Annotated in this window: 201 protein-coding genes, 3 tRNA genes and 1 pseudogene (2 of these 205 running past the window's edge); 118 read left to right on the top strand and 87 right to left on the bottom strand. The window is 67.9% G+C overall.

Features of this window, described 5'->3' with window-relative positions; all coding sequences use genetic code 11:
- Positions 1 to 1,322, bottom strand: the beginning of a protein-coding gene (locus ACFYO1_RS28840; protein ID WP_387237289.1) for a family 78 glycoside hydrolase catalytic domain. 1,399 nt of this gene lie to the left of the window's left edge; only the first 1,322 of its 2,721 coding nucleotides appear in the window; it begins with the start codon at positions 1,320 to 1,322; its stop codon lies beyond the left edge, outside the window.
- 144 nt (positions 1,323 to 1,466) lie between these two features.
- Between ACFYO1_RS28840 and ACFYO1_RS28835 the strand changes: the two genes are divergently transcribed.
- Complete coding sequence (locus ACFYO1_RS28835; protein WP_387237286.1) at positions 1,467 to 2,687, top strand: methyltransferase domain-containing protein; 1,221 nt, start codon at positions 1,467 to 1,469, stop codon at positions 2,685 to 2,687.
- Between the two features lie 25 nt (positions 2,688 to 2,712).
- Here ACFYO1_RS28835 and ACFYO1_RS28830 read toward each other — a convergent pair whose 3' ends face one another.
- The gene (locus ACFYO1_RS28830) at positions 2,713 to 3,639 is read right to left on the bottom strand and encodes an NAD-dependent epimerase/dehydratase family protein (protein WP_387237283.1); all 927 of its coding nucleotides are present in this window, start codon (positions 3,637 to 3,639) and stop codon (positions 2,713 to 2,715) included.
- A 145-nt stretch (positions 3,640 to 3,784) separates the two neighbouring features.
- Here ACFYO1_RS28830 and ACFYO1_RS28825 point away from each other — a divergent pair, with 145 nt between their 5' ends.
- Positions 3,785 to 4,894 carry a DegT/DnrJ/EryC1/StrS family aminotransferase gene (locus ACFYO1_RS28825; RefSeq protein ID WP_387237280.1) on the top strand — a complete coding sequence of 370 codons (1,110 nt, stop codon included), beginning with the start codon at positions 3,785 to 3,787 and terminating at the stop codon, positions 4,892 to 4,894.
- A 50-nt stretch (positions 4,895 to 4,944) separates the two neighbouring features.
- Here the strand turns inward: ACFYO1_RS28825 and ACFYO1_RS28820 are convergent, their stop codons facing one another.
- On the bottom strand, positions 4,945 to 6,396 hold the full coding sequence (locus tag ACFYO1_RS28820) for an MFS transporter (protein WP_387237277.1): 1,452 nt from the start codon (positions 6,394 to 6,396) through the stop codon (positions 4,945 to 4,947).
- 334 nt (positions 6,397 to 6,730) lie between these two features.
- Between ACFYO1_RS28820 and ACFYO1_RS28815 the strand changes: the two genes are divergently transcribed.
- Genes ACFYO1_RS28815 through ACFYO1_RS28805 form a run of 3 tightly spaced genes read left to right on the top strand, consistent with a single transcriptional unit; the run spans position 6,731 to position 9,813 of the window.
- Positions 6,731 to 7,765 (top strand): hypothetical protein, encoded by a 1,035-nt coding sequence (locus tag ACFYO1_RS28815; RefSeq protein WP_387237274.1) that lies wholly within the window; start codon positions 6,731 to 6,733, stop codon positions 7,763 to 7,765.
- 40 nt (positions 7,766 to 7,805) lie between these two features.
- On the top strand, positions 7,806 to 9,092 hold the full coding sequence (locus ACFYO1_RS28810) for an activator-dependent family glycosyltransferase (RefSeq protein WP_387237271.1): 1,287 nt from the start codon (positions 7,806 to 7,808) through the stop codon (positions 9,090 to 9,092).
- A gap of 1 nt (position 9,093) precedes the next feature.
- On the top strand, positions 9,094 to 9,813 hold the full coding sequence (locus ACFYO1_RS28805; protein ID WP_387237268.1) for a class I SAM-dependent methyltransferase: 720 nt from the start codon (positions 9,094 to 9,096) through the stop codon (positions 9,811 to 9,813).
- On the opposite strand, the gene ACFYO1_RS28800 is transcribed toward ACFYO1_RS28805, so the two are convergent.
- The 3 genes from ACFYO1_RS28800 to ACFYO1_RS28790 form a co-directional block, all read right to left on the bottom strand.
- Complete coding sequence (locus ACFYO1_RS28800; RefSeq protein WP_387237265.1) at positions 9,797 to 10,381, bottom strand: dTDP-4-dehydrorhamnose 3,5-epimerase family protein; 585 nt, start codon at positions 10,379 to 10,381, stop codon at positions 9,797 to 9,799. The genes ACFYO1_RS28805 and ACFYO1_RS28800 overlap by 17 nt on opposite strands.
- Positions 10,381 to 11,856 (bottom strand): NDP-hexose 2,3-dehydratase family protein, encoded by a 1,476-nt coding sequence (locus tag ACFYO1_RS28795; protein ID WP_387237262.1) that lies wholly within the window; start codon positions 11,854 to 11,856, stop codon positions 10,381 to 10,383. Before ACFYO1_RS28795 ends, ACFYO1_RS28800 begins: the two co-directional genes overlap by 1 nt.
- 317 nt (positions 11,857 to 12,173) lie before the next feature.
- On the bottom strand, positions 12,174 to 13,316 hold the full coding sequence (locus ACFYO1_RS28790; RefSeq protein ID WP_387237259.1) for a hypothetical protein: 1,143 nt from the start codon (positions 13,314 to 13,316) through the stop codon (positions 12,174 to 12,176).
- Between the two features lie 365 nt (positions 13,317 to 13,681).
- Between ACFYO1_RS28790 and ACFYO1_RS28785 the strand changes: the two genes are divergently transcribed.
- The 5 genes from ACFYO1_RS28785 to ACFYO1_RS28765 all read left to right on the top strand — a co-directional run bounded on the left by ACFYO1_RS28785 (position 13,682) and on the right by ACFYO1_RS28765 (position 18,492).
- On the top strand, positions 13,682 to 14,701 hold the full coding sequence (locus ACFYO1_RS28785) for a helix-turn-helix domain-containing protein (protein WP_387237256.1): 1,020 nt from the start codon (positions 13,682 to 13,684) through the stop codon (positions 14,699 to 14,701).
- 246 nt (positions 14,702 to 14,947) lie between these two features.
- Entirely contained in the window at positions 14,948 to 15,514 is a 567-nt protein-coding gene (locus ACFYO1_RS28780; RefSeq protein ID WP_387237253.1) for an NADPH-dependent FMN reductase, read from the top strand.
- A gap of 20 nt (positions 15,515 to 15,534) precedes the next feature.
- On the top strand, positions 15,535 to 16,689 hold the full coding sequence (locus ACFYO1_RS28775; protein WP_387237250.1) for an MFS transporter: 1,155 nt from the start codon (positions 15,535 to 15,537) through the stop codon (positions 16,687 to 16,689).
- A 44-nt stretch (positions 16,690 to 16,733) separates the two neighbouring features.
- Entirely contained in the window at positions 16,734 to 17,597 is an 864-nt protein-coding gene (locus ACFYO1_RS28770; protein WP_387237247.1) for an alpha/beta fold hydrolase, read from the top strand.
- An 88-nt stretch (positions 17,598 to 17,685) separates the two neighbouring features.
- Positions 17,686 to 18,492, top strand: a complete 807-nt coding sequence (locus ACFYO1_RS28765) for an MBL fold metallo-hydrolase (protein ID WP_387237245.1) — start codon at positions 17,686 to 17,688, stop codon at positions 18,490 to 18,492.
- A 42-nt stretch (positions 18,493 to 18,534) separates the two neighbouring features.
- On the opposite strand, the gene ACFYO1_RS28760 is transcribed toward ACFYO1_RS28765, so the two are convergent.
- A complete protein-coding gene (locus ACFYO1_RS28760; protein WP_387237242.1) occupies positions 18,535 to 19,119 on the bottom strand; it encodes a TetR/AcrR family transcriptional regulator in 585 nt (194 codons plus the stop codon).
- A 195-nt stretch (positions 19,120 to 19,314) separates the two neighbouring features.
- Here ACFYO1_RS28760 and ACFYO1_RS28755 point away from each other — a divergent pair, with 195 nt between their 5' ends.
- Together ACFYO1_RS28755 and ACFYO1_RS28750 are read left to right on the top strand one after the other, a co-directional pair.
- On the top strand, positions 19,315 to 20,154 hold the full coding sequence (locus ACFYO1_RS28755; RefSeq protein WP_387237239.1) for a CoA transferase: 840 nt from the start codon (positions 19,315 to 19,317) through the stop codon (positions 20,152 to 20,154).
- A 7-nt stretch (positions 20,155 to 20,161) separates the two neighbouring features.
- Positions 20,162 to 21,322 carry an acyl-CoA dehydrogenase family protein gene (locus ACFYO1_RS28750; RefSeq protein WP_387237236.1) on the top strand — a complete coding sequence of 387 codons (1,161 nt, stop codon included), beginning with the start codon at positions 20,162 to 20,164 and terminating at the stop codon, positions 21,320 to 21,322.
- 294 nt (positions 21,323 to 21,616) lie between these two features.
- Here ACFYO1_RS28750 and ACFYO1_RS28745 read toward each other — a convergent pair whose 3' ends face one another.
- Together ACFYO1_RS28745 and ACFYO1_RS28740 are read right to left on the bottom strand one after the other, a co-directional pair.
- Positions 21,617 to 22,801 carry an MFS transporter gene (locus ACFYO1_RS28745; protein ID WP_387237233.1) on the bottom strand — a complete coding sequence of 395 codons (1,185 nt, stop codon included), beginning with the start codon at positions 22,799 to 22,801 and terminating at the stop codon, positions 21,617 to 21,619.
- 38 nt (positions 22,802 to 22,839) lie between these two features.
- Positions 22,840 to 23,610, bottom strand: a complete 771-nt coding sequence (locus ACFYO1_RS28740) for an SDR family oxidoreductase (RefSeq protein ID WP_387237230.1) — start codon at positions 23,608 to 23,610, stop codon at positions 22,840 to 22,842.
- 127 nt (positions 23,611 to 23,737) lie between these two features.
- Here ACFYO1_RS28740 and ACFYO1_RS28735 point away from each other — a divergent pair, with 127 nt between their 5' ends.
- Both ACFYO1_RS28735 and ACFYO1_RS28730 read left to right on the top strand, forming a co-directional pair.
- Complete coding sequence (locus ACFYO1_RS28735; RefSeq protein WP_387237227.1) at positions 23,738 to 24,652, top strand: LysR substrate-binding domain-containing protein; 915 nt, start codon at positions 23,738 to 23,740, stop codon at positions 24,650 to 24,652.
- A 415-nt stretch (positions 24,653 to 25,067) separates the two neighbouring features.
- Positions 25,068 to 25,628 (top strand): dihydrofolate reductase family protein, encoded by a 561-nt coding sequence (locus ACFYO1_RS28730; protein ID WP_387237224.1) that lies wholly within the window; start codon positions 25,068 to 25,070, stop codon positions 25,626 to 25,628.
- A 291-nt stretch (positions 25,629 to 25,919) separates the two neighbouring features.
- Here ACFYO1_RS28730 and ACFYO1_RS28725 read toward each other — a convergent pair.
- A tRNA-Arg gene (locus tag ACFYO1_RS28725) sits at positions 25,920 to 25,993 on the bottom strand.
- 69 nt (positions 25,994 to 26,062) lie between these two features.
- Entirely contained in the window at positions 26,063 to 26,449 is a 387-nt protein-coding gene (locus ACFYO1_RS28720; protein ID WP_387237221.1) for a DUF4345 family protein, read from the bottom strand.
- Between the two features lie 81 nt (positions 26,450 to 26,530).
- On the opposite strand from ACFYO1_RS28720, the gene ACFYO1_RS28715 reads away from it, so the two are divergent.
- From ACFYO1_RS28715 to ACFYO1_RS28685, 7 genes are all read left to right on the top strand, one after another.
- Positions 26,531 to 28,564: a cytochrome c oxidase assembly protein gene (locus ACFYO1_RS28715; protein WP_387237218.1), complete on the top strand. Its 2,034-nt coding sequence runs from the start codon at positions 26,531 to 26,533 to the stop codon at positions 28,562 to 28,564.
- A gap of 67 nt (positions 28,565 to 28,631) precedes the next feature.
- Positions 28,632 to 29,597, top strand: coding sequence for a serine/threonine dehydratase (locus tag ACFYO1_RS28710; protein ID WP_387237215.1), 966 nt, complete (start codon positions 28,632 to 28,634; stop codon positions 29,595 to 29,597).
- Positions 29,598 to 29,784: 187 nt separating this feature from the next.
- Positions 29,785 to 30,276, top strand: coding sequence for a single-stranded DNA-binding protein (locus ACFYO1_RS28705; protein ID WP_387237212.1), 492 nt, complete (start codon positions 29,785 to 29,787; stop codon positions 30,274 to 30,276).
- An 86-nt stretch (positions 30,277 to 30,362) separates the two neighbouring features.
- Positions 30,363 to 32,039: an energy-dependent translational throttle protein EttA gene (gene ettA, locus ACFYO1_RS28700; protein WP_387237209.1), complete on the top strand. Its 1,677-nt coding sequence runs from the start codon at positions 30,363 to 30,365 to the stop codon at positions 32,037 to 32,039.
- A 462-nt stretch (positions 32,040 to 32,501) separates the two neighbouring features.
- Positions 32,502 to 37,454: an NAD-glutamate dehydrogenase gene (locus ACFYO1_RS28695; RefSeq protein WP_387237206.1), complete on the top strand. Its 4,953-nt coding sequence runs from the start codon at positions 32,502 to 32,504 to the stop codon at positions 37,452 to 37,454.
- A gap of 35 nt (positions 37,455 to 37,489) precedes the next feature.
- Entirely contained in the window at positions 37,490 to 37,936 is a 447-nt protein-coding gene (locus ACFYO1_RS28690; protein WP_387237203.1) for an acyl-CoA thioesterase, read from the top strand.
- A 61-nt stretch (positions 37,937 to 37,997) separates the two neighbouring features.
- Positions 37,998 to 38,645 carry a hypothetical protein gene (locus tag ACFYO1_RS28685; protein WP_387238641.1) on the top strand — a complete coding sequence of 216 codons (648 nt, stop codon included), beginning with the start codon at positions 37,998 to 38,000 and terminating at the stop codon, positions 38,643 to 38,645.
- A 248-nt stretch (positions 38,646 to 38,893) separates the two neighbouring features.
- Here ACFYO1_RS28685 and ACFYO1_RS28680 read toward each other — a convergent pair whose 3' ends face one another.
- Positions 38,894 to 39,187: an AzlD domain-containing protein gene (locus ACFYO1_RS28680; RefSeq protein ID WP_387237200.1), complete on the bottom strand. Its 294-nt coding sequence runs from the start codon at positions 39,185 to 39,187 to the stop codon at positions 38,894 to 38,896.
- Positions 39,188 to 39,201: 14 nt separating this feature from the next.
- Complete coding sequence (locus ACFYO1_RS28675; protein WP_387237197.1) at positions 39,202 to 39,951, bottom strand: AzlC family ABC transporter permease; 750 nt, start codon at positions 39,949 to 39,951, stop codon at positions 39,202 to 39,204.
- 78 nt (positions 39,952 to 40,029) lie between these two features.
- Between ACFYO1_RS28675 and ACFYO1_RS28670 the strand changes: the two genes are divergently transcribed.
- Positions 40,030 to 40,599 (top strand): helix-turn-helix domain-containing protein, encoded by a 570-nt coding sequence (locus ACFYO1_RS28670; RefSeq protein ID WP_387237194.1) that lies wholly within the window; start codon positions 40,030 to 40,032, stop codon positions 40,597 to 40,599.
- 6 nt (positions 40,600 to 40,605) lie between these two features.
- Here the strand turns inward: ACFYO1_RS28670 and ACFYO1_RS28665 are convergent, their stop codons facing one another.
- Positions 40,606 to 41,310 carry an HNH endonuclease gene (locus ACFYO1_RS28665; RefSeq protein ID WP_387237191.1) on the bottom strand — a complete coding sequence of 235 codons (705 nt, stop codon included), beginning with the start codon at positions 41,308 to 41,310 and terminating at the stop codon, positions 40,606 to 40,608.
- Positions 41,311 to 41,542: 232 nt separating this feature from the next.
- Between ACFYO1_RS28665 and ACFYO1_RS28660 the strand changes: the two genes are divergently transcribed.
- The 7 genes from ACFYO1_RS28660 to ACFYO1_RS28630 all read left to right on the top strand — a co-directional run bounded on the left by ACFYO1_RS28660 (position 41,543) and on the right by ACFYO1_RS28630 (position 50,488).
- Positions 41,543 to 41,971, top strand: a complete 429-nt coding sequence (locus tag ACFYO1_RS28660; protein ID WP_387237188.1) for a globin — start codon at positions 41,543 to 41,545, stop codon at positions 41,969 to 41,971.
- A gap of 134 nt (positions 41,972 to 42,105) precedes the next feature.
- Complete coding sequence (locus ACFYO1_RS28655) at positions 42,106 to 43,707, top strand: alpha-amylase family glycosyl hydrolase (RefSeq protein WP_387237185.1); 1,602 nt, start codon at positions 42,106 to 42,108, stop codon at positions 43,705 to 43,707.
- Between the two features lie 1,246 nt (positions 43,708 to 44,953).
- A complete protein-coding gene (locus tag ACFYO1_RS28650; protein ID WP_387237182.1) occupies positions 44,954 to 47,542 on the top strand; it encodes a hypothetical protein in 2,589 nt (862 codons plus the stop codon).
- An 807-nt stretch (positions 47,543 to 48,349) separates the two neighbouring features.
- Positions 48,350 to 48,721 (top strand): hypothetical protein, encoded by a 372-nt coding sequence (locus tag ACFYO1_RS28645; RefSeq protein WP_387237179.1) that lies wholly within the window; start codon positions 48,350 to 48,352, stop codon positions 48,719 to 48,721.
- An 81-nt stretch (positions 48,722 to 48,802) separates the two neighbouring features.
- Entirely contained in the window at positions 48,803 to 49,108 is a 306-nt protein-coding gene (locus ACFYO1_RS28640) for a hypothetical protein (protein ID WP_378723613.1), read from the top strand.
- A complete protein-coding gene (locus ACFYO1_RS28635) occupies positions 49,095 to 49,559 on the top strand; it encodes a DUF5130 domain-containing protein (RefSeq protein ID WP_387237176.1) in 465 nt (154 codons plus the stop codon). The genes ACFYO1_RS28640 and ACFYO1_RS28635 overlap by 14 nt, the downstream gene beginning before the upstream one ends.
- A 134-nt stretch (positions 49,560 to 49,693) precedes the next feature.
- Positions 49,694 to 50,488, top strand: a complete 795-nt coding sequence (locus tag ACFYO1_RS28630; RefSeq protein ID WP_387237173.1) for an NAD(P)H-binding protein — start codon at positions 49,694 to 49,696, stop codon at positions 50,486 to 50,488.
- A gap of 61 nt (positions 50,489 to 50,549) precedes the next feature.
- Here the strand turns inward: ACFYO1_RS28630 and pepN are convergent, their stop codons facing one another.
- The gene (gene pepN, locus ACFYO1_RS28625; protein ID WP_387237170.1) at positions 50,550 to 53,129 is read right to left on the bottom strand and encodes an aminopeptidase N; all 2,580 of its coding nucleotides are present in this window, start codon (positions 53,127 to 53,129) and stop codon (positions 50,550 to 50,552) included.
- A gap of 94 nt (positions 53,130 to 53,223) precedes the next feature.
- Between pepN and ACFYO1_RS28620 the strand changes: the two genes are divergently transcribed.
- Positions 53,224 to 54,090 carry a phosphoribosylaminoimidazolesuccinocarboxamide synthase gene (locus ACFYO1_RS28620; RefSeq protein WP_387237167.1) on the top strand — a complete coding sequence of 289 codons (867 nt, stop codon included), beginning with the start codon at positions 53,224 to 53,226 and terminating at the stop codon, positions 54,088 to 54,090.
- Between the two features lie 3 nt (positions 54,091 to 54,093).
- On the opposite strand, the gene ACFYO1_RS28615 is transcribed toward ACFYO1_RS28620, so the two are convergent.
- From ACFYO1_RS28615 to ACFYO1_RS28600, 4 genes are read right to left on the bottom strand one after another with little or no spacing between them, the layout of a single operon-like run.
- Positions 54,094 to 54,579: an NUDIX domain-containing protein gene (locus ACFYO1_RS28615; protein ID WP_387237165.1), complete on the bottom strand. Its 486-nt coding sequence runs from the start codon at positions 54,577 to 54,579 to the stop codon at positions 54,094 to 54,096.
- Positions 54,580 to 54,627: 48 nt separating this feature from the next.
- Positions 54,628 to 55,854 carry an RNA polymerase sigma factor gene (locus tag ACFYO1_RS28610; RefSeq protein WP_387237162.1) on the bottom strand — a complete coding sequence of 409 codons (1,227 nt, stop codon included), beginning with the start codon at positions 55,852 to 55,854 and terminating at the stop codon, positions 54,628 to 54,630.
- Between the two features lie 14 nt (positions 55,855 to 55,868).
- Positions 55,869 to 56,270, bottom strand: a complete 402-nt coding sequence (locus ACFYO1_RS28605; RefSeq protein WP_387237160.1) for a YciI family protein — start codon at positions 56,268 to 56,270, stop codon at positions 55,869 to 55,871.
- A 6-nt stretch (positions 56,271 to 56,276) separates the two neighbouring features.
- On the bottom strand, positions 56,277 to 57,512 hold the full coding sequence (locus tag ACFYO1_RS28600; RefSeq protein WP_387237157.1) for an NAD(P)/FAD-dependent oxidoreductase: 1,236 nt from the start codon (positions 57,510 to 57,512) through the stop codon (positions 56,277 to 56,279).
- Positions 57,513 to 57,692: 180 nt separating this feature from the next.
- Between ACFYO1_RS28600 and ACFYO1_RS28595 the strand changes: the two genes are divergently transcribed.
- On the top strand, positions 57,693 to 58,340 hold the full coding sequence (locus ACFYO1_RS28595; protein WP_387237154.1) for a DsbA family protein: 648 nt from the start codon (positions 57,693 to 57,695) through the stop codon (positions 58,338 to 58,340).
- 48 nt (positions 58,341 to 58,388) lie between these two features.
- Here the strand turns inward: ACFYO1_RS28595 and ACFYO1_RS28590 are convergent, their stop codons facing one another.
- Positions 58,389 to 59,453 (bottom strand): M48 family metallopeptidase, encoded by a 1,065-nt coding sequence (locus ACFYO1_RS28590; RefSeq protein ID WP_387237151.1) that lies wholly within the window; start codon positions 59,451 to 59,453, stop codon positions 58,389 to 58,391.
- A 178-nt stretch (positions 59,454 to 59,631) separates the two neighbouring features.
- On the opposite strand from ACFYO1_RS28590, the gene ACFYO1_RS28585 reads away from it, so the two are divergent.
- Positions 59,632 to 60,105 (top strand): ribose-5-phosphate isomerase, encoded by a 474-nt coding sequence (locus ACFYO1_RS28585; protein ID WP_387237148.1) that lies wholly within the window; start codon positions 59,632 to 59,634, stop codon positions 60,103 to 60,105.
- Between the two features lie 13 nt (positions 60,106 to 60,118).
- Complete coding sequence (locus tag ACFYO1_RS28580; protein ID WP_387237145.1) at positions 60,119 to 60,931, top strand: Fpg/Nei family DNA glycosylase; 813 nt, start codon at positions 60,119 to 60,121, stop codon at positions 60,929 to 60,931.
- A gap of 13 nt (positions 60,932 to 60,944) precedes the next feature.
- On the opposite strand, the gene ACFYO1_RS28575 is transcribed toward ACFYO1_RS28580, so the two are convergent.
- Complete coding sequence (locus ACFYO1_RS28575; RefSeq protein WP_150403145.1) at positions 60,945 to 61,895, bottom strand: GGDEF domain-containing protein; 951 nt, start codon at positions 61,893 to 61,895, stop codon at positions 60,945 to 60,947.
- A 914-nt stretch (positions 61,896 to 62,809) separates the two neighbouring features.
- Between ACFYO1_RS28575 and ACFYO1_RS28570 the strand changes: the two genes are divergently transcribed.
- The 5 genes from ACFYO1_RS28570 to ACFYO1_RS28550 all read left to right on the top strand — a co-directional run bounded on the left by ACFYO1_RS28570 (position 62,810) and on the right by ACFYO1_RS28550 (position 64,949).
- Positions 62,810 to 62,883: transfer RNA gene (locus tag ACFYO1_RS28570), tRNA-Gly, on the top strand.
- A gap of 47 nt (positions 62,884 to 62,930) precedes the next feature.
- Positions 62,931 to 63,004, top strand: a tRNA-Pro gene (locus ACFYO1_RS28565).
- Between the two features lie 219 nt (positions 63,005 to 63,223).
- Positions 63,224 to 63,415 carry a hypothetical protein gene (locus tag ACFYO1_RS28560; protein ID WP_387237141.1) on the top strand — a complete coding sequence of 64 codons (192 nt, stop codon included), beginning with the start codon at positions 63,224 to 63,226 and terminating at the stop codon, positions 63,413 to 63,415.
- A 58-nt stretch (positions 63,416 to 63,473) separates the two neighbouring features.
- Positions 63,474 to 64,379, top strand: a complete 906-nt coding sequence (locus ACFYO1_RS28555; protein ID WP_387237138.1) for an RNA polymerase sigma-70 factor — start codon at positions 63,474 to 63,476, stop codon at positions 64,377 to 64,379.
- A gap of 102 nt (positions 64,380 to 64,481) precedes the next feature.
- Positions 64,482 to 64,949, top strand: coding sequence for a flavodoxin family protein (locus ACFYO1_RS28550; protein ID WP_387237135.1), 468 nt, complete (start codon positions 64,482 to 64,484; stop codon positions 64,947 to 64,949).
- A gap of 6 nt (positions 64,950 to 64,955) precedes the next feature.
- Here ACFYO1_RS28550 and ACFYO1_RS28545 read toward each other — a convergent pair whose 3' ends face one another.
- Entirely contained in the window at positions 64,956 to 66,020 is a 1,065-nt protein-coding gene (locus ACFYO1_RS28545) for a serine hydrolase domain-containing protein (RefSeq protein ID WP_387237132.1), read from the bottom strand.
- A 136-nt stretch (positions 66,021 to 66,156) separates the two neighbouring features.
- On the opposite strand from ACFYO1_RS28545, the gene ACFYO1_RS28540 reads away from it, so the two are divergent.
- Positions 66,157 to 66,585, top strand: coding sequence for an ester cyclase (locus ACFYO1_RS28540; protein ID WP_387237129.1), 429 nt, complete (start codon positions 66,157 to 66,159; stop codon positions 66,583 to 66,585).
- A 6-nt stretch (positions 66,586 to 66,591) separates the two neighbouring features.
- Here the strand turns inward: ACFYO1_RS28540 and hspQ are convergent, their stop codons facing one another.
- Positions 66,592 to 66,819 carry a heat shock protein HspQ gene (gene hspQ / locus ACFYO1_RS28535; protein ID WP_387237126.1) on the bottom strand — a complete coding sequence of 76 codons (228 nt, stop codon included), beginning with the start codon at positions 66,817 to 66,819 and terminating at the stop codon, positions 66,592 to 66,594.
- Between the two features lie 274 nt (positions 66,820 to 67,093).
- Here hspQ and ACFYO1_RS28530 point away from each other — a divergent pair, with 274 nt between their 5' ends.
- Positions 67,094 to 67,864 carry a trans-aconitate 2-methyltransferase gene (locus ACFYO1_RS28530; protein WP_387237123.1) on the top strand — a complete coding sequence of 257 codons (771 nt, stop codon included), beginning with the start codon at positions 67,094 to 67,096 and terminating at the stop codon, positions 67,862 to 67,864.
- Between the two features lie 63 nt (positions 67,865 to 67,927).
- Positions 67,928 to 69,364, top strand: coding sequence for an MFS transporter (locus ACFYO1_RS28525; protein ID WP_387237120.1), 1,437 nt, complete (start codon positions 67,928 to 67,930; stop codon positions 69,362 to 69,364).
- Here ACFYO1_RS28525 and ACFYO1_RS28520 read toward each other — a convergent pair.
- Complete coding sequence (locus tag ACFYO1_RS28520; protein WP_387237117.1) at positions 69,351 to 69,995, bottom strand: TetR/AcrR family transcriptional regulator; 645 nt, start codon at positions 69,993 to 69,995, stop codon at positions 69,351 to 69,353. The genes ACFYO1_RS28525 and ACFYO1_RS28520 overlap by 14 nt on opposite strands.
- Before the next feature lie 69 nt (positions 69,996 to 70,064).
- Here ACFYO1_RS28520 and ACFYO1_RS28515 point away from each other — a divergent pair, with 69 nt between their 5' ends.
- Positions 70,065 to 70,460: a DUF1801 domain-containing protein gene (locus ACFYO1_RS28515; protein ID WP_387237114.1), complete on the top strand. Its 396-nt coding sequence runs from the start codon at positions 70,065 to 70,067 to the stop codon at positions 70,458 to 70,460.
- 3 nt (positions 70,461 to 70,463) lie between these two features.
- On the opposite strand, the gene ACFYO1_RS28510 is transcribed toward ACFYO1_RS28515, so the two are convergent.
- From ACFYO1_RS28510 to ACFYO1_RS28495, 4 genes are all read right to left on the bottom strand, one after another.
- A complete protein-coding gene (locus ACFYO1_RS28510) occupies positions 70,464 to 71,699 on the bottom strand; it encodes a serine hydrolase domain-containing protein (RefSeq protein ID WP_387237111.1) in 1,236 nt (411 codons plus the stop codon).
- Positions 71,700 to 71,840: 141 nt separating this feature from the next.
- The gene (locus tag ACFYO1_RS28505; protein ID WP_387237108.1) at positions 71,841 to 74,435 is read right to left on the bottom strand and encodes a polynucleotide kinase-phosphatase; all 2,595 of its coding nucleotides are present in this window, start codon (positions 74,433 to 74,435) and stop codon (positions 71,841 to 71,843) included.
- Positions 74,435 to 76,309, bottom strand: coding sequence for a 3' terminal RNA ribose 2'-O-methyltransferase Hen1 (locus ACFYO1_RS28500; protein WP_387237105.1), 1,875 nt, complete (start codon positions 76,307 to 76,309; stop codon positions 74,435 to 74,437). The genes ACFYO1_RS28505 and ACFYO1_RS28500 overlap by 1 nt, the downstream gene beginning before the upstream one ends.
- A gap of 71 nt (positions 76,310 to 76,380) precedes the next feature.
- Positions 76,381 to 78,849 carry a phosphoketolase gene (locus ACFYO1_RS28495; RefSeq protein WP_387237102.1) on the bottom strand — a complete coding sequence of 823 codons (2,469 nt, stop codon included), beginning with the start codon at positions 78,847 to 78,849 and terminating at the stop codon, positions 76,381 to 76,383.
- Between the two features lie 190 nt (positions 78,850 to 79,039).
- On the opposite strand from ACFYO1_RS28495, the gene ACFYO1_RS28490 reads away from it, so the two are divergent.
- The 7 genes from ACFYO1_RS28490 (at position 79,040) to ACFYO1_RS28460 (ending at position 85,405) form a co-directional block, all read left to right on the top strand.
- Positions 79,040 to 79,618, top strand: coding sequence for an FKBP-type peptidyl-prolyl cis-trans isomerase (locus tag ACFYO1_RS28490; RefSeq protein ID WP_387237099.1), 579 nt, complete (start codon positions 79,040 to 79,042; stop codon positions 79,616 to 79,618).
- A 168-nt stretch (positions 79,619 to 79,786) separates the two neighbouring features.
- Positions 79,787 to 81,199, top strand: a complete 1,413-nt coding sequence (gene tig / locus ACFYO1_RS28485) for a trigger factor (protein ID WP_387237096.1) — start codon at positions 79,787 to 79,789, stop codon at positions 81,197 to 81,199.
- A 184-nt stretch (positions 81,200 to 81,383) separates the two neighbouring features.
- The gene (locus tag ACFYO1_RS28480; protein WP_387237093.1) at positions 81,384 to 81,971 is read left to right on the top strand and encodes an ATP-dependent Clp protease proteolytic subunit; all 588 of its coding nucleotides are present in this window, start codon (positions 81,384 to 81,386) and stop codon (positions 81,969 to 81,971) included.
- Between the two features lie 67 nt (positions 81,972 to 82,038).
- Positions 82,039 to 82,710, top strand: a complete 672-nt coding sequence (locus ACFYO1_RS28475; protein WP_387237090.1) for an ATP-dependent Clp protease proteolytic subunit — start codon at positions 82,039 to 82,041, stop codon at positions 82,708 to 82,710.
- Between the two features lie 448 nt (positions 82,711 to 83,158).
- Entirely contained in the window at positions 83,159 to 84,439 is a 1,281-nt protein-coding gene (clpX, locus tag ACFYO1_RS28470; RefSeq protein WP_150403131.1) for an ATP-dependent Clp protease ATP-binding subunit ClpX, read from the top strand.
- 296 nt (positions 84,440 to 84,735) lie between these two features.
- Positions 84,736 to 85,095, top strand: coding sequence for an STAS domain-containing protein (locus ACFYO1_RS28465; protein WP_387237087.1), 360 nt, complete (start codon positions 84,736 to 84,738; stop codon positions 85,093 to 85,095).
- 34 nt (positions 85,096 to 85,129) lie between these two features.
- Positions 85,130 to 85,405: a ribosomal protein L7/L12 gene (locus ACFYO1_RS28460; protein ID WP_387237084.1), complete on the top strand. Its 276-nt coding sequence runs from the start codon at positions 85,130 to 85,132 to the stop codon at positions 85,403 to 85,405.
- Between the two features lie 4 nt (positions 85,406 to 85,409).
- Here ACFYO1_RS28460 and ACFYO1_RS28455 read toward each other — a convergent pair whose 3' ends face one another.
- Positions 85,410 to 85,862: an Lrp/AsnC family transcriptional regulator gene (locus ACFYO1_RS28455; RefSeq protein ID WP_387238638.1), complete on the bottom strand. Its 453-nt coding sequence runs from the start codon at positions 85,860 to 85,862 to the stop codon at positions 85,410 to 85,412.
- Positions 85,863 to 85,972: 110 nt separating this feature from the next.
- Here ACFYO1_RS28455 and ACFYO1_RS28450 point away from each other — a divergent pair, with 110 nt between their 5' ends.
- Positions 85,973 to 86,590: a LysE family translocator gene (locus ACFYO1_RS28450; RefSeq protein ID WP_387237081.1), complete on the top strand. Its 618-nt coding sequence runs from the start codon at positions 85,973 to 85,975 to the stop codon at positions 86,588 to 86,590.
- 287 nt (positions 86,591 to 86,877) lie between these two features.
- On the opposite strand, the gene ACFYO1_RS28445 is transcribed toward ACFYO1_RS28450, so the two are convergent.
- Positions 86,878 to 88,566, bottom strand: a complete 1,689-nt coding sequence (locus ACFYO1_RS28445) for an alpha/beta fold hydrolase (RefSeq protein WP_387238635.1) — start codon at positions 88,564 to 88,566, stop codon at positions 86,878 to 86,880.
- 124 nt (positions 88,567 to 88,690) lie between these two features.
- Between ACFYO1_RS28445 and ACFYO1_RS28440 the strand changes: the two genes are divergently transcribed.
- On the top strand, positions 88,691 to 89,410 hold the full coding sequence (locus tag ACFYO1_RS28440; protein ID WP_387237079.1) for a GNAT family N-acetyltransferase: 720 nt from the start codon (positions 88,691 to 88,693) through the stop codon (positions 89,408 to 89,410).
- Here the strand turns inward: ACFYO1_RS28440 and ACFYO1_RS28435 are convergent.
- On the bottom strand, positions 89,397 to 89,603 hold the full coding sequence (locus ACFYO1_RS28435) for a DUF397 domain-containing protein (RefSeq protein ID WP_387237076.1): 207 nt from the start codon (positions 89,601 to 89,603) through the stop codon (positions 89,397 to 89,399). The genes ACFYO1_RS28440 and ACFYO1_RS28435 overlap by 14 nt on opposite strands.
- Positions 89,600 to 90,478, bottom strand: coding sequence for a helix-turn-helix domain-containing protein (locus tag ACFYO1_RS28430; protein WP_387237073.1), 879 nt, complete (start codon positions 90,476 to 90,478; stop codon positions 89,600 to 89,602). Before ACFYO1_RS28430 ends, ACFYO1_RS28435 begins: the two co-directional genes overlap by 4 nt.
- Before the next feature lie 358 nt (positions 90,479 to 90,836).
- On the opposite strand from ACFYO1_RS28430, the gene ACFYO1_RS28425 reads away from it, so the two are divergent.
- Positions 90,837 to 91,283, top strand: a complete 447-nt coding sequence (locus ACFYO1_RS28425; RefSeq protein ID WP_387237070.1) for a DUF4254 domain-containing protein — start codon at positions 90,837 to 90,839, stop codon at positions 91,281 to 91,283.
- A gap of 12 nt (positions 91,284 to 91,295) precedes the next feature.
- Here the strand turns inward: ACFYO1_RS28425 and ACFYO1_RS28420 are convergent, their stop codons facing one another.
- The 6 genes from ACFYO1_RS28420 to ACFYO1_RS28395 form a co-directional block, all read right to left on the bottom strand.
- Positions 91,296 to 92,075 (bottom strand): ESX secretion-associated protein EspG, encoded by a 780-nt coding sequence (locus ACFYO1_RS28420; protein ID WP_387237067.1) that lies wholly within the window; start codon positions 92,073 to 92,075, stop codon positions 91,296 to 91,298.
- 2 nt (positions 92,076 to 92,077) lie between these two features.
- Positions 92,078 to 93,397: a hypothetical protein gene (locus ACFYO1_RS28415; RefSeq protein ID WP_387237064.1), complete on the bottom strand. Its 1,320-nt coding sequence runs from the start codon at positions 93,395 to 93,397 to the stop codon at positions 92,078 to 92,080.
- Positions 93,394 to 93,786, bottom strand: a complete 393-nt coding sequence (locus ACFYO1_RS28410; RefSeq protein WP_387237061.1) for a hypothetical protein — start codon at positions 93,784 to 93,786, stop codon at positions 93,394 to 93,396. The genes ACFYO1_RS28415 and ACFYO1_RS28410 overlap by 4 nt, the downstream gene beginning before the upstream one ends.
- 3 nt (positions 93,787 to 93,789) lie before the next feature.
- Complete coding sequence (locus ACFYO1_RS28405) at positions 93,790 to 94,395, bottom strand: DUF3558 domain-containing protein (RefSeq protein ID WP_387237058.1); 606 nt, start codon at positions 94,393 to 94,395, stop codon at positions 93,790 to 93,792.
- Between the two features lie 239 nt (positions 94,396 to 94,634).
- Positions 94,635 to 95,450 (bottom strand): hypothetical protein, encoded by an 816-nt coding sequence (locus tag ACFYO1_RS28400; protein ID WP_387237055.1) that lies wholly within the window; start codon positions 95,448 to 95,450, stop codon positions 94,635 to 94,637.
- A 191-nt stretch (positions 95,451 to 95,641) separates the two neighbouring features.
- Positions 95,642 to 96,019, bottom strand: coding sequence for a nuclear transport factor 2 family protein (locus ACFYO1_RS28395; protein WP_387237052.1), 378 nt, complete (start codon positions 96,017 to 96,019; stop codon positions 95,642 to 95,644).
- 530 nt (positions 96,020 to 96,549) lie between these two features.
- Between ACFYO1_RS28395 and mihF the strand changes: the two genes are divergently transcribed.
- On the top strand, positions 96,550 to 96,864 hold the full coding sequence (mihF, locus tag ACFYO1_RS28390) for an integration host factor, actinobacterial type (protein ID WP_029895202.1): 315 nt from the start codon (positions 96,550 to 96,552) through the stop codon (positions 96,862 to 96,864).
- Between the two features lie 170 nt (positions 96,865 to 97,034).
- On the opposite strand, the gene ACFYO1_RS28385 is transcribed toward mihF, so the two are convergent.
- The 4 genes from ACFYO1_RS28385 to ACFYO1_RS28370 form a co-directional block, all read right to left on the bottom strand.
- Complete coding sequence (locus ACFYO1_RS28385; protein WP_387237047.1) at positions 97,035 to 97,574, bottom strand: hypothetical protein; 540 nt, start codon at positions 97,572 to 97,574, stop codon at positions 97,035 to 97,037.
- Positions 97,575 to 97,652: 78 nt separating this feature from the next.
- On the bottom strand, positions 97,653 to 98,492 hold the full coding sequence (gene fdhD, locus ACFYO1_RS28380; protein ID WP_387237044.1) for a formate dehydrogenase accessory sulfurtransferase FdhD: 840 nt from the start codon (positions 98,490 to 98,492) through the stop codon (positions 97,653 to 97,655).
- A complete protein-coding gene (locus ACFYO1_RS28375) occupies positions 98,485 to 100,782 on the bottom strand; it encodes an FdhF/YdeP family oxidoreductase (RefSeq protein WP_387237041.1) in 2,298 nt (765 codons plus the stop codon). Before ACFYO1_RS28375 ends, fdhD begins: the two co-directional genes overlap by 8 nt.
- A 1,057-nt stretch (positions 100,783 to 101,839) precedes the next feature.
- Complete coding sequence (locus ACFYO1_RS28370) at positions 101,840 to 102,004, bottom strand: hypothetical protein (RefSeq protein WP_387237038.1); 165 nt, start codon at positions 102,002 to 102,004, stop codon at positions 101,840 to 101,842.
- A gap of 29 nt (positions 102,005 to 102,033) precedes the next feature.
- Here ACFYO1_RS28370 and ACFYO1_RS28365 point away from each other — a divergent pair, with 29 nt between their 5' ends.
- The 5 genes from ACFYO1_RS28365 to ACFYO1_RS28345 are packed head-to-tail and all read left to right on the top strand — an operon-like array spanning position 102,034 to position 103,954.
- Complete coding sequence (locus ACFYO1_RS28365; protein WP_387237035.1) at positions 102,034 to 102,390, top strand: hypothetical protein; 357 nt, start codon at positions 102,034 to 102,036, stop codon at positions 102,388 to 102,390.
- Positions 102,387 to 103,220: a hypothetical protein gene (locus ACFYO1_RS28360; protein ID WP_387237032.1), complete on the top strand. Its 834-nt coding sequence runs from the start codon at positions 102,387 to 102,389 to the stop codon at positions 103,218 to 103,220. The genes ACFYO1_RS28365 and ACFYO1_RS28360 overlap by 4 nt, the downstream gene beginning before the upstream one ends.
- Positions 103,217 to 103,354 carry a hypothetical protein gene (locus tag ACFYO1_RS28355; protein ID WP_387237029.1) on the top strand — a complete coding sequence of 46 codons (138 nt, stop codon included), beginning with the start codon at positions 103,217 to 103,219 and terminating at the stop codon, positions 103,352 to 103,354. The genes ACFYO1_RS28360 and ACFYO1_RS28355 overlap by 4 nt, the downstream gene beginning before the upstream one ends.
- Positions 103,355 to 103,370: 16 nt before the next feature.
- Positions 103,371 to 103,763: a protein kinase gene (locus ACFYO1_RS28350; RefSeq protein WP_387237026.1), complete on the top strand. Its 393-nt coding sequence runs from the start codon at positions 103,371 to 103,373 to the stop codon at positions 103,761 to 103,763.
- Entirely contained in the window at positions 103,763 to 103,954 is a 192-nt protein-coding gene (locus ACFYO1_RS28345) for a hypothetical protein (protein WP_387237023.1), read from the top strand. Before ACFYO1_RS28350 ends, ACFYO1_RS28345 begins: the two co-directional genes overlap by 1 nt.
- A 17-nt stretch (positions 103,955 to 103,971) precedes the next feature.
- On the opposite strand, the gene ACFYO1_RS28340 is transcribed toward ACFYO1_RS28345, so the two are convergent.
- The 3 genes from ACFYO1_RS28340 to ACFYO1_RS28330 all read right to left on the bottom strand — a co-directional run bounded on the left by ACFYO1_RS28340 (position 103,972) and on the right by ACFYO1_RS28330 (position 108,242).
- Positions 103,972 to 105,243: an FHA domain-containing protein gene (locus tag ACFYO1_RS28340; protein WP_387237021.1), complete on the bottom strand. Its 1,272-nt coding sequence runs from the start codon at positions 105,241 to 105,243 to the stop codon at positions 103,972 to 103,974.
- 690 nt (positions 105,244 to 105,933) lie between these two features.
- Complete coding sequence (locus tag ACFYO1_RS28335; RefSeq protein WP_387237019.1) at positions 105,934 to 106,770, bottom strand: NAD(P)H-binding protein; 837 nt, start codon at positions 106,768 to 106,770, stop codon at positions 105,934 to 105,936.
- A 56-nt stretch (positions 106,771 to 106,826) separates the two neighbouring features.
- Positions 106,827 to 108,242, bottom strand: coding sequence for an MFS transporter (locus ACFYO1_RS28330; RefSeq protein WP_387237017.1), 1,416 nt, complete (start codon positions 108,240 to 108,242; stop codon positions 106,827 to 106,829).
- 132 nt (positions 108,243 to 108,374) lie between these two features.
- On the opposite strand from ACFYO1_RS28330, the gene ACFYO1_RS28325 reads away from it, so the two are divergent.
- Positions 108,375 to 109,043, top strand: coding sequence for a TetR/AcrR family transcriptional regulator (locus ACFYO1_RS28325; protein ID WP_387237015.1), 669 nt, complete (start codon positions 108,375 to 108,377; stop codon positions 109,041 to 109,043).
- Between the two features lie 17 nt (positions 109,044 to 109,060).
- A complete protein-coding gene (locus ACFYO1_RS28320) occupies positions 109,061 to 109,606 on the top strand; it encodes a GNAT family N-acetyltransferase (protein WP_387237013.1) in 546 nt (181 codons plus the stop codon).
- On the opposite strand, the gene ACFYO1_RS28315 is transcribed toward ACFYO1_RS28320, so the two are convergent.
- Together ACFYO1_RS28315 and ACFYO1_RS28310 are read right to left on the bottom strand one after the other, a co-directional pair.
- Positions 109,603 to 111,147, bottom strand: a complete 1,545-nt coding sequence (locus ACFYO1_RS28315; protein ID WP_387237011.1) for a glycerol-3-phosphate dehydrogenase/oxidase — start codon at positions 111,145 to 111,147, stop codon at positions 109,603 to 109,605. The two genes, ACFYO1_RS28320 and ACFYO1_RS28315, sit on opposite strands and share 4 nt — an antisense overlap.
- Before the next feature lie 37 nt (positions 111,148 to 111,184).
- Complete coding sequence (locus ACFYO1_RS28310; protein WP_387237009.1) at positions 111,185 to 111,796, bottom strand: TetR/AcrR family transcriptional regulator; 612 nt, start codon at positions 111,794 to 111,796, stop codon at positions 111,185 to 111,187.
- A gap of 139 nt (positions 111,797 to 111,935) precedes the next feature.
- Here ACFYO1_RS28310 and ACFYO1_RS28305 point away from each other — a divergent pair, with 139 nt between their 5' ends.
- Both ACFYO1_RS28305 and ACFYO1_RS28300 read left to right on the top strand, forming a co-directional pair.
- Positions 111,936 to 113,513 carry an FAD-binding oxidoreductase gene (locus ACFYO1_RS28305; RefSeq protein ID WP_387238632.1) on the top strand — a complete coding sequence of 526 codons (1,578 nt, stop codon included), beginning with the start codon at positions 111,936 to 111,938 and terminating at the stop codon, positions 113,511 to 113,513.
- On the top strand, positions 113,510 to 114,466 hold the full coding sequence (locus ACFYO1_RS28300; protein WP_387237006.1) for a diacylglycerol kinase: 957 nt from the start codon (positions 113,510 to 113,512) through the stop codon (positions 114,464 to 114,466). The genes ACFYO1_RS28305 and ACFYO1_RS28300 overlap by 4 nt, the downstream gene beginning before the upstream one ends.
- Before the next feature lie 5 nt (positions 114,467 to 114,471).
- Here ACFYO1_RS28300 and ACFYO1_RS28295 read toward each other — a convergent pair whose 3' ends face one another.
- Both ACFYO1_RS28295 and ACFYO1_RS28290 read right to left on the bottom strand, forming a co-directional pair.
- Positions 114,472 to 115,182, bottom strand: a complete 711-nt coding sequence (locus tag ACFYO1_RS28295) for an AAA family ATPase (protein ID WP_387237004.1) — start codon at positions 115,180 to 115,182, stop codon at positions 114,472 to 114,474.
- A gap of 279 nt (positions 115,183 to 115,461) precedes the next feature.
- On the bottom strand, positions 115,462 to 115,824 hold the full coding sequence (locus ACFYO1_RS28290) for a helix-turn-helix domain-containing protein (protein ID WP_387237002.1): 363 nt from the start codon (positions 115,822 to 115,824) through the stop codon (positions 115,462 to 115,464).
- 79 nt (positions 115,825 to 115,903) lie between these two features.
- On the opposite strand from ACFYO1_RS28290, the gene ACFYO1_RS28285 reads away from it, so the two are divergent.
- The 10 genes from ACFYO1_RS28285 to proB all read left to right on the top strand — a co-directional run bounded on the left by ACFYO1_RS28285 (position 115,904) and on the right by proB (position 128,726).
- Positions 115,904 to 118,582: a valine--tRNA ligase gene (locus ACFYO1_RS28285; protein WP_387237000.1), complete on the top strand. Its 2,679-nt coding sequence runs from the start codon at positions 115,904 to 115,906 to the stop codon at positions 118,580 to 118,582.
- Between the two features lie 95 nt (positions 118,583 to 118,677).
- The gene (locus tag ACFYO1_RS28280) at positions 118,678 to 120,048 is read left to right on the top strand and encodes a bifunctional folylpolyglutamate synthase/dihydrofolate synthase (RefSeq protein WP_387238629.1); all 1,371 of its coding nucleotides are present in this window, start codon (positions 118,678 to 118,680) and stop codon (positions 120,046 to 120,048) included.
- Positions 120,045 to 120,461, top strand: coding sequence for a DUF4233 domain-containing protein (locus ACFYO1_RS28275; protein WP_387236998.1), 417 nt, complete (start codon positions 120,045 to 120,047; stop codon positions 120,459 to 120,461). Before ACFYO1_RS28280 ends, ACFYO1_RS28275 begins: the two co-directional genes overlap by 4 nt.
- Before the next feature lie 123 nt (positions 120,462 to 120,584).
- Positions 120,585 to 120,836, top strand: a complete 252-nt coding sequence (locus tag ACFYO1_RS28270) for a hypothetical protein (protein WP_387236996.1) — start codon at positions 120,585 to 120,587, stop codon at positions 120,834 to 120,836.
- Positions 120,837 to 120,961: 125 nt separating this feature from the next.
- Positions 120,962 to 121,378: a nucleoside-diphosphate kinase gene (ndk, locus tag ACFYO1_RS28265; RefSeq protein ID WP_378720321.1), complete on the top strand. Its 417-nt coding sequence runs from the start codon at positions 120,962 to 120,964 to the stop codon at positions 121,376 to 121,378.
- A 507-nt stretch (positions 121,379 to 121,885) separates the two neighbouring features.
- Complete coding sequence (locus ACFYO1_RS28260; protein WP_387236994.1) at positions 121,886 to 124,960, top strand: translation initiation factor IF-2 N-terminal domain-containing protein; 3,075 nt, start codon at positions 121,886 to 121,888, stop codon at positions 124,958 to 124,960.
- 340 nt (positions 124,961 to 125,300) lie between these two features.
- On the top strand, positions 125,301 to 125,612 hold the full coding sequence (rplU, locus tag ACFYO1_RS28255; protein WP_040732804.1) for a 50S ribosomal protein L21: 312 nt from the start codon (positions 125,301 to 125,303) through the stop codon (positions 125,610 to 125,612).
- Between the two features lie 22 nt (positions 125,613 to 125,634).
- On the top strand, positions 125,635 to 125,901 hold the full coding sequence (gene rpmA / locus ACFYO1_RS28250; RefSeq protein ID WP_040732806.1) for a 50S ribosomal protein L27: 267 nt from the start codon (positions 125,635 to 125,637) through the stop codon (positions 125,899 to 125,901).
- Positions 125,902 to 126,050: 149 nt separating this feature from the next.
- On the top strand, positions 126,051 to 127,505 hold the full coding sequence (obgE, locus tag ACFYO1_RS28245) for a GTPase ObgE (RefSeq protein WP_387236990.1): 1,455 nt from the start codon (positions 126,051 to 126,053) through the stop codon (positions 127,503 to 127,505).
- Between the two features lie 84 nt (positions 127,506 to 127,589).
- On the top strand, positions 127,590 to 128,726 hold the full coding sequence (gene proB, locus ACFYO1_RS28240; RefSeq protein WP_387236988.1) for a glutamate 5-kinase: 1,137 nt from the start codon (positions 127,590 to 127,592) through the stop codon (positions 128,724 to 128,726).
- Between the two features lie 331 nt (positions 128,727 to 129,057).
- Here proB and ACFYO1_RS28235 read toward each other — a convergent pair whose 3' ends face one another.
- The 3 genes from ACFYO1_RS28235 to ACFYO1_RS28225 all read right to left on the bottom strand — a co-directional run bounded on the left by ACFYO1_RS28235 (position 129,058) and on the right by ACFYO1_RS28225 (position 131,359).
- Positions 129,058 to 130,191, bottom strand: coding sequence for a hypothetical protein (locus ACFYO1_RS28235; protein WP_387236986.1), 1,134 nt, complete (start codon positions 130,189 to 130,191; stop codon positions 129,058 to 129,060).
- Entirely contained in the window at positions 130,188 to 130,562 is a 375-nt protein-coding gene (locus tag ACFYO1_RS28230) for a hypothetical protein (protein ID WP_387236984.1), read from the bottom strand. The genes ACFYO1_RS28235 and ACFYO1_RS28230 overlap by 4 nt, the downstream gene beginning before the upstream one ends.
- Positions 130,563 to 130,654: 92 nt before the next feature.
- Complete coding sequence (locus tag ACFYO1_RS28225) at positions 130,655 to 131,359, bottom strand: ESX secretion-associated protein EspG (RefSeq protein WP_387236982.1); 705 nt, start codon at positions 131,357 to 131,359, stop codon at positions 130,655 to 130,657.
- Between the two features lie 218 nt (positions 131,360 to 131,577).
- Between ACFYO1_RS28225 and ACFYO1_RS28220 the strand changes: the two genes are divergently transcribed.
- The 7 genes from ACFYO1_RS28220 to ACFYO1_RS28190 all read left to right on the top strand — a co-directional run bounded on the left by ACFYO1_RS28220 (position 131,578) and on the right by ACFYO1_RS28190 (position 142,489).
- The gene (locus ACFYO1_RS28220; protein ID WP_387236980.1) at positions 131,578 to 134,274 is read left to right on the top strand and encodes a phosphoenolpyruvate synthase; all 2,697 of its coding nucleotides are present in this window, start codon (positions 131,578 to 131,580) and stop codon (positions 134,272 to 134,274) included.
- The gene (locus ACFYO1_RS28215; RefSeq protein WP_387236978.1) at positions 134,264 to 137,752 is read left to right on the top strand and encodes an AMP-binding protein; all 3,489 of its coding nucleotides are present in this window, start codon (positions 134,264 to 134,266) and stop codon (positions 137,750 to 137,752) included. Before ACFYO1_RS28220 ends, ACFYO1_RS28215 begins: the two co-directional genes overlap by 11 nt.
- The gene (locus ACFYO1_RS28210; protein WP_387236977.1) at positions 137,749 to 139,185 is read left to right on the top strand and encodes an SDR family oxidoreductase; all 1,437 of its coding nucleotides are present in this window, start codon (positions 137,749 to 137,751) and stop codon (positions 139,183 to 139,185) included. The genes ACFYO1_RS28215 and ACFYO1_RS28210 overlap by 4 nt, the downstream gene beginning before the upstream one ends.
- Positions 139,182 to 140,096, top strand: a complete 915-nt coding sequence (locus tag ACFYO1_RS28205; protein WP_387236975.1) for a nucleoside-diphosphate kinase — start codon at positions 139,182 to 139,184, stop codon at positions 140,094 to 140,096. The genes ACFYO1_RS28210 and ACFYO1_RS28205 overlap by 4 nt, the downstream gene beginning before the upstream one ends.
- The gene (locus ACFYO1_RS28200) at positions 140,093 to 141,082 is read left to right on the top strand and encodes a ScbA/BarX family gamma-butyrolactone biosynthesis protein (RefSeq protein WP_387236972.1); all 990 of its coding nucleotides are present in this window, start codon (positions 140,093 to 140,095) and stop codon (positions 141,080 to 141,082) included. Before ACFYO1_RS28205 ends, ACFYO1_RS28200 begins: the two co-directional genes overlap by 4 nt.
- On the top strand, positions 141,079 to 141,993 hold the full coding sequence (locus ACFYO1_RS28195) for a hypothetical protein (RefSeq protein WP_387236970.1): 915 nt from the start codon (positions 141,079 to 141,081) through the stop codon (positions 141,991 to 141,993). The genes ACFYO1_RS28200 and ACFYO1_RS28195 overlap by 4 nt, the downstream gene beginning before the upstream one ends.
- 154 nt (positions 141,994 to 142,147) lie before the next feature.
- Entirely contained in the window at positions 142,148 to 142,489 is a 342-nt protein-coding gene (locus tag ACFYO1_RS28190) for a hypothetical protein (protein ID WP_387236968.1), read from the top strand.
- Positions 142,490 to 142,582: 93 nt separating this feature from the next.
- Here ACFYO1_RS28190 and ACFYO1_RS28185 read toward each other — a convergent pair whose 3' ends face one another.
- Entirely contained in the window at positions 142,583 to 143,407 is an 825-nt protein-coding gene (locus tag ACFYO1_RS28185) for a class I SAM-dependent methyltransferase (protein WP_387236966.1), read from the bottom strand.
- Positions 143,408 to 143,469: 62 nt separating this feature from the next.
- Between ACFYO1_RS28185 and ACFYO1_RS28180 the strand changes: the two genes are divergently transcribed.
- Positions 143,470 to 144,060, top strand: coding sequence for a TetR/AcrR family transcriptional regulator (locus ACFYO1_RS28180; protein ID WP_387236964.1), 591 nt, complete (start codon positions 143,470 to 143,472; stop codon positions 144,058 to 144,060).
- Here ACFYO1_RS28180 and ACFYO1_RS28175 read toward each other — a convergent pair.
- The 3 genes from ACFYO1_RS28175 to ACFYO1_RS28165 all read right to left on the bottom strand — a co-directional run bounded on the left by ACFYO1_RS28175 (position 144,057) and on the right by ACFYO1_RS28165 (position 148,396).
- Positions 144,057 to 145,151 (bottom strand): methyltransferase, encoded by a 1,095-nt coding sequence (locus ACFYO1_RS28175; RefSeq protein WP_387236961.1) that lies wholly within the window; start codon positions 145,149 to 145,151, stop codon positions 144,057 to 144,059. The genes ACFYO1_RS28180 and ACFYO1_RS28175 overlap by 4 nt on opposite strands.
- Positions 145,152 to 145,257: 106 nt before the next feature.
- Positions 145,258 to 145,788 (bottom strand): pyridoxamine 5'-phosphate oxidase family protein, encoded by a 531-nt coding sequence (locus tag ACFYO1_RS28170; protein WP_387236959.1) that lies wholly within the window; start codon positions 145,786 to 145,788, stop codon positions 145,258 to 145,260.
- A 52-nt stretch (positions 145,789 to 145,840) separates the two neighbouring features.
- On the bottom strand, positions 145,841 to 148,396 hold the full coding sequence (locus ACFYO1_RS28165; RefSeq protein WP_387236957.1) for a cytochrome P450: 2,556 nt from the start codon (positions 148,394 to 148,396) through the stop codon (positions 145,841 to 145,843).
- 106 nt (positions 148,397 to 148,502) lie between these two features.
- Between ACFYO1_RS28165 and ACFYO1_RS28160 the strand changes: the two genes are divergently transcribed.
- Positions 148,503 to 149,783, top strand: a complete 1,281-nt coding sequence (locus ACFYO1_RS28160) for a glycosyltransferase (RefSeq protein ID WP_387236955.1) — start codon at positions 148,503 to 148,505, stop codon at positions 149,781 to 149,783.
- 19 nt (positions 149,784 to 149,802) lie between these two features.
- Positions 149,803 to 150,567 carry an ABC transporter permease gene (locus ACFYO1_RS28155; protein WP_387236953.1) on the top strand — a complete coding sequence of 255 codons (765 nt, stop codon included), beginning with the start codon at positions 149,803 to 149,805 and terminating at the stop codon, positions 150,565 to 150,567.
- 5 nt (positions 150,568 to 150,572) lie between these two features.
- On the opposite strand, the gene ACFYO1_RS28150 is transcribed toward ACFYO1_RS28155, so the two are convergent.
- The 9 genes from ACFYO1_RS28150 to ligD form a co-directional block, all read right to left on the bottom strand.
- On the bottom strand, positions 150,573 to 151,343 hold the full coding sequence (locus ACFYO1_RS28150) for a MerR family transcriptional regulator (protein WP_387236951.1): 771 nt from the start codon (positions 151,341 to 151,343) through the stop codon (positions 150,573 to 150,575).
- A 176-nt stretch (positions 151,344 to 151,519) separates the two neighbouring features.
- Entirely contained in the window at positions 151,520 to 153,022 is a 1,503-nt protein-coding gene (locus tag ACFYO1_RS28145; protein WP_387236949.1) for a flavin-containing monooxygenase, read from the bottom strand.
- A gap of 5 nt (positions 153,023 to 153,027) precedes the next feature.
- Complete coding sequence (locus ACFYO1_RS28140) at positions 153,028 to 153,948, bottom strand: ferritin-like domain-containing protein (protein WP_387238626.1); 921 nt, start codon at positions 153,946 to 153,948, stop codon at positions 153,028 to 153,030.
- A gap of 7 nt (positions 153,949 to 153,955) precedes the next feature.
- Entirely contained in the window at positions 153,956 to 154,861 is a 906-nt protein-coding gene (locus tag ACFYO1_RS28135) for an SDR family NAD(P)-dependent oxidoreductase (protein WP_387236947.1), read from the bottom strand.
- Between the two features lie 2 nt (positions 154,862 to 154,863).
- The gene (locus ACFYO1_RS28130) at positions 154,864 to 155,850 is read right to left on the bottom strand and encodes an alpha/beta hydrolase (RefSeq protein WP_387236945.1); all 987 of its coding nucleotides are present in this window, start codon (positions 155,848 to 155,850) and stop codon (positions 154,864 to 154,866) included.
- A 138-nt stretch (positions 155,851 to 155,988) separates the two neighbouring features.
- Entirely contained in the window at positions 155,989 to 156,408 is a 420-nt protein-coding gene (locus ACFYO1_RS28125) for a hypothetical protein (RefSeq protein ID WP_387236943.1), read from the bottom strand.
- Between the two features lie 42 nt (positions 156,409 to 156,450).
- A complete protein-coding gene (locus tag ACFYO1_RS28120; protein ID WP_387236941.1) occupies positions 156,451 to 156,807 on the bottom strand; it encodes a nuclear transport factor 2 family protein in 357 nt (118 codons plus the stop codon).
- Between the two features lie 141 nt (positions 156,808 to 156,948).
- On the bottom strand, positions 156,949 to 157,899 hold the full coding sequence (locus ACFYO1_RS28115) for a D-isomer specific 2-hydroxyacid dehydrogenase family protein (protein ID WP_387236939.1): 951 nt from the start codon (positions 157,897 to 157,899) through the stop codon (positions 156,949 to 156,951).
- A gap of 355 nt (positions 157,900 to 158,254) precedes the next feature.
- Positions 158,255 to 159,226, bottom strand: a complete 972-nt coding sequence (ligD, locus tag ACFYO1_RS28110; protein ID WP_387236937.1) for a non-homologous end-joining DNA ligase — start codon at positions 159,224 to 159,226, stop codon at positions 158,255 to 158,257.
- Between the two features lie 553 nt (positions 159,227 to 159,779).
- Between ligD and ACFYO1_RS28105 the strand changes: the two genes are divergently transcribed.
- A complete protein-coding gene (locus ACFYO1_RS28105; RefSeq protein ID WP_387236935.1) occupies positions 159,780 to 160,019 on the top strand; it encodes a DUF6364 family protein in 240 nt (79 codons plus the stop codon).
- A 32-nt stretch (positions 160,020 to 160,051) separates the two neighbouring features.
- A complete protein-coding gene (locus tag ACFYO1_RS28100) occupies positions 160,052 to 160,324 on the top strand; it encodes a hypothetical protein (RefSeq protein ID WP_387236933.1) in 273 nt (90 codons plus the stop codon).
- Between the two features lie 545 nt (positions 160,325 to 160,869).
- On the opposite strand, the gene ACFYO1_RS28095 is transcribed toward ACFYO1_RS28100, so the two are convergent.
- The gene (locus ACFYO1_RS28095; protein WP_387236931.1) at positions 160,870 to 162,159 is read right to left on the bottom strand and encodes an IS256 family transposase; all 1,290 of its coding nucleotides are present in this window, start codon (positions 162,157 to 162,159) and stop codon (positions 160,870 to 160,872) included.
- 898 nt (positions 162,160 to 163,057) lie between these two features.
- Complete coding sequence (locus ACFYO1_RS28090; RefSeq protein WP_387236929.1) at positions 163,058 to 165,181, bottom strand: RecQ family ATP-dependent DNA helicase; 2,124 nt, start codon at positions 165,179 to 165,181, stop codon at positions 163,058 to 163,060.
- 301 nt (positions 165,182 to 165,482) lie between these two features.
- On the opposite strand from ACFYO1_RS28090, the gene ACFYO1_RS28085 reads away from it, so the two are divergent.
- Complete coding sequence (locus tag ACFYO1_RS28085) at positions 165,483 to 166,601, top strand: GGDEF domain-containing protein (protein ID WP_387236927.1); 1,119 nt, start codon at positions 165,483 to 165,485, stop codon at positions 166,599 to 166,601.
- A 36-nt stretch (positions 166,602 to 166,637) separates the two neighbouring features.
- On the opposite strand, the gene ACFYO1_RS28080 is transcribed toward ACFYO1_RS28085, so the two are convergent.
- Complete coding sequence (locus tag ACFYO1_RS28080; RefSeq protein WP_387236925.1) at positions 166,638 to 167,561, bottom strand: alpha/beta fold hydrolase; 924 nt, start codon at positions 167,559 to 167,561, stop codon at positions 166,638 to 166,640.
- A gap of 114 nt (positions 167,562 to 167,675) precedes the next feature.
- Here ACFYO1_RS28080 and ACFYO1_RS28075 point away from each other — a divergent pair, with 114 nt between their 5' ends.
- On the top strand, positions 167,676 to 168,158 hold the full coding sequence (locus ACFYO1_RS28075) for a hypothetical protein (RefSeq protein WP_387236923.1): 483 nt from the start codon (positions 167,676 to 167,678) through the stop codon (positions 168,156 to 168,158).
- A gap of 39 nt (positions 168,159 to 168,197) precedes the next feature.
- Here the strand turns inward: ACFYO1_RS28075 and ACFYO1_RS28070 are convergent, their stop codons facing one another.
- The 4 genes from ACFYO1_RS28070 to ACFYO1_RS28055 all read right to left on the bottom strand — a co-directional run bounded on the left by ACFYO1_RS28070 (position 168,198) and on the right by ACFYO1_RS28055 (position 173,000).
- Positions 168,198 to 169,421 carry an RtcB family protein gene (locus ACFYO1_RS28070; RefSeq protein WP_387236921.1) on the bottom strand — a complete coding sequence of 408 codons (1,224 nt, stop codon included), beginning with the start codon at positions 169,419 to 169,421 and terminating at the stop codon, positions 168,198 to 168,200.
- A gap of 102 nt (positions 169,422 to 169,523) precedes the next feature.
- The gene (locus ACFYO1_RS28065; protein WP_387236919.1) at positions 169,524 to 170,588 is read right to left on the bottom strand and encodes an amidohydrolase family protein; all 1,065 of its coding nucleotides are present in this window, start codon (positions 170,586 to 170,588) and stop codon (positions 169,524 to 169,526) included.
- Between the two features lies 1 nt (position 170,589).
- A complete protein-coding gene (locus ACFYO1_RS28060; RefSeq protein WP_387236917.1) occupies positions 170,590 to 171,960 on the bottom strand; it encodes a glutamine synthetase in 1,371 nt (456 codons plus the stop codon).
- A 161-nt stretch (positions 171,961 to 172,121) separates the two neighbouring features.
- The gene (locus ACFYO1_RS28055; protein ID WP_387236915.1) at positions 172,122 to 173,000 is read right to left on the bottom strand and encodes a ribokinase; all 879 of its coding nucleotides are present in this window, start codon (positions 172,998 to 173,000) and stop codon (positions 172,122 to 172,124) included.
- A gap of 70 nt (positions 173,001 to 173,070) precedes the next feature.
- Here ACFYO1_RS28055 and ACFYO1_RS28050 point away from each other — a divergent pair, with 70 nt between their 5' ends.
- From ACFYO1_RS28050 to ACFYO1_RS28005, 10 genes are all read left to right on the top strand, one after another.
- A complete protein-coding gene (locus tag ACFYO1_RS28050) occupies positions 173,071 to 174,336 on the top strand; it encodes a glutamate-5-semialdehyde dehydrogenase (protein ID WP_387236913.1) in 1,266 nt (421 codons plus the stop codon).
- A gap of 44 nt (positions 174,337 to 174,380) precedes the next feature.
- Positions 174,381 to 175,265: an AAA family ATPase gene (locus ACFYO1_RS28045; protein WP_387236911.1), complete on the top strand. Its 885-nt coding sequence runs from the start codon at positions 174,381 to 174,383 to the stop codon at positions 175,263 to 175,265.
- Positions 175,266 to 175,269: 4 nt separating this feature from the next.
- Positions 175,270 to 176,697 (top strand): VWA domain-containing protein, encoded by a 1,428-nt coding sequence (locus ACFYO1_RS28040; protein WP_387236909.1) that lies wholly within the window; start codon positions 175,270 to 175,272, stop codon positions 176,695 to 176,697.
- A gap of 87 nt (positions 176,698 to 176,784) precedes the next feature.
- A complete protein-coding gene (locus ACFYO1_RS28035; RefSeq protein WP_387236907.1) occupies positions 176,785 to 178,635 on the top strand; it encodes an HSP90 family protein in 1,851 nt (616 codons plus the stop codon).
- Entirely contained in the window at positions 178,632 to 181,241 is a 2,610-nt protein-coding gene (locus ACFYO1_RS28030) for a hypothetical protein (protein ID WP_387236904.1), read from the top strand. Before ACFYO1_RS28035 ends, ACFYO1_RS28030 begins: the two co-directional genes overlap by 4 nt.
- Positions 181,242 to 181,355: 114 nt before the next feature.
- The gene (gene nadD, locus ACFYO1_RS28025) at positions 181,356 to 181,997 is read left to right on the top strand and encodes a nicotinate-nucleotide adenylyltransferase (protein WP_150403063.1); all 642 of its coding nucleotides are present in this window, start codon (positions 181,356 to 181,358) and stop codon (positions 181,995 to 181,997) included.
- A 26-nt stretch (positions 181,998 to 182,023) separates the two neighbouring features.
- Entirely contained in the window at positions 182,024 to 182,440 is a 417-nt protein-coding gene (rsfS, locus tag ACFYO1_RS28020) for a ribosome silencing factor (RefSeq protein WP_387236902.1), read from the top strand.
- Between the two features lie 43 nt (positions 182,441 to 182,483).
- On the top strand, positions 182,484 to 183,143 hold the full coding sequence (locus ACFYO1_RS28015) for a histidine phosphatase family protein (RefSeq protein WP_387236900.1): 660 nt from the start codon (positions 182,484 to 182,486) through the stop codon (positions 183,141 to 183,143).
- A gap of 439 nt (positions 183,144 to 183,582) precedes the next feature.
- Complete coding sequence (gene octT / locus ACFYO1_RS28010; RefSeq protein WP_387238623.1) at positions 183,583 to 184,275, top strand: diglucosylglycerate octanoyltransferase; 693 nt, start codon at positions 183,583 to 183,585, stop codon at positions 184,273 to 184,275.
- Between the two features lie 3 nt (positions 184,276 to 184,278).
- On the top strand, positions 184,279 to 185,121 hold the full coding sequence (locus ACFYO1_RS28005) for a DegV family protein (RefSeq protein WP_387236898.1): 843 nt from the start codon (positions 184,279 to 184,281) through the stop codon (positions 185,119 to 185,121).
- Positions 185,122 to 185,296: 175 nt separating this feature from the next.
- On the opposite strand, the gene ACFYO1_RS28000 is transcribed toward ACFYO1_RS28005, so the two are convergent.
- The gene (locus tag ACFYO1_RS28000; RefSeq protein WP_387236896.1) at positions 185,297 to 186,079 is read right to left on the bottom strand and encodes a DUF5984 family protein; all 783 of its coding nucleotides are present in this window, start codon (positions 186,077 to 186,079) and stop codon (positions 185,297 to 185,299) included.
- Positions 186,080 to 186,579: 500 nt separating this feature from the next.
- On the opposite strand from ACFYO1_RS28000, the gene ACFYO1_RS27995 reads away from it, so the two are divergent.
- The 4 genes and pseudogenes from ACFYO1_RS27995 to ACFYO1_RS27980 form a co-directional block, all read left to right on the top strand.
- On the top strand, positions 186,580 to 187,641 hold the full coding sequence (locus ACFYO1_RS27995) for a helix-hairpin-helix domain-containing protein (protein WP_387236894.1): 1,062 nt from the start codon (positions 186,580 to 186,582) through the stop codon (positions 187,639 to 187,641).
- Between the two features lie 661 nt (positions 187,642 to 188,302).
- Positions 188,303 to 190,900, top strand: a complete 2,598-nt coding sequence (locus ACFYO1_RS27990) for a ComEC/Rec2 family competence protein (RefSeq protein ID WP_387236892.1) — start codon at positions 188,303 to 188,305, stop codon at positions 190,898 to 190,900.
- A 218-nt stretch (positions 190,901 to 191,118) separates the two neighbouring features.
- Positions 191,119 to 192,087, top strand: a complete 969-nt coding sequence (gene holA, locus ACFYO1_RS27985; protein ID WP_387236890.1) for a DNA polymerase III subunit delta — start codon at positions 191,119 to 191,121, stop codon at positions 192,085 to 192,087.
- Between the two features lie 1,153 nt (positions 192,088 to 193,240).
- Positions 193,241 to 194,506 (top strand): annotated as a pseudogene (locus ACFYO1_RS27980) (LCP family protein); the annotation flags it as partial.
- Between the two features lie 107 nt (positions 194,507 to 194,613).
- Here the strand turns inward: ACFYO1_RS27980 and ACFYO1_RS27975 are convergent.
- From ACFYO1_RS27975 to ACFYO1_RS27960, 4 genes are all read right to left on the bottom strand, one after another.
- On the bottom strand, positions 194,614 to 195,093 hold the full coding sequence (locus ACFYO1_RS27975; protein WP_387236888.1) for an SRPBCC domain-containing protein: 480 nt from the start codon (positions 195,091 to 195,093) through the stop codon (positions 194,614 to 194,616).
- A gap of 139 nt (positions 195,094 to 195,232) precedes the next feature.
- A complete protein-coding gene (locus tag ACFYO1_RS27970) occupies positions 195,233 to 195,706 on the bottom strand; it encodes a GNAT family N-acetyltransferase (protein WP_387236886.1) in 474 nt (157 codons plus the stop codon).
- 41 nt (positions 195,707 to 195,747) lie between these two features.
- Positions 195,748 to 196,380, bottom strand: a complete 633-nt coding sequence (locus ACFYO1_RS27965; protein ID WP_387236884.1) for a maleylpyruvate isomerase family mycothiol-dependent enzyme — start codon at positions 196,378 to 196,380, stop codon at positions 195,748 to 195,750.
- A gap of 115 nt (positions 196,381 to 196,495) precedes the next feature.
- A complete protein-coding gene (locus ACFYO1_RS27960; protein ID WP_387236882.1) occupies positions 196,496 to 197,566 on the bottom strand; it encodes an aldo/keto reductase in 1,071 nt (356 codons plus the stop codon).
- A 125-nt stretch (positions 197,567 to 197,691) separates the two neighbouring features.
- On the opposite strand from ACFYO1_RS27960, the gene ACFYO1_RS27955 reads away from it, so the two are divergent.
- Positions 197,692 to 198,627, top strand: coding sequence for a helix-turn-helix domain-containing protein (locus ACFYO1_RS27955; protein ID WP_387236880.1), 936 nt, complete (start codon positions 197,692 to 197,694; stop codon positions 198,625 to 198,627).
- Here the strand turns inward: ACFYO1_RS27955 and ACFYO1_RS27950 are convergent.
- The gene (locus tag ACFYO1_RS27950; RefSeq protein WP_150403050.1) at positions 198,611 to 198,862 is read right to left on the bottom strand and encodes a hypothetical protein; all 252 of its coding nucleotides are present in this window, start codon (positions 198,860 to 198,862) and stop codon (positions 198,611 to 198,613) included. The genes ACFYO1_RS27955 and ACFYO1_RS27950 overlap by 17 nt on opposite strands.
- 163 nt (positions 198,863 to 199,025) lie before the next feature.
- On the bottom strand, positions 199,026 to 199,286 hold the full coding sequence (rpsT, locus tag ACFYO1_RS27945; RefSeq protein ID WP_378718861.1) for a 30S ribosomal protein S20: 261 nt from the start codon (positions 199,284 to 199,286) through the stop codon (positions 199,026 to 199,028).
- Between the two features lie 419 nt (positions 199,287 to 199,705).
- On the opposite strand from rpsT, the gene ACFYO1_RS27940 reads away from it, so the two are divergent.
- From ACFYO1_RS27940 to ACFYO1_RS27925, 4 genes are all read left to right on the top strand, one after another.
- The gene (locus ACFYO1_RS27940; RefSeq protein WP_387238620.1) at positions 199,706 to 201,355 is read left to right on the top strand and encodes a circularly permuted type 2 ATP-grasp protein; all 1,650 of its coding nucleotides are present in this window, start codon (positions 199,706 to 199,708) and stop codon (positions 201,353 to 201,355) included.
- Positions 201,356 to 201,362: 7 nt separating this feature from the next.
- Positions 201,363 to 202,334: an alpha-E domain-containing protein gene (locus ACFYO1_RS27935; protein ID WP_387238617.1), complete on the top strand. Its 972-nt coding sequence runs from the start codon at positions 201,363 to 201,365 to the stop codon at positions 202,332 to 202,334.
- Complete coding sequence (locus ACFYO1_RS27930; protein ID WP_387236877.1) at positions 202,331 to 203,173, top strand: transglutaminase domain-containing protein; 843 nt, start codon at positions 202,331 to 202,333, stop codon at positions 203,171 to 203,173. The genes ACFYO1_RS27935 and ACFYO1_RS27930 overlap by 4 nt, the downstream gene beginning before the upstream one ends.
- Positions 203,174 to 203,366: 193 nt before the next feature.
- Complete coding sequence (locus ACFYO1_RS27925; RefSeq protein WP_387236875.1) at positions 203,367 to 204,152, top strand: aquaporin; 786 nt, start codon at positions 203,367 to 203,369, stop codon at positions 204,150 to 204,152.
- 62 nt (positions 204,153 to 204,214) lie between these two features.
- Here the strand turns inward: ACFYO1_RS27925 and ACFYO1_RS27920 are convergent, their stop codons facing one another.
- From ACFYO1_RS27920 to ACFYO1_RS27910, 3 genes are all read right to left on the bottom strand, one after another.
- A complete protein-coding gene (locus tag ACFYO1_RS27920) occupies positions 204,215 to 204,766 on the bottom strand; it encodes a type II toxin-antitoxin system PemK/MazF family toxin (protein ID WP_387236873.1) in 552 nt (183 codons plus the stop codon).
- A gap of 218 nt (positions 204,767 to 204,984) precedes the next feature.
- Positions 204,985 to 205,656: a DUF4276 family protein gene (locus tag ACFYO1_RS27915; RefSeq protein ID WP_387236871.1), complete on the bottom strand. Its 672-nt coding sequence runs from the start codon at positions 205,654 to 205,656 to the stop codon at positions 204,985 to 204,987.
- The gene (locus ACFYO1_RS27910; protein WP_387236869.1) at positions 205,653 to 206,774 is read right to left on the bottom strand and encodes an AAA family ATPase; all 1,122 of its coding nucleotides are present in this window, start codon (positions 206,772 to 206,774) and stop codon (positions 205,653 to 205,655) included. The genes ACFYO1_RS27915 and ACFYO1_RS27910 overlap by 4 nt, the downstream gene beginning before the upstream one ends.
- Positions 206,775 to 206,965: 191 nt before the next feature.
- Here ACFYO1_RS27910 and lepA point away from each other — a divergent pair, with 191 nt between their 5' ends.
- Positions 206,966 to 208,813: a translation elongation factor 4 gene (gene lepA, locus ACFYO1_RS27905; protein ID WP_387236866.1), complete on the top strand. Its 1,848-nt coding sequence runs from the start codon at positions 206,966 to 206,968 to the stop codon at positions 208,811 to 208,813.
- Between the two features lie 115 nt (positions 208,814 to 208,928).
- Complete coding sequence (locus ACFYO1_RS27900; protein WP_387236864.1) at positions 208,929 to 209,513, top strand: Uma2 family endonuclease; 585 nt, start codon at positions 208,929 to 208,931, stop codon at positions 209,511 to 209,513.
- Here ACFYO1_RS27900 and ACFYO1_RS27895 read toward each other — a convergent pair.
- The 3 genes from ACFYO1_RS27895 to ACFYO1_RS27885 are packed head-to-tail and all read right to left on the bottom strand — an operon-like array spanning position 209,487 to position 211,968.
- On the bottom strand, positions 209,487 to 210,881 hold the full coding sequence (locus ACFYO1_RS27895) for an ATP-binding protein (RefSeq protein WP_387236862.1): 1,395 nt from the start codon (positions 210,879 to 210,881) through the stop codon (positions 209,487 to 209,489). The genes ACFYO1_RS27900 and ACFYO1_RS27895 overlap by 27 nt on opposite strands.
- A complete protein-coding gene (locus ACFYO1_RS27890) occupies positions 210,878 to 211,567 on the bottom strand; it encodes a response regulator transcription factor (RefSeq protein ID WP_387236860.1) in 690 nt (229 codons plus the stop codon). The genes ACFYO1_RS27895 and ACFYO1_RS27890 overlap by 4 nt, the downstream gene beginning before the upstream one ends.
- 23 nt (positions 211,568 to 211,590) lie before the next feature.
- Complete coding sequence (locus ACFYO1_RS27885; protein WP_387236858.1) at positions 211,591 to 211,968, bottom strand: hypothetical protein; 378 nt, start codon at positions 211,966 to 211,968, stop codon at positions 211,591 to 211,593.
- Between the two features lie 383 nt (positions 211,969 to 212,351).
- On the opposite strand from ACFYO1_RS27885, the gene ACFYO1_RS27880 reads away from it, so the two are divergent.
- Together ACFYO1_RS27880 and ACFYO1_RS27875 are read left to right on the top strand one after the other, a co-directional pair.
- Positions 212,352 to 214,574, top strand: a complete 2,223-nt coding sequence (locus tag ACFYO1_RS27880) for a hypothetical protein (protein ID WP_387236856.1) — start codon at positions 212,352 to 212,354, stop codon at positions 214,572 to 214,574.
- A 74-nt stretch (positions 214,575 to 214,648) separates the two neighbouring features.
- Positions 214,649 to 216,448: a dynamin family protein gene (locus tag ACFYO1_RS27875; protein ID WP_387236854.1), complete on the top strand. Its 1,800-nt coding sequence runs from the start codon at positions 214,649 to 214,651 to the stop codon at positions 216,446 to 216,448.
- 12 nt (positions 216,449 to 216,460) lie between these two features.
- On the opposite strand, the gene ACFYO1_RS27870 is transcribed toward ACFYO1_RS27875, so the two are convergent.
- Positions 216,461 to 218,458, bottom strand: coding sequence for a glycoside hydrolase family 15 protein (locus ACFYO1_RS27870; protein WP_387236852.1), 1,998 nt, complete (start codon positions 218,456 to 218,458; stop codon positions 216,461 to 216,463).
- Positions 218,459 to 218,585: 127 nt separating this feature from the next.
- On the opposite strand from ACFYO1_RS27870, the gene ACFYO1_RS27865 reads away from it, so the two are divergent.
- Entirely contained in the window at positions 218,586 to 218,852 is a 267-nt protein-coding gene (locus tag ACFYO1_RS27865) for a hypothetical protein (RefSeq protein WP_387236850.1), read from the top strand.
- 73 nt (positions 218,853 to 218,925) lie between these two features.
- Here ACFYO1_RS27865 and ACFYO1_RS27860 read toward each other — a convergent pair whose 3' ends face one another.
- Positions 218,926 to 219,984, bottom strand: a complete 1,059-nt coding sequence (locus tag ACFYO1_RS27860) for a M48 family metallopeptidase (protein WP_387236848.1) — start codon at positions 219,982 to 219,984, stop codon at positions 218,926 to 218,928.
- 71 nt (positions 219,985 to 220,055) lie between these two features.
- Between ACFYO1_RS27860 and ACFYO1_RS27855 the strand changes: the two genes are divergently transcribed.
- From ACFYO1_RS27855 to ACFYO1_RS27820, 8 genes are all read left to right on the top strand, one after another.
- Positions 220,056 to 220,145: an Ms4533A family Cys-rich leader peptide gene (locus ACFYO1_RS27855; protein ID WP_317983926.1), complete on the top strand. Its 90-nt coding sequence runs from the start codon at positions 220,056 to 220,058 to the stop codon at positions 220,143 to 220,145.
- Between the two features lie 202 nt (positions 220,146 to 220,347).
- Positions 220,348 to 221,394 carry a sulfate ABC transporter substrate-binding protein gene (locus ACFYO1_RS27850; RefSeq protein WP_387236846.1) on the top strand — a complete coding sequence of 349 codons (1,047 nt, stop codon included), beginning with the start codon at positions 220,348 to 220,350 and terminating at the stop codon, positions 221,392 to 221,394.
- A 31-nt stretch (positions 221,395 to 221,425) separates the two neighbouring features.
- A complete protein-coding gene (gene cysT / locus ACFYO1_RS27845) occupies positions 221,426 to 222,301 on the top strand; it encodes a sulfate ABC transporter permease subunit CysT (protein ID WP_387236844.1) in 876 nt (291 codons plus the stop codon).
- Positions 222,298 to 223,104: a sulfate ABC transporter permease subunit CysW gene (cysW, locus tag ACFYO1_RS27840; RefSeq protein ID WP_387236842.1), complete on the top strand. Its 807-nt coding sequence runs from the start codon at positions 222,298 to 222,300 to the stop codon at positions 223,102 to 223,104. Before cysT ends, cysW begins: the two co-directional genes overlap by 4 nt.
- Positions 223,101 to 224,096 (top strand): sulfate/molybdate ABC transporter ATP-binding protein, encoded by a 996-nt coding sequence (locus tag ACFYO1_RS27835; RefSeq protein ID WP_387236840.1) that lies wholly within the window; start codon positions 223,101 to 223,103, stop codon positions 224,094 to 224,096. The genes cysW and ACFYO1_RS27835 overlap by 4 nt, the downstream gene beginning before the upstream one ends.
- Before the next feature lie 744 nt (positions 224,097 to 224,840).
- Positions 224,841 to 225,977 (top strand): Hsp70 family protein, encoded by a 1,137-nt coding sequence (locus ACFYO1_RS27830; protein ID WP_387236838.1) that lies wholly within the window; start codon positions 224,841 to 224,843, stop codon positions 225,975 to 225,977.
- Positions 225,978 to 226,144: 167 nt separating this feature from the next.
- Positions 226,145 to 227,149, top strand: coding sequence for a diiron oxygenase (locus ACFYO1_RS27825; RefSeq protein ID WP_387236836.1), 1,005 nt, complete (start codon positions 226,145 to 226,147; stop codon positions 227,147 to 227,149).
- 1 nt (position 227,150) lies between these two features.
- A protein-coding gene (locus ACFYO1_RS27820) for an FAD-dependent oxidoreductase (protein WP_387236834.1) crosses the window boundary here: on the top strand, positions 227,151 to 228,460 show its 5' portion. 274 nt of this gene lie beyond the right edge of the window; 1,310 of the gene's 1,584 nt are visible here — the first part of the coding sequence; its start codon is at positions 227,151 to 227,153; its stop codon lies beyond the right edge, outside the window.

Below are 228,460 nucleotides of genomic sequence, written 5' to 3'. Positions count from 1 at the left end.
GGCCGGGCCGGTAATCCACGCACCTCCAGATACCGGAAGCCGTGATAGGTGAAGCGCGGCTGCCACGTCTCCGGTCCGTTGCCCGCCGCCGTGTAGTGGTCGGCGACAACGACATTCGGCACCCACCCGACCATGCCGCGCTGGCTGACCCGGCCGTCGTCGAGGTACCAGCCCGGAACGAGCGCGATCCGTGTCCCGGCGGGCGCGGTCACGTCGATCCGCGGCCAGCCGACGAAGGAGGTGCCGAAATCGAAGACGTAGACGCCGGGTTCGGGTTCGGTCAGCGCGACCGCGCTCAGCCGTTCTGCCTCGGTGACCGCGGGTTCGAATTGCGCGCTGAGCGTTGGCGGAATGTCGGTGGCGATCGCGGCGGATCGCCATGCGGAATGGTCACCCTCGGGCCGGTCCCAACCGGATGGCCAGCGGCGCGCGTCGTAGTCCTCGCCCCCGTAGTAGCCCGAGAAGTCGAGGGGCCCGTCGGCGACCTGCCAGGTGGAGTCGCTGGATACGTGCTGGGTGGTCCCGTCGTCGTAGCGAATCTCCAACTGCACGATGACTTTCGGCTCGCCGGACAGCCGGACCGTCTCCCCGCTGCCGCCTAGGCCGCTCTTCCAGGTCACCGACTCCCAGTAGCGGCCTTCGCGTTCGGGCACATTGAAGAAGCCGTTGCCGGCCAGCAGTCCCACCACGTTGTCGCCGGTTCGCAGGTGTTCGGTGACGTCATATGTCTTGTACAGCGCCCGCTTTCGGTAGTCGGTGACGCTCGGCAGCAGCACATCCGCGCCGACCTTACGGCCGTTGAGCCGCGCCTCGTACAGGCCGAGCCCCGAAACATAAAGGCGCGCTTGCTCGATCCGGCGCTGCGCCGCGGCGGTGAAACGCTTGGCGAAGATCGGCAACGGCCCGTCCGACCGCGTCGGCGCCGAGTCGGTGATCCATTCGGCCGTCCAATCGGCCGGCTCGAGCAGGCCGATCTCCCACTGCGCGACCGGACTCCAGGCCGACTCGCGACCGCCGTCGGTCCACACCCGGACCTGCCAGAACACCTGATCGCGCGCGGACAGCGGCCGGCCGCCGTAGCCGATGTCCACCTGCCGATCCGACGCGGTCCGGCCGGAATCCCACAGGTCCGGCCGGTCCAGCTCGAGGAGCTGCGGCGTCGAGGCGGCGCGGATCCGGTAGGCCGTTTGCGCGACGGACCGTCCGGTCGAGACCATTCGCCAACCCAGCGCGGGTGTGCGGTCATCGATCCCGCGCGGGTCGACCAGATAGTTCGCCGTGAGGCCGACGACCAGGACTTCGGCGGAACCGCTGGGTGGCATGGATTCTCCCCAATTCGAACGACCTCGGGATGGGCCGAAAAGTAATTGCGTCGGTGCCGATGCTAGTGCGCGGAACTGTTTCGCGCAGCCGGGTTCGAGCCGGATTCGAGCGTTCTTCGCGCGGGCGTGGATACAGTTCGGGACATGGTCGAATGTCGAGTCTGTGGCGATGTGGTTATCGAGTTCATCGACTTCGGGCGGCAGCCGTTGTCGGATGCCTTCCGGGCCCCGGAGCAGGGAGATGAGGAGTTCTTCTACCGCCTCGCGGTCGGTCGATGTGCGTCGTGCTCGATGGTGCAATTGCTGGAGGAAGTGCCTCGGGCAAAAATGTTCCACACCGATTATCCGTATTTCTCCTCGGGTTCCTCGGTAATGCGTGAGCATTTCGAGAATACCGCGAACACATTCCTGGAAAAGGAACTCACCGGCGCCGATCCGTTCATTGTCGAACTCGGCAGCAACGACGGCATCATGCTGCGCACTATCGCGAAGGCGGGGGTGCGCCATCTCGGCGTCGAGCCCTCGGCGGGGGTCGCCGACCACGCCCGCACCCAGGGCGTGAACGTGCTCACCGAGTTCTTCGAGGCCGCCACCGCGACCGCGGTGCGTGCCGAATACGGCCCGGCCGACGTCGTTTTCGCGGCCAACACGTTCTGCCACATCCCGTACGTCGACTCGATCTTCGCGGGTCTCGACGCGCTGCTCACCCCGGGCGGGGTGTTCGTGTTCGAGGACCCGTACCTGGGCGAGATCGTCGAACGCACCTCGTTCGACCAGATCTACGACGAACACTTCTACTTCTTCAGCGCCACCTCCGTGCGCGCGATGGCCCAGCGGTTCGGGTTCGAACTGGTGGACGTCGAACGGCTGCCGGTGCACGGCGGCGAGGTGCGCTACACCCTGGCCCGCGCGGGCGCCCGCGTGCCGGCCCCGGCCGTGGCCGACCTGCTGGCGAAGGAGTCGGCGCGGCGCCTGCACGATCCGGCCACCCTCGCCGAGTTCGCCACCGCGGTCGGCGTGATCCGCACCGAGCTGATCGCGCTGCTGCACGAGTTGAAGGCCGCGGGCGCCAGCGTCGTCGGGTACGGTGCCACGGCCAAGAGCGCTACGGTCACCAACTACTGCGGCATCACCCCGGACCTGGTGAGCTACGTCTGCGACACCACTCCGGCCAAGCAGCACAAGCTGACTCCCGGCGCGCACCTGCCGGTGCGGCCCGCGGCGGCGTTCGCCGAGTCCTACCCCGACTACGCGCTGCTGTTCGCGTGGAATCACGCGCAGGAGATCATGGCCAAGGAGACCGCCTTCAGCGCGGCCGGCGGCAAGTGGATCCTCTACACGCCGAACGTCCGCGTGGTCGGCTGACCGGGTTCACCGGCGGGGCGGCCCGTCAGCGGGCCGCCCACATGTCCCGCAACGAATCCCGCAGAGACCACCGGGGTTTCCAGTCCAGCACGTCGCCGGCCTTGCGGATATCGGCTTGCAGCCACGATCCGCCGTAGCTCTGTACCTCGGTCGAGGTGTCTTCCACCACGGACAGCGGGTAACCCGCTTCCTGGACGAAGGTCTCGACGAATTCGCGCATCGGCACCGCCCGGCCACTGCCGATGTTGACCACTCCGGTCACGCCCGGCCGTCGCGCGGCGCCCACCGCCGCGCGCGCCAGATCGCGCACATCCAGCCAATCCCGGTGCGCCGCGGCGATCGGCAGCCGCACCGTGCCCGCGGCGAGCAGCGCCACCAGCTTGCCCGGCAGGCTGGCCGGCGACGGGTGCGGCCCGCACACATTCACCGCCCGCAGCACGATCCCGTCCACCGCGCCGGACCGCGCCGCGTTCAGCACCGCCTGCGATCCCGCGAGTTTCGTTCGCGCATAGGCGGATTCGGGTTCGCACGGCATCGTCTCGCCGACCGGTGTGCCGAACGCGACGGGTGAGTACTCGTGCATCGTGCCGATGTGCACCACTCGCACCGGCCGCCGCTGCGCCCGCACCGCGTGCAGGACTTGCTCGACCAGGGAAACGTTGGCCCGCACCAGTTCCGGTTCGGTGCGGTCCCACCCGTCGGTCGCGTTCGCGGCGTCGGTCGCGTTGATCACGAGGTCGGCCGCCTCCGCCCGCAACAGCTCCGCCGTGGTTGCCGCGGGCGCGGTGGCCAGGTCGAGCGCGGCGAACCGGTCGCACCGCAATCCCGCGCCGCGGCTGCGGGCCACCGCGACCACGCGCGTGCCGCGCTCGGCCAGCGCCGTGCACAGATGCCTGCCCACCCAGCCTGTGCCGCCCAATACCACTGCCGTCTTTATCTCGTTGTGCGCCAACAGTTTTCTCCTCCCGACAGTCTCAGGCTAGGGGCGCTGTCAAGCGTCCGGTATCGCGATCGGGATCCAGTGCAAGCTCCAGTGAGGTTCGAGTCGGCGTTGGTAGACCGGAGAGCGAAACGACCCGACTGCAGAGGACTGATCCTTGGCTACCTTGGTGTGGGACTATCTCTCGGAATACGACCGCGAGCGCGACGACATTCTCGCCGCCGTGGACAAGGTCTTCCGCTCCGGCCAGCTCGTGTTCGGCGAGAGCACCCGCTCGTTCGAGCACGAATTCGCCGCGTACCACGGACTTCGGCACGCGGTGGGCGTGGACAACGGCACCAACGCGATCAAACTGGGCCTGCAGGCCCTCGGCGTCGGCGCGGGCGACGAGGTGATCACGGTGTCCAACACCGCCGCGCCGACCGTCGTGGCCATCGACGCCCTCGGCGCGATCCCCGTGTTCGTGGACATCCGCGCCGAGGACTACCTCATGGACACCACGCAGGTGGCCGCGGCGATCACCGATCGCACCACATGCATTGTGCCGGTGCATCTCTACGGGCAGTGCGTCGACATGGAGCCGCTGCACCGGCTGGCGACCGAGCACGGCCTGCGGATCCTGGAGGACTGCGCGCAGTCGCACGGCGCCCGGCAGCGCGGGCGGATCGCGGGCACCATGAGCGACGCGAGCGCGTTCTCCTTCTATCCCACCAAGGTGCTCGGCGCGTACGGCGACGGCGGCGCGGTCGTCACCGCGACCGAGGACATCGATCAGCGGCTGCGCAGGCTGCGGTACTACGGCATGGCCGAGCGGTACTACGTGGTCGAGACCCCGGGCCACAACAGCAGACTCGACGAGGTGCACGCGGAGATCCTGCGCCGCAAGCTCGGCCGGCTCGACGAGTACATCGCGGGCCGCCGCGCCGTCGCCGCCCGCTATGCCGAGGGCCTGGCCGGCACCGAGCTCGGACTCCCTGCGCTGGCCGACGGCAACGATCACGTGTACTACCTGTACGTGGTCCGTCACCCGCGGCGCGACGAGATCCTGGAAGCCCTGCGGGACTACGACATTCAGTTGAACGTCAGTTACCGCTGGCCGGTGCACACCATGTCCGGCTTCGCGAAACTCGGCTACGCCAAGGGCTCGCTGCCGGTCACCGAGGCGCTGGCGGACGAGATCTTCTCGCTGCCGATGTACCCGTCGCTGCCATTGGACGTGCAGGACAAGGTGATCCGCGCGCTGCGCGAGATCCTGGCCCGGTTCTGAACGAACAAGCCCGGCACCACGCCCACCGCGGGCGTGGTGCCGGGCTTTGTTCACGCCGGAACCGGAACGGCGGCAGGGGCGCTCCGCCGGATGAACAGGCTGGTCACGGCCACCCCGGCCGCCAGGATCGTCGCCGTCCAGAACCCGGGGCCCATGCTCGCGGTGAGCACGTAGTGGGCGGTCTGATCGGCGGGCACCTCGGCGGGCACCGTGATCCCCTTGGCGGCGCTGGTCAGCACCGTCACGAAAATGGCCAGGACCAGCGGTCCGCCCAGTTGCAGCATGGTGTTGTAGGTGCTCGACGCGGACCCGTAGTTGTCCGACTCGACGCCCGCGCCCGCCATCTCGGTGGCCGGGATCAGGGTGGCCGCCATGCCGATGCCGGTCAGCGCCAGCGGGCCGAAAATCGTTCCCCAGTAACCACTGTCGAGCGAGAGCGTGGTCAGCCACAGGTTGCCCGCGACGAGCAGCAGCGCGCCCAGGAACGTCATCCACCGCTCACCGATCCCGCGCATCAGCCCGATCACCAGGGTCGAGCTGATCACCAGCGCGAAACCCGTGGTCAGGAACGCGAATCCGGTGAGTAGCGCGCTGAAGCCCAGCGGCCCTTGCAGATACATGGTCAGGAAGAACGCCTGACCGATCATCGTGCCCGTCACCAGTACCGCCGAGATGTAGGCGGTGACCCGGTTGCGGTCGCGGAACAGCGACAGCGGCATGATCGGTTGCGCCGCTTGCCGTTCCACCATGGTGAACGCGACGAACAGGGCCGCGCCCAGCAGGATCGGCAGCCATACCGACGCGGTCGACCAGCCCGACTCTCCGGCGTGCGAGAGCCCGTACACCAGCAGCGCCACCCCGAGCGCCGAGGTCAGCGCGCCCGCGATGTCGAACCTGCCGCGGATGCGCGCCTGCTCCCGGATGTAGAGCGGCGCGAGGACGAACACGGCGATGCCGACCGGCACATTGACGAACATGACCCAGCGCCAAGACAATCCGGTGGACAGTACGCCGCCGAGGAGCAGCCCGACGACCGCGCCGGAGCTGGACGCCGCCGCCGAGGTGGCGATCGCCTTGGTGCGCTCGGGCCCCGCCGGGAACAGGCTGAGAATCAGCGCCAGGCAGTTCGGCATGACCAGCGCCGCGCCGAAGCCCTGCAGGCCGCGGCAGGCCAGGAACCACCAGCCGGTCACCGCGAATCCGCCGATCAGCGAGGCGGCGGTGAACAACACGATGCCGCCCAGGAAGATCCGGCGCCGGCCGAAGGTGTCACCGAGCCTGCCGCCCAGCAGCATCAATCCGCCCAGCGCCAAGCCATAAGCGTTGACCACCCAGGCGAGTCCGTTCTCGCTGTACCCCAGGTCTCGCCCGATCGAGGGCAGCGCCACCGTCACGATCATCAGGTCGATGGTGAGCATCAGCTGCACCACGACGATGATCGCCAGCGCGGTGCCCGTGCGCCCGGAGGGTTGTGCTGCGCCGGGCTCCTTCCTCAGCGTCACCGGAGTAGCGTCCAACGACATTATTTCCCCATTTCTCTGCGCGGAGTGCGACCTTGCAGAGAGTACGAGGATTTTTGCGCAGCCGCACATAGGAAAGCGAATTGACAATTCCGGAAAGGTGCATCTCGGAATGTGATAAAGCATATGGTTACATCGATTGTATGTCATTTTATGCCCAGGTAGAAGATGTTTTTGAGAGATTGTATTTCGTGCGCCAACGGGTGCAACACACGAAATACCTGCCTGCGCTCTTCGGCGCATCGTGCACCGCAGTCGGGCGCGGCATATCCGCCATTGTGGCTAACGCATTCGCTATATCTCCGAGCGTCTCTCGATGTGCTTTCCAGCGGATCTGGAGGCCGCCGCGTTAGCGTCCGAGCAGACCGAAAGCGGACGCTCGGGAAGTGAGGTCGGAGTGGACAGTGGGCTACGGCGGCGGCTGCAACTCGTGCGCGGGTTGCAATGGGTACGTGCCGCGGAAGGAGACCCGCTGGCGACGCTGCTACGCGGCTACCCCGGCGACGCGCCGCCGGTGAGCACGGAGCCGATCTCGCGCAGCGCGACCGGAACGATGCTGGTCGACGGTGCGCAGGCGCCCGAATTGCGCACCGCGGGAGGTGGACTCGCCGACTGGCGTCCGACCGGCACCCGGGTGATGGCGGTCGTCGCCGAGGACATCGAACCCGCCGACCCGGCGGACGTCGCCGCACTGGCCGCCGCGTCGCCGCCGCCGGTGACCGAGGTCCCCGACGAGCTGACCGACCTGGTACCCGTCGCGGAGCTGTTGTGCGCCAGGGTCTTTGCCGACCTGCTCGGTGCCGGAGTGGACAGCCTGCTCGGCGCGACCCCGGTGCTGGACAACCTGCTGTGCCCGCAGGAGACGGCCGTCACCGAACGGATGCTCGCCGCCGTCGATGATCTGCGGGCCGCGCTGTGCGCCCGCACCCCCGCGTTCTTCCTCGCGGTGGTCGCCCCCCGGCTGGCCGCCGACCTGGTCACGCGCACGGCCGCCACGCTGCTCGCCGACGGTCGGTGGCCGGATGCCGAAGGAGCGGTCGAGCGGACGCGTGCGGTGTATGCGCCTGTGCGACTGTATATTACGAACATCAGCGCGGACCTGACGGTGGCCGGAGAGCCGGTGTCCGGAGGTAGTCAGGTAGCCGTGGTCACCAGCCCCGCCGCGCTGCCCCAGCTGCTGGACCTGCCGCTGGTGTACGCCACCGCCGACGCGGTGCTCACCGCGATCGCCCGTCGCCATCCGCGGCTGGTGTCCTCGGGCGCCGCACTGGAGCGCCCGCTCGCACCGGCCACCCGCGGCCTCGCCCACCTGCCGGTCGCCTCCTTGCGCACCGAGCTGGTGGGTTCGTGACCCGGCGACTCGAACGCCTCGCAGAGAGTTGGTATTTCGCATGAAGGTCGTGCTGACCTGTTTCGCCGCGCCCACGCACTTCTACTCCATGGTTCCGCTGGCCTGGGCGCTGCGCGCGGCCGGGCACGAGGTCCGGGTCGTCAGCCAGGCGTCGATGGCGCCGACCATCACCGGCGCGGGGCTCACCGCCGTCCCGGCGGGTCCGGTCGAGTGGTTCAGCGACGAGCACGCGCCGGACCTGCTCAACGAGATTTTCCCCGGCTGCCTCAACCACGTTCGCGACTTCGACTACGCGGGCACCGGCACCTGGACCCACACCGGCCTGCTCGCGCTCGAGCACATGGCCGGTTCGGCCATGTTCGCCACCATGAACGACGACCGGATGGTGGACGACATGGTCGCGTTCGTCCGGGACTGGCGGCCCGATCTGGTCATCTCCGAGACCTTCACCTTCGCCGGCAGCATCGCCGCCCGCGTGGCCGGCGCCGCGTACGCCCGTTTCACCTGGGGGCCGGACGGCGCCCTGCGCGCCAGGCAAACCCTGCTGCGCATGTCGGCCGACCTGCCGGCGAGCCACCGCGCGGATCCGACCGCCGAGTGGCTCTCGGCCACCCTCGCCCGGCACGGATCGTCGTTCGACGAGCGGGTGATCACCGGCCAGTTCACCGTCGACATCACCCCGCCCGGCATGCGGCTCGATACCGGGCTGCACTACGAATCCCTGCGCTACATCCCGTACAACGGCCCGACGGTGGTGCCGGACTGGCTGCGCACGCTGCCCGAACGTCCGCGCGTCTGCCTGACGCTCGGCGTGACCGACAACGTGCACGGCCAGATCGGCCACCTCGACGCCGTGCTCGGCGAGCTGAGCCCGGTCGAGCTGTTCGACGCGGTGTCCGGCCTGGACTGCGAGGTGATCGCCACCCTGGACCCGGATCGGCTGGCCGTGCCGGTGCCCGACAATGTGCGCGCGGTCGGCTTCGTCCCGCTCAACGATCTGCTGCCGACCTGTTCGGCCGTCGTCCACCGTGGCGGCAGCGGTACCCGCTCCACCGCCGAGGTGCACGGGGTGCCGCAGCTGATGGTCGCGGAAGGCTGGGATGTGCTGCGCGGCAACGGCATCGAGGCGGCGGGCGCGGGTCTGTGCGTGCCGGTGGAGAAACTCACCGGGCAATGGCTCGGTGACGGTCTGCGCGCGTTGCTCGAGGATCCGTCCTTCGCCGCGGGCGCGCACCGGCTGCGCGACGAGATCCACGCCCTGCCGACGCCCGCCGCGCTGGTGCCCAGGCTGGAAGCGCTGGTCGACGCCTATCGAGAGGAACGCTGAGATGTACGAGGGCGAGTTCGCCGACATCTACGATCGCGTCCACGCCCATCGCGGCAAGGACTACGCGGGGGAGGCCCGGCTGGTCGCCGAGCTGGTCCGGGCCCGCAACCCCGCGGCCGCGTCCGTGCTGGACGTGGCCTCGGGAACCGGCAGCCACCTGCGGCACCTGCGCGCGGACTTCCCGGACGCGGCCGGCCTGGAGCAGTCGCCGGAGATGATCGCGGTGGCCAAGCGGCGCATCCCCGAAATCACCATGCACCAGGGTGATATGCGGGACTTCGATCTCGGGCGCACGTTCGACGTCGTCACGCTGATGTTCAGCAGCATCGGCTACGTCGACGACTATCCCGATCTGCTGCGCGCGCTGGGCGCGCTCGGCCGGCATCTCACCCCCGGCGGCGTGCTGGTGATCGAGCCCTGGGTCTTCCCGGATTCCTTCGCCGACAACTACGTGGCCACCGATCTGGTCCGGGACGACGAAGGCGCGGTGACCCGCTTCTCGCACTCCGTGCGGGACGGCGACGCGGTCGTGATGAGCGTGCAGTACCTGGTCGCGACGCCCGAGCGGGGAATCCGCCACCTCACCGACCGGCACCGGCTGGCGCTGTTCACGCGCGAGCAGTACCTCGCGGCGTTCGCGGCGGCGGGATGCCCGGCGGAGTTCGTTCAGCCGGCGCCGTTCGGCCGGGGTTTGTTCGTCGGGGTCAAGGCTCCAGCGTGAGGCAGTCCGCGTAACGGGGGAGCAGGCCGCGTTCCATCGCCTCCGCCAAAGTCGGTGCGGCGGTGTCGCGTTCGGACAGGATCCAGTCGCCGCGCAGATTCAGCCCGAGCGCCGGGTCGCGCGGGTCGAGCGCGTACTCGTTGTCCGGGATATAACCGCCGGAGAGCAGATACGTCATCACCGTGTCGTCTTCCAGAGCGAGGAACGCGTGCGCGACCCCGATTGGCAGATACAGCCCGCGCTCGGCGCTTCCGTCCAACTCCAGCACCTCGTGGGCGCCGAACGTGGGCGAGCCGACCCGGACATCCAGCACGATGTCGAGACACCGGCCGTGCGCACACCACACGAATTTCGCCCGGCCGGGCGGCGGCAGCGTGTAATGCACGCCGCGGAACACCCCGCGCCGGGACCGGCTCATCGCGCCCTGCGCCACCGGGAACAGCGGCCGGCCCAACGCCGCGGCCAGCGTCTGCGCATCCAGCGGCGTGGTGAAGCTGCCCCGGTCGTCGGCGAAGGCCGGGGCATCGAATGCCAGTGCCCCGGCGACCGCGAGCTCGCGTACCCGCATCAGTGCGACCGGGCGGTCAGGCTGTGCAGGCAGGCCACCAACGTGCGCGCCTGCACGTTCACATAGTGGCTGTGCCGCAACAGATCCACCAGCTGATGCACCGGCATCCAGCGGAAGTTCGGCTGTTCGTGCCTGCCGGCGCGCTCGACCTCGATCACCGCATAGGTGTTGCGCGACTGGTAGAACCGGCCGCCCTCCTCCGACAGCAGCGTGCGATAGCGGACCTGTTCGGGCCGGGCGGACAGCACCTCGTCCACGAATCTCGGCCGGGCGGCGGGCGGCAGGTGCCGGTAGTTGTCCGGGGTGCACTGCACGGTCGGGGCCAGCTCCACCACGTCGAGGTAGCCGGGTTCGGCGCGGGCGTGCACCAGCGCGTGCAGCACGCCATGCACGCGCGCTACCAGAAACGCCACCAGCCCAGTGCCTTTCGCCGCGATCATCGGCTGACTCCAGCCGGACACCTCCCGCACCCGCGTCTGCACCTGGACCCCGATCACGTCGAAGAACTGCCCGCTCCGATGCGAGATCGTTCCGTCGACCCGATGCCAATCGGGCACCGCGGCCAGCGGCAGCTCCCGGGTGGCGACTTCGGTGCGGGTGCGTACGTCGGTGATCCAGCTGAGCACCTCGGCCATGCTGTGCAGGCTGCCCCGGTCGGGGTCGCAGGAGGCCAGCAGCGCCGCGTGGAACTCGTCGCGCGGCGCCGGCACCGTCTCGGCCAGCGCGGACCCGGCGAAAGAGAGACAGGCCAGCACGGTGCGCGCGTCCATGTTGATCAGGTCCTCGACGGCCAGCAGCCGGTGCACCTGGCCCAGCGTCAGCCAGTGGAATCCGGGCAGCACCGGCACGTCCTCGGTCACCTCGACGACCATGTTGCGGTTGCGCTTCTGCCGGAACCACGCACCCTGTTCGGACTGCCGGACATCCGCGAGCACCCGGTGTCGCGCGGTGTCCCGGAAGACGTCGAGGTAGGGGACCGCCGAACCGCCGTGCACCCTCGTGTAGTTCGATCGGGTCGCCTGCACCGTCGGCGAAAGTTGCAGTCCCAGAGCGTTTCCCGGTTCGACCTTGCCCTGCATCAGCAGGTGCGGCACGCCGTCGAACTCCTTGACCAGGATGCCCAGCACGCCCACCTCGGGCTGGTTGATGATCGGCTGGCTCCAGCTCGGCACCGCCGCCCCGCTCAGATGGACCTCCAGGCCGCCGACGGTGAAGAACCGGCCGCTGTCGTGGGTGATGTCGCCGGTGTCCGGGTCCGTGTGCCAGCCGTCCAGGTCGTCCAGCGACACTCGGCGCACCGCGATCGTCGCCCGCGCCTGGCACTGTTCGAACCACCGCCGGAAGGCGCCGAGATCCCCGAGCGGCCCCGCCGGATCGGAGCCCGCCACGGCCGACACCGCGAACCGGCGCGGCGTGTCCGCGTCCGGACCCACGGACAGTGGTGAGGTCTGTTCCACGGTCGTGTGGTGCGCCACATCAAACTCCCTGCTCGGTCCGCCCGGTCAGCGGCCCGGCCCGGTGCGGGCGGGCCCCGATCCCACCCTGACCCACCTGGCTAGAGGGTCGGCGCGCAAGACGCTCGAACTTCGCTAAGGCTCAGCCCAACCGGGCGCCGCCGGTGGCGTCGAGCACCGTCGGTCTGGATTGTCGTCGCCGCGCACCGAAACGCGCTGCCGCCGGCTCCGCGCATAAGTGATTGCCCTGCAAGCGATTCAGGTCGCAGGGTCATCGAAGGTTTGTCGGTCAGGTCGGAGAAGTGCCGGCTACGACCGGAATCGGGGGTCTGCTCGATTCAGGGTCGCGTCGTGTCCGCGGCGGTCAGCAGCAGTCCGGTCAGTTGGGTGATGATCGCGTCGCGGTTGGCGTCGAACTCCGGGCTGGTCGATCCGGTCTCGGGCAGGCCCTCGATCACCGGTGTGTGGATGTGACCGCCGGGCAGCCCGGGTCCCGCGACATCGCGCAATAGCGTTGCACGGTAGGCGCTTTCGTTGGAGAGGTAACTTCCGCCGCCACCGGCCCACGCGGTCGAGTCCGGCGGCGGGCCGTCCGGCATCGGGACGCCGGGAATGGGGGGAACGCGGCAGTCGGTGATCACCGGCAGCGCGGGAGAGAAGGGCAGCAGTGCGGTATCCACCGACGTGCGCACCTTCACCGCGAACGGGCCGGGAACAGCCGCCATTTCCGCCAACGGCAGGGTCGATCGAGTCCATTGCGGCTGCGCGCCCGCAGCCGTCGTATTCGGCACGCTGCCCAGGTAGCAGACGGATTCGTTATCGGCCTTCCCGCCGCGCCAGGCCCCGTTGTTCTGTTCGAGGTCGAATTCGCCCGGACTCCCGACGCTGAGCGTGGCGAACAGGTCCACCTGATCCGCGCCGTCGCTCAGGAACGGCCGCAGGGTTTGTTCGACGACGCCGTCGCCGAAGTCGCGCCAGCGCACCGGCAACATCGCGGCAGCGAATTCGACCCGGCCCCGGTCGGTTTCGAGAATCTTGCCATCCAGCGCCAACGCCGTTGCGCCGGAGGAGTTTCCATTTCGGATCTCGGCGTCCAGCTTGTACGGGTCGAAGCCGGTGATCAAGGCATGCCTGGTGGTCGAACGAGGCGTCGAGTAGGCGATCGCATCCTGCCCGCGCCCGGTCCGGTCGATCGCCGCGACGAGCTCGGAGCGTTGCCGAGGCGACAATTCGAACGACGGCCGCCACTGCCGCACCGCGGCTACCTCGGCCAGCCGGGCCCAATACAGCGGCCGATCGTCACTCGCGGCCAGCGAGCCGCTCGGCCGCCGCCCCTGGGCGCGATCCACCGCATGCCGCCACAGCTGTCGCGCGTCGGCGGTGGCGAGCCTAAGTGCCGCTTCATAATCCGGCGCCGAACACAGCTCGTCGACGAATGACCGCACCAGGCCGCTGAAACCACCACCCTCGATCAACCCCACCGGCTCCGCCCTGACCGACCGCGCCTCCTCCGCCCCGAGCGGAACCGACGAATCGATACATTCGGAGGAAATCCGCTCCGCACCATCGCCCGGCGCCGCGGTCGCAGGAACCCCGACGACAGTCATCGCGGTCAGCACCACCCCAACCACCGCCGGCCCAACTACCAACCGCGACCTCTTCATCCAAGTTCCTTCCGACTGGTAATAACGCCGAGTGCCAGTCAGGTTATGGCATCACCTCGCCCCCGAGTAGCCGATGTGCGCACTGGGGACCTGTGAAGCGGGACGACTCCTCGGCAAGCGACCGGGGCGCTGCCGCGCGCAGAGCAAACTGATCGGTTCGATTGTTCGCTATGCTACCGCCGGTGATCGAAGGCACCATCCCGCTGCGCACCGCATTGGCACTGCGTGAAACGGCATTGCGAGTCGGGGCGACGCCCGGGCAGCTCCTCGGCCTCCCGGGTGCGGAGGCGGCCGTGGTCGACGATGAACGGCTCCGCGTTCCCATCGAATCCGCCTGGCAGATGTGGGAATTGATCGGCGCCGTCGGTGGACAGGGAGCCGGTCTGTGCGCGTCCGCCACGGCCGAGCGTGGTGTGCTGGGGGTTTGGGACTATCTGTTCTCCAGCGGGGCGACGTTGGCCGAGAGCCTGCGCGCGGTCATGGAGTTGCGGTCGGCGGTGACCGATCCGGCCGTGGTGTGGGAGGTTATCGAGGACGGTGGCCTGCTGACCGTGCGGGTCGGGGTCGCCGTGGAATCCGATCCGGTCTTCGTGCCGGTCGAGGAATTCGTGCTCTCGCTCATCGTGCGGCGGGTGCGCGAGGCGACGGGGCACGAGGTCATACCCGTCCGGGTCGCGTTCACTCATCGCTGCGCGCAGCGCTATTCGGCGATGATCGCCGAGTTCGGCACCGGGGCCATCGATTTCGGCGCCCCGTATTCCGAGATCACCTTCCTCGACGCGGGCTCGTTGCCGACCGGCGGAGACCCTGGTCTGGGTGATGTGTTGTGCGGCTACGCCCGGCTGCTGAGCGCGTCATCCCGGCGTGTTCCGGACTGGAGGGAGAAACTGCGCGCCGCGATGACCGACGCACTGGCGCGCGACGAGCTCCGGCTCGAGGGCGTCGCGCATCGGCTCGCGCTCAGCCCGCGCACGCTGCAGCGCCGCCTGCACGAGCTGAACACCACCTGGCGTGCCGAAGTGGAGCACGTCCGGCAGCAGCACGCCCTGCACCTGTTGCGCGACACCGGGCTTCCGGTGCAGTCTGTCGCCGCCCGCGTGGGCTACTCGGATGCCCGCGCCCTGCGCCGTGCCTTCCAGCGCTGGACCGGCCACAGCCCCGACGCCTTCCGCAGGCAGGAGTCGGAGCAGCGCGCCGGCTGATCCGGGCCGGGGCCGGCCGGTAGTTCCATCCGGGCGGTTTGGCGCGTGCGGTCCCCTGCGCGGCATGTCCGGTCCCCGGGTCTGTGTGGTGGCCGCCCTTAGATTCATGGACGCGAGCGAACCGGTAGCGATCGCGGAGAACGAATTCCGCGCGCCGGGAATCAATTCGAGGGGTCTAACCGTTGTAACGGCTATTAACGGTTAGAAGCTCGCACGTTCCATCCACCAGACCGATAGGCCCACACCATGACCAGCCCCAAGAAGATCCTCGGCATCTCCGGCAGCCTCCGCGCGGAGTCGCACAACACCGCCCTGCTGCGCGCGGCCCAGAAGTTCAGCAGCGGCCTGGAGATCGAGATCTACGACGGCCTGCGCGAGATCCCGCCCTACGATCTCGATCTCGACACTCCGGAGCGTCGTCCGGCAGCGGTCACCGACCTGCGTGCGCGCATCACCGCCGCCGACGGCCTGCTCATCGCCACCCCCGAGTTCAACTATTCGATTCCGGGTGTACTCAAGAACGCCATCGACTGGGTCTCCACCGACTGGACCAAGACCGAGGGTCTGCCGTTGCATCGCAAGCCGATCGCCATCATGGGCGCGGCGCCCACTCAATTCGGTTCCGTGCGAGCGCAATTGGCTTTGCGGCAGGTGTTCGTGTGGACCGAGAGCGATGTCGTGGTCAAGCCCGAGGTGATCGCCTTCCGCTCGCACGAGCGGTTCGACGAAGCGGGCCAGCTCGTCGACGAGACCACCATCGACCTGCTCACCGGCCTACTCGCCGCGCTGACCGCCAAGATCGACGCCCGCTAGCCGGCCCTGGAGGCAATGTCATGCGACCTGAACGGATCGCCTGGGCGGGGCTCATGGCCATGACCGTGTCCTTCGGCCTGAACTTCACCATGGGGGTGTTCTTCGCCCCGACCGCCGCCGATTACGGCATCAGCACCACCGCCATGGCGGTGGCCGCCGCCCTCGGCACCACGGTCACCGGCCTGGCTCAACATCCGATCGGGCGGCTGCTCGACAGCATCGGCGCCAAAGCTGTGCTCGTCGGTGGCCTCGCGCTGATCTCGAGCAGCTACCTGGTGCTGTCGGTGGTCACCCGGACCTGGGAATTCGTCGCCGCCTACATGGTGCTCGGCGGGCTGGGCTTCGCGTCCTCGTCCACCTTGACCGTCACCACCCTGATCAGCCGGGTGTTCCGCGATCAGGCCGGACCGGCGCTCGCCCGCGCGGCGCTCGGTATCAACCTCGGCCAGCTGATCACGCCGTGGGCCGCCACCGCCCTTTTCGACCCGATCGGGGTGCGCGCAACCTACGCGATACTCGGCGCGGCCGGGCTCGTGGTGACGATCTACCTGGGGTTGCGCCTTCCCGCCTGCCCCGGCGCGGAGCGGCCCGCCGGAGGTGGGGAATCGCTGCGCGGCCGGGCAAAGTTGCTGGTCGCCTTCGGATTACACGCGGCCACGCTGTACGTGGTGATCCTCATGCTGCCCAAGCACGCGACCGAGCTGGGCTGGAACGTCGCCGACGCGGGTCGCCTGGTCGCCCTCGCCGCGCTGTCGGCGGGCCTGACCTCGGCCGCCATGGTTCGGCTGTTGCGCACCTACCGTCCCGAAATGCTGTTGCGGGCTTTGTATCTCGTCCGCATCGTCGCGTTGATCCTCGCGGTCTTCGTGCCCGGCCCCGGCGTCCTGATCGCCGTGGCGATCCTGTTCGGCGCGGCGTCGTTCCCGATCGTCCCGCTCACCATGGCCGTCATGTCCCGCGGGCTGGATCCGGCCCGCATGGGCCGCACCCTCGCCCCGGCCTGGATCACCCACCAATTGTCTGCCGCCGTGGGGCTGGGCATCGCCGGCCTCATTCACGCCCAAACCGACAGCTACCGAGGCTATTTCGCGCTCGGACTGGTCTTCAGCATCGCCTGCGTCGCGCTGGTGACTCCGGCCCGCGCACCCCGCCCCGAACTCGCACCGGCCGGTTGACCGTCCATTGTCGTCGACCCGAAACCCGCACAAGGAGAACAACAATGACAAACGCAGTCCAGCACCACACCGCGAACATCCAGGGCATGGACGTCTTCTACCGCGAGGCCGGTGACCCCGCGAACCCGACAATCGTGCTGCTGCACGGCTTCCCGAGCAGCTCGGCCATGTTCCGCAACCTGATGCCCGCACTCAGCGACAGCTACCACCTGATCGCCCCCGACCACATCGGCTTCGGCCAGTCCGCCATGCCGCGGGTCGAGGAATTCGGCTACAGCTTCGACAAGCTCACCGAGATCACCCAGCAGCTGCTCGACAGCCTCGGCATCGACCGGTTCGCGCTCTACATCCAGGATTACGGCGCTCCGATCGGTCTGCGCATCGCCTCCCGGAATCCGGAGCGAATCACCGCGCTCATCTCGCAGAGCGGCAACGCCTATCTCGAAGGGTTCACCCCGTTCTGGGATGTCCTGTTCGCCCACGCCGAGGACCGCGCCGCCAACGAGGCCGAAGTCCGCAAGCTGCTCGAGCTCGACGCCACCAAATGGCAGTACCTGCACGGGGTTCCGGAAGACCGCAAGCCGCTCGTCAGCCCGGACACCTGGACCCTGGATCAGGCCTACCTGGATCGCCCCGGCAACAAGGAGATCCAGCTCCAGCTGTTCTGGGACTACCAGTTCAATCTCGACGGCTATCCCGCCTTCCAGAAGTACTTCGCCGAGCACCGCCCGCCTACGCTGATCGCCTGGGGCGAGCACGACGAGATCTTCGGCGCCGACGGCGCCCGCGCCTACCTGCGCGACCTCCCCGACGCCGAACTCCATTTGTTGAACGCCGGCCACTTCGCCCTGGAAACCCATGGCACCGAAATCGCCTCTCTGATCCGCGATTTCCTCGGCCGGATCTGAATCGATCGACGCGCTGCCGACCGCCCCGAGTCGGTGAAAGCCGCGCCCGAACCCACAGTACGCATCTCGATATCTAGGCAGGACAGACATGAACAGCCCCGTCGGCATCGACAACGTGACCACCCTCGAACTGCTCCACATCGGCGGCCCCACAATCCGTTTCGGCTATGGCGACCTCGTCTGGCTGACCGACCCCACCTTCGACGAGCCCGGTGACTATGTGGGCGGAGGCGGCATCACCCTCGCCAAACTGACCGGTCCCGCCGTGGCCGCCGCCGATCTCGGACGGGTCGACGTGGTGCTGCTCTCGCACGACCAGCACCCCGACAACCTCGACCGTTCCGGCCGGGAGTTCCTGGCCGGAGTCGAGACCGTGCTGTCCACACCCGATGCCGCCGGTCGCGTCGAAGGCGTTCGGGGACTGGCGAATTGGGAGTCGATCCGGCTCGGCGCGGTCACCGTCACCGCCGTGCCCGCCCTGCACGGGCCGGACGGCTGCGAGCCGCTGACCGGCGTGGTCACCGGATTCGTGCTGCAGGCCGACGGCCTGCCGACCGTCTACGTCTCCGGCGACAACGCCTCGGTGGACTACGTGCAGCGGATCGCCGATCGCGTCGGCCGCCTCGATCTGGCCATCCTCAACGTCGGCGCGGCCAATGCCGATCGGTTCGGCGACAGCGATATGACCCTCAACGGCCGCACCGCCGTCCGCGCCTCCCACGCGCTCGGCGACGCCCTTGTCGTGCCCGTCCACGCCGAGGGCTGGGCGCACTTCTCAGAACACCTGGACTATCTCACCCACCGCTTCACCCTCGCCGACCGCGCCCATCTGCTGCGCATTCCGACACCCGGCGTGCCATTGACGGTCGATTTCACCACCGTGACCACCCCCTGAGCGCTGCCGGGGAAACGGGCCGTATGCGCGTGAAAGCTCTTGTCAGTCCTCGAGTTTGATCGCGAGCCGGGGCTTGGCCTGGTCCGGTTCGGCCACTCGCTCCCAGACCGCGTCCACCAGCGGTGCGAGCAGGAGTTCGCCGAGCTGGCGGACCAGGACGGACACGATCTGATCGGATTCGCGGCGCTCGGTGGAGGCGATCCCGGCCTCGCGCAGTCCGGCCACCTCGCGGCGGGTGAGGGCGATCAAGGTGTCCAGCAAGCGAATTCGGGTCTCGGACGGCTCCAGGACCGCACGGCGCACGTAGTTCACCACGGCTGGGTCGCTGTGCAGCATGGTGCGCACGGCCTCGTCGCGGGCGGCGGCCACCTCGGCGGCGGTGCCGCTGGGCGGTACCGAGCCCACGGCGGCGGCGAAGTAGTCGACCACGAGCTGATCGACGGCGTCGACGAGTCCGGCCTTGGTCTTGAAATGGTGCTGGACCAGACCCAGCGTGACCCCGGCCTCGGCGGCGACCGCGCGCAGTGACACCCGTTCCGCGCCGTACTGTGCGTACAGGTCCATGGCGGCGTTGCGGATCCGCGCCTTGGCGGTCAGGTCGTCATTCGTGGCCCGCGGATTCAGCATCAGTCCTCGCTCGTCGAATGCGCTTCCCATCGTGCGGTGTCAGGCAAGCGCACGTGACGCATCGTAATCGATACATCTGTATTCCTACTGGTTCGCCGCTCGAGCTTCCGTGCTGAAGTTGTGCGCGCTGACAGTTGTCTAGACGAAAGACCCATGTACGATACAAGCGTATTGTTCATGAGTATGGAGGCACAGATGACTCAACCCCTCGACGGCGTTCGGGTGGTCTCGCTGGCGGTGAACCTGCCCGGACCGCTCGCGGCGGCCCGGCTGGCGGAACTCGGGGCGCGGGTCACCAAGGTCGAGCCGCCCAACGGCGACCCGCTCGCCGCCGCCGCGCCCGACTGGTATCGGATGCTCGTCGAGCGGCAAGAGCTCGTGGCCCTCGACGTCAAGCAGGCCGCCGACCGCGCGAAACTCGATGAACTGCTCACCGACGCCGATCTGCTCATCACCTCCATGCGTCCCTCCGCGCTGGCCCGGCTCGGCCTGGCGCAGCCGCAAGAGCGGTTCCCCCGGCTCTCGCTCATCGAGATCGTCGGCCACGCCGATGAGCCCGAGACGCCCGGCCACGACCTGAACTACCAGGCGGTGCACGCCACACTCACCCCGCCGGCCATGCCGACCGTGCCGATCGCCGACATGCTCGGGGCCGAACGCGCCGTGTCCACCGCGCTGGCCGCCCTGGTGCGCCGCGCGAACACCGGTGTGGCACAGCCGTATCGGGTCGCGCTGGAAGACGCGGCGGCTCGTGCGGGCGATGCCGTGCGCTATCGGCTCATGGGTCCGGGCGCGGTGCTCGGCGGCGCGTTCCCCGGCTACGGCATCTACCCCTGCAAGGACGGTTTCGTGGCGCTCGGTGCGGTCGAACCGCACTTCTTCATGCGCACCATCGAAACCTTCGGTGCCAGCGGCAGTCACGAAAGCCTGCGGGATGCCTTCGCCGACAAGACCATCGACGAACTGGAGACGATCGCCGCCCGAGTCGACATTCCCCTCAACGGGATTCGTATCCCTGCCCCCGCCGGAGAGTAGAACAACGATGTCCGAACTTTTCCCCGACTACCACGCCTCCTGGGAGACCGAGCAGCACCGCGAGCTGCGTAAGCACGCGGCGGAGTTCTTCCGCAAGGAGTCCACGCCCAACCAGGAGCGGTGGGCCAAGCAGCACATGGTCGACCGCGAGTTCTGGAACAAGCTCGGTGCCGCCGGGCTGCTCGGGGTGGACCTGCCGGAGGAATACGGCGGTCTGGCAGGCGATTTCGGGCTCTCCGCGGTCATCGCCGAGGAGCTCGCGCTCGCCCACGACGCCTCCTCGGGCTGGATCGTGCACTCGCCGATCGCGGCCCACTACGTCAACACCTACGCCGACGACGAGCAGCGGGCCCGCTGGATGCCCGGCGTCATCTCCGGCGAGCTGGTGCTGGCCATCGCGATGACCGAGCCGGGAACCGGCTCGGACCTGCAGGCGGTCAAGACCACCGCCGTTCGCGAGGGCGACCACTACGTCATCAACGGCTCGAAGACCTTTATTTCCAACGGAACTCACTGCGATCTGCTGGTTGTCGTGGCCAAGACCGACCCGTCCAAGGGGGCGGCCGGCGTCTCGCTGATCGTGGCCGAGACCAAGGATCTGCCGGGCTTCGAGCGTGGCCGGGTGCTCGAGAAGGTCGGCCAGCACGGGCAGGACACCAGGGAACTGTTCTTCTCCGACATGCGGGTGCCGGTGACGAATCTGCTTGGCGCACAAGAGGGGTTGGGTTTCTATCAACTCATGGAGCAGCTGGCGCGCGAGCGGCTGATCATCGCGTCGGTGTGCGCGGGCATGGCCGAGGCCGCGGTGCTCGAGGCCTTGAAGTACACCAGGGAGCGCGAGGCGTTCGGCCGTCCACTGGTCAAGTTCCAGCACACCAGGTTCGAGCTGGCCGAGCTCAAGGCCGAGGTGCTGTCCATCAAAACCACGGTGGACTACTGCATTCAGCAGTACATCGACGGCAAGAACGATCCAGCCACCGCGTCGATGGCCAAGCTGATCGCCGCCGACAAGTCCTGCGACGTGGTCGACCGCTGCGTGCAGTTCTTCGGCGGCTACGGCTACATGATGGAGTACCCGATCGCCCGCGCCTACGCGGCCGCCCGCGTGAACAAGATCTACGGCGGCACCAGCGAAATCATGAAGGAAATCATCTCGCGCTCGCTGTGAGCGACGACGGGATCAGGTCTGCTTGCGGAGCGTCGGATCGATACGCTGTGGTCGTCCGGAGGCCCCGATGACGCGCCGTTCGTCTTCATGCGTGCCGTCAGGGCTCGAACCCCGAACCCGCTGTTCGGGGTTCGGGGTTCCTCGGTTTGTTTCTGGTCAGGCGGGGCGGGGCGTAGACGGGGGTTGCGGGGCGGTGCAGGGGGCGGTTCGCCAGGTGGGGCGGCGGCAATACGGAGGTGGGGGCGGCGTAGTCGGGCGCTTGTTGGCGGGCACGAGTTTGCTCCTTCGGGGTGTTCAGTTGGCGGTGGGGCGGGTGGCCAGGACTGCGGCGGTGGCCAGCAGGCTCAGGACTGCGGCGAACCAGAGGACGGTGGTGAGGGGGAAGGCGTTGGTGAGGAGGCCGCCGACGAGGGCGCCCAAGGCGATGGCGAGGTTGAAGACGGCTGTGTTGAGGGCGGTGGCGGGTTCGGCGGAATTGGGGGCGGCGCGGAGGATCCAGGTTTGGACACCGACGGGGATGCCGCCGAAGGACAAGCCCCACAGGAGGATCAGGAGAATGCCGGTGAGGGGGAGGGTGCCCGCGAGAGCGATCAGGACCAGCACCGCGGCGAGGGAGACACTGATGGCGATGATGGTGGCACGTACGTTGCGGCCGGTGGCCGCGCCGGTGGCGAAATTGCCGATGATGCCCGCTACGCCGAAGGCCAGCAGGACCGGGCCGAGGAGAGACTTGTCGATTCCCATGTGGGACTCGACGATCGGGGCCGCGAAGGTGAAGGCGGCGAAGTGACCGCTCACCAGGAGGAACGTAATGAGGACGCCGGTGCGGACCACGGGGTTGCGAAACTGATCCGCGAGGGTGCGCAGATGGACGGGGGTGTCGGCGGGCAGCGCGGGCAGGAGCCAGAGCAGGGCGGCAACCACCAGCAGGCCGAGACCGCCGAGTAGGCCGAAAGCGATGCGCCAGTCGGTGAGTTCACCGATCAGGGTCCCCGCGGGGATACCGAGGACATTGGCCGCGGTGGCGCCGCCGAAGGCGATCGCGGTGGCCTTGGGCACGTATTCGCCGGGGACCATGCGGACCGCGATACCGGCTGCCAGGGACCAGAATCCGCCGATGGCGATGCCGATCAGCAGGCGGGAGACCAGCAGGACCGCGAAGTTCGGGGCGAAAGCCGACAGCAGGTTCGCGCCGACCATGAGGGAGATCAGGCCGAGCAGAACGTGTCGGCGATCGAGGCGGCCGATGGCGACCGGCAGGATCGGTGCGGTGGCGGAGGCGACCAGGCCGGGCACCGTAACCATCAGGCCCGCAGTGCCTTCGGAGATGTCGAGGGCGCTGCTGACCGAGGTGAGCAGCCCGACGGGGAGTTGTTCGGAGGTGACGACGGCGAAGGTGCCGACGGCTACGGCGCCGATACCGAGCCAGCGGGTGAGCGATACCCGCTCATCGGTGGCCGCGGGGTCGATGGTGGTCATGGTTTTGCTCCTTGATGGTGAGTGAGTTGCGGTCGCGCTCAGGCGGTTCCGCCGTCGACGCGGATGACCTGCCCCGATATCCAGGCGGCGGCTTCGCTCGTCAGCCATGAGACGACAGAGGCGACGTCTTCCGGTTGACCGAGACGACTGCGCGCCGAGGACGGAAAGGGGATGTCCGTCGCGGGATATATGGAATCCGAAACAGGACCTGGCGCAACGGCATTGACGGTGATGTCCCGGCCCGAGAGTTCTCGGGCGGTGGCCGAGACGAGGTGCTCCACCGCGGCCTTGGCCGCCGCGGACATTGCCGACACGTAGGGTCCGGCGCCTGCGAGCGCACCGGTGATGACGACGTAGCGGCCGTTGTCCGCGAGATGCCGCGTCGCGGCCCGCAGGGTATTGAAGGCGCTGCGCGTGTTGTGGTCGATCAGCAGATCGAAGTCCGCGTCGGTGTGCTCGGCCAGCGGCTTGTGCACGACCGCCCCGACCGCGTGTACCACGATGTCGAGGCGGCCGTGGCGGGCGGTCACACCCTCGAAAAGGCTGGTGACGTCACCGGACTGGATGGCGTCGGATCGGATGGCCTCCGCCCGCGTCCCGTACCCGTCCAACGTGGCCAGGGTCCGCGCGGCGGCGTGCTCGCCGTGGGCATAGCTGATCACCGTGGTCGCGCCGCGAGCGGCGAGCAACTCGGCGCAGGCGGCCCCCTGATCATGGGTGCCGCCCGCGACCAGTGCGACCTTGCCGAGCAGATCCTTTGCACCGGTTGGTCTTTGACTCCGCACCGGGTCGGTCGTACTGAGTCGCACCGGAGGTCCTTTCGTAGCAATCGGGGTTGCCACAAGCCTGCTGTGTCGGCGAAGAAAGCGGAAACAAAAGAACCCGGTGCCCGCCACCGGGAAAGCCGGTAGCCGAGCGAACGATAGGGTGGCTGCTGTGATCGACCTGGATATCCGGCAGTTGCAGTCGTTTCTCGCCGTCGCGGACGAACTCAATATCACGCGTGCGTCCGCTCGCCTGCACCTGAGCCAGCAGACCGTCTCCACCCAGATTCAGCAGCTCGAACGGGCAATCGGCGTGACTCTGCTGGTCCGGACCTCGCGGGGAGTCCTGCTCACGCCCGCCGGCGAGGAACTCGCGCGCGGCGGCAACGCCGTGGTGGCCGACCTGGGTGAGCTCACCGATCGAGTCCGTGCCGCCGACCGCGGCCGCCTCGGCCGGCTGCGCCTGGCCTGCTGCCCCTACGCCACGGCGCTGTTCGCCACCGAGGTCGCCGATGCCATGGAGGCCGCGGTCCCCGGACTCGAGGTCGAATTGACCACTGTGCACACCCCGCCGGAGGAACGCGCGCTCCTGCTGTCCGGCGAAGTCGACGCCGCATTCATCTGGCTCCCGCTCGGCGACGACCGATTCCAGCACGCCGCCGTCCGCAGCGACTCGCGCATGGTCGCCCTGTCACCGAAACACCCGCTGGCACAGCAGGAATCGGTGACACTCGCCGAACTGGCCGACGAGCCGGTGCTGCGTCCGGACATCTACCTGTCCGAACAGAACCTCTGCCACTGGCTCGCCGACCCACGCCCCGACGGCACTCCGGCCCTGCGCGGCTCGGTCGTCGACAAGGTCGAGGACGCCCTGCTGATGGTCGCGCGCGGCAAGGGTGTCTGGCTCGCCCCCGAACCGTTGACGCGCTGGATCCCCGGCACCGCCGTGGTGTGGCGCCCGGTCACCGACGCTCCCGCGTCCGACCTCGCCATAGTCTGGACCGACACCGCCCCGCAACACCTCATCGCCCGCATGGTCGCCGAGGTCCGCACGATCATTGGCAGCACCGAAGTCGCCCTCGTCTGATCCAGGGGCAGCGGACTGCGGGATCACGTGGGCATGCGCGTTGAAACCCCTTGTGTGCCAACTTTTCTCCGTGGCTGACTACGATGTGCGCCCTTGGCGAGGTTTGACCTGAGAGGCGCCAGTTGAGGTTGCTCGAAACCTCGGCGTCGCGGTCGCCGGGATTCACCGCCTGACTTTGGAAACCGTCGGCTGGGGCGGAACTCGAGGCAGCGCAAGCGATCTCGTCGTCGCTCCGCCGATTTCCGCACAGCCTTGCATCGGGGTGTTTCGAAGTTCTCGTGATGGGGTGCCTATGCGTGTGCCGATGGTTCGGCGGTACCTATTCGGCGAAGCTGATCACGAACCCGTCGGTCTCCCAGCAATACGGGGGAGTTGCGTGAGTTCGCAGAAAGTGTTTTCAGCTCAGGAGGTTGCAGTGTCCGCATCGGTGCTCGACATGTCGATGTCGCTCGACGGCTATATCGCCGACCCCGACGATTTCCTCGGTGGCGAGGACGGCGAACGGCTGCACCGATGGGCCGATTCCGCCGACGAGTCGGGGCCGACCCGGGGATTCGAGGACGAATGGAACGCCGCCGGCGCAGTGCTGTCCGGGCGGCGCACGGCCGAGCTCATGGACCACTGGGGCGGCTCGCACAACGGCCTGCCGATCTTCGTGCCCAGCCACCGCCCGCCGAGCCCGGCCGCGCGATGGGGCTACCCATTGGTGACCTACGTCAACGACGGCATCGAGAGCGCCATGGCCCAGGCAAAAGCCGCCGCGGGCGAGCGCGATGTACAGGTGCGTGGCGCCTACACCGCGCAACGCGCGATCGAGGCAGGCGTCCTGGACGAGGTGCAAATCCATTTGATCCCAGTGCTTCTCGGCCGCGGCCACCGAATGTTCGACGTGTTACCGGCAGAGATCGAGTTGGACGTCGTACGGGTGATAGACACACCGCAGGCGACTCACATCCGCTACCGCGTCCGGCGCTGACGCGCCCGGCAAGGGCAAACCGGCTCGATCAAGCCGCCCCTGCGCAGTCGGCCAGCAACGTGCGTAAGGCGTCGATGGTCGGCACTGGGTCGGCTTGTCCGGCACGGTCGGCGGATCCAGCGATCCGGATGTCGTCGCCAGCCGCAACTCGCTGGTGAAATCCTCCAGCAGCTCGTCTGGATCTTGCCCTATGGACGAAGTCCACTCGCGGCAATCCCTAGCTGTTTAAGCGTTGTGCTGTTTGGGTAATCCCGCTCTGACCCGGAATATATCCAGGTCAGAGCGGGAAGGCGCCCCCGGCAGGAATCGAACCTGCGACCTAGGGATTAGAAGGCCCTTGCTCTATCCAACTGAGCTACGGAGGCAGTGGGTTCCACCATGGCCGACATTGGCCGTGCTGTCCAGCGCGCCAATTATAGCGACCGACCAGATGGCTAGGGGTCTACCGTGACCGCGAGTATGAGCATTGCGGCCATGATCACCTCGAGCACCAGGTAGAACCAGACGGGGAAGAAGGCGGACGGGCTCTCGACGATGCCCGACCAGACGCGGCCGACGGCCATGCCGCCGAGCGCTGCGGCGACCGTCACACAGGCCCCGAATCTCAGGTCGCCGACATCGGCGGCGGCCAACCCGAGGATCACCGCGATCGCTATACCGAATCCGCCGTAGACGGCTCGGACCTCGGCGCGAGCGTCCGGGCGGTCGGCGAGCAGGCCGAGCGGGTCGGCGAGTTGGCTGGGCCGCAGTAGCCCGTAAACACCCATGGCAGCGAAGAACAACGCCACCAAGGCAATCAACACGATCGAAACGATCGACATTGCACCTCCGTGATCTGCGACCACCCTATCGGCCCAAACCCGGCGCGGCCACGCGATAACAATCGAACTACGCTCAGTCGTATGTCGTCAGCGCAGGACCCGTCCGCTTCATCTGATCTGGAGGTCACTCGCTCGGCGGCGACATACGCGGTTGTGATCGCGCTCACCGGCGCGATCGCGGCGGTGGTAGCGGCGCTGGTGGTGGGTCTGTCCGCGGCGCAGGCGCTGAGCCTGCTCGGTATCCCGGATCCCGGCGCGCTGACCACCTACGGCTTGCCCGCGATGCGTGCGCTCGCGGATCTGTCGGCGGCGTTGACGGTCGGTTCGCTGCTGTTCGCCGCGTTCCTGGTGCCGCCGCAGGCGAGCGGGCTGCTCGACGTGGGCGGGTATCGCGCGGTGCGCCGCGCCTCGAACTTCGCGCTGATCTGGGCTTGCTGTGCGGCGCTGCTGATTCCGCTGACGGTGTCCGACACCACCGGGCAGCCGGTGCGCGACACGCTGCGCCCGGAGGCGCTCTGGCGCGCCATCGATCAGATCGAGTTGGCCGGCGCGTGGCGCACCACGGTGCTGTTCGCGCTGATCGTCGCGGTCGGCGCGCGGATCGCGCTGCGCTGGGGCTGGACCCCGGTGCTGTTCGCCGCGTCCATCGTGACCATGATGCCGCTGGCGCTGACCGGGCACTCGTCCTCCGGCGGCGCGCACGACCTGGCGACCAACAGCCTGATCCTGCACCTGGTTTCGGCCGCGGTGTGGGTGGGCGGCCTGTTCGCGCTGCTGGCGCACGCACGCCGCGGCGGCGCGCACACCGACCTCGCCGCGCGACGCTTCTCGTTCACCGCGAGCATCGCGTTCGTCACCATCGGGGTCAGCGGGGTGATCAACTCCTGGATCCGGGTGCCGTGGGACGACCTGTTCACCACCACCTACGGCCGGCTGGTGCTGGCCAAGGCCGCCGCGCTGGTGGTGCTCGGCCTGATCGGTTTCGCGCAGCGGCGCGCCGCACTGCCCGCGCTCGCGGCGAACCCGCGCGATCGAGGCGCGCTGGTCCGCTTCGCCGGGGTCGAGGTGCTGGTGTTCGCGGCGACCATGGGTCTTGCGGTCGGCCTCGGCCGCACGCCGCCGCCCCCGCCGACCAGCAGGCCGACCGTGGCTGAGGTCGAACTCGGCTACGACCTGGCCGGGCCGCCGAATGTCGCACGGCTGCTGTTCGACTGGCGGTTCGATCTGATCTTCGGCACCTTGGCGATCGTGCTCGCGGTGGTGTATCTGCTCGGCGTGCGCAGGCTCCGGGCGCGCGGCGACGCGTGGCCGATCGGGCGGACCATCGCCTGGCTGTCCGGCTGCCTGGTGTTGTTGATCGCCACCTCCTCCGGCGTCGGGCGATACGCGCCGGCCATGTTCAGCGTGCACATGGGCGCGCACATGGCGTTGTCCATGCTGGCGCCGATCCTGTTCGCGCTCGGCGGCGCGGTGACGCTGGCGTTGCGTGCGCTGCCGCCGGCCGGACGCACGGGAGCGCCGGGACCACGCGAGTGGATTTTGGCCGCCGTGCACAATCCGGTGTCGCGCTTCCTGACCCATCCGATCGTGGCGTCGGTCATCTTCGTCGGCGGGTTCTACGCGCTGTACCTTGGCGGGATCTTCGACACGTACGCGGACTCGCACGCCGCGCACCTGATGATGAACCTGCACTTCCTGCTCAGCGGCTACCTGTTCTACTGGGTCGTGATCGGCATCGATCCCAAGCCGCGGCGGGTGGAACCGCTGACCAAGCTCGGCATGGTGTTCGGCTCGCTGCCGTTCCACGCCTTTTTCGGCATCGCGCTGATGAGCATGAACACGGTGCTCGGCGGCTGGTTCTATCGCGGCCTCGGTCTGGGCTGGAACGGCGACCTGCTCGGCGATCAGCGCACCGGCGGTAGCCTGGCCTGGGCGAGCGGTGAGGTGCCGCTGGTCGTTGTGATGCTGGCGCTGCTCATCCAATGGTCGCGCAGCGATCGGCGGCTGGCGCAGCGCACCGATCGGGCCGCCGACCGCGACCACGACGCCGCCCTCTCCGCGCACAACGCGATGTTCGCGGAGCTGGCAAAACGTGACCGAGGGGTACACAAGTAGGTGAGCCCAATGCTTTTGGGCATGAAGTCTCAGGTCATGGTGGAGTCGAGTTGGTCAAGGTGTGGTTGTGAACGAGCGGTCCGTAGTCTTCTCCGAACACAGACCGGTCGAGCGGATCTACCGATCCGACGTACGGGCCGCGCGTAGGCGACTGGCCGGGCGGATCCGAAAGACGCCGGTCTTCCACACCTCCGTCGCCGGGCCGAACGGGCCGGTGCCGGTCACGATGAAACTCGAATACCTGCAGTATGGCGGCACTTTCAAGGTGCGCGGGAGCTTCAACGCGCTGCTCGAGTCGCCGGCGGGCACCGAGGTGGTCATCGCCTCGGGGGGCAACGCGGGGATCGCCGCCGCGCTGGCCGCCGCGCATCTCGGAAAGTCCTGCACCGTGGTGGTTCCCGAGTCGGCGCCGCACACCAAGGTCGCGGCCATGTGGTCGCACGGTGCCGAGGTGCTCTGGCACGGAACGACTTACGCGGAGGCGCTCGGCTACGCGAACGAACTCGCCGCGGAGCGCAAGGCGGTGCAGTTGCACGCCTACGACCTGCCCGCCATCGTCGCGGGCGCGGGCGTGGTCGGGCTGGAGATCGAGGAGCAGGTGCGCGGGCGGCCGCCGGTGCTGGCCGCGGTGGGCGGCGGCGGGCTGGTCGCGGGCATCGCGGCGGCGATCGGCCGGCGCCAGCAGGTGGTCGGGGTCGAGCCGGAGGGCATTCCGACCCTGCACGCGGCGTTGTCGGCGAACCGGCCGGTCGAGGTCGCGGTGTCGAGTATCGCGGCGGAATCCCTGGGCGCCACCAGGATCGGCGACATCGCCATGGACATCGCGCGCCGCTATCAGGTGCGTTCGCTGCTGGTCACCGACGATGCGATCGCGACGGCCAGGGACTATCTGTGGCGCGAGTTCCGCATCGTGGTGGAGTTCGCCGGTGCGGCCGCGCTGGCTGCGGTGCAGAGCGGTGTCTACGTCCCCGCGCCGGACGAGCGCCCGGTGATCGTGCTCTGCGGCGCCAACACCGATCTCTCGGTGCTGTAACCACTTTCGCCCGCATCCCGCCGGTGGCAAGGAACGAAGCACCGGATATCCACATTCGGAAAAGTTGTCCACATTCACGGATCGAGGCGACCGCTCGCCCCGCGCATCGATGAGGCTGGAGGGGTCCTCCCGGACGAGCGGAACTTCCCGGGCACCCGCCGCGGGCCGAATGCGAAGGGGCGTAATCATGTACGAGGCGCACGCGACCGTGATCGGCAATATCGTCAACAATCCGATCAAGCGGGAACTGCCGAACGGCGAGCAGCTGCTGAGTTTCCGGATGGCGAGCAATTCGCGCCGATTGGACCACAGCACGGGGGAGTGGGTGGAGAGCGGCACCCTGTTCCTCACCGTCAACTGCTGGCGCAGGCTGGTGGCCGGGGTCGAGGCCTCGCTGCGACGCGGCGATCCGGTCATCGCATACGGTCAGCTGCGCTCGCACGAATTCCGCGGCCGGGACGGGATAGAGCGGCGTGACCTGGAGATGCGGGCCAGCGCCGTCGGCCCGGATCTCGGCCGGTGCACCGCGCGGGTGACCAGGTGGTCGCAGATGCGGAATACTGGAGACCGCTTCGGCGCTGAAGTTCAGGTGCCGGCAGGCGACGGGCTGGGGGAGAATGTCGCAGCCGCCTCCACGGCGCCACCCCGAACGACCCACCCCGAGCCCGCCGACGCCTGACCCTTTCGGCGGACTTCCGGCCGCGCGCTGCGCGGGGCATCCGCCGGTTCTACTCACCGTTTCCGACACCGATAGGCTTCCTCTTTATGGCTGAGTACATCTACACGATGAAGAAGGTTCGCAAGGCCCATGGCGACAAAGTCGTGCTCGACGATGTCTTCCTGAACTTCCTTCCTGGCGCCAAGATCGGTGTCGTCGGCCCGAACGGCGCGGGTAAATCCAGCGTCCTGAAGATCATGGCGGGACTGGACCAGCCGAACAACGGCGAGGCGTTCCTCGCTACCGGCGCGACGGTCGGCATCCTCATGCAGGAGCCCGCGCTGAACGAGGAGAAGACGGTCCGCGGCAACGTCGAGGAGGGCCTCGGCGAGGTCAAGGTGAAGCTGGACCGCTTCAACGAGATCGCCGAGCTGATGGCCACCGACTACTCCGACGAGCTCATGGACGAGATGGGCAAGTTGCAGGAGTACCTGGACCACGCTGACGCGTGGGACGTCGACTCTCAGCTGGAGCAGGCGATGGACGCGCTGCGCTGCCCGCCGCCGGACGAGCCGGTCACCAACCTCTCCGGTGGTGAGCGTCGCCGCGTCGCGCTGTGCAAGCTGCTGCTGAGCAAGCCCGACCTGCTGCTGCTCGACGAACCGACCAACCACCTCGACGCCGAGAGCGTGCTCTGGCTCGAACAGCACCTGGCCGCGTACGCGGGCGCCGTGCTCGCGGTCACCCACGACCGGTACTTCCTGGACAACGTGGCCCAGTGGATCCTCGAACTCGACCGCGGCCGCGCCTACCCCTACGAGGGCAACTACTCCACCTACCTGGAGAAGAAGGCCCAGCGGCTCGAGGTCCAGGGCAAGAAGGACCAGAAGCTGCAGAAGCGGCTCAAGGACGAACTCGCGTGGGTGCGCTCCGGCGCCAAGGCCCGCCAGGCCAAGAACAAGGCCCGCCTGGGCCGGTACGAGGAGATGGCGGCCGAGGCCGACAAGCACAGGAAGCTGGATTTCGAGGAAATCCAGATTCCGGCCGGCCCGCGCCTGGGCAACGTGGTGGTCGAGGTCTCGCACCTGGACAAGGGTTTCGGCGACCGCCAACTGATCAAGGATCTGTCGTTCACGTTGCCGCGCAACGGCATCGTCGGCGTCATCGGCCCGAACGGTGTCGGTAAGACCACGCTGTTCAAGACCATCGTCGGCCTGGAAGCGCCGGACAGCGGCGAGGTCAAGATCGGCGAGACGGTCAAGCTGAGCTACGTCGACCAGAATCGGGCCGGGATCGACCCGAAGAAGAACGTCTGGCAGGTCGTGTCCGAGGGACTCGACTTCATCCAGGTCGGCAGCCAGGAGATGCCGTCGCGCGCCTACGTCAGCGCGTTCGGTTTCAAGGGTCCGGATCAGCAGAAGCCGGCCGGCGTGCTCTCCGGTGGTGAGCGCAACCGGCTGAACCTGGCGCTCACGCTCAAGCAGGGCGGCAACCTGATCCTGCTCGACGAGCCGACCAACGACCTCGACGTGGAGACCCTCGGTTCGCTGGAGAACGCACTCGAACAGTTCCCCGGCTGTGCCGTGGTGATCTCCCACGATCGCTGGTTCCTGGACCGCACCTGCACGCACATCCTGGCGTGGGAGGGCGATTCCGACAACGACGCCAAGTGGTTCTGGTTCGAGGGCAACTTCGAGGCCTACGAGGCCAACAAGATCGAGCGCCTCGGCCAGGAAGCCGCCCGCCCGCACCGGGTTACGCATCGCAGGCTGACCCGCGACTGACCCGGCTCGGGATCGAGTCGTGTCGCCGCGCACGACCGCACGACTCGATCCCGGCCGGCGCCGAAATACCGGACGCCCGTTATGTCTTGGATCCGGCACAACGGCGGTACACCTGCGCCCCACGGACGTCCTCCGTCTCGCTAGTGTGGGACACGTGAATGCGCAGGTACAGTTCGAGCAATCGGCGGCCCCCACCGTCGACCTGGTAGCCGAGCTGAACCGAGGTGCTTCGGCCCCGCTGCCGCCGCAGAAAGACCCTGTCGCGCACACCTGACGTTCGTGCGTCCGAACGATGCTGTGCCGAGATCATTCATCCGAGCTGGGCAATCGCGTGGCGAACACGGCCGTGATGGTGAACACCCCAGGATTGGAAGGGATTTCACCCCCTCGTCTTCCACGCACAGCTACTCTCGGACCGGCGTCGCTTTGTTACGGAACCGAATCCGAGGAGTTGGCGAAAAAATGACGGTCTCGTCCGAATTGTCCGGTGCGGCGTGGGCCGCGAGTCTGCCGCAGGCACTGCGCGGCGAACTCGCGACTCTCGAAGAGGCGTATTTCCGCCACGTCGACGCTGGCGATGTGGACTGCGCGATCACCGGCATCACTCAAATCTTCCGGCGGCACATGGAGTTGGCCATGCACCGCCCGGCGGGCCGGGCATTGGTCCGGGTGTACCACCCCGACGACGGCTCCGGCCTCGGCGCGGCGGTACAGCTCGTCACCGATGACATGCCCCTACTTGTCGAGTCGATCACCTCGTCGCTGAGCCGGCTCGGCGTCAGCGTGAGCGAGGTGATCCACCCGATCTTCGAGGTCGAACGCGACGCGGACGGCCTACTGCAACACGCGGGCCCGCACGAGGTGGACGGCGCCAACGGCGCGGGCGCGTTGCGCGAGTCCTGGATGCACCTGCAACTGCACCCGGCCACCAGCCGGGCACTGCTGGCCAAGATCGAATCCGGCATGCCGAACGTGGTCGCCGACGTGCGCCAGGTCATCGGCGACACCGAGTCGATCAAGGACGTGCAGAGCAGGCTGGCCGACGATCTGGAGCTGGCCGCGAAGTCGGGCACCGCGCCGTTCCCGGACACCGACCTGGTGGACACCGCGAACCTGCTGCGCTGGCTGGCCAGCGGCAACTTCACCGTGCTCGGCTATGCCCGCTACCAGTTGAGCGCCGAGCCGGGACAGGAGTCGTCGTCCAACCCGATGCCCGGCACCTGCCTGGGCGTGCTCCGGCCCGACGTCGGCACCGATTTCCGGGTGCCGATCAACGCCGCCGACCGCCCGCTGCTGATGCTCACCCAGGGCCTGGTGCCCGCCACCGTGCACCGCTCGGTGTACCCGTACTTCATCGGTGTCGCCGACTTCGACGAGTCCGGAACCATTGTCGGCGAGCACCTGTTCATCGGTGTCTTCACGGTGACCGCGGTGCACGAGAACGTGCTGGACATCCCGGTGATCGAACGCCGGGTGCGCTCGGTGATCGAGGAGAGCGGGTTCGACCTGGAGTCGTTCTCCGGGCAGGCGATGCTCGAGGTCATCCAGTCCTTCCCGCGCACCGAGCTGTTCTCCTCCGACGCGGAGACGATGCGCCGCACCGCCCTCGCGGTGCTGAACATCGGCCTGCGCAGGCAGGTCCGGCTGTTCCTGCGCGCGGACGGCTACGGCCGGTTCGTCGCCTGCATGGTCTACCTGCCGCGGGACCGCTACACCACCCGGGTGCGGCTGGAGATGCAGGACATCCTGGTCCGCGAACTCGGCGGCGTCTCCATCGATTACTCGGCCAGGGTCGGCGAAAGCGACTTGGCCAGTGTGTATTTCACCGTCCGCATGCCCGAGGCCGAGCACGGCGCCCCGCGCTACGCGGCACCGGCCGCGGACACCTCCGAGGCCAACCGGCTGCGCATCCAGGGTCTGCTCGGCGAGGCCAGCCGGACCTGGGAAGACCTGCTCAACGACGAGGTCAGCACCTCGACCATGCTCGACCCCGCGGTGGTGCAGCGGTACTCCGCGGCCTTCCCGGACGCGTACAAGGAGGACTTCGCGGCGGGCCGCGCGCTCGCCGACATCGTCCGCCTGGAGCGCCTGCGCGAGGGTGGCATCGATCAGTACCTCTACCGCAATGTGGCGTCCGATCCCGGTTCGTGGCGGTTCTCGCTGTACGTCGCCGGCCCCGGCATCTCGCTGAGCCAGGTGCTGCCGGTGCTGCAGAGCCTCGGCGTCGAGGTGGTCGACGAGCGGCCGTACCAGCTGGAACTGGAGCCGCAGCCCGGTGGTGACCCGAGCACCGGCGGCGAACGCTGGATCTACGACTTCGGCCTGCTGGCTCGTCCCGAGTTGCTGCGCAGCGCGCTCGACCGGGACCTGGACGCCGAACTGCTGGAGTCGTCCACCCGGGCGGCCGTGCTGGAGGCCGAGGTTCGCGGCCTGCGCGAGCGGTTCACCGAGGCCTTCGAGGCGACCTGGTACGGGCGTGCCGAAGCCGACGGGCTGAACGAACTGGTGCTGCGCGCGCGGCTCCCGTGGCGCGCGGTCTCCATCCTGCGCACCTACGCGAAGTACCTGCAGCAGGCCGGTTTCCCGTACAGCCAGGCCAACATCTCCCGGGTGCTGCTCACCTACCCGGACGTGGCGCGGCTGTTCGTCGACCTGTTCGGGGCCCGGTTCGACCCGGACACCGTCTCGGCCGAGCACGCCGCCGAGCTCGAGGTCCAGGTCCGTGGCCGCATCGACGACGTGGTCAGCCTGGACGCCGACCGCATCCTGCGCGCCATCCTCAACCTGATCCGGGCCACGCTGCGCACCAACTACTACGTCACCGATGCCGAGGGCATGTCCCGCGACTACGTGTCGGTGAAGGTCGAGCCGCGCGAGATCAGCGAATTGCCCAAGCCGCGACCGCAATTCGAGATCTTCGTGTACTCGCCGCGGGTCGAGGGCGTGCACCTGCGGTTCGGTCCGGTGGCCCGCGGCGGGTTGCGCTGGTCCGACCGTCTGGAGGACTTCCGCACCGAGGTGCTCGGCCTGGTCAAGGCCCAAGCCGTGAAGAACGCGGTGATCGTCCCGGTCGGCGCCAAGGGTGGCTTCGTGGTGAAGCAGCCACCCGCCGCCACCGGCGATCCGGTCGCGGATCGGCAGGCGCTCGGCGCCGAGGGCATCAGCTGCTACCGCACCTTCATCTCCGGCCTGCTCGATGTCACCGACAATGTGGATCGCGCGACCGGCGAGGTGGTGCCGCCCGCCCGGGTGGTGCGCCGCGACGGCGACGACACCTACCTGGTGGTCGCCGCCGACAAGGGCACCGCGACGTTCTCCGATATCGCCAACGACGTGGCCAAGCGCTACGGCTTCTGGCTCGGCGACGCGTTCGCCTCCGGCGGCTCGGCCGGCTACGACCACAAGGCGATGGGCATCACCGCCAAGGGAGCCTGGGAGAGCGTCAAGCGCCACTTCCAGGAAATGGACATCGATACCCAAACCGAGGACTTCACCGTCGTCGGCATCGGTGACATGAGCGGTGACGTCTTCGGCAACGGCATGCTGCTGTCCGAGCACATCCGCCTGCTCGCGGCGTTCGACCACCGGCACATCTTCCTGGATCCGAACCCGGACACCGCGGCCTCCTACGCCGAACGGCAGCGGATGTTCGCGCTGCCCCGCTCGTCCTGGGCGGACTACGACGCCTCGCTGATCAGCAAGGGCGGCGGCGTCTACGACCGCACGGTCAAGTCGGTCCCGATCAGTCCCGAGGCCCGAAAGGCACTGGGCCTGGCCGACGATATCGAATCGCTGTCCCCGCCGGAGCTGGTGCGCGCGATCCTGCTCGCGCCCGCGCAGCTGCTGTGGAACGGCGGCATCGGCACCTACATCAAGGCCAGCACCGAGGTGAACGGCGAGGTGGGCGACAAGTCCAACGACCCGGTCCGAGTCAACGGAAACCAGTTGCGGGTCAAGGTGATCGGCGAGGGTGGCAACCTGGGTGCGACGGCGCTCGGCCGGATCGAGTTCTGCCGCAACGGCGGCAAGATGAACACCGACGCGCTGGACAACTCGGCCGGCGTGGACTGCTCCGACCACGAGGTCAACATCAAGGTGCTGCTCGACGGCGTGGTCAGCGCGGGCCAGCTGCCCGAGCCGGAGCGCAACCCGCTGCTCGCCTCGATGACCGACGAGGTCGCGCAGATGGTGCTGGAAGACAATGTGGCGCAGAACTTCCTGATGGGCATGTCCCGCACCGACGCACCGCAGATGCTGAACGTGCACATGCGGCTCATCGATGATCTGGAAGCGCGGCGCGGTCTCGACCGCGAGCTGGAGGCGCTGCCCTCGGACGCGCAGTTGCAGCGCATGCTCGACGAGGGCGCTGGCCTGAGTTCCCCGGAACTGGCCAACCTCATGGCGCACGTGAAGCTCGCGCTCAAGGCCGACCTGCTCGACACGGATCTGCCGGACAGCCCGTTCTTCGTCACCCGGCTGCCCGACTATTTCCCGACGCCGCTGCGCGAGCGGTTCGGCGCCGCGATCAAGAAGCATCGGCTGCGCCGGGAGATTCTCACCACGATGATCGTGAACGAGATGGTCGACTACGGCGGCATCACCTACGCGCACCGGTTGAGCGAGGAGACCGGCGCGACGCCCACCGATTCGGTGCGCGCGTTCGCGGCAGCCACCGAGATCTTCGGCCTGCCGGAGATGTGGGCGCGCATCCGCGCGGCCGACGCCGCCACCTCGGTACGTGACCTGCTGGAACTGGAAACCAAGCGGACCCTGGACCGGGCCTCGCGCTGGTTCCTGAGCAACCGGCCGCAGCCGATCGCGGTCGGCGCGGAGATCAACCGGTACTGCCAGGACGTGCAGGCGCTGGCGCCGAAGGTGCCGGGCTGGCTGCGCGGACATCACGTCGCGACGCTCACCGATCAGTCGGCCGAGCTCATCGCCCGCGGTGCGCCGACCGACCTGGCCACCGAGGTGTTCGGGCTGCTCAACCTGTTCCCGCTGCTCGATATCGTGGACATCGCCGACATCACCGATCGCGACGGCGACGAGGTGGGCGCGCTGTATTACGCGCTCAACGAGCACCTCAAGATCGACTGGCTGCTCCAGGCGGTCAGCCACCTCGAACGGGGTGACCGCTGGCACTCGCTGGCCCGGCTCGCGCTGCGCGACGACATGTACTCGTCGCTGCGCTCGCTGACCCTCGATGTGCTCTCCGCCGGTGACCCGGAGGAAAGCGCGGACGAGAAGATTGCATACTGGGAGTCGAAGAACCAGTCCCGGCTCGGGCGTGCCCGTGCCGCGCTGTCGGAGTTGTTCGAATCCGGTACCCACGATCTCGCCACACTGTCGGTGGCCGCGCGGCAGGTGCGAAGCATGGTGAGCGGGGTGGGCGCCCAATCGGAGGTACCACGTTGACGAGTTCGGTGAACGGTAACGGGAAGACGCCGAGTGTGGCTGACGCCTCAGGTGGCAAAGCCGTGCTGCCCAAGCGTTTTCACACTCAGGTAGAGGTCAGATGGTCGGACATGGATGCTTTCCAGCATGTGAACCATGCCCGCATGGTGACCCTGCTGGAAGAGGCGCGCATCCCGTGGCTGCTGGAACCGGGCCGGCCGACCGCCGCGCTCGGGACCGGCTGCGTGCTGGCCGACCTGCGGGTGCGTTACCGCGGTCAGCTCCGGCACGAGGACACGCCGCTCGACATCGCGATGTGGATCCAGCAGCTGCGGGCGGTCGATTTCACCATCGGCTACGAGGTGCGGGCCGCGGGTGCGGCACCGGACTCGCCCGCCGCGGTGATCGCCTCCACCCAGATCGCCGCGTTCGACATGAGTGCGCAGCGGTTGCGCCGGCTCACCGATGCCGAACGCGACTATCTCGCCGAGTGGCTGGACTGATCCGCATCGAGAGCAACTGGTCGAGAACGGCAGCACGGCCGTGACGACAGAACAACGTGTATTGCACGTGTCCGATCCGGCGGAGCGAGAGAACCTCGCGACGTTCCTGACTCGGGCGGTGCGGCTGGACCCCGCGGCGGTGGTACGTATCCGCCGCCGCGGGGAGCAGTACGTGTCCGCTTGGGTGGCAACGGGTTTCGAGACGCTCGCGGTCCGCACCGTCGTCGGTGAGCTCGGCGTCGACGACGTCACCGTCGGCGCCGATTTGGTGCTGGCCGGGCTCGGCTCCGGTCTTCCCGTCGATCTCGGTTACTCCATGGATTCGGCATGGCGGGGCGCGCTGCCGCCGGTGGATGGTTTCGCGCACATCGACGACGTGCCGGCCCGCACCCTGGTCGAACTCGCCGAGCAAGGCGCGCAGTTGGCCAAGGAACACGGCAGCAGTCACGGCCCGCCCGCGTCCCTGCTCGACCAGACGGTGCTGACCGTCTCCGCCGCCGACACCCAGGTGCAGGTCCCGATGCGGGTCGTCTTCGCGCTCACCGCAATGGATTTCATCCCGCACTCCGGCGACAAGGCCGACTCCCGCCGCATTCTCCCCACCGAGATCGTCCGCGTCCGCGCCACCAAAACCTGGCTGCGCATCGACGCCCGCTACGGCTCGGTCGCCCGCCGCCTGGGCGGCGGCATCACCCTCTCCCCGACCTGACACCCCCGTCATGGAGTGCCGCACCGGAATCGGGCGGCATGCACACCGCCCCCGCCCGGCAGCAACCGCTGGCGGAACCCGCTGGGGTGAAGGGGGTTTCCACAGACGGTGCATACCATTCACAGGGGCTAGATGGCCTGTGAGTGGTATGGACGCTCTGTGCATGTGGGAGCCGACGCTGCGCGGGCTGGGCGCTTGGCAGGGGCCGGGCAGGGGTTGGTCGCGAACGGTTTTTTTTTTGGGGGGGGTCAGGGGAGTCCAAGCAAGCGTAGTAAGGCCGTGGTTGTGGCAGCCGCGAGGATGACCACGAGGATCGGTTGTTTGCGCCAGGCCAGGACTCCGGCCACCAGAACGCCTGCGGGGAGGGCGAATCCGAATTCGCCGGAGGCGGTCGGCAGGGTGGTTACCGCTACCAGGGCGGCGATCAGGACGACGGCGCCGACTTCCAATAGCCGAATCGCGCGGGTAGGGAAGCGGATACGGTCGCGCAACGCCGGACCGGACCAGCGGAATGCGTAGGTTCCCAGGGCGAGAGCGATCATGCTTGCGGCCAATATCATTCGGCACCCGATTCGTGTGCTGCTCGACCCTGATTCGTAACTTCTTCTCGTGCAACGGATTTCTGGGTTTCATCGGTTTCAGGCTTATCCCGTCCGACGGCGAGAAGTCCCGAAAGTGCGATCAGCACAGGCATTCCCGCTGGCAAGAACGGTGCGCTCGCGACCGCGACGGTGGCACCCACCGCCGACGCGCGCAACGTCGCACGATCCCGCAGGGCCGGAATGATCAACGCGAGCAGCACCGCGGGGAATACTGCGTCCAGTCCGAACGCGGCGGTGTTCGGCGTGAAGGTACCGATCAGCACGCCGAGTGCGGCACCGCCGGGCCAGGCGAGCAGAACCCCGAATCCGCACGCCCAGTAGGCAGCCCGCTTGCCTGCGGCGGAAGGCTGCGCCAGTGCCATCGCCACCGATTCGTCGTTCATCAGGTGCACGCCGAGGAACCGCCGCCACCCGGTGCCGACCGCCTCGGGCACCGACAACCCGTACGGCAGATGCCGGGCATTGACCACCAGCGCGGCGAGCATCGCCGCGATCGGACTGCCGCCGGCCGCGATGATCCCGATGAAGAGAAACTCCGCACCGGCGGCGAGCACCGCGAAGGCGAGCACGATGGGCAACCACGCGGGCAGTCCGCTGGTGACCGCGGTCGCGCCGTAGGACACCCCGATCACGAAGACGGCGAGACACACCGCCACGATCCCCGAGAACGTATCTCGACCGAGTGTTCGCCATATCGAACGCATGTAGCTTATAGTGAACGCCATGCTCCGATCCGTCAACACGGTTTCGGTGAGGTGGTCGACCACGTGAGGGGAAGGTAAGTGGCACAGCAGGATTCGACCGCGGGCGCACCCCAGGCGGTGATCGCCGCCGCGCTGCGCCGGGAACGCACCCGGGCCGGCCTCTCGCTCACCGAGGTGGCGCACCGCGCGGGCATCGCGAAATCGACCCTCTCCCAATTGGAATCGGGCACCGGCAACCCGAGCCTGGAAACCCTCTGGGCGCTGTGCGTCGCGCTGGACATGCCGTTCTCCGGCCTGCTCGACCCGCCGCGCCCGGCGGTCCGGCTGATCCGCGCGGGCGACGGCCCGGTCGTCGCCGCGGCGGAGTCCGACTACCGCGCGACCCTGCTGGCCGCCAGCCCGCCGAACTCACGCCGCGACCTGTTCCGGATCACCGCCGAACCGGGCCAGGCGCGGCTGTCCGAGCCGCACATCCCCGGTGTCTTCGAGCATGTCCTCTTGGCCAGCGGGCGCGCGAAAGTCGGCGTGATCGACGAACCCGTCGAACTCGGCCCGGGCGACTACATTTCCTACCCCGGCGATCTTCCCCACGTTTTCGAGGCGCTGGAGCCGGGGACGTGGGCGACCTTCGTGATCGAATACACCTGACCGAGGTCAGGCGGCTCCTTCGCCGAGGTACTGCAACCACACCGGGTCCAGGTCGGCGGTCGTGGACAGCAGCCGCCAGTGCGGGCCCTTCGGCGAGACCAGCGGTGAGCGCAGGGTCCAGCCCAATTCGCTCAGCATCTTGTCCGCCTTGCGGTGATTGCACGGCGCGCAGCTGGCGACGCAGTTCTCCCAGGAATGTTCGCCGCCGCGGCTGCGCGGGATGACGTGGTCGATGGTTTCCGCCTTGCCACCGCAGTAGCCGCAGCGGTAGCGGTCGCGGTGCATGAGGGCGGCGCGGGTCATCGGGACGCGGGCCCGATAGGGAACGTGGACATAGGTGCGCAGGCGGATCACCGAGGGAATCGCGACGGCGGCTTCGGCGGAATGGACCACCGGGCCTTCGGCGTCACCGTGGACGGTGTCGGCTTTGTCGCAGATGAGCAGGACGATCGCGCGGCGCGCGGACAGGGCGGTGAGCGGCTCGTAGGTGGCGTTCAGGAGCAGCACCCGGCGCTTCAACCAGTTCGGAGTCTCACTGGGCGGCGGTGCGGAGCGGTGCGCATGATCGGCATGACCGTGATGCGCGCCCGGATAATGATCGGACAAGATATGCAGCGGAGTAGCCCCCGAGCCACGATTGTGGACGTCGGCGGGCTGGAGTTGTCGGTGTGTCCGCGCCTCGTGTGATCTGGCGCTGTGCCGCTGCTTCATCTGGACCTCAATTTCATGATTGGCAGGATCATGCTGTTAGCTCGGCAGAGATTGCCACCCAGTTGACCATGGAACGACGGCTATTGCACGGTGATTTTCAACAATGTCCGGTTAACTGTGGCTGAAGAGCCGCCGGGCTGCGATGTGCGGCCCCGGAAAACCGCGGTGTGGGCTGCCGATGCCGGGCACGGGCACAATGGACGTCGGCGCATCCAGCGAATCGAGAGGGTCTATGACTTCGGGCGAGCAGACAGCAGCGGCTTCGGCGGAACAGGCGCCCGCGTCGTTCTACGACGCGGTCGGCGGGGCGGACACGTTCCGGCGAATCGTCGCGGCGTTCTATCGCGAGGTGGCGACCGACGAGGTGCTACGCCCGCTCTATCCCGAGGAAGATCTGGGCCCGGCCGAGCGCAGGCTGCGCATGTTCCTGGAGCAGTACTGGGGCGGCCCGCGCACCTACGGCGAGGAGCGCGGCCACCCGCGGCTGCGGATGCGGCACAACCCGTTCGTCATCGGCCCGATCGAGCGCGACGCGTGGTTGCGTTGCATGCGAATCGCCGTGGCGGAGATCGAGCCGGAGCTGCTCGATGACGAACATCGCAAGGCCCTGCTGGACTACTTGGAGATGGCGGCGAATTCGCTGATGAACGCCCCCTGGTGAGGGCGTTTCGGTCGAGCACCGAGACGGGCCGAGGGTTTTCGGCGCGTCCCGGCGGACGCTGGCGGTTTGCCCAAAGTTGAGATCGGTGCTCCGCCTAAGGGTTTTTGCCGCAAAACTTTGGCACTATTACGTCTGTGACTGATACACCCGCCGTGCCGGTTCCGGCGGATCGCACCACTCAACCATGGTGGCGGTCGGCCGTGTTCTACCAGGTTTATCCCAGATCCTTCGCGGATTCCGACGGCGACGGAGTCGGCGATCTCGGGGGCGTCCGCGACAAGCTCGGCTATCTCGAGCTGCTCGGCATCGACGCACTGTGGGTGTGTCCGGTGATGACGTCGCCGATGGCCGACGGCGGCTACGACGTCGCCGATCCCCGCGACATCGACCCGCTCTTCGGCGGCCTCGCCGCGATGGACGAGCTGATCGCCGAGGCGCACTACCGGAACATCAAGATCACCATGGATCTGGTGCCGAACCACACCAGCAGCGAGCATCCGTGGTTCCTCGCCGCCCTCGAGGCCGGTCAGGGCAGCCCGGAACGCGCCCGCTACCTGTTCCGCGACGGCCGCGGCCCGCACGGTGACGAACCGCCGAACAACTGGCCGAGCATCTTCGGCGGCCCGGCCTGGACCCGGGTCACCGAACCGGACGGCACGCCGGGTCAGTGGTACCTGCACATCTTCGCCCCCGAACAGCCCGACCTGAACTGGGAAAACCCCGAGGTCGCCGCCGATTTCGAGAAGACCCTGCGGTTCTGGCTCGATCGCGGCGTGGACGGCTTCCGCCTCGACGTCGCGCACGGCATGGCCAAACCGGCGGGCCTGCCGGACATGGCGGTGGTCAAAACCGCGCTGCTCGCCAATGACGACGACGACCCGCGGTTCAACAATCCCGGCGTGCACGAGATCCACCGCCGCATCCGCAAGGTGCTCGACGACTACCCGGACGCGGTGTCGATCGGCGAGGTGTGGGTCGACGACAACGTGCGCTTCGGCGAGTACCTGCGCCCCGACGAGTTGCACCTGGCCTTCAATTTCCGGCTGGCCAAGACCGACTTCGACGCCGACGACGTGCGCGCGGCGATCGACAACTCGCTCGCCGCGGTGGCGCCGGTCGCCGCCGCGCCCACCTGGACGCTGTCCAACCACGACATCGAGCGGGAGGTCACCCGTTACGGCGGCGGCGCGGCCGGCGTGGCCAGAGCCCGCGCGATGATGATGCTCGAGCTCGCCCTGCCCGGCTCGGTCTTCATCTACAACGGCGCGGAATTGGGCCTGCCCAACGTGGACGACCTGCCCGACGCGGTGCTCCAGGACCCGACCTGGGAGCGTTCCGGGCACACCGAGCGCGGCCGCGACGGCTGCCGGGTGCCGCTGCCGTGGGAGGGCGCCACGCCCCCGTTCGGCTTCACCACGGGACAACCCTGGCTGCCGATGCCGGCCGACTGGGCCGGCTACACCGTCGAGGCCCAACTCGAGGAACTCGGCTCCACCCTCTCGCTGTACCGGATGGCCATCGAATTGCGCGGCCTGCGACCGGAATTCAGCGGCGATCGGATCGAGTGGTACGGGAGCCCGGCGGGCTGCCTGGCCTTTCGCCGGGAGGGCGGGCTGGTCTGCGTGCTGAACGCGTCGCAGGCGCCCACCCAGCTGCCGCCGGGGGACGTGCTGCTGGCCAGCGCGCCGCTCGACGGGGGGCAGCTTCCGCCGAATACGGCCGCCTGGTTGGTCTGAATCGCACCGGGTCCGGATCGAGGACCCGGCGCTATTCGCACGGTTGAGTTTGCACGGGTGCGGTGAGAATGCATCTGCAATTTCAATAATATTGCGCCGCAACGGGTTTGTTGGAATTCCGGGCATGTTTCGCCGGAGTCCAACGAACTCCGTTCCGGCCGTGCGGGCTTCGGTATACGGGCAGTTCATGAGCTGTTTTGGACTGCGGCACCCGGCCGATTGGACTCGAATTGCGTTGGGCGAAAGCGCCTGCCGGTCAATAGGACTGGATATGTACAGCCCGGCCGTGGAAGAATTGCCGACGCCTTCGATCAGATAGTGGAGGCGTCGCCGCCCGAAGTGTCCCGTGCGGTGTGATCCGTGAACCATTGCGTGGAGTCCGTGACGCACGAAGATCGCCGCGCTCGACTGGCATCGTGGCCCGCCGAACTCCTTGCCGGACTGGAGGAGTGCTCGTGATGATCAGTGGTCGGCTACCCGCGAGCCCTGGCGATCCTGCGGTCCGTGCGACCGAGCCTGCCTGCGTGGCGCTCGAACCCGACGAGTGACCGGCGGTCATCGGCAGTTCGCCCGGGGCGGTCGCGGATCGCTGAGTTGTTGCGGCGGTTGATCTTTCGCTTTGTATCCGTGCGCAACGCACATGCCGCCGTGGGTCGGTTCCGGATTGATTGCGCGCTGCGGACGTCGCTCATCGCGCCGATGCGCACGTCGAACCGCAGTGGATCTGTCCCTAGGGACCGTCCCGGCCGCCGCAGCCCGGCGTCCAGGGGCCTTGCACTTGCGTCTAAGTCGCTGGTGGGCGGGATTTTTCGTGGTCAGCGGACGGATCGCGCCGACGATAGTTACACATTTGTGATTTTTGCTCGCGAAGGGTGGCCGTAACTGTGACGGAGTGGCAAACTTGGTGCTGCCCCCAGCGCAGCGGGGAGCCGCGCTCGGCATTGCCGGTTGATTGCGCGCGAGCGTTGCGCTGGTCCCGAATTGAGCTGCACCTGCAAAGTTTTGGGGTTCGCGAGGCACGCGATGTTTGTCGGGCCGGAACCCATCTCGTGGTGGATCCGGACCCAGCTGCGCCGACGGCGCGCAGCATCGCGGCCCGCGGACCCTTCCGTTCCATAGGTTGAGGAGTTGACGTGACCGGTCTTGCCGTGCCGGAATGTCCGCACCGCCTGCGTGCCTGGCGGACCGTGGAAGTCGACGGCGCGCTATCTGTGAATCCGAGTGTCACTGACCACTTTTCGCCGCATTGAACGCCGAGTGGGCGCTGCTCGGCGCCACGCTCAGACTCACGCTGGACCTCGACACGGCCACCTACGCCGACCTGCGCGCCGAGTTCCTCGCGATGACCGCCGCGGCCCAGCGCGCCTCGGGCCAGTCCAAGGCGGTCGTGGTGCAACGCTGCGCCGGTCGCCCAGGCAAGCAGACCGTATACAACTACGCCGGCGGCGCCGGATACCGAAGCTTCCCCAAACCCGATCTCCTGCAACGGTATCTGGAAAGCTGCGACCTCCCCGCGGACCAGATACGGTTCGCGGTCGACCGCTGCGCCCAGATCCGACACCGACACCCGGAGGCAGGCAAGCCGGGCCCGCGCAAGTTCCCGCCCCCTCGACCCGAGGACCCCAGCGCCGACGGATCGGAGCGCGCCGCGAGCGCCGCCTTGGCGGACGCCCCCGAGTTGCCAAGCGCCGCTGGCCTGGTGAGCGGTACCGCCGTAGCGAGCGCGATTGTTTCGTCGGAGGGTTCCACCGTGGCGAGCGCCACTAGCTTGGCGGGCGCCACTGACCTGCCGGGCGCTGCTACTGACTTTGCGATTGCCACGGACAACGTCATTGCCACGGACTTGGCGATTGCCACGGACTTGGCGATTGCCACGGACATGGCGAGTGGCACCAGCTTCGCGAGTGCTGCGGATATGGCGAGCACGAGTTCCCTGTCCAGCGATGCCGCCCCGGCGGACGGTGCCGACTCGGCGGACGCCCTCGGCTTCGCGAGCGCGACTGACGTGGTGAGCGGTACCGGCTTGGCCGGCGGCTCCGGCCTGGCGGGAGGTGACCGTCTGCCGCGCGTCGGGCTGCCTGACGTGACGAGCGGTAGCGGCTCGGCCGACGTTTCCGGCCTGACGGGCGGTGGTCGTCTGCCGGGTGTCGGGCTGCCGCTGTCGGCGCAATCGGGGGGTTGGGCGGGGCGGTGGCGTGGGCTGGTGCGGTTGATCGTGGCGAGGAAGATCGTTGCCGCGGTGGACGGTGCCGGTGAGCCGCGTTTCGTCACGCCGTTGCCGTCGACCTGGTACGGGTCGCGCACGTCTGAACCGTGGCAGCCGAGCAAACACACGGTGGTTGGGCAGCGGGGCGACAGCGCGGATCGATCGTGGAGTGGCCGCGAGTTGCGCGACTCGGGTATCCGGGTCACGCCGGGTCGGCTGGCGTTGCGGATCGTCCGGGCCGAGCTCGAAAACGCTTGGCCGCGAGATGAATGCAATGCCATGGAGCTGGTGCGTAAGGCGTACGCCACCCTTGGAATCGCCTTGCGCACCCGCGCGGGTGAGGAGTCCGGGGTGCCCGTGGCGCTCGAGCAGGCCGCGCCCGGTGACATTCTCACCCTGGTCGACGGCCGCAAAGGCCTGTACGCCGGCGGCGGCTGGGCGCTGCTGCTCGCGACCGCGGCGGACGGCGCGAACCTGCACGGCATCCGGGATGACCAGGTGCACACGGTGCATCGCATCAACTGGGATTCGGTGCCGCTCACCGACCGCCCCCTGGGATGGGGTGGCGTATGGCCGAATGCCGATTGGGTCGTGCTGGGTGACCGCCGAGCACCGAGCAGTGCGGTCGGTGTCGTCCCGGACCCCTGCCACACGCCGCCCTCCTACGCCAGGTTGCCGATGGGTTCGAGGCCTTCGACGGCGGCCGAGGGCGAGCCGCGCTACGCCGGCGCGGTCCCGAAGCCGACCGACGATGGCAACCGTCCGCCGTCGTCGATGGCCACCGGTGAGCCGTCCCTCTCGGCCGAATCGGTCGTCGCACGGTACGAGCAACTGATGCACGCGGTGACCGAGCAGGTAGAGGCCGCCGGAAGGGCGGTGGAACCCGGCTTGGCGGCGCTCCGCGCGATCGACGGGTTGGTGTTCCCGCATCCGGGCTCGCAGGCGTGGCTGGTTCGCGAGGCGTTCAAGGCCGTCGATCTGCCACTGCCGGAACGCGTCCGGTTCGAATTGCCGATCATGGCGGCCGCCCTGCGGCATGTGGCACTGCGCCCGGGCGACATCGTGTTCACCGAGTCCGGCGTGCTCGGCTTCTACGGCGAACGCGGCGAGTTGGTCTATTTGGGGCCCGCGGGCGCCCCTGTCGCCAGCGCGTTGCAGCCCGCGCTGTATGTGGCGGCATGGCGGGTGTCCGCCGTGCCGGCGCCCACCGGCTACGGGCTGACCAGCAAGGTCGAGATCGTCGAGCACGACGGGACCGGGCGTCTCGTGCGGATCTATCGGGCCGGGGAGCGGCGCAGCGGCCGCCATCGCCGGTGCCCGGAAACCGCCGAGGTGGTGGCGATGGTGATCGTGGCGGTCGAGCGGGCGCGCCAGCGCGCCGTGCCGATGCCGCTGAGCGGGCGAGAGTTGTTCACTGCGGCCAGGATTCGGGGCGGCATCGAGTTCTCCTCGACCACGACCGCGTGGGATCCGATGCGTGAGCCGGTGTATCCGCGCGACACTCGGTTGACGGCGATACAGGACGCGCTCCCCAAGAACTCCGCGACCGCCGCGCAGCAGTTGATGGCCAGGCTGGAGACGGCTCCCACGGCACGTTGGAGCAGGCGACCGCGGCCAGGTGTCGCCTAGGGGAGATGAGGCGATCTCTCGTCTGCGGGACTTAACCGATCGAAATACTTTCATTCGATTGTTTTTGTGTGATCGTGGGATGGCCGATTTCGGGTCCAATTCATTGTCCACCGGTGTCGATGAATTTGCCCAAACATTTGAGAACCATGCAGTCCGGTTTTGGATGCGGGCCGAATCGCTGAGGGCGGGCCGCTGCTTGCGGACGGTGGTCTGTTCGGTGTCGCCCTTATTCTCGGTAGCATTCCCCGCCTATGCGTCGGGGGACTCGGTGTGCGCACCGATCCGGGGCGCTGAACTCGTTTACCAATCAACCATGCGCCTGTGGCCAGGACAGTCCCGACAAGGGACCCGCAGGGGCAATTTGTCCGTGTCCAACGCGGATCCACGTTCCAAATGTGCTGTTAGCCACACTTTTTGGCGGATTCCAACGATCCCGGTCTGAGCCTGGATCAGGACCGTAACAGCCATTTTGGAATTCATATTTGGAATTCCAACTATTCATTGATCAAACCGAATGGACATTTGGTCCGGACGGAAGTCCGATGTTCGCTCAAAGATGAATCGATCCGGGCGGACGGGTGAAAAAGGAACGTTGAAACCCGGCCGGTTTTAGTTATGCTCATGATCGTCTTCCCCGGTATGGGAAGGCGGCGACTCCGGCAAGCCTGCTGCTCGGGTTCGCCGGGCAGTTCGATAAACGCGCACCGTGTGTGCGCCGGTCACATTCCCCGCAGTTCACGAGTTCGTCGTTCGGCTGCCCGGCGCGGTCCTCGAACGCGGATTCCTCACCAAGGAGTACGAACCACGATGCTGAATTCGCACCGACATCCCGCCGGCGGAGCCGAGCGTGCGGACGACGTCGAAGACCAGGTGAACGCGGACGCCACGGTCGTGCTGCCACCCGAGCCGCAACCGGCCTTCGACGTGTGGACCTCCCGGGCGATCCTGCGCTCGATGAAGGTCGATGTCCGGTTGCTCGCCGGCAGCGTCATGACTGCCGCGACGGGTGCCCAGCTCGCCGGGTCCGGCCTGCCCGCGGACGGAACGCATCGCACGTTGCTCGCCGGCGCGGCGGTGTTCGCCGGTCGGGCCGGCTGGTCGTCGCTGCGCGCGCTGTGGCGGCACTTCGGGTTCGCGGAGATCAACCTCAACGTCCGCTTCCGTCATCCCCGCAGGTGATTGGCCGGGCGACGGCCCGACACGACGGATTCACGGCCACCAGAGGAGGAACTACTACACAGCATCGTCTACCGTTGGACCGTGAGCATTCTCGAGACAGTGCTGGTCTTCCTCGGCATCCCGCTGGTGATATACCTCGCGATTGCCGGATTGTCATATCTCGGTAAGCCACTCGCCGGTGAGAAGCCCGCCCACTACGACCTCGGTCAGCAGTGGACGGCGGCGCCGGTGCTGTGGAGTGCGACCGACGAGGTGACCTCGGCATTTCACCACGAACGGGCCGAAGAGTCACACGGTCATCACGCGGAGACGGCGCATGGGCATCATGCGGCGATCGACGCACCCAAGGCGGAGCTGATCGGAGGCCGGGCAAGTGGCAAGTTCTAAGTGGCCCGCGGTGGTCGAGGCCGACCTGCCGCACGGGTACGTGGTCACCACCAGCGGACGCGTCTCCGGCGTGCACGAGGCGGGTGACGTGTTCAAGGAGGCCCCGTTCAGCGATGACGAGCGGCTGGCCATGGACAACGTGCTCACCGAGGCGACCCGCGCGACCAAGGTGCGGTTCAACGTCTATATCGGCGATCTCGGCGCGGATCCGGCCGCCGGCGCGGACGCGATCTTCCCGAACACCCCCGAGGCGACGCGTTCGGTGCTCATCGCCGTCTCGCCCAACGACAAGGCGATCGAGGTGCGCTCCGGCCGTGAGGTCGCCGACCGCGCGAACGACCGGGTCTGCCAGCTCGGCGTCACCGCCGCCTCCAGCTCGTTCCGCCAGGGCCAGCTGATCGACGGCCTGGTGTCCGCGGTCCGCGTGATGGCCGCCGCGATCGGCCGCTGACCCCTCCCGCCTCCCAGGCGGAGTCACGAGCAATGCTTCCGGCGCGCTCACCCTCTCGGGTGAGCGCGCCGGTGGCATTTGCGGCGCAGCACAATTGGGTTGCCGCAGCGGTGCGGCTCGCGCACCGTGGTGCGGTGAAGATTCTTGTGACAGGAGCCACCGGAAACATCGGCCGCATGGTCGTCGACCATCTGCTCGCGGCGGGCGCCGAGGATGTCCGGGCATTGACCAACCATCCGGACCGGGCCGCGCTGCCCGCCGGGGTCGAGATCGCCGAGGGCTATCTGGGCCGGGTGTCCTCCTTGCCCGCCGCTTTCGAGGGCGTGGAGCGGATGTATCTCGCTCCGAAGCTGGAGACCGTAGACGAGGTGGTCGCGCTGGCGAAACAGGCCGGCATCCGGCACATCGTCGACCTGTCCGGTGAAGCGCACTGGACGCCGATCGCGCGGGCGGTAGAGAACTCCGGGCTCGCGTGGACGCACCTGTTCGGCGTCGACTTCATCGAGAACGCCACCGTCTGGGCCGAGCAGATCCGCGCGTCCGACGAGATCCTCGACCCGTATCCGGAGGTGGAGAGCGTCCCGGTTGCCATGGACGACATCGCCAGGGTGGCCGCGAAAGTCCTGCTCTCCGAGGGACATCGGGGGCAGACCTACGAACTCACCGGCCCGGAAGCTCTCACCAGGGCCGATCGAATCCAGCAGATCGGCACCGCCCTCGGCCGCCCCCTGACCGTCCGGCAGGTCTCGCCCGCGGAAGCGATCCAGGTTTTCGCCCGAAGCATGGCTACCCCCGAGTGGTACGTGCAGGCCACCGGCTCGATGGTCGGCTGGCACCCCACGCCGGACACCACCGTCGTCGACCTCACCGGCACCCCCGCAACCACCTTCGCCCAGTGGGCAGCGGCCAATACCGCGTTGTTCCAGTGACATTCACGAACAACGGGACCTGCCGCGCGCCCGCGGTCAGGTCCCGTCGATCGTGGTTCGGTTACCGCTTGTCGAAAGCCCTTGCGCGCAAGGCGCGTTCGACGCCCGCCTTGCCCTCGACCACCAGGCGGCGCAGGGCCGGCGGGTGGTCTCCGGCGAGGAACTTGTCGGCGATCGCCACGGCGTCGTCGCTGATCGACCAGCCCGGGTAGAGGCCGACCACCACGGTCTGCGCGACCTCGCTGGAGCGCCGCTCCCACACCCCGGCCACCTCCGCGAAGTAGAGGTCGACATAGGGCGCCAGCAGCTCGCTCTGGCCCGCCGGAGCGAATCCGGCCACGATCGCGCGGGTGGTGATGTTGGACACCGAGTCGTCCGAAACCACCTTCACCCAGGCCTGTTCCTTCACCTCGGCCTGCGGCCGGGCGGTCGCGGCGGTCGCGGCATGGCGGCGGCCCGCGGCGGTCGGATCCTTGGCCAGCTCCTGGTCGATGAACGGGGTGTCGAGACCGTCGGCGTCGATCTCGCCGGCCGCCGCCAGCGCGATCACGATGCGCCAGCGCAGGTCGGCGTCGACCGCCAGCCCGGCCAGGCCGACCGTGCCCGGGTCGCCGTCGATCAGCTCGCGCAGCACCTCGGTATGCCAAGCGGACAGCTTGGCCGTGGTGAGCGCGTTGACGAAGGCCAGCTGATGATCCGAGCCGGCCTCGGCCTCGCGGGCCAGCTCGAGCAGCCGGTTCGCGTACTCGACCCAGCCGGTCTCGGCCGCCCACGCCGGGTCGGCGTAGCTGCGCAGCGACAGGTTCGCCTGCATCAGCAGTCGTTGCACCACACCGATTTCCGATTCCGCGCCGACGCCGCGCTGAACCAGCGCGAGGAAGTCGCGGGCCCGGAACTCGGCCTGCCTGGTCATCTCCCAGGCCGCCGACCAGGCCAGCGTGCGCGGCAGCGGCTCGGCGATATCGGCGATCCGGTTGACCAGCACGTCCAGCGAGCCGGCGTCGAGGCGTACCGAGCAGTAGGTCAGGTCGTCGTCGTTGATCAGCACGAACTGCCCGCTCGCCACGCCGGCCAGTTCGGGCACCTCGGTGCGCTCGGCGGCCTGCACGTCGAGCTCGACGCGCTTGGTGCGCACCAGCTTTCCGTCCTGGTCGTCGTAGACGCCGATGGCGAGGCGATGCACGCGGCGCTCGCCGGCGCCGGGCTCCGCGCCGCCCTGCACGACCGCGAACGAGGTGAACTTGCCGTCGGCGTCGACGGTGAAGTCCGGCCGCAGTGTGTTCAGGCCGGTGGTCTTCAGCCACTGCGCGCCCCAGTCGGAAAGGTCACGGCCGGAAGACTTCTCCAGCGCGGCGAGCAGATCGTCGAAGGTGGCGTTGCCGTAGGCGTGATCGGCGAAGTAGGCGCGCAGCCCGGCCAGGAACGGCTCCAGGCCGACGTAGGCGACGAGCTGCTTGAGCACGCTCGCGCCCTTGGCGTAGGTGATGCCGTCGAAGTTGACCTCCACCGCCGCCAGATCGGGGATGTCGGCCGCGATCGGGTGCGTGGACGGCAGCTGGTCCTGCTGGTAGGCCCAGGACTTCTCCGCGTTCGCGAAAGTCGTCCAGGCACTGGTGTATTCGGTCGCCTCGGCCTGGCACAGCACGGAGGCGAAGGTGGCGAACGACTCGTTCAGCCACAGGTCGTCCCACCACTTCATGGTGACCAGGTCGCCGAACCACATGTGCGCCATTTCGTGCAGCACGGTCTCGGCGCGGCGCTCGTAGGACGCGCGGGTCACCTTGGACCGGAAGACGTAGTCCTCCAGGAAGGTCACCGCCCCGGCGTTCTCCATCGCGCCCGCGTTGAACTCCGGCACGAACAGCTGGTCGTACTTGCCGAACGCGTACGGCACGCCGAAGTTGTTGTGGTAGAAGGCGAATCCCTGCTTGGTCTCGGTGAACAGCCGCTCGGAGTCCATGTGCTCGGCCAGCGAGGCGCGGCAGTAGATGCCGAGCGGGATGTCGCCGTGCTCGTCGCTGTAGACGTCGGTCCACTGCGCGTACGGGCCCGCGATGAGCGCGACCAGGTAGGTGCTGATCTTCGGCGTGGTCCGGAAGACGTGCTTACCCGGTTCTGCCGCAACGGTTTCCACGACCGCGCTATTGGAGATGACCTTCCACTCCGGCGCGGCCGTGACGCTGATGTCGAACGTGGCCTTCAGGTCCGGCTGATCGAAGCAGGCGAACATCCGCTTCGCGTCAGCGGTTTCGAACTGCGAGTACAGGTAGACCGCGTCGTCGGTCGGATCGACGAAGCGATGCAACCCCTCGCCGGTGTTGGAGTACTCGCAGTCGGCCTCGACGACCAGCTCGTTGGTCGCGGCCAGCTCGGGCAGCGCGATCCCGGTGGACTCGTCGTAGCCGGAGACATCGAGTGCGTTGCCGTTGAGCACCGCCGAGCGCACGCCGCGAGCCACCAGGTCGATGAAGGTGCTCGCGCCCGCGGTCGCGGTGAAGGTGACCGTGCTGCGGGAGAAGAAGGTCTGCTCGCCCGGTTTGCCCGCACCGTCGGTCAGGTCCAGGTCGATGCGGTAGTTGTCGACCGACACGGTCGACGCGCGTTCGATCGCCTGGTCGCGAGTCAGGTTCGGTGCGGACATAAGGCTCCTTCGGGTTCGAAGAACTAGCTCGGGCGTTCCCCACGATGCCACCTGGGTAAGGTTGCCCGCGCGGGAGTTTTTTGCAGACTGCCCTATGAACCCTATCCAGGATCGGAGCTGCGGAGTGAAGCATGTGCACGCCGGCAAGGTGCGCGACCTCTACGAGGACGGCGACACCCTGCTGCTCGTCGCGTCGGATCGGGTCTCGGTGTACGACGTGGTGCTGCCGACGCCGATCCCGGACAAGGGCGCGTTGCTCACCCAGCTGTCCAACTGGTGGTTCGACTACTTCACCGACGTGCCCAACCATGTGGTCTCGGCGACCGACGTGCCCGCCGAGTTCGCCGGCCGGGCGATCCGGGTCAAGCCGCTGAAGATGGTCCAGGTCGAATGCATCGCCCGCGGCTACCTGGTCGGTTCCGGACTGAAGGAGTACCAGCGGGAGGGCTCGGTGTCGGGCGTCGCGCTGCCGCCCGGCCTGCGCGAGGGCGACAAGCTGCCCGAGCCGATCTTCACGCCGACCACCAAGGCCGCCGAGGGCCACGACGAGTCGATCACCTTCGCGGATGTGGTGAACCAGGAGGGCAGGGAGGTCGCCGAGCAGCTGCGCGACCTGACCCTGCACATCTACTCGCGCGGCGCGGCGCACGCCACCGAGCGCGGCGTGATCGTCGCCGACACCAAGGTCGAATTCGGCTGGGACGGCGACACACTCACCCTCGGCGACGAGGTGCTGACCTCCGACTCGTCGCGCTTCTGGCTCGCCGCCGAGTGGGAGCCGGGCCGCGCGCAGCGCTCGTTCGACAAGCAGTTCGTCCGCGACTGGTCCACCTCCACCGGCTGGAACAAGGAGTACCCCGGCCCGGAGATCCCGGCCGACATCGTCGAGGCCACCCGCCAGAAGTACATGGACGCCTACGAACTCGTCACCGGCCGCACCTGGACCGGTGTGCCGCGATAGTCGTCAGGCTCGGCTGAGGTAATCGTTCAGCCGGTCCAGGTACGGACGCTGGCCCGCGCCGAGCTTCTCGCGCGCGGTGTCCAGGTCGAACCAGTCCGCGCGGTCGATTTCCGGGAAGCTGGCCTGCTTGCCCGAGCGCGGCGGCCATTCCATCTCGAACGTGCCGGGCACCACGTCGGCCGGATCGAGATCGCCTTCGACCGCCCAGACGGTCAGCGTCTTCTTGCCCTTGCCGCTGCTGTAGCGCACGTCGCCGAGCGGGATCCAGTCACCGGCGGGCACGAACAGCCCGAGCTCCTCGTGGAACTCGCGACTGGCCGCCGCCTGCGCGTCCTCCAGTTCCGGCTCGTACTCGCCCTTCGGAATGGACCACGCGCCGTTGTCCTTCCGCGCGAAGAACGGCCCGCCCATGTGCCCGATCAACACCTCGACGGGCGCGTCCGCGCCCCGCCGAAACAACAGAACCCCCGCACTGGTCTTATCCGTCACCTATGCAGTCTGCCCCACGATCCGGCCGGTGTGCGGCACCCGGTGGGCTCACCGATGCCGGAGCTGGGCGGCGCGCAGGGTGAGGTAGTGGTTCTCGGGTGCGCTGGGCGTGCGGCTCGCGGCGGTGGTGTAGCTGGCGATCGCGGCGTCGAAATCGCCTGCCATTTCGTGCAAATGGCCGCGGACGGCATCCAGCCGGTGGTTGCCCGCCAGCTGTTCGTCCAGGGTCGCGGCGAGTTCGAGGCCGGCCTCGGGTCCGTGCGTCATCGCGATCGCGACCGCGCGGTTGAGCGTGACGATCGGGTTGTCCGACAGCTTGTCGAGCAGGTCGTAGAGCGCGAGGATCTTCGGCCACTCGGTCTCCTCGGTGCTTGCGGCCTGGGCGTGCAGCACGGCGATGGCCGCCTGGAGCTGATACGGGCCGGTAAGTCCCCGGGCGAGAGTGCTCGTGGTCAGCGTGACGCCCTCGGTGATCAGCGCGCGATCCCACAGCGCCCGGTCCTGCTCGGCGAGCGGAATCAGCTCGCCGCGCGCACCCGTGCGGGCCGCCCGCCGGGAATCGGTGAGCAGCATGAGCGCGAGCAGCCCGGTGACCTCGGTGTCGTCGGGCAGCAGCCGATGCACCGCGCGAGCCAGCCGGATCGCCTCGCCGGACAGGTCGGCCCGCTGCAACGCCGGACCGGACGTGCTCGTACTGCCCTCGTTGAAGATCAGATACAGCACGTGCAGCACGGTCCCGAGCCGGGCGCGCCACTCGGCGTCGCCGGGCCGCGCGAACGGCCGGTCCAGCGTCGCCAGCTTCTTCTTCGCCCGCGTGATCCGTTGCGCCATGGTCGATTCCGGCAGGAGAAAGGCGTGCGCGATCTCCGCAGTGCTGAGCCCGCCCACCGCCCGCAACGTGAGCGCGATGGCGCTGGCCGAGGACAGCGCCGGGTGACAGCAGAGGAAGAACATGGCCAGCGTGTCGTCGTAGCCGACCGGCAGCGCGTCCGGCACCTCGCGATCGAATGCCGTTGTCTCCCTGCGCCGCCGGGCCACCTCGGCGCGCACCGCGTCGGCCATCCGGCGCTGCGCCACCTGGATCAGCCACCCGCGCGGATTGTCTGGCAGGCCCTCAACCGGCCACTGGGTCGCGGCCGCGAGCATCGCCTCCTGGAGCGCGTCCTCCGCAGTGTCGAAGTCGCCGAACCTGCGGACCAACGCACCGAGGACCTGTGGCGCCAACTCGCGCAACAGGTCCTCGGGCCGCGCCGGGAGCGGTGTGTCGTCGGGCACCACTCGCCGGTAGGTCACAGGTCGCTGGCCGGGACGCTCATCACCGGCCGTACCTCGATGTATTCGCCGATCGGTTTGCCACCCGGCCCCGGTGCCGCCGAGGCGCTCGCGGCGATCTCGTAGGCCCGTTCCGGGCTGTCCACATCCACGATCCAGTACCCGGCCAGGAATTCTTTCGTCTCCGGGAACGGTCCGTCGGTCACCAGCGGCGCGGAGCGGCCGTCGGAGCTGACGATGCGCGCCTCGGCCGGGCCGGTGAGTCCCTGCGCGTCCACCAGCTCACCCGATGCGGCCAACTGCTCGCCGAGCGCGCGCTGAAAGTCTATGTGCGCCTGGATCTCCTGTGGGGACCATTCGGTGATCGGTGTGTCGCAGTACGCGGGGGAGCTGTAGGTCTTCAGCAGCATGTATTTCATCAGGACTCACAACGGTTTCGAGGTATCGGCCAGCCCGTCCGGGTCGACCGGTTCGCCCGCCAGGATAAGTTCCTTGATCCGATCGGTGACATCCCAGACGTTCACGTTCATGCCGGCCAGGATCCGGTTGTCCGCGTCCAGCCAGAACGCGACGAACTCGCGTTTCGCCACATCGCCGCGGGTGACCACGCGTGCGTAGTCGCCGGGCGTCGCGTAGCCGGTGTATTCCATGCCCAGGTCGTACTGGTCGGTGAAGAAGTAGGGCAGCCGGTCGTAACTGGCGTCCTTGCCGAGCATGGTCGCGGCCGCGACCGCGGGCTGGTTGAGCGCGTTCGCCCAGTGCTCCACCCGGATTCGGCGGCCGAGCAGCGGATGCTGCTGTTCGGCGATGTCACCCACGGCGACGATGTCCGGGTCGCTGGTGGCGAGGTGTTCGTCGACGAGCACCCCGCCGTCGACGTCGAGCCCGGCCTCGGCGGCCAGCTCGATGTTCGGCTTCGCGCCGACCGCGACCAGCACCGCCTCGGACTCGATGACGCTGTCGTCGTCCAGCTTCACCCCGGTGGCCAGCCTGGTCCCGATCCCCTCCTTGGTGGTGATCTCGGTGACCTTGGCGCCGAAGCGCAGATCGACTCCGTTGGACCGGTGCAGCTCGGCGAACACCTCGCCCATCTCCGGCCCGAGGGACGCGAGCAGCGGACCTTCGGCGGTCTCCACGATGGTCACCGCGAGCCCGGCGGCGCGGGCCGCGGACGCGACCTCCAGGCCGATCCAACCGGCCCCGATGATCACCAGGGACTGGGCCGCGCTGTCGAAGAGTTCGATCAGCGTGTCGGAGTCCTCGATGGAACGCAGCGTGTACACGTTGGGCGCGTCGGCCCCGGGGATCGGCAAGGTGCGCGGGGTGGAGCCGGTGGCGAGGGCCAGCTTGTCGTAGGCGAGCGTCGAGCCGTCCGGCAGCGAGACGGTCTTCGCGGCGGTATCGAGGCGCTCGACGGTCGTGCCGACCCGGACCTCGACGTTGTGGTCGCGATACCACTGGCGGGGATGGGTGGTGAATTCGGCGAGCTGTTTCTTGCCGGCCAGATGTTCCTTGGACAGGGGCGGCCGCTCGTAGGGCAGCTGTTCCTCCGCGCCGAGCAATGTCACCGAGCCGTCGAAGTCGTTGGCGCGCAACGCTTCCGCCAGTTTCGCCGCGGCCAGCCCGCCGCCGACGATGACAAAACGATCATCCGAACCCATGCGGACTCCTTGTCGAGAGGGAACCTGGACTCCTGCGGACCAACCCTACTGGGGCCGGTCGCGGCAGCAGTCGAAAACGCGGCGACCGGGTGGGAACGAATCGGCGCCCGGTGTGGTTGGTTCGGTATAACGGCGGAGCTGTGCGCCGCCGATCGAGCATGCGATACGAGAGGACCTGTCGTGAGTGAGAAGAGCTCCACGAAAGATGTTGCGGACTTCTGGTTCGACCCGCTGTGCCCCTGGTGCTGGATCACGTCCCGCTGGATCCTCGAGGTCGAGCAGGTACGCGACATCGAGGCGCGCTTCCACGTGATGAGCCTGTCGGTGCTGAACGAGAACAAGGAGGGCCTGCCCGAGCAGTACAAGGAGCTGCTGTCCAGCGGCTGGGGCCCGGTGCGCGTCGCCATCGCGGCGGCGCAGGAGCACGGCGACAAGGTGCTGCTGCCGCTCTACACCGCGATGGGCACGCGCATCCACAACCGTCGCGAGGAGTACCAGCGGGACTCGCGCGTCGAGTCGCTCGCCGCGGTGATCGCCGATTCGCTGGCCGAGGTCGGCCTGCCCGCCGAGCTGGCCCAGGCGGCCGAGAGCACCGACTACGACGAGGCGCTGCGCAAGAGCCATCACGAGGGCATGGACAAGGTCGGCCCGGACGTCGGCACGCCGACCATCCACATCAACGGCACCGCGTTCTTCGGCCCGGTGCTGTCCCGGATCCCGCGCGGCGAGCAGGCCGGGAAGCTGTGGGACGCCGCGGTGACGCTCGCGGACTACCCGCACTTCTTCGAGCTCAAGCGCACCCGCACCGAGGATCCCGAGTTCGACTGAGACCGGGCGAGGGCCGCGGGTTCGCCCGCGGCCCTCGGATCGTGCCTGCTAGGAAACGGGTTTCGGCGGCAGCGCCGGCGTCTGATAGGTGCTCGGGTAGCCGCCCGGCGGCGGGATCGCGCCCGCGGGCGGGCTCGGCCGCAACCACAGCTTGCCGTGCCTGCTGCGATCGCGCAGCGCCCACATCCGCCAGGTCAGCACCGGGTGCGAGGACATGGCGTTGACCACCCAGACGAAGAAACCCTTCTCGGTCGCCGCCCGGTCGGCCATCTCGTCGACGCCGACCAGCGTGTTCAGGTACTTGCCCGCGGCCAGCGTGCCCATCGCCGCGGGCGCGCCGGTGTGCCGATTGCAGAAGCCGTGGTTGTCCGCGGTGTACTCCTGCGCGCGGATCAGCGAGTTGCCGATGAGCGGCAGGAACGGGACCAGGAACATGCCCACCTGCCGCCAATACGAGGTGTGCCCCGCCGCGATGTGACCGACCTCGTGGCCGATGATGAACGCCAGCGCGTCGGGTTCCCGTGCGGCGCCGCCGATCTCGAACAGGTCGCTGTACACCGCGACGAACCGGCGGAACCCGTGCCCGCTGGCGAACGCGTTGATCTGGCCGTTGCCGAGCACCACATACGCGTCCGGCACCTTCGTCATGCCGAACCGCGCGGCCGCCTCGACCACCAGCCGATGCCCCTCCGGGAACTGGGTCGGCGACATCTTGACCCCGTTGACCCGCTGGGTCGAATACAGCATGCCGCGACCGAACCAGATCAGCACCGGCGCGAACACCAGCAGCAGCACGTATTGGTCGAAGCTGCCGGTGGCCAGCAATGTCACCGCGATCGCGTACGCGAGCACGGTCAGCGTGACGACCACGATGAGCATCGGGATCTCCCAGCTGTGCCGGGCTGGCATGCCGAACGGGGACAGCCCGCGGGGCTGCTGCTGGGGCGGCCCGGCCGGCGGGACCGGCGCACCCGGATAGGGGCCGTATTGCGGCGGAACGGGGTAGGGCGGCGGCGAGCCGTAGGGCGCGTCCTGCGCCTGCGCCCACCCGCCCGGGGCATACGGGTCGAGGTGCGGGCCCGTCTGATGGGGCTGGGGTTCGTGCGGCTGCATGAAATGAACTCTATTCAGTTGCTCGGGACGGAAGCGGTTCCTCGGTCGTGTCCACCGGAAGGCTGTGGCTCAGGACACGCACGCGGTATCTCTCGATTCGCGGCAGCGGGCGTCAGTGTTAATCGGGCGTCGAACCCCTTCGTAACGGCGCGGAAACGCGCCTGACAGAATGCGTGCCATGCGCGTATACCTCGGTGCCGACCATGCCGGTTTCGAACTCAAGAATCACGTCAAGGACCATCTGGAAAAGGCGGGCCACGAGGTGGTCGACTGCGGCGCGCTGGAGTACGACGCGCTCGACGACTACCCGGCCTTCTGCATCGAGGCGGCCCGCCGCACCGTCGCCGACCCGGGCAGCCTCGGGCTGGTCTTCGGCGGCAGCGGCAACGGCGAGCAGATCGCCGCGAACAAGGTGCCGGGCGCCCGCTGCGCGCTGACCTGGAGCGTGGAGACCGCCCAGCTGGCCCGTCAGCACAACAACGCCCAGCTGGCCGGCATCGGCGGCCGCATGCACTCCACCGAGGAGGCGCTGGCCATCGTCGACGCGTTCGTCACCACCGAATGGTCGGGCGAGGACCGCCACCAGCGGCGCATCGACATCCTGGCCGAGTACGAGAAGACCGGTGAGGCCCCGGCGGTTCCCGCGTACTGAGCGGTAATCGACTGTGCCCGAAGGTCATACGCTGCACCGGCTCGCGAGGCTGCACCAGAAGCGCCTCGCGGGCAGTGTGGTGCGCGTGTCCAGCCCGCAGGGCAAGTTCGCGGCGGGCGCGGCCCGGGTCGACGGCCAGCTGCTGACCCGCGCCGAGGCGTGGGGTAAACACCTGCTGCACCACTATGATTCGGGCCTGATCGTGCACGTGCACCTCGGCCTGTACGGCAAGTTCACCGAATCCGAGCTGCCGATGGGGGAGCCGGTCGGGCAGGTGCGGATGCGCATGCTCGGCGTCAAGGACGGGCAGCCCGGGTTCGGCACCGATCTGCGCGGGCCGACCGCGTGCGAAGTCCTGCTCGCCCCAGAGGTTTCCGCGCTCACCGACCGCCTCGGCCCGGATCCGCTGCGCCGCGGCGCCGACCCGGATCGGGCCTGGCAGCGAATGCGCCGCTCGCGCAGGCCGATCGGCGCGCTGCTGATGGATCAGGCGGTGCTCGCCGGGGTCGGCAACGTCTACCGGGCGGAACTGCTGTTCCGGCACCACATTTCGCCGCACCGGCCGGGCAGCGCGGTGTCCGCCGAGGAGTGGGCCGCGATGTGGGTCGATCTGGTCGCGTTGATGAAGGTCGGGGTGCGGGTCGGCAAGATGGTCGTGGTCCGCCCCGAGGACGACCACGGTGAGCCGTCCTACGCCCCCGACCGGCCGCGCACCTACGTCTATCGCCGCCAGGGCGCGCCCTGCCGCGTGTGCGGCACGCCGGTCGCGCACGCGGTCATGGAGGCCCGAAACCTCTTCTGGTGCCCTACCTGTCAGGCGGTCTAGCCTCGCCGGCTCCTCAACCCGCCACGGCTTCGTCGATGGCGGGCTCGTCCGCCAGCGCGAACCGCCGCCCGCCCGCCGTCTTCGCCGAGTACATCGCGCGGTCGGCCCGGCGCAGCAGATCGCTGAAGTCGCACGGACTTCCGGGCGGACAGAACGCCGTACCGACACTCGCCGAGACCGGCACCGGACCCGCCGTCGACCACACCGGGTCGCGCAGCGCGGACACGATCTTGCTGGCCAGGTCGCCGAGCGTGTTGTGCGGCGGGTTGACCGCGAGCACGAATTCGTCACCGCCGTACCGGCAGATCACCGTTTCCGGCGCGCACACCTCACGCAGCCGATTGGCCAGCTCGACCAGCACCTCGTCGCCGATCGCGTGCCCGTAGCCGTCGTTGATCTGCTTGAACCGATCCAGGTCGATCAGCAGCAGCCCGACGCCGCGGTTCGGGTCGGTCGACATCAGCCGCACCCGGTCCTGCAACAGGGTGCGGTTGGCCAGATCGGTGAGCGCGTCGTGGGTCGCCTCGTGCCGGAGCCGATGCTGCAACGCCGCGATCTCCTGCACGCGCAGCGAGACCTTCGCCGAAAGGTTCTGTTCCTGCTGTGCCAGCGCTCGTTCCTGCAGCGCCTGGGCGTAGCTGTCGATGGCCTGGCTGGCGACGAACGGCCAGCGGGTGGCGACCAGCGAACCCGGCGCACCGGACGGGAAGCCGAGCAGCCACCTGGAGGCCTGCGCGAGCATCCGGATCCGGTCGAACGGCGCCTCGGAGAGCCGGGCGCCGAGCATCCGGGCCTGCGGCACCGGGAACGGCTCGGACCTGGCGAGCGTGAGCAGTTGCTCGACGATCTCGATAAGCACCGGTTCCAGCTGTTGCGGCGCCGCGCCGGAACCCGGCTCGGCGCACACCGCACGGGCCCAGGCGCGGGCCATCGCGGCGACAGGGGGCTCGATATCGATCGACATCGAACTCACCCTGCGCAGGTGGCGTCGGTACCCAGAGGCCCTGTGCTGACACAGGTGCCGACGTCACCCCGATCGTTCGCACTGCTACGCGGTTGTGTCCACCTCGCTCGGCGCACGCTCACCGCCCCCTTTCCAGATACCCCCGTCCGGCAAAAAGGATCCTAGCAAGCCACCCGGCATCAAAAAACGCTGTTTTGCAACGTGTTCTCGATGCCTCGCGAATGGCGATCGGATATGTGATCGCGGAAGTCGCGTCGGCGTTACACCCGGATTTCGTTCGCTGAGAAGTCGCGCCGAGACGCGCTGGCGACACGCTGTAGCGCCGCGCCATGCGGGTCCCCTCGGCCGTTCGCGAGACCTCGGCGCGATGTGGCCGAGCGGGCGGCCGGATGGGCTGCCCGCCAGGTCGCGGCGCCGAAGTAGCGGTGCGAGTTGCCGAAGGTCTGCGGGTCTTCTGCCCAGTGGGAGTGCGGAGCCGGATTTTCCTGCCCACAGCACACCCGGCGGTCGGTGGCACGGCGCAATTTACTGCTAGTGCGATTTCGGCGAGTCGTGATGTCCCCATGGGTGGCATCCTCTCCGCGACCGGTCGGGCGTGACTGGTGGCCACCCCGTGGGCCACGGCTCCCCCCGACAGGAGTCGTCACGCGTCCCATATGCTCCCCGTTTCCCATCCGACACGCCCGAGTTTCAAGGAAGAGATCCCTCTTAATTTCATTAAGTTCTGCACCGCGCGCCCCGCCCTGACCGGGGCGAGTGGCGTGCGAGACTCACGATAGGGCGTCACACCGACCACCCGGACACACACCTGCGTTATCTCGCTGCGCGGGGGGCTGATTGGCATTTACGAAGCAGGGTTCGGTACAGTCGGGACGCACACGACATCGTGGCGATCCCATCGATGTCGTTTGCCTGCCGGTGTAGTTCAATGGTAGAACCTCAGCCTTCCAAGCTGATGGTGCGGGTTCGATTCCCGTCACCGGCTCCACACGAAATTCAGCCTCGGCGGCGGCCGGCACCCGCCGCGAGGGACAACGGGGTGTAGCGCAGCTTGGTAGCGCATCCGCTTTGGGAGCGGAGGGTCGCAGGTTCAAATCCTGTCACCCCGACAAATATTCGAGCCGATCGACGCGGGGCAGATGCGTTGGTCGGCTCGCGGCGTTCCGGCCGTTCGATCGGCTGCGGGCCGATCAGGTCGTTGTAGTCCGGTGTCCGCGTCACGCGGGTCGTACCCCTTGTGATCGTCACCACAGTTCTGCGCTGTCACGGTCTCCGCTCGGCCGGTGTCTTCGAGATGTCGGTTCGAAGTCGGAGCGGAGGTGAGTGTGATGGCACGCGTGGTGGTGGTCGGCGAGGGGAACGCGGTGCAGCGGCGAAGGGGGCTGCTGCACCGCGCCGTTCGGCTGCCGATGGCCGACAGTCCTTGCGGCGCGGCGATATGTTGGGATGTGTTGATCATGGACGGATCGTCGGCGTCGGGGATGCCGTCACACCACCTGGACATGTGGGGGAGTACGTGAGAATGAGCTGCCAGGCCGCCCGCCCGGTTGTGCCCGAGCCGATCCCGGCCGCGATCCGATGAAAGACGAACCTCCCGAAACGGATACGTTCGACCAGTTCCGTCCGCTGCTGTTCACCATCGCCTACGAGATCCTCGGCAGCGCCGCCGACGCCGAAGACGTGGTGCAGGACAGTTTCCTGCGCTGGCTCGACGCCGACCAGGACGCGGTCGAACATCCCCGCGCCTACCTCGTGCAGATCGTTACTCGCCAGGCGCTCAACCAGTTACGGACCGTGCGGCGCCGCCGTGAGGAGTACGTCGGCAACTGGCTGCCCGAACCGATCCGCACCGAGCCCGACGCCAGTCACGATGTGCTGCTGGCCGAATCGGTGTCGATGGCCATGCTGCTCGTGCTGGAAACCCTCGGCCCGACCGAGCGGGCGGTGTTCGTGCTGTCGGAGGTGTTCGGCCACAGCCTCGTCGAGATCGCCGGGATGATCGGCAAGACCGACGCCACCGTGCGCCAGATCGCGCACCGGGCCCGCGAACACGTGCGGGCCCGCCGCAAACGCTTCCAGCCCGACGCCGAGACCAATCAGGCGATCATCGGCCGCTTCCTGCTCGCGGCGCGCACCGGCGAGGTGCAGACGCTGATGGACATGCTCGCGCCCGATGTCGTGCAGATCTCCGACGGCGGCGGCCGCGTCGTCGTCGCCGGGCGCCCGATCATCGGGGCCGAGCCGGTCGCCAAGTTCCTCATCGGGCTGGCCCGCAACGGCATGGCGGACATGGCCGTCGAGTTCGGCAGCTTCAACGCACTGCCCGCGCTGCTGTTGCGGTCGGGCGCCGATGGGCAACTCGACACCGTCCTGATGATCGAGATCGACGGTGACCGCATCGCCGGCCTGTACGCCGTCCGCAATCCCGAGAAGCTGCGCTCGGCCGACGTGGTGCGCCCGCTCGATCGGCCGCGCGAGGGCTGATGGTCCGGCGGTGACGGAGGCCACAGCCGCCGTTGTCACGGTCGCGGATCGGGCGGTGTCTCAGAGAAGGACCGGATCAATCCGACGTGAAGGAGCCTCGTCATGAAGGCCATCATCGTGTGCACCTCGGTGTCCCATGGCAATACGAGACGGATCGCCGACCTCATGGGTCAAGTCCTGGCGGCCCGCGTCGTCACGCCCGACCAGATCGATGCGGCCGAACTCGACGGCTACGACCTCGTGGGCTTCGGCTCGGGAATCTTCCTGGGCTCGTTCCACGCTCAGCTTCGCGAGTTCGTGGAAGGCCTGCCGGAGCAACCGCGGCGCGCGGCATTCATCTTCGCCACCAGTGGTTTTCCCGAAGCGCGGTTTCAGCGTTTCTCGCGCCCGCTGGCAAAGCTGCTGGAGCAGAAGGGTTTCGAGGTGACCGGCAGCTTCTCCTGCCGTGCCTTCGACACCTACGCCCCGTTCAAAATCGTCGGCGGCATCCGCAAAGACCGGCCCAACGGGGCCGATCTCGCGGCTGCCCGCGCCTTCGCCGAACGCCTGCGCGCGCGGGTCGCGGCCTGAATCGACTCAGGCGGTGAGCGATTCGTAGGCCGCCATCAGGATGCTGAGGGACCGGTCGTAACCCGAGTCCCACAGCACCTGATTCATCGTGTACGACACCGTCATTCGATGGTCGAGGTCCACGAGCACCAGCGAGCCGCCCCACCCGCCCCACGAGCAGCTGCGCCCCTCCAGCCGGTATCCCATGCCCCAGCGGATCGGGCTCCCCAGCACCCGATCGATGCCCCGGAACTGCTCCTCGAGCACCCGTTCGCAACCCGCCCGCGATAACAACCGGACACCATTCACGGTGCCGCCACACGCGAGCACGGACTGCACCAGGCCGACGGAGCGAGCGTTGCCGTGGCCGTTGATCGCCGGTATCTCGGCCCGCCGCCACGCCGGCGTATTGGCATCGGACACCCCGACCGTGAATCCGGCCGGCTTGTCGCCCTGCGGCGCCGCGATCAATTCCGCTACGCGCCAGTCGTGTTCGGCGGCAAGCCCGATGTGAAAGTCCGCGCCCAGCGGCCTCGCCACTTCCTCGGCGAAGAACTGGCCCACGCTGCGCCCGGTCGCCCGCGCGATGACTTCGCCGACCAGATAACCGAACGTGATCGAGTGATATCCGGCGGACGTACCGGGTTCCCAGCGTGGCGCCTGGGCGGCCAGCCGAGCCATGGTTTCCGGCCAGGTGTACAGCTCCTGGACCGTGATCGGGCCGTCCCAATCCGGCAGCCCCGCCGTGTGTCCGAGGAGGTGCCTGACCAGCACCCTCTGTTTCCCGGCCGCCGCGAACTCCGGCCAATACTCGGCGACGGGTGCGTCCAGATCCAGCTGACCTCGGTCGGCCGCGATCAGCGCACACAGTGCCACCATCGTCTTGCTCGTCGACCAGACATTGACGATGGTGTCCCGCTCCCAGGCCACCGTGCGCCGCGCGTCGGCATACCCACCCCAGATATCCACCACCGCCGCGCCGTCGACGTACACCGCGGCCGAAGCCCCGACGTCCTCGCCGTCCAGCGACTCCGCCAATGCCTCGGCCACCGCACCGAACCGGCTCTCGCACCGGCCCTGGATCTCCGCCATCGCCGTAACCTAGCCCCGCCCGAATCCTCGGAGCCACTGATTTTCCGGCGCCGCACGGCCGCAGGAGGATTCGGACTCTGTGTCACATTTCGCGCCCGGCGTCGGTCCTATGGGTAGCCGACGCTAGGAGGAACCGATGTCATCGGATCAGGAAACGAACAACACCATGATCTTCGGGCGGTTTCACGATGCCGTGAACAGCGGTGAGCTCGAGCAGATCGCGCGGATGATCCGTGAGGTCGTCGCGCCAGAGGCGGTATTGCACACGCCGGTGCCGTTCACGGGAACCGGGGCCGAGGCGCTCGAGCAGGTGTGGACGACGCTGCTGCGGGCCTTTCCGGATGTGCAGGTGAAGGTCGAGGACTTGATCGCGAAGGGGGACCGGGTCGTTTGCCGATCGGTGGTCACCGGAACGCACAAGGGGGAGTTCCAGGGGCTCGCGCCGACCGGCAAGCCGGTGCGATACGACGAGGTGTTCTTCCTCCGGTTCGCCGGTGACCGCATCACGGAGATCTGGGGCCTCGTCGATACCTTCGCCCTCCGGCAACAGCTGGGTCTGGTGTGAAGCGGCCTATTCGGCATCGATCTGGGATTCGGACAGGTAGCTGTCGACGGCCTTTCCGTGCTCGTCCTCCAGCGTCACTTTGTACCAGGGGTTGTCCCGGATGGACGGGTTGAGGCTGAGGTCGTTGTCGTCGTGAGCTGGGGAGTATTCACGGTCGACGGCGACGACCACGCCGTGATGACCCATTGAAACGTGGCGGATTCGATCGCCTACCGAGAACTTGGCTTCCGTCATGGTTCACGCACCTTTCCGATACAGATCACTGTATCTGGCTTGCGTGCAACAACATTGATGAACGGGGAGGGGGCCGACCGGACTGTGGATCGCCGCTGTGCCGGTCGGCCGGCTATCGAGGCCGGCAACCATTCATTTCTGTCTACCCCCAATCGGTGGACGGCAAACTGGTCGGTTTGGATACGGGTCTCCGTGTGCGGCATCTCCGAAGCGGCGACGTTATACAGTACAATCGTACTAAGTACGCTCGTACTGTATACGGGAAGGGTTTCATATGTGGGATCCGAAGAAGTATCTCGACTTCGCCGACCACCGGGCACGCCCGTTCTTCGAGCTGGTCGCCCGGATCGATGCCGAAAAACCGCGCCGCGTAGTCGATTTGGGCTGCGGTCCGGGCAACCTCACCGGCGTGCTCGCCGAACGATGGCCGGACGCGCAGCTGGACGCGCTCGACTCCTCGCCGGAGATGGTGCAGGAGGCGCGGGAGCGGGGGATCGCCGCCCGCGTGTTCGACGTCAACGACTGGGAACCGGACGCCGAGACCGACGTGGTGGTGAGTAACGCTGTCCTGCAATGGGTTCCGGACCATCTGACGCTGCTCGCGGAGTGGTTGACCGCGCTGCCGGCCGGCGCCTGGTTCGCCATGCAGGTGCCGGGTAACTTCGACGCCCCGTCGCACCGGGAGATCCGCGCGCTCGCGACCGAGGCGCGCTGGCAGGGCAAGCTCGGCGAGATCGCGTTGCGCACCGCCGACGCGGTCGCCGCGCCGGCCGACTACGCGACGGTCCTGGCGGTCGGCGACGCCGAGGTCGACGTGTGGGAAACCACCTACCTGCAACGTCTTTCGGGCCCGGACCCGGTATTGGAGTGGGTGAACGGCACCGCCCTTCGCCCGATCCGCGCGGCCCTGGACGGCGAAGACTGGCGCGAATTCCGCACCGAACTCGCGCCCCGGCTCCGCGTGGCCTACCCCGCCCGATCCGACGGCACCACGTGGTTCCCGTTCCGCCGAATCTTCGCGGTCGCGCACAAGCCTTCGGTCTGAGCCGAATTCGCCCGCTACCGGATCGGTTGCAATAAACATACGGTCGACCGTATTGTCTCCATCATGACGGATGTGAGACAAAAGGTCGGCATCAGTTCGGCCACCGTGCCGTGGACGTCGGTGTCGATCGTCATGATCGGCATGTTCATGGCGATCCTCGACTCGTACATCGTGGTGGTGGCCGGCCCGGCGATCCGCGCGGACCTCGGCGCCTCCGCGGGACAACTCCAGTGGATCCTCGCCGGATACCAGCTGAGCTACGCGGTGCTGATGATCACCGGCGGCCGCTTCGCGGACATGTACGGCCGCAAACGGATCTTCATCCTCGGCGCGGTCGTGTTCACCCTCACCTCGATCGTCTGCGCCGCCGCGCAGGGCCCGGGCATGTTGATCGCGGCGCGGGTCGTGCAGGGACTCGGTGCGGCGCTGATGGTTCCGCAGGTCTTCACGATGATCGCCGTGCTGGTGCCCGAGCGCGCCCGGCACCGCGTGTTCGGGGTGCTCGGTGTGGTGATCGGGCTGGGCACCATCGGCGGACAACTCATCGGCGGGCTGCTGATCGGCGCCGACCTGTTCGGCTCGCAGTGGCGCGGCGTGTTCTGGGTGAACGTGCCCATCGGCGTGCTGACGATCCTGCTGGCCCTGCGGTACGTGCCCGAATCGCGCGCGGAAGGCACCCGAAAGCTCGACGTGCCAGGGGTATTCGCATTGAGCGCCGCGCTGGTCCTGCTCACCTTCCCGCTCATTCAGGGCCGCGAGGCGGGCTGGCCGTGGTGGACCTGGGCCTGCTTCGTGGCGAGCGCGGCCGTGTTCCGGCTGTTCGTCGCGATCGAACGAAGGGTCGAGCGCGCCGGCGGTGACCCGCTCGTGCGATTGGCACTGTTCGGGCAGCGCTCGTTCGCCGTGGGCATCGTGCTGGTCCTGTGCGTGTACGCGTTCCTGACGTCTTACTATCTGGCACTGTCGATTTCGATGCAGGAGGGCCTCGGGCTGTCGGCGCTCGGCGCGGGCCTGGTGTACGCGCCCGCCGCGACCACCTTCTTCGTCTTCAGCGTGATCGCCGGGCGACTGATGCCGAGATACGGCCGGCGCGTACTGGAAGTCGGCGCGATCGTGGTGGCGACCGGCTATCTCACCACCGTCCTCGTGTTGCGCTACGGACCCGAACTCACTCCGGCACTGATTATTCCGACGCTGATGCTGCAGAGTCTCGGCGGCGGACTGCTCATCACGCCGCTGCTCGGCACGGTGCTGTCCGGTGTCAGTCCGGACTCCGTCGGCACCGCCTCGGGCGCGCTGTCGACCGCGCAACAGGTCGGCGGCGCACTCGGGGTCGCGGTGATCGGCGCGGTCTTCTTCGCCTCGTTCCACCCCGGCGCGGACGGCGGGGCCGCGGCGGCCGGGCACGCCTTCGCCATGGCGTCGATCGCGACCTGCCTGCTCGCGATCGTGGTGACCGTGCTGATCTTCCGGCTGCCGTCCGGGGTCAGGGCGCGCTGAGGAAGCTGTCGACGACGCGCCATGCCCGCGGGATGGCGCGTTCGTCGTCGAGGCGCAGCGCCGTGTTGGTCACCAGGAGCACGGCGTCGATCTGGAAGACGGCGAGTTCCGCGTCCACCTCGGCGATCTCGCCCGCGGCCACCGCGTGCCGCAGTTCGCCCTCGAGGATGCGCATCCACGCCCGCCGGTCGCGAAACAGCGCGTCCCGTACCGGCCCCGGTCTGCTGTCCTGCTCCGGCATGTTCGCGACCCAGAAGCAGCCGCCGGCGAACAGCGGGTTCTGCACATAGGCCAGCCAGTTCCGCACCAGCGCCCGGAACCGGGCGACGCCGTGCGGCGCGGGCCGGGCCGGCTCGACCACGGTCTCGACGAACATGTCGCGGGCGAAGTCGATGGCGGCCAGCTGCAACGCCTCCTTGGTCTTGAACAGCGTCTGGATGCCCGCCTTGCTCAGCCCGGAGTCGGTCGCGAGCCGGCCGAAGCTCAGCCCCTCCAGCCCATCCAGCGAGGCGATGTCCACCGCGTGCCGCAGCACCGTCTGCCGTGTCTTCGCCCCGCGGAGCAGGCGCTTGTCCGTGATCTCGGCGGGCTCGCGGTGGGCGAGGGCCGCGGAATCGGGGCCACTTTCCATACGGTCGATCGTACTCACGCTGGCGAGAAACGGACACCGGGCCCGCCGGAAGTGTGTTTGGATCGGCCCATGTCTTACGAGGCCGACCCGCGCGTCGACAGCTACATCGACGCCTTGCCCGCCTGGCAGCAGGCCATCTGCCGGGAGGTGCGCGAACTGGTGCACGCCGCCGACCCCGAGGTGGTCGAGACCATCAAGCGCACGGTGCGGCCGTACTTCGTGCTCGACGGCAATATCTGCGCGCTGCTCGCGGCGAAGACGCACGTCAACGTCTTCCTCTACGACGGTGCCATCGTGCCGGATCCCGACGGCATCATCACCGCGGGGCACGACAACAAGACCGCGCGCACCGTCGCGGTCCGCGAGGGCGAAAAGGTCCCTGCCGCACCGCTGCTCGCGATGTTCGAGCAGATCATCGCGAACAACCGGGCGGGTGGCTGGCGCAAACTCAAACGCGACGGCTGACGGTCAGCCGACCGCGACGTCGAGGCGGTCCGGCAGCTCGCCGGTGTCCTCCAGCCCGCGCGCCGCCCGCTGCGCGAGCATGGCGAGCACCGGCAGCCGTGCGTCACCCAGCGACATCGCGTGGTTGCCGAGGTGATTGGTGACGAACGCGACCGACAGGCCGAGCCCGGGCATGGCAATCCCGCCCGATCCGCCGATCCCGAAGTGCCCCAGCGCCTGCCGGGTGAGCTTGGTGCCGACGATGCCGCGGTGATAGCCGAGCGCGAAATGCGGTGCGGCGCCGAGCACATAGTCGAACCGCCCGTTCGGCGGCATCTGCGCGATCAGCCGGGTGGTCTCCGGGCGCAGCAGCCTTCGGCGGCCGATCATGCCGTCATTGGCGATCGCGCCGTACATCTTGGCCAGCGCGCGCGCCGTGAAAACCCCGTTCCAGCCGGGCATCATCGTGTCGTAGGGCTGTTCGCCGAGCGTCATGTCCGCCCAGCCGTCGTACACCGCGCTGCGCGCCGAGTGCACCGCGCGCATCGAGGCGAAGGGCGCGATCATCCGGTCGAACGGCACCCGCGCGATGCCGAGCCGCGGCGACAGCTTGGCCAGCCGATGCCGCTCACGCTCCGGGACGCCGAAATAGAAGTCGTTATCGCCCAGCGGTTTCGCCAGCTCGGTGCGCACCAGATCGGTGAACGAGCGCCCGGTCGCTCGCTGCGCGATCTCCGCGACGATGGTGCCGAAGGTGAGCCCGTGATATCCGGATGCCCGCAGCCGCAGCGGATCCGGCGCGGAGGCGGCGATGGCGGCGGCCATGGCGTCGTGGTCGAGCAGGTCCGCCGGGTCCTCGACCAATCCGCGGGTGCGCTGTAATCCGGCGCGATGGCTCAGCACGTCGCGAACGGTGATGGCTTCCTTGCCGTTCGCCGCGAACTCCGGCCAGTAGGTCACCACCGGCGCGTCGTAGTCGAGCACCCCGCGTTCGGCCAGCCGGTGGATGACCGTGGCGGCGACCCCTTTACCGGTCGAGTAGGACAGGGCCATCGTGTCGGCATGCCAGCGCCGGTCGTTGTCCGCCCAGCCTGCCCAGATGTCCAGCACCGGCGCGCCGTGCAGGTAGACCGCGAGGGCGCCACCGCCTTGCCGTCTGCGCCGGAACATCGAGAAGAACTTCCCGGCCACGATGGTGAAGCGGTCGTCGATGAGCATGTGCCCGTTGCCGGGTGTGCTGTCCGAACTCCCGAACGGCATGGTCAGACTCCTTTGTCCGGTACGTCAGCCGGACCGTTGCGGTAACACTTGCAAGCGGCTTGCTAACACCCCACGGTAACGCGTGTCAGTCGCCGCGTGCAATGGGTCTGAGACAGTTGACCCGGCGTGAGCGCGCCCCGGTCACAGCCGTGGGTCGACGGGCTCCGACTCCAGCGCGAGCACCGCGAACACCGCCTCGTGCACCCGCCACAGGGGCTCACCCGCGGCCAGTCGATCCAGGGCCTCGAGGCCGAGGGCGTACTCGCGCAAGGCCATCGAGCGCTTGCGGCCGAGGCCGCGCGAACGAAGGCGATCGAGGTTGTTCTCGCGCAGGTATTCCGGGCCGTAGATGATCCGGAGGTACTCGGGGCCACGGCATTTCACGCCCGGCTGGACGAGCCTGCCGTCGCCCGAAGCGTCGTCGGACTTCTTCGGCCTGCGCGCCAGCGACTGCCGGGGCTTGACCACCATGCCTTCCCCGCCCGACGCGGTGAGCTCGGTCCACCAGCCGGTGGCGGCCGCGACGCTGTCCGCATCGGTCAGATCGACGAACATCCGGCCCGTCGCGGTGAACAGCCCGCTGTCCGCCGCGACCAGGCGGTCTATCCGTACGAGGTGCCAATCATGCTCGCGTACCGCATAATTCGTTCCCTCACCGGCGAGGATCTGGAACGGCGCGAGCCGGAGCCCGGACATGCCCTCGACCGGCCAGCAGTAACGGCCGTAAGCCTGGGTGAATGCCACCGCGTCGTCCTGGCGTGCCTCGGTGCGGCTCGCCAGACCGGCGACATCCAGCCCGCGCTCCGCCACCGCGGCCAGCACGTCCGCGGTCGCACCGAGCGCCGCCCGTGCGGCAGCGCCGACGGCCGCGTACTGATTGCGCAATAGCCCGATCGCCTTCACCGACCACGGCATCAACTCGGCGTCGAGCAGCAGCCATTCGCTGCGCAGTTCGTCGAACAGCCCCGCGGTCTCGGCGGCTGCTCGCACGCGAGTGAGCAGCGCCTCGGTGTGCGCCGGGTCGTCGAAGAACGGACGCCCGGTGCGCGTGTAGATCACCCCGGCGCCACCGTCGTCGACACCGAATCGATCCCGCGCGGCCTGCGCGGACCTGGCGACCAGGACCACGGCCCGCGACCCCATGTGCTTCTCCTCGCATACCAGCCGGTCGACGCCTTCGGCGCGGTAGTACGCGAACGCCTCCGCCGGATGCTCCAGGTAACCGGCCTGGTCCGAGGTCGCGCACGGCGCCATGGTCGGCGGCAGGTACACCAGCCAGCGCGGGTCGATGGCGAACCGGCTCATCACCTCCAGTGCGGCGCAGGCATTTTCCTCCTGCACGCCGACTCGGCCGTGATACCGGGTTTCCACCACTCGCCGCCCGATCACGTCGTCCAGATCGAGCACGCCGGGATCGCGGTGCACCACGCCCGCGGGTGTGCTGATCGTCACGGCTTCGAGCGGCCGCACCGGCTCATACCAAACCGCCTCGGCCGCAACCGAAACCGGCTCGCGCTCCGGATAGCGCAGCGCCGAGAGCCGGCCGCCGAACACCACACCGGTGTCCAGGCACAGCGTGTTGTTCACCCACTGCAAATCGAGCACCGGCGTGTGCCCGTACAGCACCGTCGCCCGGCCGCGATAGTCGTTCGCCCACGGATAACGCACCGGCAGGCCGTATTCGTCTGTCTCCCCGGTCGTTTCGCCGTACATCGCGAACGACCGCACCCGACCCGACGCGCGTCCATGGAACTCTTCCTTCAGCCCCGCGTGCGCGACGACGAGCTTGCCGCCGTCGAGCACATAGTGGCTCACCAGCCCACGGCAGAAATCGTGCGCCGCCTTCCGGAACACCTCGTCCTCGGCTTCGAGCTGCGCCAGCGACTCGGCGAGGCCGTGCGCCACCCGAACCTGCTTGCCGTCGAGTGCCCGCACGAGCTTGTTCTCGTGATTACCGGTGACGCACAGGCCGGTTCCGGCCGCGACCATGCCCATCACCAGCCGCAGCACGCCCGGGGTGTCGGGTCCGCGGTCGACCAGGTCGCCGACGAACACCGCTGTACGACCCTCCGGATGGCGCGCGCCGATCGCCCGGCCCGCCTCGTCGCGATCGATCGCGTACCCGAGTTCGCCCAGCAGCGTTTCCAATTCGCTCCGGCACCCGTGCACGTCGCCGATCACGTCGAACGGCCCGGTCAGCTCCCGCTTGTCGTTCCACGCCTTCTCGTCGACGATAGTCGCCGCCTCGACCTCGGCAACCCCGCGCAGCACGTACACCTTGCGGAAGCCCTCCCGCTCCAGCCCGCGCAGACTGCGCCGCAACTCGCGCTGCTGCCGGACCACCACGTGCGCGCCGAGCGTCGCCCGGTCCGGCCGCGCCGAATTACGTTCCAGGCACACCGAATCCGGCACATCCAGCACGATCGCCACCGGCAGCACATCGTGCGCGCGGGCCACCGCGATCAGCTCCTGTCGCGACTTGGCCTGCACGTTGGTCGCGTCGACCACCGTGCGCAGGCCGCGCCGCAGCCGGACACCGGCGATGTGGTGCAACAGCGCGAATGCCTCGGCGGTCGCCGACTGGTCGTTCTCGTCGTCGCTGACCACGCCGCGGCAAGCATCGGACGACACCACGGCGGTGGACCGAAAGTGCTTGTGCGCGAACGTCGACTTGCCCGATCCGGTGCTGCCGATCAGCACCACCAGGGACAGCTCGGGCACCGAGAGCTCCGTCATCATGCCGCCCCTTCCGTGGTCGTGGTGATCTTCGTGAAAACAGCCATCTGTGTCGGCGCCCCGAGCTCAGGGTCCGGCACGCCGATCGGCACGAACCGCACGCGATACCCGTGCCGCGCCGCGACGCCGTCGGCCCACGCAGTGAATTCCGCTCTGGTCCATTCGAATCGGTGATCGGCGTGCCGGAACGTGTCGGCCGCCAGCGTCTCGAAACGCACGTTGAACTCCGCGTTCGGCGTGGTGACGACGACCGCTCCCGGTGCCGCCGAGGCGAACACCGCCTGCTCCAGCGCCCCGAGCCGCGGCAGATCCACGTGCTCGATGACCTCCATCAGCACCGCCGCGTCGTACCCGCGCAACCGGGCATCGGTGTAGGTGAGCGCCCCCTGCCGGAGCGTCAGCCGCTGCGCCACCCGTTCGGGCATCCGCTCCAGCCGCAACCTCCGTTCGGCGACATGCAACGCCCGCATCGACACATCCACCCCGACAATCTCGCTGAACGTATTGTCCGCCAGCAACTCCCGCAACAGCGCACCCTCACCACACCCGAGATCGAGCACCCGCCGAGCCCCGACCTCATGCAGTGCAGTACATACAGCGGCACGTCGAGTAACCGCCAAAGACGTTGTGCCGTCAACGGTTTCGACTTCGTCGTTTTCTTCCGTCGCCGTCACGCTGCTGTCGGCTGTGGTCGTGCCGACGCGGTCGGCCACCGTCGCGCTCAGTGCACCGCTCGCCGTCGCGCCATCGGGTGTGCTGGCGCTGTAGGTCGGCCCGGTAGCCCTGGCGCTATCGGTCGCGGGTGTGTCGTCGCGGTCGGCCGGGACGAGATCACCGCTCGGGGTCGTGGTGCCGCCGACTGCCGCGCTTGTGCTGCCGCTATCGCTCACCGGGTCGGCCGGGACGCCGCTCGCATCGTCGGACCGGGTGCTCACCGGCGTGCCGATGCCGATCGTTACGGGGTCGCCCGAAACCGTCCCGTTTGAGTCTGCGTTGCCGATGGACGCCAGTGGGATTGTGCCGGAAGGCGTTTCGATGGAACCGAGGATCTGTCCGGCGTCGATCGACTTGACCCCATCACCTTCGTCCACCTCCACCGCATCAAGCAGCTCCGGCTCCACCTCGTCCAACTCTGCCAGCCGGGCCAACGCCGTGCGCACCAGCGAATGCCGCCGCGCCAGGTACCTGCGCGTGATCCATCCACGCTCCGGGTGCTCGGCGAGCCAACCGCCGCCGGCCCGGATCAGCTTGTCCACCTCGTCGCCGGCCACCCAGTAGTGCTTCGCCCCGTCCAGTACCGGCAGCAGGACATACAGATGCGACAGCGCGTCGCCCAGTCGCACGGTTCCGGACAACTCGACCCGCAGGTAATGCGAATCACCCCACTCCGGAAACGCCGGATCCAACGGCAGGGGAGCGGCCGTCACCGCCCAGCCGAGCGGCGCGAACATCCGCTCGGCCACCTCCGTCCCGCCACGACACGGCACCGCGGGCAACTCGATGCGCAACGGCAGCGCCGTCCGCGCCAGCTCCGGCCGCAGCGTGCAACGCCCGTGCAGCGCCGTGCGGAACACCGCGCCGATCGCCACCGACAGCAATGACGACGCCGCGTACGGCCGGTCGTTGACGTACTGCCCGAGGCTGAAATCCGGTGTCCCACGGGAACGTCCACGCACCAGCCGGATCGGATCGATCTCCAGCACCAGCGCCGCGGTGCACCGGGCCGCCGTCGCTTCCGGGTACACCACGTGCGCCGTGCCGTACGACTGCTCGAACGCCTGCACCCGGTCGGGATTCTTGTGCAGCAAGAACCCCAGATCGGTGGCCGGCCAAGCGGCACCGTCCGGTGGTGTGCAAGTGATCGTCAGAAGCATGCAGCGATCGTCGCGTAGGCCCGCCAACCTGCGCAAGGAAGTTTCATCCAGCCCGCAGCTACCCGGTGCGTTTACTCCGTGCGGTGCGGCCAGGTCCAGTCCGCCACGGCGGGGATGTCCTCGCCGTGCTCCCTGGTCCAGGCGCGCGCCTCCCACCGCGCGTCCACCATCTCCTGTCGCAGTCCCGCGGCCCGCTCGCCCAGGCTCGGTACCCGATCGATGACGTCCATCACCAGGTGAAACCGGTCCAGATCGTTGAGCATCACCATGTCGAACGGCGTGGTGGTGGTGCCGCGCTCCTGGTAACCCCGCACATGCAGCCCGGCATGATTGGCCCGTCGATAGGTGAGCCGGTGCACCAGCCACGGATACCCGTGGAAGGCGAAGATCACCGGCCGATCGTGGGTGAACAACGTGTCGAACTCGCTGTCCGGCAACCCATGTGGGTGATCGTCCTGCGGCTGCAACCGGGTCAGATCGACCACATTGACCACCCGGACCCGCAACTCCGGCAGCCGTTCGCGCAGAATCGCCGCCGCCGCAAGGGTTTCCAGCGTCGGCACATCACCGGCACAGGCCAGCACGACATCCGGCACGGTGCCGAGTTCGTCGTTGTGCCCCGCCCACTCCCAGATTCCGATGCCGCGCGCGCAGTGCTCGGCGGCGTCGTTCACCGAAAGCCAGTCCGCCTGTGGCTGTTTGCCCGCGACCACCACGTTGATGTAGTGCCGCGAACGTAAACAGTGGTCATAGGTGGACAGCAGCGTGTTGGCGTCCGGCGGCAGATAGACCCGCACGATCGACGCCTTCTTGTTCAGTACCACATCGAGGAAACCGGGATCCTGATGCGTGAAACCGTTGTGGTCCTGCCGCCAAACATGCGACGACAGAAGGTAATTGAGGCTGGCGATGGGCCGCCGCCACGGCACCGCCGCACTCGCGTCGAGCCACTTCGCGTGCTGATTGAACATCGCGTCGACGATGTGGATGAACGCCTCGTAGCAGGTGAATACCCCGTGCCTGCCGGTCAGCAGGTAGCCCTCCAGCAGCCCCTGGCACAGGTGCTCGGACAACACCTCGATCACCCGCCCGGCGCGGTCGAGTTTCTCGTCGTACTCACCGATTTCGGCCTGCCAGTCGCGCCCGGTCACGTCGAGTATGTCCTGCAACCGATTGCTGGCCAACTCGTCCGGCGCGAAGGTGATGAAGTTGTCCGGGTTGTTCCTGGTGACCTCGCGTAACCAGCCGCCGAGCACCCTGGTCGCCTCGTGCTGAGACCCGCCCGGCGTGGCCACCTCGACCCCGAAATCGCGCCAGTCCGGCAGGTTCAGATCACGAACAAGCGTGCCGCCGTTGGCAATCGGGTTGGCGCTCATCCGCTGATCGCCGACGGGCACCTGGTCGACGAGTTCCGACACCGGCCTGCCCGACTCGTCGAACAGTTCCTCCGGGCGATAGGACCGCAGCCACTGTTCCAGCACCGCGCGGTGCTTCGCGTCGGAGCGCGCGGCGGGCAGCGGTACCTGATGCGCCCGGAACGTGCCCTCGACCGGATCGCCGTCCACCATCGGCGGGCAGGTCCAGCCCTTCGGCGTGCGCAGCACGATCATCGGCCAGGTGGGACGCGTACCGTCGGCGCCACCGCGCGCGGCTCGCTGGATTTGGGCGATGCGTTCCATACAGGTATCGACCGCGACCGCCATCGCCTGATGCACCGCCGCCGGCTCGCTGCCCGATACGACGATCGGCTCATAACCGTACCCGCGTAGCAGTGAAACCAGCTCGGCCTCTGGAATCCGCGCGAGGATGGTCGGATTGGCGATCTTGTACTCGTTCAGCGCGAGGATCGGCAGCACCGCGCCGTCCCGGGCCGGATTGAGAAATTTGTTCGCGTGCCAGCTGGCAGCCAGCGGCCCGGTCTCCGCCTCGCCGTCACCGATCACACAGAACACCGTCAGATCCGGATGATCCAGCGCCGCACCGAAGGCGTGCATCAGGGAATAGCCGAGTTCGCCGCCCTCGTGGAATGACCCGGGCGTCTCCGGCGCGCAGTGACTCGGCACCCCACCGGGGAAGGAGAACTGCCCGAAGAACGTGCCCATCCCCGCAGCGTCCTGTGGAATATGGCTGTACAGCTCGGAGTACGTGCCCTCCAGCCAGGCGCATGCGTTCGGCCCCGGCCCGCCGTGGCCCGGCCCGGCCACGAACACCGCGTCGAGCCCGCGCTGCCGGATCGCCCGATTGGCGTGCACCCACACCAGATTCAACCCGGGCACGGTGCCGAAATGACCGAGCAACCGCGGCTTGATGTGCTCGGCCCGCAGTGGCTCGCGCAGCAGCGGATTCGCCATCAGGTAGATCTGCCCGACGGCCAGATAATTCGCCGCCCGCCACCAGGCGTCGACCGACACCAGTTCGTCGGGTTCCAGCGGCCCGGCCACCTCGGCCAGCCGATAGGGCTGCGGAGCGACCGTCTCGCCGCTGGAACTGCCGACATTGTCCGCCGCGGTGTCGCCACCAGCGCTCGCCATGTGCGTCATGCGCCGACTCTCCTCACGTTCTCGGGTCGTGTAGGAGCGGTACCCAGCGGAACCGCGTTCACCGGTCCGGAACGGACGCCGATCACCTTCGGCGTCGCCGGATGGCGGATTCACGGCCAGCCTAGTGGGATTTCGAGTTGCGGAAGGTCGACTCGGGCCTTCGCCGCCCCGATGGTCTAGGGTCCGCCGCATGCACACACTCGGCAGGTTCATCGGAATCGGCACCATGGCCGCGGCGGCGTTCACTCTGGTCGCCTGTGGCTCGGACGACAAGGCGTCGTCCACGCCCTCGGCCACCACTTCCGCCGCGAAGGTCACCGCGCAGGCGCAGGGCGCCCCGTCCGTGAGCAAGGGACGCGAATGCACCGCGGCGGACATCGGCGTGAGCGGCGACTTCGGCACCGCCCCGAAGATCACCCTCCCGGACAACTGCGATCCGCCGAAGCAGCTCATCACCAAGGACCTCATCGCGGGCACCGGCCCCGGCGCGGCCGCGGGCCAGCAGCTGACCATGAACTACGCGCTGATCACCTGGTCCAACGGCCAGAAGAAGGACAGCTCCTTCGATCGCGGCACCCCGTTCCAGCTCACGCTCGGCGGCGGCCAGGTCATTCCCGGCTGGGACCAGGGCTTGGTCGGCGTGCAGCAGGGCGCGCGGCGGCTGCTGATCGTGCCGCCGGACCTCGGCTACGGTGCCAGCGGCCGCAGCGGCATCGCCCCGAACGAGACGCTGGTCTTCGTCACCGACGCGGTCTCGGTCGGGAAGTAGGGCCGGAAAAGCGGCCCAGTGCAGCGCGCCCCGGCCGGTCAACTAACCTGGTCGGGATGCGTACGCCGCGTCCCTCGCCGCCCGGCGGGTGCCGGGGTCCCGGTAGAAGTCCGGGACGACGGGGGATCGCGTCTCAACCAGAACAGACGACGAACAAGGAGCATGTCCGTGAAGAGCACCGTCGAGCAGCTGAGCCCGACCCGGGTCCGGATCAATGTCGAGGTGCCCTTCGAGGAACTCAAGCCGGACTTCGATCGCGCGTACAAGGCGCTCGCCAAGCAGGTCAAGATCCCCGGCTTCCGTCCGGGTAAGGCGCCGGCCAAGCTGCTCGAGGCCCGCCTCGGCCGCGGCGCGGTGCTGGAGCAGGTCGTCAACGACGTGCTGCCCGGCCGCTACAGCGAGGCCGTCACCGCGTCCGACGTGAAGGTCATCGGCCAGCCGGAGATCGAGATCACCAAGATCGAGGACGGCGAGGAACTCGCGTTCACCGCCGAGGTCGACGTGCGCCCCGAGCTCACGCTGCCGGAGTACGAGAACATCGAGGTCTCCGTCGACGCCTTCACCATCGGCGACGAGGACATCGACGAGCAGCTGCAGTCGCTGCGCCAGCGCTTCGGCACCCTCACCGGGGTCGAGCGCGCGGTGCAGGACGGCGACTTCGTCTCCATCGACCTGTCCGCGACCGTCGACGGCGAGGACGTTCCCGAAGCGGCCACCACCGGCCTGTCCCACGAGGTCGGCTCCGGCCAGCTCATCGAGGGCCTGGACGAGGCGCTGGTCGGCCTGGCCGCCGGCGAGTCCAAGGAGTTCACCTCGACGCTGGTCGCCGGTGAGCACGCGGGCAAGGAAGCCGTCATCAAGGTCACCGTGCAGTCCGTCAAGGAGCGCGAGCTGCCCGAGGCCGACGACGACTTCGCCCAGCTGGCCAGCGAATTCGACACCCTCGAAGAGCTGAAGACCGACCTGCGCAGCCGGGTCGAGCGGAGCAAGAAGGTCGAGCAGGCGGGCCAGATCCGGGACAAGGTGCTGGAGACCCTGCTCGAGCAGGTCGAGGTGCCGCTGCCGGAGGCCGTCGTGCAGGCCGAGATCGACGCCGTCACCCACGACGCCGTGCACGGCTTCGACCACGACGAGGCCAAGCTCGCCGAGGCGCTCGAGGCCCAGGGCTCGAGCCGCGAAGAGTTCGACAAGGACGCCAAGGAGTCCGCCGAGAAGTCGGTGCGCACCCAGCTGCTGCTGGACGCCATCGCCGAGGCGGAGAACACCCAGGTCGGCCAGGAAGAGCTCACCGAGCGGATCCTGTTCCAGTCCCAGCGCTACGGCCTGGCGCCGGAGCAGTTCATCCAGCAGGTGCAGCAGGCAGGCCAGCTCGGCGCGATCTTCGCCGACGTCCGGCGCGGCAAGGCCCTCGCGGGCGTGGTCGGCAAGGTGAAGGTGACCGACTCCGCGGGCAACGTGGTGGACACCGCCGAAATGTTCGGCGCCCCTGCGGATTCCGACGCCGACGCCGAGGTCGAGGTGACCACCGAGGTGGCGGCCGACGACGAGTCGACCGAGACCGCCGCGGCGAAGGCCGAATAAATTCATGCGAACAGCGCAGCTGAGCGCTAGCGAAGTTGCGCTGTGAGCGAAGAAGGGCGGTACCGGGAGTTCGGTGCCGCCCTGCTTCGTTAATGTTTGTGACAACGAACCAGAGATGGCCGTCGGCCAACGAGCCGGTAAGAAAAGGCAGGTATCCGTGACAGTCAATCAGGCAGGGGTCGTCATGACATCCGCGACTGCTGGGCTCAACCTCAGCGATTCGGTGTACGAGCGGCTGCTTACCAATCGCATCATCTTCCTCGGCACCCAGGTCGACGACGACATCGCGAACAAGCTCTGCGCGCAGATTCTGCTGCTCACGGCGGAGGATCCGAGCAAGGACATTTCGCTCTACATCAACTCGCCCGGTGGTTCGGTGACGGCGGGTATGGCCATCTACGACACCATGCAGTTCGCCGAGTGCGACATCGCCACCTACGGCATGGGTCTGGCCGCGTCGATGGGGCAGTTCCTGCTGACCGCGGGCACCAAGGGCAAGCGTTTCGCCCTGCCGCACGCGCGGATCATGATGCACCAGCCGTCGGCCGGCATCGGTGGTTCGGCCGCCGACATCGCGATCATGGCCGAGCAGTTCGCGCACACCAAGCGCGAACTCAACGAGCTGCAGGCGCTGCACACCGGCAAGACCGTGGAGCAGGTCAACATCGACGCCGACCGGGACCGCTGGTTCACCGCTCAGCAGGCCTTGGAATACGGCTTCATCGATCGCGTGATCAGCCACGCGAATCAGACCAACGGCGTAGGCAACTAGACGCCATCCGGACTCTCTGTCCGTTCAGCGCATCAGCCGCTTCCACACACAGACTTTGGAGACCAAGATGGCCAACCAGTTTGACCCACGCGCAGGCCTCGGCGGTATGGCGCCGCGGGGTGCCGAGTCGCGCTACATCCTGCCGTCGTTCATCGAGCACTCGAGCTTCGGCGTCAAGGAGTCCAACCCGTACAACAAGCTGTTCGAGGAGCGCATCATCTTCCTCGGCGTGCAGGTGGACGACGCGTCGGCGAACGACGTCATGGCCCAGCTGCTGGTGCTCGAGTCGCTCGATCCCGACCGCGACATCACCATGTACATCAACTCGCCCGGTGGTTCGTTCACCTCGCTGATGGCCATCTACGACACCATGCAGTACGTGCGCGCCGATGTCGCGACCGTCTGCCTCGGCCAGGCCGCCTCGGCCGCGGCGGTGCTGCTGGCCGCGGGCACGCCGGGCAAGCGTGCCTGCCTGCCGAACGCCCGCGTGCTGATCCACCAGCCCGCGCTCGAGGGTGGCATTCAGGGGCAGGTCTCGGACCTGGAGATCCAGGCCGCCGAGATCGAGCGCATGCGTCGCCTGATGGAGACCACGCTGGCCTACCACACCGGTAAGGACGCGGACCAGATCCGCAAGGACACCGACCGGGACAAGATCCTGACCGCGGCGGAGGCCAAGGATTACGGGATCATCGACCAGGTGTTCGACTACCGCAAGCTCAGCGCGCAGAAGAAGTGATCGACCGGAGCGAATCGCCGATCCCGGCGGTGATTCGCTCGTAAGTTGCTCCACCCCAGGGAATTCCGGCCGGGAAGTGCGCCTCGTTGCGTGCTGCCCGGCCGGACCGCTTCAGTGCCACGGCTGGCCCGGAAACGCTTCGGTCACCAGCCCCGATGAAACAAGCGGCCGGCGCACGAAAAGGCTGCTGAACGGACACAACGCACTCCGGTGCGGTGAGAACTCGCACAACCCGGCGGAGAAACATGCTCGAGTTGTCGACCTCCATCGCACACACCAGGTACGGTCAACCTAGGGACCTTTGCTCCCGGTTGACAGCACTGCCTCACCCACCGGAACCGGTCGAAGCGTTTGCGACTACGGCCGGTGGCGCGAACAGTTAACGCGGCAGATAGCTGGCAACCTGGACGGACGGTTGCACGCGGACAAGGAAGTAGGGACCCACGAGATGGCGCGCATCGGAGATGGCGGCGATCTGCTCAAGTGCTCGTTCTGCGGAAAGAGCCAGAAGCAGGTCAAGAAGCTCATTGCGGGACCAGGGGTGTACATCTGCGACGAGTGCATCGATCTATGCAACGAGATCATCGAGGAGGAGCTCGCCGAGTCCAGCGAGGTCAAGCTCGATGAGCTGCCCAAGCCCGCGGAGATCCGGGACTTCCTGGAGAACTACGTGATCGGGCAGGACACCGCCAAGCGCACACTCGCGGTGGCCGTCTACAACCACTACAAGCGCATCCAGGCCGGCGACAAGGGCCGCGACAGCCGCGGCGAGGTCGTCGAGCTGACCAAGTCGAACATCCTGATGCTCGGCCCGACCGGCTGCGGCAAGACCTATCTCGCGCAGACGCTGGCCAAGATGCTGAACGTCCCGTTCGCCATCGCGGACGCGACCGCGCTGACCGAGGCGGGCTACGTCGGTGAGGATGTGGAGAACATCCTGCTGAAGCTGATCCAGGCCGCGGATTACGACGTCAAGCGCGCCGAGACCGGCATCATCTACATCGACGAGGTCGACAAGATCGCCCGCAAGAGCGAGAACCCGTCGATCACCCGCGACGTCTCCGGCGAGGGCGTGCAGCAGGCGCTGCTGAAGATCCTGGAGGGCACCCAGGCGAGCGTGCCGCCGCAGGGTGGGCGCAAGCACCCGCACCAGGAGTTCATCCAGATCGACACCACCAACGTGCTGTTCATCGTCGCGGGCGCGTTCGCGGGCCTGGAGCGGATCGTCTCCGAGCGGACCGGCCACCGCGGCATCGGTTTCGGTTCCGAGGTGCGGTCCAAGTCCGAGATCGACACCGCCGATCACTTCGCCGAGGTGATGCCGGAGGATCTGATCAAGTTCGGCCTGATCCCCGAGTTCATCGGCCGCCTCCCGGTCGTCGCCTCGGTGACCAACCTGGACAAGGAATCGCTGGTCAAGATCCTCTCCGAGCCGAAGAACGCACTGGTCAAGCAGTACGTCCGGCTGTTCGAGATGGACGGCGTCGACCTCGAGTTCACCACCGACGCGCTGGAAGCGATCGCCGATCAGGCGATCCTGCGCGGCACCGGCGCTCGCGGTCTGCGCGCCATCATGGAGGAAGTCCTGCTGCCGGTGATGTACGACATCCCCAGCCGCGACGACGTCGCCAAGGTGGTCGTCGACTCCGACACCGTCACCGAGAACGTGCTGCCGACCATCGTGCCGCGTAAGGCGCAGCGGACGGAACGCCGGGAGAAGTCGGCGTAACCCGACGTCAGACCTGAAAGAAGCCATCGCAGCACGCGGTGGCTTTTTTCTTGTGTAATCGCCCAACATTTGGGGTACTCCGAGTTCAGGGTTGAGCACACAGCCTAGTTCTGAGCTCACGAGGAGCCCCGGGCGCAACGCATTGCCGGCAACGGACGTCAATTGCCGTGCGCGACAGGACTGAGATCCTCATGTCGACAACCCTTTCTACTTCCGCATCCGCTGCGGGCACGACGTCGAGAACCGGCCCCACACCGAACCGAGGTGTGGCACCCAACCGTGCGAGTTTGCCGAATATGTCCGAAGCGCAAGCCCGGCTGCGCGTCTCGATCACCGCTCCCAGCGAGCAGGTGACGCTGTGCGCGCTCGCGGGTGAAGTGGACTTCTACACCGCGGGCCAGTTCCGATCGCAGTTGCTCGGTTCCATGAACACCGCCGGACCGCTGGTGGTCATCGACCTGTCCCAGGTGACGTTCTTCGGCGTCGCCGGTTTGCACGTGCTCATCGAGGCCCGCAGCCGGGCCGAGCACACCGACCGGCGGATCCGCCTGGTCACCGGGCCGCGCTGTGTCGATCGGCTGCTCGCGGTCGCGGGTGACGTCGCGACTTTCGATACCGCCGCCAACCTCGTCGAGGCGTTGCTCGACGCCGCTTAGTTCCACCGGCGGTGGTGGACACTACGATTCGATCATGTTTGCTCACCGCCGCCTCGAACGGAAGATCGACGCGCTGAACTACAAAGTCGATCTGATCCTCCAGCACCTGGGGATCCAAGACCTCCCGGCGATTCCCGCCGAACCGATCCGGGCCGTGCCGACCGCCGCACGGCCCGCTTTCAGTTGGGCCGAGATCGACGCGCTCTTGCTGCACGACAAGAAGATTCAAGCGATCAAGCGTTACCGGGAGTTGACCGGCGCCGGCCTCAAAGAGGCCAAGGACGCCGTCGAACAGCGGCACCGGTACTGATCGGTCACAGCGGCACCGGTCGTTCGTGCACCACGTGCTTCATCACCAGGGTCGAGGTCAAATGCTGAACGCCGGGAAGCGTGGCCAGCTTCTCGTCGTAAAGCTGTTGGAACGCAGGCAGATCCGCCGCCACGACGCGCAGCAGGAAATCCGGATCGCCGAATAGGCGTTGCGCCTGCAATACGTGCGGTATCTCCGCGACCGCCTGCTCGAACGCGGCCACGGTGGTGCGATCCTCTTGCCGCATCGTCACGAAGACCAGCGCCTCGAAGGTCAGCCCGACGGCCGCGGCGTCGACCAGTGCGCGGTAGCCGCGGATGACTCCGGACTTTTCCAATTCCCGCAGCCGGCGGTGGCACGGCGACAAGCTCAGCCGTACCCGCGCGGCGAGGTCGGTGATCGTCAGCCGTCCGTTCTGCTGGAGCTCGGCAAGAATCTTCCGGTCGATGCGATCCATGCGGAAGATCCTTCCATAGATCGTCGCTGAGCTGCGAAAACTTGGAATCACCTGCTTGATCAACCCGCCTATCCTTCCTTCGGGTAATCATTCGAAGGGAGCAGTTCCGCATGGCAGTCGGGTACATCGCCGCGTTTTGGACCGTGTCGGTCCTGCTGATTCTGGTGCCCGGCGCCGATTGGGCGTATGCGATCGCCGCCGGTCTGCGCGAACGGTCGGTGCTGCCTGCCGTCGGGGGACTGCTGCTCGGATATGTCGCGTTGACCGCGGTGGTAGCGGCCGGCGTGGCGGCGGTGGTCGACCGGAATCCCGTTGTGCTGACCGCGCTTACGGTGTTCGGCGGGCTGTATCTGATCTGGCTCGGCGGCACCACCCTGGCGTCGGCGAGCACTCCCGCCGCGCTGCCCGAGCAGGCGAACCCCGCGCCGTGGGGGACCAGCGTGCTGCGCGGCATCGGGATCAGCGGCCTGAACCCCAAGGCCATCCTGCTGTTCCTCGCGCTGCTGCCGCAGTTCACCGACCGGACCGGTTCCTGGCCGCTCGCCGCCCAGATCGGCACGCTCGGCCTCATCCACACGCTGAGCTGCGCGGCCATCTATCTGTGCGTCGGCGTCTTGGCCCGCACCGTCCTGCGTGCTCGCCCCACCGCGGCCCGCCTGGTCACCCGGGTGTCCGGCGTCGCCATGGTCGTCATCGGGGCGTTGCTCTTGGTGGAACGCCTGCTGTGAGCGGAACAGGGCACCTCGAGCCGGCGCACAATTCCGGAAAAAGTTTCTGGTAACGCATCACTACCGTCGACCGATGTACCTGTCGTGGAGTTCATTTTGGTCGCCATCGCTGCTGCCTACATCGCGGTCACCGACTTCGTTGGTGGAGTGGCAGGCGCCCTGGGGTCCTCCGGTAGGTAGATAGACCGGGTCGCGGGTGAACACCTGCAGGCATCCGCGGTCCGCGCAATCCCGACTGCCCCGAGGTCGACTCGAACATCGACCTCGGGGCAGATCCATATCCGGGGTCAGCTGGGCTGGCAGGCAGTGTCCCCGTCGGGCAGCCGGCCATGGACGAGATACTCGACCGTGACGGCGCGAGCGCATGCGCTGGTGCCCGGGACGGAACCCGGGAGGCCTTGGGGCCTGGTCTGCGGCAGGACGAGATGGCCGGGTCGGCCGACCACCGTGATCAGCCGCGAGGCGGGGATGATCGAGCGTGCCGCGCGGGCCCCGGAGATCGGTGTCACCGGGTCCCGCTCGTTGGCCATGAGCAGTGCGGAGCCGATCCGGTCGAAGCCCGCCGTGCCTGTGCCCGTGTGCGATTCGGGCCAGAACGCGCAGACGGCGGCAAAGTTCATGCCCAAGTAGGTCAATGGCGCGTTAGCGGCGAGTTGTCTTGCGGTGTCGACTATCTCGTCGATGTCGTGGGTCCAGGAGTCGATGTTGCAGGTGCGGGCGGTCCACCACCCGGTCCGCGAACCGGCGAGGGTGATCTCCTGTCCTAGTTCGTCCAGCAACGGTGGCAGTCTGAAGGCCAAGGCGGCGTTCAGTTGTGCGCCGGGGGAGGGGGCGTCGAGCCCGGTCCGTAAGGTCAGCAGCTTGCGTTCCAGTACCTCGTACGGGCTGTTGTCGAGGCCGAAGAACAGCATGTTGAGATCGTTGCCGCTGAAGGTGTGATCGAGCGGCAGCGGGATGGGGTGCGCCGTCAGGTCGGCGCGCAGTCTGGTCAGGGAACTCAGCACTGTCGCCGAGGTATCGCCGAACACCGTGCCGCGGGCGGCGAGCCACGGTGCGAACTGTTGCTCGAGCACTCGCTGCTGGCGCAGGGCGCGTTCGGCATAGCTTGCGGCAGTGGACATTCCAGGATTCTCGACCGAATCGAGGACCATGCGCTCGATCCGATCAGGGAAGGAACGTGCCAGTTCGAGTCCGAGCAGCGTGCCCTGCGAGACGCCGAGATAGCTCCAGGTTGATGCATCCAGCAGGGCGCGCACCAGGTCCAGATCCCGAACTGTCTGCCAGTACGTGATGGTCCCGATCGTGGAACCACCCGCCGGGGTACGTGGCGCGCGGTCGACGCAGGACCGAGCCCAGTCTCGAGCCCGGCTGAGTTGAACCCGTACCGATTCGGTCGAGAAGTCGAGCACGTCGGTGCGGTCGTTGCGTCCGGTGCCCATGAGTAGCGGATCGCCCGAAAGTGTTGCATCACAATCCTGGTCAGTGCTGGATGTACGGGTGCCTCGCGGATCGAAACCCAGCAGGTCGTAGTTCTCCCGCAGCTCGGGGAACGCCGTCGCCCACTCGATCGGATTGAGCAACGATCCCGCCCCCGGACCGCCCGGACTGGTCAACAGCTGCCGTGGCCGCGCGGTCGTCTGCTGTGCGGGCAGGCGCGAAATCTGGAAGGTCGCAACAGCTCCCGAGTTGGGTCGGGTCCAGTCGAGCGGCGTCCGCACCGACGCGCACTGCAAACCGTCGAGCAGCAGCGCGCGAACGCCGGACTGTGGACTACCGTGTGCGGCCGCGACCAGACCGGCCTCGGCGCAGGGGCTCCAGTTCAAGCGTTGCGTGGCCAGCTCGGCCGGCACCGCGGGCGCACCATCGGGGTACTCGATGAAATGTGCAGGTGGCGGATGAAATTCGGCATTGTATGAGCCGCTGTCTGCCGAGGCGTGCCCGGCCATCAGCGACAGGGCAACCGCGAGAACGGGCACGAACAAGACAGGTCGCCGTCCTCGGCGCATGGAATCCCCCTCCACCCAAATGGCCTCGAGTCAGTGTAATCAGATCGGCCTCGATGTCGTTGTCCGACGATCGGTTACGAACAACAATGGGGCCATGTCGACGGACCCGCTGCTGACCGAAGTCCGAGCGTTGTGGGAAGGGCTGGCGGCGGTGCCGGTTTCGTTCACTTCGAAGATCGGCGTCAGCGTGGTGGTCTCACCGGAGGCGCTGATCTGTCCGCCAGGGTGGGTGGGGATCATCGTGTTGTGTGGGCAGGCGATCGTGACTGCACCCAGTTCTGCTGTGGCAGTGGCGATTCGCGTCGCAGTGGCACAGCTGTCGGTGGCTGATCTCGTCGCCCCCGATGTCCTCGGCGGGGTGTTGCCGCTGGAGGAGGTGCTTGGCCCGGCGGTGCTGGCCTACGTGGACGAGGACGGCTTCCGCCCTGCACCGAGTTCGCTCTCTGTCGAATCTCTGCCCGCCGAGCACCTCGACCTGCGCAAACTGGAGGCACGGTCCGGCGATCAGGACGCGGCCGAGAGCGGCCTGGACGAGATCAGCTCTCCCGCCTTCGCCGTCCGCGACGGGGCAGACCTGATCGCCGCCGCCGGATACCGCACCTGGCCCGGCCGGACCGCCCACCTCTCCGTCCTGACCGCGCCGGACCGTCGCGGACACGGCCTGGCCCGAACAGCAGCCTCCGCAGCGGTGGCACACGCACTCGATGCCGGGTTACTTCCCCAGTGGCGAGCACGCCCACCGCAGTCCAGAAAAGTCGCTGCCGCACTGGGCTTCCGCGAACTGGGCACCCAGCTCAGCATCAAGTTGCGCTGAACGCGCCAGCGATCACGCCGGTGGTGAAGGCATCCCATTCGTCGGGCGTGAATACCAGCGCGGAACCGTTAAGGTTCTTGGAGTCTCGGACACCAACCAGGCCGTTGGTGAGAAACGCAACCTCTACGCACTCGTTATTCGGCGCGCTGTGGCTGCTCTTGAACCAGCGGGCGTCAGGTAGCGGGACGCTCATGCCATGTGCTCCCTTGCGATTTTCCTGATCAGATCTCTGCTTGCCACCGAATCCAACGCAGCGTGCTCGATTGCGGTGTACAGGTCATGATACCGCTGCACATCGATGGATTCTTCGAGATACATGTCGATAGTCGAACCCTCCACGTAGACCACCGTCGGCTCAATCGGCGCGCCGGTAGCGGTGCTGCCGAAGGTCAAAATCATGAAGGGGCCACTGGATACGCCACGCGGAAAGCCGGCGCTGAAGGGGAGCACACGGAGGGCGATGTTCGGTCGGGTAGACATGTCGGCGAGATGACGTAGTTGGGCTGCCATGACCTGCGGGCTGCCGGATACTCGGCGGAGCGCGGCTTCGGAGACGACAGCGAAAAGGTCTGTCGGCCGATGTCTGCGCGTCACGTTGTTCTGCCGTTGCTCCTTGATCTGAACCCACCGGTCACACTCGGCCGCATCGTCTTCCGGACTGGCACAGAACAGGCCCCGGATGTAATCGGGAGTCTGTAGCAGTCCCGGTATGAGTTCTGGCTGATACGTTCGCAATTCGACCGCCGCTGCCTCCAACTTGATGTAGCCGTCGAAGTGAATCGGGACTCGATCGGCGGCCTTGTACCACCACGTCTTCACATTCGCCTGCCGGGCAAGCGCGATCACGATCTCGGCTTCGGCGTCGGAGATCCCATACAGATCGCAGGCTGCCTGGATCTCGCGCACTTGTACCCGGCCGTTCAAGCCACGCTCCAGTCGTTGCAAGCTGCTCGAACCGATCTCCAGTAGCTCCGCGGCCCGCTGCTGGCTCATTCCGGCGCGAGTCCGCCAATCGATCAGATACCGGCCGAGTTGCCTTCGCGGCAGGGTAGATCCGGTGTCCGACATGCATTCCTCCCCATTTCGGGCGGGCCGTTCGACCCGCGTCGGGTAGATCATGGCAACTGCCGCGGGAGGTTTGCTGGGGATTCGGGGGACTTCATCCGGGCCGCCCGAAGCCGCACACATCACCACCCTGACAGGTGTTTTGTTGATGTGCGCCCGGTGAAGCGGCAAAGAGTCCACGGCAAATCTAGCAGCTTCATTGTCAGCCGGGCGCACCCCCGAACCGGCTATCCGAGGCGAGGCTGCTCATGAACACGGATACACCACCTACTAGCTGTGTCTACCGTCGGTGTACCGATGACCCACCCGGGGGCAGGCATGCGAATGGCGGCGGAATAATCTTGCGGCCGAGGGCATCTCGGTGCTGACCGATCCGTTCCCATCGAAACACGAGCTGCTACAGGCCTGTCGGGGCGTGCCGCCGGGGGATCATCCGCTGCTGCGGCTGGCGCGGGAGTTGACCGATCTGCACGAGCAGCGGTTGTGTTCCGCCAGGGATACCAACGCCGAGCGCAGGCACATCGATGACATCGACTCGCGGCGTGCGGATTTGGTCCGCGACATCGATCGCTGGGTTATTTTGCAACTGCCGCCGTCGCACGGCGCCGCGCATATCCACACCGAGACACTCGGGGCAGTGGTCGACAAGCTGGCACAATACACCGCTTGTGCGTTCGCGGCGTTGGCCGGCGCGTCGCAGTGGGAACTGGGCGACGCGTGGGAGCAATTGGCCGAATTGGCTCTTGGCTACGACGATTTGGCGGCGGAGTTGAGTGCTGGGCGGAGGCGTTTGCCTGGCGGTCCGTAGCCGGCTCGCGCTTCACCAGGTGGCTTTGGTCTGCTCGTTTTCCATGCGGTAGTAGCGGCGGGTGAGGTCGAGGAGGCGGGCTATCTCGTTGGTCATCGAGGTGGGGCTCATCGGTGTCGCGACGATCGGGTCGCCGGATTTGATGTAGTAGCGGCCGTCGTCGGCATAGTCGGCCCAGAGGAAACCGCGGCCGTCGGTGGTCGGCCTGGAATCTATTGCCGGACCGGGGAATACGGTGATCTCGCCGACCGCGGTGCGGTCGCGTTTGAACATGCGGTTGAGTTGGTCGTTGATGCTGACTTCGTCGGGGCGGCGACTGTAGCGTTGACGGTCGGCGGCGATCTCGTCCCTGCGGAAACTGACCGCCGGATGGGTGCCTGCCTGTGCTTTCGGCAGCGCGGCCACCGCCGCGGCGGCCACCTCGCTCGGTGCGCACAGACCCATGAGCACGTCGCCGCCGGTGTCTTCCGCGGTGCCGGGCAGCTGAACAAGTGTGGCGCCGGACCCATTTCGGACCGTGCCGTGGAACCGGAACACCGCGGCGAGCCCGGAACCGCCGAAACCCTTGGATTCGACCCGGGTTTCGGGTTCCAGCAGGGTCGTCAAGGCGAGTTCCAGGTTCTCGGAATACCGGCCGAGCAACTCTTGGACCGCCGACTCCCGTTGCCGCACCAGGTCATCCCAGTCGACCGCCGTCGTCGGGCGGAACGCCAGGGGATAGGGCAGGCGGTCACGACCGTAGGCCGACCAGAGGATGTCGAACTCCTGGCCGGTGAATCTCCAGCTGCGCACGCTCAGTTTTCCCCGATCACCGGGGGCACGGCTTTGGTCGGTTCACCGAGGAGTTCCTCGGACCAGTCCCCGATCAAGTAATCCTTGGTCTGGTGGGCGCCTTCATCGTCGTCCTTCTTGCCGCCGGCGCCACCCATCGGCATGCCGCTCATGCCGGGCCGGCCCGCGGCGCCGGTGCTGGTGCCTGCGCGGGCGGCCAGCGGGGCGGTGGTTCCCGGTTGTCCCGGGGTGCCGGGGATGCTGCGGCCGGGGGAGGGGGTGCCCGGAGTGGTTGGGGTGCGCGGACTTCCGGGGCTGCCCGGGCTGCCCGGGCTGCCGGGCGAACGGGTGGTCGGGCTGTTGCGGCTGGGCGTCGGCGTCGTGACCGGTGTTGTGCCGGGGTTGTTCTGGTTCGGTGTTGCCGAGGTCGTACTCGGCGTCGACGTCGGATTGTTTGCCTGAGTGGTGGATTGAGGTGACGTACCCGACGGGGTGGTCTGCGGAGTGTTGCTCGCGGGCTGGGTCGAGTTCGGATCCTGGCTCGGATTACCGGACTTGTTGCCCGACTTGTCGCCGGACTTGTCTTCGTTCGACGCGGGATTCTCCTGCTTCGGCTGATCGCCGGCACCGGATGACGTCTGCGGGCTGGGCGCAGTCGACGGCGGACTCGACGGCTGATCCGGATTGCTCACCAGCGTCGGGCTGTTGGGCACGACCGGAACCCCGTTGTCCGTCTGGTTCGCGACCTGCCAGTACACCGTGCGCAGCACGCGCCGAGCCTCAGCGGTCGCCTCGGTCTGATTGTGGTCGTCGACCTTGAGCACGCCTTCGCTGGGCAGCGTCTTGCCGCGCAGATCGGGGCTGCTGTCGCCGGCGCGGGGCATGAGCGCCTGGGTTTGGTGGAGGCCGGTGTAGAGCTCGGACAGCTTCACCGAAATGAGCTCGGTGGAGAGTGTCAGCTGCTGCGACATGTCCACGTACCGGCCCACCGATTGGACCGCCTGGTCTGCGGCCTGACCTCTCCAACCGTTGGCGACGGTCGCCTTGATCGCGTCACCAAATGTGTGCGACTTCTCCCGGAATGCTGCACTGACGTTCTGCCACATCTGCGAGGCTTCCCACGCTTGGCCGGGTTTCATAACCTCGACCTTGCTGATGAGATCTTGCAGTGTGCTGGTCTCGATGACGAACAGATCCTGCCCTGGGTCGGTGATCGACGGCGGGTCGTAACCCTGCTCGAGATCCTGTGCCAGTTTGCTGAGATGCGAGTAGATCGCCGTACGGTCGTCGTTCCACTGCTGCTGAGCCGCAATGATCCGCGCCTGGTAGTCGTCCTGACTCATGAGCCGTCCTTCCCCGGGACGTCGAGGGTCGGGATCTGCTGGCTGTTGGTTTCATCGACCGCGTGGTAGTTCGCCATGGCCTGCGCGAAGACTTGGCGCATAAGTTTCACTTCATCGATGTGTGTCTCGAGAGATGACTCGAGCGAGGTGTCGCCGCCTCGGCCCTTGAGCGCAAACTTCCGCTCTAAGACAGGGCCGGACGGCATTCCGCCGAATCCCGTAGCCCACGAAACACCGCGCATAGAGCTGCGCATATCGTCGAGGTCGTCTAGATACGTCTCACACTTCGCGTCGAGATCCTTGCCGACTTCTGGACTCAGTCGCAGCTCGCCTGCGTTGGCTCGGTCGAGCAACTGGCGCCAGTCTGACGGTTGCGCAGCTGAATCCATTGTTCAGTTCCCTCCGCCGGGCAAGTATTTCGCAAAATCGTTTGCATGCCGGGTCGCCTGGTCGCACGGATCGCCGAGCTTGCCGACCGAATAGCGCGTAGTGACCAGGAATGCCACCGTTCCTGCCGCTCTCCCCTGGGGAACTTCGACAGCTACGCCACAATCGAGCCGTTTCTCGGCATCATCGGCGAACAAGAAACGCAATGCCGGATGCCCCCCGACTGTGAGCGGTACTACGCTCTCGAGGTCTTGCCGCTGTCGAACCTGCTGAAGCGAGGGTTCGCCGGAGTAGATCCCCAGGTCGTACCATTTGGCCGTTGAACGCCAGGCACAGACTTTCCAGCCGGTTGGGTCGAACCTTGCGATGTCCTTGGTTCGGGTGTCGGGATTGAGTTCATCAGCCCGCAGCGCGTCGTCCGGCAGCGCGGTACACGGATCCCAGATCGCCGTATCCGGATCCTTGGACCCCGACGGCTTCACACTCGAGCTAGCTGAACTCGCCCCCGTCCCCGTAGGCACCCCATCCGTCGCCTTCTCACACCCCGCCAACACCAACCCAACACCCACTACCAGGGCGATACCACGCAGCTTGCTCCCCCTGCTGGTCATCCGTTCCCCTAACCGCCGGTGTCCGAAATCCATCCGGAGGTGGCTGTAGCCCGGTGCCCACCCCCTTTACCTGGGCAAACCGTACCGCCGACCACTCGCGGCCCGCAACAACACGGGCGCATTTTGGCAGCCGGTCAAACGACCCCCGGATCCGGACCGGAACTCATCCGACCCGGATCCGCGCACAACAGATCACCACGATCAGCGTTCACAAGTCAGGCAACACGCCCAACCGGCAATCACACCCGCTGCGCCCCCATCAACGTGCTATCGAATGTAGGCCGCGGCCGATCCGGATTGTCCCGGATGTGCTCGGTGGCCCGGGTGATCGCCTGGCTGTACCGCGAGCTGGCCGCGTTGTGCGTCAGCAACGCGACACCGATCATCATCGGCGCCACCGCGTGCACCCCCGCATCGAACCACCGCGCATCCCGCACATGGGGATAGGTGTTCAGTCCGATCGTCAGTGCCAGCAACACGATTTCGGCCGTGACCACCTGGGTGCGACTGTTCAGCACGCCCCATTCGGCCAGCTTGGTGGTGCCGATCATGATGATCACCAGGCACACGCTGATCATCGCCTCGACCAGATAACTGAACCAGTACAACGGATCCGTGATGCCGTCCGGCGCGATGTTGTGCTGCACGTTGACCGCCGACCACAGCATGCCCGCGATCACCACGCCCGCCAGCGCGCGCAACGACCAGGCGCGATGCCGGTACAGCGAGGCGAGCTGCGCGTGCGGGCTGGACTCACGACGCTGTGCGGCAATGGCTTTGCGGGCCATCAGCAGGTCGCGGATGTCCGCCTTTTCGATGGCTTCCTTGGTCTGTCTGGCACGGTCGGCGGCGTTGGACACCGCCTCCGCGTACTTCCATCGCTGGCCGCGGTCCTGGGTGCGGATGCGTTCGGCCAGTTCGCGTTCGGCTTCCAGCTCGTCCTCGGCCAAGACCTCGGTCAGTGCGGGATCGAACTGGTAAGCCAGTCGACCGCGGGCCCGCTCGACCCGCCTGGCCAACTGCGCGACTTCGTCGAAGGGGTGTTCCTCGGGCATGCTGCTCCAAAAGTGGATGGGCTGAACGGAACTCGACAAATCGGGAGATGCCGGGCTGCCCGATCACCGGGAGCTGGGTAGTAGCTCGCTGCGAGGGTAGCGGACAGGTGGCATCGACACCTACTCTTCATAGTCGATTCAGCGCGCCGAGGACACGGTCGAGCGTTATCTGCGCCGAAAATCCCGGCGAGTCACTCGGGCTCGATGGCCATGTCTTCCTGGCTCCAGAAGGCGCGCATGCGGATGATCTTGCCCGCCTCGTCGAATTCCATCAGGTCGATGGGCGACAGGGTGAAGCGCTGCCCGCCGACCCGGGTGACGATGGTGAACATGAAGGCGGCCTCGTTGCCGGCGATGCGCACGGTCTCCGCCCGCAGCTCGGTGTCCCGGTCGAGCGCGCCGATCACGTCGTAGAACTCGCGGATGGCGGCGTGTCCCTGCCGGACGGGGGTGCCGACCGGATCTTCGACGGTCGCCTCGGGCGCGTAGAGCTCGACGATGGCCTCGGTCGGGCCGGCGCCGACCAGCTTGACGTACTGCTCGATCGCGTCGCGGATCTGCTTGGACATCGGAACTCCTGCCGAATTGGAACGTGTTCTAATTCGGCAGACTAGCAGCACAGCCGCGGGGGCGGTCAAGGATCGGTTCCGCGCTCTCGTAGCGCTGTCCGACGGCGATCGATGTGACTCGGGCCGTGGGGAATCCCCCCGAAAGTTGCATTGCCCCCGCAGACGCTGTGCTGTTGTCGGCATCCGCGTCGTGGGACACGGTGACGGTCGGCGATCCCGATCGCGCCCGGTGCCGGGGATCGTCATTGATCCCCCGTGGTTCGCCGTTGAACCTTTATCCCGCGCTGATGCTTTCGTAGATTCTGTCGCGTTTACCGGCCGTGGTGTTACCCCCGGTCCTGTGAGCGGAACAGTGGAGAGTTTTGTCCTTTTTGCCCGCTGATTACTGCTTTCGGCGGCCGCCGACCAGGAAACTCATCGCTAACTCCGCCGAACCGGTCCCGGTGTGTCGGCCTTGCCCTGCCGGTGAAGTGCTGTTTACTCGGTCCGGTCAACCAGATGTTCGAGTGACGAGTGGAAGCGGAGGAGACATGGCACTGCCTACCATGACCGCGGAGCAGCGCACTGAAGCGTTGGCCAAAGCGGCAGCGGTCCGCAAGGCGCGCTCCGAACTGATCGGCAAGGTGAAGGCGGGCAAGGTTTCGGTCGCCGACCTGCTGAAGAAGGCCGACTCCGATGAGCTGGTCAAGAAGACCAAGGTCGCCGCGGTGATCAAGGCTCTGCCAGGTGTCGGACCGGTGAAGGCCGCCAAGTTGATGGATCAGGCGGAGATCCCGGAGGATCGTCGGATCGGCGGGCTCGGCGCACGTCAGCGTGCGGCGCTGCTCGACGCCCTGAAGGACTGACGAGCTACAACTCGCGGTTGTTAGAACCGGGGAACGAAACCTCACGTCGGTGGCGCGGCTCTGCCTCGCGAGGGACCGCCTGCTCGCGGTCCTGCCACGTAGCTCAGCCCCCAGCCGCACGGACAGTTCAAATGCCCCACAGCGCCTAGACGGGCTGTGGGGCGTTGTCGTCAGCGGGCTCGGCGTCGGGGACGCGGGAACTTGACGTTGAACGGCGCAGGGTCCGACATCGGGAGATCGCCACGCGGCGGCAGCAGCAGACAGGCGAGCCCGAGGACGATCAGCAACGCCGCGGCTACGAGGCTGAAGGCGAAACTGACACCGCTCGTATCCATCGGTCGATGGAAAGCGTGGTAGACAAAATGCGGCACGCTGAAAACCAGCCAGCCGATGCCCGCCATGCGCGCCGCAGCGGTGGAATCGAGCACGAGGGCGGTCACGGTCACCGCGGTGAGCGCCAGGAAGAACGCGCCGACATCGCCGGCCAGATGATGGTTGTACGGGCCGTCGGCGGCGATCCAGTGCATGCCGAATCCGGGGAAGCTGGTGTACCAGGAATGCGGCGCGACGGTGGCCCACAGCCCGACGACCGCACCTTGAACGGCCAAGACCGCCAGGACGATTCGAGTGATCAACAGGCGGCGGCGGTACTGCTCGAACCGCATCCGCACGCGTAACCCCTCCTGCGTGCCCTCCACCGAAATCCGCATCGGTCTCTCCGTTCCCGCCGAACCGCTCCGATTACGTGCTGTCACGGTAAAACGGCCACCCGGTCCGGGCAAGCGCGATCAGGCCAGCATCGAGGTGTCGTTCGGGGTGGCGACGATCCGATCCGGATGGGTGTAGACGTTCATGGTGTCCCCGCGCAAGAACGCGGCGAGGGTGAGACCGCTCTCGGCCGCCAGATCCACCGCGAGCGAACTGGGCGCCGACACCGCGCCGAGCATCGGAATGCCCGCCATCGCCGCCTTCTGCACCAGTTCGAAAGAAGCGCGGCCACTGACGATGAGCACCAGATCCCTTGCCGGAACCAGGTTCTGCCGCAGCGCCCAGCCGATCACCTTGTCCACCGCGTTGTGCCTGCCGATGTCCTCGCGCACCGCGAGCACCGTGCCGTCGGTGCTGAACAGGCCTGCCGCGTGCAGGCCGCCGGTCGCCTCGAAGAGGAATTGCTTGCTGCGCAACGTGTCCGGCATGCCGGACAGCACCTGCGTGTCCACCACCGCCCCGCCCTCGGCGATCGGATACCGGGACAGGGTGCGGACCTCGTCGAGCGCCGTCTTGCCGCACAGGCCGCACGCGCCGGTGGTGAGGAAGTTCTTGGGCCGCATCGGGATCGGGTGGCGCAACGTGAGGTCGAGGACGTTGTAGGTCTGGCGGCCGTCGTCGTCGGTCCCCGCGCAGTACCGGGCGGCCATGATCTCCTCGGCGACGCCGATCATGCCCTCGCTCAACAGGAATCCGTGCACCAGGTCGACGTCGTTGCCGGGAGTGCGCATGGTGACGGCGAGCGATTCGCCGCCGATCCGGATTTCCAGCGGCTCCTCGACGGCGAGGGTGTCGGGGCGTTGGATCTCACCCGTCGACGAGATCCGGCGCATTCTGCGGCGGGCGGTGACTCTACTCATGAGCGGCTCGTTCGAGTCTGATGGTCACCGACTTGGAGACCGGGGTGTTCGACCGGGCGGCGACATGATCCAGCGGGACAAGGGGATTCGTCTCCGGATAGTAGGCCGCCGCATTGCCGCGCGGGGTCGGGTAGGCGATGAGCCGGAAACCCTCGACGCTGCGCTCGGTTCCGTCGGTCCACTCCGAGATCACGTCCACCAGATCGTTTTCCGCGAAGCCGAGCGCGGTGATGTCGTCGGGATGCACCAGCACCACCTTGCGGCCGCCGTGCACGCCGCGGTAGCGGTCGTCGAGACCGTAGATGGTGGTGTTGTACTGGTCGTGGCTGCGCAGTGTCTGCAGGACGAGCCTGCCCTCGGGCACCGGGGTCCAGCTCAGTTCGTTCACCGCGAAGTTGGCTTTGCCGGTGCTGGTACGGAATTCGCGGCTGTCCCGGGGCGGGTGCGGTAGGACGAATCCGTTGCGGGCGCGCACCTTCGTGTTGTAGTCGGCGCAGCCGGGCACCACGCGGGAGATCGCGTCGCGGATGGTGTCGTAGTCGCCGCGGAAGCGCGCCCACGGGACCGGATGATCCGCGCCGAACAGGGTGAGCGCGAGATCGCAGACGATGGCGACCTCGCTGCGCAACTGCTCGCTCACCGGCTTCAGCCTGCCGGTGGACAGGTGCACCATCGACATCGAATCCTCAACCGACACCTGCTGTTTGCGGCCGTCGCGCAGATCCTGATCGGTGCGCCCGAGGGTGGGCAGGATCAGCGCGGTCCGGCCGTGCACGACGTGGCTGCGGTTGAGTTTGGTGGACACCTGCACGGTCAGTGCGCAGGTGCGCAGCGCGGCCTCGGTCACCGCGGTGTCCGGGGTGGCCGAGACGAAGTTGCCGCCCATGCCGAAGAACACCGACGCGCGCCCGTCGCGCATGGCGCGGATGGCGTCGACCGTGTCGAAGCCGTGCTTGCGCGGGCTGGTGATGCCGAATTCCCGGTCCAGCGCGTCGAGGAACGCGTCCGGCATCTTCTCCCAGATGCCCATGGTGCGGTCGCCCTGCACGTTCGAATGCCCGCGCACCGGGCACACGCCCGCGCCCGGCTTGCCGATCATGCCGCGCAGCAGCAGCAGGTTCGTGGCCTCCTCGATGGTGGCGACGCCGTGCGCCTGCTGGGTGAGACCCATGGCCCAGCAGATGATGATGTTCTTCGATTCGGCCAATTGCTTTGCGGTGCGGTCGAGTTCGGCCCGGGTGAGGCCCGTCGCAGCCAGCACCGTGTCGAAATCTACCGCGCGGACCTGCTTTTCGTACTCGGCGAAGCCGGCGCAGTGGGTGTCGACGAACTCCCGATCCACCACCGTGCCCGGCGCGCGGTCCTCGGCCTCGAACAGCAGCCGGCCGAGCGCCTGGAACAACGCCATGTCACCGCCGAGCCGGATCTGCAGGAAGTGATCGGCGATCGATACGCCGGTGGTGAACCCCTTGACCGTCTGCGGATCCCGGAAGCCGAGCAGCCCGGTCTCCGGCAGCGGGTTGATCGCGATGATCTTCGCGCCCTTGTCCTTCGCGCCGGCCAGCGCGCTGAGCATGCGCGGATGGTTGGTGCCCGGGTTCTGGCCCGCGACGATGATCAGGTCGGCGGCGGCGAAGTCATCGATCGAGACCGAGCCCTTGCCGATGCCGATCGAACTGACCAGCGCGGCGCCCGAGGACTCGTGACACATGTTCGAACAATCCGGCAGATTGTTCGTGCCGAAACTGCGGACCAGCGTCTGATAGAGGAACGCGGTCTCGTTGCTGGTACGGCCGGAGGTGTAGAAGACCGCCTCGTCCGGAGATGCCAAGTCGCCCAGGTGATCCGCGATCAGCCGGTAGGCGTCGTCCCAGTCGATGGGGGAGTAATGGGTGTCGCCCGGGCGCAGCACCATCGGATGGGTGAGCCTGCCCTGCTGACCGAGCCAGTAGCCTGACTTGCCCGCCAGGTCGTCGAGCGAATGGGCGGCGAAGAATTCGGGCGTGACCGTGCGCACCGTCGCCTCCTCGGCGACCGCCTTCGCGCCGTTCTCACAGAACTCCGCCGGACGGCGATGCCCGGTCGGTTCGGGCCAGGCACAGCCGGGGCAGTCGAAGCCGTGCACCTGATTGACCCGCGCGAGGGTACGGGCGGTGCGGATCACGCCCATCTCGTCGATCGCGCGCTTCAGCGACACCGCGACCGCGGTGATACCCGCGGCCTGCTCCTTCGGCGCGGTCACGCTCAGCGCGGACTCATCGATGTCCTCGGTCGGCCCATTACGGTGCATAGTTCGTATTGTCCTCTTCGCGCTGTCTGAGTCGGGCAGGGGACCAGCTACTTCGATGGTATGCACTCGGGACGGTGCGGGTGCGGAACACGCGCTGACCCTAAACCGCGTGCGGCCTCCGGCGCGTCCCCAGATCGCGCCGGATGCCCGGCCCCACCGGAAGGCGGGCTCGCCGGAGTTGGCTCCGCGTTGGCGCGCAGGGCATTACGATGCTAGGGATCGCACGCACGTAGGCGCGGTCGTACAGAGTCCGCCGTCGAACCGGGCAGGGTCGGCGCGACGGCGGCGGTACGCCTAGCGAGAGCATGGCCGATGGGGACGCTGGCACCAGTTGCTGCGCGTGCCGGCGCAGGGCGTCGGCAGGTGGGGAACAGGCGCGCGGGCCGAGTGCTCATCGGCGCCACCGGAATTCTGTACGGCGCTGTGTTAATTCTGTACGGCGTTGTGCTGGTGGGGTTTCCGGGGGTTGCTGCGGTCGGGGATCCGGGGTCGGGGGAACCGACTCCAGGAGTGGTGGAGCCGCGATGGCAGGCACCGAGCAGTGGGCTGAACCGCGGACAAGCTCGTGCTGGGGCTGAGCTTGTCCGGCGGTCGACTGGCTCGGCGTCGCCGGCGTTGCCACCCGATGGTGGTGGAACCCGCGCCGGGCCGGTCTCGACCGGGCCCACGCCGGAACCACCACCATCACTACCTTCGCGGGACGGACCCGCGGGAGTGCGGTACGTCGATGTCCGGCTGGTAGCGCCGGTTCCCGCACGTCAGCCCACCAGTCCGCGGCCGCCGTCAGGGGACGGTGGCGGGACGCACGACGGGCCGGCGTCGCCGGTCCCCGCGCAGCAACCGCCGCCGCAGGACGAGAGCGGGACGCATGACCGGGTGCCGGGGCGGCAGCCACCGTGCGGTGAGCCGGATGGGCCGACCTGTCCGAGTGTGCCGCCGTCGACCGAGCCGAAAACACCGGATGTCACGACACCGCCGATCACGACGCCGACTACTACGACTCCACCTACCACGACCTCACCGGTGACTACGCCGCCGCCGATCACATCGCCGCCGATCACATCGCCGCCACCCGATAGTTCGACATCCGAGGTTGTCCCGCCGCCGGAAGCAGCGGTCCCGTTGCCACCGCCGGTGATCCGGCCGCCGATTGTTGTTGTGCCACCGAGGAATCCGGTCCGGACGCCTGCTGTTGTGCCGCCCGCGCCTGCGGTACTGCCACCTCCGCCGACTGGAACAGTGCCTGCCGCAATGGATCTCACACCGTCGGCGGTTGGTCCGGGTGCCGGTGTCACCGCCAGCGGGCACGGCTGCGATCCGCGGTCGCCGGTCGATGTCTCGATCGAGAATGTCGCCGTCGGTAAGACCGTCGCCGGGGTGGACGGGGCGTTCGAGGTGCCGCTGAGCACCGGCGCGGTGGATGTCGGCCGGCATCAGGTGACGGCGAAATGCGGGCGGGTGCTGGTCGCGCCGCTGGATGTGGTGCTGGTCAGCAGCATCGGGTCGGGCACCTCGACGCTCACCGTGATCCTGTTCTTTCTGCTGCTCGGCGGGTGGTATTACGGCATTCGTCTCGTTTCGCATCTATCCGCGCGGAGGGGCGAATGAACCGTGGTGCCCAGGACATTCGGCGTGCGGTCTGGCCGGTGCTGTTGCTGATCGTGCTGGCCTGGCCCGCCGCGCAGGCGGATGCGCGATCCGCCGAGGTCGACCTGTCCGCGAATTTCGACGGGCACGACATCGCGGGGACGACGGCGGACAAGCCGCTGCGGCTTGAGCCGGACAGCACGGTCCGGGTGGCGATCGAGCTGACCAACAATACGAGCGAACCGTTGCAGATCCGGCACGTCGACCTCGCGGGACAGGTGCTCGGCCTGAGCTTCTTCTCCTATTCCACCGCCGTCGAATTGACCATCGCGCCAGGCAAATCCGACTCGCTGCGCTATCGGCTGGAGTTGCGCGGGCTGGCCGGGCAGGCGACCGGCTTCATCGGTGGTGAGCTGGCGGTCTACGGTGCCGGCGATACCGCGGTGGCGAAGATCCCGGTGGTCACCGATGTGCGCGGGTCGCTGTGGTCAGTATACGGGTTGTTCGGCATCGCGCTGGCCGTGCTGACTGCCCTTGGCTTCGCGGATGCGGCGCTGGCCATTGCGCGGCACCGGCTTTCGGTCAATCGGTGGCAGCGCGGGGTGCGGTTGCTCGCGCCGGGGCTCGGAATCGGGCTGGTGTTCGCGTTCACCGCGTCGGTGGCGCGGTGGTGGGTGCCGGACACCGAACTGTGGCTGGCCTTCGCGGGAGTCACCGCGGCCGTGGCGTTCCTGCTCGGCTACGCGTCGCCGACCCCGGAACCGGACGAGGACGACGACCTCGGCGACGGCGCGGACGAGGTCGACGCGGACGCGACTTACCGCTTCCCGGTCGAGGGGCCGACGCCGTGACCGATCAGGACGAACTCGTCCGGGCGGCGTTGCCCGCCTACGAAATCGGCGCCGAACTCGGTCGCGGCGGGTGCGGCGTGGTGCTCGCGGGGACGCATCGCCGGCTGGGCCGACCGGTGGCAATCAAACGGTGAGCTCTGCCTGCTGGTGATGGAATACCTGCCGGGCGGCACGGTCGGTGAGCGATTCGCCACGCAGGGCTACGATTCCGCGACCGCCGTGGCGATCGCCCTGTCCTGCGCCGCGGGATTGACTGCCGCACATCGGCATCAGGTGCTGCACCGCGATGTGAAGCCGGCGAATCTGATGTTCGCGGCGGGCGGAGCGATCAAGCTCACCGACTTCGGTATCGCCAAGATCGTCGGCGGCGACGAGACCTTGGTGACCAAGGCGGGCGACATCATCGGCACGCCGTCCCACATCGCGCCGGAGCAAGCGCGCGGGCAGCAACTTTCGCCCGCGACGGATGTCTGGCGTACGTCGAGTCGGACATGCGCCGGTTACGCAGGGGCCGTGGTGGATTCGCCAACAGCATCGGTGTGATGATCAGTGCCGCGCTGCTCGCCGTGGCCTTGGTCGGCGCCGGGTGGATCCTGCTCGGGCACCCGCCGACGGTGCTGACGACCGTGAGTTCCGCCGCCCTCGCCGCCGCCGCGGGAGCGGCGACGTCCGTCGGTGCACGCCGGATCGGCAAGCGCCGCCGCTATCTTCGCCGGGCCCAGCGGCAACGTTGAGCGCCGCCTCCGGGCGGTCAGGACTCGGATGTGGGCTTGTCCGGGGAGCGGTAGGTGATCACCCGTTCGCTGATGCGGACACTCCAGCCGGGCGGCAGTTCGGTGGGGGAGGTACCGATGCGGGTCCACTGGTCGGCGCCGGGAGGGGCGATGAAGGTGCCGGAGGTGGCGGGGGCGTCGCGAACGAAGACCTTGCCGCGGTCGACCGAGACGTAGGCGTGCACGCGGGAGACGTGACGGTCGCGTTGGATCACGATGGGCTCGGCGGTGGCGGAGCGGACGGCGTCGTCGGCTTGCGGGCCGCGGCCGATGACGTAGGGGCGATCCAGCGGGAAGGCCGTGCCGTTTTCGAGGATCAAGGTGCCGGCGGCCCGGTCCTTCTCGGCGACCGGACGGACGAGCCGGGCGCGGTCGGCCGAGGTCTTGTGCAGCGCAACGGGTTCGGGCAGCTGCGTCTGAGACCAGGCGAGTTGGCGGTCCGCGGGACGGTTGCCGATCGGCGGTCGCGGTCTGGCGCGTGGTCGCGCCGATTCCTTCGGATGGAGCGTGGTGGAGGACGAGGTGGCCGCCGTGGATCGGGTAGCCGTGGGCGCGGGCCGGGCCACCGACGATGCGCGGGCGGTCGACGACTTCGCCGAGGCCGACGTGTCGGACACGGCCGAGGCCACCGAGGTCGGCGGATCGACGGCCTGGTCGGCACCGGTCGGCTCGGGCGTCGCGGCGAATCCGGCGGCGGCGGTCGGCGCGGGCTCCGTGGCCGGCGTGGGCGCGGACGGCCGGGGCGTCGAAGAACTCTTGGCCGCTTTGGCCGCGCGGCGAAGCGCCACGTTCAGCACGAACCCGCCGCCGGGCACCACACCCGCACGCAGATCGGTGCGCGGCAACGCCTTCAGCGGCGTTCCGGTGTCCGTGCCGACGGTGATTCGGCGCAGCGGTTCGCGCACGATCTCGTCGACCCAGGTGAACGCGCGCGCACCGTCGAGTCGGCGGGTGCCCTCCGCGCCGTTGATCTCGGCGAAGACCGGACCGCGCAGCAGGATCAGCGTGCCGTCGTCGGTCGGCGCCACCACGCCGAACGGCGGCGTCTCGGCGGCGCCGCCGAACACCACGGCCGCCAGCCGCTGGGCGAGCGCCGCTCCGGGATGCTCGGCGTCCGCGACCGCCTCGATGGCGCCGAGGATCCGATCGGTGGAGACGGTTTCACCCGGCAGATAGACGACGACGCCGCCGAAGCGCGCGACCAGGCCATGACCTTGCGCGATACCGACAGTGGACGATTTGCTGCGCACCCGCGCCCTCCTTCCCGGCGCACTACCGACATTCGAAGCCAGCATAGAGCCTGCGCGAACGCCGGATCGGCGCGTACCGCGACGGCGGGAACTTGCCGCGATGCGCAGTCGTGTCCATCTGGAAGTATCGGCCGGTCTCTGAATTCATCGGTGCCGCTGGCATTCTGGCGGTTCGCCGTCCGCGCTGCCAGCTGCCCGTAAATGCCGGCGGCCTGGTGTTTCGTCCAATTCACCAGCGGCGGCAAGTGTGGCGACCGTCTCGCCCGACACCCGGTTTTCTCATCGCGTCCTCGAGTCGCGATGCTGAGTGCCGGCTGAGCGCAACCCTGCTCGGTGGTAGTCGCCCACGTCTCGTAGTCCGACTGCGCCTCGCCGGGCAGGCGTGGCTCCGATCGATGTAGCGGTCCGTGCATCCGACCTGGTCCGTTGAGTCGAGCGCAACCTCCGGCCCTCGGGCTGCATCGTGCCGCGTCGAACTGCGCAACGGCCGCACCCTGTTTCCGTCGGCCGCGCATGCTGTGGAAGCTCCGCACCTACTCACAGCGCGCGGACAGCACCGCGCTCGGCGTCGCGGAACACATCGCACCCGGTGATCACCGCGCCGTTACTGGCGTTCCCGGAGTCCAGCGCGCCACCACCTCAACGTACGGGTGCGGTCGACGGAAACGGCGGGCACGTGGTTGCCCGGCATCAACCGGTGAACTCGGCGGAGTTCTCCTCGAGCCAATTGGTGAACGTGCGGGGAGCGCGACCGGTGAGGCGGGCGACGGTGTCGGTGAGCTGATTGGGGACCCCGTCGGTCCGGCGCCAGTAGTCGAGCAGACCGTCGGCATACTTGGCGGGCATGTAGTCGGCCACCTGCTGCTGCCAAGCTGCGGGCGTGACCTGCTCGATGACGATGGCGCGCCCGGTGATTTCGGCGACGCGATCGATCTGCTCGGTGAAGGTGAGCGTCTCGGGCCCGGTCAGGTGGTGCGTTTCGCCGCGGTGTTCCGGCTTGGTGAGCAGCGCGTATGCGGCTGCGGCGACGTCGATTTCGTGGATCGGGTCGACGTAGGCGTTCGGGTAGGGGAGGTTGATCGGTGCGCCGGTTCTGATCGACCAGGCCCAGCTGCGGGCGTTGCCGGCGAAGGCGCCCGGCCGCAGCACACTGACGGTCATCGGGGCGTCGGCGAGGCCGCGTTCGGCGTCGAGGTGCGACTTGGCGACAGGGTTGGCGTCGGCGTCCGGATCGAGCACCGCCGACGAGGACAGCAGCACAATGTGCTCGACCCCGGCTTCGGTTGCGGCAGAGACGAACTCGCTGATCGAGGCGGCTTCTGCGTAGAGGAACACGGAGCTGACGCCGGCGAGGGCGGTGGGAAAGGTGCTCGGGGCGGTGAGATCGCAAGCGACGCCGGCGACGTCGGCGGGCAGCTCGAGTTTGCCTGGCCGGCCGGAACCGACCCGGACGGCGCGGCCGTCGGCGTGCAGCAGGGTCAGCAGTTGGTTGGCGACCGCGCCGCGGCCTCCGGTGATGAGGATCATGAGAAGTCCTTGGAGAGTTGCGAATTGAACATGAAACGTGTTGGTTGCGTTCCGGGTCAGTGCTCTGCCGGTGCGTTGCGCGGCAGCAAGCGGACCAGGCCGCAGCTGGCGAGGGCGATGGCGGCGACCAGAACCAGGCTGACGATCAGCGCGTGCACCTGCCCGGCGCCTGCGGTGTGGAAGTACACGGTGGTGACGGCGGCCGCGCCGACCGCGTTGGCGAGCTGTTGCACGGCGGTGAGAGACCCACTGGCGCTGCCGGTTTCGTCCTGCTCGATGTCGCCGATGGTGACCTGGTAGATGGTCCCGAAACAGGTGCCGAGGCCGAGACCGAGGATCAGGATCGGCACGGCGATCGCCCACGTGGCGACGGTCGTTCCGGCGGTCACCGCAAGCACGAGCAGTAGTCCGGTGCCGGCCAGGGTGATCAGCAAGCCGATCAGTATGAGGTTGCGGCCGAGACGAGCGATGAACCGGTGCGCCGCGATCGAGGAGATCACGATGCCGGCGGCCAAGGGCGCCAGGCCGACTGCGGCGCCGGTGGGGGTGTAGCCGAGTCCGGCTTGCAGGAACAGGGACAGCACATAGAGCAGCCCGGAGACCGCGGCGAAGAACACCAGGCCGAGCAGCAGTCCCGAGGTGAAGCCCCGGTTCTTGAACAGCGTCGGCTGAATCAGCGGGTTCGCGGCGATCAGCTGGCGGCGGGCGAATAGGCCGAAGCCGACCAGTCCGGCGGCCAGGTAGGCGAAGGACGCGCCGCTCCAGCCGTTGGCCGAGCCGTCGATCAGCCCGAACAGCGCACCGAACATGCCGGCGCCGAGCAGTGCGGCGCCGAGTCCGTCGATGGCGACGCCGCGGTCGCCGGTATCGGCGGGCAGCAGCCGGTAGGCGGCGGCGAACGCGGCGCCACCGAGCACGATGTTGATCAAAAACATGGCACGCCAACCGAATCCGAACAGATCGGCGTCGATCAGGAACCCGGCCAGGATCGGGCCGCCGACCGCGGACAGGCCCATCGTGGGCCCGAACACGCTGAACGCCTTCCCGAGCTGTGCACGGGGAAAGACGGCGGTGAGGATGCCGAAACCCTGTGGAATCAGCAGCGCGCCGAACGCACCCTGGACCAGCCGGGCGGCGATGATCGAGGTCGGATCGACGGCCAGGCCGCAGGCGACCGAGGCGACGGTGAACCCGGCCAGGCCGATCAGGAACAGGCGGCGCCTGCCGAACCGGTCGCCGAGCCGGCCACCGACGACCAGCAGGACGCCGAGGGCGAGGGCGTAACTCGCGCCGAGCCACTGGATCAGCGACTGGCCGCCGAGCAGGTCCGCGGCGATGGTGGGGGCGGCGATATTGGTGATCGTCGAGTCGAGCAGGTCGAGGATGTCGGCCGCGAGGATGACGGCGAGGATCGCCCACATCCGGCCGTTGACCTGGGGTTGTACGGAGGCGGGGTCGGCGATGGTGGTCATGGGACACCTCCTTCGAGGTGAGAAGAAGTGATCGAACTTCGATCGTTACGAACGGTGTTCGTTCGAGCGAACGATACGAGACGAACGTCGTTCGTGTCAAACGGTGTTCGTCCAACGCGTATGCTCGACGCCATGAACGCACCCGTCAGTCGCCGCGCTCGCCCGGCGAAGGCCCCGCTGAGCCGGGACGTCATCATCGAAACCGGACTGCGCATCCTCGACGAGGACGGCCTGGCCGCACTGACCATGCGCCGCGTCGCCCAGGAGCTGGATACCGGCGCGGCCTCGCTCTACGTCTACGTCGCCAACCGGGACGATCTGATGGCCGCGATGCTCGATCACGTGCTCGGCACGATCGCCGACCCGGTCGGCGACACCTGGCGCGAACGGCTGGTCGACCTGGTCGAGACGACTGTCACAGTGATGAGCAAGCACGAAGGCCTGGCGCTCGTGGCCCTCGGCGCGATTCCCACCGGGGCGAACGCGCTGCTGCTGTTCGAACGAATGCTGGCGCTGTTCGCCGAGGGCGGCGTGGACGACCTCACCAACGCGTGGGCGGTCGACCTGATCTACCTGCATATCACCGCCGCGGCCGCCGAGCAGAGCGCCTACAACACCAAGGACCGGTCGCAGACCGAGCATCTCGCCGAGGTCGCCGCGCGCTTCGCCGAGCTGCCGCGGGACCGCTATCCGATGATCACCGCGATGCAGGGACCGCTGCTCGCGGGCGAGGGCGACGCCCGCGGAAAATGGGCGCTCCGGGTGCTGATCGACGGCATTCTCGGCACGCCGGTCACCTGAACTCTAAGATGCGAGGGGTGTCCGTGATCCGACCGGCGACCGAGGTCGACTTGCCAGCCCTCCAGGAAATCGAAATCGCGGCGGGTAAACCGTTCGCCGATATCGGCATGACAGCCGTTGCGGAGGACGAGCCACCCTCGCTGGAGACGCTGCGCGAATTCCAGCGCGCCGGGCGCGCCTGGGTGTGGGCCGACGACGGCGACCATCCGATCGGCTACCTGATCCTCGGCGTCGTCGACGGTGAGGCCCACATCGACCAGGTGTCGGTGCTGCCCGGTCATCGCGGCAAGCGGATCGGCAAGCGCCTGATCGACCACGCCGTGTTCTGGGCGAAAGACCATGGGATGCAAGCGATCACCCTCACCACGTTCATCGACGTCGCGTGGAACGGCCCGTACTACGAGCGCCTCGGCTTCCGCTACCTGACCGACGAGGAGCAGACGCCGGGCCTGCACGCGATCCGCGCGGCGGAGGCGGCGCACGGCCTGGACGGCTGGCCGCGTGCCTCCATGAGCGCCGATCTCGAGTCGTGGTCGTTCGACGGGACGGTCTCGGAGACCTAAGTCGCCGGTGCCAGTGCGGCCATGGCCGCCGGGGTGGCGGCCGCCCGGTCTTCGGCGATCAGGCCGATTCGGGTGCGGCGGTCGAGGAGATCGTCGGCGTCGAGGGCGGCCTCTTGGGTGACCGCGAACTGGAATTCCGCCGCGGTGACATCGATTCCGGGAGCCACCGGCTGAGCCAGCGCCGGATTGTCGTGCGCGGCGGCCAGAATGGTGGCGGCCTCGCTGCCGTAACGGTCGATCAGAACCGGCGGGGCATCGATGCGGTCGCGGGCGGCGCCGGAAACCGCGCCCACCAGGGGAAGTCGCTTCGTGCGGCACGCGCCCGCGGTGAGCCCGGCGCGGGCGACGGCGGCGTCGATGACGTCCTCGGCCATCTGCCGGTAGGTGGTGAGTTTGCCGCCGACAATGGTGATGACGCCGGTGGGGGAGTGCAGCACCGCGTGTTTGCGGGAGATGTCGGCGGTGCTGTCGTCGGCGGTCTTCAGCAGCGGCCGCAGGCCCGCGTAGCTGCCGCGAATGTCCTTGCGGGTCAACGGTTCGCGCAGTGCGGTGTTGATCGTGTCGAGCAGGAAGCCGATCTCGGATTCGGTGGGCTTCGGCTCGTCCGGGACCGGGCCGGGGGCGTCCTCGTCGGTCAGGCCCAGGTACACGCGGCCGTGTGCGGCGGGGAAGGCGAAGACGAAACGGCTGGTGCTGCCGGGGACCGGCACGGTCAACGAGGCGGTGAGGCCGCCGAACGACTCGGCGGAGAACACCAGGTGGGTGCCGCGACTCGGGCGTAGCTCGATGCTGGGATCGACCTCGTCGGCCCACACGCCGGTGGCATTGACGACGGCGCGCGCGCGGACGGTCATGGTCTCGCCGGTCAGGGTGTCGCGCAGCTCGGCCGAATTACCGGTCACGTCAACGGCTTCCACGCGGGTGAGGACGGTCGCGCCCTCGGCGGCCGCGGTGCGCGCCAAGGCGACCACCAGGCGGGCATCGTCGACGAGCTGTCCGTCCCATGATTGGAGGCCGCCACGTAATCCGTTGCGGCGCAGGGTCGGTGCCAGCCGCAGCGCTTCCGCGGCCGCGACCCGGCGAGAACGGGGCAGGATCGCGGCCGGCGTGCCCGCGCCGCGGCGCAGCGCGTCACCCGCCAGGAACCCCACCCGCACGAGCGCGCTCTGCGCGGCCCCGATCCCGGGCAGCAACGGCACCAGCTGCGGCAGCGGACGCACGAGATGCGGCGCCGTGGTCCGAATGAGAATGCCCCGCTCCACGGCGCTTTCGTGCGCAATGCCGACCTGGCCGCCGGCCAGATACCGCAGCCCGCCGTGCACCAGCTTGGAACTCCACCGGCTGGTGCCGAACGCCAGGTCGTGCCGCTCGACCAGCACGGTTCGCAGCCCGCGCGCCGCCGCGTCGAGCGCGGCGCCGGCGCCGGTGACGCCGCCGCCGATGACCAGCACGTCGATCTCGCCCTCGTCGCCGAGCCGCCGCAGTTCGCGGGTGCGGCGCTGCGCGTTGAGCGCGGAATCTCCCCTGGACGCTGCGGTCATCGCATCACCTTTCCGAGATCGGTCGAATCAGTCATCGTCACAGCGCCTTTCGTTGGTTCGGTCCGAGATAGCCGTCGAGCGCGTTGGCCAGCTCGGTGTCCAGATCGGTCCCGGCCAGCAACGGGGCGACGGTGCCTGCCGACTGGACCGCGGACTGCGCGATCAGCAGAAGCATGGTGGCCAGCTGTTCCGGATCGCCCTCGCGGATCGAGCCGTCCTGTTGCCCCGCGCGGATGCCCGCGGCGAACAACTCGATCAGCGCGCGCTGGTTGCGGCCGAGGCGGCCGAAGACGTAGGTGAGCATCAGATCGGTATCGGTGCGGAAGATCTTCCCGAACAACGGATTCGAGCGGATCTTGACCGCACCCGCGACGATGCCGGTGACCAGCCGGGTGCGGCCGGGCCCGGCGCTGGGCATGGTCTCGGCGACGATCGCGCGCAACTCCCGCACCAGCAGCTCGGCGACCAGCGCGCCGGTGTCCGGCCAGCGCCGGTAGACGGTCGGCCTGCTGACACCGGCGCGGCGAGCCACCTCGGTGAGCGTGGTGCGGCGCACGCCGAACTCCTCCACGCAGCGGCGGGCCGCGGTGAAGATCGCCAGATCGATGGCGGAGAGCGCGTCGTCGGCGGGTGCGTCTGGAGCGGTCAAGGCGTCACCTTCGAGAGGTCGAGTTCGTTACTGCTTGACATTCTATGTCAAACTGTAACGCATGGTCGAGACGCAGAAGCACACCGGCGAGGGATCGGCTCCGGCGGAAAACCCGGGCGCAACCGGGACCGCCCCGAGTATGGTCTGGGATGCCTGGGGCATTCCGGCCGGACACAAGCCGCTGTCGGCGCAGATCCGGGGCCTCCTGACGCAGGTGTTCGGAGTGTCCGGCGACCCGGTGGCGCGCCGCGATGAGGGCGAGGTGTCACTCCGAGAGTCGGCGCTCACGCCTGCCCAACGAGACGGGTTGGTCGAGGTGGTCGGCGCGGACAACGTCTCGGCCGGCCACCACGATCGGCTGCGGCACGCGGGTGGCAAGAGCACCCCCGACCTGCTGCGCCGCCGCGCCGACGGGCCGCAGGACGTACCGGACGCGATCGTTTTCCCCGCGGATCACCAGCAGGTACTCGCCGTGCTGGCGTACTGCGCCGAGCACACCATCGCGGTGGTGCCGTTCGGCGGCGGCACCAGCGTGGTCGGCGGCGTCGACCCGCTACGCGGTCGCTTCGGTGCCGTGATCGCGCTTGACCTGCGCAGGCTCGACACGGTGTCGGACATCGACCCGATCAGCGGCATGGCCACCCTCGGCGCCGGGCTCACCGGGCCGCGTGCGGAGGAACTGCTTCGCGCGCAAGGGCTTTCGCTCGGGCACTTCCCGCAGAGCTTCGAGTTCGCGACGATCGGCGGATTCGCCGCCACCCGGTCGTCGGGGCAGGCGTCGGCGGGTTACGGACGTTTCGACGACATGGTGCAGCGGCTCGAGATCGCCACTCCCACAGGTTCGTTGGTGCTCGGCCGTCCGCCCGCCTCGGCGGCTGGGCCGGATCTGCGCGAGCTGTTCGTCGGATCCGAAGGCGCACTGGGTGTGATCACGGCGGTCACCGTGCGCGTGCATCCGGTGCCGGAAACCATTGCCTACCAGGGGTGGTCGTTCCCCGACTTCGAAACCGGCGCCGCCGCGCTGCGTTCGGTTGTACAGGCAGGTGCGGCGCCCACGGTGCTGCGGCTGTCCGACGAGGCCGAGACCGGGATCAACCTGGCCCGCGCGGGCGATATCGGCGGCAACGCGGTCGCCGGCTGCCTCGCCATCACCACTTTCGAAGGCACCGAGGCGCACGTGGCGTCGCGCAGCGCGGAAGCCGGCGCGCTGCTCGCCGCCGCGGGTGGCACCGCGCTCGGCGAAACCCCGGCCGAGGAGTGGGAGCACGGACGGTTCGGCGCACCGTACATGCGCGATGCCCTGCTCGATGTCGGCGTGCTGTGCGAGACGCTGGAGACCGCGACCACGTGGGCGAACCTCGCAAACCTCAAGGCGAAGGTGACTGCGGCACTGACCGATTCGCTCGCCGGACAGGGCACCCCGCCGCTGGTCATGTGCCACATCTCGCACACCTACCCGACCGGGGCGTCGCTGTACTTCACCATCGTCGCCAAGCAGCTCGACGATCCGATCGCCCAGTGGCACAGGGCGAAGCAGGCGGTCGGCGACGCGATCGTGGCCGCGGGTGGCACCATCACCCACCATCACGCGGTCGGCACCGATCACCGTCCGTGGCTGCCCGCCGAGATCGGTGAGCTCGGCGTGCGGGTATTGCGTGCGGTGAAAGCCGAACTGGACCCCGCGGGCATCCTCAATCCTGGAAAGCTGGTTCCGTGACGCAGTATTCAACCCGCGCCGTGCGTGCGGTCACCGTGGTGACCAATCGGCACGCGGGGCTCGGTGCAGGGCAGGCGGCCGCGACCGCGGCGTTGGCGCGGTTGCGCGAACGCGGGGTCGAGGTCGCCGAGGTGCAGGCGCCGTCGGCGGCCGAAACCGTCCGGCTGGTGCGGGATTCGATCGAGCGGGGCAACTCCGACGCGGTGGTGTGCATCGGGGGAGACGGACTGATCAACGTGACTCTCGATGCCGTCGCGCGAACGGGAGTGCCGCTCGGCCTGGTCCCCGCGGGCACCGGCAACGACCTCGCCAGGGAACTCGGTGTGCCGACCGAGGATCCGGTCGCCGCCGCCGATATCGTCGTCGGCGGGCGCGCCAGGACCATCGACCTCGGCCGGATCGAGCCGTCCGCACCGGAATCGGCACCGATGTGGTTCGTCACCGTCACCGGCACCGGGTTCGACGCCCGAGTTACCCTGCGCGCCAACGCGATGCGCTGGCCCAAGGGGCGGCTGCGGTACACCGTCGCCGCGCTGGCCGAGATCTCCAGCCGACTCACCGTGCCCTACCGGGTCGAGTTGACCGGTGCGGTCACCGCCGGATTGACGAACCCTGGCACCGATGCCGAACTGGAGTTGAACGCGGTGATGGTCGCGGTCGGCAACACCCGCACCTACGGCGGCGGCATGCTGATCTGCCCGGACGCGGTGCTGGACGACGGCCTGCTCGACCTCACCGTGGTCGGCGCGCTGTCCAGGGCGGAGATGTTGCGGCTGCTGCCCGCGCTGTCCGCGGGCAAACGGCAGAATCACCCCGGGGTCAGGCAGTACCGGGCCGCGGAGATCACCCTGACCGCGCCGGGCGCCCCCGCGACGGCGGACGGTGAACCCGCGGGCGCCCTGCCGATCACCATCCGTGCCGTGCCCGGCGCGCTGACGGTTCTGGTTCCCTGAGTTCCCTACGCGGCGAAGGTGACTCGGCTCATGTGATTGATATTGATCCGGTCGACGATCACCAGTGACTCCGGCGCGGGCCGCAGCTCGCCACCGGAGCGTAGCCGCTCCATCAGCCGCCGCCAGCGAAAGCAGTGCAGTACGAAGGTCATTCGATTGGACCGCCGCCCGCGCGCGTGCTGGCCGGCGCGGGCCGCGGCGGTGGGAACGTCGAGCAGGATCAAGTGCAACTCCCTGCCGTATCCCGCGGCCCACAGGGAGATGATCCGTCGCGACCATCCGGTCGTGGCGCAGTCGTGAATCACCACCGGTCCGTCGGTGTCCCGCAGTGCCGCACGGATTCCGGCGAAATGCGCGACATGCACCACCGGCCGCCACAGCGAGTACGGCAGCCAGCCGAGCCGGTGCCGCAACCGATTCCGCGCTTGCAGCGAATCGAGCACCACCGATCCCTCCGGTCCGGGCGACGGATCCTCGGATTCGGTGGTCGCACCGAAGAATCGGCGCAGCACGGTGCTCTTCCCCGCACCCGGTATCCCCGCCACGACCAGCGCCGACATCGGCGGATACTGCAACTCGTCGATGGCCCGCCCGCGCAGATCGTGCACGGCATCCGGCGCGAGGAAGGGCAATAGGGCGTCGGGGGCGGGCGGCGGCAACAGGGCGAGCGGCGGGTTCACCTCTTCCAGGGTCCCCAGCGGCCGCTGCTCCGGCAACGGGGAAAACCCTGCTTTTTCACTGAGATTTCCCTGAATCGGACCAGCGGATACGTTCACACCTTCCAGAGTCCGCACCGGCGGCCGATCTGGCAAGAACGGACAATACGGACATGACTGAATTGTGACCGGCCAGCCGCCGCCCAGGTGCCCGTTTCGGGCGGTTAATCCGGAGATCAGGGGTAGAAAATGCCAGAAGCTGAGAATTGCTTATGGATTCCCTTTCCCTTCCAGTTGGGACGGTAAGCTTTCAGGTGTAGGCGGAGTCTTCGGTGTCCCTCATCCACCGAAGACTCCGCCTTTCTTTGTGTCCGCTTCCCCGGCAATCCTGTTGTGCGGCAGCATGAGCAGCCGTAGGTACGCCTGTTCGTCCTCGGTCAGCAATAAGGCCCGTGCGATGCGGCAGAGCGCATCGTCCGAGACGCGGGTCACCCTGCCCAACTCCAGCCAGGTGTACTGATCGACGCTCAGCGCGGCCAGCTGAGCGACTTCCTCGCGACGCAGTCCGGACACCCGGCGTGGATTGCCGACCGGCGCGAGACCGACCTGCTCCGGCGCGATCGACGCACGCTTTGCCCTCAGGAATTCGCCGAGCCGACTCACCCGCCAAGTCTCACACGACGCGCGCTCGGTGACGTCCACCCTGGGGATTCGGACGGACCGTCCGGCGTCGGCTCGCACCCTGCGAAAATCGCTGGAGCCCGACCACTAGAATCGTCGGGTGACCAGCGCAGCCCCTGACCAGACGCGTAATCGTGCCGATGCCCTGCCCAAGAGCTGGACCCCCGGCGAGGTAGAGCCCTCGATGTACGAGCGCTGGGTAGCCGCTGGCTATTTCGAGGCCGACGCCACCAGCGGCAAGCCGCCGTACTCGATCGTGCTCCCGCCGCCGAACGTCACCGGCAACCTGCACATCGGCCACGCCCTCGACCACACCCTGATGGACACCCTCACCCGCCGCAAGCGCATGCAGGGTTACGAGGTGCTGTGGCTGCCCGGCATGGACCACGCGGGCATCGCCACCCAGACCATGGTGGAGAAGCAGCTCGCCGTCGACGGCAAGACCAAGGAAGACTTCGGCCGCGAACTGTTCATCGACAAGGTCTGGGACTGGAAGCGCGACTCCGGCGGCGCCATCCAGTGGCAGATGCGCGCGCTCGGCGACGGCGTCGACTGGAGCCGCGACCGGTTCACCATGGACGAGGGTCTGTCCCGCGCCGTGCAGACCATCTTCAAGCGGCTCTACGACGCCGGACTGATCTACCGCGCCGAGCGGCTGGTCAACTGGTCGCCCGCGCTGCGCACCGCCATCTCCGACATCGAGGTCAAGTACGAGGACGTCCCCGGCGAGCTCGTCTCGCTGCGTTACGGCTCGCTCGACGACAACGAACCGCACGTCATCGTGGCCACCACCCGGGTGGAGACGATGCTCGGCGACACCGCGGTGGCCGTGCACCCGGACGACCCGCGCTACCAGGCGCTGATCGGCACCACCCTGGAGCACCCGATCACCGGCCGGCAGATCCCGATCATCGCCGACGACTACGTGGATCCCGAATTCGGTTCCGGCGCAGTGAAGATCACCCCGGCGCACGACCCGAACGACTTCGAGATGGGCCTGCGGCACAACCTGCCGATGCCCAACATCATGGACGTGCGCGGCCACATCGTCGACACCGGAACCGAATTCGACGGCATGGACCGGTTCGAGGCGCGCGTCGCGGTGCGCGAGCGGCTGGCCGCCGAGGGCCGCGTGGTCGCCGAGAAGCGCCCGTATATGCACAGCGTCGGGCATTCCGAGCGCAGCGGCGAACCGATCGAACCGCGGCTGTCCATGCAATGGTGGGTCAAGGTGGAGTCGCTGGCCAAGGCGGCGGGTGACGCGGTGCGCAACGGCGACACCGTGATCCACCCGGCCAGCTCGGAGCCGCGCTGGTTCGACTGGGTCGACAACATGCACGACTGGTGCATCTCCCGGCAGCTGTGGTGGGGTCACCGCATCCCGATCTGGTACGGCCCCGACGGCGACGTGCTGTGCGTCGGGCCGGGCGAGACCGCGCCCGAGGGTTACATGCAGGACCCGGACGTGCTCGACACCTGGTTCTCCTCGGGTCTGTGGCCGTTCTCCACCATGGGCTGGCCGGACGCCACGCCGGAGCTCGAGAAGTTCTATCCGACAAGCGTTCTCGTCACCGGCTACGACATCCTGTTCTTCTGGGTGGCCCGGATGATGATGTTCGGCACGTTCGTCGCCGACGACCCGGTGCTCACGGCGGGCAAGGGGGATCAGCGGCAGGTTCCGTTCAAGGACGTGTTCCTGCACGGCCTGGTGCGCGACCAGTTCGGCAAGAAGATGTCGAAGTCGCGCGGCAACGGCATCGACCCGCTGGTCTGGATCAACGAATACGGCGCCGACACACTGCGTTTCACGCTGGCCAGGGCCGCGCAGCCCGGCGGCGACCTCTCCGTCGGCGAGCCGCACGCGCTGGCCTCGCGCAGCTTCGTCACGAAGCTGTTCAACGCCACCAAGTTCGCGTTGATGAACGGCGCGCGCACCGGCGAACTGCCGGATCGTGCCCAGCTCACCGACGCCGACCGCTGGATCCTGGATCGGTTCGAAGAGGTGCGCGCCGAAGTGGATTCGGCGTTCGACAGCTACGAATTCGGTAAGGCCTGCGAGGCGCTGTACCACTTCGCCTGGGACGAATTGTGTGACTGGTACCTGGAATTGACCAAGGTGCAGTTCGCCGAGGACGGTGCGCGCGCGGACGCCACGCAGGTGGTGCTCGGCACCGTGCTCGACTCGGTGCTGCGCCTGCTGCATCCGGTGATCCCGTTCGTCACCGAATCGCTGTGGCAGGCCCTGACCGACGGCGAGTCCCTGGTGATCGCGGCCTGGCCGCAGGCCTCCGGGGTGGCGACGGATCAGGTGTCGGCGCAACGCATCTCGGATACTCAGCGGTTGATCACCGAGATCCGTCGGTTCCGCGGCGATCAGGGCCTGGCCGACAAGCAGAAGGTGGCGGCCAAGCTGATCGGCCTGGACGCCGCCGGGCTCACCGAACTGCACGATTCGGTCGCGAACCTGGCCCGGCTCACCGCGCCCGGCGACGAGTTCGCGGCGACCGCGACCGTGGAGGTCCGGCTCAGCGGCGCCACCGTCACCGTCGAGCTGGACACGTCCGGCGCCGTCGACCTGGACGCCGAGCGCCGTCGGCTGGAGAAGGACCTCGCCGCGGCGGAGAAGGAATTGGCGGGCACCGCAGCCAAACTCGGCAACGAGGCGTTCCTCGCCAAGGCACCGGAGCCGGTGGTCGCGAAGATCAAGGATCGCCAGGCGGTCGCCGCCGCCGAGGTGGCGCGCATCGGCGCTCGACTCGCAGAACTGAGCGGAAAATGAATCACGAACCGGAACCGCAGTACGGCGACGACCTGCGCCACCCGGCCGCGGGACCCCGGCTGAGCTCCGGCCCGTCGCCGGTCGAGCTGGCCGAAATGGCGCTGGTGGAGGCCGAACTCGACACCCGGTGGCCGGAAACCAAGATCGAACCGTCGCTCACCCGGATCGCCACCCTGATGGACCTGCTCGGCTCGCCGCAGCAGAGCTACCCGGCGATCCACGTCGCGGGCACCAACGGCAAGACCTCGGTGACCAGGATGATCGACGCGCTGCTCACCGCGCTGCACCGGCGCACCGGCCGGATCACCAGCCCGCACCTGCAGCTGGCCACCGAGCGGATCAGCATCGACAACGCGCCGATCACACCCGCCCGGTACGTAGAGACCTACCGCGAGCTGGTGCCGTTCATCGAGATGATCGATGCGCAGTCGGCCGCGGCCGGCGGTCCGGCGATGAGCAAGTTCGAGGTGCTCACCGGCATGGCGTTCGCGGCCTTCGCCGAGGCGCCGGTCGACGTCGCGGTCGTGGAGACCGGCCTGGGCGGCACCTGGGACGCCACCAACGTGATCGACGGGCAGGTCGCGGTGATCACCCCGATCGGCCTGGACCACACCGAGTACCTCGGCACCGATCTCACCTCCATCGCGGGGGAGAAGGCCGGGATCATCAAACGCGCGCCGGAGAGCCTGATTCCGCGCGACACCGTCGCGGTGATCGCCGAGCAGGACCCCGAGGCGATGGACGTGCTGCTGCGCCGGGCCGTCGAGGTGGACGCCGCGGTGGCCCGCGAGGGCGGCGAATTCCGGGTATTGGCCCGGCAGATCGCGATCGGCGGCCAGCAGCTCGAATTGCAGGGCCTCGGCGGCGTATACGACGAGATCTTCCTGCCGCTGCACGGTGAGCATCAGGCGCACAACGCGGTGCTCGCACTCGCGGCGGTCGAGGCGTTCTTCGGGGCGGGCGCGGACCGGCAGCTCGACATCGAAGCCGTCCGTGCGGGTTTCGCGAGCGTGACCAGCCCGGGCCGGCTCGAGCGGATGCGCAGCGCGCCGACCATCTTCATCGACGCCGCGCACAACCCGGCCGGTGCGCAGGCCCTCGCCTCGACGTTGACCGCGGAGTTCGACTTCCGCAAGCTGGTCGGCGTGGTCTCCGTGCTCGCGGACAAGGACGCCGCCGGCATCCTCACCGCGCTGGAGCCGGTGCTCGACGAAATCGTGGTCACCGGCAACGGTTCGCCGCGCGCCATGGACGTCGACCGGCTCGCCGATCTCGCGGTGCAGCGCTTCGGCGACGAACGGGTGATCACCGCGCCGACCCTGCCGGACGCGCTGGAGACCGCGATCGCCATCGCCGAGGAAGTCGGCGAGGCGGGGGAGATGGTGTCCGGCGCGGGCGTCGTGGTGACCGGCTCCGTGGTCACGGCCGGCGCGACGCGCGCGTTGTTCGGAAAGGACCCCGCATGACCGAGCCCGCCGCCCAACCGGATTCGGTACCGCCGCCCGCGACCGATCCGTGGAAAGGCTTCCGCGGGGTCATGGCGGGCACGCTGATCCTCGAGGCGATCGTGGTGCTGCTCGCGCTGCCGGTCGTCGGTTCCGTGGGTGGCGGGGTGACCTGGGTTTCGGGCACCTACCTCGTGCTGCTCGCCCTGGTGATGTTCCTCGGCGCGGGCGTACAGCGCAGGTCATGGGCCATGCCGTTCAACCTCGGGCTGCAGGTATTCGTGCTGCTCGGCACGTTCATCCACCTGTCCATCGGCGTCATCGGCATCGTTTTCGCGGTGGTCTGGGGCTTCATCCTGGTGCTGCGCGCGGACGTGCGCGGCCGGATGGAGAAGGGGCTGCTGCCGAGCCAGCGGGCGCAGCGCTCCTCCTGACGCCGTGGCCCCGATGTCGGGGACAGGGCAATTTCTGTCTGTTCGAGGTGGCACGCCGCTCATAGCGTTGCCCTCGCACGGCGTCACATTGTCGCCGTGCCGGCGAACGAAGGAATTGTCTTCATGATGCGTGTTATCGCGAATGTCGTTGTGGCCGGGACGGTTACGTTCGGCGCCCTGCTCGGTGCGGCACAGGCGACGGCGGAACCCGGACTGCGTCTGGAACCCGCCGCGCCCGCCCCGGTCGCGGAGGGCGCGACCGGCTCCGCCGACGGGGTGGTGAGCCTGCTCAGCGCGCTGTCGTCGCTGTCGGCGCAGAACAACCTGCCGTGCGGTCCGGGCGGCAGACCCGCCACCGGCAGCGACCTCTGCTGACTCAGCGAGCGCAGCGTCTCGATCGGGTCTCGGTGCCCCGGCCGCAATCGCGGCCGGGGCACCCTCGTGTCGTCGATCGAACCGCGGGTTCGGTACCCACTGGGGGTTCCGGTTAGAGTGTCGCCGTGACTGAGCAGACGTTGGTACTCATCAAGCCGGACGGTGTGGCCCGTGGCCTCGTCGGCGAGGTGCTGGTACGAATCGAGCGCAAGGGCCTGAAGATCGCGGCCCTCGAGCTGAAGCATGTGTCCGAGGACTTGGCCAAGGGCCACTACGCCGAGCACGCCGAGAAGCCGTTCTTCGGCTCCCTGATCGAATTCATCACCTCCGGACCGGTCGTCGCGGCCATCCTGGAGGGGCCGCGCGCCATCGCGGCGTTCCGGCAGATCGCCGGCGGCACCGACCCGGTCGAAAAGGCCGTACCGGGCAGCATTCGCGGAGACTTCGCCCTGGAGACTCAGGAGAACCTGGTACACGGGTCCGATTCGCCTGAATCGGCCAAGCGCGAGATTGCTCTCTGGTTCCCGGAGTTCCCTGCCTGAAATCAGTGTGCGAGTTGAACACAGTCGTGCGCGAGCGCAGCGAGTGAACCAATGACACAGCGTCCAGCGGTGCGCGGCTAGCCGAGCTTTCAGCGAGGTTAGTCGTGCGCCGCGGCGAACCTGCGGCGCGCGGTATGGGATACTGACATCGGCTGCTTTTGATGCCGACTGTTCGCGCAGGTACGTGGACTATCGGGGCCATCGCAGCCGGATGACACACCGCGGTTCGATGCCGATCATCGCTGCCACGGACAAAAGGCCCGGTCGCTGGGCCTGCTGTTCGCGTCGGCACGCTGGATGAGCGCTCACAACTGTGGAGTTCAGCCAACAGCCAGGCACCGCGTGACCAGTTAGCCCAAACCGACGAACAACATGGTGATAACCGGACATGCGGGGCGAGACCAGATGACCTTGCGCTGAGCGGCGTGAGGCGAACGGATAGTGCCCCCGCGTCGGCCGCTTCACTCCTTACCGGGAGGGACGCGCCCGGGGGTCCGAGGAGACTTCGTGGCCGAAAAAGAGCCATTGGAAACAACACCACAGGATGCCGAACAATTGCCGGAGCGAATCCGAGTTCACGCACTCGCCAAGCTGCTGGGGGTAACGAGCAAGCGCATCCTGGCCAAGCTGACCGAGTTGGGGTCCGACGCGCGTAGTGCGCAATCGAACGTCGACCGGGCGATCGCGGAGTCCGTCCGCGACGCGCTGGGCCCGCCGGAGGGCGACGCCCCGGCCCCGCAGGCCGCGGCCGAACCGCCGGTCGAAGCGCCGGCCGCCGCGGTCGAGGCCCCGGCCGAACCGGAACCCGCGCCCAGCCGCGGTCACGGCGGCCTGGTCTTCTCCGCACCCGAACCGCTGATCGCCAACTCCGGCGCGGAGAACCCGCGGGAGGTCGCGCACCAGCCCTCGGTGCAGCTGTTCACCCACCCGGTCCGGGAAGAGCCGCACGTCGCCGCGCCGGTGGTCTTCGAGTCCGCCGCCGTCGTGCAGGCCCCGCTGTTCCTGCCCCCGGACGCCGCGGCCGCCGAACAGGCCCGCCGCAAGCGCCGCACCGAGCGCGATGTCCGTCGCGAAGAGCCGGTGGCCGAGGAGCCGGTGGTCGAGGACGAGCCCGAGACCGCCGAGGACGATCAGGACTCGAACGACCAGCAGAACGACGCCGACGGTCAGCCGCGTCGCCGCCGTCGTGGCCGCCGTGGCCGTGGCCGCGGTCGGGGCGAGCAGCAGAGCGACGCCGACGACGAGAACGACTCGGACGACACCGAGGACGAGCAGACCGGCGACACCCCCGAGACCGGCAGCGATACCGACGCCGCCGACTCGTCCGAGGACAACACCGACTCCGACGACGACGAGAACGAGTCGGACGGCGCGAGCCGTCGCCGCCGTCGCCGTCGCCGCCGTAAGGTGGCGGGCGACTCGGCCGACGCCGAGACCGCTACCACCACCGAGGACGACCCGCCGAACACCGTCGTGCACGAGCGCGAGCCGCGGAACAAGAGCCGCAGCCGCGCCGCCGCCGTCGACGAGGTGCAGGGCATCACCGGTTCCACCCGGCTCGAGGCCAAGCGCCAGCGCAGGCGCGACGGCCGCGAGGCGGGCCGGCGTCGTCCGCCGATCCTGACCGAGTCGGAGTTCCTGGCCCGTCGCGAAGCGGTGGACCGGGTGATGGTGGTGCGCGAGAAGGCGTTCCCGGATCACCCCACCGCCACGCAGGTCGCGGTGCTCGAGGACAACATCCTGGTCGAGCACTTCGTCACCAGCACCGGCTCGGCGTCCATGGTCGGCAACGTCTACCTCGGCAAGGTGCAGAACGTGCTGCCGAGCATGGAGGCGGCGTTCGTCGATATCGGCCGCGGCCGCAACGGCGTGCTCTACGCCGGCGAGGTGAACTGGGAGGCCGCCGGTCTCGGCGGCAAGGAGCGCAAGATCGAACAGGCGCTCAAGCCCGGCGAACTCGTGCTCGTGCAGGTCTCCAAGGATCCGGTCGGGCACAAGGGCGCCCGGCTGACCACGCAGATCAGCCTGGCCGGCCGCTTCCTGGTGTACGTGCCCGGCGGCACCTCCACCGGCATCAGCCGCAAGCTGCCCGACACCGAGCGCAAGCGGCTCAAGGAGATCCTGCGCGACATCGTCCCGAACGACGCCGGTGTGATCATCCGCACCGCGTCCGAGGGCGTCGCCGAGGACGAACTGGCCCGCGACGTGGAACGCCTGCAAGCCACCTGGCGCACCATCGAGAAGGCCGCCGAGGGCAAGAACGACGGCCAGCCCAAGACGCTGTACGAAGAGCCCGACCTGCTGGTCAAGGTCATCCGCGACCTGTTCAACGAGGACTTCTCCAAGCTCGTCATCGAGGGTGACCGGGCCTGGAGTACGGTCGAGAAGTACATCGGCACCGTCGCGCCGGAAATGCTCGCCCGGGTCTCCCGGCACGAGAACAACGGCGTCGACGTGTTCGAGGCGTACCGGATCGACGAGCAGCTGGCCAAGGCGCTCGACCGCAAGGTGTGGCTGCCCTCGGGCGGCACCCTGGTGATCGACCGCACCGAGGCGATGACCGTGGTCGACGTCAACACCGGCAAGTTCACCGGTTCCGGCGGCAGCAACCTGGAAGAGACGGTCACCCGCAACAACCTGGAGGCGGCCGAGGAGATCGTGCGCCAGATGCGGTTGCGCGATATCGGCGGCATGATCGTCGTCGACTTCATCGACATGGTGCTCGAATCGAACCGGGACCTGGTGCTGCGCCGGCTCACCGAGGCGCTCGGGCGCGACCGCACCCGGCACCAGGTGTCCGAGGTGACCTCGCTCGGCCTGGTCCAGATGACCCGCAAGAAGCTGGGCACCGGCCTGGTCGAGGCGTTCTCGACCACCTGTGAGCATTGCCACGGGCGCGGCATCCTGGTGCACGCCTACCCGGTCGAGCCGTCCTCCGGCGACGACGGGGGCAGCCGCGGCGCGGCCAGGGAAACCGGTTCGCGGCGTCGTCGTGGCCGGGACAAGAGTGCGGCGCCTGCCGCGCCGGTCGCCGCGACCAACGGGACCGCACCGGTGGAGTCCGAGGAGGACATCGCCGTCAAGCGGGCGCATCCGGTGGCGCTGGCGATGGCCGCGCATCACGGTGACGAGGACGAGTCCGGCGTTGCCGAGGACCGGTCGGAGATCGAGAACGAGTCGGTGGATGTCGAACCGCGCGAGCCCGAGGTCGCGCCGGCCGAAGCCGAGGTGCCCGCCGAGGTCGTGGACACCGTCGAGGCGGTCGTCGAGCCGGAACCGGTCGAGCCCACTCCGGTCGCCGAGGTTCCTGTGGAAACGGTGACACCGCCGACCGTGGAACACGCGGTAACCAACGGTGCGCCGGAACCGGCCCCGCGCACGAGCCGGCGTCGCCGGGTCGCGCGTTCGGCCGCGGCTCCCGCCGCCGACAGCAGCGGTGCGGTGTTCGTGTTGCCGACCCCGGAGCAGGCTCCCGCGCCCGCGGTCGACTTCACCGCCGAGATCCCGGCCGAGGTGCCGCAGCGCAAACCACGGCGGCGAGCCGTCGGCCGCCCCGCGGGCCCGCCGCCTGCGGAGTCGTAGCAGCTGATCTGACAGCCTCGACGCGGCCGGTCACACCTTCGGGTATGACCGGCCGCGTCGTCGCACGACGATCGCGCTGGGGCGGTTTGCGGCCGTGCCCGGGAATGCCCCGCGGTCCGGGAAACGCACCGGGACCGGGCAGGCAACGGGTTGCCCGCAGGCTGCCGACGGGCGGATTGTGTCGCTGAAGGGGTGCTCTGGTAACCTAGGTCGGTCGCTGCCTGGCGATGGGCGTTATATCACGCCCCGCGCAGCAAGCCAGCCAAGAACATCTCGCGTCGCGCAGTTGTGTCGCGAGAAGAAACATGACTGTACTTAATCGAGTGGAGGAAGCCGACCGATGGCAACGTACGCGATCGTCAAGACCGGCGGAAAGCAGTACAAGGTCGCGGTCGGTGACCTGGTGAAGGTCGAGAAGATCGAGGGTAAGCCGGGTACTTCCGTCGCCCTGGATCCGGTTCTCGTCGTCGACGGGGCCGACCTGACCACCGACGCCGCAAAGCTGGCCAAGGTCTCCGTGGCCGCAGAGGTCGTCGAGCAGACAAAGGGCCCGAAGATCCGCATCCACAAGTTCAAGAACAAGACCGGCTACCACAAGCGTCAGGGTCACCGTCAGCCGCTGACGGTCATCAAGGTCACCGGCATCAAGTAAGACATCCCGAGGAGATTCAGCTATGGCACACAAGAAGGGTGCGTCCAGCTCCCGGAACGGTCGCGATTCCAACGCACAGCGACTCGGCGTCAAGCGCTTCGGTGGCCAGAAGGTCAACGCGGGCGAGATCCTGGTTCGTCAGCGCGGCACCCACTTCCACCCCGGCGTGAACGTCGGTCGTGGCGGTGACGACACCCTGTTCGCCCTCGCGGCGGGCGCGGTCGAGTTCGGCACCAAGCGCGGACGCAAGACCGTCAACATCGTCGTCCCGGAGCCGGTCGAGGCCTAGGCCTTACCTCTCCAGACAACAGCCGAGCGGGTCAGGGTCGCAACCCTGGCCCGCTTTCGCGTTGTCAAGACTCAGCGCGTTTCCACAGACCCAGCGCGTTTCCCACGCACAACCGCGATCGACCAGTCCTGAAGGAGGATGATTCGGCAATGTCCAAGTTCATCGACCGTGTCGTACTGCACGTGCGTGCCGGCAAGGGCGGACACGGCTGTGCCTCGGTACTCCGCGAGAAGTTCATGCCGCTCGGCGGCCCCAACGGGGGCAACGGCGGCAACGGCGGCAACGTGATCCTCGAAGTCGACCCCAACGTGCACACGCTGCTCGACTTCCACTTCCATCCGCACGCCAAGGCCGGCAACGGCAAGCCCGGCGAGGGCAGCAACCGCGACGGCAAGCAAGGCGTCGACCTGCTGCTCAAGGTGCCCGACGGCACCATGGTGCTGGACAGCGACGGCAAGGTCCTGATGGACCTGGTCGGCGCGGGCAACCAGTTCATCGCCGCCCGCGGCGGCCGCGGTGGACTCGGCAACGCCGCACTCGCCTCGAAAGCGCGCAAGGCCCCCGGCTTCGCGCTGCTCGGCGAGGACGGCGAAGAGATGGACCTGGTCCTCGAGCTGAAGTCGGTGGCCGACGTCGGCCTCGTCGGCTTCCCGTCCGCCGGCAAGTCGTCGCTGGTCTCGGTGCTGTCGGCGGCCAAACCCAAGATCGCCGACTACCCGTTCACCACCCTGGTGCCCAACCTCGGCGTGGTACTCAGCGGCGACACCACCTTCACCGTCGCCGACGTGCCCGGGCTGATCCCCGGCGCCAGCGAGGGCCGTGGCCTCGGCCTCGACTTCCTCCGCCACCTCGAGCGGTGCGCCGTGCTCGCGCATGTCGTCGACTGCGCCACCCTCGAGCCGGGCCGCGACCCGGTCTCCGACGTGGACGCGCTGGAGGCCGAGCTCGCCGCCTACAAGCCCGCGCTGAACGCCGACGCCGATCTCGGCGACCTGGCCGACCGGCCGCGCGTGGTCATCCTGAACAAGATCGACGTGCCGGACGCCGCCGAGCTCGCCGAGATGGTCACCCCCGAGTTCGCCGCCCGCGGCTGGCCGGTCTTCGAGATCTCCGCGGTGAGCCGGGAAGGCTTGCGGCCCTTGACCTTCGCGCTGGCCGACCTGGTGCTGAAGTATCGCGAGGCGCATCCGAAGGCGGCGCCCGCGCGTCCGGTGATCCGGCCGATCGCGGTCAACCAGACCGGCTTCAGCGTGATCGCGGACCCGGAGGAGCCGGGCGGCTTCATCGTGCGTGGCTCGCAGCCGGAGCGCTGGGTCGTGCAGACGCAGTTCGACAACGACGAGGCCGTCGGTTACCTCGCCGACCGGCTGGCTCGCCTCGGCGTCGAGGACGAGCTGGTCAAGCAGGGCGCCGAGCCGGGTGCCCCGGTGACCATCGGCAACGTGACCTTCGAATGGGAGCCGCAGATCTCGGCGGGCATCGACATGGTGCCGACCGGTCGCGGCACCGACATTCGACTGGAGCAGGACAACCGGATCAGCGCCGCCGAGCGCAAGCACGCGTCGCGGGTGCGGCGTGGTCTGGTCAAGGACGACGAGGAGTAGACGCGCGGGCTCGGCTTCGGCCGGGCCGGGTGCGGTAGGTTCGGTGTCGGCGAGTTCTATTGCTGCGCAGGGAGTTCGATTGCGATGACAGTGAGTTCGGATGCTACCGAGGCGGATTCGGAGCTGAGCGAGGCGCGGCTGGCGATCGCGTCGGCCCGCCGGGTGGTGGTGAAGATCGGCTCGTCGGCGCTGACCAGTCTCGAGGGTGGGCTCGACACCGCGCGCCTCGATCGCCTCGCCGATGCGGTGGAGGCGCGGATGCGCGCGGGATCCGATGTGGTGGTGGTGTCTTCGGGCGCCATCGGTGCGGGGCTCGCGCCGCTCGGACTCAGCACCCGTCCTCGTGACCTGGCGACGAAGCAGGCCGCGGCCAGCGTCGGTCAGCTGGCCCTCGCCCACGCCTGGGGCACCTCCTTCGCCCGTTACGGCCGCACCGTCGGCCAAGTCCTGTTGAGCGCCGACGATTTCGCGCGCCGCGAGCATCACCGCAACGCGCAGCGCACCCTGGACCGGCTGCGTTCGCTCGGCGCGATCGCCGTGGTCAACGAAAACGACACCGTCGCAACGGAAGAGATCCGCTTCGGCGACAACGACCGCCTCGCCGCGCTGGTCGCCCACCTGGTCGGCGCCGACGCGCTGGTGCTGCTCTCCGACGTCGAGGGCCTCTACGACGGCGACCCGCGCAAGGGCGCCGCCAGCTTCATTCCCGAGGTGCGCAGCAGCGCCGACCTCGACGGCGTGATCGCCGGCAGCGGTGGTGCGCTGGGCACCGGCGGCATGGCCTCCAAGCTCTCCGCCGCGCGACTGGCCGCCGACGCGGGCGTCCCCGTCCTGCTCGCCGCCGCCACCTCCGCCGACCTGGCCCTGACCACCGGCAAGGTCGGCACCGCCTTCGCGGCCCGCCCGACCCGCCTGTCCGCCCGCAAGTTCTGGGTCCGCCACGCCGCCGACAGCCGCGGCGCCCTGCTCATCGACGACGGCGCCGCCCGCGCCGTCGAAGACCGCCGCTCCCTGCTCGCCGCAGGCATCACCGCCCTGCGCGGCCGCTTCTACGGCGGCGACGTAGTAGACCTGATCTCCACCGGCGACCGCCTGGTAGCCCGCGGCGTAGTCGCCTACGACAGCACCGAACTAACCGGCATGCTGGGCCACTCCACCAACGAACTCCCAGACACCATGCAACGCCCCGTAATCCACGCCGACGACCTGGTCAAGATCTAGCCACCCGCACACCCCCTGATCCCCCGCACACGAAGTTGCATGCGATTCGCTGTGCGGGAGATCAGGAGTTGTGCGTGTGCAGTCCGCCTTGGCTCAGGTCCACGAGGCACCGGCAGGTTTGCGGGTCTCGCACTCGCACAGCCGGTTCCATGCGCCTCTCACGTGCTCGGTGATCCGCGCCGCGTCCGGATGTGGGTGCTGGCAGCCGCATACCTGTTTGTCCCCCGCACACGCAATGGCATGCGGTTCGCTGTGCGGGAAGTCAGGAGTTGTGCGTGTGTGGTTCGCCCTGCGTCGAGTGGTCCCGCCGGTGGGTTCAGCGTGCGTGTGGTTACTTCTGGGAGGGCACTACTCCGGGTTGATTGGTGGTTGATGGGGGTTGTTGCTGTTGGTTTTCGTCGGGGATGGGGCCGGTTACGCCTGGCTGGCCGCCTGGATCTGGAAGGGGGACAGGCGGTTGCGCGGGGGCGGGGATCGGCGGGGCAGGGGGTGGGGAGGGCAGGGGTGGGGGTGCCTGCTCGGTGGTCGGGGGTGGCGGCGCCTGTTGCGGGGCCGGTGCGGGCGGGGGAGCCTGCTGAGTCGACGGGGCCGGTGCAGGCGAAGGTGCTTGCTGCGTCGACGGTGCCGGTTGGGTTGACGGTGGCGCGTCCGGGGCCGGGGGTGCCGGTGGTGGCGCGTGCTGGGTGGTCGGGGGCGGCGCCTGGGTGGTGGGGGGAGGCGTCGGCTGCGGGTCGGGGACCGGGCGCGGCGGAGTCGTAGTGCTCGGGGGCGCTTGGGATTCCGGGACCGAGGGGGCCGGCGTCGACGGACGGCCGTTCGGCTGGCTGTCCTGCGGGATCTGTTGCGGCGGAGTGTATTCCGGCTGCTCGCTCGGCGGCGCAGGTCGATGCTGCGGCGGTGCGGCGGGTGCGGGCTTGATGTCGGCGGGCAACTGCGGCGGCGAGGGCAGTGCCGGAACGGCCTTGCCCGCCATCCCGTAGGCCGGCTTGTACACCATGTTCATCGCCAGGACGGCCTCTTGGCGCAGCGCCTCCTCGGCCATCTTCGCGTCGATGACGTGCGCGGCCTCGAGCAGTCGCGCGACCGCGCCGATCGGCCCGGACGACCCGGGCGGCGCGACCGCGATCTTGACCGCCTCGGCCGCGGCGGCCACCCCGCCGAGCCGGGCGCCGACCTGCCCCATCACCGCGGCGAGTTCGTCCGCCGAGGCGGCGAAGCTGCGGATGCTGGCGAACGCGGCGTCGGCCGCGGCGCCCTTCCACTCCATCGAGTTCATCACCCGGTCCACGCTGCCGCGGGTGAGCGGGAAGGAAGTGCTCAGCGTGCCTGCGACTTCCAGCCACGCGACCGACGCGCGCAGCACCTCGGCGGCGTCGATCTGCTGGGTCTTGGCGTAGATCTCTTCGTGCCGCATCGACTCGAAGTGCTCCATCGAGCTGATGTAGTCGGGATCGGTGCCGGTCATCGCGGAAGCCTCGAGGCGACGGCGCGCAGGGCGGCGGCGTTGGCGGCGTCGGCTTCTTCGAGTAATCCGCCGCTGATCAAGAAGGCTTCCTTCATCCGGTACGCGGCCTCGATGTAGCTGTCCAGCAGCGCGGCGGCATCGCGCGCCTTGTGATTGAACCCGGCCTGTAACTGCTGCGCGGACACGAATCCGCCGAATCCGCCCAGTTCCGCGGCGGTTTCGAGGCGCTGCTGCAGGTGGATCAACCGTTCGGCTTGCTGGTCGTACATCTCGGCGCAGCGCCGCGCGGCAGCCGGATCGAACTGGACGCCGCCTGCCTGGGCCGCTTGCTTGAACCGGACGATATCGGCTCGGCTGGTCTCGATCGTCATCGCACACCCCTGAGATGGTCGGTCCGCCTCAGACTAGCCCGTGGCCGCTTCGACCGGCAGCAGTGGTTATCCGTCGGCATCGGCGGCCGGGCTCATGACTGGATGCGTTTCTGCAGTTGCGCGCCGATCTGCTCGGCGGAGGCGGGCGTGATGTGCACTTCCTTGCCCGCCCTGATCAGGTAACGCCCGTCGCCCTTGACGTCGAACCAGGTGTAGTGGATCGGTGGCGCCGGCGTCGGCTGGTCCAGCGCGGGTTCGATCCGGATATGTCCTTCCGCGCTGTGCGGTTTGAGCAGTAGCTTGCGAATCCGCGGCGCCGTCGGCTGCTGCGCGACCACCGTCTCCTCGTCGCGCACCGCGGCGGTCGGCGCGACCCGTGCCGGCTCCCGCCCGGGCGGCGCGGCGGGCAGCAGCCCGGCGATCCGGAGGCCGAGCTTGCCGCTGTGCCCGATCGAGAGCCGGACCCGCCCGCCGAACTCCGGTGTCGAGCCGGGTTCCTGCACGGCGAGCACGGCTCGGTCGAAGATCGCCGCAGCCAGCAGCCGGATTTCGCTGCCCGGCGTGTGCGTGCCGCCGATCGCGACGATCCTGGTCTGGGGTGCGGCCAGAATCCGCAGGCAGGCGCTCAGATCGGGGTCGGCGCGCAGCGGCAGCCGGTCGTTCAGCGTCGCCCGCAGCCGATCGGCCTCGTCCTCGGTGCGTGGGGTCTCCAGGATGCGCAACGGATACGGGTGCCGATCCAGGTCGGTTTCGCGCCACAGGTGGGCGAACTCGTCCGGAGTGAAGGTCCAACTCACCGCCCGAATCACATCCTCACCGAACACACCGAAACTGGTTTGTAGCTTAACGGTCGTGGCGCGCGCGGGTGGTTGCCGCACCGAGCACCTAGGATTGTGGGCTAACACTGCGATGAATTCTCGGATATATCCATACAACCCCCTCTTAAGTTTTGCGCGGCCCGGGTGAGCCGGTGCGTGGTGCTCCGGCACAAGATCAGGGGTGATGGGAGCATGCCGTGCAGGTGCTTGGACCGTGGACCGATATCGCGACGATCGCCGCCGTCGGCGGCGGTAAAGCGCGCGGGCTGCACCGCCTGCGCCAGTGCGGATTTCGGGTCCCGGACTGGACCGTGCTCGGCACGGACGTCTTCGCGCAGTTCACCGCGGAGACCGATCTGCTGAGAAAAGTGACTGAGGTCACACTACTGGACGACCTCGACGCCGCACTCGTCGCGGGTGCCGCGTTGCGGGCCGACATCGTCGCGACACCGCTGCCCGCCGAGATCCGCGCGGTGATCGCCGACGCCTACGCGCGACTCGGCGGCCCCATCGCGGTGCGCTCGTCGGTGGTCGCCGAGGACGGGCCGGAGCACTCGTACGCGGGCCAGTTCGACTCCTTCCTGAACGTCGACGGCCTAGACGCCGTGCTGGACCGGGTGCGCGACTGCTGGGCGTCGGCCTTCTCCGAGCGCTCGCTGCGCTACGCGTTCGCCAACCGGCAGCCGCGCGCGGGCGCGGTCGCCGTTGTGCTGCAACGCTTGATCGCGGCGCGGGCCAGCGGCGTGCTGTTCACCGCGAACCCGATCAGCGGCGCACGCGACGAACTGGTCGTCAGCGCGGTCTACGGGCTCGGCGAGGGCCTGGTGTCGGGCGCGGTGGACGCCGACACGGTCGTGGTCGACAAATCCTCCGGCGCGGTGCTGGAAACCGTTCTGGGGGACAAGGACCGGTCGTATACGGCCGACGGCGCGCAGGGTTACACGATCAGCGAGATCGACCCGGCGCGGCGCGAACTGCCCGCCCTGACCGATGCCGAGATCGCCGAGGTGGCCGAACTGGGCCGCAAGGTGGAGGTCGAGTTCGACGCCCCGCAGGACGTGGAATGGGCGATCGACGACGACGGCCTCTGGTTCCTCCAGTCCCGCCCGATCACCACGACCCTCGGCACGCGCGCCGGCGCGATCATCCGCGGCACCGGCGAGGCGGTTCCGGACGGCGAACAACGAATCTGGGACAACTCCAACATCATCGAGAGCTTCAATGGTCTCACCTCCCCGCTGACCTACACCACCGCCGCCGACATCTACGGCCGCGTCTACCACGGTTACGCGAAATCCCTCCGGGTTCCCGCGGCGCAGCTGCGCCAGACCGAACGCTGGACTCCGGTGCTGCTGGGCTACTTTCACGGTCGCGTTTACTACAATCTGCTGCACTGGTATCGCATGGTCGGTATCGCGCCGGGCTATCCGCTCAACCGCAAGGTGCTCGAGGCCGCGCTCGGCGTGGACGAGCCCCTCGCCGATGACCTCGCGAAGACGTTGCGCCCGTTCACCTTCGGCAATCCCCTGAGCCGCCTCTGCTCGCGCGTGGTGACCACGGCGACCTACGTGCGCCGACTCTTCGGCATCGACGCCATCGTCGAACAGTTCATGACCGACTTCTACCGCGTGTACGACGAATACGACGCCATCGACTACACCGCCCTCTCCGGTGCCGAAGCCGATGCCGCCTACCGCAAGGTCGATCGCGACCTGGTCGAACGCTGGGGCCCGCTGATGGTCCTCGACGCAATCCTGCTGACCTGCACCGGATTGATGTTCCTGCTGACCAAACTCCTGCTGCCCAAGGCCCCGGAGTGGTTCCTCTACGCGGTGGTCGGCCCCGGCGCCGACGTCGAATCCGCCGAACCCGCCCGCGCGATGAAGGCCCTCGCCGACGCCGTCCGCGCCGATCCCGAACTTACCGCGCTGGTGAATTCGGCGGCGCCGGAACAGATCTACGCCGCGCTGGCGGACCGGCCGGACTTCCGCGAGCGGGTCGACGCTTACATCGACAATTACGGTTACCGCAGCCTGGACGAACTCAAGCTGGAGACCCCGGACCTGCGCGAGGATCCGGCGAGCCTGTTCATCATGCTGCGCAGCGCATTACCGGACGCGCCGCTCGGCCACCGCGACGAAGCCGAGGAATACCTCGACGCCCATCTGCACGGCTTCCGCCGCCGGATCTATGAACGGTTGCGCGGCAAGGTTTCCCGCTGCGCCGCCCACCGAGAGCGCCTGCGGTTCTGCCGGACCAGGGCCTTCGGCATGGTCAAGCGGATGATCCGGGTGATGGGCCGGGATCTGGTCGAGCGCGGGGTCATCGACGAGTTCTCCGACGTGTTCTATCTGACCGTGCAGGAGTTGCGCGGCAGCTACGACGGCGCCGATACCGCAGGCCTGCGCGACCTCGTAGGTGCCCGAAAAGCGCAGCGCGCCAAGGACGCCGGGCTCGTCGCCCCGGCCAGGTTCGTCACCACCGGATCGACCTTCGGCCGCGCCGAACTGGCGGCACAGGGCTGGGTGCCGATCACCGACACACCGGCGGCCGAGGCGGGCACGGTACTCGCCGGCACCCCGTCCGCCTCCGGGATTGTCGAGGGAACCGCGGTCGTCGTCGATGAGCCGCGCGACGTCGCCGGTGGCATTCTGGTGGCATATCGGACCGATCCCGGCTGGGTGGCCGCCCTGCCCTCGGCATCGGCGCTGGTCATCGAGCGCGGTAGCCCGCTCACCCACGTCGCGATCGTGGCGCGTGAACTCGGGGTGCCGACGGTGGTCCAGGTCAAGGACGTGACCAAAAAGGTGCGGACCGGTATGCGGATTCGGGTCGATGGCACGAACGGAACCGTTACTGTGCTGGCCGAAGGAGATGTCCGCGATGGAGCATGACAAAGACGTTGCGGCCGTACGGGATTGGCTAGCCGACCCGACCGGTTCGGCCGGGATCCAGCTGGCCGACGAGGCCGACGGCTGGGACTACCGGAGCTATCCCGAACTGGCCGAACAGACCTGGTCGATCGCCGCGCTCATGCGCGCGCACGGCATGGGCAGCGGCGACGGCGCCTGCGTGATCATGCCGACCGGATTCCCCTGTGTCGCCGCGTTCTACGCGGTCTGGGCGTGCGGCGGAGTGTTCACGCCGGTCGCGCCGCCGATGTTCGGCGACCTCGACCAGATCATCGCGCACATCGCCGGGATCCTGGTGCAGGCAAAGCCCCGGCTGGTGGTCACCTCGACCGAATTCGAGCAGTTCGTCCGCCAGGCGGCGACGGCGGCCGGACGTGGCGACGAGCCACTGGTGATCGACGCGGCCACACTGCGACCGTGCCCGCCCGCCGAGCGCGTGTTCGGCGAGCCGGACGAGTGCGCGCTGCTGCAATTCACCTCCGGCTCCACCGCCGCCCCGCGCGGCGTGCGGGTGAGCTGGCACAACCTGGCCAACAACATCGCGATGATCTCCGAGCTGGTCGAGTGGCGCGCCGGCGAGGCGATGGTGTCGTGGCTGCCGCTGTATCACGACATGGGGCTGGTCGGCGCGTTCCTCACCACCGTGACCAATCAGGGTGATCTGTGGCTGATGCGCCCGGACCAGTTCGTCCGCGATCCCGCGCGCTGGCTGCGGGCGATGGCACATGCCCAGCATTCGCCGTCGCCATCGTTCGCGCTCGGCTATGTGGCGCACCGGATTTCGCCCGAGGAGATCGCCGATCTGGACCTGTCCGGCTGGCGCACGCTCGCCGTCGGTTCCGAGCCGGTCGAGGTGGCCGATCTGCAGTCGTTCGCGAATCTCACCGGGCCGCTCGGCTTTTCGATGAGCGCGTACACGCTGGCCTACGGTTTGGCGGAGTCGACGCTGATGGTGACCTCCTCGGCGCGGCATCGCCCGATCACCGCGCTGCGCATCGACACCCCGAGCCTGCGGTTCGGTGAACCGGTCACCATCCTCGAGCGGGAACTGCTCGACGACACCCATCGCGTCGACGGCGCGGGCTGGATCACCGGACTCGGCTACTCGACCCCCGAATCGACCGTCACGGTGGTCGATGAGAACGGCAACCAGTTGCCCGACGGAATTTTGGGCGAGATGGTCGTGGTCGGCGACTCGGTGGCGCTGGGCTACTCCGACGACTCCGATGGCGCGTCCACCAGGATCGTGGACGGCGCGCTGTATTCCGGTGATGCCGGATTCCTGCATCGCGGTGAGGTATTCGTGCTCGGCCGGATGGGGTCGAGCCTGAAGGTGCGTGGGCGTTCGGTGTTCATGGAGGACATCGAATCGCGCGTTGCCCAGGAAACCGGGATCACCAAGGGCAAACTCGCCGCCGTCGCGATCACCGGGCCTGGCGAGCAGGGCATCGCGCTGTTCGCGGAGTCCCCGCCGGGTGTCTGGATCGCGGAGGCGCGCAAGATCATTCGTGGCGAGCTGGGGCCCGCGCAGACGGTCACCATTGTCACCGGTCCGCGCGGGATCATTCGGCGTACGTCGAGCGGCAAGCCGCGCAGGCGATACATGTGGGACCAGTTCCGCACCGGGGCGCTGGCGGACGCGGTTGTGCACGAGGCCGAAGCGACGTCCACCGAGACGCTCGGATCTTCTGGTGAACGCCGGAATCCGGTCGACGCACCCGTGCCTGCGCTGGCTGCCGAACGGGTCCGCCAGTTGCTCGACAGTGCGTGGGAAAGCGTGGCGATTCCCTCGGATTCGACCGTCCTGTTCGAGGGTTCACTCGCCGAGGGCTTCGGAAACGACGGGTCCGACGTCGACTTCCTGGTGCTCGCCCCCGGCGACGAGGAACTGCCCACGCTGCCGACCGTGCTGTTCATCGACGGACGCCGGGTAGAGGTGCGGACTCGCTCCGCGTCCCAGATGCGGCGGCAGCTCGAACAGGTGGCCAACGCCACGACCGTTGCGCAGCTGGACGAAGATCTGCTCAACCGGTGTCAGCGGTTCCTGCGCGCGACGGTTGTCCGCTCGGGAGCCGCCGATGTCGGCGAGTTGCGTTCGCTACTGCCGCATTCCACCTTCATGAGCGTGATCGCGGACTGGTGGACCGCCCGAGCGCAGCAGGCCCTGCGCTACGCCGTCGCACTGCGCTCACTGCGAGCGCGCGACGAAGCGATCGACTGGGCGCGTGACGGCTTGCTCCAGGCGATCAAGGGCTGGGCCGCGCGCCGGGGGGAAAGCTACCTGGAAACCAAATGGCTTCCGCAGCAACTCGATCGGATCGGCGGCGACGAGATCATCGACCGCTACCGCGATCTCGGCGATCCGCGAGCGTGGGCGGGTGACGACCCGGAGCGGGGCTACGGCGACGCGCTGCCCGGCGTACTCGGCGATGCGAAGGCGCGGGCACTGTCCGAGCAGGCAACGTGGACACAGGTTCTCGAACTCGCCGCGGAACTGGGCGTCGAGGGCGTCACCGACGACCCCGACCAGATCCTGTTCGTCCGGCGACCGCAGGTCACCACCTGGAACATCGGGCAGCGTGTGCACGTAATCCGCGGTGACAGCGATGTTTTCGTGCTCTCGGACACCGGGGCCCGTGCCTGGCGTTCGGTGGTCTTCCGCCATTCTCTCGCCGACGTACTGTCCCGCGCACCGCACGACATCACCGCCGAACTCGCCGAGTTCCTCCGGCTCGGCTTCGTCGGATTGCAGTGGCGCCGCGGTGAAGTCCTGACGCCCGCACTGGCCATGTGTAAACCGGTGCGGCCGTACACGCCGGTGCCGTCCGCGGCTGCCCCGGCGCTCGGCGTCACCGGAGCCGCGCGCGCGGACGCGATCGCGACCCTGTCGCCGCTGCCCGCACGTCGTTTCACCGAGTGCGCGATGAATCTGGTGTGGTCGAACATCGTGCTGGAGAACGCGCGCGAGGATCTGGCGGGTGCCATCAAGAACGGTCAGGGCGCTGTCGCCGACATCGCCGCGCACCGGATGATCGCGATGGCGGTGCGAGTGGCGCTGTCCGCCTTCGGCATTCATCCACTGCCTGCCGACGTCGCACCGTCTTCGACCCTGCGTCGCCTGCTCCCGTCGCACGCCGAACACCGCGACGAACTGCTGACGCGGCTGGAAACTGCTCGGCAGGTACGGTTCTCGGAGTCCGGCGACGCCGTCGCCGGTCTCGCCGTCCTCGACGACCTCGTCACCCTGGTCCGCTCGGTCGCCGCCGACCCGGCCGTCACCGCCTTCCCGGCCTCGTTCGACTCCCGCGAGCAATGGCGGCGCACGCTCGCCATCGGCTACGACTGGCTGCGCGTCGCCGGCTATCTCGACACCGACCTGCCCCTCGACGAGGCCCGCGACCTGCTGGCCTCCGGCGGGCAGCAGCCGCACCTACGCGCGGAAGGAATGCCGCAGTCATGACAGCCGTCGCCGACGCCGCGGTCGCCGAGCAGGTGCGCAAGCTGGTTCAGGCCATGGCCCCGGACCCGCATGTGCTCGCCGCCGACGACCGAAGGCTGGTCGAGGACCTGGGTTTCGAGTCGCTGCGGTTGATGGAGCTGACCGTCGCGCTGGAGCGGAGCTTCGGTCTCCCGCGCCATCGGACGGAGCGGTTGGCCGGAATCCGCCGGGTCGGCGACATCGTCACGCTGGTGACGACGGGCCTCGCCGCGGAATCCGGCGACGAGCCCGGCCGGCCGGCGCCGAAGGATCGCAGCCGCCTGCTCGGCCACGTCGGCGCCGAGCGACAGCACGACGACGGAATGGGCAGGCGCGACACGGTATTGGTCACCGGTGCGAGCGGGCTGGTCGGCTCCGAGGTGGTGGCGCGCCTGGCCGCGGCGAGCCGCCCGGTCGCCGCGGTACTGCACAACAACGCGCGCATCGTCCGCAACGACGGCACCGCGCTCGGTGCGGGCAGTCCGGTCGCGGGCGACATCCGGATGCCGGGATTCGGTCTGTCCCCGCGGGATTCGGCGGACCTGTCCGAACGGGTCGGCACGATCGTGCACTGCGCGGCCACCACCGCGTTCGACGCCGACGTGACCGACTACCACGAACTCAATGTGCGCGGCACCGCGAACGCGGTGGCGCTGGCCAAGGCCTGGGACGTCCAGCTCGTCTACGTCAGCACCGCCTACGTGTGCGGCAACCGAAGCGGGGTGATCGAGGAAAGCGAACTCGACGCAGGCCAAACCTTCGGAAACCGCTACGAGGAGAGCAAGTTTCACGCCGAGCACCTGGTACGAGCGGCGGGGCGGCACGGCTTGCGCTGGGCGATCGTGCGGCCCGGCATCGTCACCGGCGCCCTCGGTACCGGCGGGATCCGCGAATACAAGAACCTCTATACCGTGGTCAAGCTGATGGTCGAGGGCAAGTTGCGCTCGCTACCCGGCCGCTACGACGCGACGCTCGCGCTGGCGCCGGTCGATTACGTCGCCGAGGTGATCGCCGCCGCCGTACTGGATTTCGACTCGGCCCACCTGCGCACCTTCCACGCGGTCGGCCGGGACACGTTGTCGCTGCGCGAGGTATCCGACGTGCTCGCCGAATACCCGTCGTTCGAGGTCGCGACCTTCGTGCCCGCGGCCACCTTCCGCGAAGACGACCTCGGCGCCATCGAGCGCGAGTACTACCGGCGCATCGGCTCGCTCTACACCAGCTACTTCGAGCGGCGACTGACCTTCGCCACCTCCAATGCCGAAGTGCTGCTGGGCAAAACGGCGCCCCCTACCGGCAAGGAGTATCTGCGCGTGCTGCTGGACTACTGCCTGGAATCCGGCTATCTCGGCGTGCCCTTGCCGTCGATCGAAGAGGTATTGGCAAGCAATGACTCCGGTGGGGCGGACCGGTGACCGCGCCGCTGCGCGAACTGCTCGCCGCGCTGACCCCGCAGCCGGAGAAGGTGACAGCCTACGCCGGCGATACCTACCTGCAAGAGACCGTCGAACAACTCGACCGCCTCGGCGTCGACGCCGCGAAGTTCGCCAGAGCGCACTCGATGCTGCTGCTCAAGCCGGACGCCATCGTCGCCAGATCGGTCGAGCCGACGTTGAACTGGCTGGCCGGCAACGACTTCCGGGTCGTCTCCGCCGTCCGCGTCGCGGTCGACCGGCACTTCGCCCGCGCGCTCTGGTACTTCGCCTGGAACATCGCCTCGCCGGAACGCCGGCGGCTGGCCGATCTGTTGGTCGGCATCTCCGATGTCTTGGTGCTCGTCGTCCGGGGCGAGGACGCGGAACTGCCTGTCCCCGTGCGCCTTACCGAAGCCAAAGGGCCGACCGATCCGCGTAAACGTCAACCCGGCGAACTGCGCCACCTGCTCGGCCGGCACAGCTATCTGCTGAATCTGGTGCATTCGCCCGACGATCCCGCCGATGTGCTGCGCGAGCTCGCCATCTACCTGGACGAGGATCGCCGCGCGAAGGTGATCGCGGAGGCAGGTGACGGGGCCGACCGCTCGTCCGATGCGCTCGCGATCGCGTACGACCTCTACACGCAAGCGCCCGCGCGCAGCTTCGATCGGGACGATGCGCTCGGCCGGATTCTGCGCGACCTGGAGAAGGGCGGCGCCGCAACGGTTTTCGCGGATCGGACGGACGCGGACTGCGCACGGTTGCTGTATTCCGCGTGGGCCGAAGGGCGGGAACTCGATCCGTGGTCGGTGATCGTGCTCGGGTCCTATGTACTCCCGATGCGGGTCGGGACGCAGCCGCAAACGCTGCGCCCGGTGACCGCGCAAGACTGGCTGGAGGAACGACCGTGACGGCAAACGTGGAAACGGTGAAGACCGCGACCCATCTACGCACCATCTCGCGCGAGCTGGCGCATCGGTGCGCGGTGTCGGAGGTGTTCGTCACCTCGATGGACACCGTGGCCGAGGACGAGTACGTGGTCGGCGCCCAATTACCCAGAATGCACGCCTATTACGGCGACCACCTCGGGTCGCTCGGTCTGCGTCACGATCCGCTGCTGGTGATGGAGGCCGCCAGGCAGGCCGCGATCGCGCTCAGCCACGAGTTCTATGGCGTCCCTTCGGATATGGCGTTCGTCGTGCGCACCTTCAACGGTACCGGTGCGGACACCCCGGCCTGGGAGGTCGGGTCCGCCCCGGCCGATCTGGTGATGCGCGCGCGGGTGCCCCGGCGGCACGTGCGCGGTGAGACGGTGCAGGGCCTGGACATGGTGCTCGAAATCGATTGCGGCGACGAGTCGATGATGACCGTCGACGGCTCGTTCTCCTGGATGACGCCGGGGCAATGGGCGGGGCTGCGCGGCGCGTTCCGGAAGAGCCTCGGCCTCGGGCCGTTTGCCGGCGCCTCGGCGCTTGCCGATCGCGCGGTCGCGGCCGAGGTCGGCCGGGAGAACTGGCGCAATGTCGTGATCGCCGCGCCGGAGCTGTCGGACAACACCGCGCGGGCGGCGCTGGTCCCTGATCTGGGCCATCCGTTCCTGTTCGATCATCAGCTCGACCACGTTCCGGGCAGCCTGCTGATCGAGGCGTGCAGGCAGACCGCGTTGGCCATGGTGCTGCACCGCGCCCCCCGATTGGAGTGCGTCGGAAGCGCTTTCGAGCGGTTCGTGGAGCTGGATCGTCCGGCCGAGTGCGTCGCTGAGATCACCGGCCAGCAGGCCGACCGGACCGTGATCCACTGCGAGATCCGGCAGGCCGAGGCGGTCGCCGCCGAACTCGATCTCGAATTCGCCGACGACGAACTGGGTTTCGACGCCGGGGAACCGGAGTCCGCGTGACGAATCCGCTGGTGTCCGTGGTGCGTATCGCCCGGTTCACCGCGGTGATGTACAAGCCGCACTACCTGCTGTACGGGGTGCTGTGGGTGCTCGCGCTGGAGGGCACCGCTTCGCTGGTGACGCAGCCGGATTCGGCCTGGCGGCCGACCGGAGCCACCGTGGCGCGGATCGTCGTGGTCGCGTTCGTGCTGCTGTATCTGCGAATGGTCGACGAGCAGAAGGACCTCGACTACGACCGCGTGCACAACCCGGATCGGCCGCTGGTGACCGGGGCGGTGAGCGCGGTCGAACTGCGGGTCGCCATGGGGCTCATCGCGATCGGCGCCATCGCCGGCAGTCTCGCGTTGTCCGTGGGTTCCGCCGTGATGATCGCTGTCGCAATGGCTTACGGGTTGGTCCTGTGGGGTCTGGAGCGGCTGTTCGCCACCGTGCGCGCCGACATCCTGGTGAATCTGGTCGTCACCTATCCGGTGCAACTGCTCGTCACGGGCTACATCGTGGTCTCGGCGATCGACACCGGCGAGGTGCGCGCGCACTGGCAGGCGGCGGCGGTCGCCGGTGTCTTCGCCGGCGCGTTCCTCCAATTCGAGTTCGCCAGAAAGACTTCTCGCGAGCGTCGGCCGGGCGAGCTGTTGTATTCGAATGCGCTGGGCACCAACGGAAGTACCGCGGCGTCGCTGCTCTGCGCGGTGGCCGCGGTGCTGGTCGACCTGTTGCTCGTCCGGCCGTGGGACTATTCGCCGCCATCGTCCCTCATTGCCTGGCTGCCCATTCCGCTGTTGGTGATCCCCGCTCTCGGGGCACTGAAGTTCGCGCGCGGCGACCGCACGGACTACCCACCCGTCCCCGCCGTCATCTTCATCCTCGCCCTCTACCTCACCCTGATCGCCCAGGCCCTGACCTTGCCGTAGCGGATCCAGCGGCTGGTGCTCCGACGTGTCCCGCGCCGGCGGGCGGCGGGTCTGGTGGAATGGCCGGGGGTAATCAGGGGATCGCTTCACCCAGATGCGGCGACCGGACCGATTCCGGCTGGATGGCACAATCGCGCCGAGAAAGGGATCCATGGTGAGTACCGTGCGTCGAATCGTCGGAGGCGGCTGCTTGATCGTGCTCGCCTGCGGCACCATGATCGCGACCGCCGACCACGCGACCGCCGACCCCGGCGGTTGCTACGTCGACCGCGGCCTCACCGACGCCGTCGCCCTCTGCCACGAGGGATACGGATCCACCGTGCTAGAGGTCGAATGCCTCGGCATCAGCGTCCCCGCCACCCCCGACAGCCCCATCTTCGGCCCCTACCCCGGCGCCGATTCCCCCGCAGCCCCCGTCGGCCAGTCCATGCGCGCCTCCTGCGTAACCACCACCGCCCTCGGCATCACCACCCGCGCCTTCGTCTCACCCACCTGACCCGCAGATCACCCCGGGCAACACCCTTGCATGCGCCAAATCGTCTCCCCGACAACGCCTCACCAGGCGGCAACCAGTCACGGTGGTGTCGGGTCAGCTCAGTTTTCGGACCGCGGTGACCACTGCCGCCGTGTACTGCACGGTGAAGCTGCCGCCGGCGGCGTCGATGACCGTGCCGAGGCCGGCCAGCACCTGGTCGAGGACCGGTTGGGGGAGGCGGGTGGTGGCGCCGGTGGTGGCGGAGTACTCGAGCCATTCGTCGCGGGTGTACCGCTGCTCCCACTGGAATCGCTGTTGCTGCGGCTCGCCGAAGGCTCCTGACCGGCGGATGCCGTCGGAGGTCTTGTCGCACATCGACGCGTAGAGCTGCAATGCGGAGCCCGCGGGGATCTGGCCGACGGGGGAGTCGGGGACCAGCCGGCGGAAGACGTCGGCGAAGGCGCGCTCGAGTTCTGCCGGAGGCTGACTCACGTTCCAGAACGGGGCCAGCACTCCGCCCAGTCGCAACACCTCGCCCGCTTTGGCCGCGCCGGCGACGGTGTCCACCCAGTGCCAGGCCTGTCCGGCGACGACGAGATCGAAGGTCCGGCCCGCCGGATCCCAGGTCTCGAAGGTGGACACCTCGACCTCGGTGCCGTCGCGGCGCGCGAATTCGGCCATGCGCTCGTCGGGTTCGACGCCGAAGACGTGGCAGCCCGCCGCTCGGAACTGCCGTGCGACGATGCCGGTACCGATGCCGACGTCCAGCACCTCGCGTCCCGGGCCTGCGGCGATGATCGCCTGCACCATCGCCTCGGGATATCGGGGCCGGGAGCGGTCGTAGCGCTCGGCGTCGATGCCGAACGACTCGGCGATCTCGCGGGCCTGATGTGACTCTTGCCGAGGAAGGGGCGATGGCCCCGACGGTATAGTGGGCATGTGCCCACTATAAGTGGGCACATGCCCACTCTTCAACCGCTCGACGTAAGGAGAAGCCCCCAGTGCCAACCGGAGTGGCCATGCGTGACGTGCGCGCACAGCTGTTCGACGCCGCCGAACGCATCCTGATCCAGGACGGTCCGAGCGCGCTGACCAGCCGCGCGGTCACCACCGAGGCGGCCTGCGCCAAGGGCGTGCTGCACCGGCACTTCGCCGACTTCGACGACTTCCTCGCCGAACTCGTCCTCGACCGCATCGCACGCGTCGACCGGCAGAGCGCCGCCCTGCGCGAAGCCGCGGGCACCGGCACGGTCGTCGGCAATCTCGGCGACGCGTTGACCGACCTGTTCGAGACGGTCGCGGTGGCCATCGTCAGCCTGGTCACCTTCCGGGACGAGTTGCGCGCCAGGCTCCGCCGGACCAGGCCGACGGGTGTCCCGCTGCTCGCGGAGGCCACGGCGATGATCGCGGAGTACCTCGATGCGGAGCGCGACAAGGGCCGCATCGTGGCCACGGCCGACGTAGAAGTGTTGGCGCCCACGCTGATCGGCGCCGGGCATCTACTGTTCGCCGACCGTAAAGGCACTCCACCGGAGTCCGAAGCTGTTGGCCGGGTCGTGCACACGGTCGTCGCCGGCGTGCTGACACCCTAAGCGGGCACGGCTTCGAGAATATTGTCCGGCGAGACCGTCGGCACAATCCGGCTGAGCGTGAATCCGAAGCGCGCCAAGAACTCCCGATACTCATCGGCGCTACGTTCACGACCGCCCGTGTTCACCAGCATCTCGAGATCGATGTACTTACCCGGATGCGGCCGAGTGTTCTCCGGGACGACCAACTCGATAATCAACAGGCGCGCATCGGGTTTCATCGCCGCGCGAACGCTCGTCAGGATCCGTCCCGCATCGTCCTCCGGCCAGTCGTGCAGGATGTGCTTGAGGATGTAGGCATCCCCGCCCTGCGGAACCGCGTCGAAGAACGATCCGCGCTCGACCGCGCAACGGCCGGCCAATCCGAGCTCGCCCAGCCGGCTGCTCGCCGATTCGGCCACTTCCGGCAGCTCGAACAGAATTCCCTTGGATCGTGGTGCCCGGCACAGGATCTCGGCAAGCATCGTGCCCTCACCACCGGCGACATCGACCAGCGTCTCGAACTGCGCGAAGTCGTAGGCCGCGAGCAGCGGAGCGAGCCCCAGGCTGCCGATGCTGGTCATCGCGTTGTCGAACAGCGTGCCCAGCCCCCGATCGGCGCGCGCGTGCTCGAAGAACGACATGCCGTGCAGCGCTGGGCCGACCGGCTTGCCGGTGCGCACCGCGTCGACGAGATGCGACCAGTTCTCCCGATGGATCGCGCATCCGAAGAACAGTGCGGCGTCGCGCAACGAAACATCCGCGTCCCGGCGCAGTGCCCGCGCCATCGGCGTCAGCGCGTACCGGCCATCCCGGCGCCGGGTGAAGATCCCGTGACCGATCAGCAGCCGCAACAACCGATGCAGCGCATCCTCATCGGCCCCGACCGCCGTCGCCAGCTCGGCCCCGCTGCGCGGCCCATCGGCCAGCGCGTCGGCGACCCCGAGCTCGGCGGCGGCATGAATCGCCTGCGTCAACCACCCGGCGGCGAGCATCTCCATCACGGCGACCTGCCCCGGCACCAGCTTGCGGTAGGCGACCGACAGTCCGCTGCGTACCAGCTCGACCGCACGAACCAGCCCTGGCGGCGGCATTCTCGGCTGATCGGATGCCACAGGGCGACTCCCATCCGCTCGACGGTCGGCACTTTGCGCCAACCAGCAGGGTACGGGCTGCCGCGGTGCCGTGGGCCGGACACCCGATCGATGGAAGCGGACCGGCTCAGAAACGCCAGCGCGTGGCGCCGCCGGGCTCGACCGTGCCGAGCGCCATCGCCGTGGTCGCGGTGATGCGGTAGACGTGCCAGGGCGGCGGGCCGGCGGACGGCGCGCTGTACGGGGCGGTGAGCGCCTGGCCGCTCTCGTCGACCTCGGCCGGCCAGCCGTCCGCGGCATAACGCGCGGCGATCTCGGCGACCGCCGCCGAGTCGGTGACCAACGCGGCCGTGCCGTTGACGGTGAGGTCGAAGTCGTGCAGGGAGAGGCTGATCGCGCAGCGCGGATCGCGGGCGAGGTTGCGCCCCTTACGGGTTCGCGCGCCGGTGGTGAACCAGAACGCACCGTCGAGCCAGAGCGCGCCAAGCGCGGTCAGGTGCGGGCTGCCGTCCGGGTTGATCGTGCTCAACCAGTAGGTGTGCCGGTTCGGGCCGCCGGTGTCCGGGGCCTGCGGGATGTTCGCGTCGAGCTTCGACTCGATGTTCGCCCAGTCCAGCTCCGGCAACGAGTAGCGGTCAGCGAGGTTGGTGGTGTCCATACTGTGCTGACGATATGACGGCGCGGAACTCATCGGCGCATTACCCGCCCGATCATGGGCGGGTCCGCAACACCACCGGCAGCCGGGACGGAGCCGCGACGAAGTCACGATTCGACGGTTTCACCCGGTAGCCGGGGTCGGCGACCGGCTGCCACCGGGCGAACAGGGCGGCGGTCGCGAGCGTGATCGTCATCAGCGCGAAGTTGTTGCCCGGGCAGTGCCGGTTGCCGACCCCGAACGGCAGGATCGCCTTCTTGTCGATCTCCTCGACCCGGCCGGGGAACCAGCGATCGGGGTCGAAGGTTTCCGGGTCCGGGTAGTAGTGCGCGTTGTGATGGATCATGTACGGGCTGTACACCACCATGGCGCCGTCGGGCAGCGTGGTGCCGCCGAGCGTGACTGGACCGTCCGCGGTGTGCGTGCTGACCCACGGCCCCCAGAACCGCAGGGTCTCGAGCACCACCAGCCGCAGGTAGGGCAGCTCGGCGACATGGTCCGGCGTGACCGGCCCGTCGCCGACGAAATCGTCCAGCTCGCGGCGCAATTCGGCGGCGATGTCCGGACTGCGCATCACCTCGTGCCACACCCAGCCGAGGATGGACGCGGTCGAGCCGACGCCGGCGGCGAGCATCAGCAGCAGCTCGTCGATGATCTCCTCGTCCGACAGCCGGGTACCGGTTTCCGGATCGCTGTGCCGCACCAGCGCGGAGAGCACATCGTGGAAATCCCGGTCGGCGCGGCGGTATTCGGCAACCACGGCGCCGATCTCGGCGCGCAGCCGATGCGACTTGGCGGTGAACCGGCGGTTGGCCACGACGCGCAGGCGGCGCACCGGCGGCGGCAGCGCCGCGCGCTGGATCACCTGGCCGAGCAGCCACGGAATGGTCTGCTGCACTTCGCGTTTGGCCTCCGAGCCGAACTCGGCGGTGAACAGGGTGGAGGAGATGGTGTCGAGGACGAGCCGGTGCGCCTCGTCGACCAGGTTCAGCTGCCGGCCCGGTCGTAGCGAGGCCGACCACGTGTTCGCCACATCGGCGGCGACCGCGGCGTATTCGGTCAACCGGCGCTGCCGCAGCGCGGGCGCGATCATCCGGCGGCGCAGTTCGTGCGGCTTGCCGCTGAGCACATTGGACGCGCCGCGGATCACCTCCCGGATCGCGTCGCGCAGTTCCTCGCGGTGGAATTCGCCCGCCTCACCGAAACTCAGCTCGCGAATGAGGTCGGGGGTGGTGAGCACGTAGGCGGGGCGCGGCCCGAGATAGATCCGGACGATCGGGCCGACGCCGGCCAGCGACGTGACGAACCTCAGCCCGTCGCGCAATGCCACCACGCTGTGGCCGAGCAGGGGTAGCCGCCCCGGAGCGGTGGGCACGTTCGGAACAGTCTGTGGCATAGCGAGTTTCGAATCTCCGACCAGGTCGGTGTAGATCGAGAGGATGGTTTCGGTGTGGCGGGATTGCCGTGCGCCGTCGGCGTGCTCGGTGAGGACTTCGCGCATCGGCGCCAATTGTTCTGGGTGGTCGGCGAGTTCGCGCAGCGAATCGGCGAGCGCGGCCACGGACGGGTCGCGGGTGCGGACGCCACCGCCGTCGGGCACCGTCTCGGCCAGGTCCGGATCGCAGTAGACGACGGGCAGCCGCATCGCCACCGCCTCCAGCAGGGCCATGCCCTGCGTGTCGAAACCCGCAGAGGGAAAGAGCAATACGTCGTGCGTGGCCATGGCGGCCAGGCAGTCCGCCTGGCTGACGCCGCCGTGCAGCCGCACGCGGTCGCTCAGTCCGCCGCTCTCGATCGCCGCCTGTGCCCGCTCGTACAGATCTCCCGAGCCGTAGATGTCGAACGTGCAGTTCTCGACCCGTCGGACCGCCTCGATGGCCTCGAGTAGCCGCTTCTCCCCGGACAGTCTGGCACACCACAGGATTCGCAACGGACCGTTTCCCGTCCCGCCCTTCAGCGTCCGCGCCTTGTCGAGCAACTCGTCATCGATCCCGTTGGAGATCACCCGGATCGGCCGGTGGACCCCGTGCGCCAGCACGCGCTCGGCGAAATGCGCGGTCGGCACGATCACCCGATCGGCGGCCTGCGCCTGCGCGACCATCGTCCGCCAGGCATGCCGTGCCGCGCGGGACTCGTTGTTGCGCGGCATCTTCCCGCGATGCGAGACGAAACGCCCGTGCAGCGCGCGCATGGTGAGCGCGGACAGGTACGGCGCCGGGGAGGTGTTGGCGATGAAGACATCGTCGCGACTGTGCACGGTATGCACCACCGGAATCCCATGCCGCCGTGCCGCCCGCAGCCCGGCGATGGCCACGCCATAGGTGGTCTGGGTGTGCACGACATCGATCGGCCCGCGCTCGGCGAAGACCGCATCGATCAACCGATTGTTCGCCGGAGTGGGCAACACCATGGCGAAACCGTTGACCACGACCCCGCCGAGTGCGGAAAGGACCACAATGTCGCGCTCCGATTCGGTAGATTCCGGCGTGGGCGCGGTGAACACGGTGACCCGGTGGCCGAGCCGCTCGAGCCCGCGGCGCTGGGCATGTACCGAGGTCTGGATCCCGCCGAGGGTCGCGGGATGGAAGTCCGTGAACAGCGCGACGTGCATGGGACCACGGTACGGACATGTGCACCACGCGCATGCTGGAAGAACGACGAGTCGCCGACCCGCGGCCCGACGAATGCGGGGGCGCCCGCCGAGTACAGGAGCTGGCATGAGAGTGGCGATTCCGTTGACGGGCACCCGCGGCGACGTCCAACCCGCCGTGGCGCTCGGCCTCGAGCTGCGCAGACGCGGCCACGACGTGCTGCTCGGCGCGCCGCCGAACCTGGTCGGCTTCGCCACCCGCACCGGCCTGTCCGCGGTCAGCTGCGGGCCGGACGTGCAACAGCTCTACGCCTCCGATGAAGGTCAGAAGGCGCTCGCCGCGGGCAGCAGCTTCCGGCTCATGCAACTCGTCGGCAAGCAGATGGCCGACTACGCCGAGCAGATGAACCGCGAGGTGATCGACGTCTGCGCCGGCGCGGACATCATCGTCTCGACGATGCTCACCGAGGACCGGGCCGCGTCGGTCGCCGAGGCGATGCGGGTGCCGCTGGTCTCGTTGCACGGCTTCCCGTGCCGCAAGAACGCCGCGTATCCGTTCCCGGGCGCGTTACCGGCGGATTGGCAGCCGCCGGGTGTGGTCAACCGGGCCACCTGGCTGCTCGCCGAGAACCTGCGCCGCGTCGTCTTCATGAAGTACCTGAACCAGCTGCGCAGGGAACTCGGCCTGCCGCGCTCGACCGCCGGTCCGGCCGCCGTGCTCGAACGCGGCGGCGTGCCCGAGGTGCAGATCTACGACCCCGCGCTGGTCCCGGGCTTGGCCGAGGAGTGGGGCGCGCGCAGGCCGCTCGTCGGCTTCCTGCCGCTGGAACGGACCGCGCGCGAAGCCCTGGGCGAGCTGGCCGCCGACCACGGCGAGGTGATCGCCTGGATCGCCGAGGGCGAGCCGCCGGTGTACTTCGGCTTCGGCAGCATGCCCATCCGCGACACTCACGCCGTGCTCGCCCTCGTCGAGGAGGTGTGCGCGAGCCTCGGCATCCGTGGCCTGGTGAGTGCGGGCTGGAGCGATCTGGCCGCCGCCGACGCGGAAACCAGTGCGCGGGTCAAGGTGGTCGGCCCGGTCGCGCACGACATCGTCTTCCCGGTGTGCGCCGCCGCGGTGCATCACGGCGGCATCGGCACCACCTTCGAGAGCCTGCGCGCCGGGCTGCCGACGCTGGTGTGCTCGGTGTCGTTCGACCAGCCGATGTGGGGTGGGCAGGTCGAACGGCTCGGCGTCGGCGCGCATCTGAGTTTCCGCAAACTCGACCGCGATCGGCTGGAGTCAGGGGTGCGCACGCTGCTCGAGCAGGGGACCGTACAGCGCGCGAAAGCCCTTGCCGGCGAGCTGCAATCGCATGCGGACGCGACTCCCCGAACCGCCGATATCGTCGAAGCGGCCGCCGGGTGAGCAGGACCGCGGCGGTGGCATGAGCGAGCCGGTCACGGCCGTCACCGATTCCGCCGTCATGTTCCGGCGCGCGGTGCGGCACACCCTGCGCAGCCGGGACACGCTGCTGATCTCGCTGCTGCTGCCGGTGCTGATCATGCTGCTGTTCGTGTACGTGTTCGGCGGCGCGATCCAGGTGTACGGCCCGTACATCGACTACGTGATTCCCGGAATCATCCTGCTTTGCACCGGATTCGGCGCCTCGATCACCGCGACCGCGGTAGCGACCGACTTGCGCACCGGCGCGGTGGACCGCTTCCGGACCTTGCCGATCTTCCGGCAGGCCCTGCTCGCCGGGCATGTGGGTGAGGGCGTCGTGCGCAACCTGATCGCCGTCGCCATCGTGCTCGCGGTCGGCACGATTCTGGGATTCCGCTCGGACACCGGCTTTTTCGCGTGGCTGGGCGCGCTCGCGATAACCCTGCTCTTCGTGCACGCGATCACCTGGATCGCGGTGGCATTGGGTCTGCTTGCGCAAAATCCCGAGGCGGCGGGTGGATTCACCTACGCGATCATGTTCATCCCGTACATCAGCAGCGCCTTCGTACCCACCAGCTCCATGCCGTCCTGGCTCCGTGGTTTCGCCGAGCATCAGCCCGCGACACCGGTGATCGACACGCTCCGAAACCTGCTCACCGGCAGCACGGAGAGTAACGCGCTATCGGCCGTGCTCTGGTCGGTCGGCCTGGCAATTGTCGGATACGTCTGCGCCGCAATGCTCTTCGCCCGCAGATCGCGGAACTGAGTCAGTTAGGCCGAAGTGTCGGGGCGCGAATCCGACCGCGCGCGTTCGCGTTCGGCGGCGGTGGCGAGGTAGTCGCCGAGTTCGTGACGCAGCGTGACGTCCAGTGAGCGGGCCAGGGTGGAGTGCACCGAGGCGACGGCGAGTTCGCGCATCTTGCTCAACATCGTTGTGGTGTCGGCGATCTCGCTGCTGGTATCGGGGAGCCAGCCGGGGCCGTGCTCATCGATGATGTGCTGCTTGGCCGCGGTGATCATGATGTGGGTGATGTCGTCGATGCGGTCGGCGACCTTGGCGTAGATCTCGATCAGCGTGCGCAGTTCCAGCCCGTACTCGTGCAACTCGGCGAACGAGGTGAGCAGCTGGGTTTCGGTGAACACGACCGTGTCACCTTCGAGCCGGACCAGTTTCATCTCGCGCAGCCGGTCGACCAGCTCGTCGGCCTCGGCGCCGAGGATGGTGCCGATCAGCTCGCGCGGGACCTCGAACGTCTCGTCCTTGGCCCAGGACGCGGTCACCGCGTGTTGCAGGCCGAGCACCTCGGTGAGGTCCTTGCCGGTCTCCCAGCTGGTGATGAAGTCACCGATGTGCGAGGTGGTGAAGCCGCGTTGCAGCAGCGCGTCGATCAACCGCAGCCGTTCCAGGTGTGAGTTGTCGTAGATGCTGGCCCGGCCGTCCTTGCCGACCGGCGGGGGCAGCAGTCCACGTTCCTGATACGCCCGCACGTTGCGGGTGGTGGTGCCCGCGGCGCGCGCGAGGTCATCGATCCGGTACTCCATCGATTCCACCTCCTCGCCCACCACGGCCCCGGTGTGCCGGCGACCGAACAGCCCGATCAATGTCCCATTGCGGCGCTCACGGGCCCTCCGTGGTGACGCAAGCTGCCGCCTCCGGGCCTGTCGCTCACGCCGCGTGATCGACCGAGTCTATCGCCAAGGTCGCCGGCGACCGTCATCTAGGAAACCGCCGCGATCCGGGGCCTGCGTGCGTCGCGATCCGCGGCGACGACCGTGTAGTCGGCGAGGTCCACGGTCCGCAGCTGGTTGACGTACTGCGTGGCGAACCCCGGATACATGGTCGCGTTGAACCCGTCCTCGGTCAGGTACCAGCTGTGGCAACCCGAGTTCCAGGTGGTGCTGGTCAGCCTGCGCTGCATGCCCGCGTTGTAGCGGTCCTGCCGGTCCTTGCGGACGTCGAGGATGCGCAGATCCTGCTCCAGGATGGTGCCGACGGCACTCACCAGGTAGTCGATCTGCGCCTCCATGTACACCAGCGCCGAGTTGTGACCCGGCCCCGAGTTCGGCCCGAACGTGAGGAACAGGTTCGGGTACCCCGACACCGCGACGCTCTTGTAGGCGTACGCGCCGCCCGACCATTCGTCGGCCAGCACCCGGCCGTCGCGGCCGACGACCGGAATCGGAGTACCGGTCTTGGACACATCGAAGCCGGTCGCGAAGACGATGCAATCGGCCTGGTGTTCCACACCTTCCGCGGTCCGGATGCCGCGCTCGGAGAGCTTGGCGATGGGCCAGGTGATCAGCTTGCAGTTGTCCCGTTGCAGGGCCGGGTAGTAGTCGTCGGTCATCAGCAGCCGCTTGCAGCCCGCCCGGAAGTCCGGGGTCAGCTGGCGGCGCAGCCAGGGATCCTTGACCTGCCTGCGCAATTGGGCCTTGCCGACCAGTTCGACGACCCTGGTCAGCGGCGTGTTCCAGACGACGCCGAGGGCGACCGACTCGTGCCCGTAGAACCAGGCCTGCCGCGCCAGCTGCTCGGCGGCGGGCACCCGGCGATAGATCTCCTTGGTCACCGCGTTGGTGCGCCGGTTGACCCGGGGCAGCACCCAGCCCGGTGTCCGTTGAAAGACCTTGACCGAGGCCGCCTTATCGACCAGCTCGGGGATGATCTGTACCGCGCTCGCGCCGGTGCCGACGACAGCGACCTTCTTGCCGGTGAAGTCGTAATCGTGATCCCAACGGGCACTGTGGATCTTGTGCCCGGCGTAGTCGTCTATTCCGCGGATGTTCGGAAAGCTGGCATTGGCCAGCGGTCCCGAGGCGAGCACGACCGCGCGGGCCCGGACCGGGTCCTGGCCGTCGATGCCGATCTCCCACTGCCCGGCCTGCTCGTCGAAGACGAGGCCGGACACGTTGCTGCCGAACCGGAAATGCGGTCCGAGGCCGAATTCGGCGGCCATCGACTCGATGTAGCCGAGGATCTCGTTGCTGCCCGAGTAGGTGTGCGACCAGTCCGGGTTCGGCGCGAAGCTGTAGGAGTACAGTCGCGACGGAATGTCGCATGCCGCACCGGGATAGGTGTTGTCGCGCCAGGTGCCGCCGATCGCGTCGCCGCGTTCGAAGATGGCGAACCCGTCGATGCCCTTCTGTTTCAGGCGAATCGCGGCGCCGATGCCGGCGAACCCGCCGCCGATGATGGCGACGTCTAATGTCTGATTGCTCATCTGTCCTATGCCGCCGGCTCGTAGGTGACTTCCTTGACCCAGGTCGGGTCCCTGCGCAGCAGTGCCTTCGGCACTCTGGCGGTGATCTTCACCAGCGCGTCGGCGAACAGGTGGTACGGGTGGCCGCGGTCGATCACCCAGCCGCCCTGCATCTTCACCAGCTGATACATCGGCAGCCTGCGCGCGAATTCGCTGCGCTCACCGACGTTGGCGTAGCGCTTGAGCGCCGAGTACAGCTTCTCCTCGTCGACACCCATCTCGACGATGTTGTCGCGCATCTTGTTCAGCAGCGGCACATAGCTCAGCACGCCGATGATCAGCGACGGCTTCAGCCAGCCGCCGATGAGGTCGGTGGCGAGCTTGCGGATCTGTGCGTGACCGAGGACGTCCATCACCGCGAAATCGACGGCCAGGTGCCGGGATTCGTCGTTGTTGATCTTCTTGAAGACGTCCTGGCAGACCGGGTCGTGGATCTCGTCCATGATGAACTTGACCAGCGCGCCGTCCAGCGCGACCTCGAGCATGGGGATGACCGTGCCCAGGAACGACAGCGACATGCCGTCGGCGTATTTGTCCAGGAAGTCGATCACCAGCTTGACGTTCACGTTCGGCTGCGGGATCTCGTCGCCGTCGAGCATGCCCCAGCGCCGCATCAGCGCCAGTTCGGCATTGGCGTGCCGCTGCTCTTCGGCGTGGAAGTAGCGGTAGATCTCGCGCAGCGTCTCGGTGGGCGCCTTCTTCGCCATGGCGGCGAAGCCGCGCGCGCCGACGTTCTCGATCCACATCAGATCGGCCATGAACGGCTTGAGCTTGGCGTGCAGCTCGGGTGTGATCGTCTCGGCGCCCGGTGCGTCCCAATCGATGTCGGCCAGCGCCCACTGCCGGTCTTTGATCTTGGCGAGCATATCGTCGAAGTCCATCGTGATGGCCATGTCAGACTCCTGTCTTATCGGTGACCGACGTACGGTCGGTGGAAGGCGAGTTGTCCTGGGGCAGAACCCGATCCAGGAGGCCGAGGACGTAGGTGTACTGGGCGGGGAAGTAGCGCTTGAGCCGCCAGACGACGTGGGCGTCCAGCTGCGGCAGCACATACAGCTGCCCGCGGTCGTGCGCGTCGAGGGTGCTGCGGGCGACGTATTCGGGGGAGAAGCCGGTCCAGCGCATGAGGGTGTCGGCCAGTCCGGCCGACTGCTGGGTGATCCGGCCGTCCTTGGCCACATTGGTTTTCACGAACGTGGGGCACAGCACGGTGACCGCGACGCCGGTGCCGCTCAGCTCCGCCGCCATCGTCTCCGACAACGACATCACGCCCGCCTTGGACACGTTGTAGACGGCCATTGACGGCGCGGCGGCGAAGCCGGCGGCGGAGGCGACATTGATGATCCCGCCCCGGCGCGCGGCCCGCAGCTGCGGCGTGAACACCTCACACCCGTGCACCACACCCCACAGGTTGATGCCCAGCGCCCACTCCCAGTCCGTGAAACCGACCTGGCCGACCCGTTTTCCGCCGATGCCGACGCCTGCGTTGTTGATCACCAGGCTGACCGGGCGTTCGAACAGCGATTCGGCAAAGCGCGCAAGGTTTTCCACGTCTTCGCGCTGTGCCACATCGCAGCGGAACGCGTGCGCGGTGCCGGGATGCTTGCGTTCGATCAGCGCGACGGTCTGGTCGGCGCGGGCCTCATCGATGTCGGCGCAGATCACCTGCCCGCCGCGGTCGGCGAGCTCCAGCGCGAAGGCCCGGCCGATGCCGCTGCCCGCGCCGGTCACCACCGCTCGCGCGCCGTGCGTGCGCCGGGGCCGATTGCCGAGCGGCAGTAGTTTTTCCAGTCCGAACATCGTCAGCTCACCTTCTCGGAGACAGTGCGGTCGGCCAGCGCCGCGCGCAGGAACTCGGCCGCGCGGGTCAGGGCCTGATCGGCTTCGGGCACCAGCGTCGGCAACGCCTGGAAGACGTGCACCTGACCCGGCCAAATCTCTAGTTCGCAGCGGCCGCCCGCGCCGCGCACCGTCTCGCACAGCGCTCGTGCGTCGGCCCTGAGCATTTCGGCGCCGCCGACCTGAACGAGCATGGGCGGCAAGGGGATACCCTCCGGCACGGTCAGCCGCAGCCGGGGCAGGTCGTCGGGCAGGCCCTTCGTGTACTCACGTGGCATCCGGCTCGCGGCGGCGGCGGAAATGAGTGGATCACGTTGCTGCCGTTCCTGTTCGGCGGCCAGCTTCAGGGTGAGATCGAACAGCGGCGAGAACATCGCTACCGCCGCGGGCTGCGGGATGCGGTGGCGGTTGTTCTCGATGAGCAGGTCGAGCGCCAGGTGCCCGCCGGCCGAATCGCCGGCGATCACCAGGTCGTCCGCGGCATAGCCGCGGTCGAGCAGCCAGCGGTAGCCGGCCTCGATGTCGTCGGCGGCCGCCGGGAAGCGGTGCTCCGGGGCGAGGCGGTAGTCCACGACGAAGACCGGGAGTCCGGTCTTGCGCGACAACTGTGCGGCCAGCCCGCGATGGGTGCGCGCCGAGCAGATGACGTAGGCGCTGCCGTGAATGTAATAGACGGCGCGCCGGCCGAAGGAGACGCCGGCCGCACGGACCCATTCGCCGCGCACCGGCCCGGACCGGACCGGAGTGATCGCGGTGCCGCGGGGGACCGGACCGCCGACCGCCATGAAGGTGGCAACCAACTTGCGGGCGAACCAGACGCCCGGGGCGTTCATCGGCACCGCGTTGTTCAGCGGGCGTAACCCGATCTGGGTGGCCGTCGCGGCCAGTGTGGCCCGCGCAGAGGCTCTAGCGGGCACCCTGGGGATCGAGGTCTTCGTTGACCTTGTCATGCGCTCAGAATCATCCATGGATGTGCCAGTTGTCAATGGCACATTCATTGCAGGCTGATCGCGATCGGTGTTGACCTGCGAAAACGACCGCGGTACCAGCAGGTCTGCTGGTACCGCGGTCGTCGGTAGGTTCGGCGATCAGCGCGCTTTGCGCAGGCCCAGGTATTGCAGGGCGGCGAAGCCACCGACGGTGGCCGCCTGCATGACCGTCCAGATGGAACCCACCGTGTTCAGGTCGAGCACGCCTTCGATCAGGGCGGCGAGGCTGACCACGACCCAGGCGGCGTTGCCGGCGATCACCACGCGGGTGGCATTGGTGCTGATCGTCTGCCGCGTGCCGATGATCGCCACCGCCACGCCGTACAGCGTCAGGAAGATCCCGATCGGAATGCCGATCTCGGTGTCCAGGCCGAGCAGCGACTCCAGCGGCTTGGCCAGGGCGAGGTAGGCCAGGCCGTTGACGCCGGTGACCACGGCGTCCAAGCGGAGCGAGAGGCGAAGCAACTGCGGGCCGGGGGCCAGGACGGAGGACAGGTAGGACGGGGCGGTGGTGGTCATGGCAGAGTTTCCTTCAGTGAATCAAGCTGGGGCGGAACGGGTTCAGGCTGCGGCGGGCACCTTGTCGAGGAAGCCGTACACGTTGGCGATGCGGCCGTCCTCGATAACGGCGACGTCGAAGCCGACGACCACCGCGGGGGCATCGGCCGGGCCGAGCTCCCAGGTGAAGCGGACCTGGTCGTGGTGCGCGTCCACCGGGCCGGCCAGGCGGAACGTCCAGCCGGGGAATTGTGCTTGCGCGGCAGCGATTCCGGCGTCGATGGCGTCGTGGCCGGCGACCGCCATCAGCGGATCGGTGTAGCCGGCGTTCTCGGTGAAGACCCGGGCGACGGCGGCCTTGCGGGCGGCGGCGTCGGTGGTGTTCCAGGCTTCCAGGTACTGGGCGACGATGGTGTTCATGATGGCTCCTTCGGGGGCTCTGAGCTGCGGTTTCGCTGTCGTTCCTGCTGACAGGAACTACGTTATGGCCGCAGGGGGGTGCCCCGAATCAGTCATCTATAAGTACTTTCCGGCGAGGTATACGTACGTCGCCGGTCGAGGTCAGTAGCCTCGGTCCGGATCTATCGGTGCCAGGAGGTCTTTGCCGGTGACGAAGCGTTCGACGTTCGCGCCCGCGTGGTCGGCGAAGGCGGCCAGGCGCAACTGGGGTGGGTTCGAATCATGCGGCGTCACAATGGCATTCGGCAGCACCCAGAGCGGGTGGCCGTCGGGCAGCGGTTCCGGCTCGGTGACGTCCAGTCCCGCGCCGGCGATCGCGCCGGAGGCGAGCGCGGTGACCAGGGCGTCGGTGTCGATCAGACTGCCGCGGGCGACATTGATGACCCAGGAGGACGGCTTCAGCCGGGCGAGCACGTCCGCGTCGATGAGATGGTGGGTCGCCGCGGTGGCGGGGGCGGCGACGACCACATGGTCGGTGCGCGGCCACACCCGGGAGAGGTGGTCGGTGGAGATCGTCTCGATCGTGTCGGGGATGCCGGGGCCGGTGATCGGACGGCCGGACCGGTTGACCGCGATCACGTGCGCGCCGAGCGGGGTGAGCATCGGGATCAGCGCCTGCCCGATGCCGCCCGCGCCGACGATGGTGACCGTCTTGCCGCGCAGCGAACCGATATGCGGGAAGAAATCCTGCTGCCGCCAGCTGCCCGCGCGCAGCTGCTCGGGCAGATAACGCACCCCGGCCAGCAAGAGCATCAGCGCGTGCTCGGCCACGCTTGCGGCGAAAGCGCCTGCGGCAGAAGTGAACTGGACCTTCGGATGGGCGGCGATCACGCCCGCGGTGAACCAGTCCTCGACACCGGCGGCGGGCAACTGCACCCACTCGATCGTGTCCGGCAGCTCATCCGGGAACTGCCCCGGCGTCCCCGCCCAGATCAACCCACGCGCCTCGGCCAGATCGGCGACCCGCGCGCCGCCGTCCTCGACCGCCTTCACCAACAGCGCGGGAGGCGGATCGGCCGGCCCGATCGCTATCGCTACTGCCGATCGGCTCATGGACAGACCTCCTTCGGAGCACAGCGGGTGCGCTGGTGACAGCGCCGCAGCGACGTTAGCACCGCCATCGCGACGGCACTCGGCGCGTCCGACGCCGGCCTGGTAGAAGACGCCGCGCATGGATCCGCCCGATGCGCTCGAACCTGCTCGCAATCCCCTGCGCGGGCGGGCAATTTGCGCGCGCCGCTTCGAGAACTCCGAGGTGCACTGGCCGGGGTCGACCTGTCCGGTCAGCCCATTCCAGCGGCTGCTCGATCTCGAACGCGGCCTTGTCGATGCCGTAGTGCAGGTCGTTGAGCGTGGTGGGGTGGGTGAACATGTGTGCGCCGGCGAGGGTGGTTCGTGGGTGGCGGGGTCAGTCGTCCAGGTCGGTTTCCGCGTCGAGGTCGGCGTCTACCTTGTCGCGGTCGGCCCATTCCAGCAGCTGATCGAGCTCGAAGACCGCGTCGTCGATGCCCTCGTGCAGGTCGCCGAGTTCGGCGAAGCGGGCGGGAACGGTCTTGATGGTGAAGTCGCGCGGGTCGACGTCGGGGATCTCTTCCCAGCGGATCGGGGTGGAGACGGTGGCCGTCGGGACGCCGCGGACCGAGTAGGCGGCGGCGATGGTGTGGTCGCGGGCGTTCTGGTTGTAGTCGACGAACAGCATCGTCGGATCGCGGTCCTTGCGCCACCAGGTGGTGGTCACGTCCTCGGGTGCGCGGCGTTCGACCTCGCGGGCGAAGGCGAGCGCCGCGCGGCGCACCTCTTTGAACCCCCAGTTCGGTGCGATGCGGACGTAGATGTGTAAACCGTTGCCGCCGGAGGTCTTCGGCCAGCCGACCGCGCCGAGCTCGTCGAGCACCTCGTGCGCGACCCCGGCCACCCGCTGCACCCGCGACCACGGGCAGTCCGGCATCGGATCCAGATCGATGCGCCACTCGTCGGGGCGCTCGGTGTCGGCCGCGCGGGAGTTCCACGGATGGAACTCGACCGTGGACATCTGCACGGCCCAGATGACGTCCGCCAGCTCGTTCACGCAGAGCTCGTCGGCGTGCCTGCCGTAGCGGGGGAAGAAGACGCGCACCGTGTTGATCCAGTTCGGCGCGCCCGCGGGCAGCCGCTTCTGGTGCACCTTGTCCCCGGCCAGCCCCTTCGGAAAGCGGTGCAGCATGCACGGCCGGTCGCGCAGCGCGCGGACGATGCCGTCGCCGACGCTCAGGTAGTACTGCACCAGGTCGAGCTTCGTCGCGCCGGTCTCCGGGAAGTACACCCGGTCCGGGTTCGAAATGCGGATCGTGCGGTCGCCGACATCCAGTTCGATCGCCGCCGCCGCAGCCTTGCTGGCCACGGATCCGACGATAGCCGAACCGGTCGCCTGTTGGTCGTCCGAAAACGCGCATCACCATGTGCTGCATTCTGGTATGCATAGGGGGATGCACGAGGCAGGTGCCGCCACCTCGTGTGCCGGTAGTTCACGGTCAGCGAGCGATACACCCACCGGCCGGGCACATACGGCGCCATCATCGTGTCCCATGAATCGGCGGCCGAGCGTGAGCGAGGTGCGAGATGCGAGGCAGCCTATGCCGAAGTCGCGCGCTTACGTCCGCAAGCGTGAGTACGCGCAGCGTTTGGCTTCCGTTCTCCGTCGGCCTCGGCGCACCCGTGCACCTGATCGGCGACTGCCTCACCGACCGCGGCTGTCAGTCAGATGGCAGTGCGCTGTCAATGTCGGGTCGATCGCTGGCGAGGCGGAGATATGAGCGAGCCGGTGCGGGGCGATTGGCAGCGCGGGTCGCGTACTCGAGCCTTGGCGAAGGGATAGGCATGAGTGAGCGCGGCGTGGTTGGTCAGTGCCAGCGGGCTTTGCCTAGGTTGGCACCGGGCGGTAGGGAGGTTCGGGCATGAGTAAGGCGACTCGGGTGACCGTGACGTTGGATCCGCAGGTGGCCGAATGGGCGAAACAGGCGGCTGAGCAGCAGAATCGGAGTCTATCCTCGGTGATCAATGCCTCGCTGCGTACCGCGCTGGTGCACGAAAGCCTGGCCAAGCTGGCCGTGGACGACGCCGCCGAACAGGCCGCGGCGTATGACGACTTGAATGTCACCGAGGCCGCCGAGACCGACGCCCGCGGCGCCGCATGAGACGGGGTGAGGTCTGGCGTTACTCTCCGGCATTGCGCGACGGCACCCCGCTGCCCAGGCGTATGTCGGTGGTGCTGGTCTCCGACTCGGCGGTGATCACCTCGCCCTATCGCTGGCTGCACGTGGTTCCGCTGCGTGACGCCGACCCCGGCCACGTGCTGGCTACGCACACCGAACACGGCTGGGCCGACACCCTCGAACTACACCGCGCCTACCGCCCGTGGCTCACCGAGCAACTCGGCGCACTGACGACCAGCGAATCGGAATCGCTCGACGCCAGGCTGCGCGCAACCCTCAGCCTGTAACCAGCAGCTTCGCTGCCCGCGAACACCATTGTGGCCCGCGGTTCGGCGAGCACACTGGACCTCATGAGAAAACTATTGCGAGCAATCCGAAGACTCCTCGGCGGCAAGGTAACCACCGGCGGCGGCCCACCCGGCCGCGAGGGCGGCGGCGGCACAGCAGGCGTCCGCGAACCCCGACGCCCCCTACCCCCGGACAACCACCTCAGCGCAACCCGCCGAATCGAGCCCGACCCCAAAACAATCACCCTCCCCGATCCCCGCAACTGACCGTCACCTGTCCGGGTTGCACACAGGGGGCGTGCATTCAGGCCGAATGCAGTACGCCCGCGCAATCGAGTCGAGTCAAATGGCTGTTATCGAAGATCAACTAGCAACCTGTTGACTCGACTCGATGCATACCGCGCCAACGGTACGATGTCCGCCCGGCAAGGGCGTGCGGGTCGCCCGAACGGATTGCTATCCCAATTGGATACGCCCACAACAGAATCGCACCGAAACCCGGGAGGGGGTCTGTCCAGATAACGGTGTAACTCGGGTTGATTGGGTTAACTCCGTCCGGCGGTGAGGCGGCCTTCGAAGGTGATGTCGAAGGCGTTCAACGCCGCTTTCCAGCGGGTGATCCACCGTTTCTGGCCCTCGCCGGTTGGATCGAGCGCCATGACCGCGAGGTAGACGCATTTCAGAGCGGCTTGTTCGTTGGGAAAATGACCCCGGGCGCGGACCGCGCGGCGGATGCGTGCGTTGACCGACTCGATCGCGTTCGTCGAGCAAACGACGCGCCGGATCTCGGTGTCAAACGCCAGAAACGGAGTGAACTCGGCCCACGAGTTCTCCCAAAGTCGAACGATCGCAGGATATTTCGTGCCCCAGACCTCGGAGAATTCGTAGAACCGTTCCAACGCCGAAGCCTCGGTCGCCGCGGTGTAAACCGGCTTCAATCCTTTGGCGATCGCGGCCCAGTCCTGGCGCCCGGCATAGGCGAACGAGGCCCGCAGCAAATGGACGATGCAGGTCTGGACCACCGCGGCGGGCCAGGTCTGCCCGATCGCCTCGGGCAGACCCTTGAGCCCGTCGCAGACGAGCATGCACACGTCTTCGACGCCACGGTTCTTCAGTTCGGTCAGAATCTGCAACCAGAACTTCGCGCCCTCACCACCGTCGCCGGCCCAAAGCCCGAGGATCTCGCGCCCGCCCTCGACCGTGACCGCCAACGCGACATAGATCGGCCGGTTGGCCACCTTCCCATCCCGGATCTTCACGTGAATGGCGTCCAGGAAGATCACCGGATAAACCCTGTCCAGCGGCCGGTTCTGCCATTCGGCCATCCCGTCCATCACCTTGTCGGTGATCACCGAGACGGTCTGTTTCGACACCTCGGCGCCATAAACCTCGCGCAGGTGCGCCGAAATCTCGCCATGGGTCAGGCCCTTCGCCGACAGCGACAACACCATGTTCTCCACGCCGTTCAAACGCCGCTGGCGTTTGCGCACAATCTGCGGCTCGAAGCTGGCGTCGCGGTCGCGCGGGACCTCGATCTCGACCGGACCGACATCGGTCACGATCGTTTTCGAGCGGGATCCGTTGCGCGAGTTCGGTGTTCCGCGACCGACCGGGTCGCCGTGGTCGTAGCCGAGGTGATCGGTGATCTCACCGTCCAAGGCGGACTCGACCACCATCTTGGTCAGCTGACCCAGCAGCCCGCCTTCGCCGGTCAGTTGCAGCCCGCTGGCGCGGGCCTGGGCCACGAGCTGGCCCACCAGCGCGGCATCCACCGCCGACGTCTTCGGTTTCCTTGGTCTGGCCACCACGTCAGTATCGACGAACTCGGTCGCCATCACATCAGAGTCCATGTGCCACTCCTAGATTGGAGTTACACCGTTGTTCTTACAGTCCCCCGGGAGGAAGTGCAGGTGTCCGGGAAACCGGCTAGCGGACCGCTTGCCGCCGACCAAGCGACGGATAGGTCGACCTTCGCACACCTGCTTCATCCTTCACATATCCATCAGTACGCACCAGATATGCGATAGATGCAGAAGGTGTGCGAAGTTCTCGTATTAATGCAGAAGGTGTCCGAAAACCGCTGCGATGCCCTCGTGCCAACGCAACAGATCGATCCCGCTCTTGTCCGAAGCGTTTGTGACGCAACCACAGCCAGATGACCACGCTGGAACTCGACGCCGCGCATCCTGACATGCGCCTAAAGCCGGGTACGGCAGGCGACGTGCTCAGCACTACTCCAGTGAAAACCGAGGTAGGTCTTCAGCTTTCCTCGTCAGGTCGCGTTGGGACATGCCGGGGGTCTACCTGGCGAGTCAGGTACACCTGCTCCCAGAGATGATCGATAGTGCTGAGCGCGTCGGGTGGGGTCCCCGACTTACTTACGCAGTTGGTATGGGCAACGCGAGAGTTCCAGCGTGGTCATCGGCTTGTGGTCCGGTTCAGAGAGGCTGGGGAAGCGAGGGGGTCGCGTGGTCGGTTTGGTGATCGTGAGGATCGCGTGGTCGGTTCTGTGATCGCGGTGAGTCGAGTGGTCGTCCACTGCTCGTCGGGTCGAGTCAGGTCATTTCGCTCATCGAGGTGAGGGGCGGTGCGCGCTCATCGCGGTGAGCCAAACGCGGCGTGCTCGCTCATCGAGTCGAGTCAAAAGGTCGTTCTCGTATCGAGTCGAGTCAAATGGTCGTTGTTCAAGATCAATTGACGACCTTTTGACTCTGCTCGATGGGACGGTCCGGCCTATGTGACCGAGGCGAGGGCGAAGGGGAGTACTGCGTCTGCGCCTGCGGTGCGGAGGGCGTAGGCGGCGAGGGTGAGGGTCCAGCCGGTGTCGGAGAGGGTGTCTACCAACAGGATCGGGCCCTCGACGTCGGTGAGGTCGGGGACGTCCCAGGAGTCGTACAGGCCGGCGACGCGATGGGCCGAGTTTGCCGCGGATACCGGTGCGCGGTCGGGGCGGGTCGGTAGCGTGCCCAGGTCGTGCAGGCGGCCGATCTCGGCGAGACCTGCTGCGAGGGTGGCGGTGAGCACCGGATAGCGCGCCGATTCCAGGGCCATCACCGAGGTCGGGCGGGTGGTCCAGTTCCAATCGCGCAGCACGGCGACGCAGGCCTCGAAGACCTTCTCGGGGATCGGATCGTCGGGTCCGTCGAGCAGGGCGCGCAGCCGCTGACCCCAGCCGAGATCGGTGAGCCGGCCGAGCACACGACCGGTCTCGGCCCCGCCGGTGATCTTGCCGGACAACGGGATTCCGAGCTTCGCCATGCCGGTCGGCCACTGCTTGCGCGGACTCAGGTCCAGGCCCGGACGGTCGAGGCGAGCACGGGTGGCCGCGACCGCCTCGGCGTTCACCGACACATCGGGGCGGGTGCCCGTGCAGTTGTCGCAACGCCCGCATCCGGTCGAATCCGACTGTCCCGCAGTCAAACCCGGGTCATCGAGCTGCCGCCGCAGGAACTCCATCCGGCAGTCGCCGGTCGACTGATAATCGACCATTGCCTGCTGCTCGACCTCGCGCGCCTCGGACAGCCGTTCATACCGCTCGGTGTCGTAGGTCCACGGCTGCCCGGTGGAGATCCACCCGCCGCGCACCCGGCGCACCGCCCCGTCCACGTCGAGCACCTTGAGCACCATTTCCAACCGCGACCGGTTCAACTCGACCAGCGGTTCCAGCGCGGCCGTGGACAGCGCCCGGTCGGTGTCGAGCGCATCGAGCACCGAGCGCACGATGTGCTCGCGCGGAAACGCCACGGAGGCAAAGTAACTCCAGATCCGCGCGTCCTCGGGCCCGGGCAGCAGCACCACCTCGGCGCGCTCGGTCGCACGGCCCGCGCGGCCCACCTGCTGGTAGTAAGCAATGGGCGAAGACGGCGCACCTACGTGCACGACGAACCCGAGATCGGGCTTGTCGAAACCCATCCCGAGCGCCGAGGTCGCGATGAGCGCCTTCACCTCGTTGTTCAACAGCGCCGACTCCAGCGCCTCACGCTCGGCGGGATCGGTCTGCCCGGTGTAGGCCGCGACATTGTGTCCGTGCGAGTTCAGCACGTCGGCCAGGTCGTGCGCGGCGGCGACGGTGAGCGTGTAGACGATCCCGGAGCCGGTGAGGTTGTGCAGGTGGCCGCTGAGCCAGGCGGTGCGTTCCACCGCGTCGTCGAACCGCACCACCGACAGGTGCAGGGACTCGCGATCCAGCGTGCCGCGCAACACGAGGGTGTCGGTGCCGATCTGGGTGGCGACATCGGTGACCACCCGATCGTTCGCGGTCGCGGTGGTGGCCAGCACCGGCACATCCGAGCCGAGGTCGGCGATCAACGTGCGGATCCGCCGGTAGTCGGGCCGGAAGTCGTGACCCCAGTCGGAGACGCAGTGCGCCTCGTCGATCACCACGAGGCCGGCGTCGGCCGCGAGTTTCGGCAGCACCTGATCGCGGAAGTCCGGGTTGTTCAGCCGCTCCGGGCTGACCAGCAGCACGTCGACCTCGCCGGACGCGACCTGGGTGTGGATTTCGTCCCATTCGGTGACATTGCCCGAATTGATCGTCGCGGCAACCACACCCGCCCGTTGCGCGGCGGCGACCTGGTTACGCATGAGCGCGAGCAGCGGTGACACGATCACCGTGGGCCCGCGGCCCGCCCCGCGCAACAGCTTCGCGGCGATGAAGTAGACCGCCGATTTACCCCAGCCGGTGCGCTGCACGACCAGCGCGCGGCGGCGCTGCACCACCAGCGCCTCGATCGCGGTCCACTGGTCCTCCCGTAGCCGAGCGCTGGGCCCGGCCAGTTCGCGCAGCAGGTGTTCCGCGCGCTCGCGGAGGTCGGGTGCGGTGAGGTCGATCGCCGGGACATCGGTCGCCGTGGTCATGCGCTCCATCGTGCCCGACGGTACCGACAGGAACCGTGCTCGTCGCGCACGCCCGCCCCGGCCGTGCATGTTGTGCATTGATACCGGTCGGACTCTCGGTAAGCGGCGCCGCGTGTCATACACTGCGTGCATCGCTGCCGAGTGGCCGAAATCCCCGGCCACGGCGGTGTTCACCACGAGTGAGTGCGGTTCGAGACGATACGAGGCTTCCGTAGACGCCGAGGACGAGTCGAATGAGCGAGCGAGTCAGGTCACAGCGCGCCCGGCGCGAGACGGAGCCGAGCGTCGGCGAGGCACGGTCATGAACGACTACCTGCGGCTGCTGCGGGACTGGTGGCGTGACGGCGTCGACTACCGCTGGGTGGTGAACGCCCTGGCCGACCGCTCCGCGCTCGGCGTGGTGAAATTCGCGATCGGCCTGTGCGGGCTGGCGACGCCGCTGATCAGCGTGCTCACCGTGACGTCGTCGGCGGGCCCGCAGAGCGTGCTCGGCCGGACCGTGCTGTGGTGCATCGTGGGCCTGTCGGTGGTGTGGGTGGTGCGCTGGTGGGCGCTGCCGTGGCCGAGCCGGGTGGAATCGCTGAGCTTGCTCGTGATCGGCGACGTGTGCATCACGGTGGTTTGCGTGCTGAGTCCGGGCAATGTGGTCCGATCGGTCGGCATGATGCTGCTGTTGATCGTCGGCATCTACGTCAGCGCCTTCCACAGCCCGCAGGTGCTCGCCGCGCACACCGGGTGGTCGTTGGCTTCGGCTGTGGTGCTGTCGATTCCGCTGTTCGGGGTCGGCGACGCCGCCTCGGCGGTGATCATGATCCTCGGCATGGTCGCGGCCACGGTGGTGCCGCCGGGGCTGCAATTCTGTTACTGGGTGCTGCGGTCCGACATGCTCTGCGATCCGTTGACCACGTTGCTGAGCAGGCGCGGATTCGAGTATCACTCCGCGATGATGGTCGGCGGCTCCGGGCCGATTCCGGTGTGCGTCATGATGGTCGACCTGGATCGGTTCAAAGCCGTCAACGACACCTTCGGGCACCACGCGGGCGACAAGGTGCTGGTGCGCACCGCCGATCGGTTGCAGCACGCCGCGCCCGCGCACAGCATCGTCTCCCGGCTCGGTGGCGAGGAATTCGCGATCGTCGCGCGCCTGCCCGTGCCGACCGCGATCGATGCCGCCGAGCGATTGCGCGACGCGGTCGCCGAGCCCGTCGGGTCGATCTCGGTCACCGCCAGCATCGGCATCGCCGTCGCCGACGCGGGCGCCGACGGCTACCGTCGCAGCCGTGAACTGGTGCAGGATCTGATCCGGTGCGCCGACAGCGCGATGTATCAGGCGAAACAGCGGGGCGGCAATACCGTTGTGGTCGAGCACATCACGGCGTTGCAGGGCATCGACACACACGATGTCACGCGGTCGGCATGAGGAAAGGCCTCTGCCGCAACCACATCCGGCCGGGTTTCAGCTGCGTGCGGTTTCCCCGGCGAGGGTGATCAAGCGGGCGCGCACCAGGTCTGGTCGCTCCTCGGCGATGAAGTGCCCGCAGTTCGCCACTCGTTCGAGCGTGTAGTCGTCGGCCTTCGCGGTTTCGGCGGCGGCGAGCGAATGATGCACGGCGCCATCGTCGATCCCGAACAGGGCGCGGATCGGAACGGTGGCGCGGCGGGTTTCCCCGTGCCGGGCGGCGCGGGGCAGTTCACGCAGCAGGAACGTGCGATAGGTGTCGACCGCGGCGCCGGCGACAAGCGGATCGCGGAACCGATCGGTATAGACGCGAATGACTTCCGGGGCGAACTCCGCGGGATTCTCGGCGGCCTTGCTCAGCATCCAGTCGAGCACCCGGGTGCGCGTTTGCAGGACCTTCCCGAACGAGGCGACGACCGGTTGATAGAGCAGGAACCGCCACGCATGCGGCAGGAAACCGCGCGTCGTCTGCCACGGATGCGCGATATTCAGCACCAGATATCCATCGAATCGCGCGGGCTCCCGCAACACCATGAGGTGGCCGATGTAGCCACCCCAGTCGTGGCCGACGAGCAGCACCCGATCGAGCCCGAGTTCATCGATCAGCGCCAGCACATCGGAGGCCACGTGCTCCTTGGCCCACCGATGCGGCGCCGGCCCGGACCAGCCGTAACCCGGCAGATCCGGCGCGATGATCCGTAATCCCGCAGGCGGATCGGCCAGCAGGTGGCGGTACGCGTAGTGATGCTGCGGCCACCCGTGCAGCAGAAGCACCGGCCTACCGTCCGCCGGCCCGGCCTCGGTCACATGGAACCGCACCCCGCGCGCCTCGACGAAGGATCGGCGAACGCCCGGAATCGCCGGGGGATCCTCCGCCGCCGACACGGAGGCTGGACCGGAATCCCGTTGCTGCTGGCGCATACCCGATGGTAACCAGCCGGGCAACGGCGCGGCATTCGGCGCGAAACGACCATGATCGGCGGAGAATGAGGCGCAGAGGTTCCCCGGCACCGGGGTCCACGCAGGAGGGCAACCATGTCGAGCCAATACCAGCCGCCGGCGGGCTGGTCGCCGCCGGGCACCCAGTTCCAGAGCCGCAGCGGCTTCGGCCGGACCCTGGCCGGAACGCTGATCTCGTTGGTGATCACGCCGATCGGGATCGGGCTATCCGCGCACGGCGCGCTGGATACCAGGCAGTGGGTGATCCTGGGCAGCTCGGCGGATCGCTGGGGTTCGAACTTCCAGATCATCGGCGGCGCGCTGCTGCTGTTCCTGGTCGCGGCACTGGCCGCGTTCTCCCCGGTGGGCACCGCGATCGCGGGGCTGGCGTGGGGCCTGATCCCCGGGGTCCTGCACATCCTCTTCCCGGACGACACCTACCGGCAGGTGGAGAACCTGCCCGCGCTGTCCGACGATTTCCATCTGGCGCTGCACAATTGGATCTTGAACGGCTTCGCGCTGCTCACAGGCATGTTCCTGGTCGGCGCGGCGTTCGCGGCCACGTTGCGGCGCAAGTGAATCGAGGCCGCGCCCGCACACGGCGGGCGCGGCCCGAATTCAGCCCTTGACGCAGAGCACCTGGCGCAGCGTCGCGACGACGTCGACCAGGTCGCGCTGCGCGGCGATGACCTCGTCGATGTCCTTGTACGCGGCCGGGATCTCGTCGACCACGCCCGCGTCCTTGCGCGACTCGACGCCCTCGGTCTGTGCGACCAGATCGGCGACGGTGAACTGCTTCTTCGCCGCGTTACGGCTCATCCGCCGTCCCGCGCCGTGCGAGGCCGACTGGAACGAGGCCGGATTTCCCTTGCCGCGCACCACATATGACCGAGTACCCATCGAGCCCGGAATCAGCGCGAGATCGCCCGCGCCGGCCCGGACCGCACCCTTACGGGTCACCAGCATCGGGACGCCGTCGATGATTTCTTCGGCCACGTAGTTGTGGTGACAAGAAATCGGCTGCTCGAAACGGACCGGGCGCTCGGCGAACTCGTCGCGCACCGCGCGGCACACTAGGGCGAGCATCACCGCGCGGTTGCGTGCGGCGTACTCCTGCGCCCAGGTGAGATCGCGCCGGTAGGCGTCCATTTCCGGTGTCCCGGAGAGGAATACGGCGAGATCGCGGTCGGGCGCATCGGCGTTGTGCGACAACGTGCGGGCCACGGCCATGTGCCGCTCGGCGAGTTCCTTGCCGATATTGCGGCTGCCCGAATGCAGCAGGATCCACACCGCGTCGTCCTGATCAAGGCAGACCTCGATGAAGTGGTTGCCACCACCGAGGGTGCCCATCTGCTTGTGCGCCTTGGCTTCTCGCGTCTGTACACCCTCGTCCAGTGCGGCGAACGAACGCCAGAAGGTATCCCACCCCGCCCGCAGCGTCGCGGTGCTCGCGCCCAGCGCGGAGACCTCGCCGCCCAGCTTGGTCACATTGACCGAGCTGTCGTGCGCGGAAAACCCGACCGGGACCGCGGCCTCGATCCGGGAGCGCAGCGAGCGCAGGTCATCGGGTAGATCCGCGGCGGTGAGGTCGGTCTTGACGCTCTCCATTCCGCAGCCGATGTCCACACCGACGGCGGCCGGGCACACCGCGTCCCGCATCGCGATCACGGAGCCGACCGTCGCACCCTTGCCGAGGTGCACGTCCGGCATCACGCGGACGCCGTGGACCCATTTCAGCGCGGCGATATTCCGCAGCTGCTGCAACGCGGCCTGCTCGATCGCGTGCTCTTCGGCCCACATAAGCGTCTGCGCACGGGTGCCGCGCAGCTCGACGGGAAACATTGTCCGATCCTTTCGTTGGTTTTCCTGGTCAACGGTAAAGATCGGCGGGAATAAGTGCACTCGAATAAATACCCGGGCCGCTCGAGTATTTTCCCGTAGGGATCAGCGGGCGCCCGGGTAGGCGTCCTCGGCGTTGATGTGGGCGATGCCGGTGGCGAGCCGTTCGGCGTCGGCGGTGGTGATCAGGTCTTCGGCGATCCAGTCGTCGAGCAGCAGGCCGAGGCCGCGCCGCCACCAGAATGCGCCGAGAAAGTGCAGTTCCGGCAGGCCGTAACCGTCCGACGAGTAGCACAGCGAACGGAACGGGGCGAGTTCGAGTGTTTCGGCGAGGACGGCGCGAGCGCGCTGCCCGACGTAGGGGACGGTGAGTCCGATATCCATCCGGACATGCGCGAAGGCGTGCGCCAGGTAGGCGGCATTGCGGTGAAATGGCCAGCAGTGCAGCAGCATCACGGTGAGACCGGTGTTCGCGGTTTTGCGCAGAAAGTCGGTGAGCAGCAACGGGTCCGCGCGATGTAGTCGCAGGTCGGTATCGCCGAATCCAGTGTGGAATTGCAGCGGCAGGCCGAATTCGGCGCCGATGCGGGCGCCGAGACCCACCAGCCAGCCGAGCAGGTCCGGGTCGGTGAGGCGGTGTTCGGGGAACACCGCCCGCGGTGGCCGGTCGCGCAGCGGGAAATCCAGGCCGCAGCGGTAGGCGACGATGGTCTTGAGTCCCACGGCATTTCGCACGCGCTCGCGTATCCGCGCCTCGATCTGATCGAAGACCGTCCGGCCCGCACCCACCTCGGCGATGACCTGTTCGGCGACCTGTTCGATGCGCACCACCTCGCGCACTTCACCGTCGGTGAGCTCGCCGAATTCCGCTGTGCCGCCGCCGAATCCGGTATCGAGGAACCAACTGGTGGTACCGGTGGCGCCCAGCAGCCGGGTGGCGACCTCGCGCCAGCCGAGTTCGGCCCGATGGGTCAGGTAGGCGTCCGGGCCGACGTGCGGCGGGAGGTCGAGCGCCGGTGCGCACCAGCGGCGGACCGCCAGCCCGATCGCGGAATCGAAGGTGCCGGTGGGCCCTTCGCTGAGCAGTCGCTCGAAGCCGGGGCGATCCAGATCGTGGGGGACGACGCCGTGGCAGTGGTGATCGGTGAGGGTCAGGCCGTCCGTCAGCACGTCAGAACCGCCAACGGGTCAGCGCGACAAGCTCTTCCGGGGAGACATCCCGATAGCGGTCGGCTTCGGCGCGGCGCACGGTAAGCAGGGCGTCGTGCAGTTCGGGACCCATCGCCTCGGCCAGCACCGCGGAGTCCGAGAGCCGGTCGGCGGCCTCGGCCGGGGTGGCCGGCAGCCTGCGCACGCCGGAGAACATCAGCTGTTCGGCATCGAAGGCGACCGGGTCGCCGGTGATTTCGGCGGGCAGGCGCAGTTCTTCGGCGACGCCGGCCAGTCCGGCGGCGATCACCGAACCCACGATCAGGTACGGATTGCCGGTCGCGTCAAAGCATTTGACCTCGGCGTTGGCCGCCCAGTCCTCGGTGCCTCGCACTCCGGTGATGAATCGCAGGGCCGATTCGCGGGTTTCCCGGCCCCAGCATTGCCAGACGCCTGCCCACCGGGAGGGCACGAGTCGCAAGAAGCTCGCCGGATTTCCCGCGCCGACCCCGACGAGGGCAGGCAGCTCGCGCAGCACTCCGGCCAGGAAAGCCTCGCCGGTGGTGCGCATTCCATAGGGGCCGTCGCCGGTGGCGAAGATCGGTCCCCGGTCGTCCTGGGCCGAAAAGTGCAGGTGCGCACCGGAACCGGTGCCGCCGGGTTCGAGGCACGGGCCGAGCGCCGCGCGCCAGCCGTACTGGAGGCTCACCTGCCGGATCGTGTGCCGCACCAGCACCGCGTCGTCGGCGGCGCCGACCGGGTCGGACGGTTGCACGGACAGTTCGAGCTGACCGGGCGAGTACTCCGGATGAAACTGGTCGACCGATATGCCTTGCCGGTCCAATATCGCGACCAGCTCGCGCGCGTAGTCGGCGACCTGTCCTAATCGCACCAGGCTGTAGGCGGGTCCGTGCGCGGCCGGGGTGAAGTCCTCCGTGCCGTCCTGACCGACAGACCATTCGGTCTCGAATGCCATCGAGAGCCGCAGCCCGGCCCGGCGCGCCGCCTCGGCCTGCCTGGTCGCGAAGCCGCGCTGACAGGCCGCGAAGGGCGTCCCGTCCTGCGTGTACTTGTTGGTCGGCGCCCAGGACCAGCCGGGTTGGCAGGCGAGTTCGGTCAGCGCCGACAGGTCCGGGACCAGCCGCAGATCGCCGTCCGGGCCGCCGAGATACTTGCCGGTGGTCATCAGGTCGTCGAAGGAGAACGTCTCGAAGCACGGCGACACCCCCACCCCGTGCCGCGCCGCCTGCGCCAGCCGCCGCATCGGCACCGTCTTCACCCGGGTGATCCCGGCATTGTCGATGAACGTCAGCGCGACCATATCGGCATCCAGCCCGCCGATCTCCGCGTCGTTGTCGTCATCGGACGGTATGCGCTCCGGCATGGTGGGCATGAACGTCAACGATAGTCGCCGAACCGCCCATACAACACCGGACTCGTCGGCTCCACCGTGTCGAGATCCGCACTCTCACTCGGGATCTGCACCCGATACCGGCCTCTCGATGCGATGCGGATCCCGAAGAGAGTGCGGCTGTCGGTGTCCGTGGTCGAGGGTCAGTTCGCCGGGAGGGCGGCGCGGATCTCGTCTTCGGTGGGGATGGAGCTGCTGGCGCCGAGTTTGGTGGTGGCGAGGGCGCCGGCGGTTCCTGCCCAGTTCAGGGCGTATTCGGGGCCGCGGTGCCAGGCTGCGGCCAGGGCGCCGGTGAAGGTGTCGCCCGCGCCGGTGGTGTCGATGACGTCGACTCGGGGACTCGGTTGACTCAGATCTCTGCCGTCCGGGCCGCGATAGGTCGCGCCGTCCGCGCCGCGGGTGACGACCACGTGTGTGACCGGGTCGAGCGCGCGGCCGAGCTGTTCGGCCTCGCCCGAATTCACCACCGCCACATCGATATTCGCCCACAGATCGGCGGGGAGGTCCTGGGTGGGTGACGGATTGAGCACTACCGTGGTGCCGTTCGCGCGCGCGTGCCGCGCGGCCGCCGCCACCGTATCGAGTGGAATCTCCAACTGGCACAGCAGGATATCGGCACCGGCGATCACGTCGAGGTCCGCGTCGGTGAGCTCGGTCATCCGCGCGTTCGCTCCACCGACCACGATGATGCTGTTCTCCCCGCCGCCGTCCACCACGATCGCGGCGACACCGCTCGGCCCGTCCACCGTCCGCAGCCGCTCGACGTTCACCCCCGAATCGGTCAGCACTCGCCGCAGTTCATCCGCGAACACGTCGTCGCCGACCGCCCCGAGAAACCGCACCGACCCACCGGCTCGCTGCGCGGCGATCGCCTGATTGGAGCCCTTCCCGCCGGGCACCATCGCGAACCCGGTGCCGAGCACCGTCTCGCCGGGCACCGGCCGCCGATCGGTGGTCGTGACCAGGTCCATGTTGATACTGCCGAGCACCGCGATCGAGGCAACGTCCGTCTTTTCGGCCATGCCGTCACAGGCTAGTAGGGCGAGGCGCAGCGGTGGATCAGGCCTTGGACCGGGTCAGTAGGCTGTACCCATGACGGTAGGAACGACGACCGAGCCGGATACCCGCGAGGTGGTGCACGAGGCCGCACGCAAGGCTCGGGTCGCGTCGCGTGTGCTGGCGCAGCTGACCACGGCGCAGAAGAACGAGGCCTTGCACGCCGCCGCCGACGCCCTGTTGGCCGCGGCCGACGCGGTGCTCGAGGCCAACGGCGAGGACGTCCTCGCGGCGCAATCGGCGAACGTCGAGGAATCGCTGATCGACCGCTTGCGGCTGACCAAGTCCCGGATCGACGGCATTGCCTCCGGCCTGCGCCAGGTGGCCACGCTGCCCGACCCGATCGGCGAGATCGTGCGCGGCTCGGTGCTGCCGAACGGCCTGGAGACCCGCCAGGTCCGGGTGCCGCTCGGGGTGGTCGGCATGGTCTACGAGGCTCGGCCGAACGTCACCGTCGACGCGTTCGGGCTCACCCTGAAGTCCGGCAACGCCGTGCTGTTGCGCGGTTCCTCCTCGGCCGCGCACTCCAATGCCGCGCTGGTCTCGGTGCTGCGGGAATCCCTTGTCGCACAGGGCCTTCCGGCCGACGCCGGGCAGCTGCTGCCCAGCGCGGACCGCTCCAGCGTCACCCATCTGATCCAGGCCCGCGGCCTGGTCGACGTGGTCATCCCGCGCGGCGGGGCCGGCCTGATCAGCGCCGTCGTCCGCGACGCCACCGTGCCGACCATCGAGACCGGCACCGGCAACTGCCACGTCTACGTGCACGCGGCCGCCGATCTGGACATGGCCGAGCGGATCCTGATCAACGCCAAGACCCGCCGTCCCAGCGTCTGCAACGCCGCCGAGACGGTGCTCATCGACGACGCGATCGCCACCGTCGCGGTGCCCAGGCTGATCGAGGCACTGGAACGGCACGGCGTCACCGTGCACGGCGACCTGCCCGGGTTGGTGCCCGCGAACAGCAAGGACTGGGGCGAGGAGTACCTCACCCTAGATATCGCGCTCAAGGTGGTCGACGGCCTGGACGCGGCCATCGAGCACATCAACACCTGGGGCACCGGGCACACCGAGGCCATCGTCACCGGTGAGCTGGCCGCGGCCCGCGAATTCACCGCCCGAGTCGACGCCGCGGCCGTCATGGTGAATGCTTCAACCGCGTTCACCGACGGTGAGCAATTCGGCTTCGGCGCCGAGATCGGCATTTCCACGCAGAAGCTGCACGCCCGCGGACCCATGGCGCTACCGGAGCTGACCTCCACCAAGTGGATCGTGTGGGGCGACGGCCAGATCCGGCCGGTATAGGTATAGGGGAGCGAGCCTCGCTCGCTCCCAAGGAAGGACTGCACGTGGCCCCCACCTCCGAGACGGCCCAGGAGCCGATCTTCACCTCGGTCGACGATGTGATCGATCAGCTGGCGACCACCGGCTACCTCGCCGACAAGGCCACCGCCACCTCGGTGTTCCTGGCCGATCGGCTCGGCAAGCCGCTGCTCATCGAGGGTCCGGCCGGAGTCGGCAAGACCGAGCTGGCCAGGGCGGTCGCGCAGACCTCCGGCGCCGAGCTGGTCCGGTTGCAGTGCTACGAGGGCGTCGACGAGGCCCGCGCGCTCTACGAGTGGAACCACGCCAAGCAGATCCTGCGCATCCAGGCCTCCAGCGAGAACGACTGGGAAGAAACGAAGGCCGACGTCTTCACCGAGGAATTCCTGCTCTCCCGCCCGCTGCTGACCGCGATCCGGCGCAGCGATCCGACCGTGCTGCTGATCGACGAGACGGACAAGGCCGACGTCGAGATCGAGGGCCTGCTGCTCGAGGTGCTCAGCGATTTCGCGGTGACCGTGCCCGAACTGGGCACCATCGTCGCCACCCGCAAGCCGTTCGTGGTGCTGACCTCCAACGCCACCCGCGAGCTGTCCGAGGCGCTCAAGCGGCGCTGCCTCTACCTGCACCTGGACTTCCCGGACGAGGACCTCGAGCGGCGCATCCTGGCCAGCCGGGTGCCGGAACTGTCCGCCGCGGTCGCGGCCCAGCTGGTGCGGATCGTGCACGTGTTGCGCGGCATGCAGCTGAAGAAGCTGCCGTCGGTGGCCGAGTCGATCGACTGGGGTCGCACGCTGCTCGCGCTCGGCATGCACGATCTGGACGACTCGGCGGTGCGGGCCACGCTCGGCGTCGTGCTCAAGCATCAGAGCGATCACCAGCGCGCGCTGGCCGAGCTGAAGCTGGCCTGAGCCGATGTCCGCGCGATCGCAGCCCGCGCCCGACGCGGAACTGACCGCGCCGCACGGTCTGCCCGGTCATCTCGTCGGGTTCGTCGAAGCGCTGCGGGAGCGCGGAATTCCGGTGGGGCCCTCGGAGACCGTGGACGCGGGCCGGGTGGTGACCGTGCTCGATCTGCTCGACCGGGACGTGTTGCGCGAGGGACTGGCCTGTTCGCTGCTGCGCCGCACGACCCATCGCGCGACCTTCGACCGGCTCTTCGATCTGTGGTTCCCGATCGCGATCGGGGAGCGCGGCGGCGCCCGCGACGAGGTCGAGATTCCGCGGACGCCGACGGGTGAGGTGGACATCGCGGCGCTGCGGGAAATGCTGGCGGAGATGTTGGCCCAGGAGGCGGGAGACGCGCGGTTGGATGCGCTCGCCGCGCAGCTGGTCGAACAACTCGGGCAGTATCAGTCCGCGAGCGGGTCGTCGTTCTCGGCTTATCAAGCGTTGAAAGATGTTCAGCCGCAGACCTTGCTGGCCAAGATCCTGGCCGGGCTGGCGGCCGGTCCGGATGCCAGTGCGTTCGACACCGAGATCGCCCGGCGGGCCGCGCGCGGGCGGATCGACGCGTTCCGGGCCGCCGTGGAAGCGGAGACGCGGCGGCGGGTGGCCGAGCGGATCGGGCGCGAGCGGGTCGCCAGTTACGGGGTACCGCGCCAATCCGAGGACGTCGACTTCCTGCGCGCCTCGGAATCCGAGCTGATCGAGATGCGCCGCAGCACCCAGCGGCTCGCGCGCATTCTCGCCTCGCGACTTGCGGTGCGGCGCAGGCATTCCCGGCGCGGCGAGATCGATCTGCGCAAGACGCTGCGAAAGTCGATGTCGACCGGCGGCGTGCCCATCGACCTGGTGAACCGCAAGCCGCGGCCCGGCCGGCCGGAGCTGGTGCTGCTGTGCGACGTGTCCGGCTCCGTGGCCGGGTTCAGCAATTTCACCCTGCTGTTGGTCAGCGCGCTGCGCGAACAGTTCTCCCGGGTGCGGATTTTCGCGTTCGTCGACCAGACCGACGAGGTGACCCAGTTCTTCGATCCGCGCACGCAGCTGGACAAGGCGATGAACCGGATCTTCACCGAGGCCAGGGTCGTCGGGATGGACGGGCACTCCGACTACGGCAACGCACTGGCCGGATTCGCCAGGGACTTCCCGGACGCCGTCACCGCGCGCAGCTCGCTGCTGATCCTCGGCGACGCGCGCACCAATTACCGCGACCCCGAACTGGAAACGTTGCGCGGGCTGGTCCGCACGGCCAAGCACGCGCACTGGCTCAACCCGGAGATGCAAACCAATTGGGGTTCCGGCGATTCCGCCGCCGACAAATACCGGCAGGTGATCGAGATGCACGAATGCCGCTCGGCCAGCCAGCTGACCGCCGTCGTGTCGATGCTGCTGCCGGTGTGAGTGGCCTGGATTAGCCGGGCGCCCGGCAAGCGCATCATCAGCGTTCGTTAAGCGAACCATTGGGCGAGGCCGCAAGGATTGCCCACCATGGTGGAGAGAACGCCCAACGGTGTGGCGGCGGTGGAGGACAGCTATACGTTCCAGGTGGATCTGCGGGGGATCGTCGACTTACTCTCCCACCACCTGTATTCCAGCCCTCGGGTGTATCTGCGCGAGTTATTGCAGAACGCGGTCGACGCCGTCACCGCGCGGGCGCAGCGAGATCGGTTGGCGCCTACCGCGATTCGGATCGTCATCGATGCGGCCGGGCTGCGGATCAGTGACCCGGGGGTGGGGCTGACCGAGGCGGATGTGCACCGGTTCCTGGCGACCATCGGCCGCTCGTCGAAGCGGGACGACATCGAGGGGGCGCGGCGGGAATTTCTCGGGCAGTTCGGTATCGGTCTGCTGGCCTGCTTCACCGTGGCCGAGCGGATCCGCGTGGTCACCCGCTCCGCCGACGATCCGGCGGCCGCGCCGGTCGAATGGCTGGCCGCCGCGGACGGCACCTACTCAGTGCGTCTGCTGGAGCCGGAGGAGTACCCAGAGCCCGGCACCACGGTGCAGCTGACCCCTCGGATCGGCGCGGAGTCGTGGTTCGGGCCGCGCCGGGTGATCGAACTCGCCCGCGAATACGGCTCATTGCTGCCGTACGCGGTGACGGTCGAATCCGACGGTCTGATCGTGCCGGTCACCGACGGCCCGCCCGTGTGGCACCGCGACTATCCCTCCGCTCTGGAACGCCGCGAGGCGCTGCTCGAATTCGGTGAGCGCACACTGGGATTCGATCCGCTCGACGTCATCGACCTGGACGCGGAACTGGCCGGCGTGAGCGGGGTCGCGTATGTGCTTGCCCAGCCCGGCAATCCGGCGGAGAGCAGCGCGCACCGGGTGTACCTGAAGGGCATGCTGCTCGGCGACGCCGTGCGCGGGCTGCTGCCGGACTGGGCGTTCTTCGTGCGCTGCGTGATCGACACGGACTCGTTGCGGCCGACCGCCTCGCGCGAGGGGCTCTACGAGGACGAGCGGCTCGCCATCATCCGCGAGGTGCTCGGTGACCGAGTTCGCGACTGGCTCACCGAGATCGCCGCCGAGCAGCCGCAGCGACTGGCCGCGTTCCTCGCCGTGCACTCGCTCGGGGTGAAGGCGATGTCCACGCATTCGCCCGAGCTGTTCCGGATCATGCTGCCGCACTTGAACTTCGAGACCACCGACGGTCGGGTGTCGCTGACCGAGTTCGCGCGTAAGCATCCGGTCATCCGGGTGACCTCGTCGGTCGAAGAGTTCCGTCAGGTGGCGTCGACCGCGGCGGCGCAGGGGATCGGGATCGTCAACGGCGGCTACGCCTACGACCGGGAACTGGTCGCGTCGCTGCCGCAGCTGATGCCCGGTGTCGAGGTGATCGATCTCGACACCGACACCATCACGGCCGCACTGGATCCGGTCGACCCGGCCGAGGAACTGGCGTTGACGCCGGTGCTGTCCATTGCCCGTGCGGTGCTGGATCCGTTGTCCTGTGACGTGATCGTGCGCGCGTTCCACCCGGTGTCCGTGCCCGCGCTGTATCTGGACGGACGCGGCGCGCGCAACGAACGCACCAGGGCGGAAACCGCACTCGGTGCCAGCGAACTCTGGACCGAGATCCTCGGCGCGCTCGACGCCGCGGCGCCGCGCGCTCAGCTCGTGCTGAACTACCACAGCCCGGTCGTGCGCAGGCTCACCCGCATCGGCGACCCGGCCTTCCTGAAGACGGCCGTCGAATCGCTCTACGGACAGGCCCTTCTGATGACCCACCGCCCGCTGCGCGCCGCCGACACCGCGCTGCTCAATCGCGCCTTCGGCGAATTCCTCAGCTGGGCAACGCAGCGTGCCGCGGGCACCGGCGAAGAGACGGAGTGAACGTGGACACCGCCGAGATCAATCAGGCGTTGGCGCAGGTCTATTCGTTGCCGCACGGACGAGTGCGCGTCGAACGGCTGGAACTGCTCGCCGCCGCGGCGAAGTCGGAGTCCGACCGGCATCTGGAAGGCCGGGTGCTGCTGGAGCTGGCCGAGGCGTATACCTATGCGAGCGAACGTGACCTGGCGCCGGTCGCCTACGGCCGGCTGCTGCGGATCTACGACGAACACCCGGCCGAACTCGGGTCGCTGACGAATTCGGTGCACTGGTATCTCAAGTGGATGACCTGGGGGTTGATCGACAATCCCGCGATACCGGTGCCGACCGTCTACCGCTGGTTCGACGAGCTCGAAAGCCGCTACCGGCAGCGGGGTTACAGCCTGCGGCCGGTGCTCGCGCTGCGAGGTGAGTTGGCGCGGAAGCTGGGGGACGTGGCAGAGGGGGCGCGGTTGCACGAAGCGGCGCAGGCCGCTGCGCGCGACGAGATGTCGGACTGCGACGCGTGTGAGCGCAACGAATGGGGAACCGGCAGAGCGGCTTTGGGGGATGACGCCGGCGCGCTCGCGCACTGGCAGGCCGTTATCGATGGTGACCGCGCCTGCGCGGAAGAGCCGCATCGGGTCCTCGGTCAAGCGCTGCTTCCATTGACGCGCACCGGTCGGATCGCCGACGCACGCAGCGCGCACCTGACCGGATACCCGCTGGTCCGGCACAACGACAGCCTGCGGCCGACGGTGGCGTTGCACATCGAGTTCTGCGCGCTGACCGGCAATGAGGGGCGAGGACTCGAGATCCTGTCCGAACACGCACGCTGGCTGACCGACCCGGGCGCGGACGCCGCCGCCCGCCTTGCGTTCCTCACCGGTGTCTGCGTGCTGTTGCGCAGACTGGTGACACTCGGCCTCGGCTACGTACAGGTATCCGGCGGAACCGTCGATTCCCTACTGGCAGAACTCGATACGGAAATCGCCGGGCTGTGCACGCGATACGACCTCCGCAACGGAAACTCCGCGGTCAGCACGCTCGTCGCCACCCGACTCGCGAGGCAGCCACTGCTGGAACGTCTTCCGCTCGGCCTGCGCAGCCGACTGCCGGAAGGGAAATGCAGGGGAGTAGATGCGGTCACAGCGAGCAGTGCCGTTGTTACGGGTGGACTTGCTCGTTCTGTAGACACGATTTCCGCGGACGGCGTGCCTCGCCCTGAGGGCGGTGCCGCTTCAGCCGGTGGTCTGCTCGAAGGCGACGCTGGTCATGCTCCATCCGATTCTGCTGCATATGCCGGTGATGAGCTCCCGGCAAGCGATATCGGTCCGGAAGGCGGTGGCGATGCGGCGTCGGCCGGTGGACTTGCTCCTCCTACGGGACGTGCGGGCGGTGGCGAAACCCTTGCCGCCGATGGTGGGTCTTCTACGGGCGTGAGCACTTCAAGCGGCGGTCCTGCCCCGACCGGCAGCGTCAGCGTTGAGGGTGGTGCCGAACCCCGGGGTGCGACGCTTGCGGGTGGCTCGGATGGCGGCCTTGTTCTCGCGGGGTCCGTCGGCGGGGGTGATGTGATCTCGAGGGGTGGTTTCGTGCTTGCGGGTGGCGCAGAGCCGGAAAGTACCGCGATTCAGAGTGGTCGGGAGCGTTCGGTGAGTACAGGTCGTCTGGGCGGCGTCGGTTCAACAGGTGGCGTCGCTGTGGCGGGTCAGCCGGGCGGTGCGGTGCTCACCAGCGGTGTTGCCCGACCGGCGGCTGCGTTCCCCGAGGAATGGCCCGATGGCACCGCCTCCGACGATGAACGTCTGGCGGAGGTGCAGCGGCTGGCCGAGGTCGGCGCCGCCCGGCTGGCGGATGCGCCGGAGCAGGCGGAGGCTCGGCTGCGGGAAGCGTTGACGGTCGGGGCCGGCATCTTGCCCGCGGAGCATCTGGCGCGGCTCAGTTCGCAGCTGGTCATCGCGATTTCCGGACAACCGGATCGAGAGCTCGATCTGGCCGACGCGGCGGTGCGTGCCGCGGCCAGGTGGGAAGGAGTGTCGGAGCCGGATCTGCTGCACCACACCGTGATCGCGGCCCGCGCGTTCCATCGCGGCCGGCGGCACGGCGAGGCGGCGGCACTGTTCGAAGAGGCGTTGGCGGCGGACGGAATTCCTTATCCTCCCGCTGAACTGTCTACCGTCCGTGCGCAATTCGGTGAATCACTGAACGCGCTGCACCGATACCACGACGCTGCCAGGCAGTTCGCCCAGGCGGCCCAGCTGATCGAGCACGATCCCGACCGTCGCCCGCTGCATGCCGAACTCGCCCTGTCGGCGGCCATCGCGCTCGAGCACTGCGATCAGGACGCGGTGGCGGTGGCGGCATATCAGCGGGCAGCCGAACTGTTCGGCGCGCTCGGAAACGTGGTGTCCCGTGCCCGCTGCGTACGGTCGGCCGCCTGGCTCCAGCTGTGGGCGCCGGACGTGGCGCCCGGACGTCCATGGCTCGGCGCGATGCAGTCGTTGATCACCGAATTGATCGACAGCGGTTCGCCGACCGCCGAGGTTTCCGAGGAACTCGCCCAGACCCGCCGGGAGCTGGGCGAGATGCTGGACGCGGAGGACGGGTACGGGCTGGCCGGGGAGTAGCCGGGCCACGGGCGTGCGCGGTCGAGCACGCCCGCGACCGCGGCCCGATCTGCCGACCACATCCCGGCTTGCCGCTCCTGGCCGCGCGAACCCGACCAGTTAAGCTCGGCACTCATGCAAGAGACAGGTCGGCGCGGCCGCAAACTGGGCGTGATGGGCGGCACCTTCGACCCCATCCACCACGGTCACCTGGTCGCCGCCAGCGAGGTCGCGAATCGGTTCGCGCTCGATGAAGTGATCTTCGTCCCTACCGGTCAGCCCTGGCAGAAGGCCGATAAACAGGTCAGTCCGGCGGAGGATCGCTACCTCATGACCGTGATCGCGACCGCCTCCAACCCCAGCTTCTCGGTCAGCCGCGCGGACATCGACCGGGAAAAGGTCACCTACACCGTCGACACGCTGCGGGAGATGCGCGACCGGCATCCGGACGCCGAGCTGTACTTCATCACCGGAGCGGATGCGCTGGCCAACATCCTGACATGGCAGGATTGGGCCGAACTGTTCGAACTGGCGAGGTTTGTCGGGGTGAGCCGTCCGGGGTACGAGCTGAATACCGATCATCTCGAGGAACATCTGCGCGATCTTCCGGCCGATGCGGTGACCATGGTCGAAATCCCGGCGCTGGCGATCTCGTCGAGCGAATGCCGTCGCCGCGCCGCCGAGAACCGGCCGGTGTGGTACCTCGTCCCCGATGGCGTGGTGCAGTACATATCCAAGCGGCACCTTTATGTGCCCGCAGGAGCGGAAGGTAGCTGAGTGAGCGAGCGTAGCGGGGGGCAGGCATGAGTGCGTCGGTAGAGGCAGTCGAGATGGCGCAGGTCGCGGCCCGGGCGGCCGATGAGAAGTTGGCGCTGGACGTGGTGGTGCTCGACGTGTCCGAGCAGTTGGTGATCACCGACTGCTTCGTGATCGCCTCGGCGCCGAACGAGCGCCAGGTCAACGCCATCGTCGACAACATCGAGGACAAGCTGCGCGACGCCGGGCACAAGCCGGTCCGGCGCGAGGGCACCCGGGAGGGCCGCTGGGCGCTGCTCGACTACGTCGACGTCGTGGTGCACGTCCAGCACAACGACGAGCGCAACTTCTATGCGCTGGAGCGGTTGTGGAAGGACTGCCCGGTCGTGCCGGTCGACGGCATCGGCGGGCCGGACGCGCGGGTCGCGGCGGTGAACGGCGACGCGGAGAGCGACGCCGAGTGAACGAGCGATTCATCGGCGAGCCGGGCACCGGAAAGGCGCGACCGTGAGCAAGTACGCCCACGTGCGCAACCTGATCCTGTTGCGCCACGGGCAGACCGAGTGGAATGCCGCCGACCGGATGCAGGGACAGATCGACACCGATCTCACCGAGCTCGGCCGTCGGCAGGCGAAAGAGGCCGCGCGCGAGCTGGTTTCGCGTAACGCGATCGCCATCATCTCCTCGGATCTGCGCCGAGCTTTCGAAACCGCCTCCGCCCTGGCCGATCACACGTCCCTCGAAGTGGTGCCCGATCCGCGGTTGCGCGAGACCGACCTCGGTGACTGGGAGGGGCTGACCCATCTCGAGGTCGACGCCGACTACCCCGGTGCGCGCCAGGCCTGGCGGCTCGACGCCACCTACCGGCCGCCCAACGGGGAGAGCAAACTCGAGGTCGGCGCGCGATCGCTGCCGGTGGTGCGGGAACTGCTCGTCGAGCGGCAGGACTGGCCCGGCCGGACTATCATCCTGGTGGCGCACGGCGGGCTGATCGCCGGCCTCACGGCCGCGCTGCTCGACCTGCCTCCAGCGAACTGGCCCGTCCTCGGCGGACTGGCCAACACCAGCTGGGTGCAGCTCAGCAGTCACGGTCCGAGCATCGACCAGCCCGGCTGGCGCCTTGACGTGTGGAACGCATCGGCGAAGGTGGCCCCGGATGTCCTCTGAAGATCCGATTCGGCAGGTGCCGGACGAGCTGTTCCGGAAGGCTTCGGCCAAACCGGAACGCTCCATCCCGGACGCGCTGTTCGGCCCGCCCCCGGTACCCCCGGTGGCGGAGCCCGAAACTGCTGAGTCGGGCTCGACGGAGGAAGAGGCGCCTGCCGAACCCGAGGGTTCCGTGCCTGCCAGTTCGGTCGACCCTCCTCCCGATGAATCGAGTGGTGTCACAGCTGGTTCCGTCGACGGTGTGGTCAGTCGCGGGGACGCGGATGTGATCGTTTCGGCTGATCCGGTTGCCGGGTCGGCCGAAGCCGTCGAATCCGCTGTCGGTGTTGGCTCTGTGTCGGCGGTGGGCGAATCCGCTGCTGCGGCGTCTGGTTCCGGTGGCGTTGAGCCCGCTGCCGCGGGTGAATCTGCCTCCGGCGCTTCGGCTTCCCGGCCGGTATTGCTGGTGATCGCGGATTCGTTGTCCTACTTCGGGCCCAAAGGCGGTTTGCCTGCGGATCATCCGCGAATCTGGCCGAACCTGGTTGGGGCCGAGCTGGATTGGGATGTCGAGCTGGTCGGGCGGATCGGCTGGACCTGTCGGGATGCCTACTGGGCGTTGATCGGTGATCCGCGGGTGTGGGCGGCGGTGCCGCGCGCCGGTGCAGTCGTGTTCGCGGTGGGCGGCATGGATTCGCTGCCCTCGCCGCTGCCGACCGCGCTGCGTGAGCTGATCCGCTACATCCGTCCGCCTGCTCTGCGCCGTGGCGTCCGCGCCACCTACACCTGGCTGCAGCCCAAACTGTCGAAACTCGGTCGCCCCGTGGCACTTCCGCCGAAGGTCAGCGTGGACTACCTGGAGCAGTCGCGGGAAGCGCTGGCGCACTTGCGTCCTGATCTGCCGTTCGTCGCGGTCCTGCCGTCCGTGCACAACTGCGACGCCTACGGGCGCGTGCATTCCGGACGGGAGCCCGCGGTGCAGGCGCTGCGCGCGTGGTCCGCGCGTACCTCGGTGCCGCTGGTCGATCTCGGTGAAGCCGTGCGCGACAACATCTTCTCCGGCGACGCGAACCCCGACGGCATCCACTGGGGCTGGGCCGGGCACACGGCCGTGGCCAATGCGATGGTGAAGACCCTGCAGGAGGTTCGGTAGTCCGTGGCCGTCGTGGTCGTGACAGATTCGTCCGCCAGCCTCCCTGCCGAACTCGCCACCGAGCTCGATATCGCCGTCGTACCCCTGCATGTCCTGATCGGTGACCGTGCGATCCGCGAAGGCGTCGATCCGGTCGACATTGATTACAGCTCCGACACGGTGACCACCTCGGCGTCATCGCCCGGTGAGCTACGCGCCGTCTACGAGGCGGCTTGGGCGCGCAGTGGTGGCGATGGTGTTGTCGCGGTGCATATTTCGCGTCAGCTGTCCGGTACCTGGGAAGCGGGCAGGCAGGCCGTTCGGGACATGGATGCCGCCGACCGAGTGCGTCTCGTGGATTCGCTCGGCGCGGGTCTCGCCACGGGGTTCCCGGTCTTGGCCGCCGCGCGCCGCGCGGCTTCCGGCGCATCCCTGGACGTCGTCTACGACACCGCGGTGGCCGCCTCCAGCCGGGCACGCACCTTTATTCTGGTGAACCGCACCGAACAACTCCGCCGCGGCGGCCGATTGAGCTCCGCCGCAGCCTTTTTCGGCAGCGATCTCGTCACCAAACCGCTACTCCACATCGTGGCGGGCCGCCTCGAACTCCGCGAAAAGGTCCGCACCCGCTCCAAAGCCTTCGCCAAACTCGTTGCCGCAGCGGTAGACGCGGCCGGCGAGGACGGCGCCGCCGTAGCCGTCCAGCACCTCGGCGCCGAAGAAGCCGCCCAGACCGTCGCCACCCAACTCCGCGACCTCATCCCCGGCATCCGCGAACTGATCGTCGCCGAATTCGGCCCCGCCCTAGGCGTCCACCTAGGCCTCGGCGCCGTAGGCGTTCTAGTCCTCCCCGGCGGCTGCGCATAACCCCGTCACGGGAGGCCTTTTCAACGCAACCCACCAGCACCCAGGTCCCCTCCAGCACACAATCTGGGCGTCGGGACGCGGTATGCGTATCCGGCGGAGACGTTGTGGGTGAATCCGGATGCGGTTGATCCGAGGTTCTGCCGTTGTCGAATTGCTTTGCCAAGGAACTGATCGATCAGCAGGTCGCGGAGTCGGATTGACGCAGGGTTCGGGCGCCGATGCGGACCGCGTCCCAGTCTGTACCGGGCTGACGCGCTTGCGCCTGGGTCAGCCAGTGCGCTCGATCCTTTTGCTCATGCAGCAATAGGTCGAGATCGATCTCGATACCGGTTGGGGGACCGGATGATTCGAATTCGCGAATCCTGTCGCTCATGGCGGACATCAGGGATTGATCGAATTCGATTACGGCCGTGCGGAATTCATCAGTGGGGACGCTTACTCTGCCGGTCGAGGGGCCGGTGAACTCGATTTCGCTCTCCGGATCTGCCGGGTAACGCCAAGCGACGGTGACGGAATCGGAGTCAGCGTCGATGGTTCGCCAGCACCGGATGTGCGGCCCGAACCACAGGTATCCGGTGTCGAGTGTGTGATCGCCGTACCAGGTCGACGCGGCGTCGACTTCGGGTGTGTCCGCCCATGACCAGTTCGTTGATTCGCTGCCGACGAAGTCGATCAGGTCGCCGGGCACCGGCTCCAGTACGCCGGGTAGCAACGTGAGTACGTCCTCCCAGAGACGAGCCACGTAGTACTCGACATAGCAGTCGTGCGGCAGCGCCTGGCGTCCGGCTTGAGTCCGGAGCAGGTCGGTGGTGCGCTCGGAAAAGCGCAGTAGCTCATGGTCGCCGAGATCGATGGAGTACCAACCCTCGGTGAGCGCGAACCAGTGCAGAGTCCGGTACTGATCTCCCCACGGTCCGACTCGGTCCAGCGGCGACAAGCCGAAGCGGAATCGGATCACCGGGCAAGTTTTGCACCTCGGCGTCCGCCACGCCCGACGATCGTTCTGCGCGCGTCGGCGAGTTGTCCACACCCGAACTGTTATCAACAGGCGAGTTGAATTGCCTGCTCGCCCGGGATCTTTCGGCGCGATCGGGGGCTAGCGTCGCCCTCATGTCACGACACGACGAACGTGAGCGGATTCAGCGACGGCTCGGCGCACTGACGAGCCGCGTCGGTGCCAGCCGGACCGGGATCGCGGCCGAGGCCGCGCGTCCCCTCGGTGGTCGCCGGGCGCAACTCGGTACGTTGCCCGCGCCGGGCGGATTCGGCCCATCGGCACGTAATCGGTGGAAAGAGAGCGGTATGCAGTCGGCGCACGCGCGGGCCTCGGTGGGTCTGATGCAGAGTGCGGGCCGGCGGTCGGCTGGTCTGGGTGGTGGCAGAGCTGCGGAGAATACGGGTTCCCCGCTACGGAATGGTTCCGTGAGGGCTGCCGCTCGGCGCTCGGGTGATTCGGACGTGAGTGCGGAGTTCTCCGGCAGCACTGCAGTACGGGTACGCGATGAGTTGCCGGTGGACGGCGAGTCCGAGGTGGACCACCAGCTGGATGGCGTGTCCGATGCGGACGAGCATTGGGGTGAAGCGAGTCTGGGAGGCCTGGCGTTCCCCCCGGGGACTGAATCGGCCGATGCCGGTGGTCTTTCCGCACGCGTGGGCCGGTGGGATCTCGCGGAGCTGCCGGCCGAGTCGGACGATGACGAGGACAGCGCCTTCGGTGAGGTGCGCTCACCCGGCTGGCTGGATGAACCCGATTCGGCTCGGGGATGGCGAAATCGCCTTGTGCCGGAGCGTTTTCAGGGCACTCGACTCGACCCGGGCCGGCGGGGTGTATGCACGCTGCTGGCGATCGGCGTGGTGGCGATGGTGATTGCCGCCGTCGTCATCTTTCATGAGCGACCCGTCGCCCGTCCGGTGCCGCCGGTGCCCGCAGTACGCACAACCACCGCTCCTGTCGTCGCACGCATGTCAGGTGCGGAACCGTCGGGTGCGGCCGGATCACCTGCGGCCACGCCGATCCCGGGCGAACCGAATACGGCGGCCGGCACCGAATTGGTCGTCAGCGTCGTCGGTTTGGTGCACCGCACCGGTCTGGTACGGCTGCCCGCCGGGTCACGGGTCGCCGATGCCCTCACCGCGGCAGGCGGTGCGCAGGACGGTGCCGACCTCGCCGGTCTCAACTTGGCCCAGCGACTGATCGATGGCGACCAGGTCCTCGTCGGCCCACCCGGCCCCAACCCGGGCCCGCCGAAACTCGGTAGCACCACGATCAACGCGGGCGGCCGCCCCGCCGCCGCACCCTCCGGATCCGCCCACCCGGCAACCCCTTCCGGCCGCGTCGATCTCAATACCGCAACCGAATCCGAGTTGGAAGCCCTCCCCGGCATCGGTCCCGTAATGGCCAAAGCCATCATCACCTGGCGCACCACGCACGGCCGCTTCACCGACGTAACCCAACTGGGTCAAGTAGAGGGCATCGGCCCCACCCGCCTCGCCCGGCTGCGCGAGCTGGTGAAGGTATGAGGCCGGCGGAGGCGCCGCACCCTCGGCAAGCGCCGAGCGGGCTCCAAGATCTGATCGATGCGGTGACGACGTGACTGCGCGCGGTCGGAACGCAGAGCGTGGGGCCGAACCGGGTATGCGAGGTGAGCGGGGCGGCGATATGACCGCACGATCGCACTCGCCGCGCAGGGAGTCCGCCTCGGCAGCCGGATCGCGGCGAGCCGGTGGCGGTGTAATCGCCTCTGGCCGAGATGATCTGCGGGATGGACTCGTCCCTCGCAGTGAGCGAGACCGCGATTTCCACGCGAGTGCGTGGAGGATCGAAGACGGCACCGGGAGTCGACGTCGCAGGGGTGTCATCGGGGCGAATGGGTCAGGCACCCGTGGCGAGAGTTCTGGCAATGCTGAGCTCGAGTGGGGTCGGCCGAATGAGGACCGTGGCGAACTCCATGTCGGCAGGCGTAGCGATGGGAGGTACACGCGTCGCCATAGTGCTGGATGGGATGGCGGTGGTGTCGTGGGTGATGTTGGTCGGAGGGCGGCGGGCCGGCTAAGGAGGACCAGGCGGGACGGCGATGGGGATTCGGCAGATGATGACGAGCCGGAGGTGCTCGACGCTCGGCTGTTGCCTGCGGCCGTTTGTTGTTGGGGGGCAACGATTGTCGCGGTGACGGCGGGGTGGGTGGCAGGTGTTTTGCTTGCGGTGGCGTTGGTTGTGGTGGCGATCGGGTTGTGGGTTTTGTTGTTGTACGGGATGGCGCACCAGGGGGAGCGGCGGCGGGTTGTTGCGGTGGTGGCGTTGGCCGCGGTGTTGTTGGCGGCGGGGTTCGCGGTGGCAGCGGCGTGGCGGGAGCATGGGGTGGACACGCATCCTCTGCGGAATGTGGCGGGGTTGTCGGTGCGAGTGGTGGTTACGCCCAATGGTGATCCGAAAGCAGTGCGCGGCAGTTCATTCGGGGGCAGTCGATGGGTGGTGCGAGGCAGTCTGGACGAGTACCAGCTCGGAGAGACGACGGTGCGGGCCGGTGGGGCGGTGGTTATTCTCGCGTCCGGTGATGCGTGGGCCGAGTTGGTTCCGGGACAGGCGGTCGAGTTTCAGGCTCGGGTGGATTTACCGGGGCGCCGCGATCTGACTGTGGTGATGTTGCGTGCGCAGGGTTCGCCGCAGACCGTCGGTGGGTTACCGTGGTGGCAGCGGGTAGCTCGTTCAGTGCGAACGGATTTCGCTACCGCGGCGTCCCGCGCGTTGCCCGCCGAGGCGGCCGGATTGTTGCCTGCGTTGGTCGACGGAGATACGTCCGCGCTGTCTGACGAACTTCGTGAGGAGTTCGAAATTGCCGGCCTGGAGCATCTTTGCGTGGTCAGCGGCGCCAATTTCACGATCCTGCTGGGCGCGGTGCTCTTGGTGGTGCGGTTGCTGACCCTCGGTCCGCGGGCCGGGGCATTGGTCGCGGCCGCGGCGTTGGTGATGTTCGTAATTATCGCGCGACCCGATCCGAGTGTGCTGCGGGCCGGGGCGATGGGCGCGATCACGTTGCTGGCGTTGGTGACTGGGCGTCGGAAACAGGCGCTGCCCGCACTGTGCGCGGCAATCATCGGCCTGCTCGCTGTGTGGCCGGCCCTCGCGGTTTCCGCCGGCTTCGCCTTATCGGCGTGCGCGACGGCCGGCTTGATTCTGCTGGCTCCGAGTTGGGCGGATTGGTTACGGGCGCGGGGTTGGCGGCGGGTGCCCGCCGAGATCTTTGCCGTGGCAGCAGGTGCTTTCGTGGTCACCACACCGCTCATGGTCGCCTTGGACGGGAAGGTCAACCTGGTTGCGATCGTCGCGAATGTATTGGTGGAGCCGGTTATCGCGCCGATCACGGTGATCGGCGCCGTCGGCGCGGTGCTGGCTTGCGTCTGGCTGCCGCTGGCCGTGCTCGTAGTGCGTTGTGCCGCACCGCCGATGTGGTGGTTGTTGTTCGTCGCCGAGCACGTGGCCGACGTGCCGGGTTCGTCGGTCGAGGTTCCTGGCGGACTGCTCGGCGGGGGGATCGCCTGCGTGATCGTCGCGGTGGGCATTCTAGTGTTGCGCTTCGCTGTAATACGCAGAGTGGTTCTGACTGTGGCGTTCGGTGTTGCGGCGGTGGTGATACCGGTCCGGATCTGGCATCCCGGCTGGCCGCCGGCCGGCTGGGTGCTGGCCGTCTGCGATGTTGGGCAAGGTGACGGGCTCGCCTTGTCGGTCGGGCCGGGAACCGCAGTGGTGATCGATGTCGGGCCGGAAGCGCGTCCGATGCGGAATTGCCTGGACCGCTTGCATATATCTCGCATCGCGCTGTTGGTGTTGACGCATCCGCACGCCGATCACATCGGAGGTATCAGTGGCGCACTGGACGGGCGTGCCGTTGCCGCGGTGGCAGTTGGACCGCATGAGCTCGAAGGATTGGCGCCGAGCGTAGGTACTACTTCGGTCGCCGAAGGAATGGGGTCGGCCGCACAGTCGGGTTCCGGCTCTACGGATGATCGTGAGCGCGAGACTGGATTACACAGTGACTGTGGATTCGTGGATGTATCGAGTTCCACTCAGGTGCACAATGATTCGCCCCAACGCAGGAGCGAGTCTGTGGCTGGAGGGTCAGGTTCAGCTGCTGGAGATATGGCCACGCGATGCCCGCCGGTCGGTGATTCATGTCAGCCGACTGGAGAGCGGTGCGCAATGCCGCAAGGGCGTCCCTCGTTGGGCGATTCGCAAGGTGCGGAGTTACGGCGTGGTGCGCGAGTTGAAGGATTGGCGCGGGTCCGCGAGTTAACGCAAGAAGCAGATATCCCGCTCTTGGCGCTGTCGGCCGGGCAAGTATTCCGTTTCGGCGCAGTCGAATTGGAGGTGATCGCACCGGAATCGGGCGGGTTGCGGCCCACTCCTGGTGCCGAGGCCGATGCGGCCAACGATCGTTCAATTGTCCTTGCCGCGAGCACACCTGTCGGTCGAGTCCTGTTGACCGGGGATATAGAGGCTCCCGCGCAACGGGCGTTGCTCGAGACCGGCGTATCGCTACGCGCGGACGTCCTGAAGCTCCCGCACCACGGATCGAGAACCACCACAACCGAATTCCTCGCGGCCGTGCGCCCGCGGTTGACCGTGATCAGCGTCGGTGCCGACAACACCTTCGGCCACCCGAATGCCGGAATCCTCACAGAATTATCCGCACTCGGTACCACCATTGCCCGTACTGACCAGCGCGGCGACGTGCTCGTGCTGGGAGACGAACGATCGCTACGCGTGGTGACCGCACGATGACGGCCTACCCAGGATCAGGAGCTGACCTGGCGTGTCGCCGACGCGGGCGGCCGGGTCCTGCGGGGTGCTCGGTGAACACGCGGAACCTGCGGTGCGGGTCTGTCGGTGGGGGACCGTAGGATCGCTGCCGTGACCGAGCCCAGCGAGCGTCAGCGAGTGGACCAACGACACGGCGTGCCTTCGCCGATGGCGGAGGCGAGCGTCGGCGAGGTGGCGTCATGAGCGAGCGGCCGGCGCTGCATCTGGTGCTGGGGGACGAGGAATTGCTGGTCGAGCGTGCGGTGGGAGAAGTCACCGCGCAGGTGCGGGCGCTCGCGCCGGATGCCGAGGCGGTGCCGATCGATCGGATGCGGGCGGGCGACGCGAGTACCGCGGAACTGGCCGAGTTGCTGAGTCCGTCGCTGTTCGCCGAAGACCGGGTGATCATCCTGGAGTCGGCGGCCGAGGCGGGCAAGGACGCGGTCGCGGTGATCACTGCCGCGGCAGGCGATCCGCCTGAGGGTGTCGTGCTTGTGGTGCTGCACTCGGGTGGCGGGCGAGCAAAGGCGTTGGTACCCGCATTGCAGAAGGCCGGTGCGGTGGTGCACGACTGCGCCAAGATCACCAAGTCGGCCGAGCGAGTGGAGTTCGTGCGCGGTGAGTTCCGCAACGCCGGAGTGCGCGTCGCGGGTGACGTCGTGCAGGCGATGCTGGAATCCGTCGGGTCCGATCTGCGCGAGCTGGCTGCGGCCTGCTCGCAGCTGGCCGCCGACACCGGCGGCAAGATCGACGTCGCCGCCGTCCATCGCTATTACTCGGGCAAAGCCGAGGTCACCGGTTTCGACGTGGCCGAGCTCGCCGTCGCCGGCGACCGCCCGGGCGCGATGGAAGCCCTGCGCTGGGCGAACGACCGTGGCGTCCCGCATGTGCTGCTCGCCGATGCCCTCGCCGACTCCGTGCACACCATCGCCCGCGTCGGTTCCGCGGGCCGCGGCGACCCGTTCAAGCTCGCCCAGCAACTCGGCATGCCTCCCTGGAAGGTCAAAAAGGCCCAGGCCCAGGCCCGCAGCTGGACCCCCACCACCATAGGCTCCGCCCTCCAAGTAGTCGCCGCTCTCAACGCCGACGTCAAGGGCGGCGCCGCCGACGCAAACTACGCCCTCGAACACGCCCTCACCCAAATCCTGGACCTACACTCCGCGGGCTGACCGCCGCCCAGCGCCTTTCGGCTGTCGTCTACGAGCTGACCGCCGCCCAGCGCCTTTCGGCTGTCGTCTACGAGTTGACCGCCGCCCGGCGCCTTTCGGCTGTCGTCTACGAGTCGACCGCCGCCCGGCACCTCTCGGCCGTCGTCTACGAGTCGACCGCCGCCCGGCACCTCTCGGCCGTCGTCTACGAGCTGACCGCCGCCCGGCACCTCTCGGCCGTCGTCTACGAGTCGACCGCCGCCCGGCACCCCCTCGGGCCGGAAGCATCGGGTCCTCGTCGATTCGACGCGCGGCTCCCGGTTCCGGCCGGAGGACGGTGCCGGAACATTGGTCGGTCTCGGCTTGGTCGCCATCGTCTAAGAGTTGGCTGCTGCCCGGCACGAGTGACCGGCTCGCGGGGAATAGGCCGAATCTGTAGAAGTCGACCGGCTTGCCCGGGGATGAGCAGCCTTGTGTAGGAAAGGTTCGGCTGCAACTGGATTGGTGTGGCTTCAGTCTAAGTGGTTGTTGTGCAACGGAATTAGCCAGGTCGACCAGCCTGTTTCAGGAGCGTCCCGCTCGCGGGGAACGATTGAGTCGTAATGGCAATAGTGCCGACCCTTACTAACCAGACCCTAGTGGCAGCATTCTGTGCCGTCATCATGTCCTGTTCGACGGCGGGATTGTTGAGTCGAGTCAAAGGGTCGTTAGTTGATCTTCATCAGCGACCATATGACTCGACTCGATGACGGTGAACAGTCGCCTACGCCGGAAAGTGTGAGCCGGGGGTCCGCTCGCACATTAAGACGGTGCCGCTGCTGCTGTATCCCATTGCTCGTTGTTCGCCATGGCTCCCACTTCGCGCGGGCGAGATTAGTTCCAAGGCGCGGCGCATTGATTGGCTCGAGGAGGGCATCGGATGTGTGATGGGGCACAGTGTGAGCGAGAACTCAATGGTGGATTACGGGGGAACCTGCTGGCACGGCCGATTTCGGTGTTGTGGTCAGGTGCTGCGATAGATCTCGACGTCGGGCGAGGTTTGTCCGGGTCTCGGTGGGGTGTTGGGTACGCCGGACTGGGGTATCGATATCTACCTATGACGGCCTGCCGCACGCGTTTGTGACGTATTCGGCTAATAGATGGCTAATCAAATCATGCCAAACTGGATTTGATTATGGACGAGCAAACTGCACCGGGCTTTCCGGTCGAGGATTCCCGGCGGGTCCGTGCTTGGCGCGGCCGGCGGCGGCGCGGTGGTGTGCATCGGCGGCCGGAGCGTCGGGTGGGCCGGACGGTGCTGAAGATCCTTGCCGGTGGGGTGTCGTTGGCGGTGCTGGCGGGGACCGCGGTGGGGTGGGCGACCGAGGGGCGATTCGATAAGGGATTCACCAGGTCGGCGGCGTTGGGGGTGGATGCGCCGCGGTCATTGGCCGGTGATGTGAATATTCTGCTGATCGGGTTGGATACTCGCAAAGATCAGGACGGGAATGATCTGCCGAAGGAAATTCTCGATCAGCTGCATGCGGGGGACGGCGAAGAGGGCGGGTACAACGCGAACACGCTGATCCTGGTGCACATTCCGGCGGATATGAAAAAGATTGTCGCGGTGTCGATTCCGCGCGACGATTACGTCAAGGTGTCCGGCATTCCCGGCTACACCGATGTGAAGATCAAAGAAGCGTACGGGCTGAAGAAGGCTGCGGTCCAGGATCAGCTGATCAACCAGGGAGTGACCGACAGCAAGACGCTGGAGCGGGCGGGGCGCGAGGCGGGGCGGGCGTCGATCGTGCAGGCGGTGCGTGATCTGACCGGGGTGCCGATCGATCGGTTCGGTGAGGTCACTCTGGCCGGTTTCTATGACCTGGCCAAGGCGCTCGGCGGGGTCGAGGTCTGCCTCAACAAGCCGGTGAACGACAGCTACTACTCCGGCGCCGACTTCCCGGCGGGCAGGCAGCGGCTCGATCCCGCTCAGGCGCTGGCCTTCGTCCGGCAGCGCCACGGTTTGACGAACGGCGACCTCGACCGGACCCACCGTCAGCAGGCCTTCCTCACCTCGGTGGCGCTAGATCTGCGCAAGGCGGGCACGTTCACCGACGTCGGCAAGCTGTCCGCGCTGATGGACGTCGCGCATCGCAACATCGTGCTGTCCGACGGCTGGAACATCACCGACTTCCTGCGCACCCTCGGCACCGCCGAAAGCCCGGCCGTCGAGTTTCGCACGCTTCCGGTGCTCCGCTACGACAACATCAACGGCCAAGACGTCAACATCATCGACCCGGCGGCCATCCGCCGCGAGGTCCGCGCCGCCTTCGGCGACCCGGATCCCACTGTCGCGCTGTACAACCCGGTCCGACCTTCGACCCCGCCGACCACCGCCCCGTCCGGATCCGCCACGCCGACACCGGATGTCGGAACCCCCGTGGACGCCACCATCACCGGCGACACCATCCCCTGCGTCAACTGATCGCGCCCAACTCACCGGCGTGCGAACGCTGTTGGAGACTCAGTGCGGGTCAAGCGCCACATTAGATCCCACATCGTTGAACATCACGGTTCAACCTGGTCGAGCACCTCGCGCAGGCGCGACAGACCGGTCTTCCAACCCCGCTCCAACGCATTGCGCGCCATCTTCTGCCGACGGTCGGTGATGTCGAAGCCGGTTTGGGTCAACAAGAGTCGCGTACCACGACCCTCCGGCCGGATCAACCAATCGACCACCCACCGGGCAGGACGGTCGGCTCGCAGGTCGACCGAACTGTAGGTCAACTGCTCACCTGGCAGCGCCGTCAGGACTTCGCATGCGATCTCTCCCAGCGGCTTGGCGTGCCGCCTGGCCGCGGACGGCGGCTGCGGCGGCACAGTGAAGACGAAGTGAGTTCCGACGGACGCAACGAACCCGGTCGGACGCAACAGCCAGCGCTCGAGCAGGTCCGGCTCTGTCAAAGCCCGCCACACGGCGTCCGGCCTCTGCGGGAAGAAGCTGCCGACCTCAACCGCAGCTGGATTCAACTCCGAATCGGACATCATCGGGGCACCGCCTCCCTACTTGCCTTGACCCTCATCGAACGTAGTCTTCAACTTTGCCGCAAGCTCAGAGGTTCCGGCTTCCCGCTACTTCCCGAGTCGTGACGCATTGATGGCAACGATGACCGAGGGAGGCCGCGCCCTACGGCAGTTCTCGCCCGAAGTAGTGGCTCCCCGGCCCTTCGAGGTACACCCCGAAGCCGGGGATCGGAAGGTAGCCGGCGGAGGTGTAGAGGTTGACGGCTTCCGGTTGCTGGTCGGCGGTTTCCAGGACTATCCGGCGGCGCCCGGCAGCGGTGGCACTGTGTTCGACGGCGGCCAGCAGTTGCCTGGCCAGTCCGCGGCCGCGGACTGCGGCGGAGACGTACATGCGTTTGAGTTCGGCGTCGCCGTCGCGGAAGCCGGGGTCGTCGCTGTCGTGCGAACGCCAGCCGGCGCAGGCGACCGGGGTTCCGTCGAGGTAGCCGACGAGAAAGGCGCCGAGGGGTGGTTCGAATTCGGCAGGATCGGTGGGGGTGGCGTCGGGGCCGCCGTAGCGGACCACGTACTCCTGTTGCAGCTCGGCGATCAGCTTCTGCGCATCCGGGCTGCTGTAGGCCTGTGCCACAAGATCCATAGCGAGAACGCTAGCGCGCCATTTCTCGTCGGAACAGCACCTCACAGCGCGGTCGTGAGCCGCTGCACTCCTGGACCGGTCAGTGCGGCGAGGCCCGCGGTACGTCCGGTCGCGACGAGCAGCAGATCACTCAGTGGCCCGCTGACCTCGGTGGGTCCGTTGCCGCCCGTCCACTCCGCGTCGGTCGCCGTCAATCGAATCCCGCGCAACCGTTTGCGCGCACCGTAGAACGGACTGCGCAGGACATGGTCGAGCGCCGCGCCGCCTTGCTCGGCGGGCACCGCACGCACCCTGCCGAGCGGCCGAGCGACGTCCTGTCCATGAATCAGCATGTCCACCAACGGATCCAGCGGACTCGCGCCCGGCGAACGACGAGCGGATCCGGCCGACTCCCGCAGCTGCTCGATCAGCTCCGCGGAGGTGAAGCGCGCGGCATGGTCGCGCGCCTGGTCGGTGTTCATCCGGTTCCAATCACCGCGCGCCCGGACGATCCCGGCGAGCGTTCCCCATAGGGTGTCCGTGCTGGACAGCGTGACGTGCGCGAGTACTTCGTGCACGGTCCAGTCGGGACACAGCGACCGCACGTCCCACTCGTGCTCGCTCAGCTCGGCGAAGAAGTCGGCGAGGCTGAGCCGTTCGGCTCGCACCCAGGCCAGGATCTGATCACGGTCCACTGTGTCCTCCGGTTCGGTGTCGTCACCGGTACTGACGACGCGCGCCGGCGAAATTCACCGCACAGCGGGACGCGGTGGTGCGAGCATTGCCCGCACCACCGCGTGAACCGTTCGCTCAGGAGCGCCCGACGACCTTCAGGTCGCCGGAGATGACAGTGCGGGTCATCGGCCGCGCGAGCATGTCGTGCGGGAAACCGAGCTCGATCGCACTGACCTGCTCCAGCCGATTCAGTTGCGCGGCATCGAATTCGACGTCGAGGGCGCCGAGGTTGTCCTCCAGCTGGGCGGCGGTGCGGGCCCCGATGATCGGCGAGGCGACCCCGGGATTGCGCAGCGTCCAGGCGAGCGCGATCTGCGCGGGCGTCTTGCCGAGCTCGCCGGCGATCTCCTTGACCACGTCGGCGATGTCCAGCGCCCGCTCGGTGAGCGAGCCCTGGGCGGCGACCACGTCCTTGCGGGTGCCCTCGGGCGAGCCCGCGGCCTCATGAACCAGGTCGTCGCGGGTGTACTTGCCGGTGAGCACGCCACCGGCCAGCGGCGACCACGGGATGACGCCGAGGCCGAGCTCGCGGGCCATCGGAATGAGGTCGCGTTCGACGGTCCGCTCGGCCAGGCTGTATTCGATCTGCAAAGCGATCAGCGGCGACCAGCCACGCAGGTCGGCGATGGTCTGCATGCGCGAGACCTGCCAGGCCGGCGCATCGGAGATGCCGACGTAGAGCACCTTGCCGGAACGCACGAGATCGTCCATGCCGCGCAGGATTTCGTCGACGGGGGTCATGAAATCCCAGGCGTGCAGGTAGAGCAGATCGATGTAGTCGGTGTTGAGCTTGCGCAGGCTCGCCTCGACCGAGGCGAACATGCTCTTGCGGTTGTTCCCACCGGAATTGGGGTCCCCTGGACGGCGCAGCATCGTGTATTTCGTTGCCAGCACCAGACTTTCGCGATTGTCCGCGGTGAATTCGCCGAGCAGTTGCTCGGAGGTGCCGTTGGTGTACTGGCTCGCGGTGTCGATGAAGTTGCCACCGCGGTCGAGGTAGGCGTCGAAGATCTTGCGCGCCTCGTCTTTATCGGCACCCCAACCCCAGTCGGCGCCGAAGGTCATCGTGCCGAGAGACAGCGGAGACACCCGAAGACCCGAGCGGCCGAGCAGCCGGTAGGTATCGAGGGTGAGGGCTCCGGACATGTCCAGCTCCTTTGTCGTTGGTGCGTCTTTGGTGATGGAACCCAGTCTGGAACGGCGCAAGGAGATGGGTAAGGGAAGCTTCTTCCTGGGAAAGCCAGTCCTATGCAGCCGTAATATCGAAGGCGATGACTGGAACGGTGAACGCGACGAACGGTGCCGGCGCACGACCGGGCAGCAATGGCGGGCCGGTGCGCGCGGCGAATCCGACCCATGAATTGGCGGCTTTCCTGCGGGACCGGCGGGAACGGCTGATGCCGGGTGACCTGGGGCTGCCCGCGCGCAGGCAGGCGCGGCGCACGCCGGGGCTGCGGCGCGAGGAAGTGGCCGAGCTGGCGGGTGTCAGTACCGACTACATCGTCCGGTTGGAGCAGGGGCGCGGCTTGCGTCCGTCCGCGGACGTGCTGGAGGCCCTGTCGAAGGCGCTGCGGCTGGATACCGACGAGCGCGCCTACCTGTTCGATCTGGCCCAGCAGCGGCTTCCGAACGCGGGCAAGCCGAGCACGGTGCCCGCGCCCGCGCTGGCCATGCTGGTGCACGATCTTTCGCCGCTACCGGCGATGCTGGTGAACCATCGCTACGACATCCTGGCCTGGAATCGGGAGATGGCACGGCTGATCATCGACTTCGACACGTTGCCGCCGCGGCATCGCAACACCATGTGGCTGTGCCTGATGGAGCCGAGCATGCGTGACTTCTACGTGGAGCGCGAGCGGATCATCCGCGAGGGCATCGCCGATCTGCGGGCGGCCTGGGCGGCTCATCCGGAGGACCAGGTGCTCAGCGATCTGATCGACGAGTTCACCGGCAGCGCCGAGTTCGCGCAGGCCTGGGCCCAGCACGACGTGAAGGTGAACGGACGCGGGGCCAAGCCGTTGCGTCACCCGTTGGTCGGGCGGGTGGTGGTCAATTACGAGGTGCTGATGCCGCTGCAGGATCCTGACCAGCGCATCGTCATCTATCGCGCCGCCGATGCGGATTCTCAGACGGCGCTGGACCGGCTTGCGGCCGATCCGGCGCCGTTGGTCGATCGGACATCGCCAGGACTCACTCCACAGAGCTGAGTACTAGCTCCTCTTCGTCCTCCTCGGACTCCTCGTAGCGGCCCTCCCAGTCGTCGTACACAGGCACTTCGTCGTCCCGCGTGACCACCCATTCCAACGAGTAGTTGCCCTCATCGTCGATGGGAACCATCACGTTCTCGATCTTCACCCCGAGGCCGAGGACCTCGGCGGCCCGGATCACATCGGGCAGATCCTCGCCACGGACCACGGTCTGATTGGCGTAAACGGTAACCATGCGCCGAATGGTAGCTGGAACCACCGACAGGCTGTGGGCCGATCCGCAATCCCTAGCGGGAACAGTGCGCTGACCGGGGGATGAGCACGACAAAAGCCGCCGTGGTCGTCGAGGCCACGGCGGCTGCGTCAATGCCTGGGGTACCGGTTCGGTACCGGGGAAATCAGATCTTGTTCAGAGCCAGCGCGAGGGCCGACTTCTTGTTGGCCGCCTGGTTGGCGTGGATGACGCCCTTCGAGGCAGCCTTGTCGAGCTTGCGGCTCGCGGACTGGAGCTGCGCGGCGGCCTTCTCTTTGTCGCCGGCCGCGGCGGCTTCCCGGAAGCTGCGGATCGCGGTGCGCAGCGAGGACTTGACCGACTGGTTACGCTTGCGCGCTTCCTCGTTGGTACGGATCCGCTTCAACTGGGACTTGATGTTGGCCACGCCTGTTTCCTCGTGTTCCTGTCGCTGAGTGGTTTGTGCTGGAAAAGTTCTCACGCGTGCGTCGCACCCTGGATAAAGAGGTAACGCAACGCCGAAGGTCGAGGATACCAGCCGCCGCTCGGCGCACGAAATCAGCACCGGACCGGCTCGCCTGAACGCACCGACCGGTCGGTGGAAAGTGCGGGCGTATCGCCGGTAACGGACTTATGATGCGAGAAATTTACCTGTGTCACACACAGCATTGCCGCTGCGTGTAGCACGATTTTTGCATGACTCCCGGCTCCCCGCTACGTTCGGCGCGATCCATCGCGTCCGGACCGGTCGGTACGAACGGGCGGGCGGCCGGCAACGGCAAGGTCGCGCCGCCCGGGTTATTCGAGGGTTATCGCCCCGGTCGCTATGCCAACGCGTTCGACGAGATGTTCGACGGCGCGGGCCGGGTGCGGCAGCCGTACAAAGGACTGTTCGCCGCGCTGGCCCCGATCGACGTGTCCGACCTCGCGGCGCGAGCGGCCGCGCTCGATCGCGCCTTCATCGATCAGGGCATCACCTTCTCGCTGTCCGGTCAGGAACGGCCGTTTCCGCTGGATCTGGTGCCGCGGGTGATCGCGGCCGCGGAGTGGGCCAAGCTCGAGCGCGGCATCAAGCAGCGAGTGGTGGCGCTGGAGCTGTTTCTCGCCGATGTGTACGGCGAGCAGAACATCCTGCGCGACGAGGTGATACCGAAACGCCTGGTCACCTCGTGCCAGCACTTCCATCGCGAGGCGGCGGGGCTGGTGCCGCCGAACGGGGTGCGGATTCATGTGGCGGGCATCGATCTCATCCGGGACGAGCGCGGTGACTTCCGGGTGCTCGAGGACAATCTGCGGTCGCCGTCCGGGGTTTCGTATGTGATGGAAAACCGGCGGACCATGGCGAGGGTCTTCCCGGATCTGTTCTCCTCGCACCGGGTGCGGGCGGTCGGGGACTATCCGAGCCATCTGCTCGCGGCGCTGCGTGCGTCGGCCGCGCCGAACGAAGCCGATCCGACGGTGGTCGTGCTGACGCCCGGGGTGTACAACGCGGCATACTTCGAGCATTCGCTGCTGGCCCGGCAGATGGGCGTGGAACTGGTCGAGGGGCGGGACCTGTTCTGCCGCGACAACGTGGTGTACATGCGGACCACGGCGGGGGAGCGGCAGGTCGATGTGATCTACCGCCGGATCGACGACACCTTCCTCGATCCCATGCATTTCCGGCCGGATTCGGTGCTCGGCGTCGCGGGACTGCTCAACGCGGCCCGGGCGGGAAATGTGGTCATTTCCAGTGCGGTCGGCAACGGCGTCGGGGACGACAAGCTGATCTACGCGTATGTGCCGACGATCATCGAGTACTACCTCAACGAGAAGCCGGTGCTGCCGAACGTCGATACGTATCGCTGCTGGCTCGATGACGAGCGCGCGGAGGTGCTCGATCGGATCGGCGAGCTGGTGGTCAAGCCGGTGGAGGGGTCCGGCGGGTACGGCATCGTGATCGGGCCGGATGCGTCGCCGCGGGAGTTGGAGGCGTCGCGCCGGCGGATCAAGGCGGATCCGCGCGGGTGGGTGGCGCAGCCGGTGGTGCAGTTGTCGACGGTGCCGACGAAGGTCGGAAACGAGCTGGTGCCACGGCATGTCGATCTGCGGCCGTTCGCGGTCAACGACGGTGACGAGGTCTGGGTGTTGCCCGGTGGGCTGAGCCGGGTCGCGCTGCCGGAGGGGTCGCTGGTGGTCAATTCCAGCCAGGGCGGCGGGAGCAAGGACACCTGGGTGCTGTCGGGGCGGGATTCGCTGGCGGACCGGGAGTTGGCCGGGGCGGAGTTGGTAGGTGAACCGCCGCAATCGGATTCGCGGGAGGTGGGGCGGGATCTGACCGCCTCGCAGGCGAATCAGCAACAGCAGCAACAACAGCAGGAACAACGGCAATCGCAAGACGGTCGACTACCGGGGCAGGCGCAAGGGCTTCGACTATCGGAAGGCCAACCGCCGCAATCGGATCGGCTATCCGATGCGCAGCGACGGCAAACCCGGCAGCAGCGGCAAGGGTGGTGATGCGCTGATGCTGGCCCGCAACGCGGAATCCCTGTACTGGATCGGACGTTACGTCGAACGCGCCGACGACACCGCGCGAATCCTCGATGTCGCGGTGCATCAGCTGCTCGAGGACGCGACCGTCGACCCGGATCGCACCTCACGAGTCCTGTTGCGGGTGTTGGGCATCGAGCCGCCGGACGGAACCCTGGACGTCTGGTCGGTCACCGACCTGGTCGCCTTCAGTCACGACGGCGGCTCGATCATCGACTCCATCGCGAACGCTCGCGAAAATGCCAGGGGCGCACGAGAAGTGACTTCCAGCGAGATGTGGGAGTGCTTGAACGCCACCTACATCGGACTCGCGGTCGCCGAGAAGGCGGCCCGCAGCCTCGGCCCGCACGAATTCTTCCACTATGTGCAAGACCGGGCCGCGATGTTCGCCGGCCTGTCCGACTCCACCCTCAGCCGCGACGACGGCTACCGCTTCCTGCTCCTCGGCCGGTCCATCGAACGCGTGGATATGACTGTCCGGCTGCTGCTTTCGCGCGCGGGCGACCGCACCTCCTCGCCCGCCTGGGTGACCGTGCTGCGCTCGGCCGGCGCGCACGACACCTACCTGCGCACCCACCGGGGCGCCCTCGACGCCAACCTGGTCGCCGAATTCATCCTGCTGGACCGGCTTTTCCCGCGCTCGGTGTTTCATTCGGTGCGGGTGGCCGAAAACTGTCTGGCCGAACTGGATCAGCGGCCGAGCAGCCGAGTCGGGGCCAGGCACGAGGCGCAGCGGCTGTTGGGGCGCGCACGGAGCGAGCTCGAATTCCTGCCGCCGGGTGTGCTGCTGGAGGACTTGCAGAACCGGTTGATGTCGTTGCAGAAGACGTGCCGCGAGGTGAGCGAGGCGATCGCGTTGCAGTACTTCCATGCGGCGCCGTGGGTGGCGTGGACCGATCTGCACCACAACCGCAACGGCAACGTGCAGGTGGAGGGCGAAGCATGAGCTGGCGAATCCGGGTGGTGCACACCACCGGCTATGTCTACGACGCGCCGGTCACGCGGTCGTTCAACGAGGCTCGGCTCACGCCGCGCGCGGACAGCAGGCAGAACGTGATCCTGAACCGGGTCGAGACCGAGCCGTCCACTCGCTCCTACCGCTATACCGATTACTGGGGGACGGCGGTCACGGCGTTCGATCTGCATGCTCCGCATACCGAATTGGAGGTCACCGGCTCGTCCGTCGTGGAGACCGAGCCGTTCGCCGGTCCGGCGGAGGAGCTGGACTGGGATGAATTGCTCGACCCGCGAATCGCCGATCGATTCGACGAAATGCTCGCGCCGACTTCCTCGGTGCCGGGTGACCGGAAGCTGGCCGGTATCGCCAGGCAATTGGCGAAAGGATTGCCGCCGGCGAAAGCCGTTGTCCGCGCAGCGGAATGGGTGCACCGGGAAATGAATTATCTCGCGGGCACGACATCTGTGCACACCTCGGCGGTGCAGGCGTTCGCCGCGCGGCAAGGTGTCTGTCAGGATTACGCGCACCTGACCCTGGTGCTGTTGCGCAGCATGGGCATTCCCAGTCGATACGTCTCCGGTTATCTGCATCCGAATCCGGCCGCCGAAATCGGCGCGACCGTGGCCGGCCAGTCCCATGCCTGGGTAGAGGCCTGGACCGGCATGTGGTGGGGCTACGACCCGACCAACAACATCGCGATCAGTGAACAACACGTCTCCGTCGGTGTCGGTCGTGATTACGCGGATGTGCCGCCGTTGAAAGGCATTTTCTCCGGCGGCGGCTCTACCGATCTCGAGGTCGTCGTAGAGATCACCCGTTTGGCGTAGGGACACGGCGGCAGCGGTCGTTGTCGCAGGTAGTCCGGGCGCGTAGCGTCCGAAGCGGAGATAACTGAATTCGTCTGTACACGGGTAACTCGCCGGGCGCGCCCGAAATATGCGCGCACTTGACGTTGGACCTGTGACCAAGTCTTGCGGCAGTGACTGGTATGGCCTGAATACGCGGAGAGGCGGAAAACAGATGTCAACGGCTCAAGAATTCGTCGAAGAGGTCACCGAGTACGGGCCCATTACCGACAGCAAGAAATGGGGCGCGGAGGCGCTCGGCACGTTTGTCCTGGTGATGGGCGGGGTCGGCACAGCCGTTCTGGCCGGGACGCGGGTCGGGGCACTGGGGGTGGCGTTGGCCTTCGGGCTCACGCTGCTGTTCCTCGTCTACGCGATCGGGCCGATCTCCGGCTGTCACGTGAATCCCGCGGTGACGGTGGGGCATCTGCTGCTCGGGCGGATCAGCGTGGTCACCGCGATCGGTTATTGGATCGCGCAGCTGATCGGCGGGTTCCTGGCCGGGCTGGTCTTGTTCGCGCTGGCGAAGAACCTGCCGTCCTATGACCGCGCGGCCGACGGGCTCGGCGCCAACGGCTGGGGACATCACAGTCCGTCGGCGTTGAAGGGGCCGATGGGTGAGGTCGTGCTGGAGAACGGGTACGGGCTGGCCGCGATGATCATCATCGAGGTCATGCTGACCGCGCTGCTGGTGTTCGTGGTGCTCGCCTCGACCGATCAGCTGTCCGATGTGCCGCTGGCCGGATTGTCGATCGGTGTCACGCTGGCGGTCATCCACCTGATCTCGATCCCGGTGGACAACACCTCGGTCAACCCGGCCCGCAGCCTCGCCGTCGCGCCCTACCAGGACGGTGCGATGGGGCAGGTCTGGGCGTTCGTGGTGTTCCCGCTGATCGGCGGCGCGCTGGGCGCGCTGGTGTACGGCCTCCTGTTCGGCCGCTCACGCAATCTGCTTTCCTGAGTTGAACTCGACGGCCCCGCCGATCACGTGTCGGTGGGCCCGTTGCTATTCGCGTATTCAGCTCAGTGCCATGCGTATTCGGCGCACAGGCGGTGGGCGACGAGGTCGAAGGTCTTGCGCTCCAGGATCGCGCCCTCGCGGCGGATGCCGGCCTCCGGCACGTCCAGTACCCGATCCAGGCGGACCCAGCTCGGCCTGCCCTCGGGATCCCAATTGCCGCTGCCGATGCCGACCCAGTTCGGGTCGTGCGCCCGGTCGGCCTTCGACGACAGCATCAAACCGAGCAGCGTCCGGCGATCGCGCCCGACCACCAGCACCGGCCGGTCCTTACCGTTGCTCGGATCCTCTTCGAACGGCACCCAGGTCCAGACGATCTCACCGGGATCGGCGCGCCCGTCCAACTGCGGCGAGTACACGATCTGGCGGGCGCGCTCGGCCGTCGGCACCGGCGTGGACGCGGCCGGGCGCACCTTCACCGCGGGCGTGCGCCGACTGGACAGCGAGCCGACCAGCCGTTCCACCAGTTTCGGTCCCTGCTGCCTGACGATCTTGGGACCCTGCTCCTTCGCGATAAGTCCGAGCTGCTTGCCGAGGGAGTTCCAACTTCGGGCCATATTCGCAATATAACGGCGCATCGCCGTCTTCTCACCCGCGCCGCGACCACCCCCACCGAACCACCAACCCACCCATCTGGGCCCGCGCTACCGCCCCGACAAGTCCGGCGGGCCAATGGCCTTCGCGAGCAGGGATGAAGCAGAGGGGTGCAAGATCCCGCTCCAATAGCGATAACGCATCGAATGTGTGAGTGCTCACTGCATCGGCAGGTCCGCGATCACGACAGGCGACTGTCCAAATGGTCGAGCCACTCGTCGAAGTGGGGGCATTGACTCCGGAGTCCTACGACGCCGAGGTCTGCTATTGCCAGCGGGCCATCGCTTGTTTTCGAGTACCGCGGGCAATAGTTGAAGATCCGCTTGGACGGCGCGGTATCAGGGCCGTCATTGACCAGTTCAGGGCCACCCGCCATGTGCACGTCTTTGACCAACCGCTCGGTCAGCCCTGGTAACAAGCAGCCGACCTGCTCGGCGGCAGCGAATACCCAGGTTTCCAGCTCATGCAGGATCAGATGTGGCACGAACCGGTGATCGGCTGCAGCGGCTGCGAGCGACTGTTCGACATGCGCTACCCGCTCATGCGGTGACAAACCGGGTGGGATGTCGCTCATTCCGGGCGCGTCTGGCGGGAATGCGTAGAAGTCGAAGAGCGTCGTCAGAACCCCCAGGCTCGAATCGCGTAAGAGGAGCTTGATCTCCCGCTCGACCTTGGACCAACTGCTGACGCCACCACGGTGATTGGGGCCACCCGCGGGGCGTCTGGTCGTGACGATGGACTGACTTACCGCCCAGCCGCGGTCGGCGAGGTAGGGCCCGAGCACGTTATTGACGACGATCTCCTCGCTCTGTCCTTCCACCAGGAAGTGCAAGCGGTGATAGTTGGCCGTCATGCCTGGTCGAGATCCTCTCTGGCGGGGCGACCGCCGAGCAGGTTCTTTTCCCACAATTCACCGAGCGAGTACTCCGCCAGCCAGGCTTCCAATTCGGCGGCGTCCGGCCGGGAGAAGACCGATGCTCCGGCTTTGCGCTCGACGACGATCAGATCGTCGATCTCGAATTGGTTCATCAAGGTGACCGATTGGGTGGCGATCAAGACTTGACTGCGTGCCGAAGCCTGCCGAAGCAAGTTCGTGAGCTGCACGATAGCGAAGGGGTGCAGGCCGAGTTCGGGTTCATCCAAGACGACCAGGGCGGGCAGGTCCGGTTGCAGCAACAGCGTTGCCAGACAGACGAAGCGAAGTGTGCCGTCTGACATCTGGTTGGCCGAAAAGACAGCGTCGGAGCCTTGCTGTTGCCAGCGGAGCCGGATGCGGTCGTTGTTCTCGGGTTGCAGTACGAAATCGCGGAAGAACGGTGCCACCAGCTGGATCGCGCCGACAATTCGGCGATAGGCGGCTCGGTCGGTGTCTTCGTCGCTTGTCTGCAACCGGTACAGGTAGGAGGCGAGGTTTCCGGCGTCCGGACGCAGATTCAGGTTGTCCGCAGTAGAGACCATCCGCTTGACCGGCGCGTTCGCGCTCGTGTCGTGGAAGTGGAAGACCTTACAGCCTTCGAGGAGTGCGAAGACGTACTTGGCGATGCCACCGCGTGGGTCGCCGACGTCAGTGGCAAGTCGTGTCTCTCGATGCCCGCGCCCGAGCGACTTGCTGTACGGCCGGTCATATTTCGGCTCGTGGTAGTAGACGGTCTCGGAATCGAAGATCAGTTCATCGTTCGCCGCCGGGACGAGGACGGCCTCGTACGAGTTGGGCTCCGCGTCGAGTTCGAGACGAATCCGGGAGGTGCCGTCCCCGTCGGTGAGTAGCGCCGACGCACCGCCGTTGAGACCGACGAACAGCCCGAGTTCGCAGTCGACGATTCGTCCGAGCAGGGCGAGCGCCTGGACGAAGTTGCTTTTTCCCGCGCCGTTGGCACCGACCAAGATGTTCAGTTGCCGAAGCTCGACCGTCGCCGATCTGATCGAGGTGAATCCCTCGATCTGGATTGTTTTCAGCGGTTGGCCTGGCATGGGCTAACTCTACGATGAGCCACTGACGTTCCTGGGATTGCGCACGACTGCGCCTCGTGCGCACTCGCTCACGAGTCGACGACGAACGACGCCGGTGCCAGCCGGTATCGCACTCGAGCACACCGCTGGCGGGAGCTTCGTACTGCTCATGGGACGATAGGCGGTAGTTTGCCGATACCCTGAGGAGTGGAGTGCCCGCCAGCTTCGCCGACACGACGTTCACCGATCCGTCGCGGATCCGGAACTTCTGCATCATCGCGCACATCGATCACGGCAAGTCGACGCTGGCCGATCGGATGCTGCAACTGACCGGTGTGGTCGAGGAGCGGGCGATGCGCGCCCAATACCTGGACCGGATGGATATCGAGCGCGAGCGCGGCATCACCATCAAGGCGCAGAACGTGCGGCTGCCGTGGCAGGTGGACGGCACCGATTACGTGCTGCACCTGATCGATACGCCGGGCCACGTCGACTTCACCTATGAGGTGTCACGCGCGCTGGAAGCCTGCGAGGGCGCGGTGCTGCTGGTCGACGCGGCCCAGGGCATCGAGGCGCAGACGCTGGCGAACCTGTACCTGGCGCTGGACAAGGATCTGACGATCATCCCGGTGCTCAACAAGATCGACCTGCCCGCCGCCGACCCGGACCGCTACGCCGGCGAGATCGCGCACATCATCGGCTGCGAGCCGGACGACGTGCTGCGGGTGTCGGGCAAGACCGGCGTCGGCGTCACCGAACTGCTCAACGAGGTGATCGAGAAGGTACCCGCGCCGGTCGGCGACCCGGACGCGCCGGCCCGCGCGATGATCTTCGACTCGGTCTACGACACCTACCGCGGCGTCGTCACCTATGTCCGCGTGGTGGACGGCAAGCTCACCCCGCGCGAGAAAATCAAGATGATGTCCACCGGCGCGACGCACGAGATGCTGGAGATCGGCATCGTCTCGCCGGAGCCCAAGCCGACCCAGGGGCTCGGCGTCGGCGAGGTGGGCTACCTGATCACCGGCGTGAAGGACGTGCGCCAGTCGAAGGTCGGTGACACGGTGACCGCCGCGCGCAACGGCGCTACCGAACCGCTCGTCGGCTACCGCGAGCCCCGCCCGATGGTGTATTCGGGTCTGTACCCGGTCGACGGCTCCGACTACCCGGACCTGCGCGACGCGCTGGAGAAGTTGCAGCTCAACGACGCCGCGCTGACCTACGAGCCGGAAACCTCTGTCGCACTGGGCTTCGGCTTCCGCTGCGGGTTCCTCGGCCTGCTGCACATGGAGATCACCCGCGAGCGGTTGCAGCGCGAGTTCGATCTGGACCTGATCTCCACCGCGCCCAACGTGGTCTACACCGTAGAGATGGAAGACGGTAACAAGCACGTCGTCACCAATCCGTCGTACTGGCCGGAGGGCAAGGTCCGCCACGTCTACGAACCGATGGTGAAGTGCACCGTCATCGCGCCGAGCGAGTTCATCGGCTCGATCATGGAGCTGTGCCAGTCGCGGCGCGGCGAGCTCGGCGGCATGGACTACCTGTCCGAGACCCGCGTCGAGCTGCGCTACACCATGCCCATGGCGGAGATCATCTTCGACTTCTTCGATTCGCTGAAGTCGCGCACCCGCGGCTACGCCAGCCTCGATTACGAGGAGTCGGGCGTGCAGGACGCGGCGCTGGTCAAGGTCGACATCCTGTTGCAGGGTGAGGCCGTCGACGCGTTCAGCGCGATCGTGCACAAGGACGCCGCGCAGGCCTACGGCAACAAGATGACCACCAAGCTGCGCGAGCTCATCCCGCGCCAGCAGTTCGAGGTACCCATCCAGGCCGCTATCGGCTCCAGAATCATTGCCCGCGAGAACATCCGCGCCATCCGCAAGGACGTGCTCGCCAAGTGCTACGGCGGTGACATCAGCCGTAAGCGCAAGCTGCTGGAGAAGCAGAAGGAAGGCAAGAAGCGGATGAAGACCATCGGCCGCGTCGAGGTCCCGCAGGAAGCCTTCGTGGCCGCGCTGTCCTCGGACGCCGCGTCGGACAAGCCGAAGGGCAAGTAGGGTCGAACGGATTCGAGACACGGCCCACTTGGCGACATGGCACGAAAATGCCTCGTAGCTCTTGGACCATGAGGCATCAGCCGTCGACCAGCGATACTGAGCGCGGAGGACAGCAATGGTTGCGGTGCGCGGAGATGTTATCCACACCGAAGAGTTCGAGGTGATTGCCCGTGCAGTCGAACGCGAGACCGAAGGCGTGCGTGCCGAACTGATCGGCGGACGACTCGAGGTCAAGCGAGGTCCTGATGGCAACCACGGCCGAATTCTCAATTGGTTGCTATTGCTGCTCATGCCGTTACATCCGGGTCTCTTCTTGCATGTCGCAGGACAGGGTTTGATCGTTGGGGCCCGCGGGCAGGGTCGGTTGCGGCCGGACGGTGTTCTGGCACCACTCGATGCCTTTGTCGGCAGCGGAGAGTGGGGGTTCTCCGACGCTGTCGTGATGGTCGTCGAGGTCACCTCGCCCGATCCGAATAGCACGTGGCGCGACCGGGTGGAGAAGCCGATCGTGTACGCGCAGACAGGGATTCCGATCTATCTACTCATCGATCGCGAGGCCGCCAGAGTTGTCGTACACAGCGAGTCCGACGGAGATCGGTATCAGGACGTGCACTCCTATGCGTTCGGGCGCGAGGTGACATTGCCTGCTCAGGTTGGCATCAGCTTCGACAGCTCACCCCTCGAGGGCTGGGGCGAGTGAACCTCGACTAGGGGACTGTGCGGCGATCCGGACCCGGAGCCGGACGCCGCCCAGCGGGCTCTTGGTGAGTTCGGCTGTGCCGGAGTGGAGTTCGGCTTGTTGGCGGACGAGGGCCAAGCCCAGGCCGGAGCCGGGGGAGCCGGGGCCCTTGACGAAGCGGTCGAAGGCGTTGGGGCAGACGGATTCCGGGATGCCTGTCCCGTCGTCGTCGATGAGAATTTCCAGTTGGTCTGTGCCGGAACGGTTTACCGAGATGCGGACGGTGTCGGCTTTGCCGTGCTGGACGGCGTTCGCTACCGCGTTGGTGACGATGAGCATGAGCCCGCCGGGCAGGCCGGTCACCGTGACGGGCTCGCATTCGGTGAGTTCCACCCGGGCGGCAGGGTGGCGGCGCTGCGCGTCTTGAGCTGCGCGGTCGAGGGTTTCGCAGAGGTCGAAGGGCTCGAAGACGTCGGGTTCGGTGAGTTCGCCGACGGCGAGGCGCTCGAGATCGGTGAGGGTGTTCTCGATCTGCTGCTCGGCGAAGAGCACCTCGTTGAGGATGGCGCCGCGCTGTTCGGCGGGAATCTCCTTGGTGGCCAGCACTTGCAGGTCGGTGCGCAGCGCGGTGAGCGGGGTGCGCAGTTCGTGCGCGCAGACGGCGGCGAAATCGCGGGCGCTGGTGAGGGCGTGGTTGGTGGCCCGGTGCGCGGCCTCGAGGCGGGTGAGCATGCGGGTGATGGCGTCGGAGAGTTCCTCGGCTTCCCGTGCGCCACGGCCGGATAGCGGCGGAAGCTGCTCGAGGGTGTCGATGCCGTGGGTGGCGGTGGCCAGCCTGCGCAGCGGGCGGGCGGCGTAACCGGCCAGGGCCCAGCCGAGCAGCGCGGCGGTCAGCGCGCCGGCCACGCCGATGCCGAGGCCGATGAGCTGGCTGCGGTGGATGGCGGAGGCGACGACGTCGCGGTTGGGATCCAGCGAGACGAGCACGCCGGGGAGGCCGTCGACGCGGGTGATCGCCATGTCGGGCGGCAGGTCGCCATTTCGGGCGACGATGGCGTCGTCCGGGATCTCGGTCGCCGCGGTCGGTGCTTCGGTCGCGTAGCCGGGAGCATCGGCCCCTGCGGTCGGCGCGGGCGCGGGTTGTCCGGGCACGGCGGGCACCGGCAGCCCGGGGGCCGCTGCCGGTGGTCCCGGAATCCGTTCCGCTGGAACACCTTTCAACGGTGGGGCGACCCGCACCGCCATCGAGGAGACGGTGTCGTCCAGCTGCCGCTCACCGGTCGCGTTCAGCAACGCGGCGAACGTGATGGTCAGCGTGAGCGCGACGAGCGCCGCGACCACGCCCGACACCAACGCCACCCGGGTCCGCAGCGACGGCGACCTTTTCACGGCTGCTCCCGCAAGACGAACCCGACACCGCGCACGGTGTGCACCACCCGCGGCGCGCCGGGCGCTTCCAGCTTGCGCCGCAGATACGAGACGAACACGTCGACCACATTGGTATCGGTGGCGAAGTCGTAACCCCATACCGTGGACAGGATCTGCTCGCGGCCGAGCACGATGCCCGGATTGTCGGCGAGCATGGCGAGCACCTCGAATTCTCGTTTGGTCAGGTCGACCGGGGTGCCCGCGGCCAGCACCCGATGCCCGGCCAGGTCGATCTGCACCTGGCCGATCCGCACCTGCGCGTCCGGTCGTTCGGTGGTGACCCGGCGGCGCAGCAGCGCGCGCAGCCGGGCCACCAGTTCGCCCAGGTCGAAGGGTTTGGTGAGGTAGTCGTCGGCGCCGCGTTCGAGGCAGGCGATGCGGTCGGTCACGGCGCTGCGCGCGCTGAGCACGCAGATCGGGATGTCGTTGCCCATCGCGCGCAACGCCGTGACCACACCTTCACCGTCCAGCGCCGGCATGTTCACGTCCAGCACCATGGCGTCGGGCGAGGTGCTGCGCACCATCGCCAGCGCCTCGGCGCCGTCGCCCGCGGTGACTACCTCGAAATCGGAGAGTTCCAACCCGCGTCGTAGCGACGCGAGCACACGAACCTCGTCGTCCACGACCAAGATCCGGTGTCCGGTCATGGATAAACAGTAGTCCCGGCCGGTCAGCGGGCGTAGGCGACGACGCACCCCGGCTCGTCGGACGGGACCGCGGGGGAGGCCGGGACGGGCGCGGACGGCCGGGCGTCGAGCGGGGTCGCGGGCACTGCGCCGGGCGGCAGGTCGCCGCGTTCGATGGTGACCCATGGGCCCTGCTCGCCCTCGCCGTGGGTGATCACCACCGGCCCGTCCGGACCGGGTTCCGGGCAGACGACTGGTTCGCCGGGGACCGGGTCGATCGCGACCCACGGACCGGGCTGCGTCGGCAGGGGCGGCGGTCCCGGCTGCGCCGAGGCGGCGCCCGCCATGCCGGCGATCAGGCCTGTGGTGAGCACGGTGCCGCTGAGCACTGCGGCGACCCGGCGTCCGATGAGTGCAGTCATGAGGGGTGACTCCTTGAGCTCGATGCTGTCGTCCGGCTGGTCCGACGAAATCGACGGTAGGCAAAGGATCTTCACCACTCGTTGAGCAATCGTTAGAGAACTCTTAGGGTCTGGTTGGCCGCTGTTCGAGGCGGTGCGCGGGGCGGCAGAATCCGACCTGGTCATGGTGCATATTCGAGCCCGCATTCGGTCGGATAACCCACTAGAAATAGGGCTTCCGTTCTGGTTTTCCGGATGGCAAGGTTGTGTTGCTCGCCACCTGTGGAGTCTCTACAGTCCTGGAGAATGTGACAGTCGGGTTTTCCCGAAATAGTGTTAGGTGATCTTCACTCGGTCTGGCCGGCTGGTGAGGATGGTTGCTGGAAACCCGAGATGGAGCTTTCATGACGCGTGACCTGCCCTTCGATGACGACGCCACCGAGGCAGCCGAGCGCACGGGTGACACCGCCTATCGAGTTGCCACCGGCGTCGCGCGGGTTGCCAGGGCAGGCGCGTATGTCACCGGCGGCGCGCTGGTCGCCGCGAACGGCGGCGGCGTCCCGGCGCACCCCGGTTCCTCGCACGCGGACAGCCGCAACGCGGGCTGGGCGCACAACAGCGATCCCGACTCCGACATCCCCTCCCCGGTGATCACCTTCCCGGACCAGGTCGTCGAACCCGCGCCGCTGCCGCACGGCGGCAACTCGCCGGTCGCGCACCACACTCCTGGCTTCAACCTCCCCGGCGCCAATCCCGGCGGCTCGAACCTGCCGCTGCCGACGCTCGGCGGCGACTACCACGGCACCGACGCTGGCTTCCCGTTGCCGGGCACGGATGCGGGCCAGTCCGGCATGGGCCTGCCGAGCCTGGCCGGCGGCCAGCCGGGGCAGCAGAGCATGGAACTGCCGGGCACCTCCGGTCCGTCGAACCACGCGGGCTTCGGCCTGCCGGGCACCGCCCCCGGCCAGTCCGGGATGGGCCTGCCGGGTTCGACCGGCGGCATTGGCCTGCCCGGCACCGAGGCGGGTGCGTCCAACGGCTTCGGCCTGCCGGGTACCAGTGGCAACACCGACGACCTCGATCTGCCCGGCGGCCACGGCTTCGGACTGCCCGGCCACGGGCTCGGTCAAGCCGGACACGGCTTCGGCCTGCCGGGCGCGAACGGCTTCGTCGCACCGGGTTCCGGCGCCTTCGATCTGCCCGGCTCGCACGCGGCCTCGACCGCGGGCACCGGCCCGTTCGACGGAGTCGGCGACGGCGGCGGTGACCCGCTCGGCATCTTCGTCGGCACCCAGTGGTCGGTCGACTTCGGCATCGGCCCGCAGGGCATCTACTTCAACTCCGAGATGAAGGTCGACGCGGGCATCGGCCACGTGGGCGACCAGCTCGACCAGTTCACCGACTTCCTCGGCAGCGGCCTGCACGTGCCCGACGGCAGCGGCCGCGCGGTGACCGATCCGAACGTGTCCGGTCACGGCCTGCCCGGCGCGGTCGGCGGACTCACCACCGCGACCCCGTCGTCGACGCACCACTCGAACCATTCGCATTCGACCGCACCGGCCGCCACCGCGCAGCCCATCGTGCAGCCGCTCGCCACGCCCGCCCCGGTCGTGGCCGCGACCGCGCCCGTGGCGACCGCCGCGGTCGCGCCGGTCGTCGTGGCGCCGGTGGCTACCGCCGCGCCGGCGGTGGCCCCGCCGGTCGTCGCCGCCACCCCGTTGCAGACCACGATCCAGCCGGACGCCGCGACCACGCCGATCGCGAATGTCTATACGGCGCCGCAGGGTCCGTCGGTGCTGACCGTGCCCGCCGCAGCCACGCCCGCCCTGTTCGATCAGGCCCGGCCGACGCCGGTGGTGAAGCCGGCCCCGGTGACCGATCCGGCCAAGCACTCGGACGGCTCCGTCACCACGCCGAACACGCCGACCACCATCACCAAGACCGTTCCGGTCCCGACGGTGCCCTCCGACGTGACCACGCCGAGCGTCCCGAAGACGCCGGACGTCACCACGAAGGTGCCGGGCGCGGGTCATCCGTCCACGTCACCCGGCGGCATCACCACCGGCCCGGACGTGCCGACCACCAAGGTCCCGGTGACCACGGGCAGTCAGCCGACGCACACACCGACCACCCCGTCCGACGACGACGTGACCACACCCGGCACCACCGGCCCGAGCACCGGCCACGGCGGCACCAGCGGCGGCGCGACCACCCAGCCGACCGTGCCGACCAAGGACGTCCCGACCGCCACCCAGCCGGAACCGTCCGTGCCGACCCGGGACGTGCCGACCGCCGACATGCCGACCTCGGTCCCGACCCACGACGTGCCGGTGCCGACCCACGACGTGCCGACCTTCCAGAACCCCGCGCCGACCCAGGCGCCGGTGCCCACGTACAAGCCGCCGACGACCATCGATCCGAAGCCGCACGCCATCGCCGACCCGATCAACAGCACCCACATGGTCGACACGACCGCGGTGCCGATCCAGGATCACGCCTACTACACCGACCACTCGACCCTCGCGGTCGCGGCCGGCGGCGGTCTGTCCGGTGGGTTGCTGCCGGAATCGACCATGGCCGAGACCCACCACATGGTGCCGGGCGGCATGGACATAGCGTTGATGTAACCGAACTTGTGGTGACCAAGAGGTCGCAGGGGGCATCCATGTCGATCAAGAGCAAACGCATGTAAGGAGGCAGGTTGTCTGCCGCAGCCGGGCTGAAGGCCGCGACGGTGAAACACCCGGACGCGATGGCGCCGCTGATCCGGATTCTGGACGAACTGCGGGAGATAACCCGATTCGCGGGGCGGGACGATCTCGGCAGCCGGCTCAGCATGGTCCGGGCCAGGGTCGGCGATCCGCGGGTGCGCCTCGTCGTGGTCGGTGAGCCGAAGAACGGCATGAGCACGCTGGTCAACAGCCTGGTCGGCGCGTCGGTCAGCGCGACCGACAGTGACCTGAGCGTGCCGGTCATCGTCGAGTACGGGCCGGAACCGACCGCGACGCTGGTGCGTTCGGTCGACGGGCGCACCGAGCGGCAGCCGGTCGATCCGCTCGATCCCGGCCCGGCGATCTCCGGTTTCGGCGTGATCCGCGCCGAGTTCACCCAGCCGAGTTCGCTGCTCGCCGACGGCGTCGTGGTGATGGACGCGCCGGGCACCCGCGGGGCGGACAACACCACCACCTCGATGATCGCCGCCGCCGACGCGGTCCTCTACGTCACCAACGCGTCCACCGAACTCACCGTCGATCAGATCGCCTACCTGCAGCGCATCCAGCAGATCTGCCCGACCGTCATCTGCGTGCTGAACAAGATCGACCAGTTCTCCCACTGGTCGCACACCCAGCAGCGCAACCGGGAACTGCTCGACGCGGCCGGGCTCGGCTTCGCGGTCGCGCCGGTGTCGGCGGAACTGCACCGGCAGGCCGGGCTGACCGGAAACTACCAGCGCGACATCGAATCCGGTGTGCCGCAACTGATCGACCACCTGCGCGACTACGTGGTCGCGCGCGCGGACAGCGTCGCGCTGGAAGCCGCCGTGCAGGATATCCGGCTGGTCAGCGACCATCTCGGCTTGACCCTGCGCAACGAGGTCGAGTCGCTGCGCGATCCGCGCATGCGCGCCGAGATCACCGACAAGCTGGTCCGGGCCCGCGACGACGCCGAGCAGCAGCGCCAGCGCACGTCGAACTGGCAGGTCACGCTGGTCGACGGCAGCACCGAGCTGATGGCCGACATCGAACACGACCTGCGGCACCGGCTGCGCAGCCTGGTCCGCGACGCCGAGGCCGAGATCATGCAGCACGATCCGGCGCGGCGCTGGAAGGAATTCGGCACCGATCTGGACGCGCGGATCTGTGAGGCGGTCGAAGAGAACTTCGTCATGGCGCACTACCGTTCGGTCGAGCTGTCCGAGCAGGTGGCGTCGAAGTTCCTGGCCGACAACCGGGCCGCGCCGCTGCCCAACATGCGGCTGGAGAACCCCGGCGAGGTGCTCGAGCAGGTGCAGTCGCTCGAGCCGCTGGAGAGTGCGAAAGCGCGTGTGGGACAACAGTTCCTCTCCGCGCTGCGCGGCTCCTACGGCGGCATCCTGATGGTCGGCCTGGTTACCAGCATCCTGAAGATGTCGCTGGTGAACTGGTATTCGATCGGCGCGGGCGTGCTGCTCGGCATCAACGCCCTGTGGGACGAGCGCAAGAATCTCAAGGCGCGCAGGCGGGCGGAGGCGAAGGTCGCGGTGGCCCGGCTGATGGACGACGTCATCTTCCAGGTGAGCAAGGAATCGCGAAATCGGTTGCGCGCCATGCAGCGGGTGCTGCGTGATCACTTCACCGAGATCGCTGGCGACAACGCCAAGCAGGCGGACGAGGCGCTGCGCCTGGCCGAATCGGCCTACCAGAAGTACGGCGACCACAGCGGCGACCGGATCAAGCAGGTCGACGGGCAGCTCGGCAAACTGCGCGGCCTGCGCGAGCAGGCCGACAGTCTGGCCGTCTGACGAAAAGCCTGGCTACCCAGGGTTGTTCGCGGGGGAATGGGCGGGCTGGAACCCGCCGGCGGGCCGGTTTTCCTCGGCCCGGATCACGTGGGTGACCGCGTTGATCAGGGCGAGGTGGGTGAAGGCCTGCGGGAAGTTGCCGAGGTGGCGGCCGCTGCGCGGGTCGATCTCCTCGGCGTAGAGGCGCAGCGGACTGGCGAAGCCGAGCAGCCGCTCGCACAGGTGCCGGGCGCGCTGCAGTTCACCGATCTCCACCAGCGCGGACACCAGCCAGAACGAGCAGATGGTGAAAGCGCCCTCCTCGCCGGACAATCCGTCGTCGGTGGTGTCGGTGCGGTAGCGCAGCACCAGGCCGTTCTCGGTGAGCCGGTCCGCGATGGACAGCACGGTGGCGCGGATCCGGTGATCGTCCGGCGGCAGGAACCGGGTCAGCACCGCCAGCAGCAGTGAGGCGTCCAGGGTGTCGCCGCCGTAGGTCTGGGTGAGCACGCCGTTGGCGTTCACCCCGTGCTCGAGGATGTCGGCCTTGATCTCGTCGGCGATGGTGTACCACTCGGTGGCGCTCTCGTATTGGCCGTGCAGCTCGGCGAGTTTCGCACCGCGGTCGAGCGCGACCCAGCACATCACCTTGGACGAGGTGAAATGCTGTGGCTCGCCGCGCACCTCCCAGATGCCGCGGTCGGGCTCGCGCCAGTGCGCGATGGCCGCGTGCACCTGACGTTCCAGCAAGGGCCACAACGTTTCCGGCACCTGCTGGCGCGACTTCACGTGCAGGTAAACCGCATCCAGCATCGTGCCCCAGATATCGTGCTGATCCTGGTTGTACGCCGCGTTACCGATGCGCACCGGCCGGGATCGGTCGTAGCCGCTGAGGTGATCGAGCGTCTCCTCGGTGATCTCGCGTTCGCCGCCGATGCCGTAAAGGACTTGCAGCGGAACGGCATCGCCGTTCGCACCGGTGGTGGCGTCGCGCAGGAAGGCGAAGAAGTCGTCGGCCTCCCGGTTGAGCCCCAGCGTGTACAGGCCCCATAGCGCGAAGCTGGAGTCGCGCACCCAGGTGTAGCGGTAGTCCCAATTACGCTGACCGCCGGGGGTTTCCGGGAGCGAGGTGGTGGCGGCCGCGAGCAGCGCGCCGGTCGGTGCGTAGGTGAGGCCCTTGAGGGTCAGCGCGCTGCGCTGTAAGTAGTTGCGCCACGGGTGATCCGGGAAGTTGCCCTGGGTGATCCACTGCCGCCAGCTCTCGGTGGTCTGCCACATCTTCTGCGCCGCTTCCGCGTAGGACTTGGGCGCGGGCAATTCCGACCAGGTCAGCGCGATGAACCTCTCGTCGCCCTCCGACATCCGGGTGCGGGCGCGCGCCTCGCGGCCCTCCAGCCCGAGCCGCAGGTCGGTGGTCAGCACCAGGCTCGGCCCGGCGCTCGCGTCGTCGGTGCGGACCGCGGTCGCCTCCTCGTAGACCTTGCCGGTGTACTCCCAGCGGCCCACCGCCCGGTGATAGTCGAAGGACGGCTCGCAGCTCACCTCGAGCTCCACGGTGCCGTTCACGCACTTCACCGTGCGCAAGAGCATGTGCTCGGCGTCCCAGTCCATAGGGGTGCGGCGATGCGTCCTGGAACGCTGGTCGTTGTTGTGCCACGGGCCGAGCACCAGCGCGTCGCGCACGATCAGCCAGCCGGTCTCGGTCTGCCAGGTGGTCTCCAGGATCATCCCGCCCGGCAGGTAGCGGCGCGCGCTCGGCACGTTGACGCCGTACGGGCCCAGCCGGAAGTGCCCCGCGCTGCGGTCCAGCATCGCGCCGAAGACGCTGGGGGAGTCCGGGCGGGGGACACACAGCCATTCCACCGAACCGTTGCTGGCGATCAAACAGCTGGTCTCGCAGTCGGACAGGAAGGCGTAATCGTCGATCGGCGGGAACGCGCCCCGCCCGCGCGAGTCGGACAGCTGGCTGAGCACCGGCAGGTCATAGGGCTCATCGACGGTGAGATCGGCGGAGGACTCGAGGGACGACATGTCCTTATCTTCGGGCCCACGGGAACCTCCCGTCCACTGTGTGTGCCGTCGCGGCAGGTTTGCCGTGGGCGCCGTGACCGAATATTCACCTTGCCCGGCTCTCAGGTAGACCTACTAGGCTGGGCAGGTGCATCAGATCGCAGGTTGGTGGGACAGCTTCGAGCTGTGGGTCGCGGGACTCCCGTTCATCCCGCAGTTCCTCGTCGTGCTCGTGGGCATGGTCCCGGTCAGCTTCGCCATCGCCTATCTGCTGGACCGCACGCTGCGCGGCCTGCTGCGGATCCTCGACCGCAGGCACGGCGGCGCGGAGCCGCTGCCCGCCGTGCCCGACACCGTGCCCGCCGACCTCACGACCGGCGAGACCCGCCCCACCGTGCAGAGCGGTGCCCGCTGATGCCCCGTTCGCGCGTCCAGCTGGCCCTGATCGCCCTGCTCGTCCTCGTCGTCGTCGCCTGGCTCGTGACCCGCTAGTTGGCCTCGCCGGTGCGCCAGTCGTTGAACCGCTTGCCGATCTTGGAAACGGTCTCGCCGACCTCCTGACCGACCGTGCTGACCGCTGAACCGACGTCGCGGCCGAGATTGCGGACCGTGCGGATCAGCGGATCCTCGGACTGGTCGAAATTGGTGCGGTAGGTCCGGGCGGCCTCCTTGATCTCCTCCGAGATGCTGGTGTTCTTGTCCTGGTCGCGACGCGGGTAGTCGCCGGCCAGCACCCGGTCGTACTCACCGCTCTGGATCCAGCGGCGCAGTTCGGCGGCGCGCAGCACGGAGAACGGGTGGCTCTGCAATTCCAGATTGAGCAGCTTCAGCACACCGTCGCGCAGATCGCCGGAGCGTTCGTAGTCGTCGGCCTGGGCCAGGAACGCGCCGTGGTTCATCTCCTTGATCCAGGTGCCGCCCGCGGTCTTCATGTGCACCCGCACCGACGCGTCCACATCCTGCACGCACAGCAGCCCGGCCCGGTCGCCGGACAACTCGGACTTGCGGCTCCATTCCATCAGCGCCGCGACGATCGCGCGTAATGCCCAGCCGCCCACCGGCATCCAGCCGATGCTCGCGGAGATGCGCAGCAAATGCATGAGCATGGTGCGGTACACCGCGTGCCCGGACAGCGCGTGACCGAGCTCGTGGCCGACGATGAAACGCAACTCCTCGGTATCCATCAGATCGATCAATCCGGTGGTCAGCACGATAAACGGCTGGTCCATGCCGATGGTGAAGGCGTTCACGTGCGGGCTCTGCAACACGAAGATCTCCGGCGTGGGCCGGGCATCGAGTACGGCGACGCAGTCCTCGCGCAATTGATGCAGCGAACGGAACTGTCGTTCGTCGACCCGCACGGCCGTCGCGAGATAAAGCAGGCGGTGCTGGCGTTCTTGCAGCAATCCGGACAAAGTGCGCAGTATGGCGTCGAATCCGGACAGCGTCCGCAGCGCGACCAACGCGGTGCGGTCGGCGGGGTGCTCCCACGCGCGAGTGCTGATGCCGGGAAATCTCGCGCGGACGCGATCCGGGCTGTTGGTCATGGGATGAAACCCCCCTCTTCCTGGAACTCTGTGATTCGAACTCGGGCCGTGGCCTCTGCTACAGTCTGCCCGTGTCTTCGAGTTGTGTCCCGCGGGTCCGCCATGAACTGGCGTTGATCGCGGTCGGCAATCTCGCGGTCGCCGACATTCTCTGTCGCTGATCGGTTGACCGGGCACGTTTGCGCGTCCCTCCTTTGTAGACTGGCGTGCAACTTTTTCGCAGACGTCCCGAACCCCGACGGCCTACCCGGCCGATAGCCACGCCACCGCTCGCATCGACGCGGCGCAGGTCTACCGATCCAACAGCAGTTCTCTCTGCCGCTCGAGGTCCCGAGTCGGCAGTCCGTAGGAAAGGTCCCCCCGATGTCTCGCAAATCTTGGCTCTCCCCGCGCCGACGTACCGCCGTCGTCGCCCTCACCGCGTTCGCGGCGGTCGCCCTCACCGCGTGCGGCGGCGGAGCCAGTGACACGGCCGGGGGTGGTGGCGCCGACGGCAGCGGCGGCACGCTGAACCTCTACGCCTACGCCGTCCCGAAGCCCGGCTTCGACAAGGTGGTGCCCGAGTTCAACAAGACCGAGAAGGGCAAGAACGTCGTCGTCAACGGCTCCTACGGGGCCTCCGGCGATCAGTCCCGCAAGGTCAAGGACGGCGCCGAGGCCGACATCGTGAACTTCTCGGTCGAGCCCGACATCACCCGCCTGGTCGACGCCGGCCTGGTAGATGCGAACTGGAATGCCGACGCCACCAAGGGAATTCCGTTCGGCTCGGTCGTCGCGATCGTGGTCCGCAAGGGCAACCCGAAGGGCATCAAGGACTGGGACGACCTGCTCAAGCCGGGCGTCGAGGTGGTCACGCCGAACCCGTTCAGCTCCGGTTCGGCCAAGTGGAACCTGCTCGCCCCGTACGCGGCCAAGTCCGAGGGCGGCAAGAACCCGCAGGCCGGGCTGGACTACCTGAGCCAGCTGGTGTCCAAGGAGCACGTGAAGGTGCAGCCGAAGTCGGGCCGCGAGGCCACCGAGACCTTCCTGCAGGGCACCGGTGACGTGCTGCTGAGCTACGAGAACGAGGCGCTGTTCTCCGAGCGCAACGGCGACCCGATCGAGCACTTCGTGCCGCCGGTCACGTTCAAGATCGAGAACCCGGTCGCGGTGCTCAAGAACAGCAAGAGCCAGGAGAAGGCCGTCGCGTTCCGCGACTTCCTGTACACCCCCGAGGGCCAGAAGGCTTGGGCGACAGCTGGTTTCCGGCCGGTCGACCCGAAGGTGGCGGCCGACTTCGCCAAGGACTTCCCGACCCCGCAGAAGCTGTGGACCATCAGCGACCTCGGCGGCTGGAAGGCCGTGGACAAGGAGCTGTTCACCGCGAACACCGGCTCCGTCGCGGTGATCTACGACAAGGCCACCAAGTAGCCGGGTCCGGCGCACGGGATACTGGACGACTGTGACTGACAGCAGCACCGCCGGGAGCACGAAGACTCCCGGCGGTACCCCCGCCGGCCGGTTCGATTGGTCGTGGCTGCGGGTGACCGGCTCGGTGGGGCCGCTCGGCATCGCCATCGCGATGCTGTGGCTCAGCATCATCGTGCTGCTCCCGCTGGCCGCGCTCACGGTAACCTCGTTCGACGAGGGCTGGTCCGGCTTCTGGGACGCGATCAGCGCGCCCGCGGCGGTGGACTCGTTGCGGATCACCGTGCTGGTCTCGATCGTGGTCGCGGTGATCAACGTGGTGATGGGCACCCTGATCGCGTGGGTGCTGGTGCGCGACGAGTTCCCGGGCAAGGGCATCGTCAACGCGCTGATCGATCTGCCGTTCGCGCTGCCGACGATCGTGGCCAGCATTGTGCTGCTGTCGCTTTACGGTCCGCAGAGCCCGATCGACATCCACCTCAACGCGACTCAGCCCGGGCTGATCGTCGCGCTGGCGTTCGTCACCCTGCCATTCGTGGTGCGCTCGGTGCAGCCGGTGCTCATCGAGGCCGACCGCGAGGTCGAACAGGCCGCGATGTCGCTCGGTGCGGACAACTGGACCACCTTCCGCCGCATCGTATTACCGACGCTGGGCCCGGCGATCATCTCCGGCGGCGGGCTCGCGTTCGCCCGTGCGATCGGCGAGTACGGGTCGGTGGTGCTGATCGGCGGCGCGATCCCGCGCAAGACCGAAATGGCCTCGCAGTACATCCAGAAGCAGATCGAGATCGACCGGCCGATCAATGCGGCGGCGGTTTCGGTTGCGCTGCTGGTCATTTCGTTCGCATCGTTGCTCGTTCTCCGACTGCTCGCCGAACGTAGCGTGCGCAAGGAACAGGAATCACGATGAATCTTTCCTGGCCGACCCGGATTTCGCTGCGGGTCGTCGCGCTCGGCTACCTGTTCGTGCTGCTGGTGTCGCCGCTGATCATCATCCTGCTGCGCACGTTCGAAAAGGGCATCGGCGCGTTCATCGACTCGATCACCACGCCCGCGGCCATCTCGGCGTTCCAGCTGTCCATGATCATCGTGGCGATCGTGGTTCCGCTGAACGTCATCTTCGGCATCTTCACCGCGCTGGCGCTGGTACGCGGGAAGTTCCCCGGCCGCACGCTCGTTCAGGGCATCGTCGATCTGCCGTTCGCGGTCTCGCCGGTGGTGGTCGGTGTCGCGCTGATCCTGCTGTGGGGCGTGCACGGCTGGTTCGGCGGACTGGAGGGCGCCGGTTTCAAGGTGATCTTCGGCCTGTCCGGCATGGTGCTCGCGACCATCTTCGTCACGTTGCCGTTCGTGGTGCGTGAGGTCGAGCCGGTGCTGCACGAGATCGGCGACGACCAGGAACAGGCCGCCGCCACCCTCGGCGCCACCCGCTGGCAGACGTTCTGGCGGATCACCCTGCCCGCCATCCGCTGGGGTCTCACCTATGGCGTCGTGCTCACCGTGGCCCGCGCGCTCGGCGAGTTCGGCGCGGTGATCATGGTGTCGTCCGCGCAGCCCGGCAAGTCGCAGACCCTGACGCTGCTGGTGCACGGCCGATACATCAACGACCACAACACCTTCGGCGCCTACTCGGCCGCGACCCTGCTGATGGGCCTCGCCCTCGTCACCCTCCTGCTGATGACCCTCCTCGAACGCAAACGGGGCACCAAATGATCACCGTGACCAATGCGAAGAAGAACTACGGTTCGTTCGCCGCGCTCGATGACGTCACCATCGACATTCCGAAGGGCGAGCTGACCGCCCTGCTCGGCCCCTCGGGTTCGGGCAAGTCGACGCTGCTGCGCTCGATCGCCGGACTCGAATCGCTCGACTCCGGCATCGTGCTGATCGCCGGCAACGACGTGACCAGGGTGCCGCCGCAGAAGCGCGACATCGGCTTCGTGTTCCAGCATTACGCCGCGTTCAAGCACATGACCGTGCGCGACAATGTGGCGTTCGGTCTGAAGATCCGGAAGCGGCCGAAGCACGAGATCGCCAAGCGGGTCGACGAACTGCTCGGCATCGTCGGTCTGGACGGCTTCCAGCATCGTTATCCGGCCCAGCTGTCCGGCGGCCAGCGGCAGCGCATGGCGCTGGCCCGCGCGCTCGCCGTGGACCCGCAGGTGCTGCTGCTCGACGAGCCGTTCGGCGCGCTGGACGCGAAGGTGCGCGCCGATCTGCGCACCTGGCTGCGCCGGCTGCACGAGGAGGTCCACGTGACCACCGTGCTGGTCACCCACGATCAGGAGGAGGCCCTGGATGTGGCCGACCGGATCGCGGTGATGAACAAGGGACGGATCGAGCAGGTCGGCACGCCGGAGGACGTGTACGACCGGCCGGCCAACGAGTTCGTCATGTCGTTCCTCGGCGCCGTGGCCCGGCTCAACGGACATCTGGTGCGCCCGCACGACATCCGGGTCGGCCGGGAGCCGAGCATGGCGCAGGCCGAGCACGAGGGCACCGCGGATTCCGCGGGCGTCACCCGCGCGACCGTCGAACGGGTCGTGCATCTCGGCTTCGAGGTGCGGGTCGAGCTGCGCAACGCGGCGACCGGTGATCTGTTCGCCGCGCAGGTGACCCGCGGTGACGCTGAGGCCTTGCGCCTGTCCGACGGTGAGACCGTGTACGCCCGCGCGACCAGGATCCCGGAGTTGCCCGCGCAATAAAAGGTGCCGTGGGCCGAAAAGGTCCGGAGGCCTTGCGGTTTCGTGCGCCGGGCGGTCTGGATCGGGGCGCTGTGGCAGCCAGGAGGTCCAGCGGTCCGCTATGAAATCCGTGCGGATGGCGTGGTAAATCTGCGGGCGACCGCGACGATCGCGCCGTCCGGATTCGGACGCGGACGGTGCGGTAGATCATCCGGCTGCTGAGACGTTGCTGATCTTGTGCTGGCGCAAGGAAATCCAGGTGTTGTCGAGGGTGCATGACAACACCGAATCGGGTGCGCGGTTGCGCTGGAGTCGCGTGGGGCGGTTCATCCGGGGCGTGGGCGGCGCGGCGGGCGCCGGATCGCCTCGGCGAGTCGTGACAGTATCCGCTTCCCTCGGTCCCATGTCTGGCGTTCCGGCGATTGTTAGGGGCTATCGCAGCATGTGAGAACGTGTATTCGCGGGTGGTACCGGTCGGCTGTGCGGTTGTCGGAGGCTTCCGCAAACGCAGGGCGGACACCGCTGAATATCGGCGTGTCGCAGTGAGATCCGGCTGCGGAGGTAGCCGCCGCCGTCCAGGGCAGGTGACCAGGATGGATGCTTGTGCTATGCAACCTGTGTCAAAACAGGCGGGCTGCGGACAACGTGGTGTCCGGTGGTTGGCAGGCCGGTCGCGGAGTGGTTGCGTGGACAGAGTTCGAAGCAAATCGGCTCGGCGATCAGAGGATTGCGATGGCGGTTGGTCTCGGTTTGAGCATCGGTACGGTGAACACGGTTTCCGCGCTCGCGGAGGAGGGTTCAGCGAAGGCTCCGCCGGGCCGCCGATGGGCCCAGCGCTCCCAATCCATCACCCGCCGAACAACACTCACGTTCGATAGCACAGGTCTGGCCCGGGTCGGCATGATTCCGCGCCACGGGCGCGCGATCATCGAGTTCGCCGATCTGACCCAGCGTTCCATCATGTCGGCGCGGGTCGGCCACCGTGCGCTCTCGCCTGCCGACCTGGTCGCGGTGGTCGCCGAGTGCCTGATCGGCGAGACGCTGCTGGGTCGGCCGCACTACGACGCGCACGGCAGCGAGGCCGGCATCGTGCTGACCTATCCGGCGCGTTATACCGAGACGCACATCGGCGATCTGCGCGCCTCGCTGGACGCCATCGGGCTCGACCGCGTCGAGCTGGTCGCCGAACCCATCGCGGCGGTGGCCTGGCTGGAGTCCGATCGCGGCCCGCTCATGCCCGGACTGGCCCTCGTCTATGACCTAGGCGGCGCGAGCCTGGACGTCACGCTGGTCCGGGTCGGCGCGGGCTGCCCGAGCAACCCGATCGCCGGTCAGCCGATGCACTCCGCCGAATACGGTGGCCGGGCCTTCGGCGCGCTGGTCGCCTCGCGGGCCGGGCGCGGGTTGCCGTCGGCCTCTATATCGGGCTCGGTCACCGGCACGACCGCGGACGAGTTGCGTACCGAACATGTGCGGGCCTCCTTGGAACTCGTCTATCGGTGCCTGCGCGCCGCGGACGTCACCATGGCCGACGTCGACTGTGTCGTCGTGGTCGGCGGCGCGGCCCGGCCGGTCGAGGTGGCCCAGGTGCTGGCGGGGGAGCTGGCCCGGCCGGTGATCGTGGCGCCCGACCCGGAACGAACCATCGCGGACGGCGCGGCGATCATCGGTCGCCGGGCCGCCGTCGCCGCCGAGGAATCGGCGGGTAAACACCACGGCAAGCGCCGCCAGGGCGCACACCGGCGCGCGGCCACCAGGGCGATGGTGCTGTCGCAGCGGACCAAGCAGCGACTGAGCAGAGTCGCGCTGGCCGCCGGGTTGTCCGTCGCCGGCATCGGCATGGCGCTCGCGCTGCCCGCCGACGGCGTGGTCGTGGGATTGGCGCAGCTCGGGCTGCGTTGACGGGGATCCGGTGGCGATGGTGACGAGGGCCGCCGCCACCGGTCTCTCGGCTTGCGCCGGTCGATCGTCCAGATCGGGCAGCCGTTATGTCTTCGTGGGTTGACGTGCCCCGTCGTAGGTGTAACTATGGGAAACAGATAAACCTACGAGGAGAGGCAGCGACGACGATGTCTACAGCCGTGACGCCCCCGGTCGATTCCGATCTGGAGAAGGCGCAGGAGTACGCCTCGAAGCTGCTGTTGCTCTCCGAGGGATCGGTCAACAAGCACTTCGACCCGTTCGAGGACATCGACTGGGACAACCCCGACTTCGCCCCCGAGGCGGGCCCGGAACGGTGGATCCTGCCCGTGTCGGCCGATCCGCTCGGTCGCCACCCGTGGTACCTCGCGCAGACCGACGAGCGCAAGATCGCGATCGGCAAGTACCGCCAGGCCAACGTCGCCAAGGTCGGCCTGCAATTCGAGACCATCCTGATCAGCGGCATGGTCACGCACAACTTCGGCCTGCCCAACGGTTCCCCCGAGTTCCGCTACTGCTCCCACGAGATGATCGAGGAGCACAACCACACCCTGATGTTCCAGGAGATGGTGAACCGGATCGGCGAGGACGTGCCCGGCATGGGCCCGCTGGTGCGCAAGTTCAAGTACCTCGGCGCGCCGGTCGCGGCGCTGTTCCCGAACCTGTTCTTCATGGCGGTGCTGGCCGGCGAGGAGCCGATCGACCACATTCAGAAGGCGATCCTGCGCTCCGGCGAGGACGTGCACCCGATCATGCGCGGCGTCATGGCCATTCACGTGGCCGAAGAGGCGCGGCACATCTCCTTCGCCCATGAGTTCCTGAAAATCCATGTGCCCGAGGCGAAGCCGGGCAGCAAGTTCGTCCTGTCGATCGCGATGCCGATCGTCATGTACATCCTGGGCCGCTCGATCTTCACCCCGCCCCGGTCGTTCTGGCGCGAATTCGACATCCCGGACTACGTGCGCAAGGAACTGTTCTACGGGTCGAAGGAATCCAAGCAGGAGTTCAGCGACTTCTTCGGCGACGTGCGCACCCTGGCCAAGGACATCGGCCTGATGAACCCGGTCTCCAAGGCGGTCTGGAAGCTGCTCAAGATCGACGGCCACACCACCCGCTACCGTTCGGAGCCGCTGCGTTCGGCCAAGGTCGGCTGACGTGCCCTACATCGTCACCCAATCCTGTTGCAGCGACGCGTCTTGCGTGTACGCGTGCCCGGTCAACTGCATCCATCCGACCCCGGATGAGCCGGACTTCCTGACCGCGGACATGCTCTACGTGGACCCGAAGGCGTGCGTCGACTGCGGCGCCTGCGCCACCGCGTGCCCGGTCGACGCGATCGTGTCGGCGAAGAAGCTGACCGACGAGCAGAAGCCGTTCATCGAGATCAACGCCGACTTCTACCGGCAGACCCGGCCGCGGCCGCTGCTGGCGAAGCCGGTGCCCGCGGCCGAGATTCGCACCGAGCGCCGGCCGATGCGGGTGGCGATCGTCGGATCCGGTCCGTCGGCGATGTACGCGGCCGACGAGCTGCTGACCCAGCCCGACGTGTCGGTGACCGTGTTCGATCGGCTGCCGGTGCCCTACGGGCTGGCCCGGCACGGTGTCGCCCCGGACCACGACAAGACCCGCAAGGTCAGCGAGCTGTTCGACATCATCTCGGCTCAGGACGGTTTCGGCTCGTACCTGAATGTCGAAGTGGGCGCGCATGTTTCGCATGAAGAACTGCTCGATCACTTCCACGCCGTGATCTACGCCGTCGGCGCCTCCGCCGATCGCAAGCTCGACATCCCCGGTGAAGGGTTGTCCGGCAACATCTCTGCCACCGACTTCGTCGCCTGGTACAACGGGCATCCCGATCACGTGGACCGCGTCTTCGACCTGTCGCAGCAGCGGGCGGTGATCGTCGGCAACGGCAACGTCGCCCTCGATGTCGCGCGCATCCTCACCAGTGACCCGGATGCGCTGGCGGCCACCGACATCGCGCCGTACGCGTTGCGGGCGCTGCGGGAGAGCAAGATCGAGGAGGTGGTCATCCTCGGCCGCCGCGGTCCGCTCGAATCCGCCTTCACCGTGCCGGAATTCGTCGGCCTGCTCGGCGCGGACGTGGACATCGCGATCGAGGGTGAGCTGCCCGAGGTGACCGAGGGTCTGCCGTATCAGGTCGAGCAGAAGCTGCGCCTACTGCACAGTGTGGGTGCCCGGCCGTTCGGCGAACGCAAGCGAATCGTATTCCGCTACTTGGCTTCTCCCACCGAAATTCTCGGCACCGACCGAGTCGCCGGCATCGAGGTGAGCCGCAACGAGCTCGTCACCGATGCCGACGGCCGCACCCGCGCGGTCGCGACCGGCGCCACCGAGCGGCTCGACGCGGGTCTCGTGCTCACCTCGGTCGGCTACCGCGGTGTGCCGCTGCCGGGCTTGCCGTTCGACGCCGCGGCGAACGTGATCCCGAACCGGGACGGCCG

The organism is Nocardia sp. NPDC006044 (assembly GCF_042871115.1).
Lineage (GTDB): Bacteria > Actinomycetota > Actinomycetes > Mycobacteriales > Mycobacteriaceae > Nocardia.
Note: the sequence above shows the minus strand (reverse complement) of the source record. Positions and strands in the feature narration are given on the sequence as shown.

What these genes read in the sequence shown, in the direction of transcription:
- ACFYO1_RS27910 (WP_387236869.1), bottom strand. Translation starts at nt 206,774, where the DNA reads ATGCCAGGCCAACCGCTGAAAACAATCCAGATCGAGGGATTCACCTCG.
- ACFYO1_RS28400 (WP_387237055.1), bottom strand. Translation starts at nt 95,450, where the DNA reads ATGCCCGAGGAACACCCCTTCGACGAAGTCGCGCAGTTGGCCAGGCGG.
- ACFYO1_RS28085 (WP_387236927.1), top strand. Translation starts at nt 165,483, where the DNA reads ATGAACGACTACCTGCGGCTGCTGCGGGACTGGTGGCGTGACGGCGTC.
- ACFYO1_RS28465 (WP_387237087.1), top strand. Translation starts at nt 84,736, where the DNA reads ATGTCCGAAGCGCAAGCCCGGCTGCGCGTCTCGATCACCGCTCCCAGC.
- ACFYO1_RS28275 (WP_387236998.1), top strand. Translation starts at nt 120,045, where the DNA reads ATGACCGAGCCCGCCGCCCAACCGGATTCGGTACCGCCGCCCGCGACC.
- ACFYO1_RS28055 (WP_387236915.1), bottom strand. Translation starts at nt 173,000, where the DNA reads ATGGCCGAAAAGACGGACGTTGCCTCGATCGCGGTGCTCGGCAGTATC.
- ACFYO1_RS28550 (WP_387237135.1), top strand. Translation starts at nt 64,482, where the DNA reads ATGAAGGCCATCATCGTGTGCACCTCGGTGTCCCATGGCAATACGAGA.
- holA (WP_387236890.1), top strand. Translation starts at nt 191,119, where the DNA reads ATGAGCGAGCGGCCGGCGCTGCATCTGGTGCTGGGGGACGAGGAATTG.
- ACFYO1_RS27950 (WP_150403050.1), bottom strand. Translation starts at nt 198,862, where the DNA reads ATGGTTACCGTTTACGCCAATCAGACCGTGGTCCGTGGCGAGGATCTG.
- ACFYO1_RS28510 (WP_387237111.1), bottom strand. Translation starts at nt 71,699, where the DNA reads ATGCCGTTCGGGAGTTCGGACAGCACACCCGGCAACGGGCACATGCTC.
- ACFYO1_RS28765 (WP_387237245.1), top strand. Translation starts at nt 17,686, where the DNA reads ATGAACAGCCCCGTCGGCATCGACAACGTGACCACCCTCGAACTGCTC.
- ACFYO1_RS28480 (WP_387237093.1), top strand. Translation starts at nt 81,384, where the DNA reads ATGACATCCGCGACTGCTGGGCTCAACCTCAGCGATTCGGTGTACGAG.
- ACFYO1_RS28440 (WP_387237079.1), top strand. Translation starts at nt 88,691, where the DNA reads ATGTCGACGGACCCGCTGCTGACCGAAGTCCGAGCGTTGTGGGAAGGG.
- ACFYO1_RS27920 (WP_387236873.1), bottom strand. Translation starts at nt 204,766, where the DNA reads ATGGCCCGAAGTTGGAACTCCCTCGGCAAGCAGCTCGGACTTATCGCG.
- ACFYO1_RS27975 (WP_387236888.1), bottom strand. Translation starts at nt 195,093, where the DNA reads ATGATGTCCGATTCGGAGTTGAATCCAGCTGCGGTTGAGGTCGGCAGC.
- ACFYO1_RS28750 (WP_387237236.1), top strand. Translation starts at nt 20,162, where the DNA reads ATGTCCGAACTTTTCCCCGACTACCACGCCTCCTGGGAGACCGAGCAG.
- rsfS (WP_387236902.1), top strand. Translation starts at nt 182,024, where the DNA reads ATGAGTGCGTCGGTAGAGGCAGTCGAGATGGCGCAGGTCGCGGCCCGG.
- ACFYO1_RS28280 (WP_387238629.1), top strand. Translation starts at nt 118,678, where the DNA reads ATGGCGCTGGTGGAGGCCGAACTCGACACCCGGTGGCCGGAAACCAAG.
- clpX (WP_150403131.1), top strand. Translation starts at nt 83,159, where the DNA reads ATGGCGCGCATCGGAGATGGCGGCGATCTGCTCAAGTGCTCGTTCTGC.
- ACFYO1_RS27930 (WP_387236877.1), top strand. Translation starts at nt 202,331, where the DNA reads ATGAGCTGGCGAATCCGGGTGGTGCACACCACCGGCTATGTCTACGAC.
- ACFYO1_RS28770 (WP_387237247.1), top strand. Translation starts at nt 16,734, where the DNA reads ATGACAAACGCAGTCCAGCACCACACCGCGAACATCCAGGGCATGGAC.
- ACFYO1_RS28660 (WP_387237188.1), top strand. Translation starts at nt 41,543, where the DNA reads ATGACTTCGGGCGAGCAGACAGCAGCGGCTTCGGCGGAACAGGCGCCC.
- ACFYO1_RS27835 (WP_387236840.1), top strand. Translation starts at nt 223,101, where the DNA reads ATGATCACCGTGACCAATGCGAAGAAGAACTACGGTTCGTTCGCCGCG.
- ACFYO1_RS28815 (WP_387237274.1), top strand. Translation starts at nt 6,731, where the DNA reads ATGTGCTTTCCAGCGGATCTGGAGGCCGCCGCGTTAGCGTCCGAGCAG.
- ACFYO1_RS28395 (WP_387237052.1), bottom strand. Translation starts at nt 96,019, where the DNA reads ATGTCCAAGCAGATCCGCGACGCGATCGAGCAGTACGTCAAGCTGGTC.
- ACFYO1_RS28705 (WP_387237212.1), top strand. Translation starts at nt 29,785, where the DNA reads ATGTACGAGGCGCACGCGACCGTGATCGGCAATATCGTCAACAATCCG.
- ACFYO1_RS28350 (WP_387237026.1), top strand. Translation starts at nt 103,371, where the DNA reads ATGGAATACCTGCCGGGCGGCACGGTCGGTGAGCGATTCGCCACGCAG.
- ACFYO1_RS27935 (WP_387238617.1), top strand. Translation starts at nt 201,363, where the DNA reads ATGCTGGCCCGCAACGCGGAATCCCTGTACTGGATCGGACGTTACGTC.
- ACFYO1_RS28435 (WP_387237076.1), bottom strand. Translation starts at nt 89,603, where the DNA reads ATGAGCGTCCCGCTACCTGACGCCCGCTGGTTCAAGAGCAGCCACAGC.
- ACFYO1_RS28560 (WP_387237141.1), top strand. Translation starts at nt 63,224, where the DNA reads ATGGCACGCGTGGTGGTGGTCGGCGAGGGGAACGCGGTGCAGCGGCGA.
- ACFYO1_RS27900 (WP_387236864.1), top strand. Translation starts at nt 208,929, where the DNA reads ATGGTTGCGGTGCGCGGAGATGTTATCCACACCGAAGAGTTCGAGGTG.
- ACFYO1_RS27925 (WP_387236875.1), top strand. Translation starts at nt 203,367, where the DNA reads ATGTCAACGGCTCAAGAATTCGTCGAAGAGGTCACCGAGTACGGGCCC.
- ACFYO1_RS28620 (WP_387237167.1), top strand. Translation starts at nt 53,224, where the DNA reads ATGAACCCTATCCAGGATCGGAGCTGCGGAGTGAAGCATGTGCACGCC.
- ACFYO1_RS28835 (WP_387237286.1), top strand. Translation starts at nt 1,467, where the DNA reads ATGGTCGAATGTCGAGTCTGTGGCGATGTGGTTATCGAGTTCATCGAC.
- ACFYO1_RS28315 (WP_387237011.1), bottom strand. Translation starts at nt 111,147, where the DNA reads ATGACCGCAGCGTCCAGGGGAGATTCCGCGCTCAACGCGCAGCGCCGC.
- ACFYO1_RS28375 (WP_387237041.1), bottom strand. Translation starts at nt 100,782, where the DNA reads ATGCACCGTAATGGGCCGACCGAGGACATCGATGAGTCCGCGCTGAGC.
- nadD (WP_150403063.1), top strand. Translation starts at nt 181,356, where the DNA reads ATGCAAGAGACAGGTCGGCGCGGCCGCAAACTGGGCGTGATGGGCGGC.
- obgE (WP_387236990.1), top strand. Translation starts at nt 126,051, where the DNA reads ATGTCCAAGTTCATCGACCGTGTCGTACTGCACGTGCGTGCCGGCAAG.
- ACFYO1_RS28095 (WP_387236931.1), bottom strand. Translation starts at nt 162,159, where the DNA reads ATGGCGACCGAGTTCGTCGATACTGACGTGGTGGCCAGACCAAGGAAA.
- rplU (WP_040732804.1), top strand. Translation starts at nt 125,301, where the DNA reads ATGGCAACGTACGCGATCGTCAAGACCGGCGGAAAGCAGTACAAGGTC.
- ACFYO1_RS28555 (WP_387237138.1), top strand. Translation starts at nt 63,474, where the DNA reads ATGAAAGACGAACCTCCCGAAACGGATACGTTCGACCAGTTCCGTCCG.
- ACFYO1_RS28675 (WP_387237197.1), bottom strand. Translation starts at nt 39,951, where the DNA reads ATGCGTTCGATATGGCGAACACTCGGTCGAGATACGTTCTCGGGGATC.
- ACFYO1_RS28410 (WP_387237061.1), bottom strand. Translation starts at nt 93,786, where the DNA reads ATGGATTCAGCTGCGCAACCGTCAGACTGGCGCCAGTTGCTCGACCGA.
- ACFYO1_RS28585 (WP_387237148.1), top strand. Translation starts at nt 59,632, where the DNA reads ATGCGCGTATACCTCGGTGCCGACCATGCCGGTTTCGAACTCAAGAAT.
- ACFYO1_RS27880 (WP_387236856.1), top strand. Translation starts at nt 212,352, where the DNA reads ATGACGCGTGACCTGCCCTTCGATGACGACGCCACCGAGGCAGCCGAG.
- ACFYO1_RS28185 (WP_387236966.1), bottom strand. Translation starts at nt 143,407, where the DNA reads ATGCCCACTATACCGTCGGGGCCATCGCCCCTTCCTCGGCAAGAGTCA.
- ACFYO1_RS27970 (WP_387236886.1), bottom strand. Translation starts at nt 195,706, where the DNA reads ATGGATCTTGTGGCACAGGCCTACAGCAGCCCGGATGCGCAGAAGCTG.
- ACFYO1_RS28455 (WP_387238638.1), bottom strand. Translation starts at nt 85,862, where the DNA reads ATGGATCGCATCGACCGGAAGATTCTTGCCGAGCTCCAGCAGAACGGA.
- ACFYO1_RS28490 (WP_387237099.1), top strand. Translation starts at nt 79,040, where the DNA reads ATGCACACACTCGGCAGGTTCATCGGAATCGGCACCATGGCCGCGGCG.
- ACFYO1_RS28360 (WP_387237032.1), top strand. Translation starts at nt 102,387, where the DNA reads ATGAACCGTGGTGCCCAGGACATTCGGCGTGCGGTCTGGCCGGTGCTG.
- ACFYO1_RS28545 (WP_387237132.1), bottom strand. Translation starts at nt 66,020, where the DNA reads ATGGCGGAGATCCAGGGCCGGTGCGAGAGCCGGTTCGGTGCGGTGGCC.
- ACFYO1_RS28215 (WP_387236978.1), top strand. Translation starts at nt 134,264, where the DNA reads ATGGAGCATGACAAAGACGTTGCGGCCGTACGGGATTGGCTAGCCGAC.
- ACFYO1_RS28270 (WP_387236996.1), top strand. Translation starts at nt 120,585, where the DNA reads ATGATGCGTGTTATCGCGAATGTCGTTGTGGCCGGGACGGTTACGTTC.
- ACFYO1_RS28475 (WP_387237090.1), top strand. Translation starts at nt 82,039, where the DNA reads ATGGCCAACCAGTTTGACCCACGCGCAGGCCTCGGCGGTATGGCGCCG.
- ACFYO1_RS28230 (WP_387236984.1), bottom strand. Translation starts at nt 130,562, where the DNA reads ATGACGATCGAGACCAGCCGAGCCGATATCGTCCGGTTCAAGCAAGCG.
- proB (WP_387236988.1), top strand. Translation starts at nt 127,590, where the DNA reads ATGACAGTGAGTTCGGATGCTACCGAGGCGGATTCGGAGCTGAGCGAG.
- ACFYO1_RS28810 (WP_387237271.1), top strand. Translation starts at nt 7,806, where the DNA reads ATGAAGGTCGTGCTGACCTGTTTCGCCGCGCCCACGCACTTCTACTCC.
- ACFYO1_RS28330 (WP_387237017.1), bottom strand. Translation starts at nt 108,242, where the DNA reads ATGACCACCATCGCCGACCCCGCCTCCGTACAACCCCAGGTCAACGGC.
- ACFYO1_RS27940 (WP_387238620.1), top strand. Translation starts at nt 199,706, where the DNA reads ATGTTCGACGGCGCGGGCCGGGTGCGGCAGCCGTACAAAGGACTGTTC.
- ACFYO1_RS28720 (WP_387237221.1), bottom strand. Translation starts at nt 26,449, where the DNA reads ATGTCGATCGTTTCGATCGTGTTGATTGCCTTGGTGGCGTTGTTCTTC.
- ACFYO1_RS27885 (WP_387236858.1), bottom strand. Translation starts at nt 211,968, where the DNA reads ATGACTGCACTCATCGGACGCCGGGTCGCCGCAGTGCTCAGCGGCACC.
- ACFYO1_RS28070 (WP_387236921.1), bottom strand. Translation starts at nt 169,421, where the DNA reads ATGTTTCCCGTCGAGCTGCGCGGCACCCGTGCGCAGACGCTTATGTGG.
- ACFYO1_RS28040 (WP_387236909.1), top strand. Translation starts at nt 175,270, where the DNA reads ATGTCCGCGCGATCGCAGCCCGCGCCCGACGCGGAACTGACCGCGCCG.
- ACFYO1_RS28505 (WP_387237108.1), bottom strand. Translation starts at nt 74,435, where the DNA reads ATGACGGAGCTCTCGGTGCCCGAGCTGTCCCTGGTGGTGCTGATCGGC.
- ACFYO1_RS28090 (WP_387236929.1), bottom strand. Translation starts at nt 165,181, where the DNA reads ATGACCACGGCGACCGATGTCCCGGCGATCGACCTCACCGCACCCGAC.
- ACFYO1_RS28415 (WP_387237064.1), bottom strand. Translation starts at nt 93,397, where the DNA reads ATGAGTCAGGACGACTACCAGGCGCGGATCATTGCGGCTCAGCAGCAG.
- ACFYO1_RS28125 (WP_387236943.1), bottom strand. Translation starts at nt 156,408, where the DNA reads ATGACCACCACCGCCCCGTCCTACCTGTCCTCCGTCCTGGCCCCCGGC.
- ACFYO1_RS28575 (WP_150403145.1), bottom strand. Translation starts at nt 61,895, where the DNA reads ATGTCGATCGATATCGAGCCCCCTGTCGCCGCGATGGCCCGCGCCTGG.
- ACFYO1_RS28120 (WP_387236941.1), bottom strand. Translation starts at nt 156,807, where the DNA reads ATGAACACCATCGTCGCCCAGTACCTGGAAGCCTGGAACACCACCGAC.
- ACFYO1_RS28405 (WP_387237058.1), bottom strand. Translation starts at nt 94,395, where the DNA reads ATGACCAGCAGGGGGAGCAAGCTGCGTGGTATCGCCCTGGTAGTGGGT.
- ACFYO1_RS28160 (WP_387236955.1), top strand. Translation starts at nt 148,503, where the DNA reads ATGAGAGTGGCGATTCCGTTGACGGGCACCCGCGGCGACGTCCAACCC.
- ACFYO1_RS28665 (WP_387237191.1), bottom strand. Translation starts at nt 41,310, where the DNA reads ATGAAGCAGCGGCACAGCGCCAGATCACACGAGGCGCGGACACACCGA.
- ACFYO1_RS28780 (WP_387237253.1), top strand. Translation starts at nt 14,948, where the DNA reads ATGACCAGCCCCAAGAAGATCCTCGGCATCTCCGGCAGCCTCCGCGCG.
- ACFYO1_RS27860 (WP_387236848.1), bottom strand. Translation starts at nt 219,984, where the DNA reads ATGACCAACAGCCCGGATCGCGTCCGCGCGAGATTTCCCGGCATCAGC.
- ACFYO1_RS27955 (WP_387236880.1), top strand. Translation starts at nt 197,692, where the DNA reads ATGACTGGAACGGTGAACGCGACGAACGGTGCCGGCGCACGACCGGGC.
- ACFYO1_RS27890 (WP_387236860.1), bottom strand. Translation starts at nt 211,567, where the DNA reads ATGACCGGACACCGGATCTTGGTCGTGGACGACGAGGTTCGTGTGCTC.
- ACFYO1_RS28430 (WP_387237073.1), bottom strand. Translation starts at nt 90,478, where the DNA reads ATGTCGGACACCGGATCTACCCTGCCGCGAAGGCAACTCGGCCGGTAT.
- ACFYO1_RS28500 (WP_387237105.1), bottom strand. Translation starts at nt 76,309, where the DNA reads ATGCTTCTGACGATCACTTGCACACCACCGGACGGTGCCGCTTGGCCG.
- ACFYO1_RS28680 (WP_387237200.1), bottom strand. Translation starts at nt 39,187, where the DNA reads ATGATCGCTCTCGCCCTGGGAACCTACGCATTCCGCTGGTCCGGTCCG.
- ACFYO1_RS27825 (WP_387236836.1), top strand. Translation starts at nt 226,145, where the DNA reads ATGTCTACAGCCGTGACGCCCCCGGTCGATTCCGATCTGGAGAAGGCG.
- ACFYO1_RS28760 (WP_387237242.1), bottom strand. Translation starts at nt 19,119, where the DNA reads ATGCTGAATCCGCGGGCCACGAATGACGACCTGACCGCCAAGGCGCGG.
- ACFYO1_RS28600 (WP_387237157.1), bottom strand. Translation starts at nt 57,512, where the DNA reads ATGGGTTCGGATGATCGTTTTGTCATCGTCGGCGGCGGGCTGGCCGCG.
- ACFYO1_RS28540 (WP_387237129.1), top strand. Translation starts at nt 66,157, where the DNA reads ATGTCATCGGATCAGGAAACGAACAACACCATGATCTTCGGGCGGTTT.
- ACFYO1_RS28155 (WP_387236953.1), top strand. Translation starts at nt 149,803, where the DNA reads ATGAGCGAGCCGGTCACGGCCGTCACCGATTCCGCCGTCATGTTCCGG.
- ACFYO1_RS27850 (WP_387236846.1), top strand. Translation starts at nt 220,348, where the DNA reads ATGTCTCGCAAATCTTGGCTCTCCCCGCGCCGACGTACCGCCGTCGTC.
- ACFYO1_RS28075 (WP_387236923.1), top strand. Translation starts at nt 167,676, where the DNA reads ATGTCGAGCCAATACCAGCCGCCGGCGGGCTGGTCGCCGCCGGGCACC.
- rpmA (WP_040732806.1), top strand. Translation starts at nt 125,635, where the DNA reads ATGGCACACAAGAAGGGTGCGTCCAGCTCCCGGAACGGTCGCGATTCC.
- mihF (WP_029895202.1), top strand. Translation starts at nt 96,550, where the DNA reads ATGGCACTGCCTACCATGACCGCGGAGCAGCGCACTGAAGCGTTGGCC.
- ACFYO1_RS28210 (WP_387236977.1), top strand. Translation starts at nt 137,749, where the DNA reads ATGACAGCCGTCGCCGACGCCGCGGTCGCCGAGCAGGTGCGCAAGCTG.
- ACFYO1_RS28385 (WP_387237047.1), bottom strand. Translation starts at nt 97,574, where the DNA reads ATGCGGATTTCGGTGGAGGGCACGCAGGAGGGGTTACGCGTGCGGATG.
- ACFYO1_RS28345 (WP_387237023.1), top strand. Translation starts at nt 103,763, where the DNA reads ATGATCAGTGCCGCGCTGCTCGCCGTGGCCTTGGTCGGCGCCGGGTGG.
- ACFYO1_RS28105 (WP_387236935.1), top strand. Translation starts at nt 159,780, where the DNA reads ATGAGTAAGGCGACTCGGGTGACCGTGACGTTGGATCCGCAGGTGGCC.
- ACFYO1_RS28460 (WP_387237084.1), top strand. Translation starts at nt 85,130, where the DNA reads ATGTTTGCTCACCGCCGCCTCGAACGGAAGATCGACGCGCTGAACTAC.
- ACFYO1_RS27915 (WP_387236871.1), bottom strand. Translation starts at nt 205,656, where the DNA reads ATGACGGCCAACTATCACCGCTTGCACTTCCTGGTGGAAGGACAGAGC.
- ACFYO1_RS28525 (WP_387237120.1), top strand. Translation starts at nt 67,928, where the DNA reads ATGACGGATGTGAGACAAAAGGTCGGCATCAGTTCGGCCACCGTGCCG.
- ACFYO1_RS28775 (WP_387237250.1), top strand. Translation starts at nt 15,535, where the DNA reads ATGCGACCTGAACGGATCGCCTGGGCGGGGCTCATGGCCATGACCGTG.
- ACFYO1_RS28745 (WP_387237233.1), bottom strand. Translation starts at nt 22,801, where the DNA reads ATGACCACCATCGACCCCGCGGCCACCGATGAGCGGGTATCGCTCACC.
- pepN (WP_387237170.1), bottom strand. Translation starts at nt 53,129, where the DNA reads ATGTCCGCACCGAACCTGACTCGCGACCAGGCGATCGAACGCGCGTCG.
- ACFYO1_RS28590 (WP_387237151.1), bottom strand. Translation starts at nt 59,453, where the DNA reads ATGCAGCCGCACGAACCCCAGCCCCATCAGACGGGCCCGCACCTCGAC.
- ACFYO1_RS28170 (WP_387236959.1), bottom strand. Translation starts at nt 145,788, where the DNA reads ATGGACACCACCAACCTCGCTGACCGCTACTCGTTGCCGGAGCTGGAC.
- ACFYO1_RS28530 (WP_387237123.1), top strand. Translation starts at nt 67,094, where the DNA reads ATGTGGGATCCGAAGAAGTATCTCGACTTCGCCGACCACCGGGCACGC.
- ACFYO1_RS28325 (WP_387237015.1), top strand. Translation starts at nt 108,375, where the DNA reads ATGAACGCACCCGTCAGTCGCCGCGCTCGCCCGGCGAAGGCCCCGCTG.
- ACFYO1_RS28235 (WP_387236986.1), bottom strand. Translation starts at nt 130,191, where the DNA reads ATGACCGGCACCGATCCCGACTACATCAGCTCGATGGAGCACTTCGAG.
- ACFYO1_RS28450 (WP_387237081.1), top strand. Translation starts at nt 85,973, where the DNA reads ATGGCAGTCGGGTACATCGCCGCGTTTTGGACCGTGTCGGTCCTGCTG.
- ACFYO1_RS27870 (WP_387236852.1), bottom strand. Translation starts at nt 218,458, where the DNA reads ATGTCGTCCCTCGAGTCCTCCGCCGATCTCACCGTCGATGAGCCCTAT.
- ACFYO1_RS28495 (WP_387237102.1), bottom strand. Translation starts at nt 78,849, where the DNA reads ATGACGCACATGGCGAGCGCTGGTGGCGACACCGCGGCGGACAATGTC.
- ACFYO1_RS28805 (WP_387237268.1), top strand. Translation starts at nt 9,094, where the DNA reads ATGTACGAGGGCGAGTTCGCCGACATCTACGATCGCGTCCACGCCCAT.
- cysW (WP_387236842.1), top strand. Translation starts at nt 222,298, where the DNA reads ATGAATCTTTCCTGGCCGACCCGGATTTCGCTGCGGGTCGTCGCGCTC.
- ACFYO1_RS28605 (WP_387237160.1), bottom strand. Translation starts at nt 56,270, where the DNA reads ATGAAATACATGCTGCTGAAGACCTACAGCTCCCCCGCGTACTGCGAC.
- ACFYO1_RS28115 (WP_387236939.1), bottom strand. Translation starts at nt 157,899, where the DNA reads ATGAGCCGATCGGCAGTAGCGATAGCGATCGGGCCGGCCGATCCGCCT.
- ACFYO1_RS28515 (WP_387237114.1), top strand. Translation starts at nt 70,065, where the DNA reads ATGTCTTACGAGGCCGACCCGCGCGTCGACAGCTACATCGACGCCTTG.
- ACFYO1_RS28800 (WP_387237265.1), bottom strand. Translation starts at nt 10,381, where the DNA reads ATGCGGGTACGCGAGCTCGCGGTCGCCGGGGCACTGGCATTCGATGCC.
- ACFYO1_RS28050 (WP_387236913.1), top strand. Translation starts at nt 173,071, where the DNA reads ATGACGGTAGGAACGACGACCGAGCCGGATACCCGCGAGGTGGTGCAC.
- ACFYO1_RS28135 (WP_387236947.1), bottom strand. Translation starts at nt 154,861, where the DNA reads ATGTTCGGACTGGAAAAACTACTGCCGCTCGGCAATCGGCCCCGGCGC.
- ACFYO1_RS28305 (WP_387238632.1), top strand. Translation starts at nt 111,936, where the DNA reads ATGGTCTGGGATGCCTGGGGCATTCCGGCCGGACACAAGCCGCTGTCG.
- ACFYO1_RS28145 (WP_387236949.1), bottom strand. Translation starts at nt 153,022, where the DNA reads ATGAGCAATCAGACATTAGACGTCGCCATCATCGGCGGCGGGTTCGCC.
- ettA (WP_387237209.1), top strand. Translation starts at nt 30,363, where the DNA reads ATGGCTGAGTACATCTACACGATGAAGAAGGTTCGCAAGGCCCATGGC.
- ACFYO1_RS27960 (WP_387236882.1), bottom strand. Translation starts at nt 197,566, where the DNA reads ATGTCCGGAGCCCTCACCCTCGATACCTACCGGCTGCTCGGCCGCTCG.
- ACFYO1_RS28165 (WP_387236957.1), bottom strand. Translation starts at nt 148,396, where the DNA reads ATGCACGTCGCGCTGTTCACGGACTTCCATCCCGCGACCCTCGGCGGG.
- ACFYO1_RS28080 (WP_387236925.1), bottom strand. Translation starts at nt 167,561, where the DNA reads ATGCGCCAGCAGCAACGGGATTCCGGTCCAGCCTCCGTGTCGGCGGCG.
- ACFYO1_RS28695 (WP_387237206.1), top strand. Translation starts at nt 32,502, where the DNA reads ATGACGGTCTCGTCCGAATTGTCCGGTGCGGCGTGGGCCGCGAGTCTG.
- ACFYO1_RS28520 (WP_387237117.1), bottom strand. Translation starts at nt 69,995, where the DNA reads ATGGAAAGTGGCCCCGATTCCGCGGCCCTCGCCCACCGCGAGCCCGCC.
- fdhD (WP_387237044.1), bottom strand. Translation starts at nt 98,492, where the DNA reads ATGAGTAGAGTCACCGCCCGCCGCAGAATGCGCCGGATCTCGTCGACG.
- ACFYO1_RS28130 (WP_387236945.1), bottom strand. Translation starts at nt 155,850, where the DNA reads ATGACAAGGTCAACGAAGACCTCGATCCCCAGGGTGCCCGCTAGAGCC.
- ACFYO1_RS28755 (WP_387237239.1), top strand. Translation starts at nt 19,315, where the DNA reads ATGACTCAACCCCTCGACGGCGTTCGGGTGGTCTCGCTGGCGGTGAAC.
- ACFYO1_RS28060 (WP_387236917.1), bottom strand. Translation starts at nt 171,960, where the DNA reads ATGCCCACCATGCCGGAGCGCATACCGTCCGATGACGACAACGACGCG.
- ACFYO1_RS28715 (WP_387237218.1), top strand. Translation starts at nt 26,531, where the DNA reads ATGTCGTCAGCGCAGGACCCGTCCGCTTCATCTGATCTGGAGGTCACT.
- ACFYO1_RS28035 (WP_387236907.1), top strand. Translation starts at nt 176,785, where the DNA reads ATGGTGGAGAGAACGCCCAACGGTGTGGCGGCGGTGGAGGACAGCTAT.
- ACFYO1_RS28365 (WP_387237035.1), top strand. Translation starts at nt 102,034, where the DNA reads ATGGATCTCACACCGTCGGCGGTTGGTCCGGGTGCCGGTGTCACCGCC.
- ACFYO1_RS28150 (WP_387236951.1), bottom strand. Translation starts at nt 151,343, where the DNA reads ATGGAGTACCGGATCGATGACCTCGCGCGCGCCGCGGGCACCACCACC.
- hspQ (WP_387237126.1), bottom strand. Translation starts at nt 66,819, where the DNA reads ATGACGGAAGCCAAGTTCTCGGTAGGCGATCGAATCCGCCACGTTTCA.
- ACFYO1_RS28335 (WP_387237019.1), bottom strand. Translation starts at nt 106,770, where the DNA reads ATGATCCTCATCACCGGAGGCCGCGGCGCGGTCGCCAACCAACTGCTG.
- ACFYO1_RS28645 (WP_387237179.1), top strand. Translation starts at nt 48,350, where the DNA reads ATGCTGAATTCGCACCGACATCCCGCCGGCGGAGCCGAGCGTGCGGAC.